158 protein-coding genes, 3 tRNA genes, 1 other RNA gene and 7 pseudogenes are annotated in these 179,332 nt (G+C 53.5%); 75 read left to right on the plus strand and 94 right to left on the minus strand.

The genetic code is table 11. The features are described 5' to 3' along the window. Positions 1-156 precede the first annotated feature (156 nt). From HUO07_RS10220 to HUO07_RS10235, 4 genes are all read left to right on the plus strand, one after another. Positions 157-1,527, plus strand: a complete 1,371-nt coding sequence (locus HUO07_RS10220) for a CHAD domain-containing protein (RefSeq protein WP_176303476.1) — start codon at positions 157-159, stop codon at positions 1,525-1,527. Between the two features lie 189 nt (positions 1,528-1,716). Then, the gene (locus HUO07_RS10225; RefSeq protein WP_176303477.1) at positions 1,717-3,081 is read left to right on the plus strand and encodes a S8 family serine peptidase; all 1,365 of its coding nucleotides are present in this window, start codon (positions 1,717-1,719) and stop codon (positions 3,079-3,081) included. A 68-nt stretch (positions 3,082-3,149) separates the two neighbouring features. Further along, entirely contained in the window at positions 3,150-3,389 is a 240-nt protein-coding gene (locus HUO07_RS10230) for a hypothetical protein (RefSeq protein WP_176303478.1), read from the plus strand. Between the two features lie 56 nt (positions 3,390-3,445). Further along, positions 3,446-3,931 (plus strand): VOC family protein, encoded by a 486-nt coding sequence (locus HUO07_RS10235; RefSeq protein WP_176303479.1) that lies wholly within the window; start codon positions 3,446-3,448, stop codon positions 3,929-3,931. Positions 3,932-4,220: 289 nt separating this feature from the next. On the opposite strand, the gene HUO07_RS10240 is transcribed toward HUO07_RS10235, so the two are convergent. Then, positions 4,221-4,922, minus strand: a complete 702-nt coding sequence (locus HUO07_RS10240; protein ID WP_176303480.1) for an FMN-dependent NADH-azoreductase — start codon at positions 4,920-4,922, stop codon at positions 4,221-4,223. Positions 4,923-5,041: 119 nt separating this feature from the next. Here HUO07_RS10240 and HUO07_RS10245 point away from each other — a divergent pair, with 119 nt between their 5' ends. After that, complete coding sequence (locus tag HUO07_RS10245; protein ID WP_176303481.1) at positions 5,042-5,947, plus strand: LysR substrate-binding domain-containing protein; 906 nt, start codon at positions 5,042-5,044, stop codon at positions 5,945-5,947. Positions 5,948-6,060: 113 nt separating this feature from the next. Here the strand turns inward: HUO07_RS10245 and HUO07_RS10250 are convergent, their stop codons facing one another. Next, positions 6,061-7,977: a DNA topoisomerase III gene (locus HUO07_RS10250; protein WP_176303482.1), complete on the minus strand. Its 1,917-nt coding sequence runs from the start codon at positions 7,975-7,977 to the stop codon at positions 6,061-6,063. Between the two features lie 209 nt (positions 7,978-8,186). On the opposite strand from HUO07_RS10250, the gene HUO07_RS10255 reads away from it, so the two are divergent. After that, positions 8,187-9,428 (plus strand): ABC1 kinase family protein, encoded by a 1,242-nt coding sequence (locus HUO07_RS10255; RefSeq protein WP_176303483.1) that lies wholly within the window; start codon positions 8,187-8,189, stop codon positions 9,426-9,428. Between the two features lie 77 nt (positions 9,429-9,505). Further along, positions 9,506-11,323 carry an SEC-C domain-containing protein gene (locus HUO07_RS10260; RefSeq protein WP_176303484.1) on the plus strand — a complete coding sequence of 606 codons (1,818 nt, stop codon included), beginning with the start codon at positions 9,506-9,508 and terminating at the stop codon, positions 11,321-11,323. 35 nt (positions 11,324-11,358) lie between these two features. Here the strand turns inward: HUO07_RS10260 and HUO07_RS10265 are convergent, their stop codons facing one another. Continuing rightward, positions 11,359-12,720 carry an AmpG family muropeptide MFS transporter gene (locus tag HUO07_RS10265; RefSeq protein WP_176303485.1) on the minus strand — a complete coding sequence of 454 codons (1,362 nt, stop codon included), beginning with the start codon at positions 12,718-12,720 and terminating at the stop codon, positions 11,359-11,361. Positions 12,721-12,817: 97 nt separating this feature from the next. Here HUO07_RS10265 and HUO07_RS10270 point away from each other — a divergent pair, with 97 nt between their 5' ends. The 4 genes from HUO07_RS10270 (at position 12,818) to HUO07_RS10285 (ending at position 15,460) form a co-directional block, all read left to right on the plus strand. Beyond that, a complete protein-coding gene (locus tag HUO07_RS10270) occupies positions 12,818-13,336 on the plus strand; it encodes an FKBP-type peptidyl-prolyl cis-trans isomerase (RefSeq protein WP_176303486.1) in 519 nt (172 codons plus the stop codon). Positions 13,337-13,456: 120 nt separating this feature from the next. Next, on the plus strand, positions 13,457-13,612 hold the full coding sequence (gene ccoM, locus HUO07_RS10275) for a cytochrome c oxidase subunit CcoM (RefSeq protein ID WP_157826455.1): 156 nt from the start codon (positions 13,457-13,459) through the stop codon (positions 13,610-13,612). A 286-nt stretch (positions 13,613-13,898) separates the two neighbouring features. Continuing rightward, positions 13,899-14,315 (plus strand): hypothetical protein, encoded by a 417-nt coding sequence (locus HUO07_RS10280; RefSeq protein WP_246286615.1) that lies wholly within the window; start codon positions 13,899-13,901, stop codon positions 14,313-14,315. After that, entirely contained in the window at positions 14,312-15,460 is a 1,149-nt protein-coding gene (locus HUO07_RS10285) for a GGDEF domain-containing protein (RefSeq protein ID WP_101145374.1), read from the plus strand. Before HUO07_RS10280 ends, HUO07_RS10285 begins: the two co-directional genes overlap by 4 nt. Here HUO07_RS10285 and HUO07_RS10290 read toward each other — a convergent pair. The 4 genes from HUO07_RS10290 to HUO07_RS10305 all read right to left on the minus strand — a co-directional run bounded on the left by HUO07_RS10290 (position 15,444) and on the right by HUO07_RS10305 (position 19,942). After that, positions 15,444-15,878: a group I truncated hemoglobin gene (locus HUO07_RS10290; RefSeq protein ID WP_176303488.1), complete on the minus strand. Its 435-nt coding sequence runs from the start codon at positions 15,876-15,878 to the stop codon at positions 15,444-15,446. The genes HUO07_RS10285 and HUO07_RS10290 overlap by 17 nt on opposite strands. Before the next feature lie 63 nt (positions 15,879-15,941). After that, positions 15,942-16,841 (minus strand): DUF3034 family protein, encoded by a 900-nt coding sequence (locus HUO07_RS10295; RefSeq protein WP_232774542.1) that lies wholly within the window; start codon positions 16,839-16,841, stop codon positions 15,942-15,944. A gap of 12 nt (positions 16,842-16,853) precedes the next feature. Next, complete coding sequence (locus HUO07_RS10300) at positions 16,854-19,208, minus strand: putative bifunctional diguanylate cyclase/phosphodiesterase (protein WP_176303489.1); 2,355 nt, start codon at positions 19,206-19,208, stop codon at positions 16,854-16,856. Positions 19,209-19,258: 50 nt separating this feature from the next. After that, positions 19,259-19,942 (minus strand): carboxypeptidase regulatory-like domain-containing protein, encoded by a 684-nt coding sequence (locus HUO07_RS10305; protein WP_176303490.1) that lies wholly within the window; start codon positions 19,940-19,942, stop codon positions 19,259-19,261. A gap of 695 nt (positions 19,943-20,637) precedes the next feature. Here HUO07_RS10305 and HUO07_RS10310 point away from each other — a divergent pair. Beyond that, positions 20,638-21,861 carry a PqqD family protein gene (locus HUO07_RS10310; RefSeq protein ID WP_176303491.1) on the plus strand — a complete coding sequence of 408 codons (1,224 nt, stop codon included), beginning with the start codon at positions 20,638-20,640 and terminating at the stop codon, positions 21,859-21,861. A 10-nt stretch (positions 21,862-21,871) separates the two neighbouring features. On the opposite strand, the gene HUO07_RS10315 is transcribed toward HUO07_RS10310, so the two are convergent. Beyond that, positions 21,872-22,444: a transglycosylase SLT domain-containing protein gene (locus HUO07_RS10315; RefSeq protein ID WP_246286616.1), complete on the minus strand. Its 573-nt coding sequence runs from the start codon at positions 22,442-22,444 to the stop codon at positions 21,872-21,874. A 55-nt stretch (positions 22,445-22,499) separates the two neighbouring features. Beyond that, positions 22,500-24,218 carry a proline--tRNA ligase gene (locus HUO07_RS10320; protein WP_176303492.1) on the minus strand — a complete coding sequence of 573 codons (1,719 nt, stop codon included), beginning with the start codon at positions 24,216-24,218 and terminating at the stop codon, positions 22,500-22,502. A gap of 293 nt (positions 24,219-24,511) precedes the next feature. Between HUO07_RS10320 and HUO07_RS10325 the strand changes: the two genes are divergently transcribed. Then, positions 24,512-24,946 (plus strand): hypothetical protein, encoded by a 435-nt coding sequence (locus tag HUO07_RS10325; RefSeq protein ID WP_176303493.1) that lies wholly within the window; start codon positions 24,512-24,514, stop codon positions 24,944-24,946. 72 nt (positions 24,947-25,018) lie between these two features. Here the strand turns inward: HUO07_RS10325 and HUO07_RS10330 are convergent, their stop codons facing one another. The 3 genes from HUO07_RS10330 to HUO07_RS10340 all read right to left on the minus strand — a co-directional run bounded on the left by HUO07_RS10330 (position 25,019) and on the right by HUO07_RS10340 (position 28,207). Beyond that, on the minus strand, positions 25,019-26,434 hold the full coding sequence (locus tag HUO07_RS10330; protein ID WP_176303494.1) for an amidase: 1,416 nt from the start codon (positions 26,432-26,434) through the stop codon (positions 25,019-25,021). A 106-nt stretch (positions 26,435-26,540) separates the two neighbouring features. Continuing rightward, positions 26,541-27,404 (minus strand): deoxyribonuclease IV, encoded by an 864-nt coding sequence (nfo, locus tag HUO07_RS10335; RefSeq protein ID WP_176303495.1) that lies wholly within the window; start codon positions 27,402-27,404, stop codon positions 26,541-26,543. 47 nt (positions 27,405-27,451) lie between these two features. After that, complete coding sequence (locus HUO07_RS10340; protein WP_176303496.1) at positions 27,452-28,207, minus strand: glycerophosphoryl diester phosphodiesterase; 756 nt, start codon at positions 28,205-28,207, stop codon at positions 27,452-27,454. A gap of 197 nt (positions 28,208-28,404) precedes the next feature. Here HUO07_RS10340 and HUO07_RS10345 point away from each other — a divergent pair, with 197 nt between their 5' ends. The 5 genes from HUO07_RS10345 (at position 28,405) to HUO07_RS10365 (ending at position 34,811) form a co-directional block, all read left to right on the plus strand. After that, positions 28,405-29,382, plus strand: coding sequence for an NADPH:quinone reductase (locus HUO07_RS10345; RefSeq protein ID WP_176303497.1), 978 nt, complete (start codon positions 28,405-28,407; stop codon positions 29,380-29,382). A gap of 261 nt (positions 29,383-29,643) precedes the next feature. Further along, positions 29,644-31,593: an SLC13 family permease gene (locus HUO07_RS10350; RefSeq protein ID WP_176303498.1), complete on the plus strand. Its 1,950-nt coding sequence runs from the start codon at positions 29,644-29,646 to the stop codon at positions 31,591-31,593. A gap of 126 nt (positions 31,594-31,719) precedes the next feature. Next, entirely contained in the window at positions 31,720-32,478 is a 759-nt protein-coding gene (locus HUO07_RS10355; protein WP_008956670.1) for a DeoR/GlpR family transcriptional regulator, read from the plus strand. A gap of 122 nt (positions 32,479-32,600) precedes the next feature. Then, the gene (gene glpK / locus HUO07_RS10360; protein ID WP_176303499.1) at positions 32,601-34,088 is read left to right on the plus strand and encodes a glycerol kinase GlpK; all 1,488 of its coding nucleotides are present in this window, start codon (positions 32,601-32,603) and stop codon (positions 34,086-34,088) included. 498 nt (positions 34,089-34,586) lie between these two features. Continuing rightward, on the plus strand, positions 34,587-34,811 hold the full coding sequence (locus HUO07_RS10365) for a hypothetical protein (RefSeq protein WP_101145347.1): 225 nt from the start codon (positions 34,587-34,589) through the stop codon (positions 34,809-34,811). 74 nt (positions 34,812-34,885) lie between these two features. On the opposite strand, the gene HUO07_RS10370 is transcribed toward HUO07_RS10365, so the two are convergent. The 11 genes from HUO07_RS10370 to betI form a co-directional block, all read right to left on the minus strand. Continuing rightward, on the minus strand, positions 34,886-36,529 hold the full coding sequence (locus HUO07_RS10370; protein WP_176303500.1) for a glycerol-3-phosphate dehydrogenase/oxidase: 1,644 nt from the start codon (positions 36,527-36,529) through the stop codon (positions 34,886-34,888). 153 nt (positions 36,530-36,682) lie between these two features. Then, on the minus strand, positions 36,683-38,449 hold the full coding sequence (locus HUO07_RS10375) for an ABC transporter substrate-binding protein (protein ID WP_176303501.1): 1,767 nt from the start codon (positions 38,447-38,449) through the stop codon (positions 36,683-36,685). 94 nt (positions 38,450-38,543) lie between these two features. Next, positions 38,544-38,816, minus strand: a complete 273-nt coding sequence (locus HUO07_RS10380; protein WP_008956665.1) for a DUF2160 domain-containing protein — start codon at positions 38,814-38,816, stop codon at positions 38,544-38,546. 12 nt (positions 38,817-38,828) lie between these two features. Continuing rightward, positions 38,829-39,725, minus strand: coding sequence for a carbohydrate ABC transporter permease (locus HUO07_RS10385; protein ID WP_176303502.1), 897 nt, complete (start codon positions 39,723-39,725; stop codon positions 38,829-38,831). A 1-nt stretch (position 39,726) separates the two neighbouring features. Further along, positions 39,727-40,614: a carbohydrate ABC transporter permease gene (locus HUO07_RS10390; protein WP_101145344.1), complete on the minus strand. Its 888-nt coding sequence runs from the start codon at positions 40,612-40,614 to the stop codon at positions 39,727-39,729. Further along, positions 40,607-41,707, minus strand: coding sequence for an ABC transporter ATP-binding protein (locus tag HUO07_RS10395; RefSeq protein ID WP_176303503.1), 1,101 nt, complete (start codon positions 41,705-41,707; stop codon positions 40,607-40,609). The genes HUO07_RS10390 and HUO07_RS10395 overlap by 8 nt, the downstream gene beginning before the upstream one ends. Then, positions 41,700-42,797: an ABC transporter ATP-binding protein gene (locus HUO07_RS10400; protein WP_176303504.1), complete on the minus strand. Its 1,098-nt coding sequence runs from the start codon at positions 42,795-42,797 to the stop codon at positions 41,700-41,702. The genes HUO07_RS10395 and HUO07_RS10400 overlap by 8 nt, the downstream gene beginning before the upstream one ends. Before the next feature lie 225 nt (positions 42,798-43,022). Further along, positions 43,023-45,509: an acyl-CoA dehydrogenase gene (locus HUO07_RS10405; protein ID WP_176303505.1), complete on the minus strand. Its 2,487-nt coding sequence runs from the start codon at positions 45,507-45,509 to the stop codon at positions 43,023-43,025. A 214-nt stretch (positions 45,510-45,723) separates the two neighbouring features. After that, a complete protein-coding gene (gene betA, locus HUO07_RS10410; RefSeq protein ID WP_176303506.1) occupies positions 45,724-47,397 on the minus strand; it encodes a choline dehydrogenase in 1,674 nt (557 codons plus the stop codon). A 204-nt stretch (positions 47,398-47,601) separates the two neighbouring features. Beyond that, positions 47,602-49,071: a betaine-aldehyde dehydrogenase gene (betB, locus tag HUO07_RS10415; protein ID WP_176303507.1), complete on the minus strand. Its 1,470-nt coding sequence runs from the start codon at positions 49,069-49,071 to the stop codon at positions 47,602-47,604. Positions 49,072-49,094: 23 nt separating this feature from the next. Then, entirely contained in the window at positions 49,095-49,715 is a 621-nt protein-coding gene (gene betI / locus HUO07_RS10420; RefSeq protein ID WP_176303508.1) for a transcriptional regulator BetI, read from the minus strand. Positions 49,716-49,906: 191 nt separating this feature from the next. Between betI and HUO07_RS10425 the strand changes: the two genes are divergently transcribed. From HUO07_RS10425 to HUO07_RS10440, 4 genes are all read left to right on the plus strand, one after another. After that, positions 49,907-50,842: a choline ABC transporter substrate-binding protein gene (locus HUO07_RS10425; RefSeq protein ID WP_176303509.1), complete on the plus strand. Its 936-nt coding sequence runs from the start codon at positions 49,907-49,909 to the stop codon at positions 50,840-50,842. A gap of 99 nt (positions 50,843-50,941) precedes the next feature. Next, positions 50,942-51,018: transfer RNA gene (locus HUO07_RS10430), tRNA-Met, on the plus strand. 52 nt (positions 51,019-51,070) lie between these two features. After that, positions 51,071-51,167, plus strand: an RNA gene (ffs, locus tag HUO07_RS10435) — signal recognition particle sRNA small type. A gap of 685 nt (positions 51,168-51,852) precedes the next feature. Further along, positions 51,853-52,029 carry a hypothetical protein gene (locus HUO07_RS10440; protein WP_176303510.1) on the plus strand — a complete coding sequence of 59 codons (177 nt, stop codon included), beginning with the start codon at positions 51,853-51,855 and terminating at the stop codon, positions 52,027-52,029. 659 nt (positions 52,030-52,688) lie between these two features. On the opposite strand, the pseudogene HUO07_RS10445 reads toward HUO07_RS10440, so the two are convergent. The 3 genes and pseudogenes from HUO07_RS10445 to HUO07_RS10455 form a co-directional block, all read right to left on the minus strand. Continuing rightward, positions 52,689-52,985, minus strand: a pseudogene (locus tag HUO07_RS10445) (IS3 family transposase); the annotation flags it as partial. 15 nt (positions 52,986-53,000) lie between these two features. Then, positions 53,001-54,080: an IS110 family RNA-guided transposase gene (locus tag HUO07_RS10450; protein WP_176303511.1), complete on the minus strand. Its 1,080-nt coding sequence runs from the start codon at positions 54,078-54,080 to the stop codon at positions 53,001-53,003. Between the two features lie 293 nt (positions 54,081-54,373). Continuing rightward, positions 54,374-55,230: pseudogene (locus tag HUO07_RS10455) on the minus strand (IS3 family transposase); the annotation flags it as partial. 86 nt (positions 55,231-55,316) lie between these two features. Between HUO07_RS10455 and HUO07_RS10460 the strand changes: the two are divergent. Both HUO07_RS10460 and HUO07_RS10465 read left to right on the plus strand, forming a co-directional pair. After that, entirely contained in the window at positions 55,317-56,621 is a 1,305-nt protein-coding gene (locus tag HUO07_RS10460; RefSeq protein WP_422822683.1) for an ABC transporter permease, read from the plus strand. A 1-nt stretch (position 56,622) separates the two neighbouring features. After that, complete coding sequence (locus HUO07_RS10465) at positions 56,623-57,738, plus strand: ABC transporter permease (RefSeq protein WP_176303512.1); 1,116 nt, start codon at positions 56,623-56,625, stop codon at positions 57,736-57,738. A 147-nt stretch (positions 57,739-57,885) separates the two neighbouring features. Here HUO07_RS10465 and HUO07_RS10470 read toward each other — a convergent pair whose 3' ends face one another. The 6 genes from HUO07_RS10470 to HUO07_RS10495 all read right to left on the minus strand — a co-directional run bounded on the left by HUO07_RS10470 (position 57,886) and on the right by HUO07_RS10495 (position 62,513). Continuing rightward, on the minus strand, positions 57,886-58,200 hold the full coding sequence (locus HUO07_RS10470) for a chaperone modulator CbpM (RefSeq protein ID WP_176303513.1): 315 nt from the start codon (positions 58,198-58,200) through the stop codon (positions 57,886-57,888). Between the two features lie 3 nt (positions 58,201-58,203). After that, positions 58,204-59,136: a DnaJ C-terminal domain-containing protein gene (locus HUO07_RS22135; protein WP_176303514.1), complete on the minus strand. Its 933-nt coding sequence runs from the start codon at positions 59,134-59,136 to the stop codon at positions 58,204-58,206. 92 nt (positions 59,137-59,228) lie between these two features. Further along, positions 59,229-61,076, minus strand: a complete 1,848-nt coding sequence (gene ftsH / locus HUO07_RS10480; protein ID WP_176303515.1) for an ATP-dependent zinc metalloprotease FtsH — start codon at positions 61,074-61,076, stop codon at positions 59,229-59,231. A 20-nt stretch (positions 61,077-61,096) separates the two neighbouring features. Next, a complete protein-coding gene (locus HUO07_RS10485) occupies positions 61,097-61,432 on the minus strand; it encodes a TraR/DksA family transcriptional regulator (RefSeq protein WP_246286617.1) in 336 nt (111 codons plus the stop codon). A gap of 203 nt (positions 61,433-61,635) precedes the next feature. Beyond that, positions 61,636-62,094, minus strand: a complete 459-nt coding sequence (locus tag HUO07_RS10490) for a hypothetical protein (RefSeq protein WP_176303517.1) — start codon at positions 62,092-62,094, stop codon at positions 61,636-61,638. A 59-nt stretch (positions 62,095-62,153) separates the two neighbouring features. Further along, on the minus strand, positions 62,154-62,513 hold the full coding sequence (locus HUO07_RS10495) for a hypothetical protein (RefSeq protein WP_176303518.1): 360 nt from the start codon (positions 62,511-62,513) through the stop codon (positions 62,154-62,156). A gap of 538 nt (positions 62,514-63,051) precedes the next feature. Here HUO07_RS10495 and HUO07_RS10500 point away from each other — a divergent pair. The 4 genes from HUO07_RS10500 to HUO07_RS10515 all read left to right on the plus strand — a co-directional run bounded on the left by HUO07_RS10500 (position 63,052) and on the right by HUO07_RS10515 (position 68,423). Beyond that, the gene (locus HUO07_RS10500; RefSeq protein ID WP_176303519.1) at positions 63,052-63,555 is read left to right on the plus strand and encodes a hypothetical protein; all 504 of its coding nucleotides are present in this window, start codon (positions 63,052-63,054) and stop codon (positions 63,553-63,555) included. 284 nt (positions 63,556-63,839) lie between these two features. Next, the gene (locus tag HUO07_RS10505) at positions 63,840-64,862 is read left to right on the plus strand and encodes a zinc-dependent alcohol dehydrogenase family protein (RefSeq protein ID WP_176303520.1); all 1,023 of its coding nucleotides are present in this window, start codon (positions 63,840-63,842) and stop codon (positions 64,860-64,862) included. Positions 64,863-64,996: 134 nt separating this feature from the next. Beyond that, on the plus strand, positions 64,997-67,729 hold the full coding sequence (locus tag HUO07_RS10510) for an HAD-IC family P-type ATPase (protein ID WP_176303521.1): 2,733 nt from the start codon (positions 64,997-64,999) through the stop codon (positions 67,727-67,729). A gap of 16 nt (positions 67,730-67,745) precedes the next feature. After that, the gene (locus HUO07_RS10515; RefSeq protein ID WP_176303522.1) at positions 67,746-68,423 is read left to right on the plus strand and encodes a DUF2238 domain-containing protein; all 678 of its coding nucleotides are present in this window, start codon (positions 67,746-67,748) and stop codon (positions 68,421-68,423) included. A 76-nt stretch (positions 68,424-68,499) separates the two neighbouring features. Here HUO07_RS10515 and HUO07_RS22195 read toward each other — a convergent pair whose 3' ends face one another. The 4 genes from HUO07_RS22195 to HUO07_RS10535 all read right to left on the minus strand — a co-directional run bounded on the left by HUO07_RS22195 (position 68,500) and on the right by HUO07_RS10535 (position 72,344). Continuing rightward, positions 68,500-68,772 carry a helix-turn-helix domain-containing protein gene (locus HUO07_RS22195; protein ID WP_422822684.1) on the minus strand — a complete coding sequence of 91 codons (273 nt, stop codon included), beginning with the start codon at positions 68,770-68,772 and terminating at the stop codon, positions 68,500-68,502. 173 nt (positions 68,773-68,945) lie between these two features. Beyond that, complete coding sequence (locus HUO07_RS10525; protein WP_176303524.1) at positions 68,946-69,200, minus strand: hypothetical protein; 255 nt, start codon at positions 69,198-69,200, stop codon at positions 68,946-68,948. A 391-nt stretch (positions 69,201-69,591) separates the two neighbouring features. Next, complete coding sequence (locus HUO07_RS10530; protein WP_246286618.1) at positions 69,592-71,361, minus strand: PHA/PHB synthase family protein; 1,770 nt, start codon at positions 71,359-71,361, stop codon at positions 69,592-69,594. After that, a protein-coding gene (locus HUO07_RS10535) for an IS630 family transposase (protein WP_176303525.1) occupies positions 71,330-72,344 on the minus strand; the annotation gives its coding sequence in 2 pieces (ribosomal slippage) (positions 71,330-71,947 and positions 71,949-72,344; 1,014 coding nt in all). Before HUO07_RS10535 ends, HUO07_RS10530 begins: the two co-directional genes overlap by 32 nt. 494 nt (positions 72,345-72,838) lie before the next feature. Between HUO07_RS10535 and HUO07_RS10540 the strand changes: the two genes are divergently transcribed. From HUO07_RS10540 to HUO07_RS10565, 6 genes and pseudogenes are all read left to right on the plus strand, one after another. Next, on the plus strand, positions 72,839-73,342 hold the full coding sequence (locus tag HUO07_RS10540) for an Hsp20/alpha crystallin family protein (RefSeq protein ID WP_176303526.1): 504 nt from the start codon (positions 72,839-72,841) through the stop codon (positions 73,340-73,342). A 57-nt stretch (positions 73,343-73,399) separates the two neighbouring features. Then, positions 73,400-74,053, plus strand: coding sequence for a BON domain-containing protein (locus HUO07_RS10545; RefSeq protein WP_246286619.1), 654 nt, complete (start codon positions 73,400-73,402; stop codon positions 74,051-74,053). A 360-nt stretch (positions 74,054-74,413) separates the two neighbouring features. Beyond that, positions 74,414-74,563, plus strand: a complete 150-nt coding sequence (locus tag HUO07_RS10550; protein WP_176303527.1) for a hypothetical protein — start codon at positions 74,414-74,416, stop codon at positions 74,561-74,563. A gap of 285 nt (positions 74,564-74,848) precedes the next feature. After that, complete coding sequence (locus HUO07_RS10555) at positions 74,849-75,349, plus strand: hypothetical protein (protein ID WP_176303528.1); 501 nt, start codon at positions 74,849-74,851, stop codon at positions 75,347-75,349. A 64-nt stretch (positions 75,350-75,413) separates the two neighbouring features. Continuing rightward, positions 75,414-76,415 (plus strand): GGDEF domain-containing protein, encoded by a 1,002-nt coding sequence (locus tag HUO07_RS10560; protein ID WP_176303529.1) that lies wholly within the window; start codon positions 75,414-75,416, stop codon positions 76,413-76,415. Positions 76,416-76,480: 65 nt separating this feature from the next. Beyond that, positions 76,481-76,795, plus strand: a pseudogene (locus HUO07_RS10565) (DUF3750 domain-containing protein); the annotation flags it as partial. 70 nt (positions 76,796-76,865) lie between these two features. Here the strand turns inward: HUO07_RS10565 and mntR are convergent. Then, on the minus strand, positions 76,866-77,345 hold the full coding sequence (mntR, locus tag HUO07_RS10570; RefSeq protein WP_008956454.1) for a manganese-binding transcriptional regulator MntR: 480 nt from the start codon (positions 77,343-77,345) through the stop codon (positions 76,866-76,868). A 306-nt stretch (positions 77,346-77,651) separates the two neighbouring features. On the opposite strand from mntR, the pseudogene HUO07_RS22200 reads away from it, so the two are divergent. Next, a pseudogene (locus HUO07_RS22200) lies at positions 77,652-77,882 on the plus strand (metal ABC transporter permease); the annotation flags it as partial. Between the two features lie 61 nt (positions 77,883-77,943). Here HUO07_RS22200 and HUO07_RS22205 read toward each other — a convergent pair. From HUO07_RS22205 to HUO07_RS10590, 4 genes and pseudogenes are all read right to left on the minus strand, one after another. Further along, on the minus strand, positions 77,944-78,366 hold the full coding sequence (locus HUO07_RS22205; protein WP_422822685.1) for an NAD-binding protein: 423 nt from the start codon (positions 78,364-78,366) through the stop codon (positions 77,944-77,946). A gap of 111 nt (positions 78,367-78,477) precedes the next feature. Continuing rightward, positions 78,478-79,485: pseudogene (locus HUO07_RS10580) on the minus strand (cation:proton antiporter domain-containing protein); the annotation flags it as partial. A 31-nt stretch (positions 79,486-79,516) separates the two neighbouring features. Further along, entirely contained in the window at positions 79,517-79,966 is a 450-nt protein-coding gene (locus tag HUO07_RS10585) for a potassium channel family protein (protein WP_176303531.1), read from the minus strand. A 156-nt stretch (positions 79,967-80,122) separates the two neighbouring features. Beyond that, positions 80,123-81,331, minus strand: coding sequence for an MFS transporter (locus HUO07_RS10590; RefSeq protein WP_176303532.1), 1,209 nt, complete (start codon positions 81,329-81,331; stop codon positions 80,123-80,125). A 165-nt stretch (positions 81,332-81,496) separates the two neighbouring features. Between HUO07_RS10590 and HUO07_RS10595 the strand changes: the two genes are divergently transcribed. After that, positions 81,497-82,846: a Na+/H+ antiporter family protein gene (locus HUO07_RS10595; protein ID WP_176303533.1), complete on the plus strand. Its 1,350-nt coding sequence runs from the start codon at positions 81,497-81,499 to the stop codon at positions 82,844-82,846. 74 nt (positions 82,847-82,920) lie between these two features. Here the strand turns inward: HUO07_RS10595 and HUO07_RS10600 are convergent, their stop codons facing one another. From HUO07_RS10600 to HUO07_RS10615, 4 genes are all read right to left on the minus strand, one after another. Then, a complete protein-coding gene (locus HUO07_RS10600; protein ID WP_176303534.1) occupies positions 82,921-83,655 on the minus strand; it encodes an RNA methyltransferase in 735 nt (244 codons plus the stop codon). Between the two features lie 180 nt (positions 83,656-83,835). Continuing rightward, entirely contained in the window at positions 83,836-85,479 is a 1,644-nt protein-coding gene (gene groL, locus HUO07_RS10605; protein WP_176303535.1) for a chaperonin GroEL, read from the minus strand. A gap of 83 nt (positions 85,480-85,562) precedes the next feature. Then, positions 85,563-85,856 carry a co-chaperone GroES gene (locus HUO07_RS10610; protein WP_008956441.1) on the minus strand — a complete coding sequence of 98 codons (294 nt, stop codon included), beginning with the start codon at positions 85,854-85,856 and terminating at the stop codon, positions 85,563-85,565. A 234-nt stretch (positions 85,857-86,090) separates the two neighbouring features. After that, on the minus strand, positions 86,091-86,576 hold the full coding sequence (locus HUO07_RS10615; RefSeq protein WP_176303536.1) for an FxsA family protein: 486 nt from the start codon (positions 86,574-86,576) through the stop codon (positions 86,091-86,093). A 191-nt stretch (positions 86,577-86,767) separates the two neighbouring features. Here HUO07_RS10615 and HUO07_RS10620 point away from each other — a divergent pair, with 191 nt between their 5' ends. Further along, on the plus strand, positions 86,768-87,529 hold the full coding sequence (locus HUO07_RS10620) for an SDR family oxidoreductase (RefSeq protein ID WP_176303537.1): 762 nt from the start codon (positions 86,768-86,770) through the stop codon (positions 87,527-87,529). 110 nt (positions 87,530-87,639) lie between these two features. Here HUO07_RS10620 and HUO07_RS10625 read toward each other — a convergent pair whose 3' ends face one another. The 3 genes from HUO07_RS10625 to HUO07_RS10635 form a co-directional block, all read right to left on the minus strand. Next, the gene (locus HUO07_RS10625; protein ID WP_176303538.1) at positions 87,640-88,626 is read right to left on the minus strand and encodes a hypothetical protein; all 987 of its coding nucleotides are present in this window, start codon (positions 88,624-88,626) and stop codon (positions 87,640-87,642) included. A 58-nt stretch (positions 88,627-88,684) separates the two neighbouring features. Continuing rightward, positions 88,685-89,314 (minus strand): hypothetical protein, encoded by a 630-nt coding sequence (locus HUO07_RS10630; protein ID WP_176303539.1) that lies wholly within the window; start codon positions 89,312-89,314, stop codon positions 88,685-88,687. Positions 89,315-89,642: 328 nt separating this feature from the next. Next, positions 89,643-89,727 (minus strand) — tRNA-Leu (locus tag HUO07_RS10635). Positions 89,728-89,807: 80 nt separating this feature from the next. On the opposite strand from HUO07_RS10635, the gene HUO07_RS10640 reads away from it, so the two are divergent. Continuing rightward, a complete protein-coding gene (locus tag HUO07_RS10640) occupies positions 89,808-90,512 on the plus strand; it encodes a ComF family protein (RefSeq protein ID WP_176303540.1) in 705 nt (234 codons plus the stop codon). Between the two features lie 54 nt (positions 90,513-90,566). Continuing rightward, entirely contained in the window at positions 90,567-91,541 is a 975-nt protein-coding gene (locus HUO07_RS10645; RefSeq protein ID WP_176303541.1) for a serine/threonine protein kinase, read from the plus strand. A gap of 11 nt (positions 91,542-91,552) precedes the next feature. On the opposite strand, the gene HUO07_RS10650 is transcribed toward HUO07_RS10645, so the two are convergent. After that, entirely contained in the window at positions 91,553-92,116 is a 564-nt protein-coding gene (locus tag HUO07_RS10650; protein ID WP_176303542.1) for a hypothetical protein, read from the minus strand. 338 nt (positions 92,117-92,454) lie between these two features. On the opposite strand from HUO07_RS10650, the gene folE reads away from it, so the two are divergent. Then, complete coding sequence (folE, locus tag HUO07_RS10655) at positions 92,455-93,006, plus strand: GTP cyclohydrolase I FolE (protein WP_008956433.1); 552 nt, start codon at positions 92,455-92,457, stop codon at positions 93,004-93,006. A gap of 119 nt (positions 93,007-93,125) precedes the next feature. Continuing rightward, the gene (locus tag HUO07_RS10660; RefSeq protein WP_101147171.1) at positions 93,126-94,583 is read left to right on the plus strand and encodes an NAD-dependent succinate-semialdehyde dehydrogenase; all 1,458 of its coding nucleotides are present in this window, start codon (positions 93,126-93,128) and stop codon (positions 94,581-94,583) included. Between the two features lie 128 nt (positions 94,584-94,711). Here the strand turns inward: HUO07_RS10660 and purH are convergent, their stop codons facing one another. From purH to ppa, 8 genes are all read right to left on the minus strand, one after another. Continuing rightward, positions 94,712-96,328 carry a bifunctional phosphoribosylaminoimidazolecarboxamide formyltransferase/IMP cyclohydrolase gene (purH, locus tag HUO07_RS10665; RefSeq protein ID WP_176303543.1) on the minus strand — a complete coding sequence of 539 codons (1,617 nt, stop codon included), beginning with the start codon at positions 96,326-96,328 and terminating at the stop codon, positions 94,712-94,714. Positions 96,329-96,378: 50 nt separating this feature from the next. Then, on the minus strand, positions 96,379-96,735 hold the full coding sequence (fis, locus tag HUO07_RS10670; protein WP_176303544.1) for a DNA-binding transcriptional regulator Fis: 357 nt from the start codon (positions 96,733-96,735) through the stop codon (positions 96,379-96,381). Then, positions 96,732-97,769, minus strand: coding sequence for a tRNA dihydrouridine synthase DusB (gene dusB, locus HUO07_RS10675; RefSeq protein WP_176303545.1), 1,038 nt, complete (start codon positions 97,767-97,769; stop codon positions 96,732-96,734). The genes fis and dusB overlap by 4 nt, the downstream gene beginning before the upstream one ends. A gap of 98 nt (positions 97,770-97,867) precedes the next feature. Then, entirely contained in the window at positions 97,868-98,782 is a 915-nt protein-coding gene (gene prmA, locus HUO07_RS10680; RefSeq protein ID WP_176303546.1) for a 50S ribosomal protein L11 methyltransferase, read from the minus strand. Positions 98,783-98,909: 127 nt separating this feature from the next. Next, entirely contained in the window at positions 98,910-100,250 is a 1,341-nt protein-coding gene (gene accC / locus HUO07_RS10685; protein ID WP_176303547.1) for an acetyl-CoA carboxylase biotin carboxylase subunit, read from the minus strand. A 31-nt stretch (positions 100,251-100,281) separates the two neighbouring features. After that, positions 100,282-100,749: an acetyl-CoA carboxylase biotin carboxyl carrier protein gene (gene accB, locus HUO07_RS10690; RefSeq protein ID WP_176303548.1), complete on the minus strand. Its 468-nt coding sequence runs from the start codon at positions 100,747-100,749 to the stop codon at positions 100,282-100,284. Positions 100,750-101,106: 357 nt separating this feature from the next. After that, the gene (gene dsbD / locus HUO07_RS10695; protein ID WP_176303549.1) at positions 101,107-102,966 is read right to left on the minus strand and encodes a protein-disulfide reductase DsbD; all 1,860 of its coding nucleotides are present in this window, start codon (positions 102,964-102,966) and stop codon (positions 101,107-101,109) included. A 179-nt stretch (positions 102,967-103,145) separates the two neighbouring features. Then, complete coding sequence (ppa, locus tag HUO07_RS10700; RefSeq protein ID WP_008956424.1) at positions 103,146-103,676, minus strand: inorganic diphosphatase; 531 nt, start codon at positions 103,674-103,676, stop codon at positions 103,146-103,148. A gap of 311 nt (positions 103,677-103,987) precedes the next feature. Here ppa and HUO07_RS10705 point away from each other — a divergent pair, with 311 nt between their 5' ends. Continuing rightward, a complete protein-coding gene (locus tag HUO07_RS10705; protein WP_176303550.1) occupies positions 103,988-105,703 on the plus strand; it encodes a bifunctional protein-serine/threonine kinase/phosphatase in 1,716 nt (571 codons plus the stop codon). A gap of 138 nt (positions 105,704-105,841) precedes the next feature. Here HUO07_RS10705 and HUO07_RS10710 read toward each other — a convergent pair whose 3' ends face one another. Further along, complete coding sequence (locus HUO07_RS10710; RefSeq protein WP_176303551.1) at positions 105,842-107,101, minus strand: 6-phosphofructokinase; 1,260 nt, start codon at positions 107,099-107,101, stop codon at positions 105,842-105,844. A 212-nt stretch (positions 107,102-107,313) separates the two neighbouring features. After that, positions 107,314-107,982, minus strand: a complete 669-nt coding sequence (rnt, locus tag HUO07_RS10715; protein ID WP_176303552.1) for a ribonuclease T — start codon at positions 107,980-107,982, stop codon at positions 107,314-107,316. Positions 107,983-108,270: 288 nt separating this feature from the next. Here rnt and HUO07_RS10720 point away from each other — a divergent pair, with 288 nt between their 5' ends. From HUO07_RS10720 to HUO07_RS10730, 3 genes are all read left to right on the plus strand, one after another. Continuing rightward, on the plus strand, positions 108,271-109,491 hold the full coding sequence (locus HUO07_RS10720; protein WP_176303553.1) for an argininosuccinate synthase: 1,221 nt from the start codon (positions 108,271-108,273) through the stop codon (positions 109,489-109,491). Between the two features lie 81 nt (positions 109,492-109,572). After that, a complete protein-coding gene (locus tag HUO07_RS10725; protein ID WP_176303554.1) occupies positions 109,573-109,902 on the plus strand; it encodes an HlyU family transcriptional regulator in 330 nt (109 codons plus the stop codon). A 35-nt stretch (positions 109,903-109,937) separates the two neighbouring features. Then, complete coding sequence (locus HUO07_RS10730; RefSeq protein ID WP_176303555.1) at positions 109,938-111,068, plus strand: DUF294 nucleotidyltransferase-like domain-containing protein; 1,131 nt, start codon at positions 109,938-109,940, stop codon at positions 111,066-111,068. A 39-nt stretch (positions 111,069-111,107) separates the two neighbouring features. Here the strand turns inward: HUO07_RS10730 and HUO07_RS10735 are convergent, their stop codons facing one another. From HUO07_RS10735 to HUO07_RS10750, 4 genes are read right to left on the minus strand one after another with little or no spacing between them, the layout of a single operon-like run. Continuing rightward, positions 111,108-113,855, minus strand: coding sequence for a sensor histidine kinase (locus tag HUO07_RS10735; protein ID WP_176303556.1), 2,748 nt, complete (start codon positions 113,853-113,855; stop codon positions 111,108-111,110). A 2-nt stretch (positions 113,856-113,857) separates the two neighbouring features. Next, positions 113,858-114,067, minus strand: a complete 210-nt coding sequence (locus HUO07_RS10740) for a hypothetical protein (RefSeq protein WP_176303557.1) — start codon at positions 114,065-114,067, stop codon at positions 113,858-113,860. A gap of 13 nt (positions 114,068-114,080) precedes the next feature. Beyond that, complete coding sequence (locus HUO07_RS10745; RefSeq protein ID WP_176303558.1) at positions 114,081-116,144, minus strand: 3'-5' exonuclease; 2,064 nt, start codon at positions 116,142-116,144, stop codon at positions 114,081-114,083. Then, a complete protein-coding gene (locus tag HUO07_RS10750) occupies positions 116,141-116,515 on the minus strand; it encodes a response regulator transcription factor (protein ID WP_176303559.1) in 375 nt (124 codons plus the stop codon). The genes HUO07_RS10745 and HUO07_RS10750 overlap by 4 nt, the downstream gene beginning before the upstream one ends. 348 nt (positions 116,516-116,863) lie before the next feature. Here HUO07_RS10750 and HUO07_RS10755 point away from each other — a divergent pair, with 348 nt between their 5' ends. Beyond that, on the plus strand, positions 116,864-117,934 hold the full coding sequence (locus HUO07_RS10755) for a tRNA-queuosine alpha-mannosyltransferase domain-containing protein (protein ID WP_176303560.1): 1,071 nt from the start codon (positions 116,864-116,866) through the stop codon (positions 117,932-117,934). 45 nt (positions 117,935-117,979) lie between these two features. Here the strand turns inward: HUO07_RS10755 and nth are convergent, their stop codons facing one another. The 12 genes from nth to HUO07_RS10815 form a co-directional block, all read right to left on the minus strand. Next, positions 117,980-118,618, minus strand: coding sequence for an endonuclease III (gene nth, locus HUO07_RS10760; RefSeq protein ID WP_176303561.1), 639 nt, complete (start codon positions 118,616-118,618; stop codon positions 117,980-117,982). A gap of 97 nt (positions 118,619-118,715) precedes the next feature. After that, entirely contained in the window at positions 118,716-119,417 is a 702-nt protein-coding gene (locus HUO07_RS10765) for an electron transport complex subunit E (protein ID WP_176303618.1), read from the minus strand. Positions 119,418-119,428: 11 nt separating this feature from the next. Next, on the minus strand, positions 119,429-120,088 hold the full coding sequence (gene rsxG, locus HUO07_RS10770; RefSeq protein ID WP_176303562.1) for an electron transport complex subunit RsxG: 660 nt from the start codon (positions 120,086-120,088) through the stop codon (positions 119,429-119,431). After that, complete coding sequence (locus HUO07_RS10775) at positions 120,085-121,122, minus strand: RnfABCDGE type electron transport complex subunit D (RefSeq protein ID WP_176303563.1); 1,038 nt, start codon at positions 121,120-121,122, stop codon at positions 120,085-120,087. The genes rsxG and HUO07_RS10775 overlap by 4 nt, the downstream gene beginning before the upstream one ends. Beyond that, complete coding sequence (gene rsxC, locus HUO07_RS10780) at positions 121,119-122,774, minus strand: electron transport complex subunit RsxC (protein ID WP_176303564.1); 1,656 nt, start codon at positions 122,772-122,774, stop codon at positions 121,119-121,121. The genes HUO07_RS10775 and rsxC overlap by 4 nt, the downstream gene beginning before the upstream one ends. Next, positions 122,774-123,370, minus strand: coding sequence for an electron transport complex subunit RsxB (rsxB, locus tag HUO07_RS10785; protein ID WP_176303565.1), 597 nt, complete (start codon positions 123,368-123,370; stop codon positions 122,774-122,776). The genes rsxC and rsxB overlap by 1 nt, the downstream gene beginning before the upstream one ends. A gap of 12 nt (positions 123,371-123,382) precedes the next feature. Beyond that, positions 123,383-123,964, minus strand: a complete 582-nt coding sequence (gene rsxA / locus HUO07_RS10790; protein WP_176303566.1) for an electron transport complex subunit RsxA — start codon at positions 123,962-123,964, stop codon at positions 123,383-123,385. Then, the gene (locus HUO07_RS10795; protein WP_176303567.1) at positions 123,961-125,559 is read right to left on the minus strand and encodes a sensor domain-containing diguanylate cyclase; all 1,599 of its coding nucleotides are present in this window, start codon (positions 125,557-125,559) and stop codon (positions 123,961-123,963) included. Before HUO07_RS10795 ends, rsxA begins: the two co-directional genes overlap by 4 nt. 100 nt (positions 125,560-125,659) lie before the next feature. Beyond that, on the minus strand, positions 125,660-127,696 hold the full coding sequence (metG, locus tag HUO07_RS10800) for a methionine--tRNA ligase (protein ID WP_176303568.1): 2,037 nt from the start codon (positions 127,694-127,696) through the stop codon (positions 125,660-125,662). Between the two features lie 103 nt (positions 127,697-127,799). Next, positions 127,800-128,081: a hypothetical protein gene (locus HUO07_RS10805; protein WP_176303569.1), complete on the minus strand. Its 282-nt coding sequence runs from the start codon at positions 128,079-128,081 to the stop codon at positions 127,800-127,802. Positions 128,082-128,208: 127 nt separating this feature from the next. Continuing rightward, on the minus strand, positions 128,209-129,390 hold the full coding sequence (locus HUO07_RS10810) for a 1-acyl-sn-glycerol-3-phosphate acyltransferase (protein ID WP_176303570.1): 1,182 nt from the start codon (positions 129,388-129,390) through the stop codon (positions 128,209-128,211). 67 nt (positions 129,391-129,457) lie between these two features. After that, entirely contained in the window at positions 129,458-130,387 is a 930-nt protein-coding gene (locus tag HUO07_RS10815) for a recombination-associated protein RdgC (RefSeq protein ID WP_176303571.1), read from the minus strand. Positions 130,388-130,563: 176 nt separating this feature from the next. On the opposite strand from HUO07_RS10815, the gene HUO07_RS10820 reads away from it, so the two are divergent. The 8 genes from HUO07_RS10820 to HUO07_RS10855 all read left to right on the plus strand — a co-directional run bounded on the left by HUO07_RS10820 (position 130,564) and on the right by HUO07_RS10855 (position 141,628). Further along, positions 130,564-130,998, plus strand: a complete 435-nt coding sequence (locus tag HUO07_RS10820; protein WP_176303572.1) for an acyl-CoA thioesterase — start codon at positions 130,564-130,566, stop codon at positions 130,996-130,998. A 152-nt stretch (positions 130,999-131,150) separates the two neighbouring features. Continuing rightward, positions 131,151-133,895 (plus strand): DNA gyrase subunit A, encoded by a 2,745-nt coding sequence (gene gyrA, locus HUO07_RS10825; RefSeq protein ID WP_176303573.1) that lies wholly within the window; start codon positions 131,151-131,153, stop codon positions 133,893-133,895. Further along, entirely contained in the window at positions 133,879-134,982 is a 1,104-nt protein-coding gene (gene serC / locus HUO07_RS10830) for a 3-phosphoserine/phosphohydroxythreonine transaminase (protein ID WP_176303574.1), read from the plus strand. The genes gyrA and serC overlap by 17 nt, the downstream gene beginning before the upstream one ends. A 7-nt stretch (positions 134,983-134,989) precedes the next feature. Further along, positions 134,990-136,081, plus strand: coding sequence for a prephenate dehydratase (gene pheA, locus HUO07_RS10835; protein WP_176303575.1), 1,092 nt, complete (start codon positions 134,990-134,992; stop codon positions 136,079-136,081). 5 nt (positions 136,082-136,086) lie between these two features. Further along, a complete protein-coding gene (locus tag HUO07_RS10840) occupies positions 136,087-138,366 on the plus strand; it encodes a bifunctional prephenate dehydrogenase/3-phosphoshikimate 1-carboxyvinyltransferase (RefSeq protein WP_176303576.1) in 2,280 nt (759 codons plus the stop codon). Next, a complete protein-coding gene (gene cmk / locus HUO07_RS10845) occupies positions 138,359-139,057 on the plus strand; it encodes a (d)CMP kinase (RefSeq protein WP_176303577.1) in 699 nt (232 codons plus the stop codon). The genes HUO07_RS10840 and cmk overlap by 8 nt, the downstream gene beginning before the upstream one ends. Positions 139,058-139,240: 183 nt before the next feature. Next, positions 139,241-140,920, plus strand: coding sequence for a 30S ribosomal protein S1 (gene rpsA / locus HUO07_RS10850; protein ID WP_176303578.1), 1,680 nt, complete (start codon positions 139,241-139,243; stop codon positions 140,918-140,920). A gap of 333 nt (positions 140,921-141,253) precedes the next feature. Beyond that, on the plus strand, positions 141,254-141,628 hold the full coding sequence (locus tag HUO07_RS10855) for a histone-like nucleoid-structuring protein, MvaT/MvaU family (protein ID WP_176303579.1): 375 nt from the start codon (positions 141,254-141,256) through the stop codon (positions 141,626-141,628). 84 nt (positions 141,629-141,712) lie between these two features. Here HUO07_RS10855 and HUO07_RS10860 read toward each other — a convergent pair whose 3' ends face one another. Beyond that, complete coding sequence (locus HUO07_RS10860) at positions 141,713-142,546, minus strand: helix-turn-helix transcriptional regulator (RefSeq protein WP_176303580.1); 834 nt, start codon at positions 142,544-142,546, stop codon at positions 141,713-141,715. Positions 142,547-142,919: 373 nt separating this feature from the next. On the opposite strand from HUO07_RS10860, the gene HUO07_RS10865 reads away from it, so the two are divergent. Next, the gene (locus tag HUO07_RS10865) at positions 142,920-143,264 is read left to right on the plus strand and encodes a hypothetical protein (RefSeq protein ID WP_176303581.1); all 345 of its coding nucleotides are present in this window, start codon (positions 142,920-142,922) and stop codon (positions 143,262-143,264) included. Between the two features lie 46 nt (positions 143,265-143,310). Here HUO07_RS10865 and HUO07_RS10870 read toward each other — a convergent pair whose 3' ends face one another. From HUO07_RS10870 to pilB, 6 genes are all read right to left on the minus strand, one after another. Continuing rightward, a complete protein-coding gene (locus HUO07_RS10870) occupies positions 143,311-144,186 on the minus strand; it encodes a DNA replication terminus site-binding protein (protein ID WP_176303582.1) in 876 nt (291 codons plus the stop codon). Between the two features lie 50 nt (positions 144,187-144,236). After that, positions 144,237-144,470, minus strand: a complete 234-nt coding sequence (gene yacG / locus HUO07_RS10875; RefSeq protein WP_176303583.1) for a DNA gyrase inhibitor YacG — start codon at positions 144,468-144,470, stop codon at positions 144,237-144,239. Positions 144,471-144,503: 33 nt separating this feature from the next. Continuing rightward, positions 144,504-145,106, minus strand: coding sequence for a dephospho-CoA kinase (gene coaE / locus HUO07_RS10880; protein ID WP_176303584.1), 603 nt, complete (start codon positions 145,104-145,106; stop codon positions 144,504-144,506). A gap of 79 nt (positions 145,107-145,185) precedes the next feature. Next, positions 145,186-146,031 carry a prepilin peptidase gene (locus tag HUO07_RS10885; protein ID WP_176303585.1) on the minus strand — a complete coding sequence of 282 codons (846 nt, stop codon included), beginning with the start codon at positions 146,029-146,031 and terminating at the stop codon, positions 145,186-145,188. Positions 146,032-146,079: 48 nt separating this feature from the next. Beyond that, entirely contained in the window at positions 146,080-147,312 is a 1,233-nt protein-coding gene (locus tag HUO07_RS10890; RefSeq protein WP_217908864.1) for a type II secretion system F family protein, read from the minus strand. A 3-nt stretch (positions 147,313-147,315) separates the two neighbouring features. Beyond that, positions 147,316-149,073 carry a type IV-A pilus assembly ATPase PilB gene (pilB, locus tag HUO07_RS10895; protein WP_176303586.1) on the minus strand — a complete coding sequence of 586 codons (1,758 nt, stop codon included), beginning with the start codon at positions 149,071-149,073 and terminating at the stop codon, positions 147,316-147,318. Between the two features lie 240 nt (positions 149,074-149,313). On the opposite strand from pilB, the gene HUO07_RS10900 reads away from it, so the two are divergent. The 5 genes from HUO07_RS10900 to HUO07_RS10920 all read left to right on the plus strand — a co-directional run bounded on the left by HUO07_RS10900 (position 149,314) and on the right by HUO07_RS10920 (position 152,040). Continuing rightward, complete coding sequence (locus tag HUO07_RS10900; RefSeq protein ID WP_176303587.1) at positions 149,314-149,811, plus strand: pilin; 498 nt, start codon at positions 149,314-149,316, stop codon at positions 149,809-149,811. An 84-nt stretch (positions 149,812-149,895) separates the two neighbouring features. Further along, positions 149,896-150,393, plus strand: a complete 498-nt coding sequence (locus tag HUO07_RS10905) for a pilin (RefSeq protein WP_176303588.1) — start codon at positions 149,896-149,898, stop codon at positions 150,391-150,393. An 85-nt stretch (positions 150,394-150,478) separates the two neighbouring features. Further along, entirely contained in the window at positions 150,479-150,907 is a 429-nt protein-coding gene (locus HUO07_RS10910; protein ID WP_176303589.1) for an anti-virulence regulator CigR family protein, read from the plus strand. Positions 150,908-150,998: 91 nt separating this feature from the next. Next, positions 150,999-151,826, plus strand: a complete 828-nt coding sequence (locus HUO07_RS10915) for an inositol monophosphatase family protein (protein ID WP_176303590.1) — start codon at positions 150,999-151,001, stop codon at positions 151,824-151,826. Between the two features lie 137 nt (positions 151,827-151,963). Continuing rightward, positions 151,964-152,040: transfer RNA gene (locus HUO07_RS10920), tRNA-Pro, on the plus strand. Between the two features lie 111 nt (positions 152,041-152,151). On the opposite strand, the gene HUO07_RS10925 is transcribed toward HUO07_RS10920, so the two are convergent. Then, positions 152,152-153,168, minus strand: a complete 1,017-nt coding sequence (locus HUO07_RS10925) for an SDR family oxidoreductase (protein WP_176303591.1) — start codon at positions 153,166-153,168, stop codon at positions 152,152-152,154. Between the two features lie 233 nt (positions 153,169-153,401). Between HUO07_RS10925 and HUO07_RS10930 the strand changes: the two genes are divergently transcribed. After that, positions 153,402-153,596 carry a helix-turn-helix domain-containing protein gene (locus HUO07_RS10930; protein ID WP_176303592.1) on the plus strand — a complete coding sequence of 65 codons (195 nt, stop codon included), beginning with the start codon at positions 153,402-153,404 and terminating at the stop codon, positions 153,594-153,596. Between the two features lie 139 nt (positions 153,597-153,735). On the opposite strand, the gene HUO07_RS10935 is transcribed toward HUO07_RS10930, so the two are convergent. The 5 genes from HUO07_RS10935 to HUO07_RS10955 form a co-directional block, all read right to left on the minus strand. Further along, on the minus strand, positions 153,736-155,229 hold the full coding sequence (locus HUO07_RS10935) for an MFS transporter (protein ID WP_176303593.1): 1,494 nt from the start codon (positions 155,227-155,229) through the stop codon (positions 153,736-153,738). Positions 155,230-155,269: 40 nt separating this feature from the next. Beyond that, the gene (locus HUO07_RS10940; RefSeq protein ID WP_176303594.1) at positions 155,270-155,728 is read right to left on the minus strand and encodes a universal stress protein; all 459 of its coding nucleotides are present in this window, start codon (positions 155,726-155,728) and stop codon (positions 155,270-155,272) included. Positions 155,729-155,819: 91 nt separating this feature from the next. After that, positions 155,820-157,412, minus strand: coding sequence for an MFS transporter (locus HUO07_RS10945; protein ID WP_176303595.1), 1,593 nt, complete (start codon positions 157,410-157,412; stop codon positions 155,820-155,822). A 238-nt stretch (positions 157,413-157,650) separates the two neighbouring features. Then, positions 157,651-158,319, minus strand: a complete 669-nt coding sequence (narL, locus tag HUO07_RS10950) for a two-component system response regulator NarL (protein ID WP_176303596.1) — start codon at positions 158,317-158,319, stop codon at positions 157,651-157,653. Then, positions 158,319-160,217, minus strand: a complete 1,899-nt coding sequence (locus HUO07_RS10955) for a type IV pili methyl-accepting chemotaxis transducer N-terminal domain-containing protein (protein WP_176303597.1) — start codon at positions 160,215-160,217, stop codon at positions 158,319-158,321. Before HUO07_RS10955 ends, narL begins: the two co-directional genes overlap by 1 nt. A 178-nt stretch (positions 160,218-160,395) precedes the next feature. Between HUO07_RS10955 and HUO07_RS10960 the strand changes: the two genes are divergently transcribed. From HUO07_RS10960 to HUO07_RS10970, 3 genes are all read left to right on the plus strand, one after another. Beyond that, the gene (locus HUO07_RS10960; protein ID WP_246286622.1) at positions 160,396-160,965 is read left to right on the plus strand and encodes an MFS transporter; all 570 of its coding nucleotides are present in this window, start codon (positions 160,396-160,398) and stop codon (positions 160,963-160,965) included. Positions 160,966-161,035: 70 nt separating this feature from the next. After that, the gene (locus HUO07_RS10965) at positions 161,036-161,428 is read left to right on the plus strand and encodes a ribonucleotide reductase subunit alpha (protein ID WP_176303599.1); all 393 of its coding nucleotides are present in this window, start codon (positions 161,036-161,038) and stop codon (positions 161,426-161,428) included. Positions 161,429-161,439: 11 nt separating this feature from the next. After that, positions 161,440-161,826: a SirB2 family protein gene (locus HUO07_RS10970; protein ID WP_176303600.1), complete on the plus strand. Its 387-nt coding sequence runs from the start codon at positions 161,440-161,442 to the stop codon at positions 161,824-161,826. Positions 161,827-161,898: 72 nt separating this feature from the next. Here HUO07_RS10970 and HUO07_RS10975 read toward each other — a convergent pair whose 3' ends face one another. Further along, entirely contained in the window at positions 161,899-162,249 is a 351-nt protein-coding gene (locus HUO07_RS10975) for a DUF488 domain-containing protein (RefSeq protein ID WP_176303601.1), read from the minus strand. Between the two features lie 122 nt (positions 162,250-162,371). Then, positions 162,372-163,544, minus strand: a complete 1,173-nt coding sequence (hmpA, locus tag HUO07_RS10980) for an NO-inducible flavohemoprotein (RefSeq protein WP_176303602.1) — start codon at positions 163,542-163,544, stop codon at positions 162,372-162,374. A gap of 158 nt (positions 163,545-163,702) precedes the next feature. Between hmpA and HUO07_RS10985 the strand changes: the two genes are divergently transcribed. Then, positions 163,703-164,914: an NnrS family protein gene (locus tag HUO07_RS10985; RefSeq protein ID WP_176303603.1), complete on the plus strand. Its 1,212-nt coding sequence runs from the start codon at positions 163,703-163,705 to the stop codon at positions 164,912-164,914. 6 nt (positions 164,915-164,920) lie between these two features. Here HUO07_RS10985 and HUO07_RS10990 read toward each other — a convergent pair whose 3' ends face one another. After that, positions 164,921-165,367 (minus strand): Rrf2 family transcriptional regulator, encoded by a 447-nt coding sequence (locus tag HUO07_RS10990; RefSeq protein WP_062362504.1) that lies wholly within the window; start codon positions 165,365-165,367, stop codon positions 164,921-164,923. A 312-nt stretch (positions 165,368-165,679) separates the two neighbouring features. Between HUO07_RS10990 and HUO07_RS10995 the strand changes: the two genes are divergently transcribed. The 10 genes and pseudogenes from HUO07_RS10995 (at position 165,680) to HUO07_RS11040 (ending at position 176,663) form a co-directional block, all read left to right on the plus strand. Continuing rightward, entirely contained in the window at positions 165,680-169,462 is a 3,783-nt protein-coding gene (locus HUO07_RS10995) for a nitrate reductase subunit alpha (protein WP_176303604.1), read from the plus strand. After that, on the plus strand, positions 169,459-171,021 hold the full coding sequence (gene narH, locus HUO07_RS11000; protein WP_176303605.1) for a nitrate reductase subunit beta: 1,563 nt from the start codon (positions 169,459-169,461) through the stop codon (positions 171,019-171,021). The genes HUO07_RS10995 and narH overlap by 4 nt, the downstream gene beginning before the upstream one ends. Continuing rightward, entirely contained in the window at positions 171,014-171,826 is an 813-nt protein-coding gene (narJ, locus tag HUO07_RS11005) for a nitrate reductase molybdenum cofactor assembly chaperone (protein WP_176303606.1), read from the plus strand. Before narH ends, narJ begins: the two co-directional genes overlap by 8 nt. 13 nt (positions 171,827-171,839) lie before the next feature. Beyond that, a complete protein-coding gene (gene narI / locus HUO07_RS11010; protein WP_176303607.1) occupies positions 171,840-172,523 on the plus strand; it encodes a respiratory nitrate reductase subunit gamma in 684 nt (227 codons plus the stop codon). A 39-nt stretch (positions 172,524-172,562) separates the two neighbouring features. Further along, positions 172,563-173,384, plus strand: coding sequence for a peptidylprolyl isomerase (locus tag HUO07_RS11015; RefSeq protein WP_176303608.1), 822 nt, complete (start codon positions 172,563-172,565; stop codon positions 173,382-173,384). 35 nt (positions 173,385-173,419) lie between these two features. Beyond that, positions 173,420-173,992: a molybdenum cofactor biosynthesis protein B gene (gene moaB, locus HUO07_RS11020; RefSeq protein ID WP_008958044.1), complete on the plus strand. Its 573-nt coding sequence runs from the start codon at positions 173,420-173,422 to the stop codon at positions 173,990-173,992. Further along, positions 173,989-175,251 carry a molybdopterin molybdotransferase MoeA gene (locus HUO07_RS11025; protein WP_176303609.1) on the plus strand — a complete coding sequence of 421 codons (1,263 nt, stop codon included), beginning with the start codon at positions 173,989-173,991 and terminating at the stop codon, positions 175,249-175,251. Before moaB ends, HUO07_RS11025 begins: the two co-directional genes overlap by 4 nt. Positions 175,252-175,304: 53 nt before the next feature. Further along, positions 175,305-175,712 (plus strand): putative zinc-binding protein, encoded by a 408-nt coding sequence (locus tag HUO07_RS11030; protein WP_176303610.1) that lies wholly within the window; start codon positions 175,305-175,307, stop codon positions 175,710-175,712. After that, positions 175,709-175,867: pseudogene (locus HUO07_RS11035) on the plus strand (GTP 3',8-cyclase MoaA); the annotation flags it as partial. The gene HUO07_RS11030 and the pseudogene HUO07_RS11035, both read left to right, overlap by 4 nt. A gap of 139 nt (positions 175,868-176,006) precedes the next feature. Beyond that, positions 176,007-176,663: an SOS response-associated peptidase family protein gene (locus tag HUO07_RS11040; protein ID WP_176303611.1), complete on the plus strand. Its 657-nt coding sequence runs from the start codon at positions 176,007-176,009 to the stop codon at positions 176,661-176,663. A 10-nt stretch (positions 176,664-176,673) separates the two neighbouring features. Here the strand turns inward: HUO07_RS11040 and HUO07_RS22210 are convergent, their stop codons facing one another. The 3 genes and pseudogenes from HUO07_RS22210 to HUO07_RS11055 all read right to left on the minus strand — a co-directional run. Next, positions 176,674-176,775, minus strand: coding sequence for an excalibur calcium-binding domain-containing protein (locus HUO07_RS22210; protein WP_176303612.1), 102 nt, complete (start codon positions 176,773-176,775; stop codon positions 176,674-176,676). A gap of 430 nt (positions 176,776-177,205) precedes the next feature. Further along, positions 177,206-178,939: a PilZ domain-containing protein gene (locus HUO07_RS11050; RefSeq protein WP_176303613.1), complete on the minus strand. Its 1,734-nt coding sequence runs from the start codon at positions 178,937-178,939 to the stop codon at positions 177,206-177,208. A 293-nt stretch (positions 178,940-179,232) separates the two neighbouring features. Then, positions 179,233-179,332 (minus strand): annotated as a pseudogene (locus HUO07_RS11055) (IS5/IS1182 family transposase); the annotation flags it as partial.

The raw sequence follows: 179,332 nt of genomic DNA on the forward strand, positions 1-179,332 counted from the left end.
TTCATCTGTGAGCATCAGTCGGGGCATGGCAAGCTCGCAGTTTGTTGGTGTCGGAACCTGTATTCTGTGAGTTTGCCCCTATCCTGCCAATGCTATCCCTCAAAACGTCAACAGGCCCTAAACTTCGTTCAACACCCCTTACTTGTGAGCGAACCCATGCGGCACTTATACCTAATGCGGCACGCCAAGGCCAAACAGCCCAGTGGCGATATGACCGACCACGAACGGCCGTTGCGAAAGCGTGGGAAGCGTCAGGCAGCGGCAATGGCGCCTGTGCTGCAGCGCTGGCAAGCGTTGGAAGGGGAGGTTTACGTCAGTACAGCAGCTCGCACGCGGGAAACCTTCGACGAGATCGCGGTGCAACTGCCTGAGCATACTCTGATCAATCAGGTTCACTTCGATGAAGACCTTTACACTTTCGATGGCGGCGGGCTGCAGGCATGGCTCAAAGCGCTGCCGAATGGAGCCGAAAGTGTGCTGGTGATTGGGCATAACCCGGCGCTGCATGATCTGGCCCGTTGGCTCGATAAGGCAGCGCCGCATTTGCTGCCCACCGGTAGTGTGCTGCATTTCACCCTGTCCGGCTCTTCCTGGAAAAGCGTGAGGCGGGGCGGAGCCAAACTGGCAGGGTGCCTGATCCCGGAAACGGCCAGCTATGCTCTTTTTCAGCGCCTTGCCCCACAACCACGCAAACACAATAACGACACCGCCAGCCGCGTTCGTGACATGCTGGAGCACCAGTATCAGATGATCCGTGCCTTGGAAGCTGGCGTTATCGCAGGCGTTGACTCTGAGTTTCTGCACCAGTACCGGGTTAATCTGCGCCGTAGCCGGGCAGTGGGTGAATCCGTGCACGCCATTACCCGAGTGCCTGGCCTGAAAAAGATGCTTAAGCGGCTCAAGCAACGTGCCCAGGCTACCAGTGACCTGCGTGATATTGATGTGTTTCTGGAGGATATGGCCAAGACGCCCCCGCCGCTCTCTTCGGTAGCTCGCCAGGGGTTAACGCAGTGGCTGCAGGCCAGCCAGCGGGAACGGCATCAGACGCTGTGCCAGCAGTTAAATACACCGGAGTACGCTGAAGAGCTTGAGGGCTGGCAAAGTTTTATCACTTCCGATGATGTTGGGAAAGCGCTGTCAAAACTCACGCCAAAACGCATCAAGGCGGTACTGGATGCGCGCATCGCACGCCACGATGAGGATTTGGCGGCACTCTCATTAGACGCTCAAGACGCCGAGTTCCATGAGCTGCGCAAGGGCGTGAAGCGGATTCGCTACCTGGCTGATCTGAATCCAAAGACTCCTGAGCCGTTCCTGACTGAATTGAAGTATCGCCAGGGCCTACTCGGGGAGTATCAAGACCTGTGTTCCCGTCAAGCTTGGCTGGATGCCTTCAGCGCAAGCCCTGATAACGACCCGCAGCAACCCCAGGAGTGTGCCCAGTGGCGCGCTTCGTTAGAGAAGCCGAAGCTGGCGCTGCGCAAGAAAGTAGTGGCGTTGAAACCTCTTTCCAACGTGGCAACTTAACGTAACGATGTACCTGAAGTGCTCACCCTTCAGGATGACGAGCGTATTCCCGCTGAACGCAATCAATCTGGCGAAGATCATTAGGTGCGTTAAGCTGAAAGCACGACTTTCTGCATAGAGAAGCTTTGCTTTCTATAGGTAAGCACTTGAGCCGCAACGTTTGAAAGCCAGACGAAATGGAGGTCAGCGATGGCTAAAAAACCGACAGGCCGTGGAAATGGCAGCAAACCCACACGCGCAAGCAGGGCGCTTGCCACCGTATCGTGTAGCACCGAAAAGCTGCTGTTGGCGGCCCTGGAGCGGGGAGGCAGCTGTCTGGAAACAGGACGTTTTCTTATCAGCTTTCGTGACGGATGGATGGAAGAGGGTATCAAGTCGTTAAAAGCCCAGAACTTTCGGGTGGCTGATGCCCGCGACTTTACCAATCAGGCCGTCAGTCTGGAAGACGCAGGGGATGCCGAAGCAATGGTGTTTCCCGAGCTAGGCGTGGCACTGGTGGGTGGTGATGCTTTGGAGCAACATGGCATGAGTGTGTTGGATAAGGTGTCAGCGGATAGTCCTATCGAAATCATTGAGCCGGAGTACTTTGCGTTTTCCGAGAGCTCTGGTTTTAAAAGCTCTGATTATAAAAACTCTGGTTCTAAAAACTCGGAATACCTCCGCGGCTTCTTGCGGGCAGCGAGCACCATCGCGCGCGACTTGGGTATCGACCTTGATAAGGAGGACTCCGATGAGGGGGCTGAGTCTGATGCTCAGCAGTCGACATGGGGGCTTACCCGTTGCAGGGTGCCACAAAGCAGCTGGAGCGGTGCAGGCATTAAAGTGGCCGTGCTGGATACCGGGATGGATCTTGGCCACCCGGATTTCGAGGGTAGGGAGTTCGTTACCCGCTCATTCGTCGGGGAGCCGGTGCAGGATATCAACGGGCACGGTACGCACTGTATCGGCACAGCCTGTGGCCCCCAGGCGCCCGGTGAAAACACACAACGTTACGGGATCGCGTATGAGGCGCAGGTCTTCGTCGGGAAGGTGTTGACCAACTCGGGCAGCAGTACCGGGGCGGGCGTACTGGCTGGCCTGAACTGGGCCATCGCCAACCGGTGTGAAGTGATCTCGATGTCGCTTGGCAGTCAGAGCCCGGTGCAGGCCGCCTACACCCATGCGGGTGAAGCGGCGCTGCGTAATGGATGCCTCATTATCGCCGCGGCGGGGAATTCTGCGACCAATACAGGCGCGCCCGCCAACTCGCCTACCGTGATGTCGGTGGCGTCCCTGGACCAGAACCTGAAGCCTTCCAGCTTTTCCAATCATGGCAAGATCGAGATTGCCGCGCCTGGGCGCGATATCTTCTCCTCATGGCCACGGCCTACTCGTCATAAGGCGATCAGTGGCACAAGCATGGCGGCGCCACACGTGGCAGGCTGCGCAGCCCTTTGGGCTCAGTCTGATGACGAATTGAGGGGAAGGAAGCTGTGGCAGCAGCTGATGGCTTCGGTGCAAGCGCTGCCATCGCCTGAATCCAGCGTGGGAGTAGGATTGGTGCAAGCGCCCTAACGTGGGCGACGCGCTGTGCAGCCACTTCTTTCAGGCCGCTCAGCGCACTAAATTTGGAGATATGTCAGATGCCGACGGTAGCGCTATGGGTGATCACTATTTCCAGCGATCAACCGATAAATGAAGTGGCCACACGCCTCAGCGAGGAAGGGCTGACCATCAAGGACATTCTTGAAGAAATCGGCTGTATAACCGGCTCGGCAGACGATGTCACGGCGGAACGGCTAAAGCATATACAAGGCGTGGTGGATATTGCGCCCGATATGCAGATTGATGTGGGGCCGCCGGGGACGGATGAGACTTGGTAAGCTCGGTAAAAATTTCACTGGGATGAAGAGAGTTATGGTTTTAGTGGAGAAACGATATGACAGCCCCGGCAAAGAACACCGTTTGCCTTTGGTACGATGGTAGCGCGGAAGAAGCAGCGCGTTTTTACACTGATACCTTTCCTGATTCATTCATCACGGCCGTTCACCGTGCCCCGGGAGACTTTCCATCGGGTAAGCAAGGGGACGTATTAAACGTCGAATTTACAGTGATGGGGATTCCGTGTCTCGGGCTCAACGGTGGGCCTATGTTTGCGCATAATGAGGCGTTTTCATTTCAGGTTTCAACCGAGAATCAAGCCGAAACGGATCGTTATTGGGATTCAATTGTTGGCCATGGCGGTCAGGAAAGCGCCTGTGGCTGGTGTAAAGATAAGTGGGGAGTATCTTGGCAGATAACACCTGCCGCACTGATAAAAGCGATTACCAATCCTGATCCCGACGCGGCCAAGCGCGCTTTTGGAGCGATGATGCAGATGAGAAAAATCGACATTGCTGCAATTGAGGCGGCACTAAGCGGTTGAAGGCAGGCTCCTGATTGCCTGATTTAAGGGGCGCCTAGTTGATGAACCATTAATACTGCAGCCCAAAGTGCTATTTTTTCCTAACTTCTCTGCCGCAAATGGAACAAGCTCAAGGGTGATACGACTCGGCTGCTTATAAAGCAATCCGTTCCTTCCGTATCCGGCATACTGAGGGCGATGTGCTGTTAGTTCAGGGCGTTCCTGATGGCCATAAAGGTGCGGATATCCTAGGCTAGCGATCTCCGCACCAAACAAGAGACTGTTTAAACTAGGCTGTTGAATTCTATTACTAGGCCGATTCGGCTATTGCATTAGCTACCACCGCCTCCTGTAAATCAGCAACCAGAGCTTCAACGTTGCATAAAGCTTCAGTAACCGATTTAGCCAACACCTCCCCGCCCGCTTCCTGACCTTCGATTGCGATGTAATGAACGTGAGTGATGCCGATAAACGCCAGCGCGGTGGTCAGGTGTGTTTCCAGATGGTTCATATGGGCCATTTCTTCACCGGGTCCCATATTCACGCCACCTCGGGCGGTAAGAATAACCGCTTGTCTTGGCCGATCAGCCAGCTTCGGGACATAAGGGTCAATCGTTTGGCTCTCGTCGATACCCACCGTTCTTCCGAGGCGAATTATCTGGTCGATCCACGCTTTAAGGGCGGCAGGCATGCCGAAGTTGTAGAGTGGCGTACCGATCACAAGAATGTCTGATGCAATCAGTTCATCTACCAACTGATCACTTTCTGCCAGCGCTTTTTTCATCCAAGGCTCGAGACGTTCTTCAGGCGTAAAAGCAGACGCAATCCAGTCATGGTTGATAAAAGAGGGTGGATGTTGACCTATATTACGGTAGGTGACGGTATCTTGCGGACGACTGGATTGCCACTGGTTTATGAATCGCTGAGTCAGGTGACGGCTGTGGGAGCCGTGATTATCGGTTCCCGCAATACCGGGTCGGGCGCTAGCGTTTATGTGCAGGATATGTGTCATGGTAACCTCCTAATCTGAGTTGAGCTCATCTATGATTAACAGCAGGCTTAGGGTAGGTTCTGATTAGTGGCCCAAACAAACGATCTTTTCTTGCAGTTATAGATGAGTAAAACTCATTCATGAACCATCGTCGATTACCCTCTCTATCGTCACTTCGCGCTTTTGAAGCGGCTGCCCGTCATGAAAGCGCGAAACAGGCCGCACAAGAGCTGTCGGTGACTGCCACTGCTATTAGCCACCAAGTCCGAGGACTCGAAGAGGCGCTGGGTGTTTCGCTGTTTTTGCGTAAACCCCGTCAATTGAAGCTGACACCTCAGGGCCGCGAACTGCAGCAGGTGCTGGAAGCAGCTTTTGATAGCATCAGCAGTGTCGTCGAGCGGCTCAGCGCTGCGCCTGTTCGCCAAACCATTACGCTCTCTACAACGCCTGCTGTTGCGGTGCGCTGGTTGCTCCCTTGGGTATGCCTGCTGCGCGACTCCCATCCAGATATTGATCTGCGTATTCATGCTTCGCATGAGCCGGTTCCGCTGGATGGGGTAACGGCAGACATTGCCATTCGCTATGGCGATGGCCGTTGGCCAGGGTTGGTAGCGGAAAAGCTGTTTGATAACACCTTTATCCCGACTTGTAGCCCACGCCTTGGTCTACACGAGGTAACACAGCTACCGTTGCACCCATTGATCCACTTCAGTAGTCAGGGGGCCATATCATCACCTCTGGATTGGGCGACGTGGCAGAAAGAGGCAAAGGTGCCTAGGCTGGACGTGAATGCCGGGCTGGTATTTTCTGATGAGACCCACGCTATCTCGGCTGCCGTTGGGGAGCAGGGTGTAGCGCTGATGAGCCGCCAGTTGATTCAGGATGAGTTGGAAGAGGGGCGCTTGGTACAGCCCTTTGGCCCGGAATTCGAAGGCAAACCGTTCTTTCTGGTCTACCCAGAAAGCCGACGGCATGATCCGGCCATTCAAGCGATCCGTGATTGGGTGTTAGCGGTTCCGGGTGGGCTGTGTACATTAACGCGCTAAAGAAGGCGAGATTGTTTTATACCGTTATCTTACAAGTTCTCCACAAAGCGTAGGGCGAGTATGGTTGCTAGCTGCTCAGCCCAGATTAGCAGGGGGCATCCATTGGATTTTCTTCAGTTCGTCTTCTTCCTGCCCCCGGTACTTTTCCTTTTCGAATAACTCTTTCTTGTCTTACCCGGACGCTTCGCTGCGCCACCTGCCTCACCCTGTGCGCTCTGCAAACTCTGCCTGAGCTTTGCCGCGTCGCTGTGAGTGAGCAGGCCGCGTAAATCATCCAGCAACGCCTGCTGAAAGGCGCCGGGGTCGTCCTGTTGTTCGGAAATCGCGCGTAGGCGCTGCTCCCAAAGGGCGGTTCGTTCGGGGGTGCTGACGGCGCTGGGTAGGGCGGTGATCAAGGCAGTGCCAAGCTTAGTGGCGCGCAGGGCTTTTTGCTGGCGAACTAAGTAGCCGCGCTGTACTAGGGTTTCGATAATGCCCGCGCGGGTGGCTTCGGTGCCCAGGCCGTCGGTGTCGCGTAGGGTGCGGCGTACGTCAGGATCATCCACGTAGCGGCCAATGTTCATCATGGCCTTGATCAGGCTGGCATCGGTGAACGGTTCCGGCGGGCGGGTTTCCTTCTCTTCAACCCCTGCGCCTAACGCTTGGCATGGCTCCCTTTGGGTGAGCGGTGGCAGCGGTGGGGTTTCATCGCGGGTCGTGAAGAGCGGCTTCCAGCCGGGGTCGAGAATGCTTTGCCCGCGGGCGCGGAAGGCTTCATTCAGTAGCGTAAACTCCGCTTTGACCTCGAAAGTGCGCAGCGGGCGGTAGAACTGCGCCATCACGTTGCGCACGATTAAGCGGAACACATGGCCTTCGGTGTCGGAAAGCTGACTGAAATCTGCCGGTTTTCCGGTGGGTGCGATCGCATGGTGCGCGCCCACCTGCTTATCGTTCCACGCCTTGGAGCGCAAAGTGAAGTCTGCGCCCTTCAGCCACTGCTGAAGTTCCTGATCGTTTTGGCAGGCGCTGGTCAGGCTGCGCTGGGCTAGCTGAAGATGCTCCTCGGGCAGGTAGCGGCAATCGGAGCGGGGGTAGGTAATCAGCTTGTGGCGCTCATAGAGCCGCTGGCAAATATCCAACACCATCTGCGCGGAAAGTCCATGGCGGCGGGCGGCATCTACCTGCAGCGCGGAGAGTGAGTAGGGCAGCGGCGGTGCCTGTCGTTTCTCCTGCTGGTCGAGCTTGGTCAGTTGCCCTGATGCGCCGGGTAACTGTGCTGCTAGGGCATCCGCGGGCGCGCGATCAATCAAGCGCCCTTGATCATCGAGAGGTTCATGCTCTTTGGGGGCCCACCAGGCGCGTAGTTGGCCCTGGGCGACTTTGAGATCCACCCATAGTGGATAGAACGGGTGGGGTACAAAGTCACGGATGGCGTTGTCGCGGCGCACGATCAGGCCCAGCACCGGTGTTTGCACACGGCCTACGGAAAGCACGCCGTCGTGACCCGCTTGGCGGCCAGTGAGTGTCCACGCACGGGTTAGATTGATGCCATACAGCCAGTCGGCACGGGAACGCGCCTGGGCTGCTAGAAAGAGCGGCTGGTACTCAACGTTTGAGCGCAGCTTGGCAAGTGCCCGGCTGACGGCGGGCTTGTTCAGGTCGCTAATCAGCAGCCGCTGCACCGGGCCGCGATACTTCATGTACTCGATGACTTCCTGCACCAACAGCTGACCCTCTCGATCCGGGTCGCCAGCGTGCACGACATCGGTGGCCTGTTTGATCAGCTTACGAATCACCGCTAGTTGGCCGCGTGCTTTAGAGCGAGGCATCAATTTCCACTGCTGCGGCACAATCGGGAGGCGATCTAAACGCCACTGTTTATCGGCGGGATCGTAGGCCTCCGGCGGCGCTTGCTCTAATAAATGTCCCAGGCACCAAGTGACCGTGGTGTCACCACATACCACAGCACCATCCTGGCGTCGGCTAGTGCCTGGTAACGCCTCGACAATGGCTTGGGCGAGGCTGGGTTTTTCGGCAATTATCAGGCGCATAGCAGCGAAGCCTTCATCGTATCTTTTGATGGTGCCTATGGTAGCAGACGCTTTCACGGTAAGTGACTGGCATTGGTGGATGGGGCAGCAAGGCAGTAGAGTGATGCGATAAGTTTTCAATGCTGTTAGTTTGTACAAAGTGTGTATAAATAATTGCTTGTAGTTGGATTGAGTTGGGTCATCGTGATGGGTTTTTAAGGGGTATAAGCATGCGCGAACAAGGCAGAACACGGCGCTTGATGGGCTTGGGCGCACGAACTGGTGGGGCGTTGCTGAAAACCCGCTTAGGTGGCCAGGCGGATTGGCGCGCCCTGGGGGAAGCGTTGTTTGAAGGGCTTTCCGAACTGAAAGGCCCGGCCATGAAGCTTGCGCAAATCATGTCTCAATGGGATGACCTGCTGCCGCCTGATCTTGCGGAGGAGCTAGCTCGCCTTCAGCGCCAGGCCGACCCTATGCCGTGGCCGCGTATCCGTGAAGCGTTGGTACTTCAGTACGGTGACATCGACCACTATTTCAGTGAGATTGAGGAGCGCCCCTTTGCCAGCGCTTCCATGGGGCAGGTGCACCGGGCAATTACCCACGAAGGCGAAACGATTGTGCTCAAAGTGCAGTACCCCGGCCTTGCCGAAGTACTGGAGAGCGATTTGATTCAGGTGCGGCGCATTATGCGTTTAGGCCGCTGGTTTAAAGTGCCCCAGGCGCGGCTGGATGCGCTGTTTGATGAGCTCGCTGAAAGCCTGCGTGGGGAGTTGGATTATTACGTCGAAGCCGCCGCGTTGGCCCGCTACCGTGAACGCTATCAGGATGATCCCCGGCTGGTGATCCCCGAGCCGCTACCAGCGTTTTCCGGCCAACATGTGTTGGCAATGCGCTATGTCCAAGGCACGCCGCTGCGAGAACTGGCAGACGCCGATGATGCCACCCGCCAGGGCATTGCCCAGACATTGGCAGACTGGATTACTCAGGAGCTGTTTACCTACGGCGAACTTCACGCCGACCCGCACGCCGGTAACTTCGCTGCAGACGCCCAAGGGCGACTGGTTATTTATGATTTAGGTGCCGTCATCGCCGTGCCGGAGACGCGCATCAAAGCAATGATGCAACTGCTTGATGCCACCTTGAAGTACGACCCCATGGGCATGGATGAGGCGCTGATGCAAATGGGTGGACGTCAGGGGCAGGGCGCGCCGCTGGCGCTGTATCGTGAATCGGCGGAGTGTATCGCGCCGCTGTTCGCACCGGGTGAGCAGGATTTCAGCGATGTGCGTGTTCACCGCCGTTTACGCGAGCTCACGCCGAAAGTGTGGGCGGCGATGGACCGTCTGCAGCCGCCTGCGGATACGTTGTTGCTGTCGCGTGCGCTCAATGGTCACTACTGGAATCTGGTACGTTTAGGCGCGCGGCTGGATATGCATGAGCGCACACGTCCACTGCTTGAGTGGGCGCATTAACGATAAACCGATTGCCGCTGCGATGGTGTCAGCCTTCGTGATAAACTATGTCGCCTTTAAACACAGTGGAGATGGCAATGCTGGCGGTATGGGTCGATCAGCTGCTGGGGTTTGCCTCTGGGGCACTCTCGGCAATCAGGCAGCAAGAGCATTATCCCGATTTCATGACCTGGGTGCGCGCCAAGGGCGCGGACGCCTTTGAAGGCGATGTGGCCATGGCACAGGCGCTGGCGCCGGTGTTGTGGTCACAAACCCCGCTGGAGCGGCTTAGCTTTGCCTGCGAGCCACTTGCCACGCCGGGGCGCAACGAGCCGTGCTGGTGCGACTCAGGACGCAAATTTAAGCAGTGCTGCTACAAAGTCGAGTTTCCCACCGACATCCCCGATCAGATGATGTGGATGCTCTCGCTGCGTGAGTGGAAGGGCGCTACCCTGAAAGCGGCGCTGGATAGCCAGCAGGCACCGGCGCAAGCGCTGCTAGAAGCGGGCCTTATTGCGGCTGAAAGCGGCCAGACCGGTCGCGCCATGCAGATTCTAGAGTCACTGTTTGATGGCAGCGACTGGTCACGGCTGCCCGAACAGGCTGACCCCGCGTTTGAAATCCTGCTGGATATTTATCAAGAGCGCGGTTTTACCCGCAAGCGTGCCGATCTGCTCGACGATGTCATGGAGCGCGGCCCGCTGTTCCTGCGCGGCGTCGCTCTCGAACGCCTGTGCCTGATGCACCTGGATAATGATGATTTAGACAGCGCCCGGGGTGCCTTTGTAAAAGCCCAACAGGCGCTGCCCGATTCGCCGACGTTGGCTTACATCGAAGCCATGCTGCTGCTACATGAAGGCCACGAGCAGGAAGCCAAGGAGCGCGCCAACTTCTGGTATCGCCGCCTGGTTCGCCAGGGCGAACTGGACGAAGACCAGCTGGATTTCCTGGCTGCTCTGGCGGAAAACCCCGGGGCAACGCTTGCCGACCAACTGCTCAGTGCAGAAGAAGACTTGGCCACACCGCTGGTGTCGCTTCAGGCGTTGCTGGCAGCGTTGCCTACCGCGCCGAAAATCGATATTCAGGCTGACCCTGAAAGTGGTCGGTTGCTGTATAACACCAGCGCCCGCGAAGCGACGTTGTTTGCCGCTTGGCATGAGCAGTTTCAGGTGCTGGTGGATGAAGACGTGGCGCTGGGTTTCCGCGATGACCCCTGGGGCAATGCGGTTGAATGGATGTCGGCGCTGTGCGCACATCCAGAATGGCTGGATGCCCCGCAGGTGGTGCAAGATTTAACGTTGGCACTCACCAGCCGTTTTGGCAGCCTGCCGTGGATGGCACCTAGCCTGCTGGAGCCGTTGGCACTGCGTCTTTCACGCTGGATGGAACAGGCCCGCGCCGAGGGTGACGGCAACCTGTGTTGGGACGATGCTGACAATGCCATGCTACTGCGCACCGGCCTGGCGCTGGTGGTCGGTATGGAGCGTGGCGCGCGCCAGCACTCTCGCGAGCTGGCCGAAGAGCTATTGCTGATCGACCAGGAAGATAGCTTGGGGCTGCGTGAGTTGGTGTTAGATCAACTGCTGCGCGACGACCGTAACGAAGAAGCGCTGGCGCTGGCCGAAGATAATGACGACGACGGCTCGCTGGTGCTGGGGTTGCTGATGGGCAAGACCTTGGCGCTCTATCGGTTAGAGCAGCGCGAAGCCGCTGAAACGGCGCTTAGTGATGTGCTTGGTCATAACCGCTACGCGCTAGAGCTGATCTGCGCCGAAAACCCGCGGCCTTCCATGCCCCACCCAGATGGCCAGGTTGACCCCGGCTCCCGGGCTGAAGCATGGCAGTACCGCACGCTGATGCGCGACCAGTGGCGCACGACGCCGGGCGCCCTGGATTGGCTTGAATCACACCGCTAGCCCAAATATTCACTCGTCTAAGTCTTCAAGCCTGTTTAAGCAGGCTTGGGGGTAGGCACTAACTGCTTGTCGCGGTTGATCCAGATGGCAAGCACAATGGCGGGCACGCCGAGTAGAGTGGCGATGACAAAGAAGCTCGGGTAGCCCTCGGCAGTAACCACGAGCCCGCCAAAACCGCTCAAGAATTTCCCCGGTAGCGTCATCAGCGATGAGAAAAGCGCATACTGCGTCGCGGTATAAGCGCGTGAAGTGAGGCTGGAAAGAAAGGCGATAAACACCGCACTGGCCAACCCGTTGGCGAGGTTGTCGCCGATAATCGTGACGACCAACATAGGTAGTTGATTACCCACCACCGCAAGCGCCGCAAACAGCAGGTTGGTCACCATGACCAACCCCGCCCCGAAGATTAGCAGCGGGCCGATGCCGTAACGCACCACCAGCAGCCCGCCTAGAATCCCGCCAGTAATACTCATCGCGATACCAAAGATATTGGTTACGTTAGCAATTTCCGCCAGCGAAAAGCCCAAATCGATATAGAGCGGATTGGCCATAGAGGCCATGGCCAAATCGCTGATTCTAAACACTGCAATAAACACCAAAATCCATAGCGCTTTTACCCCATAGCGGCTAAAAAAGTCGGTAAAGGGGCAGACTAACGCGCCAATGCTCCAGGCGCCCATACGGCGTAAAAATTTGGGCTTACCGCGGCTGGCGCGAATGAATGCACGTACCTTGGGTTCGTGAATAAGCTGAATAGAGAGCGAAGCCCGTTTGGGTTCCGGGCGCAGCAGTACGGTCAGCACGCCAATGCTCATCAGTGCTGCCATGCTGAGATACGCAACATCCCAAGAGGCGGATGCCGCGATATAAAGCGCCCCTGCGCCAGCGGCAAGCAGGCCTCCGCGGTAGCCAATAATATAGGTCGAGGCCATTGCTGCCTGGACGTTATCATCCGCGGATTCGATCCGATAGGCGTCGATGGCAATATCTTGCGTCGCTGAGCCAAAGGCAACCAGCAGTGCAAAGAGGGCCACCCAACCGAGATTGCCGACCGGGCTTACACCGGCGAGCCCCACCAGCCCGGCGGCAATCATCCCTTGCGCTAATAGCATCCAACCGCGGCGCTGGCCAAAAACGCGGGTCATCAACGGTAGCGCTAACCGGTCAACGACCGGGGCCCAGAAAAACTTGATCGAGTAGAGCATGCCGATCCAGGCAAAAAAGCCGATCGCCGCAACTTCCACGCCATCGCTGCGTAGCCAGGCGGAGAGCGTCGAAAACACCAACAGAAAAGGCAGCCCTGCAGAAAACCCCAGAAACAGCATGGTGATAACGGGCGCACGACAATAAATCGCCAGCGCAGCAAGCCAACTGCGCTGGGGGGGGGGGCTTAACATTAAGCGCTACTCCTGGAAAGACGTTAGCAATGGCCAAGTGATAAACTGAGGCAGTGTTCGATTACAAAGCCGACAGCTTACCGGAGAGGAGTTTTCCATGTCGATTACGGCGCATCAGGTAGTTACCTTGCACTATGTTCTTAGCGACGTGCTCAACGATAGCAGCAAGCAGGTATTGGATGACTCCCAGGCGCGCAATAAGCCGCTGGAGTATCTTCACGGCCACGACAATATTGTGCCGGGGCTGGAAAATGCCCTAGCGGGCCAAGCGGTTGGCGCCGAGCTAAGCGTTCAACTGATGCCTGCCGATGCCTATGGTTTACGCAACGAGGCGTTGATCCAGGAGGTCAGCCGTGGCTCCTTTGGCAATGCGGAATTGACCCCTGGCAGCCGTTTTCAAACCGAAGGCGAAGCCGGTCCGCAAATTGTCACCGTGCTGGAAGTGGAGGGCGACCGTGTCACTGTGGATACCAACCATCCGCTTGCCGGGCGCACGCTTAACTATCAGGTAACGATTCTGGACGTACGCGACGCCACCCGTGCAGAGCTTGCCAAAGGCCACCCGTTACCGCCGGGCACTGAGCACAGCAAGGTTGAAGACCGTAAAGTTTTATAGCGTGGTTGCGCTGCTATGAACGCCCAAAAATTGACTAGTATCAATTTCATATTCAACCGCGTACTCCCGCCACTCGCAACTTGACCTAGGTCAGCATTCTCCCACCGATGAGTGACTAGTATGAACGCATACATCACGGCGGGAGGATTCACCATGTATTGGGATGACACAGTTGTTTTCGGATTGGTCACCGTCGCTTTGGTTATCGCTTTTATGGTGGGTTGGGTCGGCTTCGTGATTCGCGATCATCTGCGTAAGGATGAACGCAAAAAATAGCCGACCTGCCTTGCGTCAACGTTGTCAGGGGAGGGGGTTTACTAGCTTAGTGAGCCTCTTGTTGCCAGCCCACAGTGGGCTGGCTTTTTTTTACGTTCCATATTCATCGTGAGTTGAAATTATATAGTCTGCGTTGAAAAGCAAAGCTAGGCGGGCTCTGGTAAAGTTCGTTGAAAGGATTAATACATCAGGAAGCTATGCCATGAACGCAGTTGCCTTACAATGCAGTCCATGGGTTCGTGCACGTGGTCTATTAGCGTGCGTGTTAATTAGCACTAGCGTCTTATTGCCTACAGCTGTTTTTGCGCAAGCATTGGATGTTATCAATGGCGATGTCACTCAGAAGATCGCCATAAGTGATTTACGCGCTAACTCCGATACCACTTTTACACTTTACGACCCTTACCAGGGGCGCGATGTAGAAATGCAGGGCGTAGCGTTTCAAGATTTTTTGATTGATCAGTTTGGTGAAGTACCGCCAGCGCTGCACTTCACCGCCTGGGATGACTACGAAGTGACCCTTGAAGGGTGGGACGACCCCACCTGGTATTTAATTACCTCAGAAGATGGTGCCCCGTTAACCATTCGTACACGAGGTCCCGTGCGGCTGGTAGAGCGAGACTATAGTGGCCGCGATGTCGCGAACCTGCGGGATTTCAATGACTGGATCTGGATGATTCGTAGCATAGAGGCGAAGTGGTGATATCCAAAGCCAAGCCTGCGGTGGCGCCATCCATTCAACCACGCCCTTTAGCTCGCCAGCCTCGCTATGTCACATGGCTGTCGCTGAGCGTGATGAGCTTTTTGGCGCTGATGGTGCTGATTGTTTATGAGTCGCGCTGGGTTTACCCAGAAATACAGGCCTATTTTAGCCAGACGGGCAATTTGACCGGTCAGCAACTGGCCACCCGTTCGCGGGTTTACTTACAAAATGCCCAATCCGAGCTGCTAGCCGACCAGCCTGAGCAGGAAGCTTTCGCTGCGGCTATCACCGACATTGAGCTCTCTTACGGCTTATCCGATATGCATGTTTATCGGCATCAGTATGAGTGCACGGAGCCAAGCCTGAGAATTTTAAACCGTGTATTAGCACGGTTAGAGGTGGCCGAAATTGATCGAGTCGGCGCGGTAGGCGAGTTGTTTGGGCCAATACAGTGCCTTACCCACATTGAGATGGATCAGTTAGACCAGCGTGGTGCGGCGATCAATGATTTCTCCGTAAGCACTCGCCAACATAACCAAGTACTGACGTATTCCAGCCTATTGATCTTCGTGATGGGGCTGGTGTTTTGGTGGCTTCATGAGCGCCAGTTACGGCGCACCGATCATGCAACGCAAGAGACTTTCGAGTGGATGCAGCGCGCGATGCGTGACCCACTTACTGGAATCGGCAATCGCAGCGCTTTGCATCAAGATGTGTTGGCAAAGCAGCATCAGTCGCTGGGGCTGATTCTGATCGATATCGACTTTTTTAAACAGTACAACGATGCCTACGGGCACCCGCAAGGCGATACCCTGCTGCGCCAGCTGGCCACCTTGATTGGTGAAACGCTTAATGATGAAGCGCAGCTCTACCGCTTGGGAGGCGATGAGTTTGCGGCACTCCTTCGCTGCCCCGATACTGAAACGCTAAAGAGCTACTGCTGTCAGTTAATTGAAGGGATTCGCGCAGCTGACTTTGCGCACCCCGCCCATCCAGATAAAAAAGGCGTTACCTTCAGTGTCGGTGGGAGCCGTTTTATGGCCGACGAAGCAACGTTTGCCTACGCCTACGAAGCCGCCGATAAAGCGCTCTACCGGGTGAAAGCAGCAGGACGTGATGGTTGGCAGGTTACTGAAGACGCATAATTTCTGCATACAGGGGCGCGAGCCTCCCCAGCAGTTCATTGCGTGCGCCAAGAGTAACATCTTCCTCCTCCATCGCCGCGTCGAGGTGCTCCACTACACGATTAAAATGTACGTTCGTCACTCCCATATGCTGGTGGGCACGATCCATCGGCGGGCCTTCGTAGCGGCAGGGGCCGTCGCTGATATCGCATAGCTGACTAGCCAGCGATTCAGCAAATAAATCGATATTCGTGTTTGCAAAAAACACCACCACCTCGGCATCATCCGCAATCCGGTATAAGAGGTTTTCAACCACTGCGTCGATCGTAGGCTGCCCTCCCAGGCGCTCGTAGAGCGTCGCTTGGTTGCGATTGTGTGCACAGCTGGCCAGAGAGAGGGTGATGGTCGTCAACATCAAAGCCATTAAATAGCGGCGCATTGTTATGTCCTTTTGGATGAGCTCTCGCAGTGAACTTAAAGCAGTAAAATTAAAGCAGTGAACTTAAAAAGCGGCCTGGAGTGAAAGGTACCCGCCGCGCTGGGAAGGCAGGCCAGCAATGTCGCCTAAATCCAGCCAAGCACCTGTGAGCGATAGATGCTTATTGAAGAAGTAGGCACTGTAAAGACTTTGCCAGTCATCCTCTCTCGCCTCGCTTAGGTTATCGGGTTTCTGACGATACTCAGCGCCAATAATCCAGCGGGGAGTGACAAACAGCCCCACGCTACCCTCGGCTAGCCACGAGCGGCCATCTTGGTTGCCACCAAAACCGAGTAGGCCTCCCTGGTTGGCATCGGTATTGCGCAGTGTTGCGTTGAGCAGCACGTTGCGGCCCGCAACTGCACTAAACAGCAGTTTGCTGGCGCTGAGATAAATATCGGTACCGTGCGTTTCGTCGGCACCCAGGGCGGTGGGGGTGGTGCCGTCGACTAGCCGTTTGTGCTGTAACCCAACGCTCCAAATACCCCAGGGGTGATAAAGCACATCGCCCAGTAAACGTACTTTAGCGCCGTAAATATCTTGGCCCAGTTCGCCGCCCAGCGTGTCTAAATCAAGCGTTTGACGCGCGACAGAGACTTCAGCTCGATCGTAAATATTCAGACTGGCGCCGGTTACCGTCAGCCGGTAATCATCCACCCAGGCGCGGGTAGCGGCGGCGGTAACGCCTACTTCGTGCTCGCTTGCCGTGCTAGCAAGCACCGCCCAGGGGGATAAACCTCCCCCCGCTGCGCCTTCAATGGCACTCACCCCGCCGGTACCTAAAATACGGCTGCCAGCATGGCTAGGCATGACGGCTATCGCCAGACTAAAGATGAAGCAGGCAACAAAGAAACGACAAAGTAAGGCCTTCGATAAGGTGCTGAGCGAAGCTAAATGCATTGGCACGGTGTAGCGTAACGTCATGGGGTTCTCTATTTAGATTCTCATGGGCGATAGGGCAGGGAGGGGAAGCACCAGCGGGGCGAAATTATCCAACCAGCCGGTGAGCTCTTCAGCGGGCATCGACTTGGCAATCCAATAGCCTTGGAGATAGTCACAGCCGAGCGTGCTAAGTAGTTCAGCACTGGCTCGATTCTCAACCCCTTCTGCAACCAAACGCAGGCCTAAACTGTGGCCCATCTCGATAGTCGAGCGAACAATGGTGAAGTCGTCCTGCTGGGTGTCGAGTGCCAGCACAAACGATTTGTCGATTTTCAGCTCATCCACGGGCAGGCGCTTAATTTGTGCCAGTGAGGAGTAACCGGTGCCGTAATCATCAATGGCGATACGCAACCCTAGTTGGGTGAGTTCTAGCAGGGTGGTCATGGCCGCATCCACATCCTGCATTACCGCACTTTCGGTTACTTCTAAACTCAACTGGTCGGGGGTGAGCTGATAACGCTTGAGGAGATCCGCTAGGTGTGTCGCTAACTGCGGATCCATAACATCGCTGGCGGAGAGATTAACGGCTACTGACAAGTGATAGCCTCGCTGCTGCCAAGCTTGGATCTGCGCACAAACGTGGGTTAGCATCCATTGACTAAGCATGCGGATATTGCCCGAGCGTTCGGCCAGCCCAATAAATTCATCGGGCGGCACAAAGCCCAGTGAGGGATGACGCCAGCGCATCAGCGCCTCACATTGATGGACTAACCCCGTATGAATATCCACCTTGGGTTGATACGCCATCCACAGTTCCCCATTACCCACTGCTTCCTGCAGATCACGAATGAGCGTGAGCTGGCGCAAATGATGTTCATCTTGCCCCTCCAGGTAGTGTTGATGCGCATGCCGATGGCGGCGTGCCATGTCTAACGCTATATCAGCACGGCGCAATAATAGCTGAGGGCTGTCGCCATGCTCGGGGTAGTTCGTTTCACCCGCTGAAAGCGAGGGGGTGATGGGTGATTTATCCAGGTCAATGGGTTGGTTTAGGATGCCAAACAGTTGTGTCCGCCACGCAACGCTGCTACTGGATTGTTTGACGAGCAGTAGCAGCTCATCGCCATCCAGCCGATACGCTTTGTTCTCTGGCGCCGGTAAATGCTGTAAACGATTGGCCAGAGTGGCCAATAGATGATCTCCAAGCGCGTAGCCAAAGGTGTCATTAATATCGCGAAAATTATTGATCGCTAGTCGCAGTAACGTGAAGGGCTCGCCCCGTTGGATTGAGAGGCTAATATCCTCCTGGGCGCTGATCCGATTGGGTAAATCGGTGAGTAAGTCGTGGCGGGATTGGTGATGAAGTACGGCCTCCCGCTGAATAATATCTTCCTGCATAGAGAGCAGTGTTGATGCCAATAAGCCCGTTTCACTGCGCTCTTGGCCAATTGATAAGCGGGTAATATGCTGACCCTGGCCGATACGCCGCGCCGCATTGGCCAGCTCTATGAGCGGTTTGCTCATGCTTCGCGCGCTCCACATGGCCACCAATAGGGTAAACAGTAGGATTAACGCGACAATACCGAGTAGCTGCCACTGCAGTGAGCGGTAAGCCCCCAGCAGCTCGTTGCGCGAAAGTTGCAGTAATGCATAGGTTTGATTTGTGTCATCGGCATATAACGGGCTGGCATAGGACAAATACTCAGCATCGGGCGTCATTTGGCTAGTGGATGAATACTCTCCTTTCATGAGTTCTTCACCACTGCCGCTCATTAACTGCCGTGCTAATTGCTCTTGGTGGGAGCTTGCGAGGTAGCTTATCTCGCCGTTATCACGGTAGTTAACCACGCTTATTTCTAGCCCGGTTAGCGCATTAATCTCCTCAGTCACTGCTTCATTGATTAAAAAGCCCATCCCCACCCAACCAATCAGATTAGGCGCACGCACTGGCAGCAGCGCGAACTCATACGGCTGCCCCTCGGCAATCACGACGCTAACCGCGGTGCCCTCTTGGCGAGCGCGCGCCAAGAGCTGCGGGAAAGGCATCGGGCTATTTTGTGCATGATGGCTGCTTGCCAAAACATGGCCATCAAGGCTACTTAAAAGCACCATGTCGGCCTTGGCACGATCACCGTGATTGGCCAGCACAGAGTAGAGCGTCTCGGTATCCTGGGTGGAAACGGCGCTCTTGAAGCCGAAATCATCGGCCAGTATAGCGACGTTATCTCTTAACTGTTCACCGCGTGAGCCCAGCAGTTGCTGCAATACGTTGGCGCCAACCTCTAAACGCTGAGCCCCTTTGGCGAGGATGTCATCTTGCGTAGCGCGCAGAAACGCCACGCCGGTGGCAAGCTGCGAAACAATCACCACCGTTAGCAGTACTAGCATCAGGCGTGTTCGAAAGCGCATAGCAACCTCGAAAAATGGCGGATCAACGTATTCTAAGCACTGGAAAGTGCCTAACTGGCATCTTTAAACCGCTGCTGAAGAGGAGACAGCGTTGGCTCGGGCGGTGGCAACGCACTGAGCTCTAAACGGACGTCCAACTGATCTGTGTCGGTAATCGTGCCTTCCCACCAGCGTTGCTGACTGTCATCAAGGCGAGGATGCCAAACACGCACACGGTGCTGGCCTGACGGTAAAACGGGTAGGGTCAGCGTACCGTCAGCATTCGTTATTGCCGCATAGGGCGCATCGCTGACCACTATAAAGGCCTGCATATGGTCATGGATATTGCACCCCAGCACGACAATGCCTGCCTGTTCAAAGCGGACGGGAGGCGGTGTTTCCTGAAGATAAAGATTTAAATCAAAGGTTTTGGCCGGTGAAAAGGAGTAGACGTGATGGCGTGTGGTGTCTTTATTGGGAAAGGCCACATAGCTTCCGGTAGGCACCGTTAGCACCTTGGGATGAAAAGCCGCATCGCGCTGATAAATGTTTTGTTCTTGAGGCTGATTTGCCTCAGTGTCGTAGTAAACCTCAACAACGGCGTTTTCAAGCGGTAACCCTTCAGCATTGTGTATGGTGATTTGCGCGGCGAAAGCGGCAGCGTTAAACAGGCTGCTCACCAGCAAAAACAGCAGGACAATATAGGTGCTGGTAAGCCCATAAAAAGGGCGGCGTTGCATCATTGTTGTTGGCATTGAAGGGGTGTTCCACATTGGCCGATAAAGCGTAGGACTTAATAGTGAAAGGATTATGCAAGAAAGTCATGCTTTTAGCTTAACGGTAAGCCAACTCTTGCAAAAAAGAGTAAACAATGGGGAAAGCAGCCCCAATTAGTGGCGCTCTACTAAAGCAGTGGTTAAAGTGAATACTAAGAAAACGGTGTTCGATAACTGCGGAGAAGTGATATGAGAACTCAGGATGAAGGCACCACAATGCTACAACAGCGGCGTTCACGCCGACAGGTCTTGGCTAGTCTAGGGCTTGGCGCAGCGGCACTTTATGTGGCTCCCACACTCCTTTCAACGGGGCAGGCCGAAGCCCATGAACGCGAGCGCTCTCGCCCCAAGGGACGCCACCAGCATCAGCACCAACATCATTCGGGGCGTCGCCACTCAAAGCCCAGCTTTTCACGACCTGATCATTCAAGACCGTGTCATTCCAGACCCAATTATTCAAGGCCTGACTATTCCAGACCTCACTATGACCGGCCCAACTATTCCAGGCCCAACTATTCCAGGCCAAGCTACGACCGGCCGGACTATTCACAGCCTGGTTATTCTCGCAACGGTTATTCGCGTCCCCAGCGATACGACGAACGTCCTCGTTGGGAGCGTGATGGTGTGATTGAGCTGCGTATCAGCCGCTTACTCCCACGCGGCTGGTGAAATCGATGATGACGTCTGACGCCGAGGCCGTTGATTATGCGCTCACCGGTCTGGGACCGTGCCTTCGCCTGGTGAATGCGCAGCCACTGCTGCCGGTCCTTCAAGCTGCCATGCCAGGCTGGCCGCTTACCCCATGTCCGCTACAGCCAAACAAGCCAGATATTTGTGTTTGGCAGCAGGAAAAGGGCTTCTGGCAACGAGCACCTGCATTGCCGAAAGATGGTATGTGGCTTGAAACCCCGGTCAGCACAGCGTGCAGTGTTATTGCAGATATGTCAGGCGCCTTTTTACGCAAGAACCCAGACGTTATTGGCTTACACTGTGGCGCGGCGGAGATAGATGGCCAATTAATAATTTTTCCCGAGTCGCATCGAGCCGGTAAAAGTATGCTCACCTGTGCCTTTGCGGCAGCCGGTTATCGTATATTTGGCGACGATGTCGTGGCGCTGACCTCACAAGGAAAAGGTGTTTCGCTGGGGATTGCTCCGCGTTTACGTTTACCCCTTCCTAAGTCGCTTGCCCCTGAGCTTCTTGACTTTATTGGCCAGCATAAAGGGCCAAGTGATGACCGGTATGGCTATGTAGCGCTGGATGAAATGCTGCTGGCTAGTCACGGCAAGCAATGTCCGATAAGCGCCATTGTATTGATTGATCGTGATAATGGTGTGACGAGTCCTGAGCTTACCTCACTGCAGCATGGGGAGGGATTATGGCAGCTGTTAAGGCAGAACTTCGCTGATACGCTTTCTGACCAAGAGCTCATTGATAAATTCTGGCCGATGGTGCAACGGATGCCCTGTTTCCTGCTGCGCTATTCAGATGCCTACGAAGCAGCAGCCTTTGTCGGGCGTGAGTTAAAAGCCGCGCTACATGTCCAGCCGTCGACTTACACTGCTCCTTTCCAGGCGGCGGCTATGCCTGAAGCGGTAGCTCTCGAAAGAGGCGATCAGCGCTATTGGCGTGCGCGCCAAACCGCCCACGAATACCCCTTAGGCGATGAGCTGTTTGTGATTGTCGAAGAGGGCGGTGCGATTCACCGTATGAACGTTACTAGCCGAGCGGCGTGGGCGCTGTTACAGCATGAGGCACTGACGGTTGAGGCGTTAAGCCAAACCTTGGTGGCTTTTTTTATGCCTGTTTCACTAGAACAAGTGCGTAAAGACATGGCCGAACTGTTGGGCCAATTCTTAGCGGTCGGCCTGATTGAAGCTGCTGAGCAGGATACTTAACTCTTAGAGGCTAGCGCCACGTATCGCGCCAGGCATGCATGACTCGCTCTGGGTACCAGGTTTTCCCCAAGCTGCCATTATAGCGCGCTAGCGCACGGGTAAAGTCGCCATTTTCGATAGCTAAATAGTGCGCCAAAATCGTACAGCCATAACGCAAATTACGCGGCGGGTGGGTTAAGTCGTCGATAGGTAATCCTAGCTCGCTAACCCAAAAGGGCATGATTTGCATCAAGCCGACAGCACCTGCTGATGAAATGGCATCGGCTTTGAATGCGCTTTCCACTTGGATTAAGGCTAAGACCAAATCCGGCGGCAAACCTGCGAGTCTGGCTTCTTGGTAGATACGCGTGAGCAGCGTTTGACGTTGGGCCGAATCATCAATGAAGCGCGCCAGTGGCGCATCCATTTGCATGCGCCACTGGCGGGCTGCCCACTGTTGTTGAGCCGTTTGATGCTGTTGGTTGGCCGTTTCAAGAGTCGGGCGAAGAGCTGGTGGCAGCGGCTGTGCTGCTAATGGCATAGCGTCTAGCAACAACACGCCAAGCGTTATAGCAACAGCAACGCTTGGACGTCGTGCCGTCATTAACCACCGCGCCACAGAGCCTAGAGCCCGCCACGCGGTGACAACTTTTGCCGACTTAGCGGGACTTCTCACACAAAAAGTCGATAATTTGATCGGCGGGCACCATTGTGGCTTCGCTATCACGGCGGCCTTTGTATTCCAGTTCGCCGTTGTCCAAGCCACGGTCACCAATCACCAGACGATGGGGTACGCCCATTAATTCCAGATCGGCAAATTTAACCCCAGGGCGGGTATCACGGTCGTCTAGCAGTACGTCTAACCCGGCTGCGGTTAGCGCTTGGTAAAGACGTTCCGACTCTTCGCGAACACGTTGAGATTTGTGCGCATTCATTGGCACCAGCGCCACTTGAAAGGGCGCAATCGCATTGGGCCAGATAATCCCGGATTCGTCGTGGTTCTGCTCAATGGCGGCGGCGACCACGCGGGTTACGCCGATACCGTAGCAGCCCATCCACGGGTGGCTGGTTTTGCCGTTATCGCCCAACACGTTGGCGTTCATGGCCTGGGAATATTTTTGGCCAAGCTGGAAAACGTGACCGACTTCAATGCCGCGCTTGATGGAGAGCGTACCTTGGCCATCGGGAGACGGATCGCCTTCAACGACATTGCGTAGATCGGCAATCTCGGGCAGGGCCACATCGCGCTCCCAGTTAATACCGAAGTAGTGCTTGTCATCCACATTGGCACCTGCGCCAAAGTCGCTCATCAATGCCACGCTTCGGTCAATAATGACCGGCATTTTCAGACCGACCGGGCCCAGTGAGCCGGGACCGGCACCCACCGCCGCACGAATCTCTTCTTCGCTGGCCATGGTCAGCGGTGTGGCAACTTGGGGCAGGTTTTCTGCCTTAACTTCGTTCAGCTCATGATCGCCACGAATCAGCAGCGCGATCAAGCCGCCTTTAGCTGCGTGAACCATCAACGTTTTGATCGTTTTTTCAATCGGCAGTTCGAACTGCTTCACCAGGGCGGCGATCGTTTTAGTGTTGGGGGTATCGACCAAACGCAATTCTTCGCTGGGCTCGGCACGGGCGGCCTGGCTGCCAAGCGGGGCAGGTAGCGCCTCGGCCTTTTCCATATTGGCCGCGTAGTCAGAGGAGTTGGAGAAGACGATATCGTCTTCGCCGGAATCCGCCAGCACGTGAAATTCGTGAGAACCGGTGCCGCCGATAGAGCCGTTGTCGGCAATCACAGGGCGAAAGTTCAGCCCTAAACGCGTGAAAATGCGCGTATAGGCATCATACATATCTTGATAGGTCTGTTTCAGCGAGGCTTCATCAAGATGGAAGGAGTAGGCATCCTTCATGATGAACTCACGTGAGCGCATTACGCCAAAGCGCGGACGAATTTCATCGCGGAATTTGGTTTGAATCTGGTAGAAGTTGACCGGCAACTGTTTGTAGCTGGCGATCTCTTTACGCACCAAATCGGTAATGACTTCTTCGTGGGTCGGGCCAACGCAGTAGTCACGATCGTGACGGTCTTTTAAACGTAACAGCTCAGGGCCGTACTGCTCCCAACGGCCAGACTCCTGCCAAAGCTCTGCCGGCTGAACGGCCGGCATCAATACTTCTTGTGCACCGGCGCGGTTCATCTCTTCGCGCACAATGGCTTCTACTTTACGCAGTGTGCGCAGGCCAAGCGGCAGCCATGTATAAAGCCCTGAGGTTAAACGGCGAATCATCCCAGCACGTAGCATTAGCTGGTGGCTAATGACTTCGGCGTCGGCCGGGGTTTCTTTCAGAGTGGCAATCAATAATTGGCTGGCGCGCATGGGTTAGAGCATTCCTTAGAGCTTAGAAAATAGCGTTTAGAAGAAAATGTGCTTGGAAGAAGCCTTACTCACCATCGGGGCTTAGCCCCATTAGCGTTGAATAGGACCATTGTACGGCCTAGCGGTTAAAGCGGCAAAATAGTGCTTATCGTCAAATCATCTATGCTTTTGGCAGGCTGTGCTAGACTACGCTGGTTTAGAGCGCGATAGTCGGCAATGAATAGCCATAAAAAAATGCTGCACGACAGCATGTTACGCCGACTATGGTTATTTTTTTGATTGAGGGAATCTTCATGCATCAAGTAGTTCGTCGCTGGTTGACAGGCGCCGTGATTGGCGTTTCCATCGTGTCATTAAGTGGTTGCGGTACATTGTTTCATCCTGAGCGAAAAGGCCAGATGAGTGGCGATATTGATCCGGTTATCGCTATTGCCAATGGGGTAGGGTTATTGTTCTTTATCGTACCTGGGGTGATTGCCTACGCCGTGGATTTCTCTAATGGCACCATCTATCTGCCCGGCCGCAACAGCGCCTCAGTAGATGTTCACCACTTAGACGACGCTATGGATGTGGCTTCCCTGGAAAAAATACTCTCTGAGAAGGCTGGTCAGCCGGTGAGCTTAGAGAGCGAGTTAGTCATGATTGAAGAAATGGGTAGCCTTGATGAAGCGCTGGCCATGGTGCGTATGTCAGGCGTGTTGGACGAGGAAAAGCTTTCCGCGATGTAACGTTTAACCCTGCTCGCTAAAACCCAGTCCGGCTTTCTGCCGGGCTGGGTTTTTTTATGCTGAGTATATATGTTACGCATACTGGGCAGGATTGGGAACGCTGGGAAAACGCGGCGGGTATGCTTCCATGTAAGCGTGGCAAGCGCGTAAAACACGGATGTCATCAAACTTGCCGCCGGCGAGCTGGAAGCCAACCGGCAAGCCTTCATTAGTAAACCCGCAGGGTACCGATGCGGCGGGTTGCTGGCTGAGGTTGAAGGGGTAGCTGAACGGCGCCCACTCTTCCCAGTCTTGCATACCGCTACCTGGGGGCACTTCCTGATTAATTTCAAACGGACTGACTGCCACTGAGGGCGTCATCAGTAAATGATATTCTTGATTGAAGTGTTCCAGGCGTTGCGTTAATGCCGCGCGGTCGGCCAGGGCACGAAACAGCTCAACGGCTTTCCAGGGCTCCGCTTCGCGGGCATTGGCTACCATGCCGGGATCTAAAAGCGTGCGCTGATGTTGGCTCGTTTGCGACCACTGCTCTAATGAGGCGGTAAACCATAGCTTGCGAAAAGTTTCCAGTGGCGACGAAAAGCCTGGGTTTATCTCGACGATTTCAGCGCCTAACTCCTCCAATCTCATGGCTGCTTCATGCACACGCTCGGCAATTTGCGGATCTACCTTGGCGTAACCAAGATCCGCGGAGTAGCCAATCCGTAGCCCGGTTAATCCCTTGTCCAGGTCGACCCCCCAGCACTCCGGCTGGCCGCGAGTGGCGTAGGGGTCTCGATAATCGTAGCGGCCTATCACGTTCAGCATGCTGACCGCGTCGCGCACGGTGCGTGTCAATGGCCCCAGGTGTGAAAGGCTGGGCTCTTTTGCGGGCGGCCATTGAGGTGTCCAGCCGTAGGTGGGTTTGAAGCCAAATACCCCCGTAAACGCCGCAGGAATACGGATCGAGCCACCTGAATCGCCGCCCTGGTGAAGCACGCCCATATTGAGAGCTGCGGCTGCAGCGGCTCCGCCGGAGGAGCCGCCAGGGGTCAAACGGGTATTCCAGGGGTTGGTCGTGGCGCCAAAGACGCGGTTGTCGGTGACTGCTTTCCAGCCGAATTCGGGCGTATTGGTTTTGCCCAGTATCACCGCCCCTGCTTCGCGCAACATGCGGGCCGGAGGCGCATCTGTATCGCATGGCGCGTCGGAGGAGGTCAGTGACCCTTCCCGACAGGGCATGCCTGCCACTTGAGTCAGGTCTTTCAGCGATACCGGCACCCCATCGATGGGGCTGAGCGGTTTACCTTGCCCCCAGCGCCTTGCCGAGGCTTTTGCCGCTGATTCGGCGCCTTCGGCATCCACATGAACATAAGCGTTCACGTCCGGGTTGAAGCGCTCAATCCGCTCAAGGGCGGCTCGGGTCGCCTCGAGGGGTGAAGCCTCACGGCTTTCGAACAAGTGAGCTAAGGTTTGGGCATCCAGGCTGCCAAGATCGGTACCGCTCATTGCATACTCCTTACGTCGGCTGGGCTTAGGAAAGGAGTCTAAGGGTAGGCAAGCATTGCCTGGGGTGCAAAAGCCGCGCCATGCAGAAGCCGCAGCCGTGCAGAGTTTAATGGCTCGGCGTGGCTTCTTCGGGCGCCTGGGCGCGCAGCCAACTGATCTCCTCGGCCCATATAGCTGGCTCGATGGTTTCCAGTATCAAGGGGATACCGTCAATCCGGGCATCCTGCATGATGGTGGTAAAGGCGGGTAGCCCGATATTGCCTTTGCCCAGGCTATGATGGCGGTCCACACGGCTGGCGAATCCGCTTTTGGCATCGTTCAAATGCATGCCTCGCAGGTAGTTGAACCCCACCACTTTACCCAGCTCATCGAGCGTTGCCAGTGTGGCTTCTGCACTGCGCAGGTCATAGCCAGCGGCAAATGCATGGCAGGTATCAATACATACGCCTACCCGGGTTTTATCGTCTACATGGTCAATGATCTCGGTCAGATGCTCGAAGCGCCAGCCCAGGTTAGTGCCTTGCCCAGCGGTGTTTTCAATCACTGCCGTGACACCTTGGGTATGTGTAAGCGCCTCATTAACGGACTCGGCAATACGCTTTAAACAGTCGCTTTCGCTGATCTTGTTTAGATGGCTGCCTGGGTGGAAGTTGAGCAGCGTGAGGCCGAGCTGCTCGCAGCGCTGCATTTCATCTAAAAAGGCCTCCCGTGATTTGGCTAAGCCTTCCTGCTCCGGGTGACCCAGATTAATCAGGTAGCTGTCGTGGGGTAAAATTTGCCCAGGTGAAAAATCGTGTTTAGCACAGGCATCACGAAAGGCTTGAATCGCGTCATCGGTGAGCGGCTTGCCTTTCCATTGGCGCTGGTTTTTGGTGAACAGCGCAAAGGCATCGGCACCGATCTCTACCGCCCGGTGAACGGCTTGGTCTGCGCCGCCAGCTGCGCTCACGTGGGCTCCCAGGTATTTCACAACGGACTCCTTGTCATTGTTTGAACGTATTCAAGTATCTGAATGGTTCAATGGCTATCTAGAAAGCGCTTAAACGCGGCGGGTTCGTCGGTAATCACACCGGCGATACCCCACGCCCAGCGGCTATGAAAGGCGCTGGGGTCATTGGCGGTATAGCACAGGACCTGATAGCCGTCCTTTTGCATGGCCTCAACCTGGGCGCGCTTCAGGCGTGACCAGGACGGATGCACACTAAAAGCGTCAATGGCTTCGCACTGTGCTCGCCAGGTTTTGGGTACGCCATTATACAGCACGCCTAGCGCCAGACGCTCCTTGCCTGCTAACTGGCGGCAGTGGGTCAGGGCCTCGGTATTGAAGGAGGAGATGATCAGCCGTTCGGAGGGCAGGGTGTCCAGCATCTCGGGTAGGGCGCGCTCCACCAACGCGATGGGGTCGCGTCCTTTGTTGATCTTGATCTCCATGTTGACGCCCATTTCCAGCTCGTTAAGCAGCGCCAGCATCTCTCCCAGGCTGGGCATCTTTTCACCTGCAAAGCGATCACCAAACCAGCTGCCCGCATCCAGAGTTTTCGCCGTTGCCCAACTCATTGAGGCCAGGCTGCCTCGCCCGTTCGAGCAGCGCGACACGTCGGCGTCGTGCCAGATGACCGGGGTGCCATCACCGAGCAGTTGCACGTCCAGCTCTACCCAGGTGGCGCCCGCCTGATGGGCGGCGCGCACTGCGGCCAAGGTGTTTTCGGGAGCAGCGGCAGAGTAGCCGCGGTGGGCAATCAGCGAGGGAAGTTGAATAGCGGGATGCGTCATGACAGCGCTCTAAGTCTTGGACGATAAAGGAGTATTGATTCTAACATGAGTGCATGACAACAGGATTTCATCGCGCCAGTGTTCAGCCGCAACCGGTGATAGCGTACTAGCTTGATTTATAGCACGCGACGCGCTTGTATAGCGGCACCTGTTGTCTTGACTATCTTGTACAAACCCAACAATGAAAGGAAACCCTAATGTCTAAGCGTATCCAATTTGCCCAGACCGGCGGTTCCGAGGTGCTTGAACTGGTCGACGTGACCCCTGCTGAACCCGGCCAGGGCGAAGTGCGTATCGCCAATAAAGCCGTTGGCCTCAATTTTATTGATATCTATTTTCGTACCGGGCTTTATCCTGCCCCCGCGATGCCTTCTGGCCTTGGCACCGAAGGCGCCGGTGTAGTCGATGCTGTCGGCGCTGGCGTGACGCACTTAAGCGTCGGTGATCGCGTCGCTTATGCCCAAGGGCCTTTGGGCGCTTATGCAGAACTGCATACGTTGCCTGCGGCGAAAGTGGTTAAGCTCCCCGATTTTGTCGATTTCGAGACGGCAGCGGCCAGTATGCTCAAGGGCCTGACCGTGCAATACCTGCTTCGCCAGACCTATGAGCTGAAAGGCGGCGAAACCATTCTGTTCCATGCGGCTGCCGGTGGGGTAGGGTCGATTGCCTGCCAGTGGGCGAAGTCATTAGGCGTCAAGCTAATTGGTACTGTCAGTTCCCAGGAAAAAGCGGATCTGGCTATGGCCAATGGTGCCTGGGCGACGATCAATTACAGCGAAGAGAACGTGGTCGAGCGGGTGCGCGAGCTGACTAACGGCGAGATGTGCGATGTGGTGTATGACTCGGTAGGCAAGGATACCTGGGAGATGTCGCTGGACTGCCTGAAGACGCGCGGCTTGATGGTGAGCTTCGGCAACGCTTCTGGCCCGGTGGATGGTGTTAATATCGGCATCCTCAACCAGAAGGGCGCGCTTTACGTGACCCGCCCCAGCCTTAACGGTTACGCCGACACGCGCGAGCGTCTGGAGATGATGTGCCAGGAGTTCTTCGCTATGCTCGAGAGCGGAAAGGTCAAGATTGACATCGCCAACCGCTATCCGCTGGCAGAAGCGGGTAAGGCCCAGGACGCCCTACAGAGCCGTAAAACTACCGGCTCGACTATTCTCTTGCCCTAATTCCTACCTACATAAATACCCTACATACGCACCTACATACACACTCAACTGACGCATTCGGCTCTCATCGCTTGCCACGTTATTGGCAAGCTGCTCAGGGCCGAATGCCACGGTCGGCTATTCAACGGGCGGTGCGTATGCAGGGACTATACCTGTGTATAGTAAACGTCTAATGTGCGTGGGGAATAGCCATGCCTGTGGCGTGGCGTGCATCAATCGTATGCTGCCGCTATCAAACGGTGGCAAGGGAGTAGGAAAAGGATGTCGGCTGAGGACATGAGTGTTGAGAGCTCAGGTGCTGAGGGCTCAGAAGTTGAGAGTCTTAATCTTGAAGCGCTAGGGCTTGAGTGGTTGGCGCTTTCGCCAAGTACGTTGGTCTTTATCGTGCTTGGCCTGACGCTGGTTGCGTTCATATGGGGGCGCTTTCGCTACGATCTAGTCGCGTTGGCGGCGTTGCTGGGATCGGTCATGCTCGGGCTAGTGCCTGCCGAGAATGCCTTTATGGGTTTCGGCCATCCGGCGGTGATTACAGTGGCCGCCGTGCTAGTACTTAGCCGGGGCTTTGAACGCTCCGGTGTGGTCGATATTATTTCCAATCAAGTGCTAAAAGTGGGTGAGAACCTGCTGCTTCAGCTATTAGTGCTGGTGGGCACCGTCGTTTTATTATCGGGCATTATGAACAATGTGGGCGCTCTCGCACTGCTGTTACCGGTGACGATGCGGTTGGCTCGTGAACATAATACCTCGCCCTCTTTACTGCTGATGCCGCTGGCGTTCGGGTCTCTGCTCGGCGGCCTGACAACCCTAATCGGCACCCCGCCCAATATCATTATTTCCAGTTACCGGCGCGATGTGACGGGCGAAGCGTTCAGCATGTTTAGCTTTTCGCCTGTCGGGATTGCGGTGGCGCTGGCGGGGCTTGTGTTTATTGTGCTGGTAGGCTGGCGCTTGACGCCGAAGCGCAGCGGCCAAGCCTCTACCGATGAAATGTTCGATACCGCCAACTATTTGGTGGAATTGAAAGTAGGTGAAGAATCAAAAGCCAAAGGCTTAACGTTGCAGCAGCTGCGCGATGAGCTGGACGAAACCATCCCCGTGTTAGCGGTCGTTCGCGATGATAACCGTCGTGCTGGCTATAATTTCCACGGTGCCTTGGAAGAGGGCGATATCCTGCTGTTGGAAGCAGGACCCGATGAACTCCAGATGCTGGAAGACAAAGTAGGGCTTAGTGCGATAGCCGAACTGGAAGAAGAGGCGGAAGCTACTGAACACACCGCAAACGATGAAGAGGGCGTGAAAGCTGGCACGGATGAAGCGAAAGGTGCGGCACAGGACCATCAGCCGGTGGATACCGAAGGCTTACAGCTGATTGAAGCCGTGGTACGTAATGATTCCATGATGATTAACCGCAGCGTGCGTCAGTTACGCCTGAATCATCAGTTTGGCCTGCACCTAGTGGCCGTGGCCCGTGACGGTGGACGCTTGAAGCAGCGCTTGCGTGATATCCGGTTTAAGAACGGCGATGTTTTACTCCTACAAGGCAGTGAAAACGAAATTTCAGAAAGCCTGGCCTCGTTGGGGTGCCTACCGCTGGCTAGCCGGGAATTGCATCTGGGGCAGCCGCGCAAGCTGGTCATGTCGATTGCCATTTTTGCCTTAGCAATCGTTGCCATGCTGTTCGATCTGCTGCCCGCGGCAGTCGCCATGAGTACCGCTGCTTTGATTTCGCTACTGATTGGCGTATTGCCGCTGCGCGAAGGGTATCAAGCAATAGACGGCCCCGTGATCGTGCTGTTGGCCGCAATGATACCCGTGGGGGAGGCGCTTGATACCAGTGGTGGCGCCGACCTGATTGCCGATGCGCTGCTGCGCTTTGGCAGCGACTGGCCGGTGGTGGTCACCATGGTGGGGCTGTTCCTGCTCTCTATGCTGCTCTCGAATGTGGTCAACAACGCGGCGGCTGCGCTGCTGATGGCGCCGATTGCAGTTAGCCTGGCCAACGGGTTCGATGTTTCGCTCGATCCGTTCTTGATGGTGGTGGCCGTAAGTGCTTCATGTGCGTTTTTAACTCCTATAGGACATCAGTCGAATACACTGGTGCTGGGCCCTGGCGGCTATCGGTTCGGCGATTACTGGAAACTGGGGCTACCGCTTTCACTGGTAGTATTGGCTGCCGCTATCCCGCTGATTCTGCTGGTATGGCCGCTTTAAAAGACGTCTAACGGTCCGACTTGTCGGTGTGGTGGAATCGAAGGGGTGGATGAAGGCTATTAGGTTTCGAAAATTTTGCTACCCTATTACGTTCAGAAACCAATAAAAATCGAACAGGCCGGGCTTATGAATCAACAATTTCGTCAGGATGCCATTGTCGAGCTAGTTCGTCAGCACGGCTATATGAGTATCGAACAGCTCACCGACCACTTTGCGGTGACGCCGCAGACCATTCGGCGGGATTTGAATACCCTGGCTGATGAAGGCCGTGTGCGCCGTGTGCATGGCGGTGTAGGCATCGAATCCAGTACGGTGAATACCGCCTACAGCACGCGCAAGACGCTTCACCTGGAAGAGAAGGAGCGCATTGCCCGCTGCTTGGCGCAACACATACCCAACCACTCGTCGCTGTTCATCAACATCGGTACCAGCAATGAAGTGATTGCCCACGCGTTGCTGGAGCACCAGGGGCTCGAGATCATTACCAACAATCTGAATGTGGCAGCCATTCTTCAGCATAAAGAGGATTTTACCGTGATCATCGCCGGGGGGCAGGTGCGCTCTCGCGATGGCGGGATTATCGGCGAAGCCACCATCGACTTTATCAATCAGTTCAAGGTGGATTACGGCATCATTGGCATCAGTGGCATCGATGAGGATGGCTCACTGCTGGAGTTTGACTACCAGGAAGTGCGTGTCGCCCAGGCGATTATTGCCAATTCGCGGCGCATCTACCTAGCGGCAGACTACTCCAAATTTCACCGTAACCCGGTGGTGCGGCAGGGCAATCTGGAGCAGTTGGATGCGCTCTTCACCGATCGCAAACCGCCGGAAGCGATCCAGCGCTTGCTGACCCAGCACGATGTAGCACTGCACATCGCTTAGCCTGGCCGTCTTTGTCGCAGTTTCATCCTTGAGCATTTCGGGCGGCTGGAGTAGCCTTAAAACATAATAAAGCGAAAGAAAGTCAACAAAATCGAAAGACACTACAACAAAGCGAACTCGACATGTCCTCTTATATACTCGCCATTGATCAGGGTACCACCAGCTCGCGCGCTATTCTCTTTGACCGCGAAGGACAGGTGGCGGCCGTCGCTCAGCAGGAATTCACCCAGCACTTCCCTCACGACGGCTGGATTGAGCACAACCCCGAAGATATCTGGGAAACGGTGGTGGCCACCTGCAGAGAAGTGATGGCCAGTGCCGAGGTTACGCCAGACCAGATTGCCGGTATCGGCATTACCAACCAGCGTGAAACCACCATCCTGTGGGATCGAAAAACCGGCAAGCCGCTCTATAACGCCATTGTCTGGCAGGATCGCCGCACCTCGGACTTGTGCCAGTCGCTGCGGGATAAAGGGCACACCGATATCGTTCAAGCCAAGACCGGCCTGCTGATTGATCCCTATTTCTCGGCGACCAAGCTTGCCTGGCTGCTGGATAATGTCGAGAGCGCACGTGAGCGCGCTGAACGGGGGGAACTGGCGTTCGGCACCGTCGACAGCTTTCTAATCTGGCGGTTGACCGGCGGCCAGCAGCACGTCACCGATGCTACCAACGCGTCACGCACCGCGCTATTCAATATCCATACCCAGGAGTGGGACGACGAGCTACTGGCACTATTCGATATACCCGCCAATCTGCTGCCCGAGGTGAAAGATTCCAGCGATGATTTCGGTACTACCGAGGCGCACTGGCTGGGCGCACCGCTTCTCATCGCAGGGGTAGCAGGGGACCAGCAGGCCGCATTGGTCGGGCAGGCGTGCTTTCAGCCGGGGATGGGCAAGAGTACCTACGGTACCGGCTGCTTTATGATTGTGAACACCGGTGAGGCGCCCTCACTTTCGCGTAATCGTTTGTTGACCACGATTGGCTACCGGCTTAACGGTAAGCCGACCTATGCGATGGAAGGCAGTATTTTCGTGGCCGGGGCGACAGTACAGTGGTTGCGGGATGGCCTGAATCTGTTTGCCGATGCCTCGGAAACCGAAGCGCTGGCTCAGAAAACCCGCAGTGGGCATAGCGTTTATCTAGTGCCAGCTTTTACCGGATTGGGGGCGCCGCACTGGGACCCAAAAGCACGTGGCGCGATTTTTGGGTTAACCCGCGATACCGGTATTGCTGAAATAGTCGCCGCGGGACTCCAGGCGGTGTGCTACCAAACCCGTGACCTGCAGCACTGCATGAATGACGATATGGAGGCGCCGCCTGGCAACTTACGGGTTGACGGCGGCATGGTAAAAAACAGCTGGGTGATGCAGTTTCTTGCCGATATGCTCGGCGTCCAGGTCGATCGCCCCACTATTCTTGAAACTACCGCGCTGGGTGCTGCCTACTTGGCGGGGCTACGCCTGGGCTGGTATCAAACCCTGGAAGAGATTGAACAGCTGTGGCGCTGCGAGAAGAGCTTTATGCCTACCATGGAAGAAGCCACACGTGAGCAGCTTTACCAGGGTTGGTTGGATGCAGTGTCGAGAGTCCGCTCTACGCCTTAGATAATGACCTGAATTCAACTAATAAGTGCAGCACCCCTACTTAAGCACACTATCTATTGCCTCTTTCGATTCTTTATAATGCGGCGGCCAATTAAGCAATTGGCCGCCTTTCTTCGCTTTTAGCGCCCCTCATGAAAGTCTTTAACACCATTAACGCTTATTGAGCGTTAATGTAGTCGAGTTACAACCATGCCTACGGCCAATGACGCATTGTGAGCTTTCCTGCGGTGGCCCATAGTGAGGTCATGGATCAGGAAGGTGACTTGTTATCCCGAATCACTGAACTAATCCCTGCTACAGAACGATAGCGCTTCAGTATTACCCTAGCGCTAAAGGGCGAAGGTCTTGTAACGCTTGTGACCGTTTCGCAGTTACCGAACTGGGCACTTATCCGGCCCAGCATGAGTAGCAACGTCACCATACGTCGTTAATTAAGATGGCTGCTTTTAAACCGATTGGCGGTTAGGCAGCGGATGACCATACCATGAGGTAGTACTAATGAACTGCATCGAACTAAGCCAACAAGCCAATAGCATCGCCAGCTCCTTCAGCAAGCAAGATCTCGCCAGGTTGGTTGTGGCGCTGAAGGGTAATCGTGAGTCACTGCAACATGCGGTTGAGGTTATCGACACGGTGGATAGTCGTTCAGGCTACACACTGGAAGAAGCCTGGGATGAAGTGCTCGCGGGAGACTCTCAACTTCGTATTGAAGATGAAGAGTAAAATAGAACAATTGCTTAAATAACTCTTAGCCCCCTTATTGATATAAGGGGGCTTTTTATTAGTTTTATAAACGATTAAGCATTGGCTACGGGTGTAAAAGGCAGCGATGTGTCCCGGTGTTGTTCAAAGTAACTGTTAAAACGTTCATCTGCATCGTCGCCAAATAATACCCGGCAGGCTTCTTTCAGACCGTTTGAATGGCGCAACTGCTCATGGGGCACAACCAGCGAGACCTTGGCACGACGGCGTAGAAAGTCTTCAAGCTGAGTGATCATTTCGTGATCGCGGGCATGCTCAAGCTCACAGCGAATGTACTCAGTGCCCTCGATTAGGATTTCACCCTGGGCAGGATCCTGGCGGATTTTTTCCAACATCTGAATAGCCTGGTCGGCATAACGCCGCCAGAGCCGTGTGGAGAGCAGCTCAGATGAGGTCTGGGCGGTCATGGCATCCAGGTTCATGCGCTTGGCCTGATCCATAAACTGCTGCTTGACGGGGTTGGGTGGTTCGCCGTACCAGTGGAATTTAGGGTCTGTGAGGGTAACGCCCAACTGACTGATCTCTTCGGCAATTTCATCCCCCACATTCAAGCAATCGGTCAGCTTGCCGCCAAAGATACTGATATGTGCACTTTCGGCATTGGTATCGACTACATGCTTGCGTGATAGCTGCAGGAAGTCGCGATCGTTGCCTTGATCATCCTTGATCGCTAATGGCCGTACGCCGCAGCGGGTAGAAATAATATCGTCTTGGCTCAATGGCTTGGTCAGGGTCAGACGCTTGTTGATATTTTCCAGCACAAAGGCGATATCGTCAGCGGTAACCTCCACCTCCGGGTGCTCCATATGGGTATCGGTAGTACCGATGCAGGTACGGTTACCCATGGGAATGACAAAGAATAATCTGCCATCGTCAGCAAAAAACGCCAGCACCCGCTGGGAATCCGTTAATTGCGGAACGATGAGGTGAATACCTTTGGAGTAGAGGTGGTGGTGAGTGGTTTTTTGGCCGGTCAGCTCATTATGCTGATCCACCCACGGGCCGGCCGCATTGATGAGTACCTTGGCGCGTATATCGAAGGTGCTGCCATCCATCACGTTGCGTGCCTTGGTCACCCATAGGCCATCCTGGCGCTCGGCGCCGAGTGACTCGACGTAGTTGGCGGCAATCGCCCCATAGTTAAGCGCTTGGCGAACAAAGTTGAAGACAAATCGAGCGTCATTATCGTGCAGGTAGGCGTCGGAATATTCGAAACCGCCAACGGCACCCTCAATATCGATGATGGGCTCTTCCTGCTTGATTTTATTCGGCGAGAGCAGGCGCGGCAGTTTGGTGAAGCCGTTGCCCATCAGCCAGTAAAGCCAGGTGCCCGCCCACAGGTAGCGTGGAGAGTGGCGGAAGCCTTTTGAAATTGTGGTCAGGAAACGGATCTCCTGCACCGTGGAAGGGTAACTCTTGATCAAGTGATTGCGGCTTTTGCATAGTTTGCGAACCAGTGCAAAATCCTTGCTTTCCATGTATTTGATGCCTCCCCATACCAGGTTGGAGGAGTGCATGCTGGTACTGCCGGCGAAGTCGCCGCGGTCAATTAGTGCAACTTTTGCGCCTTTACCAGCCAGCGCTGCTGCGGTGGCCGCGCCATTGATGCCGCCGCCGATAATCAGAGCATCAAAGGTTTCGTTAGGTAACTTTTCAATGTTTCTATTTCGCAGTTTCATAGCGGATCCAATTAACCAATCAATAGCCCGGTTGCAGTGGGTGTTCTCTCTTTTGCTCTGGCATACCGCCAATGAAACCCTTGGTAGGGCGGGCAGTCGCCCGCCCTGCAAGCTTTGACGCGTAGTTTTCCTAAACTTAGTTATTAAGCTTAGTTATTCTTGGCGCGTACCGGCGGCCATCCAGGCTTCCATCATTTCATCGTAAGGAATGGTGGTGCCTTGCGGCATTTCGTTATCCAGCTTGGCTTTCGGGGCGCCTTCCTGATCCAGCCAGACCTGTGGGTCCTGCTCTTCGTTAAGTACAGGCGCGTAGCTGTCGAAGACGTTAGCGCGGGCCAAACGGTTCATGGTGCTGTCCAGGTCTGCCGCTAGCTTGTCGAGACCTTCCTGGGGTGTGACTTCACCACTCATGACCGGTGCAAGGTTCTGCCACCACAGTGGTGCCATGCGCGGATAGTCAGGTACGTTCGTACCGGTCGGTGTCCAGTTGGATTCGTTGGGGCTGCGGTAGAACTCCACCAGGCCACCCAGCTTGGGTGCCATTTCGGTCATCTGCTCAGAGAAGATGTCAGACTCACGAATCGGCGTTAAACCATGCATGAGTTTTTCCAGCGAGGTGGTTTTTGCCACGGTGAACTGGGCAAACAGCCAGGCGGCGGTGCGGCGGTCTTCGGGCGTTGAGTCAAAGAATGTCCATGCTCCTACGTCCTGGTAGCCAACCTTCATACCCTCTTCCCAGTAGGGGCCGGTGGGGGAAGGAGCCATGCGCCACAGCGGGTTGCCTTCATCATCGGTCACGGCAACGGAGGGGTCGGTCATGTCAGCTGTGAACGCGGTGTACCAGAAAATTTGCTGGGCAATATGGCCTTGCGCGGGCACGGGGCCTGCTTCACCAAAGGTCATGCCCTGCGCTTCTTCAGGCGCGTAATCGCGTAGCCAGTCGACGGCTTTCTGCATCGCAAACACGGAGGCCGGTGAGTTGGTAGCACCGCCACGGCTAACGCTGGCGCCTACCGGCTGGCTATCTTCATTGACGCGGATACCCCAGTCATCCACCGGGTTGCCGAAGGGAACCCCTTTGCTGCCCATGCCCGCCATGGAGAGCCAGGAGTCGTGGAAACGCCAACCTAGTGACGGATCACGACGACCGTAATCCATGTGACCGTAAATCTTGGTGCCGTCTATCTCGCCGACATGCTCGGTGAAGAACTCGGCGATATCTTCGTAAGCGGTCCAGTTGGTTGGTACGCCGAGCTCGTAGCCGTAGATTTCCTTAAACTGGGCCATCAGGTCGGGATCAGTGAACCAGTCATGGCGGAACCAGTAAAGGTTGGCGAACTGCTGAGTCGGTAGTTGGTAGATGCTGCCATCTGGGCCGGTACCGTATTGCAGGCCGATGAAGTCATCCAAGTCTAGCGTGGGCAGGGTATAGTCGGCCCACTCGTTCTCCATCGCTTCAGAGAGGTTAATGGTGGTGCCATAGCGGATATGCGTGCCAATGGAGTCGGTATCGTTGACGAAACCGTCATAGATGCTGTTGCCCGACTGCATCTGGTTCTGCATGGTATCCACGACATCACCTTCACCAATGATGTTGTGGGTCACGTTAATGCCGGTCAGCTCGCTAAAGGCTTCTGCCAACACTTCACTTTCATACACGTGAGTAGTGAGACCTTCGGCCACGGTTTGAATGTCCATGCCACGGAAAGGCTCGGCAGCCTTGGCAAACCACATCAGCTCTTCGATCTGCTCGTCACGGCTTAGCGTCGAGTTCTGGAAGTGCTCGTCGACCAAGCGTTCAGCAATGGCGCGGGCATCCTGTTCCTGCGCTGACAGCGTACCCGATGCCAGTAACAGACCGGCGGCGAGGGTTGTCAGTTTGAACTTAGTCAGACTGGACTTGTTGTAGTGCTTTTGCATGGTGACCTCGTTTTGTTGTGTTCTTCCCTGATGGCTTGGCCGTCCTTGATACCGAATAACGCTGGCGAGCTTTTTTTCGAAACCCTGCTAAGGGCTATCCCCAGCGCATTAAAACCAGTAGCCATACGGCTGATACCGCTAGTGCGATCCAGATGGATAATGAGGTGAAACCAATCACTCCCAGGTGGATAAAGGCCGCCGAGAGCAGGCCGATAAACAGCCGGTCTCCGCGAGTAGTGGCAATGGGCAGGAACCCCTTGCGCTCTATGGTGGGAGACAGAATCTCCCATATTGTCATCCCCGCCAGCATGGCAGCGATTGATGAAAAGAATATGGCGGTGGGCATGGTCCATACCATCCAAGACATGGTGCGCTCTCCTCAGGTACGGCCTAGGGCAAAGCCCTTGGCGATATGGTTACGGACGAAATAGACCACCAGAATGCCGGGAATAATGGTCAGTACACCGGCGGCGGCCAGGGTGCCCCAGTCAATTCCGGAGGCTGTCGAGGTCCGCGTCATGATCATGCCAATCGGCTGGGCATCGGTGGCTGTTAGCGTGCGTGCCAGTAGCAGTTCCACCCAGGAGAACATGAACAGGAAGAACAGCGTGACGCCGATCCCGGAGCGGATCATCGGAATGAAAATTTTGACGAAGAAGCGCGGAAAGCTATAGCCGTCGATATAGGCGGTTTCGTCGATCTCCTTAGGCACGCTGCTCATGAAGCCTTCCAGAATCCAGATCGCCAGCGGAATATTGAACAGGCAGTGGGCCAGCGCGACAGCAATGTGGGTGTCGAAAAGGCCCACCGAGTAGTAGAGCTGAAAGTAGGGCAGCAGAAAGACGGCGGGGGGAGCCATCAAATTGGTCAGAAGCCAGAAGAACAGGTGCTTGTCGCCGATAAAGGTGTAGCGGCTAAAGGCATAGGCGGCCGGAAGCGCCACACAGATAGTGATCAGCATATTCATGGCTACGTAAAGCATCGAGTTGACGTAGCCCATGTACCAGCTTGAGTTGGTGAAGATGCCAATATAGTTGTCAAAGGTCAGGTTTTGCGGCCACAACGTCATCGAGCCGAGAATTTCGCTGTTGGTCTGCAGCGACATGTTGATCAGCCAGTAAATGGGCAAAATCATCAGCGCCAGATAAAGGCCAAGCAGTATACGTGAGCGCCAATGCGCCCGAGCAGTGCGGTTACGCCGCTTGGTAGATGAAACTTTGCTAAAAATCGTGTTGTACTTTTCACCGCGCTGGGTGTTTTCGAGTTGGTAGCTCATGTTAAGCACCTCCATGCGGGGGCTTGTCTTTCTGCATGTGCATGATGGTGGTGTAGAACACCCAGCTCACCAGCAGAATGACAAGGAAGTAGATCAGCGAGAACGCGGCAGAAGGGCCCAGGTCCTGCTGGCCGATCGCCATGGTGGCCAGCGACTGACTCAGGAAAGTTGTCGAGCTACCAGGGCCGCCGCCGGTCAATACGAAGGGCTCGGCGTAGATCATGAACGAGTGCATGAAGCGCAGCAGGACGGCAATAACGAGCACGTTGGTGAGCTTGGGCAACTGAATATAGCGAAACACTGCCCACTTGGAGGCACGGTCGATACGTGCAGCCTGATAGTAGGCTTCAGGAATCGAGCGCAGGCCGCTGTAGCAAAGCATTGCCACCAGCGGGGTCCAGTGCCATACATCCATTAGCACGATGGTTACCCAGGCATCGCTGGCGTCACCGGTGATATTGTAGCTGATGCCCAGTTCGCGCAGCCCCCAGCCCATTAAGCCAATATCGCCACGGGTAAAGATTTGCCAGATGCTGCCCACGACGTTCCAAGGGATCAGCAATGGCAGGGTAATTAATATCAACACCGCCGAGGCCTGCCAGCCGCGTTTGGGCATGATCAGGGCAATCCCTATTCCCAGCGGAATCTGGATAGCCAGAATAATCAATGAGAACGAAATCTGGCGCAGAAACGCCGCTTGTAGCGCCTCATCGTTAAGCATGGTTTTAAACCACTCGGTGCCAGTGAAAAAGCTGGCGTTAGGGCCGAGCACATCCTGCACCGAGTAGTTGACGACGGTCATCAGTGGAATGATGGCGGAAAACGCTACCAATACCAGCATGGGAAGCACCAGCAGCCACGCTTTGTTGTTGGGTACCTTGTTATTCATGGCCGGTCTCCACGAGGTATTCATCAATATAGAGGGCGAGTTTTGCTGTATCGAACTCAGCAAACGCCGCTTCTCCCACGGGTGAGTGCCCTTCGGGAAGGCGTGCCTTGAAGGTTTGTCCGTTGAGCTTATAGGTCAGCAGGGAGTAAGTGCCGAGATCCTGCACACTGATGACCTCGACGGGCAAGCTTTCAGTGCTTGGGCTTGCGCTAATGTCGATAAACTCGGGACGGATACCCAGCTTGATGTTGTTACTGCTGGCATGCGCAATGGCACGTTTGATCGATTCACTGACCGGCAGTGATTGGTTGCCGAACATGGCCTGTTCATCTTGATACTTGACGGCCATGAAATTCATGCCGGGACTACCGATGAAATAGCCTACAAAGGTGTGGGCCGGGCGTTCAAACAGCTCCCGTGGCGTACCGAACTGCACCACTTGGCCGTCATACATCACGGCTATTTTGTCGGCGAAGGTCGACGCCTCCAACTGGTCGTGGGTGACGTAGATCATGGTGATATTGAAGCGCTCGTGAATCTCCTTGAGCTTACGGCGCAGCTTCCACTTTAGCTGTGGGTCGATTACCGTCAGCGGCTCATCAAACAGAATGGCCGTCACGTCATCGCGCACCAAACCGCGCCCCATAGAGACTTTCTGCTTCTCATCCGCGGTCAGGTTCTTCGCCTTGCGGTTCAGCAGTGGCGTCAGTTCCAAAATGTCAGCGACTTCCAGTACCTTGGGTTTCACCCGATACTCGGGAGTATTCATATTGCGCAGGGGAAAGGCGAGGTTGTCGAACACCGTCATGGTGTCGTAGATCACCGGGAACTGAAAAACCTGGGCAATATTGCGCTCTTCGGGGGGGAGTTCGTTAACTCGCTGACCGTCAAAAAGGACGTCACCCTCTGAGGGTTCAAGCAGGCCGGAAATGATATTGAGCAGCGTCGATTTACCGCAACCCGATGGCCCCAAGAGCGCATAGGCACCGCCTTGATGCCAAACGTGATCCATCTGCCGAATAGCGTAATCCGCTGCACCCTTGGGCGTTTTTTCATAGGAGTGCGCCAGACCCTTTAAAGTGATCTCAGCCATGGGCAGCTCCTCCTTGACTTACAGGAATATGAACCGTGTGTCCCTGTTTGTCGAAGGCGTAAAGTTGATGGGTGGGGAAGTAAACCTTCAGGGGTTCATTAACACTAAACTGGTGGATGCCTGCTAAGTGCAGCACTAAGGGGAAGCGCTCGTGGTGAACATGCAGGAAGGTTTCAGAACCGCTGATTTCAGCTACATCCACATGGACATCCAGCGCCAGGTCATCGGCTCGTTGTGGTTGCAGGGTGAGGTGTGAAGCACGGACACCAAAATCATAGTCACCTGGCTCTAAGCGCTTTAGCTTGTCATCGCAGGGAAAGTGTAACGTTTGATCGAAAGTGATTTCGGTATCGGTAAGCCGACCGGGAACAATGTTAATTGGCGGCTCGGAGAACATCTCGGCGCTGAAGCGGCCGTTTGGCTCCCGGTAAACCTGTTCGGTAGGGCCATACTGAAGCAATCTGCCTTCATGCAGTACCGCGGTGTTTCCACCCAGCGCCAGCGCCTCATTGGGCTCGGTGGTGGCATACACCGCGATGCAGTTGCGTGCTTTGAAGAGATCACGCAGCTCATCGCGCAGCTCTTCGCGGAGCTTGTAATCCAGGTTGACCAGCGGTTCATCAAATAGAATTAAGTCGGCATCTTTGATCAAGGCCCGCCCCATGGCAGTACGCTGCTGTTGACCGCCGGAAAGCTCTTGCGGGTAGCGGTTAAGCAAGTGTTCGATATGCAGCATTTCAGCAATTTCGCCAACACGCTTATCAATCTCGCTTTTTGGGTGTTTGGCCAGTTTCAGTGGCGACGCAATGTTGTCGTAAACGGTGAGGCTGGGATAGTTGATAAACTGCTGGTACACCATGGAGACGTTGCGCTTGCGCACGGAAACGTTCGTGACGTCCTTGCCATCCATGATGATCTTTCCGCGGGTAGGGGGCTCAAGCCCCGCCATAAGACGCATTAGAGTGGTTTTTCCGGCCAGCGTCCGCCCTAGCAGCACATTGAATGAGCCTGGCTCAAGCGCTAAGTCTATTCCACTGATATGAGGCACACCGTTAACGATGTGATCGATATTTTGCATATGTAAGGACATGCCGATCTCGCTAGCGTCATTGTTATTGGAGCATGCTATTAGAAAGGCGACAAAATAGGTGAGTCCGCTTTCGTTTACGAAAGGCTAGTTGATCATTTGCGAACTTGCAACGCGTTTTTGGGCGATAGGACTAGGCATTTAGGCGTAGAAAGCGAACACAAAAAAGCCGACTACTGTCGCGCAGTAGTCGGCTATGCCTATCAGTAACTTACTGAATAATAGTGGTTACTTAACGTTTTCTTCTTCCTGCTGTGGTGCAGGTGTTGTTTTGCCGTTGTGATCGATCAGCGTGGACTTGTTCTTGGCAAATGCGTCGTAGGCAAAATCATCCACGGTGAGCATTTCCAGAACCTCGGCCTCAAAGGTGCGCATGAAGTCGGCATCTTCTTCATTGATCAGACCTTTTTCCAGACCGGCCTCTACACGTGCCTCTGGATGCAGCGCCGTTTGCGGGAGTTCGCCTTTGGCATATGCCTTGTTCAATGTGCGGTAGATCGCTTCGGCGCGGTCATAATCGACCAACAAAGCGTTGTAGCGCGCCAGTGGGTTGCGCTGTTCGCCGTCGTCTGTATCCCAGGTGTTTTCCAGCAACTTCGTGCGTAGGGCGCTGTGTGTAGAAACACGCTTAGCGATATCCCGCGCCAGGTCATCATGGGGTTTATTCCAACGGCGGCCGGTCGGCATCACTACGGCGTTGAGGGTTTTACCCAGGGCGCGGTTGGGTAGATTATCGAAAATCTCCACAAACGCCTGTTCTGCACGCTGAAGCAGGAAACGACAGCTGTAGTGCAGCAGCGCTTCTTCGCCTTCTACTTTACTGCCCGCTTGCCACTGCTTGAGCACCATGGAGGTCAGATAGAGATTAGAAAGCACATCCCCCAGCCGGGCGGAGATCATTTCGCGTTTCTTCAGCGCTGAGCCCAGGCTTGCCATAGCTGCGTCGGCACATAGGCCAAAGCCAGCGGAAAGGCGGGCAATATCCTGAGCATAGATGGTGGCTGGGCCATCAAAGGGAACGCTGGATTTGCCGATGCCAAAGCCGAGGGTAAAGGCGCGCGCGGCGTTACCAAAGATCAAGCCCGCGTGGCCAAAGAAGGCTTTATCGAACGCCTTCATGTCATTGGTGTCTTTTGCAGCCAGCTCTTCAAGCACGTAAGGGTGGCAGCGGATCGCGCCCTGACCAAAGATCATCAGGTTGCGGGTCATGATATTGGCGCCTTCCACGGTAATTGCTACCGGGTTGGCGCTATAGCCGATACCGAGGTAGTTGCGCGGGCCTAGTGTCACCGCCTTGCCACCGTGAACATCCATGGCATCACTAAGCAGCACGCGCTGGAACTCGGTCAATTGACTTTTCAGAATGGCTGAGGGCACTGCAGGCTTTTCGCCATGATCGATCATGTTGGCGGTTTGATACACAGTGGCCTGGGAGATATAGGCCAGCGCTGCCATGCGGGCAAGGGGCTCTTGCACACCTTCCATTTCGGCCACCGGCACGTTGAACTGGCGACGTACGCGAGTGAAGCCGCCGCTCCAACCCAAGGCGTAGCGTGCGGTACCAGTAGCGCCGGAGGGTAGCGTGATGCAGCGGCCGATAGACAGACACTCCACCAGCATCCGCCAGCCCTGGCCGATCATGTCCGGGCCGCCAATGATGGTGTCCAGCGGTACAAAGACATCTTTGCCGATAATCGGGCCATTCATGAACGGGCTGCCGATAGGATGGTGGCGGCGGCCGATTTCCATGCCGTCGGTATCGCGGGGAATCAACGCCAGGGTTATACCGCGATCCTCTTCGTCACCCAGCAATTTTTCAGGGTCGAACAAACGAAAGGCCAAGCCAACGACGGTGGCGATGGGCGCCAGCGTGATCCAGCGTTTTTCGAAGTTAAGGCGTAGGCCAAGTACTTCTTCGCCGTTAATGGTTTGCTTGCAGACAACGCCGGTGTCGGGCAGTGATGTGGCATCAGAGCCAGCGCGGGGGCCGGTGAGGCCAAAGCAAGGAATCTCGCGGCCATCGGATAAGCGCGGAAGGTAGTGATCTTTCTGCGCTTGGGTACCGTATTTAAGCAACAGCTCGCCAGGGCCCAAGGAGTTAGGTACACCCACGGTGACCATCAAGGTTTCGTTGGCGGAGAGCTTTTGCAGCACCATGGATTGCGCTTTGGCCGAGAAGCCCAGGCCGCCGTACTCCTTCGGAATGATCATGCCGAAGAAGCCCTCTTTTTTCAGGTAGTCCCAAAGCTGCTGGGGCAGGTCGGCGCGCTCTTGGGCGATATCCCAGGCGTTACACATACCAGCAGCTTTGGCACACTGATTGGCTAAGAAAGCTTTTTCATCGTCGCGCAAGCCTTCGTCTTTAAATGCGAGCAGCTTTTCCCACTGGGGTTTACCCGAAAATAGCTCACCGTCCCAGGAGACGCTGCCTGCTTCCAGGGCCGTGCGCTCGGTGGCGGATACTTTGGGCGCCACTTTTTTAAAGGTGGCGAATAGGCGCGGCGTGAGCCATTTGCGACGCAAGGCGGGCAGGCCTGCCACGGCGACAGCGGCGGCGCCAATCAAAAGCAGAACGCCGATCACTTCAGCGTCTAACAGCAGGCCGACAAGGCCCAATACGCCAAGCACCACAAGCGCCGCGGGGGCGCCTGCTTCGCGACGCATGACCACGAGCAGGCCACCAATGGCGAGCACGATAAGGAGTAGGGTGAGCATAGTAGTTCTCTCTGTTTCAGGCCTATAACGACAGCCTGCTGTTGTTAATGAGCGCGTTAATCGAACACTTGTTTGAATATTGGCAGATAGGCGCGGTTTTATGCAAGCCTTTAGGTATGTTTACACCCGGATGCCTTGTTAGATATAAAAAAATGCCATGGCGTGAAGCCATGGCATGTTGAGTGGCGAACAGAGGGACGAACAGAGGGAATGTTCAGGCGCGTTTGGCAGGCGCGCCGTTGGCGACGTAGTAGTCCACACTCGACCGGGGCAGCGGCTCATTACCCTTGATGCGGTCGGCGATCTTTTCCGCCAGCATGATGGTGGGGGCATTAAGGTTGCCGGTAGGAATCACCGGGAAGAGCGAGGCGTCGACCACGCGCAGACCTTCAATACCATGCACGCGCCCCTGGCCGTCGGTGACCGCCATCTCGCCTTCGCCCATTCGGCAACTGCCGCAGGGGTGATAGGCGGTTTCGGCATGCTGTTTGACGAAGGCGTCGAGTTCGGCGTCGGACTGCACGTCCGGTCCCGGCGCTATTTCACGACCGCGGTACTTCTCAAAGGCTGGCTGGGCGATGATATCGCGAGTCAGGCGGATCGCATCACGGAACTCTTGCCAGTCTTTCTCTTTGGCCATGTAGTTAAACAGGATGCTGGGCGCCGCGTGTGGATCTTTTGACGTCAGGCGGATACGACCGCGACTTTCAGAGCGCATTGAGCCGACGTGGGCCTGGAAACCGTGGGCCTGCACCGCGCTCTTGCCGTTGTAGCTGATGGCGATGGGAAGGAAGTGGTACTGAAGATTTGGCCACTCCTCTTCATCCCGGCTGCGGATAAAGCCACAGGATTCAAACTGATTGCTGGCGCCAACGCCGGTGCCATTGAACAGCCATTCGGCACCGATCTTGGGCTGGTTGTACCACTTCAAGGCCGGGTAGAGCGAGATGGGCTCTTTACACTCGTACTGAATGTACATTTCCAGGTGATCCTGGAGATTCTCACCCACGCCAGGCAGGGCGTGAACCGTCTCGATATTCAGTTCGTTCAGCAGTTCCGGGTTGCCGATACCCGAGCGCTGAAGAATTTGTGGAGAGGCAATGGCGCCACCGCATAGCAGCACTTCGCGGCGTACATAGGACTGGTGTTTTTCGCCTTTCTGCTCATAGCGAACACCCACCGCGCGCTTGCCTTCAAACTCGATCACATCGGTAACGGCATGAGTTTCGATGGTCAGGTTGTGGCGCTTCTTGGCGGTGTCCAGGTAGCCTCGGGCAGTGGATGCGCGGCGGCCTTTGGGCGTTACAAAACGGTCCATGGGCCCGAAGCCTTCCTGCTGGTAGCCGTTGACGTCTTCGGTTTCCGGGTAGCCTGCTTGTTTGCCAGCTTCAATAAAGGTGCGGTAAAGCGGGTTGTTATCCGCTTTGGGCGTGGTCACGCTGACCGGGCCTTCGCCGCCGTGATAGCTGTTGGCGCCGATGTCGCGGGTTTCGCACTTTTTGAAGTAGGGCAGGCAGCTCAGGTAGTCCCAATCTTCGAGACCAGGCTGCTTGGCCCAGTTATCGTAATCAAGTGCATTGCCGCGGATATAGCACATGCCATTAATCAGTGAGGAGCCGCCCAGGCCTTTGCCGCGTCCACACTCCATGCGGCGGTTATCCATATACGGCTCGGGGTCGGTTTCGAAGGCCCAATTGTAGCGCTTTCCCTGAAGCGGGAAGGCGAGGGCGGCAGGCATTTGAGTGCGGAAATCTAGGCGGTAGTCCGGCCCACCCGCTTCTAGTAGCAGTACGCTGACGTTGCTGTCTTCGGTGAGGCGAGTCGCGAGTACGTTGCCCGCCGAACCTGCACCGATAATGATGTAATCAAATTCGCGTGGTTGAGACATAGAGTCTCCTTTAGAAATCTTGCTGAGTCGAGGAAGGGAGCCGGTAGGCATAAAAGCGAAGCGTCTTTTTCAGGGCCGGAAAGTGCTCCATGCGATTCCGGCATTCCCGCCATCCTTGGCGGTCAGATGAAAAAAGCCGAGCGCCCATGGATGGGTTCACAGCGTCTTCGTGTTATGCCTACCGGCGGAGCTTAGTGCTGAAAGTTAAAACACTGACTCAAACGGCCCCATCTCGATTTGAACTGACTTGGTCTGGGTATAGTGGTTAAGCGTCTCGATACCATTCTCGCGACCAATACCCGACTCTTTATAGCCGCCTACCGGCATCTCGGAAGGTGACTCACCCCAGGTATTGATCCAGCAGATACCGGCTTCCAACTGATGAATGACGCGGTGGGCGCGATTCAGGCTCTCGCTGAAGACACCTGCGGCTAGGCCATAGTGGGTGTCGTTGGCGCGGCGAATGACTTCCGCTTCGTCATCAAAGGCGAGTACTGACATCACCGGGCCGAAGATCTCTTCGCGCACAATGCGCATTTCGTCGGTACAGTCGGTGAAGATCGTTGGTGCAGCCCAGGCGCCATCGGCAAAGCTGCCAGTGTTCCAATCGTCGCCGCCTACGAGCAGACGAGCACCTTGCTCCTTGCCCAAAGCAATGTACGAAAGTACTTTTTCTTGATGTTCAAAGCTAACCAGCGGGCCAAAGTTGACGCTCGGGTCCATCGGGTCGCCTGCTTTGATGCGCTTGACGCGTTCTACCAGCTTGGCTTCAAAGGCCTCTTTAACGCTGCGCTCAACAAATACCCGCGTGCCGTTGGTGCAGATTTGGCCGCTGGAGTAGAAGTTGGCCATCATGGCGGCGTCTGCGGCGCGGTCAAGGTCGGCATCCGCGAAGACCAGCAGCGGCGATTTGCCACCTAGTTCCATGGTGACGTCTTTTAGCGTCGAGCTAGCGGCGGCGGCCATGACTTTCTTGCCGGTTCCCGCTTCGCCGGTGAACGATACCTTGGCGATTCCGGGGTGCTCAGTGAGCATGGCGCCTACGCGGCCATCGCCCTGTACCACGTTAAAGACACCGTTGGGCAGGCCAGCTTCGGTAAAGATTTCCGCCAGTTTCATCACGGTGAGTGGCGTGACTTCACTGGGCTTGAACACCACCGCGTTGCCTGCGGCCAGTGCCGGGGCGGCTTTCCAGCAGGCGATTTGAATGGGGTAGTTCCAGGCGCCAATCGCACCAATTACGCCGAGCGGCTCGCGGCGGGTATACACGAAAGAAGTGTCGCGTAGGGGAATCTGGCTGCCCTCAATGGCAGGCGCTAAGCCAGCGTAGTACTCCAGCGCATCTGCGCCGGTAACGATATCGACGCTAGCTGTTTCGCTGATCGGTTTGCCGGTATTGCGGGTTTCCAGCTCGGCAAGCTCGTCATTGCGCTCTCTCAATAGCGCAACGGCGCGCAATAGGATGCGCGAGCGCTCCATGCCGGTCATTGCAGCCCATTCTCGCTGGCCCCGCTGAGCAGCTTCTACGGCCGTGTCGACATCCGCTTGGCTGGCTTGACCAATCGTGGCAAGCAGGCTGCCATCAAAAGGGTTGGTGACAGTGAAGGTGTCGCCTGATGAGGCGTCTACCTGGCGACCATCAATATAGAGTGGCTGTACGTTTTGAGCGGCCATGTCGGTCTCCATGAATAAGAAAATTAACGGTAAATGTTGGATGCTTTCGTAGTGCATCCATGATGAGCAAAAAGCTGGTCGAGATAGGTGTGCGCAAGGTGGCGGGCTTCTGCCGCGTCAAGACCTTCAGGCGTCAGGGCGCCACGCAGCCATAGGCCATCAATCATGGCCGCCAATCCGCGGGCCGCGTTACGGGCCTCGGTGTGGGGCATGACGCGTTTAAACTGGTGACATAAATTGCTGTAAAGGCGGCGATCATTGACGTTCTGCAACCGCTGCAACATCGGTTTATGCATGCTGCTGGCCCAGAAGGCTAACCAGGTTTTAGCGGCAGGGCCGGTGACCTGGGTGCGATCAAAATTGCCCTCGATAATGGCGCCGATATACGCACGCGGGGAGTCATCTTCCAACGCATGGCGGCGCACTGCCACGGCCTTGGTAAGATCAGTCAGAATTTGCCGCATGGTGGCCTCGAGCAGGCCGTCTTTACCGCCAAAATAGTGACTAATAATACCCGCTGAAACCCCCGCATGGCGTGCAATACGCATTACGGTGGCTTCTGCCAGACCGACTTCATCAATGGCTGCCATGGTCGCGTTGATCAACTGCTGGCGGCGTATCGGTTCCATTCCCACCTTTGGCACAGCGTTCTCCTAATTCGTTGAATGCCTAACTTGGGTAGATGCTTGAAACCCAGGCGCAGGCATGATTACCTAACCATGATGGCATTTTTTTATTGAACGTTCAATCAATAAAAAGACGCCGACATTTACACTGGATGCGACCACTGCCACCACTGAGTGTTCGCAGCAGACGTTTAAGGGGAACCACGATCATGAGCAGAACTTCTTCACGCTACGCAGGTGCTTTATTGCTGGCAGCAGGCCTACCGGCTGTGGCTTACGCCGACGAGTGCAGCAGCGTGCGCTTTGCAGAAGTGGGCTGGACGGACATCACCGCGACGACGGCGCTAGCCAGCGAAGTACTTGAAGGGCTTGGTTACGAACCAAGCGTGGATACGGTTTCCGTGCCGATCGCCTACGCAGGCATGCGCAACAATGATTTTGATGTCTTCCTGGGTAATTGGATGCCTTCGATGGCTTCCATCAGCGACCCCTATATCGAGCGTGGTGAGGTTGAGCGCCTGGTGGCTAACCTGGAAGGGGCGAAGTACACCCTCGCAGTGCCCCAGTATGTTTACGATGCTGGCGTGACATCGGTTAACGATCTGGCGGATCATGCCGACAAGTTTGATCGCAGCTTGCATGGCATAGAGGCGGGTAACGACGGCAACGAGATGATCGAGCAGATGATCGATGATGACGCTTATGGCCTTGGCGATTGGCAGGTAATCGATTCCAGCGAAGCGGGAATGCTGGCTGAGCTAAGTGCCCGAGTACCCAACGAGCAGTGGATGGTGTTTTTAGGCTGGGAGCCGCACCCCATGAATTCCAACTTCGAGATGGCCTACCTATCTGATGCCGATGACTATTTTGGCCCAGATTTAGGCGGTGCGACGGTGCACACCAATACCCGTGCGGGCTTTGTGGAGGAGTGCCCCAATGTGGGCACGCTATTGCGCAACATGACATTTAACCTGGAAATGGAAAACCAACTAATGAGCGCGATCATGGATGATGGCGAAGACCCCCGTGATGCCGCGCGTGATTACTTGAAGGCCAATGATGGCGTGCTTGACGAGTGGTTAGACGGCGTGACCACTCGCAACGGCGAGCCTGGGGCTGAAGCCGTGCGTACTGCTATTCAATAAGTCAATTTCGATACGCTTTGTTAACTAGCAGGGCAAGCCGGAATCCGGCTTGCCTTTCATCGTTAAGATAGGCATAATCTGCACCCGTTGATGAGGAAAGGCTACGTAGCTCAGCTGGTTAGAGCACATCACTCATAATGATGGGGTCCCCTGTTCAAATCAGGGCGTAGCCACCACATCAGCATTAGCACACTTATTTAACAACCGAGTGTGCCGTTATGGTGGCCCCTTAGGTCCTCCCGCAACGCTAAACTGCGAACCCCGCCAGGCCCGGAAGGGAGCAACGGTAGTGGTGGCTGCGTGTGCCGGGATGTGGCTTTTGGGGCCGCCTCCATTTCTTGTCGTCCTCTCCTCAATTTAGCTTAAATTGCAAAAGCTTGGCACAGTCTATTTCTTAGTAACATTACTACGAAAATGATGACGCAATATATCGCCGCAAGCTTCGCCACCCTACCTTAAAAAATGTTTAAGTTCGCTAGTCCCGAAAAAGACTACATGTAAACGGTAGTATATTCTCTGGAATCCGTTCATTTGACCAATACTCCATAACTGCCAGCCGCGTTAAGTTGGCCGTGCATTTTTATCTCCTCACACCTAGTTTATAAAAATTCTACATTTTCAATGTGTCGCGCTATATTTTTTCAAGAGAGGCGATCACCAAATCAGGCAAGAAATGGACAGAATTGTGCAATGCGCTTCAGTCTTATTGAAGCTAATAATGTATGTGTTGGTGACAAGTCTAACTAGCTTGGAGCCAAAAAAATGTAATGAAATACCAGATAGCTGGGTGAGAAGGAGATGGAGTTTGAAATGGGTTCGCCGCCGAATTAAAAATGTATTGGCTGTTGGTCTTAGTGACAGGCTTTTTCTTGTAATGAGGCGTTTTAGCAGGCGTTGACGCTTAAGCTACATGGGCCTTCATCATCCGTAGAGGCGCTTTCGTGAGTACCTTTTCAGCTGAGGGAGTGGAACAACACTAGTTAAGCAAATTAAGCAAAAGGAGTAAAATTATGAAAATTTTAAATGCGGCATTAATTATTACATTAGCGCTTATCTCAGGTGTAGCACTCGCTGAGAGGGGATCGGTTGAAGATAGAAGAGTTGTTTATTCCGAATCGAAATCTCCGCAACAAGGCAGCGACACACGAAGTTTAACACCCTCTGAGTTGCCTGTCAGAAACCCTTAAGCGAAACAGCCTGATCTGATATGTTCAGTAGTGCCGGGCAAACCTAGAGTTATTAGGGCTGCCCGGAATTTGAATGGTTTCATTAAAAAGCCGCATATTAGGTTTTAATTCATACCGTTAGTGAGCCGTTATAGAAAAACCTATTTGATTAAATATTTGGTAGAAAGTCAGAAGACGTTCTTTCCTATTAAATAATACTCTGTAATCTTGATAGCAGATTATGAATAGCCTCTATTTATTGATAAGGCTTATGCATAGTTTTTAATAAATATGAGATTTATGCAGTTTACTGCGTAAAAGAATACTCTTCAACTGCTCTGGATAATAATAATTTATCTTAATTGAAGTTTTATTTTTTACTAAAAAGCTGTGGAGGTCTCTCGCTTTTCGGGTAAGAAAGTTATCCTGCTTTGCCCATTTACAAAGGGATAGTTTGCACGCCGTCATAAGTGGCACGTTCTATTATTGTAATGTGCGCACCACAATTTTCTGCCTCTCGCTTGAGGCTCCCCTACGAACTGGACGCCTGATATAGAGCCTAAATGCCCATCCGCTGGTAGTTTGAATGGCTGAGAAAGCGGGACGAGCAGCAGTGAAATGAGAGGACTCATCGTCTGCGCACGCGCCTCAATGCCTAGTTCTGAATCGCCCCGGATATTTTAGACACCCGTTAGGCTCTTGAAGTAACGCCTTTCATACTCAACCGGTGACAAGTTATCACTTGTGCCGTGTCGGCGCTTTGGGTTGTAAAACATTTCAATGTAATTGAACACGTCACATCTAGCCGCTTCGCGTGTCGAATAAGTCTGTCGCTTGATTCGCTCTCGCTTGAGAAGTTGAAAGAAGCTTTCAGCAACGGCGTTGTCATGACAGTTACCACGTCGGCTCATGCTGCCTACCAAGTGATTCGCTTTCAGAAAGCTTTGCCAGTCTCCACTGCTAAACTGGCTTCCTTGACGCCCTTCTAAGTGTCAAGTGGCGATTTGCGTCTGGTTGATCTCCCGATGACGGCTGCGCAGCACATAATAGAGCTCCCGGGCAATATAGCGTTTCAGACATCGGATGGCTTCCAGCTTGGAGTGGCCCTCTCCCACCCGCCGGGCAATGTATGCCTGAGTATCGGCATCCAGGCGTAGCCGCCCGATGGCGATGATATGCAGCGCACTATTGGCGGCGCGATCGCCACCACGGTTGAGCCGGTGTCGCTGCGTCTTACCTGACGAGGCAGGAATAGGACTAACGCCACATAGCGCCGCAAAGCTGGCTTCTGAGCCAAGGCGGTCCGGATTGTCGCCTGCCGTGATCAGTAGCTGTGCGGCCGTCTCGTAGCCTACTGCCGTTCGCGACACCAACTTTGGTGCCAGCTCATCGACGATAGCCTTGATCATGACGTCCAAATCGGCAATCTCGTCGTGCAGTTCCAGGTAGCGGCGCGCGAGAGATTTCAGGGCAATGCGGTAAGCCATCGTGACATCCCGGTACCCGTTCAAATCGGGTCGCCATGCCGCCAGTGTCCGAAGCAGCTGCATTCGCGTCATGTTCCTCAACAGATCGCGCAGTTCCTCTGGCGCCGAGACCACTTGAGTCTGGATCATCTGGAGGGCCACACGGCGAGCCGCGACCGCAGTTTTTCGGCAAACCTTCAGGACACGCAAGGACTCGATCATCCCGTCACGTGTCTTCGGGGTGACAGTGCGAATACCCGCATAGGCCGCATGAGCGGCATTCTCTGCATCGATTGCGTCATCCTTGCCGCGCTTGCGCCGTACGGTCTTATCGGGTGTCGTGACTTCCAAGATAGTGATGCCTGCGTGCTGTAAGTAGCGCAGCAGGCCAGCTCCATAGGTGCCGGTGCATTCAATCCCCACCCGGCTGAGCTCGCCGAAGGAGCGCATCCAGGTCAGCATAGTCTTGTAGCCATGCCGGGTGGTAGGAAAGCTGGCGGTGCCAAGCACACGGTCATGGGCATCCACGACGGCGGCCATATGCAGCTCTTTGTGGGTATCAACACCGCCGATAATGACAGAGCGATCACTGGGTTGCTGACTCATGGTGGATCTCCAAGCTATTTATTCAGGATGGCTTCACCGAGTTCGATAGCCTGGACACGACAGTAATGAGACAGGCTGTCAGGCCCTTCTTGGGTCACATGCTTCGACGAGGCGAAACCTCGCCGCCAGTGCTCCCGGGTCACCGACAGGTCCAAGGAAAGACACACTACCCGGGTCGATCGGAATGTGGGTCAGGAGACCCGGGAGCCCTCACGGCACCAGGTCTTCAGAATAGGTCAATTACTATAAGTGCCGGATCAACCCAGAAACACCTGGCACCTTGTAGTCTTACTATCCGAATGCACCATCACCGTTCCTTGTGGCTTGCGTCGCCAGACTGCTGATAACAAAGCATCCAGTACCAACTCCGTGGTCATGCGAGACTTCATCGACCAGCCAACCACTTGACGAGAAAACAGGTCGATAACTACCGCTAAGTAAAGCCAGCCTTCGTAAGTGCGGATGTACGTGATGTCCGTCACCCAAGCAACATTGGGCGCTGTTACTTCAAACTGACGGTCTAAATAGTTAGGGGATACAACAGCCGGTTTTCCACCGCCATAGCCGCCAGGGCGACGTCGATAGCCCGTCTGAGAGCGTAAACCTTCCCTACTCATAAGACGCGCCACACGGTGCTTTCCACAAGCTTCACCAGCTTCACGCAAGTCCTGGTAGACCTTGCGATAGCCATATACACCGCCGCTTTCAAGCCAGGAGTGCTTGATCAATCCCAGCAGGCGCTCATCTTCCCGAGCTCGATTAGAGAGCGCTTTTTTACACCATGCGTAGTAACCGCTGGGATGCACTTCCATCATCTGACACAAGCGACGTACCGAATATTGGCTCGCATAATTTTGAATAAACGCGTACCTCAGTCGGACTCCCTGGCGAAGTACGCGGTGGCCTTTTTTAATATGTCTCGCTCTTCTGATACGCGCTTGAGTTCGGCCTTCAAACGACGGTTTTCAGCTTGGAGATCATCATCCTCTTGCCGTTGTTCTACCGGCTTATCGTAGCGCTTAATCCAGTTGTATAGGCTGTGACCTGACACGCCTAGCCGCTCAGCGACCTCGGCCACGCGATGGCCGCGCTCTACCACCTGTTTGACGGCTTCGATTTTGAACTCTTCAGTGTAGCGGGGATGGCTCATGGTTCCTCCTAGATACCTTTAGTATAAGGGCTGGAGGTGTCTATGAAACCTGGGGCGATTCAATGCGCTGCGACCGGATTGCTTTGATGCATGCCGGGTGCGTATTGGCTACCGACACCCCTGAGAAGCTACTAGCGTCGCGTGGCTTACCCACACTAGAAGCTACCTTTATGGCGTACCTGAAAGAGGCTAGCAAGTTAGAGGAAGCCGAGTCCGAAAAGCCGACAACTGCCTCTCTAGAATCGCACCCGGCGACCCGGTCTGGCAGGCTGACCGTTAGCCTGCGCCGAATGTTCAGTTACACCCACCGAGAGACTCTGGAGCTACGTCGCGACCCGATACGCGCTACGCTGGCGCTGCTGGGTAGTCTGATCCTAATGTTTATCATGGGTTATGGCATCAATATGGATGTCGAACATCTGACCTATGCCGTGCTCGATCGTGACCAGACCACGACCAGCCAAGCCTATTCTCTCAATCTAACGGGATCGCGTTACTTCACTGAGAAGCCTCCTCTGACCGACTACTCAGATGTACAGCAGCGTCTACGCAGCGGCGACATCAGCCTGGCGGTGGAAATTCCGCCAGGGTTTGGCCGTGATCTCAAGCGTGGCAATGTGCCCAAAGTTGCTTACTGGGTCGATGGTTCCATGCCGGTCAGGGCCGATACTATCAAGGGGTATGTCGAGGGGATTCATGCGGACACCTTGGCTCGCTTGAGCGAAGGGGCTGGAGCTTTTTCTCCTCCCGTCGAGATTGCCATTCGCTACCGCTACAATCCCGACGTTAGAAGTCTGCCAGCCATGGCCCCGGCGATGATCCCACTGCTGCTCATGTTGATACCTGCGATGCTGACTGCCTTGGGAGTCGTACGTGAGAAGGAGCTCGGCTCTATTATCAATCTCTACGTTACGCCGGTTTCTCGGTTGGAATTTCTGCTCGGCAAACAGTTGCCCTACATCATGCTGGCGATGATCAATTTCGTCACCCTGGTGGCGTTCGCCGTGTTGGCCTTTGGTGTGCCGGTGAAGGGTAGCCTGCTGACATTGAGCCTAGGCGCGCTGCTCTATGTCATCTGTTCCACGGGGATGGGATTGTTGATGTCATCGGTTCTGCATAGTCAGATTGCCGCTATCTTCGGTACCGCCATCGCTACACTGGTGCCTGCGATCCAGTTTTCGGGGCTACTCTCTCCAGTTTCCGCGCTGCAAGGGGGTGCGGCTGTCATTGGACATATCTATCCCACCAGCCATTTTTTGATTATCAGCCGAGGCGTGTTTTCCAAAGCGCTCAGTCTGGGAGATCTGACACCGTATTTTCTGGCCCTGCTGATCACCATCCCCGTACTGACGTTATTGAGTGTTTTGGGTCTCAGGAAACAGGAGCGCTGAGATGGCCAGGCTTGCCAATATTCTGCAACTGGGTATCAAAGAAATACGCAGCCTGTATCGCGACCCGGCTCTGATGTTACTGATCATTTACTCGTTCACTTTGGGGATCTACCTGAGTGCCACTGGCGAGCCGGAGGCGCCATTCCGAGCTAGCGTGGCCATTGTCGACGAGGATCGGTCTCAGGCATCCTTACGTATTGTTAATGCCTTTCAGCTTCCCTATTTTTTGCCGCCTGAATTTATCGATATTGGCCAGATGGATCGTGGCATGGATGCGGGGCGTTATACCTTTACACTTAATATTCCTCCTAACTTTCAGCGTGATCTGCTGGCCGCTCGACAGCCGACCATTCAGTTGAATGTCGACGCTACCCAGATCAGTCAGGCATTTACGGGAGCTGGGCATATTCAGCGGATTATCAGTGATGAGGTGGCCGATTTCATCGGAACATACCAGCACCCATCGCCGGGCCGCATTGAGGCAGTAGTTCGTGCTGAATTCAACGCTAATCTCAACCGAAGTTGGTTCGGCGCCATTAATGAAGCTATCAATCAAATCACCATGTTGTCGATTATCCTGACAGGAGCAGCGTTGATCCGTGAACGAGAGCACGGCACCATTGAGCATTTGTTGGTCATGCCGGTCACCTCGTTCGAGATCATGTTGGCCAAGGTCTGGTCGATGGGGTTGATCGTGCTGTTGGCTTCGGTCTTCGCACTACGCATCATCGTCGAGGGTTGGCTGCAAGTACCTCTTCGCGGCTCGCAGACGCTCTATCTTTTCGGCGCCACGCTACTGCTATTTGCGACCACATCAATGGGGATTTTCCTCGGCACGTTGGCGCGCTCAATGCCGCAACTGGGCCTGTTAATCATTCTGGTACTGATTCCCCTGCAGATTCTGTCGGGTGGGATGACCCCGCGTGAAAGCATGCCTGAGCTTGTGCAGCGCATCATGTTTGTCGCCCCGACCACTCACTTTGTCGAACTTGCTCAGGCCATTCTCTTTCGTGGCGCCGGATTGGGAATTGTCTGGCCGCATTTGTTGGCGCTGGCCATCATTGGCAGCGCGTTTTTTTTGGCCGCTCTGTTAAGGCTCAGAAAAGCACAAGAATGATCCCGCCCGCTACTTTTGGCGCGTTGTTTATGGCCGAACAAACCCTGGAGCAGGGGATCAACGGCAACGTAAATTAAGGCAACGTAAATCAATACAGCATTTATCAAGTAATCAGGTCAGCTCCATAAGTGGCCATGGACTAACGACTTAATAGAAGGGTAGTCCAGCCGCTCTGAGCCGTCCTTTTAGCCGCTCATTCTCCTCAAACAAGTCGGCGACCAGAGCTGCGAGTTCTGGAACAGCATCGAAATCGTACTCCATTTGGCGAAGGCGGCGAGCCCGAATAAGATCGTGGCTGGTGAATCGCCATTGAGAGACGTAGTGAGTTCTATCGCCGAGCATGCCGCTCTCGACCCGCTCTTTCACCCATTGCCTTTCTACGGCGCATGCATGCGCGAACTCTTCCAGTGTAAGGGTAGCTTCGTCGAGTATTTCACCATCGACTATGTTGTTTTCAACCATGATCTACCTCTTTTGCCGCGGGTTGAATGGTATATCACGCGCCATACTTTCATACAGTTGGCGTGCCTTATCGGTATTGGCCGGAGGTAATACCACGTTCAGGACGAAATAGAGATCACCAGGCTCAGAACAGGGAATACCTCGGCCTTTCAATCGTAACTTTCTACCGCTTTGGGAACCTTTGGGCACTTTCAGTTGAACCTGTCCAGAGGGTGTGGGTATCGTGAGAGACGTGCCGAGAGCTGCCTCCCAAGGTGCAATCAGCAGGGTTGCGAACACATCTTTGCCTTCCACGCGATAGTCGGGGTTCGGTGTAAAGTGTATTTCCAGATAAAGGTCACCGGCCTCGCCCCCACCTGCACCAGGGTGGCCTTGACCCGCTAAGCGGATATGCTGACCTTCAGTGATACCCTTAGGAATGCGCACATTGAGATTGTGCTGCTGAAGGTAGACATGTCCTTGTGGATCAGTCTGTGGCGCATGCAAAGTCACCGTGCGAGTTGCACCGTCATAGGCGTCGCGCAAGTCGATGAAAACTTTCGCATGACGATCCAATCCACGCATACGGTGATGTGATCTGGTGCCTCGCCGACCAACATGGCTAAACAGATCGGTGAAGAAGTCACTGAACTCACCAAGATCGACATCTTCGTAATTTCTGCCCGAGAACTCGAAACCTGCATCCCAATCTGGCGGCGGTCGGAACTCCTGCCCAGCACGATAATGCTCTCCCAGTTGGTCGTAAGCCGCTCGTTTTTCGGGATCGGTAAGCACCGCCTTAGCCTCATTGATTTCCTGCATACGCAGGGCAGCATCGGGCTCCTTGCTAATATCAGGATGATATTTGCGCGCCAACTTGCGATAGGCCTTCTTGATGTCGGGGATGGCGGTAGCTCTATCGATCCCAAGTATTTGATAATAATCTTTGAACTCCACGAATCACTCCATACATGTTCGAGGTTAGGTTAGCCAAAGTAGTCATTATGTTTTTTTAGTCGAGCCTATCGTACCTACGGGTCAAGAGTGCTTTATATGCGATCCGTCGCTGGTCTGTCAGCTATCTCTGCTACTTCCCCGATGGGAGGAAAATCTTGGGCGGTCAGCGTCTCGCGCTCCAGCAGCATGGCGGCACCGGTCTCCAGTACCTTGCGACGGCGGGTCAGTATCTGGGTGGCGCTATCAAAAGCGTCGTCGACCAGCCTGCGTATGGCAGTATCGATTTCACGCGCTGTTTCCTCGGAGTAGGTCTTGGGCTTTGCGAGCCCAAATTTGTCGCCTAGAAAAGCTTGCCGGTCTTCCTCATAAATGACTTGACCGCCTTCCTCACTCATTCCGAACCGGGTGACCATGCTACGGGCAATATCGGTCACCTTGGCCAAGTCATCAGCCGCTCCAGTGGAGATTTCATTGAAAATCATGCGTTCGGCGGCTCGGCCGCCCATCAGCACTGCCATGCGACTCTTTAGGTCGGCAACCGTTTGCAGGAAACGCTCCTCTGTTGGGCGCTGGATTGTATAGCCCAAGGCGCCCACCCCACGTGGAATGATAGAGATTTTGTGTACAGGGTCCATTCCAGGCAACGAAGCGGCGACGAGCGCATGGCCCATTTCGTGATGCGCTACTACGCGTCGCTCATGTTCATTAAGCACACGGCTTTTCTTCTCCAGTCCAGCAACGATGCGCTCCACGGCGAGTGTAAAATCGCTTAATGTCACCGCATCGGCATCACGGCGCGTGGCTAGCAGAGCCGCTTCATTGACCAAGTTGGCTAGATCAGCACCGGTAAACCCTGGGGTCAAGGCGGCTATCTGCTCGGCATCGACATCAGACGCCAGCCTGTTGAGGTGTTTTAGATGTACATTGAGTATGGCAATACGTCCCCGACGCTCGGGGCGATCGACCAAAACCTGACGGTCGAAGCGTCCTGCACGCAGCAGGGCGGGATCAAGGATCTCGGGTCGGTTAGTCGCGGCCAGAAGTACAATCCCGGATGATGTATCAAAGCCATCTAGCTCAGTTAGTAGCTGGTTGAGGGTCTGTTCCTTTTCGTCATGACCGCCACCGAGCATACCAAGCCCTCGGGCGCCGCCGAGTGCATCCAATTCATCAATAAAAATGATACATGGCGTGGCTTTTGCAGCTTGCTCAAAGAGGTCTCGAACTCGGGCTGCCCCCACGCCGACGAACATCTCTACGAACTCGGACCCTGAAATCGAAAAGAAGGGAACGCCAGCTTCGCCAGCCACGGCACGGGCCAGCAGGGTCTTGCCAGTGCCAGGAGGGCCGACCAGCAGAATGCCCTTTGGCACGTGGGCGCCTAGTCGTCCGTAACGCTGTGGGTCACGCAAAAAAGCCACTACTTCCTTGAGTTCATCCTTGGCTTCGTCAATGCCAGCCACGTCGGCGAAGGTCACCTTGGTTTCGGTTTCAACATAAACACGGGCTTTCGATTTGCCCAGTGTCATCATGCTGCCGAGGCCTCCCTGACTTGATACCATACGGCGCAGGAAAAATCCCCAGATAGCGAATACGAGCAGGAACGGCAAGAGCCAAGAAAGCAAAGAGGTCAGCCATGACTCACTAGGCGCACCATTGAAAGTGACATCGTATTGGGCTAGGTCATTGGCCAAGGTCGGGTCGATGCGATAGGTGGTGAAGCCAGTAGTACCGTCGGAGAGTGGCGTATTGTAGGTGCCTTTGATCCGCTCTGAACTAACATCAAGCGTGTTGATAATGCCTTGCTCAAGATGATGACGAAACTCGGAATAGGGAATCGGTTCGTAGGAACGCCCCTCCGCAATGAAATCCTGAGCCAATAGGACAAAAATATAGCCGAAAATAAAAAAGAGGATATATGCTTGGTAACGTTTGTCCATGCTAACCTCAATGCAGCTTCCTAGAAGGCCTTATTGGAGGAGGATTCGCCCTCGTTACTGGTCGCGCAGTTTTTGCAGCGGGTTGTGTAGGGCAATGCCTTGAGACGATCTGGTGCGATGGGCTTGCCGCATTCCTCGCAGAAGTCTCCGACCTGGGCAGCGATGCGTGCCAAGGCGTGTTCGGCCTGGGCCAGTTCTAGTCTGGCTTCTTCCTCCAGCCGTGCGACCACTTCGTCGTTTTGAACCTCTAGCGCTTGATCATCGAGATCCTTATTCAGAGCGCCACTGCTTCGATGCTGGTGTTCTTCATAGTGATGGATGCGGGCTTTGAGCTCTAACCGTAGGTTGTCTAGCAAGGCCTTTCTATCTTGAGCAGGCATGATGTACCCGTTAATGTTGGTTAGTAAGTTGCTCTATTGAGCGGTATAGGGCATCTAATACACTTGGTACAGCTCGCGTTATGCTCAGACCTGTTTTAATCGGGCCGACGGTGGTGGTATACCATCGCGGCTTTCTGAGCAAGGTCGAATAGCATGAGCACTAGAACTTGTCGCTGTGACTAAAGATCTTCCAACTTTTCCGCGTCTCGTATCATGCGCATGATTTCATGTTGCTCCAAAGCGAGGAGGCCATTCAATAATTCCTCAGTGGACGAGACTTCAGCCCGCGTCGATAAATAGCGATAGAGATCAATAATACGATCATGTACTGCTAATAAAGAGCGCATGACATCGCCGGTGCTCATGTTGGCAAAGTCTAAATTGCCCAATGTTTCAAGCTTGAAAGGATGCTTGTCAAAATACTCTGCACACCACGTTTGGAGCACAGCTTTCTCAGTATCTTTCTCGCTCAGCGCTATGGCCCTGCTAAGCTCTTGTTCATGTTGGGAAAGATAGTCAAGTAACATGCGTAGCTTTTCTTGCTGAGCATCCTTGGCGGCGCACTTTAGTTTATCGGCCAGATTGGCATGCAACCGTCGGGTCAGCTCCAGTATGTCTTTGATGGTTTCAACCGTCATGTTCTTGTCCTATCTCAGGTTAGTCCTTTAGAAAAAGTCGCGCGATCCTCGCAGAATTTTTAGATTTCACACCAAATGCGCTCTCTTAGATCATCACTGAGCTTTGATACCTTATGCACGCGTTTTAACGTCGCTTCTGTCATGTCACCAGTGATTTCATGATAGCAGGACATCATAGATGACGGCGTTAGCAGACCCTCAAGACCCAGCATGCAGCTTGTCAGCTTGTTGCAGGAAACCGCTACGGTTGCAAAGAAATCGAGTTCGTGACGCGTTGCGTCATTCAGTGTTTCTAACCAAATGCGCTGTAACTTAATCGCTGTGTTAGTGGATTCCATCCAAGGTTGAGACCACAAAACGAGCAAGTTTTCTGTGACGGGTGCTTCCACTGGCTGTTTTGTAAGACTTGAGGTTACCATTTTATTGTCCTCTTTGAAGGTAAGGCCGTATAGATGGCTTTAATGTTGTTGTAATATTTTATGTTTTTACCAGCCAACCAACATTGACGTTTTATTATGCCTATACAAACAGTTAGCTAGTACCCCCCCCCCCCCCCCCCCCCCCCCCCCCCCCCCCCCCCCCCCCCCCCCAGTCATATCTTTCAAATAGTATAGATGACATAGGTGTACAAAAATTTGACCGTCGTCAGCTTTATAGCTTGAAATATTTCATGAATAGTATACTTGATTTCAAGGAGAGAGCCGCTGCTAAGAATGGGGGCGTTTTATTTTGAAAATGGTAATTTGAATGATTAGTATTTTAGTTATTGCTATAGTAATAAAATATTAATTGTTGGTTGGTTAAAATAATGAGTAGGCTTTTAATGAGAATTAATTTTTTAATATTGATATAGAAAGTTGACCGGAATCATAGAAAACGAGCTTTACCTCACACTAGGATACCTTTTGAAAAGCGGCCCATTGTTGGGCTATTTTTTTATATGATTAGAGGTCCTTAATGATGGATAACTTGACAGCACTTACTTATCTACCTCAAGACCAGCTGAACTTAGCTTATTTGCATGAGGTACTTGAGCTAAATCGCTACCGGGGCTTGGCACTGAGTTTTCTGCCCTTTGATCCACCTATTAGTCGCCTGATGGATGCGATTGGTATGGAGTGTGTGCATAGACTCTGCAGTTTGCAGGAAGTGGCTCGTCAGATGGAGCTTGGCGCGTGCGTGAATGCTAACCACCAAAAAGAACCTCCATTTTTCAATAAAATTAGTAAGCACTTCTTCGTTGTAGATGAAAATATGGGGCAATACTTACTAGTGAATGCCGAAAAAGCCGCTGAAGCGACGTGTACGTTCTTTGGTTGGCTGCTTGAAACGAATGCGACGCCTGAATTACACCAACCATTATTCGATTTTGTGACACAAAAAACGAAAGAGTGTCTCGTGCTTCGAGAGTGCCGCGAGCACTGGGGAGTAGGCTCTTCTGAGTTAAGTCTTGCGATGTGAGTAAAGCGCCGCTTCGTTCACAACCTCTGTATATGGAGAAGCATATGTCTACTGACGCAGAGCGAGCCATGTTGACAGGATTTTTTGCGTTAGATCAATGCTGTTATGAGTAAGTGCGTTTATTTGCTGGAGGAGCTTCTCTTCAAGAAAGTTTACGCTATAACTATTCATACTCTACTAATAGTTATTGTGAACGAGGCATGGGTTCGTGCGAAAAAGTCGCGGACAAAAGCTAGGTAAGAGGATGTTAATTAAACTGTAGTTTACGTGCTTAGGGAAGTCGCATGAAGGTCATGGTGCTTGAGAAACAGGGTGGGCCTTTGCAGTGTCATGAAAGGGTGATTCCTACGCCAGGGCCGGGGCAGGTACTGCTTAAAGTAGAGGCGTGTGCCGTGTGTCGTACTGACCTGCATCTACTCGATGGAGAACTGCCAGACATCCATTATCCGATTATTCCTGGTCACGAAATTATTGGTCGTGTTGTCGAGTGTGGACCTGGTGTGTCACTAGAGAAGGGAATACGTTTGGGCATACCCTGGCTAGGGTATAGTTGCGGTGAATGCCGTTACTGTTTACATGGGCAGGAGAACCTTTGTGATCAAGCGCGTTTTACTGGCTACCAGATTGATGGTGGCTTTGCTGAGTACACGCTGGCGGATCATCGCTTCTGCTTTTCAATCGGCCCCGACTATAGCGCTGTAGAAGCAGCTCCACTGATGTGTGCCGGTCTGATCGGCTATCGTTCTCTAGTCATGTGTGGCGATGACCTGCAGCGTCTCGGTATTTATGGCTTTGGCGCGGCGGCGCATATCGTGGCTCAGGTTGCAAAAAGGCAGGGCGTAGAAGTGTACGCCTTTACTCGCCCGGGCGATGAGGCGTCTCAACGATTTGCGCAACACTTGGGCGCGATGTGGGTAGGTAGCTCTGAACAGTTGCCGGAGGTGCCCCTGGATGCCGCTATCATTTTTGCACCCGTGGGGGAGCTGGTCCCCCTTGCACTCCGTGCCGTGCGCAAAGGGGGAGTTGTTGTCTGTGGCGGTATACATATGAGTGACATTCCCTCTTTCCCTTATGCGCTACTCTGGGGAGAGCGCCAGTTACGTTCAGTAGCCAATCTGACCCGCCAGGACGGTAAGGCGTTTTTATCGCTGGCCTCCAAAACGACCCTACAAACTAGCACAACCTGCTATCCGCTCCACGCTGCTAATGAAGCGCTTAAGGATCTCAGGGAAGGCAAATTAACCGGCGCTGCAGTATTGGTGATGGAGACACCGCCAGCATCTGAGATGCTCGATGTCGATTCGTAAGTTGGGTATTTTGCTTTCACTCACCATGATCACTTTGCTTGCTGCCATGCCCGTGATGAAGTCGATACCGTGACGGTGGTGATCTGTAACAATGATTGCTTATTCCTCTTGGATACGTCTGCCAGGGAGTCAGGATGGAGACGCCTACTGCCGATACCAGTTTGTTATTAGATAACTCGTCTTTGGGGGTTCATGCTAGGCATATTGATGAGGTACTTGCGGACTTGAAGACTTCATCATCGGGGCTGACAGCAGACGAAGCGGCCAGGCGCTTGACTAATTACGGACGCAATCAATTACCGAAAGTGGCTGGCCGCCACCTGCTGCTTCGCTTTCTCGCGCATTTTCATAATGCATTAATCTATTTTCTGTTAGCGGCAGCGATTGCCGCATCATTACTGGGGCATGTTGTCGACGCTGCGGTCATTGCGGCGGTGGTCTTAGTCAACGCCGTGGTCGGTTTTATTCAGGAAGGTAAGGCGGAAAAGGCGCTGAGCGCGATCCACAATCTTATCGCCCCCCACGCCTATCTGATAAGAGAGGGAAGGCGGTTCAAGGTACCTGTCAAAGAGATTGTACCTGGGGATATCGTGTCGCTTGAGCCAGGGGAGCGGGTCCCTGCTGACCTGCGGCTTATTCGTACGAGTGCTTTACGCATCGAAGAAGCCATTCTAACGGGCGAGTCGGTGGCGGCAGAAAAGCGGGAAGCACCAGCGCCCAAGGAAGCTGCGCTAGGTGACCGGCACTCAATGGCCTATTCGGGTACGCTGGTGGCTGCTGGGCAAGGGCTAGGTGTCGTTGTCGCAACGGGGGGGGCTACGGAAATCGGGCGCATCAGTGCTTTGTTGCGAGAGGTGCAGCCCTTGACCACACCGCTGCTGCGCCAGATTAATCATTTTGGAAAGCAGTTTACTTGGATCACCCTGGCGGTGGCGGCTGTACTCTTTGCCTTTGCGGTATTAGTACGTGGCTATGCATGGCCGGATGCGCTGATAGCTGTCGTTGCTCTGTCGGTGGGGGCTATTCCTGAAGGTTTGCCAGCGGTCATCACCATTACATTGGCTATCGGCGTGCAGCGCATGGCACGTCGTCATGCAGCGATCCGACAGCTACCGGCGGTGGAAACGCTTGGCGCTACTTCAGTTATTTGTTCCGACAAGACCGGTACATTGACGCGCAACGAGATGACAGTACGACGACTGGAAGTTTCTCATGGTCGATTTGCGGTGACAGGCTCGGGCTATGTACCGGAAGGGCGGCTGGAAGCTGCTTCTACCGATGACGCAGCTGCGGATAAACAGCGGCTAGAGAGTGGTTGCTTAGTATTGGCGGGAGTCGTTTGCAACGATGCCCAGTTGAACCATGAAAATGGTGCCTGGCATGTGATGGGTGACCCTATGGAGGGAGCGCTGGTAGCGTTGGCGATGAAAGCCGGGTTGGAGCCGGAGCTGACCCGCCATGAATGGTCGCGGCTTTATGAGATCCCCTTTGATGCCAAACATCGCTTAATGGCCACGCTTAACCGCCATTCAGCAGGCGATGGGCGGATTTTTGTCAAGGGCGCCCCCGACGAACTACTGCAGCGCTGTGTCGCTCAGTTAGATGGTGAAGGGACGGCATCGCTAGACCGGGACGCCTGGGGCGCCAAGGTCGCGAACGCAGCCGCCCAGGGAGAAAGAGTGCTCGGCTTTGCTGTTAAAGCAGTAGCTCCAGATGCTGATAAGTTGGCTTTTTCCGACCTGGATGGGCTCGTCTTCATTGGTCTGATAGGGTTTATTGACCCCCCACGCGAAGAGGCGGTGGCCGCCATTAAAGAGTGCCACTCGGCGGGTGTTGCGGTGAAAATGATTACCGGTGATCATGCTGAGACGGCCGCGGCGATTGCGCGGCAGCTAGGATTTGGAGAGGATCCACGCGTCCTGACGGGGCGTGAACTCGATGACATTTCAGACACTGACCTGCCTGCTATCGTGACCGAAGTCAGTGTGTTTGCGCGCACCAACCCTGAACATAAACTGCGTATCGTTCGTGCCTTGCAGTCGACGGGGGCGATAGTGGCCATGACCGGCGATGGCGTTAATGATGCGCCGTCGTTGAAGCAGGCAAATGTCGGCGTTGGCATGGGGCATAAAGGTACTGATGCCGCGAAGGAGGCCTCCCAGATGGTCTTACTGGATGATAACTTCGCCTCCATTGTCGCTGCAGTGAATGAAGGGCGAGTTGTCTATGACAATATCCGCAAAGTAACCGCGTGGACACTACCCACTAATGGCGGTGAGGTATTGGCGGTCATTACCGCTATTCTGTTTAACTTTTCAATGCCGATGTCTGCGGTGCAGATTTTGTGGATTAATCTGGTTACAGCGGGCACCCTTGGCCTAGCACTAGCATTCGAGCCAGCAGAGCCTAATGTCATGCAGCGCCGCCCTAGGCCCGCCAATCAAGGATTGTTGACACCTTTTCTGATCTGGCGGGTAGCGCTTGTGTCGTTCCTGTTTTTGGCAGCGGTGTTGGGCGTATTTTTTTACTCACTAGGGCGTGGGGATGAGCTTGCGATGGCTCGCACCTTAGTGGTCAATTTGATCGTCGTATTGGAAATTTTTTATCTATTTAACGTACGCTATCTACACTACACCTCATTTAGTTGGCAGGGGCTATTGGGTACCCCCGCTGTGCTGTCTGCTGTCGCTGTGGTAATAGTTGCTCAGGCGATGTTTACCTACTGGCCTGCTATGCAGGCCCTTTTCGATACGCGGTCGTTATCATTTTTGGATGGTGTATTAGTCATCTGCATCGGCATGGTTATGATGGCTATATTGGAAGTCGAGAAAATTGTGATGCGCCGAACAGGCTGGCTAAGACAATAAACAGAGGTTGGGGAGTGTGTTTAGGATTAAGCAAGTACGTGCTCGGCTACTAACGCTTGATCCGTTTCCTGTATGGCTATTTGCTGGCTTTTTGATGTTTTGGATATGGCTGGCCATAGCGCCTCATTACCGTTCAGATTGGCTACTTGAAAATATTCTGGTGTTTGCCGCGGTGCCCATATTAGGTGGGTTATGGTATCTGGGTGGTGTCTCGCGTCTGGCGTGGCTAAGCATTTTTCTGTTTTTAGTATTTCATGAAATTGGTGCTCACTATACTTATTCTGAAGTGCCCTATGACCAGTGGTTGAGAACCCTGCTTGGTTTTTCTCTGGACCAACAGTTTGGCTTTGAGCGTAATCAGTACGACCGCTGGGTACATTTTCTTTATGGGCTGCTACTTTTCCCACTGATGAAGGATCTTGTGAAAAGACGCCAACCATATGAATCAGTTTTATGGCACCTGCTACCTGTGATGCTGATTTTATCCCATTCAGCATTTTATGAAATTATAGAGTGGCTGTCGGTTGTGTTTTTTCCGAAAGAGTTGGGGGAGTCATACCTAGGAGCCCAGGGGGATATTTGGGATGCGCAGAAGGATATGGCGTTAGCACTTTTAGGAGCTTTCATAGCAAGTACACTGAGTGTGTCAGTGCACTATTTGTTAGTTAATATTAACTCAGTCTTCAGTAAGTAGGCCGGGTGAAGAGTGTGAAGTGGCTCTTTACATAAATTAATTGCATTATTGAAGTTAGGGGTAGTAGTTTTCATCCTCATTTGTTTCTTTCAGCAATGTCAGCTAATTCTGTAGGGTTTAGTAAGCAGTACTCATGCCCATGAGCTGATAATATACCTCGCTGCTGAAAACAGCTGACGAGTCGGCTGAGCGTTTCATTGGCCATGCAGAGATAGTCGGCAATTTCTTTTCGTGACATAGCTAATTTGAAGCAGTAAGGGGAGTATCCCTGAGCGCTAAATTTACATGAGATAGTAATAAAAAAGCAGGCAAGGCGAACGTCTGATGGTTGGCTAATCATTTGCCACATATGCGAGTGTTCAAAGCATATTGCTCTACTCAAGCAGCGCAGTAACTGTATATGGCTTGAATGAGAAACAGGTAATTCTTCAATATTGCTAAACGGAATTTGGTACAAGCCTGAGGTTTCAATGGCAGCGATAGTGCCACAATAAGTTCCTTCTCCAATAGCATCTAGACCTATTATATCGCCAGGGAAAAGACTTGTGAAAGCTGTTCGATTTTATCATTATAGCGAATCGTTTGTTTTAATGTGCCGCACTGCACAATGTGTAAAGAATGAAACGCTTTTCCTTGATAAGCTAACGTATTCTTTTTTCGCAATGTCAATACAGGTTGAGAGAGATTGATTAAATCTTGTGGTGCTAGAAGTGAGTGGAAATGAAATAGCTGTTTTTGATGTGTGTTTAAATTGCCTAGACTGTTTCGTACTTCCATGTTTTATTTCTCCAGTGCTCTACTGCTGCTAACAGTTGCATAAAATGGTAGGTAAGTACTACTTGATTGTAGTATTCACTTACGAATTTAGGCAATATGAAAATCCTGCAGGTTATGAAATAATTTTATAGCGCTTCTTTGAAGCGTGATGCAGTAAATATATTAGGTCTTATAGGGGATGAGGTATGGAGTTTGTAGGATTACGTATTAAGGCTTATATCTGATTGCTGAAGCCGCTAAAAGTTATTACCTATCGTTTTGTATGTATTATTTCTCTAATCGTAGAGGGTTGATCCCGCTATATATTAGTGGGCGACGGTCAGTATCGTTAGCTAGCCAGGCTCAAAGAACACAAAATAAATAGCGTCTTCATCAGCTAGCCATACAGAAGCTATGCTTTTCTGACATAGCTGCCGGGGGCGTTTTCGAGAGGTGGGTAGATTTGTGAACCCACGTCGGGTGCCTCGACAAGGGGGCCTGACCTTGCTGCCAACCATGATTGCCATGCACCCCACCAGGAGCCTGGCTTAATTGCTGTACGCTCCAGCCAAGTGTCTGGATCAATATAGGCGTCACCTTCAAAGGCGGTGGCTATTCGATAATGCCGATGCGATTGTTCAGGGGGACTAATAATACCCGCGTTATGACCACCGCTAGTGAGCAAAAAAGTAATCTCCGGTGCATCTGCAAGAAGGTGCAACCTATAGGTGGATCGCCATGGTGCGACATGGTCCCACTCTGTGCCAACACAGAAAATAGGTATTTGTATATCGCTAAGCGCCACCGGGCGGCCTTCTACCCGCAAGCGTCCTTCGGCTAAGTCATTATTTAAAAATAGGGTACGCAAATATTCAGAATGCATACGGTAGGGCATGCGCGTTGCATCGGTGTTCCAGGCGAGAAGATCGTTAATGGGCTGCCTTGTGCCTAGCAAATACTCGTTCACAACCCTGGACCAGATTAAATCGTTGGAGCGCAGTATCTGGAATACCCCTGACATTTGTTTCGTATCGAGAATGCCCTGAGCCCACATTAAGTCTTCAAGGAAGGCGAGCTGCTTTTCGTCAATAAATAGCATCAGTTCGCCAGCTTCTCGGAAGTCCGTTTGCGCGGCGAATAGTGTCATTGAGGCTAAGCGATTATCTCCATTTCTCGCCATCGCAGAGGCGGTAATGGCCAACAGGGTGCCACCCAGGCAGTAGCCTACTGCATGTATCTTCTGACTAGGAATTAGGTTTTCGATGACATCAAGACTCGCCAGAATCCCTTGTTGGCGATAGTCATCCATCCCAATATCGCGATCTTCGGCTGTTGGGTTGCGCCAGGAAATTATAAAAACCGTATGGCCATGATCGACTAAGTACTTAACAAGCGAATTATGGGGGGACAAATCCAGGATGTAATACTTCATGATCCATGCAGGCACAATGAGTATAGGCATCGCATGTACTTCTTTTGTAGTAGGGGCGTATTGGATTAGCTCGATCAGATGGTTGCGAAAGATAACCTTGCCCGGCGTGATAGCTACATTTTCTCCCACGACATACATTTCAGCACCCGCTGACCTTTTGCCAAGATAGTGGTTTTGAATATCTTCACAGTAGTGCTGCAGGCCTCGTATTAAGTTGGCTCCAGCGCTCTCAACGGTTTTTTGGAGCACAGCGGGATTAGTCAGCAAAAAATTGGAGGGCGAGAACACATCAAGCCACTGGCGGGCTCCGAATTCTACTGCCTGCTCGTGATGCGGGGATAAGCCGCGTAGTCCGGTGGTGGCGTTATGCCACCACTGCTGTTGAAGAAGAAAGCCTTGATAAAGCAGATTGTAGGGGAAGTAACGCCAGGCAGGGGCACGAAAACGCCGATCCTGGGGCAGGGGATCAATACAAGCTGTGGCATTGGGGTCGAAAGCCGAATGGCTGGCCCAAGACAGCAAGCGTAGCTGTTTCTTCATTGCTTTTTGTACTAGATGAGCCTGAGTTCCAGGAGAAAGCTGGAGGCTTGATAGCCAGTCCAAGTAAGTCAGCATGGCCGATGTAGGAGAAATGCCGAGTGTTAGCCCTGCCAGTGATGCTCGTACCAGCCTGTCCAAATGTTGGTATTGTGTCTCATCATAAAACATTACTAAGTACCTATACAAAAGAAATCCGATATTCTCTGCCATAGCCTGACAACACCTTCTGCACATGATGTCTTAGAGAATGGAAGCTTTCATAAGCTGTTAGTGGCAACCACTCATACTTTACCTTGCGCCAGAGAATCTCGATTAGGTTCAATTCTGGCGAATAGGAGGAAAGGTAGATCACATAAACCCGCTGATTCAGCCACTCCTGTCGCTTGCGCTGAAACAGGGCCGAGCGATGAACACTGGCGTTGTCCATCGCCACAATGGCAAAGTTATCCGGCGATTTGCAGGTAATAAAGTGATCAAAGGCTTCAATAACCACCTCGGTGGTGACTGTGTCTGTTGTCGAATGGTAAATCAGCTTGCCTTGGCGACTCAGAAAGCCCAGTACATTCAAACGCTGACTGCGTGAGTAAGCGGGCATCTTTCGAGGATATCCGACGGGACTCCAGGTGTAAGGCAAGACCGACGACTGGGAAAAGCCAGACTCATCGAAGTAGTACAGGTCAGCTTCGCCCCGAGCTTCCCAGCGCTGAAGCTCGGCCAGTAGGCCTTGGGTATTACGAAAATCCGTCTCGTCACGTCCATCCTTAAGAGATTGCCGAGCGCGTTTGAAGCTATACCCCAGTTTTTTTTAAGGCTCGCTTGATCGTCATGGTGCTCGAACATTTTCCCGTTTCCTGCTGGAGTTGCGCCTGGATCGCTTTCAGCTGGTGAGGCTGTTCTTCTATAAGCGCCCGTAACCGTTCTCGCTCCTCGTCGCTGTAGATAGAAGGACGACCCGTACGAGGCTTATCACTGAGTCCTTCGAGACCCTGTGCTTCCCAAGCATCGAACCAGAGCGAGACCGTCTCTCGTGTGACAGACAGGATGTTGCAAATCTGGTTGATAGTGTGTCCTTGATGGCTCAACACGATGGCATGGGCACGGCGACGTAAGGCAGGCTTTTTTCCATACGTATGGGTGGTCATGAGCGCCTGAAGGTCGGTGTCGGACAGAGGTAGTACAAAGCGGAATGTCATGCTCACCGTTCTGGTTCAATTGTTAGGATTATAAGCATAGCGGAAAATTTATGTTCGGCTACTTATTAACCTTAAAAGCTGAGCGTTAATTTATCTATCAATAACACTTGCTTGCCTATATTTATTCACTTCACCTGAGTATCAAGTGTCGCTGATGCCACTGTGCTTTAAGCTGCCCATATATATAACAAAAGCAATAACGAAAAATCATTGTGACATGAATTCTATTGATAGGATTAATATGGGTCGAAATTAGCTACTACACAATAATTTTCCTAACATTTTATAGGTGAGTTGTGGTGAAGCTGATTTTAATTGCTCTGGATCAATTTTTTTTGCGTATTAGTGCTTTTTGATTACATGTGCCACCTTTTAAATAAAAGTATTTGCGCTATAAATATATCATGGCTTGTAATGTAGCCATTGAGAAAAAGAAGGATAAAGATTTAATTTAGCCCTTTCCTTAAGTAAAAGAAATACATAGGAGTAGTGTCATGGAAAAAGCAATCAGCAAGCCTGTAATAGCGGAACAAGATACGGACCCACTTCCAAGTAAGCGCTCGTTAAGCCCGCTAGAAGATTTTGATCGTATGATAGAAGGTTTCTTTGAGCGCAGCTGGATGAAGCCCTTTTTCAAGGAAGACTTAATCAAAGAACGGCTAGGTTTTTTCGGTCAACATAACCCTAAAGTTGACATCATTGATCGAGACACAGAAATCGTAGTACGCGCTGAGATGCCAGGGGTTGACCGGAAAGAAATAGACCTTGAAATAACCGAACACGCTGTGATGCTGAAAGGCCAGCGTTCCGGAAAAGCCGAGGAAATACAGGATGGGTATTATCATTCAGAAATTTGGCAAGGTTCCTTTTCTCGGACGATTGCCCTGCCAGTAGAAGTGGATACTAAACATGCTGAAGCCAAATTTAAAGACGGCATATTGACAATCACCATGCCAAAAGCCAAACAAGCTTTACGGCGTAAGCTTGAAATCAAGTAGGTAGAGTGAGTATTTCTAGTTGATAAGAATATTTACTTGAAAACTACAGGAGTACTAATGATGCCAAAGTCAGACAGTCAAATTCAGAAAGATGTGCTTGCCGAGCTTGAGTATGAACCTTCTGTTCGTGCTTCGAATATTGGGGTAGAGGTTAACGACGGCATTGTGACATTGGCAGGCCATGTGGATAGTTATGCAGAAAAGTGGCATGCAGAAAAGGCAGCGCAGCGAGTTAAAGGTGTTAAAGGCGTTGCCGTTGAAATGGACGTAAAACTGCCTGGGAATAACAAGCGCACTGATGCAGATATTGCTCGTGCGGTTAAAAATACGCTGGAGTGGAATGTATACATTCCAAATGACCCATTAAAAGTAATGGTTGAAGACGGTTGGGTGACGCTAACTGGTGAAGTACCCTGGGAGTATCAACGGCGTTTGGCTGCTAGTTCCATACGCTACTTGACAGGGGTTACGGGTGTGAGTAATCAGCTCGTTCTCAAACCTAAGCCTACCGCTGCTGCTGTTAAGGCCGATATTGAGGCCTCACTTAAACGTAGGGCTATCCAGGATGCCAATGCGATCAAAGTCGAGGTGCATGATCACGACGTAATACTAAGTGGCAAGGCACACAGCATCGCGGAAAAAGACTTAATACACCATTCTGCATGGAGTTCGCCCGGCGTATGGAAGGTAATAGATGATGTAAGGGTTTGAAGGCGATAGGTAATAAAATTTGAAAACGTAGAATGGTCATCGAATCGCTAGAAGGGTTCGATGACTCTATTTTTTTGTTTGCCGTTTTTGTTGGATTAATGTTCTCTATCACTATATCCGCTCGTTTGAGACGCTGGGTGAACCGGCCCCTACCTACCACCGGGCGAGATACCTCCCGCCCCCTATGTGGATTTCATCTTGGAATGATTTATCGACGAGATGGCCACGTCAGAAGGGTTCTATCGTGGGGCTTGCCGTAGCTCCACTTCATAATAGACCCAGCTATTGCATGGTAGCGTCGGTGAACACCAAAACGATTTATTAGCTAGCAGACAGTGCCCTAGCCATAGGGCCCGGGTAATGAAGGGCGATGGCCGCATTCTTATCGCCAATATCCACCGCCTCGAACTGACCTTGGGTAATGTGCCAGCTAAGACGCTGAAAGGTGTGGGCTATCGTCTGCGTTGTGAGGCCGTCATCAACTATAAGCTTTACATTTATCCTTATTGATTAATGAAAAGCATTAATGGCTAATACTTTTTTATTAATACGTTAAGCGTAATGATGTTTTTTTAAGTATTTTTTTAAAAAATTGACTTATATAAACTATGGTTTGTAAATTTTTTCGTTAATTAGTATTTATGATTATTTTAATTTTTTAATTTATGTTAACTTTTAATTGTTGGCTAAAAAACTGACATATATCATAGTAATTGAACTTTTTTCCGTTCTAAGATAACTTTCTCGAAATCCTCCCGGCCTTGGGATGTTTTATACCCTTAGAGGGATTTGCCAATGGTTAGCTTAACAGTACTTAGTCCCCTGGCTCAGGACCAACTAACCTTAGCTTACTCGCAAGAGACACATGAGTTGTATCGCTATCGAGGGTTGGCACTTTGCTTTCTGCCCTTTGATCTCCCCGTTAGCCGTTTGATGAGCGCCATTGGTATGGAGTGCGAACATAGGATTTTTAACTTGCACGAAGTGGCAAAGCAGATGGAGTTAGTTCTTCCTTCAACTATTAGCCAGCTAAGAGAAATGCCCTTTTTAAATACAAATAGCAGGCATTTTTTTGTGGTGGATGAATCTATGGGCAGGCAGGCGCTTCTTAATGCTGAAGAGGCGGCTGAAACGTCGCATACATTCTTTAGCAGGCTATCGGAAACCAACGCGATTCCTGAGTTAAAGCAACTGTTATCAACCTTTGTAACGCAGAAATATAGCGAGTATCACGTCGTAAAAGAGTGTCGTGAGCAATGGAAAAACGCTCTCTATGCGCTGGGTTGTGCTTCATAAGTTGTGCCTTATAAAAGAGATAATTTTTTACTTGCCACTACACTCATAGTAGGAGGGCGTGTCTATGATCATGCCAATACGGAACAACCCTGGTTTTCAGGATCATTTTGATGATGATGCCGACTCAATAATGAAGTTCCTTTGGGATTTTTTTCCTGCACCCATGATGATTATTCGTTTTGAAGAGCCGGGTAATTTTGTCGTAGAGGCAGTCAATCCTACTCAGAAAGCTATGTTAAGCAGCAAAAAGATATACGCGGGGAAGCATCTATCCTATATATTTCCTGCATTGCTATGTGATGAACTCATTGTAAATTGTGGCCACTGTGTAGCAGACGGAGTGCCTGTTCGTTACGAAATGGCGGGTGGATACATTGATGGGGAATATCATCAGAGCGACTGCCAGATCCTGCTCAAACCTATTAGTACTCTTCAAGGAGCAATTACTCATTTGCTCTGCATCGTCAATAACCCAAGCACTTATAGCAGTTCGAAGGTGGCTCATTATTCCGAACTAGAAATAGAGCGTCGGGTGATGGAGCGTACCGATGAATTGACGACCATTAATCAGCAATTAAGCTACTTAGCGACTCATGACTGGCTCACTGAAGCGTTTAACCGTCGTCATCTTCTTGAGTTGGCAACGACTGAGTTCAAGCGTGTTTGTCGTTATGGTTTATCACTCGGCCTGTTAATGCTGGATATTGATCACTTTAAGTCAATCAACGATGAAAAGGGCCATGCCGCTGGAGATCAGGCGTTGCAAACGGTGGCTCGCGCAATACGAGCGACGGTTCGTAACTGTGATTTGGTCGGGCGCTATGGCGGTGATGAGTTCATCATCGTGTTGCCCGAAACCGATCTCCACGGAGCCCGCACAATTGCCGAGCGGTTGAGAAGTACACTGCAGGGAGCTGAGCTGTTTATCAGCATTGGCCTCGCCACGCTGGAGCGTAATGACCAAACGATTGATGATGTGATCAACCGTGCGGATCATTTGTTATTGAGCGCGAAGCGAAATGGTCGTAACCGAATAGAAAGCGCTTCCCTTACCCTTATATCTTGATGGCTGGCGCTTAGTGGCTACTATATTTAGCTTCCTTTGGCTCCTCTCAAGCCGACGTTTATCGCGTATGGCCCGTGCCTAACAGCAACAGTTTTATCGCTTGGGTGATTCGTGAAGTACCAGACTTCGAGGTGACGCTGCCCGTTACCGCTATCGGCAAAGATTCTATTTTCAACGGTGTTTTGGCACCTGCGCCAAGTGGCACGGGGTTCCAGCTCTCATTAGGCGGGATGGCCGGTATTATGCTGGCGCTAGGAGAGGGCATCGAAATGAATGTTCTTGGCTTGAGTTTTGGTATTGATGTGATGCGCCCTGCCTTGAAGCTGCTAGGTATAGGGCACCTTGGAATGCCCGCACGAGTAGCGAGCAATGAACTTTGATTTTCTGCAACCTGCGCTTATCCCATCACAGGGGCCTTGAAGATTAACCCGACAGCTTATTGATAAGAATTTAGCTTTTCTGCTGCTGCTCGGTAAATCGCTGCATTATATCCAGCGTTTCATCGCTCACGTGGTGCTCCATGCCTTCAGCATCAATACGAGCAGTGGCATCTTTGACCCCAAGCGCGCGTAAAAAATGCAATACGATATCGTGCCGAGCGCGTGAGGTTTCTGCCATTTTCTGGCCTGCCTCAGTCAGAAACAGAGAACGGTAGGGCTTGCTAGTCACCAGCTCAAGCTCATTTAGACGCCTGATCATTTTCGATACGGTTGCCTGACTCACCGCCATGCGGTTGGCAATGTCCGCCGCACGCGCTTCGCCACGATGCGTCAGTAAATCCCCAATCAGCTCAACGTAGTCTTCAATCAGCTCGGTTTCATGGGCATTACGCACCGTTGCATACTGCTGAGCATGCTGCTCCACGGGCGGAAGGGCATCACCATGAATGCTTGGGGCGGTTAATGAAGCGTTCGGATTAGAATCAGTCATTGGCAAATTATATCGGAAGCAGTGGTAATAATCATTGGATCGTACTGGGGATAGTAGCCTATTTTTACGCAACATTGTTAGCCAAGGCTAAACTATTTGCACAGTGCTTTTTTTTTGGGCTGCAGCCTACTTATCAGTAATGCGAAAAGGATGAATAATGAATAAGCGTAATTTTTGTATAACTTTGAGCCTACCCCTGTGGTTAAGCGCAGCAATGGTGAATGCTCGGGTGAGGATGTTGCGCCATCTCCTTTGGATGTTGCCGTAACTTTCTCTGTGCTTGGCGATATTGTTACCCGCATGGCGGGGGAGATGTTTACCGGTGCTTTTGCACTGGGCATTGTCATTATCAGCAAAATCGCCTTCAGCACCCATTTAATGCATATCTTGTTTGGCAATGTGCTGGGTGTTCAGCAATCGGCACTATTGCTGATCTTAGTAGCCAGCGTGATTGCCCTGCTGGTGGTGTGGTTTGCTTATCGGCCGTTGCTGCTCTACGCGTTTGGCCCTCAACAGGCCCAGGCGCTGCTTTTTTCGCCCAAGCAGGGTGTATTGATGCGTTTTTGGCGCCACCGTCAAATCGGCTAGCGCCGGATATTCACAACAGAGCTGTTTGTAGGCTTTCCCAGGTTTTTTCGGCGATCCCGATGCCAGCGCCCGTCATTAATAGGTACGTTTGATCGACGCCAGCAGCATGCAGAGGCGCGGCTTCATCCTGAAAGTGAACGCCCGCAATTATGTGGCCGGTAAATCCCGCTTTGCGCAGTTCGCGAGTAGCAATCAATTTGCTTTCAAGTTCCGGGGTGGCCAGCGTGGCTGCCGCTAGATGGTTGATATTAAGATGATGCCAGAACCCCACATCCTCAATATCGCCATAAAACACTCGTCGTTGGTTGTTTATTTTATTGGGGTCTGAATCAATACCCACAGCAGATAACCCTTTATCAGTAAAAAAATCGTAGGCGGCATTACCGGTTCGGCCCATACCCAGCACTAGAATGGTGGCGCTACCTAAATCCACTGGTTGTTCATCGGGATGGCGAGCGTGTCGTTCAAAACGCAGCAAGTTTTTTTCCCAACGATCAAAAAGCTGGTGGGCAATGCGGTTTAGCGGTGCTGCGATGACAAACGACAGGGCAACGGTAATCGCTAGCGGAACAAGCCACTCTTCTAAAATGCTGGCGGCAACAATTAAGCCAAACTCACTGTAAGCCGTTAGGCTCAAGCCTCCTAGAAAGGCATTGCGCGCTCTGATGCGAAAAGCAATGAGAAGGGCGAAAAACAGCACCCCTTTAAGTGGCAGCAGAATAGCCAGGATTACTGCAAATAGCAGTGCTTCTTTATCGGGCAAACCTGCCATGCCAATCTGCAGAAAGAAGCTGATTAACAGTACTTCTTTAAGCCCCCATAGCGCCTTGGATAATTCTTGCGCGCGAGGGTGCTTTGCAAGTAGCAAGCCCATTACCAGGGCGCCTACCTCGGCGCTTAACCCCACGGCTTCGAAGCCCATACCAGCAACCGCAATGGCTAACACAGCACCTAATAGCACCAGAAGCTCATCGTGCTGAGCCATGTTCATTAGCCAATAAAGCACTGGGCGTAATAGCGGCAGCAAGAAAACTAGCAATGCCCAGGGGCTAGGGGAGTCACCGCTGTAGATACTGAGAACCGCTAAGGCAACCAAGTCTTGAATGATGAGAATGCCAATCGCAATACGGCCGTGTAGGGCACGTAGTTCGCGTTTGCTTTCGAGCACTTTAGCGGCCAGAACCGTACTTGAGAAAGAGAGTGCAATCGCCAGAAGTATCGCTTTATCAAGGGGAAGCGAAAGAAAAATAACAAAACCTGCGGTAAACAACAGGCAGGTAATTACTAGGTGTATAAAAGCGCTACCCAGCACTACGGGTTCTGCCAAACTGCGTATATTGAGTTTAAGGCCAATGGTAAACAGCAGTAGTAGCACCCCTAAATGAGCAAGATGCTCAAGCAGTGGGCCCGCATCGCTGGGTAGGCCAATACTGGGGCCAAAGGCATTAAGAGCAAACCCTGCTGCCAAGAACCCCACGAGGGGTGGCAGACTTAGCTGTCGTGCCGCGATGCCAAAGATTAACGCTACCGATAAAATAACTACTTCAAACATGCCGCATCCCTTGAGCGTGTAACAGCGCTGACTATCTTCCAACCCGCCAGTGCTTTTGCATTTCTATAAAGGTGAAAGATGCTGACCAAGTGATCAGCACAAAACCGGTTAATGCCAACGTGCCATATAAAAAGCGCACCGGCCCAGTAGCATAAATATCGCCATAGCCCACAGTGGTATAGGTCACTGCAGAGAAAAAGATATAATCCAATACATTAAAGCTGTCGTAACCTTGTAAAGCGCCAATGCTCAGCTGGTCGGTTAGCCACCAACCAGTGATCCCAAACAGCCAAATTTCGACTATGTGAGTCATCAATACGCCAAACGCCATTCCGAGAATGCGTTGCCGATGCGGTCTTCGCGATGTTTCAATTTGGCGTGAGATAAGCCACAGAGCTTCGTAATGGAGCAGTACCGCAATAACGACGACCACAAAGGTCGTTACCACAACGGCGATATGCTCAGGGTAGGGAATAGTCATCTACGCAATTATCAACTGGATTGACCGTTGCCACTTAGCATAAACGAGTGCCCATCAGCAGCAAGTTAGCATCCGCCTGCTGCCAGCCCCACCATGCGAGCATCAAACAAGTCAGCAGCAGAAGTGCTGCGATGGCCTTAAGTAAAAAATGGATTGTCATGTGGATACCGTTGTGGGCTGTGAGCGCTCTAGCGGCTTTTCGCTAATAAACCAATGCAGTGCAGCTGCGATGACCGAGAGCACAATAGCAAGTTGCCACACTGTATTGTAGTGCCCGGTAAGGTCATAAAAATAGCCGCCCAGCCAAACGCCCATAAAAGAACCTAGCTGGTGAAATAGAAATACGATGCCGCCCAGCATGGATAGGTGGCGTACACCAAACACTGAAGCCACGATGCCATTGGTTAACGGAACGGTGGAGAGCCATAGTAACCCCATGGCGATACCAAATACGTACGCACTCACAGGGCTTAGCGGCAAATATACGAACGCCATAATCACCACGCCGCGAATCAAATAGAGCCAGGTTAGCAGCTTGGGTTTTGACCAAATGCCACCCATCCAGCCAGCGGTATAGGTGCCGACAATATTAAATAAACCCACTAACGCCAGCACCGTTGTTCCTACCTGAACGGCAAGACCGTTATCAAATAAGTAGCCGGGCAGGTGGACGGCAATAAACACCACCTGAAAACCACACACAAAGAAACCTAGGCAGAGTAGCCAAAAGCCTTTTTGGCTTGCTGCTTCGTTGAGCGCATCTTTAAGGCTTAGATCGGCGGCTGTTTTGGCCGAGGGCTTGTCACGTAACATCGCTCCCAAGGGAATGATGATGGTGGCAATGGCAGCCATGGCCATCAACGCAGCGGCCCAACCTAGCCACTCAAGAAGCCCCAGCGTACCGGGCAGCATTGCGAATTGCCCAAACGAGCCCGCGGCGCTCACAATCCCCATGGCCATGCTGCGCTTTTCAGGCGCCACCGCGCGGCCAACAGCGCCCAAAATGACGGAGAACGTAGTGCCAGATAAGCCTAGGCCTATCAGAAGACCTGCGCTGACCGTCATGCCTAGCACTGAAGTGGAAAGGCTCATAAACAGCAGCCCCAAGGCATATAACAAGCCACCAACAACGATAATCTTAGCCGCGCCGAAACGGTCAGCCAGCGCGCCGGTAAAGGGTTGTGATAAACCCCAAACCAGGTTTTGTAACGCGAGGGCGAAAGCAAACACACCGCGCCCCCAGCCTAGCTCGCTGCTGAGTGGCTCCATAAAAAGCCCAAAACCATGACGTAACCCCATGGCAGTGGAGATAACCAAACTTCCCAGGATAATCAATAGCAGTGAGTGGCGACGAATGAGAGCCATGATGTTCTCTTTATTTGCAGGCTTAGCGTTTGTTCACTATCGCATGAGTCGTGGGGGTTTAGAAGCTAGGAATAGCCTGAGACGCAATGTTAGTTTTACCCATTTAATCTGCTAAAATCCGCCCCTTTCGCCTTTAGTGACCTCTCAATAACTCTAGGGATCTTCATGAATGCAGTAATTCTTGCGGTGCTGGTGATGGTGGCACTGTCGCTGGCCCGTGTCTCGGTGGTATTCGCCCTTGTGGTGGGCGCGTTAGTGGGTGGTTTGGTGGGCGGTTTATCGCTTGAGCAAACGCTTGGTGCTTTTAATGAAGGCGTCGGTGGCGGGGCTCAAGTGGCACTGGCTTATGCCACCTTGGGGGCCTTCGCGGTAGCTATTTCCCGCTCAGGGTTGCCGGACATGCTGGCCAATCGATTGATTACGCTGCTGGGCAAAGAAGAGGCTACGATTGCGCATCAGGCGCGAGTCAAAATGCTGCTGTTAACGGCGGTACTGCTGGTGGCAATCTCTTCACAGAACGCTATCCCGGTGCATATCGCCTTTATACCGGTACTGGTTCCACCGCTGTTAACGGTGATGAACCGCTTGAAGCTTGACCGACGTGCGGTAGCGTGTGCACTCACCTTTGGCTTGACGGCGCCTTATATGTTGCTGCCGGTGGGGTTCGGGGCGATCTTCCTAAACGACATTCTGCTGGCAAACTTAAATAGCGCTGGCGAACCGTTGGGTTTGGAGATTACCCGGAGCATGGTGCCGATGGCCATGGCTATTCCGGTAGGTGGCATGGCGCTTGGGTTAATCGTGGCACTGCTATGGAGTTACCGCCGCCCGCGGGAATACCAAGTGCAAGACATCGCTAATCGCCACGTGACTGAAGAACATAAGCCTGCTGAGCCACATATGTTGGGGCTGGTGATGTCAGGGGTGGCTATTGTTGCCGCGCTCGGCCTGCAGCTGTATAGCGGCTCAATGATCCTGGGGGGCTTGGTGGGTATTGGTCTGCTTTCCATGGGCGGTATCTTTAAGTGGCGTGAGGCAGACGATCTGTTCACCAGCGGTATGCGGATGATGGCGCTGATTGGTTTTATCATGATTTCTGCGGCGGGCTTTGCGGAAGTGATGAAAACCACGGGAGAGATTGACGCACTGGTGTCGGGGGCTTTCGCTCTATTTGGCGATAATCGCGGTTTGGCCGCCCTGGTAATGTTGTTGGTAGGGTTGTTTATTACCTTAGGTATTGGTTCATCGTTCTCTACCATTCCTATTATCGCGGCGATTTTTGTGCCGTTGGCGGTACAGTTTGGTTTTTCGCCCATGGCAACGGTGGTGTTGGTAGGTACGGCAGCCGCGTTGGGTGATGCGGGCTCACCAGCGTCCGATTCAACCTTGGGGCCGACTTCAGGCCTGAACGTTGATCGCCAACATGATCATATGTGGGACAGTGTGGTGCCAACGTTTCTGCACTACAACATTCCGTTAGTGGGCTTTGGCTGGCTAGCGGCGATGATGCTCTAAAGACCTCGCTGTAAAACGGCTATTTTAGAGCCATAAAGGGACAACGCTGGTTGTCCCTTTTTCAATTTAGCTCGTTATTGTTTAGGTAGGTGAGACTCAAACGCGCTTAATAGCCCTCGCAACAGTGAAAGCTCTTTGCGGCTAGGTTGGGCACGGGCGAAGAGTGCTTGCAGCTGCTCTTCGGTGCGGGCGTGGGGCTGAGTTAAAAAGCCGCTCTCCTGCATTAAACGGCCTAGATGCGCTTGAAAGTGTAGAAACTGTTCGCGGCTGGGCGGTGTTGCCTCCAGCGGGCGCTGGTAACTAAAGCCGCTATCTTCTCCTTTACGCCAAGCGCGGTGTACTTCATAAGCAAGAATCTGCACCGCCTGGGATAAATTCAGAATGCCGTAATCAGGGTTGGCGGGGATGCTCACCTGATGCGTGCAGCAGCGGATTTCATCGTTAGTCAGCCCGGAACGTTCTCGTCCAAACACCAGTGCCACTGGCGCCGTTTGTGCATTCTGAATAACGGCTGCCGCCATCTCATCGGGTTCGTCAAAGTGGGGCAAGGGCAGGCTGCGCAAGCGTGCGCTAGCACCAACCACCTGAACGCAGTCGTTAACCGCTTTCTCCAATGTTGTCACTACCCGTGCATTGTCCAAAACATCGGTGGCCCCTGCGGAAAGGCGAGTGGCTTCTTCATCAGGAAACATACGCGGATTAACCAGCACCAGCTCGGTTAAGCCCATGGTTTTCATGGCCCGCGCCGCAGCGCCGATATTGCCGGGGTGAAAGGTCTGAACGAGTACAATACGAATATGCTGCAACATGCGCTGATTTCGCCCTATAGCCTTATAAAAATCGCGCTGATAGTACCACGTTAGCTGTGCGCAATGGGGCTGGAGGCAATGAGTCGAACGACCCACAAAAACGCAACAACCCCGCACAAGGCGGGGTTGTTGGTGACTACCTTAATTGCTAGCAGTCTTGAGCATAGGGCTCAGGGTGCATTACATCATGCCGCCCATGCCACCCATGCCACCCATGCCACCCATATCGGGGGCAGAGTCTTTCTCTTCCGGGTCTTCAGCGATCATGCACTCGGTGGTGATCATAAGACCAGCTACAGAACCAGCAGACTGCAGCGCAGTGCGGGTTACTTTAGCCGGATCTAGAACACCCATTTCGAACAGGTCGCCAAATTCACCGGTTTGTGCGTTGTAACCGAAGTTGCCGGTTTCATCTTTCACACGGTTGATGACAACGGCGGGCTCTTCACCAGCGTTAGCAACGATTTGACGCAGCGGTGACTGCATAGCGCGAAGCGCCATGTTGATACCGTGGTTCTGGTCTTCATTGTCGCCAGTCAGGCCTTGTACTTTGGCCATAACGCGTACCAGTGCAGTACCGCCACCAGGTACCACGCCTTCTTCGACGGCTGCACGAGTAGAGTGCAGAGCGTCTTCAACACGGGCTTTCTTCTCTTTCATTTCCACTTCGGTGGCAGCACCGACGCGGATAACGGCAACACCGCCTGCCAGTTTGGCAACGCGCTCTTGCAGCTTCTCTTTGTCGTAGTCAGAAGAGGTGTCTTCGATTTGCGCGCGGATCTGGTTAACGCGTGCTTCGATATCGCCTTCTGCACCAGCGCCATCAATGATGGTGGTGTTCTCTTTAGACATGGTCATGCGCTTAGCGGTACCCAGGTGATCCAGGTTCGCTTGCTCAAGCGTCAGGCCTACTTCTTCAGAGATAACCGTGCCGTTAGTCAGGATAGCGATATCCTGCAGCATGGACTTACGACGGTCGCCGAAGCCGGGTGCTTTAGCAGCGGCAACTTTCACGATGCCGCGCATGTTGTTAACAACCAGCGTGGCCAGTGCTTCGCCTTCGATATCTTCAGCGATGATGGCTAACGGCTTGCCTTGCTTAGCAACGGCTTCTAGTACCGGCAGTAGCTCACGGATGTTGGAGATCTTTTTATCCACTAACAGGATGTAAGGATCTTCCAGTTCAACCGTCATGGTGTCCTGGTTGGTAACGAAGTAAGGAGACAGGTAGCCGCGGTCAAACTGCATACCTTCAACGACTTCCAGCTCGTCTTCAAAGCCGCGGCCTTCATCAACGGTGATGACGCCTTCTTTACCGACTTTTTCCATCGCTTCGGCGATGATTTCACCGATGCGCTTGTCACCGTTGGCTGAGATGGTGCCTACCTGAGCAATCGACTTGGTGTCGGTGCAAGGTACAGACATCGCCTTGATTTCTTTAACGGCAGCATTAACGGCTTGGTCGATGCCGCGCTTAAGATCCATCGGGTTCATGCCGGCAGTAACGCCTTTCAAACCTTCAGCGATAATGGCCTGGGCCAGAACAGTAGCGGTGGTAGTACCGTCACCAGCGGCGTCAGAAGTCTGTGAAGCGACTTCTTTAACCATCTGTGCGCCCATGTTTTCGAACTTGTCTTTCAGTTCGATCTCTTTGGCGACAGAAACACCGTCTTTAGTAACGGTCGGGGAACCGAAAGATTTTTCCAGTACCACGTTACGGCCTTTCGGGCCGAGAGTAACTTTTACCGCGTTGGCCAGAACGTCGACACCGCGGGCCATGCGCTTACGAGCATCATCTGAAAACTTAACTTGTTTAGCTGACATATCTGCTACTTCCTAAATTGAATGCAAAACGTGAAAGTAAATAATCGAGGCGCTCATCAATCAAATGTGAGCCGCAACGACTGTTAGCCTTCAACAACCGCAAGAATATCGGCTTCGCTCATGATCAAGACTTCTTCGCCGTCGACTTTTTGTTTCTCGACGCCATAGCCATCTTTAAAGATCACGTTATCGCCAACTTTAACGTCGAGAGGACGGACATCGCCATTTTCGAGAATGCGGCCATTACCGACAGCAAGAATTTCGCCACGCGTCGGCTTTTCTGCTGCATTGCCCGGAAGCACGATGCCGCCTGCAGTTTTCTGCTCTTCTTCAACGCGACGGACGATGACACGATCGTGCAAAGGACGGATATTCATTCACGTTCTCCTGAGTATGGTTGAAGCCCTGGTAGGGGCGGTTAGTCTAAAAGTGTTCTCGAGGGAGTAACCCGCGAGAAGCGAAGACTTTACAGTCTTCATTGTTAATGGCAGCTACCGTCTAGATCGCTGCCGAATTTGTGTGCTGGGTGAAAAATGGGGGCTGCGGTTGGCCTTTCAAGGGGGCGAGTAAGAAAAAATTGCTTTTTTAGCGATTTTCTTTCAGTCCGAGCCTTAGTCGCGGCGTGGGGGCTCATCTCGGCTAATAAAATCACCTTCAATCGGGCCTTCGTGTTGGGAGGTGTTTGGGTTGCGGTAGCCATTTGGCCGAGCCGAGGAAGCGTTGGGGTCTTGCTGCTGGCTGGCGATCTTTTTCAGCCCTAGCCAAGTAAGTGCTTTAAACATCAATTGGCGTGCGCTAGGTATCAGGCACGCAAGGCCCAGCGCATCGGATAAAAAGCCTGGCGCCATTAATAAGGCACCACCAAAAATAAGCGCGGCGCCGGTCAATAGCTCACTAGAAGGGATTTCACCGACCTGCATACGCTGACGTGCGCGAGCAAAGGTTGATACGCCTTCTTTACGAATAAGATGTAACCCGGCAAAGCCTGTGCCAAGCACTAGGAGTAGGGTAGTGAGTAACCCTATTTGGCTACCAATCGAAAAAAGCACCACAAAATCAAGTAGGGTGAACAGTGATATAAAAATAAGAATGGGCATGACTAACTCCAGAAAACGCTATAAATAGCGACTCGATAACCGTCGTAATTGCGTAATATGGTGACATAAATATAAATAGCAAGCAGCTAACATTGCGCCTTCCAGCGGCGATGTAGCTCGATTAATGCTCATAATTCCTCTATGCTGCAATGCACAATGAAGCTGGTTGTATTTCTCGTAAGGAGTCAACAATGGTACTTGCCGATAAAGTAATCGCCGTCACCGGTGGGGCGCGTGGGTTGGGTTATGCCATGGCGCTGCGCCTGGGTAAGCAGGGTGCACGCATGGCGCTGTTGGATATGAGCGCTGAAGCGTTGGATCAAGCGGTATCAGCACTTTCTTCAGAAGGTGTCGATGCGCAAGCCTTTGTAGTGAATGTGGCAGAAGAGGCTTCTGTGACTCAAGCGTTTGCCGATATTGCTCAGCGTATGGGGCCGATCAGCGGTTGCGTTAATAACGCGGGGATTACTCAGGATGCACTACTGGTAAAGGCCAAAGAGGGGCAAGTGGAAAAACGCATGTCGTTGGAGGCATGGCAAAATGTCATTAACGTCAATTTAACCGGCGTTTTTCTGTGTGGTCGCGAGGCTGCCACGCAGATGATTGAAGCAGGGTATGAGGGTGTGATTGTTAATATCTCCAGCATTTCCCGAGCAGGAAATATGGGGCAAAGCAACTATGCCGCTGCCAAAGCAGGCGTACATGCGCTAACGGTCACCTGGAGCAAAGAGTTAGCGCGCTATGGTATTCGAACAGGTACCGTGGCCCCAGGGTTTGTGGCTACCGAAATGACCGCCTCAATGCGGCCCGATATGTTGGAACGTATCTCATCAAGCGTGCCGCTAAAACGCCTGGGTGAGCCGGATGACATTGCTCAAAGCGTTGCATTTATTCTTGAAAACGACTACTTCACCGGGCGTATTATTGAATGCGATGGTGGGTTGCGGCTGTAGCATTTGCTTGCTGTAACAAGAATGGGCGGCCTAGCATGGCCGCCCATCGTTCACGATTAAAAGAGCCCACTTAAAAGGCCATGCTTAAAATCTGTTCTTAAAGACCGAGCTTAAAAATAGTCGCGGCTAATTTCTCGCTGAAAATACATCTCCAAGCGCAGTGTCATGGCCCAGCGTGGGTCATAGCTAACATCGCGTTGAAAATGCAGCTCCGGAATCACATCGGCAAATAAAATGCCCTTATGGATGTCCCGGCGATAGCGTGTTTGCAGGTAATAATTGGTCATGCGGGGATTTGAGGCGCTTTCACCGATGGCAATCGCTGAGTAGCGCAGTGCGCTGCGGTGGTTAATGCGGTGATTGATTTCGGCAATTTCACTGTATTCCAGCTTATCTTCCTCTTCGCGCCACTGAACCGTAGAAATAAACCGCAAATGGCGGCGTTCGCTCAATTGGCGGCCGATATCCCAGCGCGTTCGTGCTGAATAGCCTTCATTGTTAAACCAGGAAACCCGGTTATTCGATTCAAGCTGCCAAGGCCCTTCACCAAGCTGCCACAGCCGTTCGCTGGTAAAGCGGACATAAGGGTCCAGAGGGAGGCGCAGACGAATACCAGCGCCAACGCGGTTGCTCCAATTTTCGCGCTTGTCACGACTTTCTAGCCAATCCAGGCCTAGCGTAGAGCTACGGCGGTCGCGCTGGTCATTGGCAAGACGCCCTGACCCTTGCTCTTCAAGAGTGCCTTGCGACTCTTCAGGATCACTCTCGATAATCAGGCGTAAGCGTTCTTCTGAGGTAGGTAGATCGATACGGTAACGAAGTGAAGTATCGCCCCGCGTACCATCCCCCTCCATCCAATCGATTTCTTGGCCAAAACGAAGATAAGACTCGTTTTTGGTCTGCATATGGTCGCCAGTGCCAAAGAAACCATCAATTTGGCGCGACGTGTTATCCACCCAATTGCCGACACTTTCACGAAACGGTTCAACGTGCTCTTCCGCCCAGGCAGGTAGGTCACTGTCATCCTCTTCGGCATAAGCGCTAGTCGCAACCGTGGTCATTATGCCGAGCCAGCAGAAGGTTAGGATTTTATGCATCGAATGGTCTCAATTAAAGGTGCTCGCTGTTCAATATCAGCTTTGCAAAGGTAATGGTTTAACGTGCTTTATGAGTCTCGATCTCTTTTGCCCATTCAAGCACGCGCTTACGTTGGCCATGGCTATTGAGTCGGTCTGTATCAACGCTAGCCGGAATAAGCTGACGATTGGGCGATGCATCTAGGTCAAGATTAAAAGAACGCGAGGCGCCGGTAGGCATATCTTCAGAGCCGTAAATGGCAATGACACGAATTTCGAGCTGTATATTCTGCTCATGAAGCAGGCTGTCATCAATTTCCCAATATTGCTTAACCTGATTCACAATGTCGCCAAACGACTGAATATTTAGATAATCTCCCGACGCTAACGGGCCCTGATGGGTGCGATAGCTGGCTTCCTGTTTTTCGCTGCCGTGTTGCTGGTACTCCACCACATCTAGAGAGTAACTCTTTTTTTGAGTATGCAGCACCGCTACAAGGTGTTGAACATAGATTGCTTCGCTGCTCATATTGCTGATTAAGCAAATAGCATCCACACCAATCCCTTTGCCACGGTTGATGATCACACGAGGGCGACGTTGGCGGACATAGCCGTTATAAAGCAATTGGGCATAGAAAACCCAGACGAAGAGGGTGCAAATACTTGCTATTGCCGAGATGGCTTGGGCATTATCGTTGAGCCATTCCATTATTAGAGATCCTTCTCATAGTTATTGGAGGTAATCATTGGAGATAGTATTGGCGTCAATTACTCGCAGTAAGCCATTTCACATTGAGGCATTGACGAGTATCCAATTAGTCGTTTTAACAGAGCCTAGCGGAAAAGTGGTGCTAAGTCAGCCTGTTAAAAGTATGTAGTTCGGCAAATGCCAAGCACGAAAAAAATGGCATTGAGCCATTAATGATTTAAAGCCAGGAGTAAAAACGCAAAAAAAAGCCTTAATATCACCTAAGCTAGGTATTAAGACATTTTGAAAGGGGGGTATAACGTTAACTGCTTAAAAACTAACAAGTAATTGGTGCGGATGGGGAGACTCGAACTCCCACACCTTACGGCACTAGAACCTAAATCTAGCGTGTCTACCAATTCCACCACATCCGCTAAGACGAGGCGTATATTATCAACTTCGTGATAGAAGTCAACCATGAGTTTAATATTAATATCTCTATTGGGGAAAAGGCATGAATGTAAAACAATGGCTACAGCGTGGCGGCCATTGGCTAAAGCAGGCCATGCCTGGCTATTGCGCCTTTTGTTTGGCACCCGCCTTGGCGGGGCGGGGGTGGTGCACCGCCTGTTTAGTTGGGCTGCCGTGGAACCTAAATGCCTGTCGACAGTGCGGTGACCCTGTTACCCATGGGGCGAGCTTGTGTGGTCACTGCTTAATTGACCCGCCGGCATTTTCGACCACCCAAGCGGGGCTTTTATATCAGGGGCCTATTAAAGCGCTGGTACATGATTTTAAATTTCACGCCTCCCCGCGGGCGGGCACGTTGTTAGCGGAGTTAATGGTATTAACGCCGCCGCCTACCCAAGCAGACGCACTGTTGTCGGTACCTATGCACCCAGCGCATGCTCGCACGCGAGGATTTAATCAATCGCAGTGGTTAGCCGAGAGGCTCAGTCGCCCTCTTGATATGCCATTAGTGTCTGCCAAGCGAGTGAAGGATTCCCCCTCCCAGCGCACGTTAAACCGTCGTCAACGGGTTGCTAATTTGGTGGGCGCCTTTGTGTTCGAAACGCCGCCACCAGCGCATTTGTTGATCATAGATGATGTTGTCACCACAGGCTCAACGGGGCATGCACTGGCGCGCGCGGCGCTAGAGGCGGGCGCGGAACGTGTGGATATTTGGGCGACCGCGCGGACACCCCTGGGCAAGGATTGATAGAATAGTGCTTTAGCGTATTCAAAAGCCTTTTTGCCAACCCAGGAGTGACCGATGTCACACCCGTTTAGCTCACTTTCGCCCGACCTAGTGATGTCTGCAGTAGAGTCGCTGGATGTTTGGCCCGCCGGTGAGCCCTTTGCGCTGAATAGCTATGAAAACCGTGTGCTGTTGTTTCGTGATGATGACGGCAAAAACTGGATTGTTAAATTTTATCGGCCTGATCGCTGGTCAGACGCGGCGATTCAAGAAGAGCACGATTTTTTACAGGAGCTCGCTAGTCAGCAGGTGCCGGTAGTTGCGCCTTGGCGTGATAGGGCGGGTGTCTCGCTACACTATTTTAAAGCGTATCGATTTGCACTGTTTCCCCACTGCCCAGGCCAGGCACCAGAGTTAGATAACCCATCGCACTTATTTGCCATGGGGCAGGTGTTAGGGCGGTTGCATAAAGTGTCGGCCAAAAAAACGTTTCAGCACCGTCCTCGGCTAGAAATGGCGAGTGGTATTTTAGATGCCCAGCAGCGAGTGCTGGCCAGCAATTGGATGAACCGTCATCAGCGCCGGGCTTACGATAATGTCATTGAAAAGGTGCATCAGCAGCTTGTAAAACATACGGTGCCCGCCAGCAGCATGATTCGCTGCCATGGAGATTGCCATTTGGGCAATGTGCTAGGGCGTGATGAGGACTTTACGCTGGTCGATTTTGACGACTGCATCATGGCGCCTGCTATGCAGGATATTTGGATGCTACTGCCCACGGATGACCCCCAGGGGTGGCGATCATATCTAAGTGAAATTACCGAAGGGTATGAGGAAACCTGCTCGTTTCCTACTGATCAGATGGCGTTGATAGAACCACTGAGAAGCTATCGTTTAATTAGGCACTCAGCGTGGCTGGTTTCTCGCTGGGATGATCCTGCTTTTCCCCGCGCCTTTCCCTGGCTGGCGGATAGTGGCTATTGGGATCAGCATATCCGCCAATTAGAGCAGCAGTGCCTGCAGTTAGACAATCCACGCTGGCTGGCGTAAATAGGGGCGATTTAATCTGGCACGGCCTCTTCGCGGGGCACGGGGTTGGCGACGCCTTCTCCGTCAGCTTGGCGGCGTTGCTCGTTCAATTCTTCAGAAGGGTTGTCCTGCTCTTTAATCTCTAGGGACTCATTCAGCGTGAGAACGAACGTTTGCCCAGGAGAAAGCGTGCATGGAGTGCCTTCGCACGCGATGCCGTATTGACCATCTTCGGCATACGCGCTGGCGCTGAATTCACCTGTAAAAATATTGCTGTCAGCATCGTGTGTTTCAATGCAGGTGGCATCTTTCGTGGTAACACGAATGCGCTCATCGACTAATTGGGCATTGCCCACGATGACGCAATATTCAGGCAGCGAGTGCGAAGCTCTCTCAGCTTGAGTGGGGTGTAGCAATATGTCGTTAAGGCGTGCTTGGTTTGACTCAAAAGTAAGCTCTTCAACAACCTCAACGCCAACGGTCGCTTCATTGGGCAGTGAAAGTGTCGCTTCTGCGGCGAAAGAGGGTAGCGGCGTGGCAAAATAAAAGGGAACCGCGATGGCGGCTAACCAAAAGGGCGTTGGCTTAAATGACATGGCGAACTCTCAATGGTGGTGCCTGAAATAAAGGCAATCAATAATAATGATTTATCATAGCACAGGCCCCTAGGTTGCAAAGTGAGCACCGCGGCGCTCTGCCGCAGTTAGAGAAGCCAACAGCAGGCGAGATGCGGTAAAATAATGAAATTAACTAATATTTGTTGTGCGTTTTTTATGAAAAGTATACTTTTTGTACAACTTGGGTAGAGAAAGACGTTGGTGAACGTCCCTCTAGTAGTCGTTTTACTTTTTTCATGCGCAAAGGGTTAGAGACCTAGGTGACCGTTTGGACGCGATTGCGCACGGTTTTGATACAGTTTTTGAAGAGGCCTAATATGTCCGATGATATCGCCGAGCACTATCGCCAGATAATTTCAGCACTTGGCGAAGACCCAAACCGTGAAGGGCTGCGAGATACGCCGAAACGTGCAGCCAAGGCTATGCAGTTTTTGAATGCAGGCTACTCTCAGTCGTTGGACGAGATCGTTAATGGTGCGGTGTTTGAATCGCAAACGGATGAAATGGTGCTGGTGAAGGACATTGAGCTCTACTCAATGTGTGAGCACCACCTGCTGCCATTTATCGGTAAATGCCACATTGCCTATCTGCCTAACGGCAAAGTATTAGGATTGTCTAAGTTTGCCCGTATTGTCGATATGTTTGCGCGCCGTATGCAGATCCAAGAAAATTTAACCCGTGAGATTGCAGATGCCGTTCAGGAAGTGACTCAGGCAACGGGCGTTGCTGTGGTCATTGAGGCGCGCCACCTCTGCATGATGATGCGTGGCGTAGAGAAGCAAAATTCCAGTATGACATCATCGGTAATGCTGGGTGGTTTTCGTAGCAACCAGGCGACCCGGCAAGAGTTTTTAATGCTGATTAACTGATTTAACTGTCGTTAATTAGCGAGTAAAGCACGCGGTAAACTTGGTCTAAAGGGGTGTTTCGTCTTAGCATGAAGAGGTTAATGAGCCTATAAGGCCATCATTTTGGTCAGGAGCCTGTCATGGAAGCGCTTAAAGAAACACAGCTGTATTGCCCCTTTGCCTATATAGACGGTAGTTGGGTCGCGGCGGATAGCGGCGAGCAGATCACCGTATTGAACCCGGCAACCGGCGAAGCGATTGGCGATATTCCCCGCTTGGGAAAAGTTGAGACCGAGCGGGCGATAGACGCGGCGGATGCTGCACTACCTGCGTGGCGTGCCCTTACCGCTCAGGAACGAGCGGATTTGCTGTTGAAATGGCACGATCTGATGATGGAGCATCAGCAGGATCTCGCCATGCTGATGACCTACGAGCAGGGTAAGCCGCTCAAAGAAGCGGCGGGTGAAATTGCCTATGCGGCCAGTTTTCTGCGCTGGTTTGCCGAAGAAGCGCGGCGCGTTTATGGCGAAACCATTCCTGCCGCTAAAGCTAACCAGCGCATTGTGGTGACTAAGCAGCCCGTCGGTGTTGTGGGGGCTATTACGCCCTGGAATTTCCCTGCGGCGATGATTACCCGTAAGGCAGGTGCGGCACTAGCAGCAGGCTGCACGATCGTGGTTAAACCTGCTAGCCAGACGCCGTTTTCAGCCACTGCGCTCGCGCTATTGGCCGAGCGCGCCGGTATTCCCCGCGGTGTGTTCAACGTGGTGCCCGGCAGTGCCAGCGATATTGCCCAAGCCATGACCCAGTCGCCCAAAGTGCGCAAGATTACCTTCACTGGCTCGACCGAAGTAGGTCGCAAGCTGATGGCGCAAGCGGCAGAGCACGTGCAGAAGATCTCGCTTGAGCTGGGCGGCAATGCGCCGTTTATCGTGTTTGAAGATGCCGATTTAGATGCCGCTGTTGAAGGCGCCATGGCCGCTAAATTCCGTAACGCCGGGCAAACCTGTGTTTGCACTAATCGCTTCCTGGTTCAGTCCAGCGTGATTAACGCCTTTTGCGAAAAGTTAGCGGTTGCCATGAACAGCGAGCTGCATGTCGGCGATGGCACCAAGCCGAATATTAATATCGGTCCGCTCATTGATGGCAATGCGGTTAAAAAAGTCAGTGAGCATGTGCAGGACGCCATCGATAATGGTGCAGAGCTGTTGTTGGGCGGACATCCGCACCCGTTGGGTGGCAACTTTTTTACGCCGACGCTGATAAGTTTTGCGACCGACAAGATGAAAGTGGCCCACGAAGAGACCTTCGGCCCGCTCGCGGCTGTCTTCCCGTTTGACGATGAAGAGACTGCGATTGAGATGGCCAACGATACCCAGTACGGCTTGGCTTCTTACTTCTATTCGCGTGATCTTTCCCGCGTATGGCGGGTGGCCGAAGCGCTGGAATATGGCATGGTGGGTATCAATACGGGCGCTATTTCCAATGCGGCGGCACCGTTTGGGGGCGTCAAAGCCTCGGGGTTGGGTCGTGAAGGTGGTCATCAGGGGTTAGAAGAGTACCTTGAAACCAAGTATCTATGTATTGATCTTGGCTGAGCCCTAAGTGTTCTTTTTTAAGTAAGACTGGGTAAAAAAAGCCCCCATCAGCGCACTGCTGATGGGGGCTAGTTTTTTTTACGGCATCAGTTTGATGCCGATAGTGTGGCTAAACGTCGTGGCTGATCTTAGTGACGGAAGTGGCGCATGCCGGTAAATACCATGGCAATGCCTGCTTCGTTGGCAGCGTCGATCACTTCCTGGTCGCGCATGGATCCCCCCGGCTGAATGACGGCAGTAATGCCTGCGGCTGCCGCGGCATCAATGCCATCGCGGAAAGGGAAGAAGGCATCAGACGCCATCACTGATCCGGGCACCGAAAGACCCTCGTCAGCGGCCTTAATGCCGGCAATTTTAGCCGAATAAACACGGCTCATTTGGCCCGCGCCGACGCCTACGGTTTGACCTTCTTTGGCATACACAATCGCGTTGGATTTAACGAATTTGGCCACTCGCCAAGCAAAGGCCAAGTCACGCAGCTCTTGTTCGCTAGGGGAGCGCTGGCTGACCACCTTCAGGTCATCACGGGTGACCATTCCATCATCGCGCTCTTGCACCAGCAAACCGGCATTGACGCGCTTAAAGTCTAGCGCGGGCTGCTGCTCGCCGGGCCAGTGAGCGCTGACGTCCAGCAACCGTACGTTTTGCTTATTCGCTACAATGGCTGCGGCTTCATCGCTGACCCCAGGGGCAATAATCACCTCGACAAACTGGCGATCAATAATCGCCTGGGCTGTTTCGGCGTCCAGCGGTGTATTGAAGGCAATAATGCCGCCAAATGCGCTGGTAGGGTCGGTGGCAAAGGCTTTGTCGTAAGCGGCTAAGGCGGTTGCGCCAATGGCGACGCCGCAAGGGTTGGCGTGTTTAACAATCACGCAGGCCGTCTCGTTAAAGGCTTTTACACACTCAAACGCAGCGTCGGTATCGGCGACATTGTTATACGAAAGCGGCTTGCCTTGGAGCATTTTGGCAGTAGCGACACTGGGCTCGCTCGCCTGGGGGTCAACGTAAAAGGCTGCCTGCTGATGCGGATTTTCGCCGTAGCGCATGTCCTGCTTTTTCGTTAGCTGCAGGTTAAAAGTGCGTGGGAAAGTCTTATCGCTAGCATTCACTTGGCGACCCAGGTAGTCAGCAATCGCGCCGTCGTAGCCAGCGGTGTGTTCAAACGCTTTTACCGCTAAATCAAAACGCGTGGCGCGACTCACTTGACCATCCTGGGCGGCCAACTCACCAAGTACCCGCGCGTAGTCACTGCTATTGACCACGATAGTGGTGTAGGCGTGGTTTTTAGCGCAGGCGCGTACCATGGTTGGGCCGCCGATATCGATATTTTCGATGGCGTCTTCCAGCGTGCAGTCAGGCTTGGCCACCGTGGCGGCAAAGGGGTAAAGATTAACCACCACCATGTCGATCGGGGTGATGTCGTTTTCGGCCATGACCGCATCATCCTGACCACGACGCGCCAGGATGCCGCCATGAATTTTCGGGTGCAGCGTTTTTACCCGGCCATTCATAATTTCGGGGAAGCCGGTGTGTTCAGACACTTCTTTCACTGCAATAGCATTTTCCTGCAGCAGGCGGAAGGTGCCGCCAGTAGAGAGCAGTTCAACACCATGCTCAGTCAGGCCACGGGCAAATTCTACAATGCCGGTTTTATCAGAAACGCTCAAAAGAGCGCGGCGGACGGGAGTGGCGCTACTGTCAGTCGAGGAAGAACTATCAGCCATGAGAGGATTATCAGCCATGAGAATGCTCGTATGCAGAGTCGAGAATAGAAAATAACAACGCCCCAGGGTTATGGGGCGTCACCTTCGATAAGTCCGTATTGCTTGAGTTTTTTACGCAGGGTGCCGCGGTTCAAGCCAAGCACATCCGCGGCACGGGTCTGATTGCCTTCGGTGTGCTCCAAAACGCAGGCGAGTAACGGCGCCTCTACCTCGGCCATCACCATGGCATAAAGGTCGCTGGCTTGGCTGCCATCTAAATGTTCAAAATAGCGGCGCATTGCTGTTTCAACAGCCTCTCTAAGCGGCTGTGGCGGTGAGCTAGCAGCCGGATCCGCAAGCGTGCCCGTTAAATGGGAGTAGCTCTCGCTGGCACGGGTGTCGCTAGAAGAGTAGGTGTCGCTAGAGAGAAGATCGCGTTCGGTCATGCAGCATGGCTTCCTTTGGCTAGCAAACGTGTGGCGGCGCCGGGGGCCATCACGTCATTGATCCAATCAAATTGCGTTTCAGGTGATGCTAACGCATTGAACTGCTGCTTAAGCGCGCGCTGTTGGGGCTGCGAAAAGCGTGGGTCGTCGCTGATATACCAGCCAACATGTTTACGTGCGATACGCACACCCATGGTCGAGCCATAAAACTCATGCAACGCCTCGACATGTCCTTGCAGCACATGGCCACGCTCAGCAAGGCTGGGGAGCGCCATCCGCTCTCCGTGCGCTAAGTAGTGGCTGATCTGTTGAAATATCCATGGGTTGCCTTGAGCACCACGGCCTACCATCACGGCATCAGCGCCGGTATAAGCGAGTACCTCGGCGGCTTTTTCCGGACTTGTTATGTCGCCGTTGGCTATCACCGGGATTGAAAGGTGAGATTTGATCTCAGCAATCGTGTCGTACTCTGCCTGACCAGTATAGCGCTGCTGGCGGTGTCTGCCATGAATAGCGAGCGCTTGGATGCCTGCTGACTCGGCTAAACGGGCAATCCGCAGGGCGTTGTTCGTCTCGGCGCACCAGCCGGTGCGGATTTTCAGGGTAACGGGAATATCGACCGCTGATACCACCGCGTCGAGAATGTCAGCCACCAGCGCTTCATCTCGCAGAAGTGCCGACCCAGCGGCTTTATTGCATACTTTTTTGGCGGGGCAGCCCATGTTGATATCGATAATCTGCGCCCCCAGCTCGGCATTCAGCCGCGCTGCCTGCGCCAGCATTTCAGCGTCGCCTCCTGCTATTTGCACCACGCGCGGGTCCGGTTCACCTCGGTGATCCATGCGTAGCTGCGATTTGCGTGTATGCCATAAGCTAGGGTCTGCCGTGACCATTTCACCCACGACCCAGCCAGCACCCAGCCTGCGACATAGCTGGCGAAAGGGGCGGTCAGTAACGCCGGCCATTGGGGCAAGAATTACCTTGTTGGGTAACACGTAGCGGCCAATGCTGGTTGGTTTCGTCGTTAAGGTCATGGCGTCGGGCTTTATGAGTGCTGGGCTAGCGCGAGTAGGCGTTTCAAGGGGGCGTATGATACGCCTACTCGGTGATGGGGTGAAGGCCGATTGCCGCTTTAACGCGGACGTTGGCCATTAAGACGCACCCAGCCTTCGCGAATAACGGGGTCCTCCATCGCGATTCCCTGCTCGGCATAGGCTGCATAAACATCATTGGCTTGGTTAGCAAGAATACCTGATAACGCTATACGACCGCCGGGGGCGACGTGTCCGGCAATCATTGGCGCCAGCTCAACCAGCGGCCCCGCTAAAATATTGGCGGTCACCACAGGGTAGCCGCCGCCATCGCTTAACTGCTCTGGGTAGTAGAGAGATAAATCTGGCTCGGCAATACCGTTACGCTCGGCGTTGTCGCGGCTGGCTTGGAGTGCCTGAGGGTCAATGTCGGTAGCATCAGCATGGCTAGCACCCAACTTGAGCGCAGCGATAGCAAGAATGCCAGAGCCGCAGCCCACATCCAGCACGGTCTGCTGGGCTAAGTGCCCCGCCACGGCCAGTTCATCCAGCCACTCCAAACACAGCGCTGTGGTCGGGTGCGTGCCCGTTCCAAAGGCCAGGCCTGGGTCGAGAATCAAGTTAACGGCGTCGGCATGGGGCGGTTCGTGCCAGCTTGGTACGATCCACAGCCGCTGACCCATCTGCAGCGGTGTGAAATCATCCATCCACTCCCGCTCCCAGTCCCGGTCAGCCAGTAACTCATACTCGATGGTAGGGCAGGGCTCCCCCGGCATCTGTTCGGCCCAAGCGGCCTCAATACGCTCCAGCATGCTTTCGACGCCCTCTAGGTCATCGTAAAGGCCGGTTAGGATGGTGTCTTCCCATAGCGGTGTCGTGCCACGTTCTGGCTCAAATACCGGATCATCGTGAGCATCCTGGAGGCCAATGGCTGTCGCTCCCTCTTCAAGCAGCAGTTCCTCAAGGAACTCGGCTTGTTCGGGAGCGACGTGGGCTTTGAGTTGAAGCCAGGGCATGGAGAGTCTCCGCAGAACGAATTAAAGGCAAAAACAGTAAAAACACTTACTTTAAAAACAGTAACGGGGTGGACATGGCCACCCCGCTGGGCATCACTCTTAGCGCTGAAAAGCGTTTGAAACGCTATTAGCTGCTGAGCTTCTTTTCCAGGTAGTGGATGTTGACGCCACCTTGACGGAAATAGCTGTCGCGAACCAAATCTTTTTGCAGATCGATATTGGTTTTAATGCCTTCGACCAATAGCTCGTCGAGCGCATTGCGCATGCGGGTCAACGCTATTTCACGATCCGCGCCCCAGGTGATCAGCTTGCCGATCAGAGAGTCATAGTGTGGCGGCACGGTGTAGCCTGTGTAGAGGTGGGAGTCCATACGGACACCCAGACCACCCGGTGCATGAAACAGCGTTACCTTGCCAGGGGAAGGCATAAAGGTGCGTGAATCTTCAGCGTTGATGCGGCACTCGAAGGCGTGACCGTTGAGCTGCACATCTTCCTGGCGAATCGACAGCGGGAGCCCTGAGGCTATACGTAGCTGCTCTTTAACGATATCGACGCCGGTGACCATCTCGGTAACAGGGTGTTCTACCTGAACGCGGGTATTCATCTCAATGAAGAAATACTCGCCGTCTTCGTACAAGAACTCGAAGGTACCTGCGCCACGGTAATTGATCTTAATGCACGCCTGGCGGCATGCTTCAAGTACCTGGGCGCGGGCTTCCGGATCAAGGCCGGGGGCAGGCGCTTCTTCAAGCACTTTCTGGTGACGGCGTTGCAGCGAACAGTCGCGGTCATAAAGATGGATCGCGTTGCCCTGACCATCCGCAAGCACCTGAACTTCGACGTGGCGCGGCTTCTCAAGGAATTTTTCCATGTAAACCGTGCCATCGCCAAAGGCGGCGTGGGCTTCAGTGCGCGTAACCGTAATCGCCGAAAGCAGGTGGCCTTCAGTGTGCACCACGCGCATACCGCGTCCACCGCCGCCGGAGGCTGCCTTGATGATCACCGGATAGCCAATGCGACGCGCAGTGGCTAAATTGGTCGCATCATCGTCACCCAGGGGGCCGTCTGAACCTGGCACCGTGGGAACACCCGCTTCCTTCATCGACTGGATAGCGCTGACTTTATCGCCCATCAGGCGAATTGTCTCAGCGCGGGGGCCGATAAAGGTAAATCCCGAGCGCTCAACCTGTTCGGCAAAGTTGGCGTTTTCAGACAAAAAGCCATAACCGGGGTGAATAGCGGTCGAGTCAGTGACTTCGGCTGCACTGATCAGGGCCGGGATATTTAAGTAAGACTGCGCTGACGATGCCGGTCCAATACACACGGCTTCATCCGCCAGGCGAACATGCATGAGTTCACGATCAGCTTTGGAGTGTACCGCTACGGTTTTAATGCCCAGTTCTTTACAGGCCCGTAGGATACGGAGGGCAATCTCGCCGCGGTTGGCGATAAGTACCTTGTCCAGCATGGGAGAGTCCACCCGTGTTGAAAATGAAGGATTAAGCGATGACGATCATGGGTTGATCGAATTCGACCGGCTCACCATCTTCTACCAGGATGGCTTCCACCACGCCGTCGCGGTCAGCTTCAATCTGGTTCATCATTTTCATGGCTTCAATAATACAAATGGTATCGCCTTGCTTGACGCTATCACCGACTTCTACAAACGACTTGGCGCCCGGCGCTGGGCTGCGATAGAAGGTGCCTACCATCGGGGAGTTAACTGCTTCACCACGGTAGCTTGTGCCTTGGGGCTCAGCTTCAGCAGCAGGTGCTGATGCCGGAGCAGGCGCTGCTGCATAGCCAGGCTGCTGCTGTGCGTATTGCGGCATGGGCTGTGGCTGCCACGAGGCGCCATTAGGGTGGCGGCTGATACGAACGGACTCTTCGCCTTCCTGAATTTCAATCTCGCTAATATTGGACTCTTCGAGCAGCTCGATCAGTTTCTTAACTTTGCGGATATCCATGGCATAGCCCCATCAATGTCATAAAAGAAGATTATGAGAAATAATCACACAGCAATCGTGACCTATAGGCGGGTTGCTGTGCGGCGCTGCGCGATTCATCTATAGGCGCAGTAAACCAAATTTAAAAATGAGGAGAACGCTGCATGTTAGCGAACGTTACCCCGTTCTCACCCCTAAAAAAGGAAGTTTTTAGCTAATATGGGAGCGGAGTTTGCCGAAAAAGTGCCAGGATGTCCAGCGACAGCCTAAGCCAGTGCTTAAACTGTCGCTGAATGTAGATTTAAACAACTGTTTGACGATGTTCGCGTCAAAACGCTGCTTAAGTGCCTTAGTGGGCAAGGCTCGTAGGGTGGTGGCTCAACTATTGGCAAGCCACTGGCTAACGGATTCAAGATGTTCATGCAGTTGGTCGGCGGTGACTTCGCCTTGAATGCGCGCATCACGAATTTCTTCGCCTTGACTGAAAAACAGCAGGCTTGGCGGGCCGAAAAGATTGAACTGATCCAGCAGCTCACGACTTTGTGGGTCGGTCTGTGTCACGTCTGCGGCAATTAACGTGTAACCCTCCAATGCCGCTGAAACACGTGGGTCAGGATAGACATCGCGCTCCAGTAGCTTGCATGAAATGCACCAGTCAGCCGTAAAGTGAACAAACGCTGGCTTATTAGTACTGTTCGCTTGGGCGATGGCCGCCTCAAGCGCGGTAAGGTTATCGACCTCAACAAACTCAAGCTGTTCCACTTGAGACTCGCCAGACCCAATCGAGGTGGCCGCAAGAGGGCGCAGTGGGTTACTGCCACCTTGCGCGGCACCAATGACCAGCAGGACGCCCCACGCAAGCAGCAAAACCCCCAGCGTTTGACGTGCCCGCGGCCACCCTTGCGGTTGATTGAAGTTTAGAGCCCCAAGCGCCAGCGCCGTGCCGATAGCCAGCGCGGCCCATAACAAGAGTGCAACGGGAGCTGCCACCAAGCGTTCGATCATCCAAATTGCCACACCCAGTAGCAACAGGCCAAAGGCAATCTTTACACCATTCATCCAGGCGCCCGAGCGGGGTAACAGCGTGGCGCCAAAGGTGCCGACTAAAAGAAGCGGTACGCCCATGCCAAGGCCCAGCGCAAAGAGCACCGCACCACCCATGACTGCATCGCCGGTTGAGGATATAAACACCAGGGCTCCGGCCAATGGCGCGGTGACGCAGGGTGACACCACCAATACTGAGAGCGCACCTGCTAACGCTAATCCCGCTGGTCCACTGCGCTGAGCGCGAGCCTGCCAAGCGTCAATACGGTTGGCCAAGCGGGGCGAGAGATTAAGCGTGAAGGCTCCGAACATCGCCAGCGCAAAGAGCGTGAAGAGTACAGCGAAAGTGATAAGCACAGGTGCCGACTGTAAGCGTGCCTGAAGATTAAGACCGGCGCCGAACAGCCCCATCAATACCCCGACCAGGGCGTAGGTCAGCGCCATGCCCAGCACATAGCTTAACGAGAGGGCAAAGGCACGTGGGCGGGTGGGGTTCTGGCCGACGACGATGGATGACAGAATCGGAATCATCGGTAATACACAGGGCGTAAATGTCAGCCCTAAACCGGCGATAAAAAACAGCCCCAGCGCCAGCGGCAGGCTAGCATCGCTGATTAGCGCGCTAAAGCGGCTATCTTCGCTTTGAGGCCCTGCGAAGTCACTCTGTGAAGTAGCGGTAGCGGTTTCACTAGCGGCGCTATCGCCTTCTTGCCAGTTCGCAAATTGACTGGGCGGCTCAGTCTCACTCGCTTGTAGGCTCAAGCGTTCCGGTGGATAGCATAGCCCTGCATCCGCGCAGCCTTGAAAGGTTAACTCAACGTTTAGCGGGCCTGCGTAGGGGGCGCTCAGCGGTACTTCAAACACCACCTGGTCGCGGAAGATGTAAACATCGCCCATGAATTCATCGTTGGTGAACGTGCCTTCGGGGATGTTGGGTTCGCCAAGCGTTATACCCTCGGTCTGACTGGAGACAGCAAACTGATGCCGATAAAGATAGTACTCATCGGTGATGTCGGTACCGATAAAAAGCGTTTCTCCATCGTGCCAAGCGGTAGGCTGAAAGGCTTCCATTACCGGTAAAAATTCATCTTGGTTGCTAGACGATGAAAACCATTGGGCGTGTGCGCTCAGCGGTAACCAACCGAGGAAAAAAACAAGTAAGGGAAATAGGCTCAGGCGTTTAAGAGATAACACGGTGCGTCCTTAATTAATGGCATCGCAAGCTAAGACAAATAGCATACCGCAACCTTGAATCTCTCGCGTATACGCTGCGGTGACGTGACGCGGTCGCTAATGGTGTGTTAATCCTAACAACCTAAAAGGTCGCCCGAAGGCGACCTTTTCACATACACAGAAGCAGCTTTAGAAAACGATTACGCTTTCTGGTAAGCGATAACGGATTTTTCAATCGCTTTGCGCGCAGCGTCAGCGCCTTCCCATGACTCAACTTTTACCCATTTGCCTTTTTCGAGATCTTTGTAGTTCTCGAAGAAGTGGGCGATTTGCTGGCGCAGCAGCTCAGGTAGGTCAGTGACTTCCTGAATGTCATCGTAGAGCGAGCTAAGCTTGGCGTGGGGCACGCAAATCAACTTGGCATCTTCGCCGGCTTCGTCGGTCATGTTTAAAATGCCTACCGGACGAGCACGAATAATGCTGCCGGGTTGAACCGGGTGCGGGGTCACAACCAGCGCATCGAGGGCGTCGCCGTCATCGGCTAGGGTGTGGGGAATAAAGCCATAGTTGGCAGGGTAGAACATGGGGGTGGCCATAAAGCGGTCAACGAGTAGTGCGCCCATGTCCTTATCAATTTCGTATTTGATTGGATCGTGGTTGGCTGGAATTTCGATCACCACGTAAACGTCGTTGGGGAGATCCTTTCCAGCAGGGATATTATCGAAGTTCATCGTTGATTCCTTGGTAGTACTGTGGCTTGAGTCGTGCAGAGGTTAGGTAATCGTTACAGAGTCGTTGATGGCGAAGAATTATACGAACATGACTACTCGATTACCAATGCGACATAGGTGGGCCGGTGTGGTTTAGCCGTTGCCTATTATGAGGGAAATCAAAAAGGAGCGCATATAAAAGCGCGCTAATACGATAGAGACGTTTGTTGGGCATCGTTTCTGCTCCGCTGCGTGTATTATAGGCAGCGTTTATTGACAGTGTTGGTTGACAGTGAAGTCCCTCGATCGAGTCGGCAGCCTAGGAGGATGACTTGTCGCACGCCCAGTTGCTCATCAGTTATGGTCAAGCATTTGTCGCGCCGGACCGGCGCCTGCACCGCAGTTCAATGTCAGTTCGCTTTCCTGAAGCGCCGCTGCTGCGCGCCAAAGGTGGCTGTGCCGTTATCAGTGACTCCATCTCACGCAATACCATGGCCAAGCAGGCCGGTGATTTAAGCGTGCGCGGCTTTCTGGCCGATTACTTCTCGACACCTGATCATTGGGATGTCAAAACCTCGGCCACCCGCGTGCTGCGTGCCCTTAATAGCTGGTGCTACAGCCAAAGCCAGCATGTGAAAGAGGGCAGCTTTGTCTCCTCCATGTCGGCGATGGTCTTCCGTGGGCGCGAAGCGCATCTGTTTCACATGGGCGACACGCTGGTGTTCCGTTTGCGCGGGGCCGAGTTTGAGCAGTTGAGTCGTGATCATGTCACCGACTTAGGGGGGTACCGTTATCCTTCCCGCGCGTTGGGTATGGATGGCAGTGTTGATATCGATTACACCCATATAGCGCTCAAACAGGGCGACCTGTTTCTGTTCACCACTCAGGGTGTGCGCGGTACGCTGCTGCCTTCCGACTATGTGCGCTTGATCCGCCAAGATGCTAGTGATCTGGATGCCGCCTGTGAGCGGCTTGCCGATGAGGCGAAGCAGCGCGCTCAGGATCGTGGCTACGGTGGCGATCAGTTTTGCTTCCAGTTGGTGCGAATCGATGAGTTGCCTGACGAAGTGACAGAGCATCCTGGGCAGCTTTATGGCGACCTGCCGATTCCGCCAGAACTGGCGCCGGGTGAGCGTTTAGATGGCCTTGAAGTTCTCGCTGTGCTGTCACGCACGGCGCAGTCGCGGGTTTATCGCGTTCGCGATGTGCATAGCGAGCGTGAAATGGTTATGAAAGCACCCAGCCCGGAGCTTTCGTTGCGCAACGCCTATCTGGAGCACTTCCTGCTTCAGCAGTGGGTGGTTGAGCGCGTCAATTCGCCGTTTGTGGTCAAGGTGATGGAGCCGTCCCGGCCGCGCCGTTATCTCTATTACCTGATGCAGCATATTGAAGGTGAAACGCTGCGACAGTGGGCTGAACGTCATCCTCAAGCCAGCTTAACGCAGCGCTTAGATATTGCTAACCAGCTGGGTAAGGCGGTGCAGGCACTGCATCACCGGGAAATTATTCACCAGCAGATTAACCCCGATAATATCCTGATCGACCCGCACGGCAAGCTGGTGCTTACTGATTTTAGCGCCTGCCATATGCGCGATGGCGAAGGGCATCGCCACTCGGGGGAGTTGCTCCGCCAAATTGGCTTCAACGAGCACACCGCCCCTGAGTATGCGTTGGCCGACAGCATTGGTCGGCGCAGTGACCAGTACTCGCTGGCATCCACGACCTACTGGTTACTCACAGGTGCCTTGCCCTATACCTTGACGCCCAATCGCCTGCGCAGCCATACCGATCTTGAAGAATTAACCTACCGCAGCGCGCGCACAACCAACCCTGAGATATCCCAGGACTTGGACGATGCGCTACGCCGTGCTTTGGATCCGCAGCGGGCTCTGCGCTTTAGGCGCCTATCGGAGTTCTTGCATGCCCTTAGGATTCCGCTGGGGCGGTTGCCGAACCGGGAAGAGAGCCGCCAGGAGCCGCGGCGTTTCTGGCAGGGGGTAGCAGGTATATTGCTATTGCTGCTCGTGCTTTCCTGGCTGTTGCGCTAAACCTACACAGCGAGTTGCGAATAAAACGGGGTTATGTCATTGCGAGGAGTGAAACGACGCGGCAATCTCAAGGCCGCGGCGGCAGCTAACCCCGAGATTGCTTCACTGCGTTCGCAATGACATTGCTACAGCAAATATTTACAGCGTAAAAGTAGGCAGCTTGCGCTCTGCTTTTGCCAGTTTCAGCTTGGCCACTTTCGGCAGGCCATTCTCAAACGGGGGGAAATCCTCGCCCTGAATCAATGGTGAGAGGTAATCCCGGCACGTCTGGGTAATGGCAAAGCCGTTGTCGCTGATAAAGTCGCGGGGCATAAATTTCTCTTTATTGGCCACCTGAGACAGCGGGGCGGAGATGACATCCCACTGGTAAGGTGACTGAGAAATGCGCCGAATAGCGGGCATCATGGCATTTTTGCCTGCTAGCGCCAGCGTCACCGCTTCACGGCCGACTGCGTAGGCTTGTTCAACGTCGGTTTTGGAAGCCAAGTGGCGCGCCGCGCGCTGTAGATAATCGGCCACTGCCCAGTGGTACTTGTAGCCCAAATCCTGCTTGATCATACCCGCAAGTGTGGGCGCTACGCCGCCCAGCTGGCGGTGGCCAAAGGCATCGGTATTACCTGCATCAGCTAAGAAAGTGCCATCTTCGTAGCGGGCGCCTTCAGAAACCACGATCACGCAGTAGCCATATTGTTTAACGCTTTCTTCAACCCGCGCCATGGCCGCTTTACGGTTAAACGGAATTTCCGGGAAGATAATCATGTGCGGCGGCTCGCCTTCGCCCTCGCCCGCTAAACCACCAGCAGCGGCGATCCAGCCCGCGTGGCGGCCCATGACTTCAAGCACAAATACCTTGGTGGAGGTGGCGCACATGGAAGCGATATCCAGCGAGGCTTCCAGCGTAGAGGTCGCAATGTACTTGGCGACACTGCCAAAGCCTGGGCTGTTATCGGTAATCGGCAGGTCGTTATCCACGGTTTTAGGCACGTGGATCGCGGTAAGCGGGTAGCCCAGTTTCTCGGAAAGTTGTGAGACCTTTAAGCAGGTATCGGCACTATCGCCGCCACCGTTGTAGAAGAAGTAGCGAATATCGTGAGCTTTAAAGACTTCGATTAAGCGCTCGTACTGGGCGCGGTGAGTATCAATGTCTTTAAGCTTATAGCGGCAAGAGCCGAAAGCGCCGCCTGGCGTGTGGCGCAATGCTGCAATCGCTTCGTCACTCTCTTGGGTAACGTCGATTAGGTCTTCCGTTAACGCCCCGATAATGCCGTTATGACCGGCATACACCTTGCCAATCTGATCGGGTGCTTGACGACAGGCTTCGATAACGCCACAGGCACTGGCGTTGATCACGGCGGTGACGCCACCGGATTGGGCGTAAAAGGCATTATGCTGGGCCATGGAAACGTCTCATCTCCTGAAAATGGATAAAGTTAATCGAAATCGTTTTATCACCGCCAATCACGCGCTAACCGGCATTGTCGGTGTTAAAGCACATTGCTGTAATGCGGCAAAGTTTAGCGTAAAGCCTGGTTTTCTGCATTAGCGGCTCTCTGCATTACTGCCTCTATGCATGAGTAATGCATCAGCGGCTAGGCGGCGGATGCCAGGTTCTACTCTGTGCCATCCATCTCTTGCTCGCGCTGGGCAAGCTGCCAGCCGCCCAAATCTTTATAGCGATTCACCATGGAGCAAAACAGCTCAGCAGTTCGCTCAGTATCGTAACGGGCGGAGTGGGCAGCTTTATTATCAAACTCAATGCCAGCAGCACGGCAGGCGCGGGCAAGCACGGTTTGCCCATATATCAAGCCAGCCAGCGTGGCGGTATCAAAACTAGAAAACGGGTGAAAAGGATTGCGCTTAATGCCACAGCGATTCACCGCCGCGTTCAAGAAGCCTTGATCGAAAGCTGCATTATGACCAACTAAGATGGCGCGAGTGCAATCGTGAGCTTTGATTGATTTACGTATCGGACGAAAAATTTCATTGAGTGCTTCAGCTTCGCTAAGCGCGACCTGGCTGCGCAACGGGTCATCCAGGTTAATGCCGGTAAAATCGAGTGCCGACTGCTCAACATTCGCTCCTTCAAAGGGGTGAATGTGGTAAGCATAGGTGGCATCAGGCAGCAGGTTGCCTTCCGGATCCATGGTCAGCGTAACGGCAGCAATCTCAAGTACGGCATCACCTTGGGCATTAAATCCCCCGGTTTCTAAATCAACGACCACCGGCAGGTAACTGCGAAAACGTTGGGCCATTAATTCGCGGGCAATTGCCTCGCTCATGCAGCTCTCCTTATGTTCAAGCGAGTAATAGTCTTCAAGCGAGTAGTAGTAAAGCGAGTAACCATTCGACATTAGCGGCAAGCCGCCGCTTTGAATGGGGTGATTCTAGCAGCTTTAGCCCCCAGGCGTCGTTGACGGTATTCGCTGGGCATTGAGAACGCTATACTCAACGTCTGTCTCAAAGATCTATCTCAACGGTCGGTCGCAAAGAGCTCTCGCATCAGCCAAGTGTGAATGGCTAGCGTGGTTTTGTTTTATCAATTTCTTATGGTCAATGAGGAGCAAAGAATGTCCGATGTCAAAAAGGTTGTGCTGGCATATTCAGGCGGCCTGGACACATCCGTCATCGTTAAGTGGTTGCAAGAAACTTACAACTGCGAGGTAGTGACTTTTACTGCCGACATCGGTCAGGGCGAAGAGGTCGAACCAGCGCGTACCAAGGCGCAAGCCCTTGGTGTAAAAGAAATTTACATCGAAGACCTGCGCGAAGAGTTTGTGCGTGACTACGTTTACCCCATGTTCCGCGCTAACACGATTTATGAAGGTGAGTACCTGCTGGGTACCTCTATCGCTCGGCCATTGATCGCCAAGCGCTTGATCGAAATTGCCAATGAAACCGGCGCCGACGCTATTTCTCACGGTGCTACGGGTAAAGGTAACGACCAAGTTCGCTTTGAGCTTGGCGGCTATGCCCTTAAGCCCGGCGTGAAAGTCATCGCCCCATGGCGTGAGTGGGACTTAACCTCTCGCGAAAAGCTGATGGCGTACTGCGAAGAGCATAAAATTCCGGTCGATTTTGCCAATAAAAAGAAAAAATCGCCTTACTCCATGGATGCCAACTTACTGCATATCTCTTACGAGGGCGGTATTTTGGAAGATCCTTGGGCCGAAGCCGAAGACGACATGTGGCGTTGGAGTGTCTCTCCTGAAGCCGCACCCGATACCCCTACCTACGTTGAACTGACGTATGAAAAGGGTGATATCGTGGCCATCGACGGCGAGCCGTTGAAAGCCCACGAAGTGCTAGAAAAGCTCAACAAACTAGGTGGCGACAACGGTATCGGCCGTTTGGATATTGTTGAAAACCGCTATGTGGGCATGAAATCTCGTGGCTGCTATGAAACACCTGGCGGCACTATTATGTTGCGCGCTCACCGTGCGATTGAGTCGCTAACGCTAGACCGCGAAGAAGCCCACCTGAAAGATCAACTGATGCCGAAATACGCGGAAGTGATCTACAACGGTTACTGGTGGAGCCCAGAGCGTCGCATGCTGCAAGCGGCCATTGACGAGACCCAAAAGAATGTAGCGGGTGTCGTGCGTATGAAGCTCTATAAAGGCAACGCTACCGTGGTTGGTCGCAAATCTGATGAATCGCTGTTTGATGAGTCAATTGCGACATTTGAAGATGACGAGGGCGCTTACAACCAGAAAGATGCTGAAGGCTTTATTAAGCTGAATGCCCTCCGCCTGCGTATTGCCGCTGGCAAAGGCCGTAAGCAAAGCTAGTAAAACCTAGTTAATTATAAAAGCGTATATCTTGTCAGGGCGGCAGCTATTAGCTGCCGCCCGGCATGTTAAGGAGCCACTATGTTAAAAAAATTATTATCTGGCCTCTTTGGTAGTGATCGTCAGGCTGCGCCAGGCGCTACCACCAAAGCGGCTGATGCCGTGGAGTACAAAGGTTATGAGATTGTATCTCAGCCGGACGATCAAAGCGGCCAATATCGCGTCAGTGGTTGGATTCGTAAGGCTGATGCCAGCGGTGAAACCCTTGAACACCGTTTTGAGCGTTCCGATATGCTGCCAGGTCGCGAGGCGTGTGATGCCATGATGGTCACTAAAGCGCAGCGCTATATCGATGAAGTAGGGGAGGCAATGTTCGAGCCTGACCCACGTCGTGCTGGCGACAGCGAGTAATAAAGCCGATACCAACGTTAGTAAAGGAGAGGCGTATGCGTGTGGTGCACCAAGCCTCACCCTGGCGCGCTCTATTTGATCAGCATGGCCGTTTAAATACCGTGGCGCTCGACGCGCCGCTACAGCAACTCTTTTCTAAACTCTCCTCGCCGCCAACATCTTTTGCCAACGCCCCAGCATGGCAATTCTCCTTGGTTGAAACGCTGGTGCATTACGATTTACCCCCGTGGCGTATTAGCCAAATTATTAGTGATCACAATGCTTGGCTATACCGGCGCGCTATTGCCCAGTCGCTTGAAGAGATGCAGGCGCAAGGGTGGGGCACACCGCCGGTCGATTACTGCGTGTTGATGCTAGGTTCGGCGGCCCGCTATGAAAGCCTGCTGGGCCCTGATCAAGATAATGCGATGATTATCGATGATTACCCCGACCACCGACACGTTGAGATTGACGGCTACTTTCAAGCCCTGGGCGAACGGTTTACCCAGCGTTTGGATGATGCGGGCATCCCGCTTTGCCATGGCCATGTGATGGCCCGTTGGCCAATGTGGCGCAAACGCATGAGCGAGTGGCGAAAGCAGCTGGAAATCTGGAGCGCTGACCGCCGGGTGAAGCGTGTTCAGCAGACCAATATCTTGCTCGATTTTTCCCCCATCGCTGGCAATTCAGCACTTGCCGCGCAACTGGGGGATAGCATCGCTGAGATACTCCCTAACGCATCGCTTTATATGGATGAAATGGCGGCGCTATTGAATGAGCTGCCGGTAGCTTTGAACCGCTTTGGGCAGCTCGCCTCGAGTCCACGCCTTGAGGCTCCTCACGAGCAAGCCATTAATCTGAAACTTCAGGGCCTATTGCCTTTGATTAGCGCTGCGCGTTTGTTCTGCCTGCGTTACGGGCTGCGCGACATAGCCACCCGCGAGCGATTGATCGCGCTCAGTCATATGGGAGATGGTGCGCTAACGTCGGCTGAATCGGCGTTGCTTATAGCCGCTTTTGAGCGTCTACAGCAACTCTTATTGGATCAGCAGCGTTACAACAGAGCCCGTGGCCAAGCCGCTGACGGCTGGGTGGATCTTCGCCGCCTGCGTGAAGACGAGCGCCTGCTATTAAAGTTTGATCTGCAGCAGATTAGAGCGTTTGTTCAGCGCGCCAAAAGTGGTTAGCAGAAAGTTCTTGGCGGGAAAGTTCTTAGCGCAATAGGATCAAGCGTGGGTGTCATTCGGCGCTGCGGGTAGCTCCAGTGTTAAACAGGCGCCGCCAAGCGTTTTGGCATCCTCAACCCAGAGTCGCCCACCCAGATGGGCGATAATTCCACGACTAATGGGCAGTCCCAAGCCACTCCCTCTGGGCCGTCCTCTTGGAATATCATCGTCTTGCTGTATCTGATGGAATTTTTCAAACACCCGTTCACGCTCCTCCGCGCTAATCCCGGCCCCGTTATCCTCCACGCTTAAACGGAAATGGCGGCGATGGCGATAGAGCGACAGGCGCACTTTAGGCTGGTTTCGGTCGGCAAACTTACTAGCGTTATCAAGCAGGTTAATAATCACCTGTTTTAAACGATCATGGTCGCCAACCACCATCGCTGGGTCTGCTTCTAAATGAACCTCTAGCTGGATACCACGCTCTTGGTGTAAATGCGCAATGGCGTCAATGCTATGTCGGATAAGAGCGGCAAGATCCAGCGGCACCGGGTTAAGCGTTAAACGGCCACTTTCCAGGCGGGCAAGGTCTAGAATTTCTTCGATTAAGCGTGAGAGCCGTTGGCTTTCGAGAACGATGACACCCAGAAAATGCTGGCGCTTTTCATCGGGTAGCTGGCCGCTATCGCGCAAAATTTCAGCAAAGGCGCGGATGGAGGTAAGCGGCGTGCGGAGTTCATGACTGACCATGGCGACAAATTCATCTTTTAAACGATCCAGTTCACGCAGCCGTTCATTAGCGCTGCGTAACTCTTCGCCGATTTGGACGAGCTCTTGGGATTTCTGCTCTAAGCGACGGTTGTACTCAAGGGTTTGTGAGGTGGTATCCAGAATACTGAGTATCGACTCAATATCCAGTGCCTCGCCACGAACCACTGAGTTGATCAACACTCGCGCTGAAGAGCTGCCCAGAGCCCCCGCCAATGCCTGCTCTGCACGTGTAATCAACTCAGCGGCAGCGGGCTCGTCTGCCACAAATGCGTCTTTGGTACTGCTGAACACCCGTCGGGTGGTGTGAGCCCCCAGATAGCGAATCAAAAGCTCTTTAAGCGCCCCCTGAGTGGTTTGCCCGCGCCATAGCGATGTAGACAGCGATGTTGTTTGCAGATTGGGGTGCATTGCTTCAGTGAATAGTGCCGCCTGAGTTTGCTCCAGGGGCGTTGGGCGGGTAAACAGCGAAACACCAACCAGCAACCCGACGTTGACCAGCATGCTCCAGAGCAGCGAGTGGGTGTAAATATCCCAATTTTCGAGTCCCAACAACGCATAGGGTTTCAGCCAGACGATTCCCCATGGGCCGTTTGTAAGTAGCGTGGCGTCCAACCAGCCCGACTGGGCAAAGCCCGGCAACAGTAGCGTATAGCACCACACCAAAAAACCGGCAATTAAACCTGCCGTGGCGCCCTGGCGAGTCGCGCCGCGCCAGTAAAGGCCAATCAATAGCGCTGGCGCAAATTGTGCCGCACCTGCAAAAGAGACCAGCCCGATGGTGACCAGACTGTATGAGTCGCCAATGAGCGCATGGTAGAGATAACCAAGCAGGAGAATAAGCACGATAGCGACCCGGCGAATTCCCAGTAGCCAACCGGCAAGCTCACCTTTAGTACTTAAGTGCAAACGCCTCGAGCGCAGCAGCAGTGGCATCACCAGTTGGTTACTGACCATCGTGGAAAGGGCGATTGTCTCGACAATCACCATGCCGGTTGCCGCTGAAAGCCCCCCAATAAAGACCAGTAGCGGCAGTCCTTCTAAACCTGCCGAAAGCGGTAGCGTCAGAACAAAACTATCGGGGTCACCTGCGCTCGCACCCAGCAGCAGGCCCGCCAGGGCGATAGGGATCACGAATAGGTTGATCAACAGCATATAGAGGGGAAATAACCAGCTTGCTCTCGCTAAATGCTGTTCATCGACATTCTCTACTACCAGTACCTGAAACTGGCGGGGAAGTGTTAAAAAGGCCAGGAAGGCGAGTACCAGCATGCCCACCCAACCAGTGACGCCACCAGGAACGCTGTCCAACCGCATGCTATCGACCAGCGCTGGCGTGGCCGCTACCTGTGCAAACAGCGCCGCGGGGCCTTCAAACATCACAAAGACCACGAACACACCGACGGCCATAAAGGCGACCAGCTTCACCAGGGATTCCAGCGCGATGGCGGCCACCATGCCCTCGTGGCGTTCGCTGGCATCCAAGTGGCGGGTGCCAAAGAGAATAATAAACACCGCCAGTACAAGAGCGACCCAGAGCGACTTATCCATCCAAAAGTGTTCATCCACCAGCGTCGTGTCGGCCGCTTGTGGGTAGTTAATGAGTACCGCATGGCTAACGGTAATGGCCTTTAACTGCAGGGCAATGTAAGGCGTGATACTGATCAGGGCCATTAAGGCCACCAGTGCTCCTAAACTGGTACTTTTGCCGTAGCGGGCACTGATAAAATCGGCAATCGAAGTAATGCGCTGGCGGGCGGCGATGCGCACCATCTTGCGTACCACGAAGGGTGCCAGCAGCATGGCGAGGGTGGGGCCAAGATAGATGAGTAAAAAGCTGGGGCCATACTCCGCGGCACGCCCTACGCTGCCGTAGAAGGTCCAGGCAGTGCAGTAAACGGCAATGGAAAGGGCATATACCGTGGGTGAGCCGATCAGTGATCGCCCTTGCTCGGCCCGCCGGTCGCCCCAGGCGGCGACCACAAACAGCAGCGCTAAATAACCAAAGGCAGTGCCCAGGATGACTGCGTCAGTACGCATAATCAGCGATCCGCACGGTGTTCCATTAACCAGGCCGCCAAACCGATAACGACTGCCCAAGCGCAAAACAGATAGAGCGGCAACCAGCCGACATTAAAGGAGGGAAGGCGGTCTACCACGATAATCAGTGGTGGGCAGAACAGCAGCAATGCCACCACTACCAGGGCCATTAAGCGTTCGGTTTGCCGCGATTTAGTGCCTGAGTTTTTCATGAGGCTGCGTCTTTCATAGGGCGCTCGCATCCTGTCGGTCGAAAGCGTTGGCTTGTAGCGTTAATAGCTGTTCCAGGGTGTCGACACCGCGGGCCTCTAAGCGTGGCAGCAGGGCTAGCCAGAGTTCTGCGGTCACTCGAGCATCGCCTAAGGCAGTGTGGCGGGTGCCGGGGGGGAATGTCAGATCGTAGCGCTGCGCAAGGCTATCCAGGTCATGCCCATCCAAGGCTTCGTCCAGCGCGCGTGAAATCAGCAGAGTATCGATGACGGGAATATCAAAAGCGACGCCTTTATGACTGATGGCGAGCAGATCAAAGGCGGCGTTATGAGCCAGCAAGACGGCTTCTCCTACAAAGTCACGAAAGCGGGTAAGCACGATATCCAGCGGTGGTGCACCCATGACATCGGCATCGGTAAGGCCGTGAATGGCCGTGCTGGCGGCAGGAATAGGCCGCTGAGGATCGACTTTTTGATCGAAGGCCTCGCTTGCCAATAGCCGCGCATTGACCACGCGACAGGCACCAAGACTGATCACCGTGTCGCCTCTACGTAGCTCAAGCCCGGTGGTTTCGGTGTCAAACGCCACGACCTCCAAGCTGCGCAAGGAACGACTCGCAAGCGCTTCATCCGGCGGCGGGAGGTCGGCAATTCCAAAATCATGAAACTCGGGGCGTGGTGGTGCGGTTTCCCGTGGGGCACCAACGCGTTCAACGGCAGGGAGTGGAAGGCGTAGGCGGGCATGCACACCATCATCGTCGGTCAGACTCCAGATGTCGCTGGCGTGTTGGCGCAGTACGTCGGCAACGCTGGGCGTTAGAGGCAGCGAGTTGAGTGGCTGCTGACGCCATTCCGCCAGTTCATGTTCGGGGATCGCTTTGCCGCGCCAGATAAGGTCTAAATAGACACGCTTATTGCCTAGGCATATCTCGCCTTCAAAGCCACTATCGGGAAGGTGGGTATTGAGGTGCTTCACTAATGAGTCGAACAGCGCAATCAGGGCGGGGGCATCGCCTTTAAACCAAGCGGGCATGCCCACTGGGGTAATCAAACGGTGCTCTGGATCTAGGCGTTCATCCAGGGCTTGCCAGAAATCGTTAGACCACATCGGTGTTAAGCGCTCGCCCTGATGCTGCATGTCGTCGAGCAGTTGACCGATTTTAGCCACGTTGTCGCCTAACGTGATGCCTTCCTCATGAATAACGCGCTCAAACCGTTGACGCAGCAATGACGTGCTGGCGTCGTTTTGATGGCGCAGTTGAATCAACGCATCGGCGGCACTGGTTAGGCTGGCGGTATGCTGGCGCAGCGGTGTCAGCATATCGGCCAATTCGGCTCTTACGCCCATTTCATTCGACCACGATGCCGTTGCATCACCAAATGTAAGCAATGTTTCGCCATCGCTACCCGGCACGCGGCGCAGAATAACCTTTAGCCACCGGTTATCGCAGGGGGCGAGCAGCTCTCGCGGGGAGCCGTCGTTAGGCAGTTGGCTGAGTGCTTGCTGTAAGCTAGCAACAGGAAGCAGTGCTTCGAGGCGCTTACCTAAACCTAGCCCGGTATTGCCGATAAAAAAGTCTTCTGCCGCTTGATTAAACAGCATCACCCGACGGTGGTGGTCACATAGCAGCAGCGGTGTTTCGAGTACTTGCAGCAGTGTTTCCAGCTCCTGGCGAATGCGTGCCGCGCTGCGGGCGCCGTCGGCGTGGGCGGTAGCGAGGCGGCTGCGATCTTCGCGCCAGCTTTCGCGTACACGGCGTAAATCTGGCCCCAGCCCTTTTAGCCAACCCTCGGGTGGGTGTTCGTCACGGGCGTCGGGATTGGCAACCAAGCGCGCCAGCTGCACCTGTAAATGACGTAGCGGTGTAAACAGCATGCGTTCAAGCACTAAGCCCGCCAAAAATAGGGTCGCGCCACCGGAAAAACTGCCTAGCCATAGCGCCATTCGGGTGATACCCGTAGGCGCGAGCTGAGCATCCAACCAGGCGGCAAAAATAGCCCCACCCAATAGGCTGATACCGCTGAGCGAGAGCCATAGGCCAATCAGACGCTGGCGTTTGGGCAGCCCACCACGGGTCATGGCTGCTCCTTAATGAGTAGCGCTTTGACTTTTTCCACCAAGGATTGGGTGGAAAAAGGCTTGGTAATGTAGTCATCAGCGCCCAGCGCCATGCCTTTTTCACGCTCTACATCGCGGCCGTGAGCAGTGAGCATAATAATCGGCAGTTGGGCGGTGGCTTCTTCGCTGCGCAGGCGCTCTAAAACGTCAAAACCGCTAATCCCTGGCAGGCTGATATCGAGCAGGAGTAAATCGGGCTGGCTGTCGTTAACACGTGCTAACGCCTGTTCACCATCTTCGGCAGTCACTACCTCAAACCCTGCTTGCTCCATCAAGAACTCGAGCGATAGAACAATGTTGGGTTCGTCATCGACGACGAGCACTTTGACCATGGTGTTCTCCAGCTTTTATTTGTTTTAACGATGCATGCTTGCAGTCTAGATAGATCGGGACAGTCAGCCAAGGCGACCTTGGCCGAATGCACCGGCAATCAAACCGCTAGCAGCGAGCAATTGAGCTTGGTTTGGTATACTGCTTAGCTCTGTGCCATGGCTTAGGCTTTGAACGAAAACTGCCTGCGCTCGCCGATACGGCGTTAAAAATCATCTCAAAATACTCATTTACTATCCGTAAACTCCGTTTTTTCGTTGATTTTTGCCTTGTCTAGGCTTCGCTCGCCGACTTTTCGTACAACCCCTAACGTGTTATGGCTTACCCCTGATCTGTTGCTAAGGCTGTCGATGCGCGTACTACTGTTATCCGCCTACGAAGCGGTGAGTCATCGCTATTGGGCGCAAAGTTTAATGGCGCAGCTTGATGAGGTGTCGTGGACGCTTTTGTCCTTACCTCCACGTCATTTTGCCTGGCGCATTCGCGGCAACCCACTGAGCTGGATATTGAAAGAGCACGATACCCTTAGTCAGTCGTATGAGGTGGTGCTTGCCACGTCGATGGTTGATCTGGCGACCCTGATCGGATTGTTTCCGCACCTTGGTCGAGCTAAAAAAATCGTCTACTTTCACGAAAACCAGTTTGCTTATCCCGAGTCTAGCGATCAAATACCCCAAGTAGAGGCCAAAATGGTTAATCTCTACACGGCGCTAGCGGCCGATAGCGTGGTATTTAACAGTGCCTACAATCGGGACTCCTTTATTGATGGTGCACGAGCTTTTCTGAAAAAAATGCCGGAAAACCTACCCGCAGCAAAGCCACTGGAAGCGCTGCGCGAGCGGTCTCAGGTTTTACCAGTGCCCATCCCTGATAGTTCAGCATCTCGACAGCACATGGCTGTTCAAAAAACAGTGCCACAGCGCATTGTCTGGAACCACCGCTGGGAGTATGACAAAAATCCTGATGACTTCTTTGCCGTGCTGTTCGCGTTAAGCGATGCCGGGGTGGCGTTTGAACTGGCAGTGCTGGGCCAGCGCTTTCGCGAAGCACCGGCCATTTTTGATGAGGCCGAGCAGCGATTAGCCAAGCATATTGTGGCTTGGGGCCCCCAGCCTGAGGAGATGTATCGCGAATTGCTGGATAGCGCAGGCATCGTGGTCTCGACAACCTGGCATGAATTCCAGGGCTTGGCGATTATGGAGGCGGCTCAGCGCGGTGCGCTACCCCTGGTGCCGGATCGGCTTTGCTTCCCGGGGCTTTATCCCTCTGCCTATCGTTATGACGGCACTCGTGAAAGCTTGTATGAGCGGCTGCATGATTGGCTAACCAATCCTGCAGCTCGTCCAGAACCGCTTGATACCAAAGCTTGGGAATGGCCTGCCTGGCGCGATGCTTACCGAGCGCTAATAGAGCGCTCGTAATACTCACTCAATCTACGCACTCATTCTACGCACTCTATCTGAGTGTTACCCAAGCTCGGTCTTATCTTTATAGTCGCACAGATCTTCGATAATGCAGCTACCGCAGCGGGGCTTGCGGGCGATGCAGGTATAGCGGCCGTGCAGAATCAGCCAGTGGTGAGCATCTTGAAGAAAGGCTTTGGGCACATGACGCAGCAATTTTTGCTCCACCTCAACAACGTCTTTGCCTTTGGCGATACCGGTGCGATTGGATACCCTGAAAATATGCGTATCCACCGCCATGGTGGGCTGGCCGAAGGCCGTATTGAGAATTACATTGGCAGTTTTACGACCAACACCCGGCAAGGCTTCTAACGCCTGGCGAGTGTTGGGCACTTCGCCACCGTACAGGTTGACCAGCATATGGCAGGTTTTCATCAGGTTTTCGGCTTTGGTGTTGTATAAGCCGATGGTTTTGATATGCGCTTTAAGCCCATCAATCCCCAGGTCGATGATCCCCTGTGGCGTATTGGCAACAGGATACAGACGTGCGGTTGCCTTGTTGACGCCTACATCGGTAGCTTGAGCGGAAAGCAACACCGCGGCCAGCAGTTCAAAGGGCGTGTTCCAGTTAAGCTCGGTAGTGGGATGCGGGTTCTCTGCCTGAAGGCGAGCAAAAATTTCATGACGCTTTTGGGCATTCATGGCTGGTCTCGTTATTTAAAAGACAATGTTTTAAAAGACAGTGGTTAAAAACAGTATTTAAAAAAAAACAGTGACTTATGCGCAGTGATTAAAAACGCTATTTAATCGTACCGGTTACCCGCACACGGCGATCAACTCGGGTTTCAATGGCTGCCGGACGAGCGCGTGCTGCACTGCGTTGATCGATGACATTTTTCAATGCGATCAACATGCCCGCCACAAAGAAAGCGCCTGGGGGCAGCACAAAAAACAGAAACTGGTAATCGACGGCAATCGTCAGTTGCCAATTAGCGGCTTGGGGTCCAAACAGCAGCGCCATGTCGCTGAACAGCGTGCCCTGACCGAGTAGCTCGCGTAGGGCGCCCAGGAGTACCAGCACGGCGCCAAACCCCAGCCCCATCATCAAGCCATCGATAGCCGCTGGAATGACCGGTTGGCGGGAGGCAAAGGCATCGGCGCGGCCTAAAATAGCGCAGTTGGTGACAATCAGTGGAATAAAAATCCCTAGCACCTGATAGAGCGGGTAAGCATAGGCGGCCATCAGCAGTTCGGCGCAAGTCACAAAGGCGGCAATCACCATCACGAAAGCGGGCAAGCGCACCGCGCTGTGGACTTGGTGGCGAATCAGCGAGATCGCCGTGCTGGCGCCTACCATTACCAAAAGCGTGGCAAGTGCCAAGCCCAGCGCATTTACCACGCTGCTACTAACGGCTAACAGCGGGCATAGCCCCAGCAGTTGAACCAGCGCAGGGTTGTTTGACCACAGCCCATCACGGGCCAGTTGGCGCCATTGGCTCATCTGCTTGTTTTTCACGAGCGTGGATCCTCAAATGTTATCGGTAATGGTGTATCAGCGGCGTACTCCAAGGCTTTATGAACGGCGTTAACCACGGCTCTGGGGGTGATCGTTGCGCCGGTAAACGCATCAAACTGGCCACCATCTTTAGTTACCGCCCAGCCCTCTGGTGGCAAACTATTTAGCCCCAGGCCATCAAAGTGGGTGATCCAGTCGCTGCGGCTGCGCTCAATATCATCGCCTAGCCCGGGCGTTTCCTGGTGTTGGGTGACGCGCACACCGCTAATGCGCTGCTGCTCATCAATCCCGATCAGTAGGCGAATTTCGCCGTTATAGCCTTGCCGGGTGACCACCGGAAAAATGACGGCACTGTGTTTATTACTGTTGTCGTTGTCGTTGTCGCTGCCGCTTACCCACCAGCCTTGGCTATCGCTTTTCAACCCCAGTGCTTCTGGGTTAGGAAGCGTAAAGGTGCTTTCTAGCACGCGTGCAACGGGCGTGTTGGCAAGCGTCTGAGGCAGTACTTCTTGAAGCTGACGGTGCTGGTAAGCCAACTGATGGGTCGCTATGCGCTCGGCGGTTAATGCGCGCGTGAGCGCAACGCTACCCGCGGTCACCAGAGCAAAAGTGCCCAATGCGAGAGCACCCCGCTGCATGGCTTGAAAGAGCGTCATGGCTGCTCACCCCGGGAGCTTTTTGGCTGCCCCGTCGGGCGTGGCACGCTGTACAGGTCTAGCAGCGGCACGCACAGATTCATCAGCAACACCGCAAACGCCACTGCATCCGGGTAACCGCCAAAGGTGCGAATAATGATAATTAGCGCGCCGATACCGGCCCCATAGAGTAGCTTGCCGCGGCGGCTGGTGGCGGCGGAAACCGGGTCGGTGGCGATAAAAAATGCCCCAAACAGCGTCGCCCCGGTAAGTAGGTGAAAAAGCGGTGAGGCAAAGTGGCTGGGGTCGCTGAGATAAAACAGCGTGGCCAGCACCACTAGGCTACCCAGCATAGCGGCAGGAATGTGCCAACTGATAATCCGCTTTGCCAGTAATAATACGCCACCTGCTAACCAAGCAAGGGCGACCCAGCGCCAAGCACTCAATGTGTCCTCGGGCAGTGGGTGGGTGGCCCAGAATTCGCTGGCAAGCACGGCCTCGCCTTTGTGCTTAAAGGCATCGAGCGGTGTGGCGCCACTTAGGCCATCTAGCTGGCCAGCTGGCAGCGTTCCTGTGATTTGTGCCCACAAGCTCTCCGGTAGTAGTTCTTGGGGGGGGGGCCACAGAGTCATATAGGTTGGGAACGACACCAAAAGCAGCGCATAACCTACCATGGCGGGGTTAAACGGATTGTGGCCCAAGCCACCGTATAACTGTTTAGCGACGATGATCGCCGCGATCATCCCGACACCGATCAGCCACCATGGGCTTGCGGGGGGCAGCGAAACGCCCAGTAAAACGCCGGTGAGTAGGGCACTTGAGTCATTCAACGTAACCTGAACAGGGCGGTTACGTAACCTAAGAATGGCGGCTTCTAGCCCAAGGCCAAAGGCTGCCGCTAGCATTACATTGCTGAGTACCCCAAGGCCAAAGAAATAGCTCATTGTGGCGATGCCCGGCAGCGTCGCCACGATCACCCAGCGCATTAAATGTGCCGTGGGTGGCACGATAGTAGCGTTTGCACTGGTCACCTGTGCGGCGTGCATCATGCTCATGGTGATTCCTTGCTGGGCTGTTGTTCGCGTGCTTGGGTAAGCTGGACCTCGGTGGCGCGTAAATTTTCCTGGGCGGTGGCAAGCTGCATTTCGAGATCATCAAGAGGCTGTTTGGGGTCTTCCTGGGCAACGCGTGCCAGGGTTTTTTCAGCTTTTTTGACTGACGCCTTGGCGGCGGCATGGGCAATTCGTAGCCCGCGCAAGTCGACTTTTTCACTACTGGCTGCTGCACTAGTGGGCGTTTGACGCTGTTGCGATTTGCGAGCCTCTTTACGTGCCTGTTTCTCCGCCTCTTCCCGCGCCAATCGCGCTTGACGAAACTCAAAGCGGTGCTTGGCATGCTCTGCTTTTACCGTCTCGATTCGCTGCAGACGGATTCGACTTTTTGCTTCACGATAATCGTCAACCAGGGGAATATGGCTGGGGCAGACGTAGCTGCAAGCGCCGCACTCAATGCAGTCGAACAGATGATAGTGCGCCATCTTGGCATCATCGTTGGCGCGAGCGTACCAGTGGAGCTGTTGGGGTAGCAGCGACACCGGGCAAACGCTTTCACACTCACCACAGCGTATGCAGGGGGATTCCTCCGGGGCAGGTGGTAGTTCGACAATAGTCGCAGCGATTAAACAGTTGGTAAGTTTGGTAACTGGCGTATCAAGTGTCAGCAGCGGCGCTCCCATCATGGGGCCGCCCTGAATCACTTGATTGAGCATGGGCTGATTAAGGCCTGCCTGTTCCAGCAGTGCTTTCACGGAGGTGCCTAGTCGCACCCAGCGATTGCCGGGCTGACTGATCGCTTCGCCCGTTAGCGTGACAACCCTGGACACCAGCGGCTGACCATCACGCACTGCATGTAATATTGCCAGCAGTGTGCCAGGGTTATGGCACAGCACGCCTACGTCAGCGGGTAAGCCGCCGCTGGGTACCGTTAGATCAAGCAGTTTTTTGATCAGTTGGTGCTCGCCGCCGCTGGGGTAGCGGGTGGAAATCACCTTGAGCTCAACGGTAATCGGGTGGCTATTCTGTATCGCCTGCCGCAGAGCTTCAATTGCCTCGGGTTTGTTATCTTCAATGCCGATAACGATATGTTGCGCGCCGCACAGTTTGGCGCTTATCTGGGCGCCTTCGAGTACGTCGTTAGCGTAGTGGCGTAGCGTGATATCGTCGGCGGTGATATAAGGCTCACATTCGGCGGCGTTGATCAACAAGGTATGAATGTCATGCTGTTCCACTACCCGCGCTTTAATATGGGTAGGGAAACCAGCACCGCCGAGTCCGACAATCCCGCTTTCATTCAAGCGCTCAAGTAGCGCATTGGGTTCGACGCGTTGCCAGTCGAGGCTGGGTAACCGGAGCCACTCATCCTGACCATCGCTATCAATGATGATTTGGGTGGCGTTAATCTCGCTCACCGTTCCGCTAATACTGGCGTGCAGATTACTGGAGATCATGCCTTCGCGCTTGGCAATGACGCTACCTACTTTGACTGTATCGCCCGGCGCGACACAAGGCGTGGCGGGCTGGCCGCTGTGCTGTTGCAGCGGCAGCGTCACTCGGCCAGGTAATGGCGCGTTAATCAGCGCGGCCTGATTCGATCGCTGTTTGCGCTCGGGCGGGTGAATTCCACCGGGGAAATCAAAGGCGTTCGACATCAAGACACCCCTGGTGCGGGTTGGCGGTCACTGGCAATCATGTTTGAAGAGTGCGCTGTTACCGGTTGCCATTGGGTGAGCGGTGCCGTGCGTGGCAGCATATCGATACAGTCTACGGGGCAAGGGTCAAGGCACAGATCGCAGCCGGTACACTCATCCTCAATCACGGTATGCATTAACTTAGCCGCACCAATAATCGCATCGACCGGGCAGGCTTGAATGCACTTGGTACAGCCGATGCACTCCTCTTCACGAATAAATGCCACTTTTGCCACGCTTTGAGCTTCGCCGTCCAGGGGCTCAGGCTCCCGGCCTAATAGATCAGCGAGGGCGTGGATCGTCGATTCGCCACCTGGCGGGCATTTATTCAGTGCATCGCCTTGGTTAATCGCCTCGGCATAAGGGCGGCAGCCTGGGTAGCCGCACTGGCCGCACTGAGTTTGCGGCAATAGTGCATCAATTTGTTCCACCAGTGGGTTATCTTCCCGCTTGAAGCGTTCGCTCACCACGCCTAGCAGGGCACCAAAACCAAGTCCTAAGCCGGTTAATACCGCAACGGCGCTAAGCATGCTGATAGCATCGAATGTGTTACTCATTATGCGCTACCTTCACCGTTGTACTAATCCGGAAAAGCCGAGAAACGCTAGCGACATAAGGCTAGCGGTCACCATGGCAATCGCCGCACCTTGAAATGGTTTAGGAATATCCGCTCCTGCCAAACGCTCACGCATGGCGGCAAATAGTACCAAGATAAGCGAAAAACCCAGCGCCGCGCCCAAGCCGTAGAGGGTGGTATGAAAAAAGCTCAGTTCGCGGTTCAGCGATAGCAGCGCTACGCCCAATACCGCGCAGTTGGTGGTAATAAGCGGTAAGAATATTCCCAGTACTTGATGCAGTAGTGGACTTAATTGACGAACCATTATTTCTGTAAATTGCACTACCGCGGCGATCACCACAATAAAGCTGATGGTGCGCAGGTACGTCACATCCAGTGGCACCAGCAGCCCGTGATAAACCACGAAGCTAGCTGCTGATGCCAGAGTTAACACAAAAGTGGTGGCCAGGGACATGCCCATGGCCGACTCCAGCTTATTGGAGACACCCATAAATGGGCATAGACCCAAGAATTGAACCAGTACGAAGTTATTGACCAGCGCAGTGCTGATCAAAATGATAAATAGCTCACTCATAGCGGCGTATTGTGCGAATAAAAGGAGGCGTTGGCTAGCGAAGGTGTATAAACCTTGGCGCAGTGTCTGCCAGCTGCTTTAGCAGCGTAAAGCGCTTGGTCAGCGGCGGTCATTAATCCACTGAATGTCTGAATGCCTGCTATACCCAACTGGCTAATACCGATGCTCACGGTAACATGCGGTGCTACGGGCGACATATAGTGTAGGTGCTGCAATTGATCAATAGCGTCACTAAGTGCTTGGCTTTTTTCCAATGCCTGGGTAGCTGATGTTGCGGACATCATGGCACTAAACTCCTCGCCCCCTGTACGCGCGATAAAGAAGCCATGCGCAGTGGCGACGTCATGCATGGTTTGTGCTACCCGCTGCAAACATATATCACCCTCGGGATGCCCATAATGATCATTAAACATTTTGAAGTGATCGATATCGAGCATCATGACCGACAACGGTTGGCCTGACGCCAAGGCGCTATTAACCACCTCTTGCAGGCGCTGATCGAATAATCGGCGATTGGGTAGACCAGTCAAGGGGTCGTGGGTAGAGAGTTCGATGAGCTCAGCGTTGAGCTGTTGTTGATGCTTGAACTGCTCTTGAAAGGCCCTCGCTAGGATGCCGATTTCATCACCACGCCCTAACAAATTGCTTGATCCCTTTAAATCCACGCTGGCTTGCTGCGTAAACTGGGTCAGAGTTCTGAGTGGCTTCAGAATAATGCGCTCCAGTAGCAGCAGAACAAGGCCAATCACTAATAGCATCAAGCAAGCTGTCCATAAAAGTACGTAGCGAAACGTTTCTAGACTGGACAAATAACTGGTGCGATTAAGCTGGGTTCCCAAGGCTAACTGTTCGTTATGCGGGTAGGTAGTCAAATAGCGCTGCGCCTGGATCGTATTGCCTGAGATGGTGACGGCTGTGTCATTATTGATAACGCCTTCCAGCATCGAAAGCGTCGATGGTAGCCCCGTATAGTCTTCTATGATTGTCAACCATTCATCGTCCATTGGCCTCACTTTGAATAGCCATCCCTGGGGCGGACCGCTCTCATCGGTTCTCACAATGGGGTTGGACGCTACCATTAGCGGCGTTGTGCCCGCATACAGACTGCTTTTACCCTGTTCTGGATCTTCTTTAATGGAAGCCTGCATCGTGCGAATAAGCCCCGACATCCAGCGGCACTCACGTTCTGCGGTATAGCAAGTGTGGTATTGGCCGGTAGCAGGATTGATGCCTGCTAAAAAATGTACATCGCCCTCCGCATTGAAAAAGGCCATTAGCTGGTAGCGCATTTCTTCAAACATCTGTTGGCTAAAATTGGTATCCGTATAGCCAGGGTAGTTACCCTGAATAAACTCATAGGTATCGTCCCAGATCGACCAGTCTCGCGCTTGGGCTAGTAGTTCCTGTTGGCTGATATTGAGGCTGCGTTCAATTTGCGCTAGTTCCTGGATTACTACCGCATGCTCTTCCTTATGAAGTGCGGGAAATATTACCCACTTGCTCAAGGCAGCTAAGGAAATAAGGGCTAGTAATAACACCCCGCCCAAGGCGGCCAGAAAACGGAAGCGTAAAGATCGAGAGAAGCGTTGAACCATAGAGTATGCCTAAGCGAAACGGTGACGATGTAAGATAGATTCAAAAATAAAAGGGGCAAAGGCGTTTAGCCTCTGCCCCTTTGGCATGGCTCTATAGTGATTAGGTGACCCGCTGGCCCGGTTCGGCACCGGTATCTGGGGAAAGCAGATAAATACCTTCTTCATTGGCTGAGGCGAGTACCATACCTTCGGACATTCCAAAGCGCATCTTACGCGGAGCCAGGTTGGCAACCATAACCGTCAAGCGACCTTCCAGTGCTTCAGGCGCGTAAGCAGAGCGAATGCCTGAGAACACATTGCGCGTTTCGCCACCTAGGTCGAGGGTCAGTTGCAGCAGCTTATCAGCGCCTTCCACGTATTGGGCCTTGGTGATGCGCGCAATGCGCAGATCGACCTTGGCAAACGTCGCAAAGTCGATTTCAGCGGCGATGGGATCATCCGCCAGTGGGCCTTTGGGCGCTTCTTTCAGTTTTTGCTCTTCCACAAGATCTTCCTTCGACGCTTCAATCATCGCATCGATTTTATCTCGGTCAACGCGGGTCATTAGTGGCTTGAATTTATTGATTGAGTGTTCTGTCAGGACGGCCTGACGCGTGTGCCAATCCAACGACTCGACATTAAGAAATTCGCGGGCTTGCTCAGCCATCGCGGGCACTACTGGGGCTAGATAGACCATCAACTGACGGAACAGGTTAATGCCTACCGAGCAAATCTCATGCACTTCTGCGTCGCGGCCATCTTGCTTGGCCAGTGCCCAGGGCTCTTTATCTGCAATATAAGTGTTGGCTTCGTCTGCCAACTCCATAATTTTACGCATTGCCCGGCTAAATTCGCGGGCTTCAAAGTCGTCGGCAATATCATCACCGGCGGCAATAAAGCGGGCGACCATTTGCGGTTCTGCGCAGTGAGCTGAGAGATTGCCACCGCCAATTTTTTTAACAAAACCGGCGCAGCGGCTAGCAATATTAACCACTTTGCCGACTAAATCTGAGTTTACCCGTGCGGCGAAGTCTTCCAGGTTTAAATCCAAATCATCAACTTTTGAGGTAAGCTTCGCGGCAAAGTAGTAGCGCAAGTATTCAGGATTGAGATGATCAGCGTAGGTGGCAGCTTTAATAAACGTGCCGCGGGATTTCGACATCTTGGCACCGTCCACTGTCAGGAAACCGTGGCAGTTAACGGCGGTGGGCGTGCGCAGGTCAGCGCCATGCAGCATGGCGGGCCAGAACAGCGCGTGGAAGTAGACGATATCTTTGCCGATAAAGTGATAGACCTCGGCGTCAGAGCCCTTCTTCCAGTAGCTGTCGAAGTCGATGCCTTCACGGTCACACAGATTTTTGAAGCTGGCTAAATAGCCTATCGGCGCATCCAGCCATACATAGAAGTACTTGCCGGGGGCATCAGGAATTTCAAAGCCAAAGTAGGGCGCGTCACGCGAAATATCCCACTCGTTAAAGCCGGACTCAAACCACTCCATCAACTTATTACGGATTTGCGGCTGAACGTGGCCGTCGTCAATCCAGCGCTGTAGGAAGTCGGCAAAGTCGGGCAGCTTAAAGAAGTAGTGAGTTGAGGTGCGTACTTCGGGCGTTGCGCCTGAAATTGCTGAGACGGGATTAATCAAGTCAGCGGGGGTGTAGGTAGCACCGCACTTTTCACAGTTGTCGCCGTACTGGTCCTCTGAACCGCATTTAGGGCAGGTGCCTTTAATAAAGCGGTCGGCTAAAAACAAGCCTTTCTGGGGATCAAACATCTGCTCAATATCACGCGTGGCAATATGGCCTTTATCGCGCAAGCGCTTATAAATCATTTCGCTGAAGTGGCGATTTTCAGTGGAATGAGTCGAGTGATAATTATCGAACCCAACACCAAAACGGGAAAAATCGGTTTGGTGATCCTGGGAAACCCGCTCAATAAGCGCTTCGGGGGTTATGCCTTCTTGCTCGGCGCGCAGCATAATGGCGGTGCCATGGGCATCATCAGCACATACGTAGTAGCACTGTTGACCACGGCTTTTCTGGAAACGAACCCAGATATCCGTCTGAATATATTCAAGCAGGTGGCCGAGGTGAATAGCTCCGTTGGCGTAAGGGAGCGCGCTAGTCACCAAAATATTGCGCGTGGCGGTAGTAGACATGGTGAAGGTTAATTCCGAGTGAATAAGGGTGCCGATCAGGCGATAACAAAAAGACGGCGAAGTCGCTAAACGCTTCGCCGATAGCGTTACTTTCTAATAACGGTTAATAAAGCGCTTGCTCTTCTTGAACCACTTCGCGCAGCAGTTCTAAAAAAAGCTTATCAGCCTCAGAGTGCTCAGCAGGGTCTTCGGGTATATGCACACTAGTGGTGTCTGAAATTTCGTTAGCAATCCGTGCCATGGCCGCTGAGCTATTGCCCTCGGTCAACTGCTGCCTAGCGATCACAAGTGATTGCTCAAGAATTTTGGGGTCTTGTAGCAATTTGCGAATAAAGCCTCGCAGCTCATTGATGACACGTGTTTTCTGGATTTCTGAACCGGACATGGAAGTCTCCTTAGGATCGCGAACGACAACAGGGCCAAGCGAAGCCAATCAATGCGTTGACCATAGCATTTTTTCTGCCAACGGGCATGAGTTGCACGGCATTAAACCTGCAGCTTAAAACGCTGGTTTAAAGCGTCAATCGACCGGCCTTGTGCTTGACGGGGTTCGCGTATTGGGCAAGCCAATATGGCCTTAACGCCTCAGGTACATCGGCAAGACGTGCATTGAAGCGCTCCCTGTCTTGTTTAGTAATCGCCTTACGCGCTACTAGTTCCGGCGCTTCGCCCAATGCTTCAAGCGCTAAATAGTGGCTGGGGAAGAGGCGGTACCCGCCAATCACCTGACGATCAATCTCCGCGGCCACTTCGTCTGGCGTCGCCATATCAGCGCCGACCGGCGTGCCAAAGTGCAGCCGCACACGGCCCTTAGAGCCGGTAATGCCTGCCACAATGGAACGGATATCCTCAAACTCACCTTTGGCATAGCTGCCCTGCGTATCAATATCGTGTAGTTCCTGGGCCTTTTGCACGTCGCAGGGGTCATGTTCATAGCTAATCGATACCGGCACGAGCTTCAATTCGGCAATCGCATCACCAAACACCATGTCGCGCTCTGACGCTTTCCTGGCCATGGTTAACATCTTGATAATAGCGGGCTCGGTATGGTCGATGCCATTCTTTGCCCGGCCTTCGCGCTGGGCCATCCAGATTGAGTGCTGGTCTTCTGTAATCGTATGGCGAATATAGGCTGAAAGCTGTTGATACGCTGCCAGCATTGCCCGCTTGCCTCGTGCACTCCGTGGGACAATAAAGCTTTTATTGAGTCGCATTAGGTCGGTGACGTAGGGCTTTTTGAGCAGATTGTCACCGATAGCGATACGCACAGTGTCGCGGTTCGCTTGATAGAGCGCATAGTTGACGAACGCTGGGTCAAGCGAAATATCGCGATGGTTGCCTATGAATAGGTAAGCGCCTTTGGGGTCGAGCTTATCAAGCCCCGTGACTTCAAATTCATCGGTGGTGGTACGAATCATGCGCTCCATATAATGAGCAATGCGCATTTGAAATTCGTAGATCGATGTAACACCTTTCACTTCACGGCGGACCGCGCGACTGGCAAAGCCACGCGCCAGCGATGGCGCCCAGCGCGCCAAGCGTGGAAGCCGAAAGCGGGTGAGGGCATCGAGCAATTCGTTGTCCCGTGAGAGCCTGGCAAGAACATCGGCTACTTCATGATCCATAAAGGGCCGAATGTCGGCCCACGGGTCTGTCGCGGTAGAGACGTTAGTAGCGTTATTGTGATGAGTCATGCGAACCGTTGGATAATAAAAAATAAGTATCGATTAATAGCATCGAGGTCGAAGGGCTATAGAGTCCTTACTGCGCCGCGGGTTCCCGCTGCGTTTCGCCCCCAAGCCACTCAATTAAACGTGGAATATCGGTAGATAGCGCCTGCGCCATTAAAATAAAGTCTGTTTCCAGGCGGGCGAGCGCATCGTCACCATCGTCCGCATGGTCGGCCTCTTCAATGAGTGCATCGCCAAAGCGCAACGATTTCAGCGCCAAATCATCGTGCAGCACGAAGCTTAACCGGCCTTCTAAGCTCACAGCGAGTTTGCTGGCCTGGCGACCGCTTTCGAGTAACTGCTGAATTTCATCACTGTCTAAATCGACTTGGCGCGCGCGAAGCACGCCGTCATCGCCTTTCGCTTTGAGCTCGACCTGATCACCCAGCTGCAGATCGGCAGGGCGGCTAGCCACATCGCCCAGCCAAGTGGTCATGGCTCGAATAGGCAGCGTTTGCGAACTCAGCGGGGTGACTTTCAAGCTGCCCAGCGTCTCGCGCAGCAAGTCCAGAATATCCTCGGCACGGGTGCGCGAACTGGCATTTATGCCGATCATCTGGCCTTTGGTGTCCCACCAAAGATCAATTTTCTGGCTACGCACAAAGGCGCGAGGCAGTAAATCTTCAGTGACCTGCTCTTTAAACGCGGTTTTTTCTTTGCGAGTAACTTTACGGCTTTCGCTGGCTTCGATGTCAGCGACGAGCTCGTCGACTTCTTCTTTGACTACCGAGGCAGGCAGTAGCCGCTCTTGGCGAAGGGCGGAAAGCAGGCGGTGCGATTGAATTTCGTGCACTAACTGCCCGCTGCCCATACGTCCAGCCGGGGCTGTCCAGCCCAGGCGGCGTGCATCAGCGTTGCCGAGTGGTTTGGCGGCATGCTCTTGTAAAGCGCTAGCGAGCGCATCGCTGGATAACTCGGGCGCGTCGTGCAGGCGGTATAAATGCAAGTGCTTAAACCACATGAGGCCAATCCTGTTCAAAAGGTGGCACATTATGGCGAAAGAGGGGCATTCCTACCAGCGGCTGCCACCAATCGTCTCTGTTGCAAGTGTTTCAAACTTGTGTTTGATTGAGGGTTTGCCAACTAAATACTCTCCGCCAATTAATTGCATCATTTAACTGAACAGTAGGAGTGGTTATGAGTACATCGCTGTCGCGGGTTCAATTGCGTGTTCGTGGCTACCATCTGGATGGCTATGGGCATGTGAATAACGCTCGCTACCTGGAATTTATGGAAGAAGGGCGCTGGGATTTTTTTGATCAACATCCAGAAATGATCAAAGAGCTCCATCAAGCCGGGCGGGCATTCGTTGTCGTCAATTTGAACATTGATTATCTGGCCGCTGCCCGCCAAGGGGATGACTTGGAAGTGATGACCGGGATCATCGACGTTGGTGAACGCAGCGGGCTCTGCCACCACCGTATTGTACGTAAAGATGGCACCGTCATTGCCCGGGCCGATTTAACCTTCGTGCTGCTCGATATGCGCGCCAATAAGGCCGCTGCAATCGAGGGAGAGGTGCGTGAGGCGTTAGCCGCGTTAACCTTGGGGAAAGAGGCATTTAGCGCTTAAACGGCTTTGCTGAGCTCCCTGGCTGCCCTTGCTGCTTTTGCGGTGGTATGATGGCGGAGTATTTGCGCGCCGCTCTATGGTAATTTCAGGGCGGTGTTTACCAGCGCTTTCAACTCTCGCAGTGCCAATGCAGTGCAAAGGATCTGACTTTCATGGGTGACATCGCCAGAGAAATCTTGCCCGTCAATATTGAAGACGAGCTTAAACAGTCGTATCTCGACTATGCGATGAGCGTCATTATCGGCCGCGCGCTTCCAGATGTGCGGGATGGCCTTAAACCGGTTCACCGGCGTGTGCTGTTTGCCATGCATGAACTGGGTAATGACTGGAATAAACCGTACAAGAAGTCGGCGCGTGTCGTCGGCGATGTCATCGGTAAATACCATCCGCACGGCGATAGCGCGGTTTACGACACCATCGTACGTATGGCCCAGCACTTTTCGATGCGTCATGTGCTGGTCGACGGCCAGGGTAACTTCGGTTCGATTGATGGGGATAACGCGGCTGCCATGCGTTATACCGAGGTGCGTATGTCGCGCCTTGCCCACGAACTGCTCGCTGACCTGGAAAAAGATACCGTCGACTGGGTCGATAACTACGACGGTACCGAACGTATTCCCGCGGTATTGCCTACCAAAACGCCCAACTTGCTGATCAACGGGTCCTCGGGCATTGCGGTAGGTATGGCAACCAATATTCCACCGCACAATATGCGTGAAGTGATTGATGGCTGCTTAGCCTTAATCGACGACTACACGCTGACCGTTGATGACCTGATGGAGTATATCCCCGGCCCTGATTTCCCCACCGGGGCGATTATCAATGGTCGCGCGGGTATCTTATCGGCATATCGTACCGGCCGTGGGCGTATTTATGTTCGCGCCTGTCACACCATTGAGCACCATGACAAAACCGGTCGCGATCACATCATTATTAGTGAGCTGCCGTATCAGGTAAACAAAGCGCGGTTGATCGAGAAGATTGCCGAGCTGGTGAAAGAGAAGAAGATCGAAGGCATCGCTGAGCTGCGCGATGAGTCGGATAAAGATGGCCTGCGCGTGGTCATAGAAGTTAAGCGTGGCGAGTCCGGCGAGGTAGTGGTCAATAACCTATTTGCTCAGACACAGCTGCAGAACGTGTTCGGGATCAACATGGTGGCGCTGGAAAATGGCCAGCCCCGTACCCTAAATCTGAAAGAGATGCTGGAAGCCTTTATTCGCCATCGTCGCGAAGTGGTGACCCGGCGTACGCTTTATGAGCTGAAAAAAGCACGTGAACGCGGGCATTTGTTAGAAGGTTTGGCCGTCGCTATTTCGAATATCGACGAAGTGATTGAACTGATTAAAGCCTCGCCCAATGCGGCAGAAGCGCGTGAAAAGCTGCTCGCCAAGACCTGGCAGCCCGGCCAAGTGACCGCCATGTTGGAGCGGGCGGGTGCTACTTCTTGCAAGCCAGAAGAGCTGGAAGAGGGCTTTGGTCTAAACACCGCGGCCACGTCGTATCGACTATCGCCTGCCCAGGCGCAAGCAATTCTTGAATTACGTCTGCACCGTTTAACGGGCCTTGAAACCGAGAAGCTGCTCGATGAATATCTGACGATTCTTGAGAAAATTGCTGAGCTTACTGAAATTCTGGCATCGCCTGATCGGTTGATGGAAGTGATCCGGGAAGAGCTGCACGCCGTGCGTGATCAGTTTGGCGATGATCGTCGCACTGAAATCCAGGCAAGCCACCTGGATCTGTCGATTGAAGATTTGATCGCTGAAGAAGACATGGTCGTGACCGTGTCGCGCTCTGGTTACGCCAAGACGCAGCCGCTGTCGGATTATCAGGCTCAGCGCCGTGGCGGTCGCGGTAAGTCTGCCACCGCGATGAAAGATGAAGATGTGATTGAGCACCTGCTGGTGGCCTCTACACACGACACCGTGCTGCTGTTCTCCAATCGCGGCAAAGTGTACTGGCTGAAAGTGTACGAAATGCCCAACGCCAGCCGCGGCTCACGTGGCAAGCCGCTGGTCAATATGCTGCCGCTGGAAGAGGGTGAAGCGGTTAACGCCATCCTGCCGGTCCGTGACTACGATCCTGAGCACTATATCTTCTTCGCGACGGCTAAAGGCACCGTCAAGCGCACCAGTCTTGAACAGTTCTCGCGCCCGCGTAGCGTAGGTCTTATCGCCATTGACCTTGAAGAGGGTGATCGCTTAGTAGGCGCTGCCATTACCACCGGTAATGATCATGCCATGCTGTTGTCGTCTAACGGCAAGGCCATTCGCTTCGAAGAGGGTAAAGCCCGCGCCATGGGACGTACTGCTCGCGGCGTACGTGGTATGCGCCTGGCTGGCGATGCGGAAGTCATCAGTTTGATTATTCCCAAGAGCCAGCAAATCGACGCCGAAGCGGATGCCGAAGAGGAAACTCAGGATAGCGCGCAAGAGAGCGTCGTGGCCGAAACCGCCGATGGTCAGATATACATTATGACCGCCAGTGAAAACGGTTACGGTAAGCGCACGCGTCTGGAAGAGTTCCCGCTGCGCGGCCGTGGTGGTCAGGGTGTTATCGCCATGCAAACCAGTGAGCGTAACGGTTCGCTAGTCGCGGCGATGCAGGTTTATGACAGCGATGAAATGATGTTGATCACTGACCGTGGCACGCTGGTGCGTACGCGTGTTGAAGAGGTCTCAACCACCTCGCGTAATACCCAGGGCGTGATGTTGATTCGTCTGGGTAAAGAAGAAAAATTAGTCAAAACCGTTCGTGTTGATGAGCCCGCCGAAGTCGATCTAACTGGTCTCGAAGAGGGTGCCGAGGCTAGCCTTGATGAGCGACCTGAAGACGTTCAGGCGAGTGAATCATCCGATGACGCACAGGAACCGGGGACTGATGACACGTCATTATAATTTCTGCGCAGGGCCAGCGGCCCTGCCAGTAGCCGTACTGGAACGCGCTCGGGAAGAGTTGCTGGACTACCATGGGCGTGGCCTTTCCGTAATGGAAATGAGCCACCGTAGCGACGAGTTTGTTGCTATTGCTGAGCGTGCAGAAGCTGATTTTCGTGAGCTTCTAAGCGTGCCAGATAACTATAAAGTGCTGTTTTTGCAGGGCGGCGCCAGTATGCAATTTGCAATGCTGCCGATGAACCTGCTGGGACAGGGCGGTAGCGGTAACTTCATTCAGACCGGTATCTGGGGCAAAAAAGCGCTTAGCGAAGCAAAGCGCCTTGGTTTCGCTTGTCATGTTGCTGCAAGCAGCGAAGCTAATGGTCACATGGCGGTACCCGCGCTGGATAACATCAGCGTTAGCGATGACGCGGCCTATTTGCACTACACGTCGAACGAAACGATTGGCGGCTTGGAGTTTGACTATACACCCCATGTTCAGCGTGCCGATGGCGCTAGCGTGCCGTTGGTCTGCGATATGTCATCAAATATCCTTTCTGGACCGATCGATGTTAGCGATTTCGGCGTGATCTACGCTGGAGCGCAGAAGAATATTGGCCCCGCTGGTTTAACATTGGCCGTCGTTCGTGACGATTTGCTAGGCAAAGCCCAAGCCAACATTCCTTCGCTGTTTGATTATCAAATGCTGGCGGACGCCGGTTCGATGGTCAATACGCCGCCCACTTACGCTTGGTATTTAGCCGGACTGGTATTCCAGTGGCTGAAAGACGATATCGGCGGATTGGCGGCGATGAACGCCATTAATCAGCGCAAAGCCGATAAGCTTTATGCAGCGATCGATGCGAGCGACTTTTATAGCAACCCGATTGCTAAAGCCAATCGTTCGCGGATGAACGTGCCTTTTGTATTGGCCGATGCGGCGCTGGATAAAGCATTTTTACAACAAGCCGATGCGGCGGGGCTGCTTAATTTAAAGGGTCACCGCAGCGTCGGCGGAATGCGTGCCAGCCTATATAACGCGGTGCCTGAATCGGCGGTAGACGCGCTGATCGCGTTCATGGCCGATTTTGAACAAACAAGAGGCTAACAACACCATGTCCGACACGTCGATCAATCTGGATGAGCTGCGCCAGCGTATCGATCAGCTCGATAGCGATATTCTGAATCTGATCAGCGAGCGTGCTAGCTGCGCCCAGCAAGTGGCGCATGTGAAGCTGGCGGAAGATAAAGATGCAGTGTTCTACCGCCCTGAGCGAGAGGCGCAGGTGCTACGCCGCATTATGGCGTTGAACAAGGGGCCGCTCGATTCAGAAGAGATGGCGCGCTTATTTCGTGAAATTATGTCGGCGTGTTTGGCATTAGAACAGCCGGTTAAGGTTGCTTATTTAGGTCCTGAAGGCACCTTTACTCAGCAGGCTGCCCTCAAGCATTTTGGTGAAAGCGCCGTAAGCCTACCCATGGCGGCCATTGACGAGGTATTTCGTGAAGTAGAAGCGGGTGCCGTGCATTACGGCGTGGTGCCGGTGGAAAACTCCACAGAAGGGGTGGTGAATCACACCCTGGATACCTTTATGGACTCTTCGATTAAAATTTGTGGCGAGGTGGTACTGCGTATCCACCACCACTTACTGGTCAGTGAAAACACACGCCGCGATAAAGTCTCGCGTATCTATTCGCACCCGCAGTCGTTTGCCCAGTGTCGTAAATGGCTGGATGCACATTACCCCCATGCTGAGCGGGTGCCGGTTTCCTCTAACGCTGAAGCCGCCAAGTTGGTGAAAACTGAGTGGCATAGTGCGGCAATTGCGGGCGATATGGCGGCTAAGCTATATGGTCTTGAGCATATCGCGGAAAAAATTGAAGACAGCCCGGATAACTCCACGCGGTTTTTGATTATTGGTAATCAAGACGTGCCTATGGCAGGAGAGGACAAAACCTCAATTGTGGTCGCCATGCGCAACCAGCCGGGGACGCTTCATGCTTTATTAGAACCGTTTCATCGCCATCAGATCGACCTAACGCGTCTTGAAACACGTCCTTCACGTACCGGGGTGTGGAACTACGTATTTTTCATCGATTTTAAAGGCCATCGTGACGAGCCCCAGGTCGCCGCGGTGCTTGAAGAAGTAAGGCTACGGGCAGCGGACTTGCGCGTGTTGGGTTCCTACCCCGTGGGCGTGCTGTGACGTTGATGGGGGCAAAGAGCGTAGGAAAAACCACCTGCCATGAGACTCGCTTACTGATTGTTGGCTTGGGATTAATTGGTGGTTCACTAGCGGCAGCACTGCGCGTGTCAGGGTTTCAGGGGCACATAGTCGCCTGTGATCCTGATGAGGGTGAGATTGCTCGCGGTATTGAAATGGGGCTGATCGATTCAGGCGGTACCCACCTCGCTGAGCAAGTAAATGACGCTACCATGGTGGTGCTGGCGGTGCCGGTGCTCGCCATGGAAAGCGTTATGGCCGCTCTGGCTGATGCGCTGCCTACCGCTGCTGCCAATGTGGTTATCACCGACGTGGGCAGTACCAAAGCCACTATTCGGGCTTGTGCCCAGCGTGTGTTTGGCCAGGTGCCCACTAATATGGTGCTGGGACATCCGATTGCCGGTTCAGAAAAAAGCGGTGTCGCGGCGGCAAATCCGCGCCTGTATGTCGATCATAAAGTGATTCTTACCCCTGAGCCGAACGTTGAGCCTAACGCTCTGCAGCGCGTGCGTAACCTTTGGCAGGCCTGTGGCGCTGAGGTGCTGGAAATGGACGTTGAGCGCCATGACCACGTGCTGGCCCGCACCAGCCATCTTCCCCATCTGCTGGCTTTTTCTCTGGTAGACACGCTAGCCCGACAAGATGAGCGGCTGGATATCTTTCGCTACGCTGCAGGCGGCTTCCGTGACTTTACCCGGATTGCGGGTAGCGACCCAGTGATGTGGCGGGATATTTTCATCGCCAATAAGCAGGCGGTGTTAGCCTCGCTGGATGATTTTGAGGTAGGGCTTGCCCGTCTTCGCCAAGCGGTAGAGACCGGTGACAGCGATGGGCTGATTGCCACCTTTGACCGGGCCAGTCATGCCCGCCACTATTTCGACTCTTTATTGAACAAAACCAGTTATCAGGCGGAATATCATATGCAACCACAAGGTAAAGTCACCTACCGTGTGCAGCCGGGCGGCCAGGCGCAGGGACGTTTGCGCGTTCCAGGCGATAAGTCGATGTCTCATCGCTCTATTATGCTCGGCGCGCTGGCGGAAGGCGTCACCGAAGTAAAAGGCTTTCTAGAAGGCGAGGATAGCCTCGCCACCCTGCAGGCGTTCCGTGAAATGGGCGTGGCGATTGAAGGGCCGCATCAGGGCAAAGTCACCATTCATGGTGTAGGCATGCATGGCTTAAAAGCCCCCTCTGGGCCGCTCTATGTGGGTAACTCGGGCACCGCTATGCGGTTGTTTTCAGGTTTGCTCGCCGGTCAGGCCTTTGACAGTGAGTTAACAGGCGATGAGTCGCTGACCAAGCGCCCTATGGGCCGCGTGGCTGACCCGCTGCGGTTGATGGGTGCAACGATCGATACCGCTGAAGGTGGTCGCCCGCCACTAAAAATTCGCGGTGGAGCTGTTCTGAAAGGCATTGATTACGATATGCCCATGGCCAGTGCCCAGGTGAAATCCTGCCTGCTGTTGGCAGGGCTCTACGCTGAAGGCGAAACCCGTGTACGTGAACCAGCGCCCACACGCGACCACACCGAACGTATGCTCAATGGTTTTGGTTATGCGGTTTATCGAGAAGGTGATACCTGCTGGCTGCAGGGTGGCGGTAAGTTAACGGCCGGGCCGATCGATGTGCCTTCGGATATCTCTTCAGCAACGTTTTTCTTGGTCGCAGCGGCTATCACACCGGGTTCTGATATAACCCTTGAACATGTAGGTATTAACCCCACCCGGATCGGCGTTATCAATATTCTGAATTTGATGGGGGCCGATTTAACGCTTGAAAATGAGCGTGAGGTAGGGGGTGAGCCGGTGGCGGATATTCGTGTTCGCTATGCGCCACTTAAAGGGATTGATATTCCCGTTGATCAAGTGCCGTTAGCGATTGATGAATTTCCTGCCCTCTTTATTGCTGCCGCCAACGCAAACGGCGTAACCCGCCTAAGAGGCGCAGAAGAGCTGCGTGTTAAAGAGTCTGATCGCCTCCAGGCAATGGCGGATGGCATGGCCATCTTGGGTGTTAAGCACACGCTACTTGATGACGGTATCGATATTACCGGCAACGGTAATGCCGAGGTGGCCAGTTATGGCGGTGGGCGTATCGATAGCCTAGGTGATCACCGTATTGCCATGGCGTTTGCGATTGCATCGCTACGGGCGAGTGCAGAAATTGAGATTGAAGACTGCGCCAATGTGGCGACCTCTTTCCCTGATTTCGTTGAATTAGCCACGCGTATTGGCATGGACGTTAACGTGGAGGGCGCGCATGAATGATCGCGCTTCAGCTGTTCCAGTGCTCACCATTGATGGCCCAGGCGGGGCAGGTAAAGGCACCATTAGTGGTTTAGTAGCAGAACGCCTGGGCTGGCATTTGCTGGATAGTGGCGCACTGTATCGGCTGACGGCTCAAGCAGCGGTTAAGCATAACGTAGCCGTTGACGATGAGGCGGGGCTTGCCCGCTTAGCGGAGCAATTGGATGTCGCCTTTCCAGTTGAAGATGGTCAGCCACGAACGCTACTAGAAGGTGAAGATGTTGGCCAGGTGATTCGTACCGAGCAAGCCGGTGAGCGTGCTTCACAGGTGGCGGCACTGCCTGCGGTGCGCCAAGCGCTGCTGCAACGCCAGCGCGATTTCTGCCAAGCGCCGGGGTTGGTAGCTGACGGTCGTGATATGGGTACCGTGGTATTTCCAGACGCGCCGCTGAAGATTTTTTTAACGGCGAGTGCGGACGAACGTGCGCGTCGACGCTATCTGCAGTTGCAGGAAGCCGGGGTGAGTGCTAGTCTTTCGAGTCTTTTAAAGGAGATTCAGGCACGCGATGCACGCGACACGCAACGCAGCGTGGCCCCTCTCAAGCCGGCAGATGATGCCATTACGCTTGATACCACGCGTCTGAGCATACCGGAAGTGGTTGAACGACTGACCGAACTGCTCGCCCAAAAAGGGCTGGTAAGCGGCGTGTGATTCTCCCTTGCGGCGCTTTTGGATAGGTGTCACGACGTGGCAGGGCACTAAACTCACATCGGTGAGCCCGGTCAGGTCTAACCAGCGTTAACACCCCCAAAGGCTGAGTGACATTAGGCCCGCACTTGCTGGTGGTGCGGAGAAGGCATTTATGCCTCAACAACGTAATTACGTAGGAACACCATGAGCGAAAGCTTTGCTGAGCTGTTTGAACAGTCTCTTAACGACATCAACATGGAGCCAGGCGCTATTGTCGCGGCTCAGGTTGTCGACATTGACGGTGACTGGGTTACTGTCAACGCTGGCCTAAAATCTGAAGGTCAGATTCCGGCGTCACAATTCCGCGATGAACACGGTAACCTGAACATCGCTATCGGTGACGACGTGCACGTTGCACTTGAAGCCGTTGAAGATGGCTTCGGTGAAACTCGTCTGTCCCGTGAAAAAGCCAAGCGCGCAGAAGCTTGGAAGGTTCTGGAAGCAGCCTTCGAGAAAGACGAAATCATCAAGGGCGTTATTAACGGTAAGGTTAAAGGCGGCTTCACAGTTGAAGTTGACTCTATCCGTGCCTTCTTGCCTGGCTCGTTGGTTGACGTTCGTCCGGTTCGCGACACTGCGCACCTGGAAAATAAAGAGCTGGACTTCAAAGTCATCAAGCTTGATCCGAAGCGCAACAACGTCGTGGTATCACGTCGTGCGGTTCTGGAAGCAGAGAACAGTGCCGAGCGCGAAGCGCTGCTGGCAACTCTGCAAGAAGGCCAGCAGATCAAGGGTATCGTTAAGAACCTGACAGACTACGGCGCTTTCGTAGACCTGGGTGGCGTTGACGGCTTGCTGCACATCACAGACATGGCGTGGAAGCGTATTAAGCATCCGTCCGAAATCGTTGCCGTTGGCGACGAGATCAACGTCAAGGTTCTGAAGTTTGACCGCGAGCGCAACCGCGTTTCACTGGGTCTGAAGCAGTTGGGCGAAGATCCGTGGGTCAACATTAAAGAGCGTTACCCAGAAGGCATGAAAGTACACGCAGTCGTCACTAACCTGACTGACTACGGTTGCTTTGCTGAGCTGGAAGAGGGTGTTGAAGGTTTGGTTCACGTGTCTGAAATGGACTGGACCAACAAAAACATCCATCCGTCTAAAGTCGTTCAAGTGGGCGATGATGTTGACGTCATGGTGTTGGATATCGACGAAGAGCGTCGTCGTATTTCTCTGGGCATCAAGCAGTGTACTGCTAACCCGTGGGAAACCTTCAACACTGACTACAACAAGGGCGATCGCGTTTCAGGTACCATCAAGTCGATCACTGACTTCGGTATCTTTATCGGCCTGGAAGGCGGTATCGACGGTCTGGTTCACCTGTCTGATATTTCTTGGACTGATACTGGCGAAGAAGCCGTACGCAGCTTTAAGAAAGGCGACGAAGCTGAAGCCGTTATCCTGTCTATTGATCCTGAGCGTGAGCGTATCTCGCTGGGCATCAAGCAGATGGATTCTGACCCCGTTGCTGAGTACTTGTCAGTCAATGATAAGGGCAGCATCGTAACGGGTCGTGTCATTGAAGTTGATGCTAAAGAAGCTCAAGTTGAATTGGCGACTGACGTTATTGCTGTGCTGAAAGCTTCTGAAATTAGTGCTGATCGCGTAGAAGACGCGCGTAATGTACTGAATGAAGGCGACAGTGTAGAAGCCCGTATCGTGAGTGTTGATCGCAAGAGCCGTCAGATTAACCTGTCGGTAAAAGCGAAAGACCAGGATGATACGCGTCAGAACCTGAAGAAGATGCGTGAGCAAGAGCCGGAAACTGCGGGTGGCCCGACTACAATCGGCGACCTGATCAAGCAGCAGATGGGCCAAGACTAATTATCGATTAGTTATTGGTTGATAAAAGCGCCGCCCTTATGGGCGGCGCTTTTGTTTGTAAGTGTTGAGCCTTCTAATAGATGACACATAAATTCACAAAGCAATGATGAGCTATTAGGGTTATAAAACACTTTAAATAGCAGTTGTGTTTTTAAAAAACGATTAGTAATTGAGTAAAAATCAACTAGACTGTTGTCAGTTAGTCTTTTTACAGCAATAATGTCCCAGCATTCTGAACTAGTGGGTGCCAAGGTTGTCAAGTTAGCACCTAAGCCAGTTGAACCCCTTTCAGTTGGACCCCGTTCAGTTGGATACGATACTAAAGGAACCCCGATGTCATTACTTAACGAATATATTCAAAAAGAACAGCAGCTGAAGCAGCTTCAAGAAGACCTACAGCGCTTAGAAGGCGATCAGCGCCTTAAAAGCGAGTTGGAGTTCAAGGCCAAACTTGAAGCGCTTATGACTGAGTTCGGCAAGCGTCCTAGCGACGTCATTGCTTTACTAGATCCCGCTTCTGATCAGCGTGGTGTTAAAACGACGGCTAGTGGCAATGCGCGCCGTAAGCGTCGTCTTAAAATTTATAAAAACCCTAAAACCGGGGAAGTCATCGAAACGCGTGGTGGCAATCATAAAGGTCTGCGTAGCTGGAAGGATGAGTACGGCGATGAAGCCGTCGAATCCTGGCTGGTTCGCATGGAAGATTAAGAAATTTAATAACCGGCATTTCTTTACAGAAGTGCCGGTTTTTTATTACCCCAGCTCAGCGGTGCCTCAAAGACGTTATCTTTCCTACTGACTTATAAGCGGGAGCCGAAGCTCTAAACAATGTGCTTTCCATAAGACCTGAGGCGGGTAACCGCTTACGTGGAAGCTATTCTGGCTGTAAAGCAAGTGCGCGATGGTATGCTTCAACGCATCATAAAGATCAGCTAAATCACCAAAGCGCGTACTTGAATAATAGTGGGTTGGAATGTCGACCCGCCGATAAGGCACCGGTAAGGCAATGTCTTGAGCGTTATCTGCTGGTTCAAGGTAAAGGCCTACGTCTGTGCGGTAAGAATGAAAATAATCATTATTAAGCGCACCCACTTTGGCCGATAGTATATCAGGCAGTGAAATGGTGGTTGTCGATAGGCGTAATCGCGCCTGTAAGCAGGCTAGCTGCTTGTTGTGATAGCTTGCATCCCCTAGCCCTTTAATATGCTCAGGAGCTTGATAGAGGCGCATTAGGATCATTTGGCGGTCACTAGCTTTTTGGATGTCAGTTTTGAAGCCTGGATTAGGCATTGAGCGTGACAGCGTGCTTTTTAGTGATTGCCGGAAATTACGTGGCCTAAGCTGATAGCGACGCTGGAATGCGCGTGAAAAGGACGAGTGATTATGATACCCACAACGTATCGCAATTTGCGCTATATTGAGAGGCGTAAGGGCTAACAATACAGCCGCTCTTTCTAATCGTCTTTTTTCGCGGTAGGCGCTAGGCGAAATGTGAAAGCTTTGGCGAAATTGGCGCCGTACTTGGGAAGACGAATAACCAATATGGTTAGCAAGATCTTCAATACCGAGTGGCTTATCAAGTGTGTCCTGCAGCCAGATCTCAGCTCGTGTCATCGCGTTGAACATTATCTGGCCTCTCATGCGTGAATCGTACAGGTCGTGCTTATCTCGCCTGTAGTGCACTCTCCCAGTGCGTTAGTGTTTGGTAACCTAGCTGAATAGCAAATGTTCAGCGTCTAGATGAGAGTTGAATCTCTGTTCAGGCTACTTGTGGCTACGTTGATGCTAAGCATCAATTTTTGAGTTACCGCTGACTGTGGCGTATTTGATAAAGTGTTTGTCACCATCGTGTGCCTAATGATGTTGCCTTTATGCTGGTAACAGGGCGGCAAAGGCAAGTTTGCTCGTTATCTTTACGCGTTTGTGCACAGTTTTTGCAAAAAAATGCTACGTTTGTAGCCATGTCGACCATTTCAAGTAAGGTGTAAATGAAACATCGATGAAATATCAAAAGGTTCAAAAGCCGGTAGATGAGCGTGAAAAGCTGCGTAAATTCCGTGAATTAGACGATGCCTTTGCGCAGGCGTTACGTCAGTTAGACGATCCTGATAGCGACTTTGATATACCGACGGGGCCGCCGGTAAGGTCGCTTGCGGCATTGGAGCAAGATGATGTAGAAACAAAGCAGCAGGAACAACAAGAAGAGCAGGAGCGTGTGTTTAAACAGCACTTTGAAGCTCTGCTGAATGAGTATGGTATTGACCATGGCGATCTGGCCGAGCTGGTCGAAACACTACTTGGCTATGGGTTATGGCAGCAGGATCAAGTGCCAGATAAGGATTAAGTGCTAGGTAGTTTAGCACCACTACCATACCCTACGTGTGGTAGTGCTAGCGGTAACGGTAAACGCGCAAACTCGGCAGAAATACATCTGGCTCAAGCTTTTCATCGCGCCGTCGTGCCCGTGTGCGAGTGGTGGGGGGCTGTAAAGCGGGCAGGTTTATGTGTGGCAGCCGCTGGTTATTGTCTGGCACGAAGATAGGCATGGCCGCATTTAGTGCTCGCCTTGTATGCCCATCATCGAGTGGCTCGGTAAAAAATAGATTTGCCCGCATAAGGGGAGCCTGCGTTTGCACCTGAGCGAGCACTTCGCTGCTTGGGATGCCTGCGAGTTTGCGTAGTTGAATACGGATATGCGGTGCATCGGTATCAAGCTTTAAAAGCTTTTGCTCAGCCTCTTGAACGGTCAGCCGCTTTATAGAGCGACCACTGCTATACCACGCAAAGCGAACCCGTGACACGGGCGCTTGTGCGATGGGCAGTTGACGCCAACTCTGCTTGAGGTGCAGGCGGGCAAGCCCATTGCGCCGTAACGCTTCATCAACGTAGGGATGGCGTTGTGGCAGGCGGCTTTTGGCGTCACTCAAGGTTTGTGGAAAAGCCTGTTTAATATGTTGCAGCAGCTCAGCAAAACTTTTTTTGGCTTGATTAACGACGTCTACCGCTGTCAGTAATTCATCATTAGCAGCCACAATGGCAATGTAATTTCTCGTTTCGCGGCCATCCTGATCTTGTTCATGCCACATATCGAAAAGCGCTTCGCGTAGCCAGTGGCGAGAGGGTGTTGCTTGATGAAAGACCCACGATGCCGGTTGCTGCTGTTCAAAAAGCGCAACAGCGGTCTCAATCGTGTCAATTAAAGTGTCAAACTGCTGCTCCAGCTGAAGCAGCAGATGATAGGCCGAGGGCGATGGTTGATCAGGCATTGTTGTAGCCATGTGGATTGCGGGACTTAAAACGTCGGTTGCTTGGTGCGTTATGAGAGCGGCGCATCCTTATCGGCTTGCGCCAACAGTGTTTCTATATCAGCTTCATCCATCGCCGATTCGCCCGATATGCGGTGCGACTCATCGGCCCAGGCACCTAAATCTAACAGTTGGCAGCGTTTGCTACAGAAAGGGCGGTAGGTGCTCTCAGGCAGCCAAGGCACGCGCTTAGCGCACTGAGGGCAACTAACTTCAAGCGGGGAATCGTTTGCAGGGCTAACCATAAAAACTCCAATTGCGTTAACAGGGGCGATATCTCAGTCGTTAAGCAGCTGACGGTAGCGTTGATCCAGCCGCACCACTTGCTCCATCATGCTGACATGGTCACCGCTGTTATCTATCACGTCATCTGCTTGTGCTAGTCGTTGTTCGCGGGAAAGCTGGGCGGCGAGAATAGCATGCACTTGGCTTTCGCTCACTCCATCACGTTGCTGGGTTCTCGATAATTGTAGCGCTTGTGGTACATCGACAACGACCGCTCGGTTGACTAGCGTATTTTGGCCCGACTCAAATAGCAGCGGTGATACCAGTAGCACATAAGGCGCACCTTGCATTTTAAGCTGCGCTAAGTGCTGCAATAGACGTTCTCTTATTTTGGGGTGTGTGACTGATTCTAGCCATTGTCGCTGCTCTGGATCTTTAAAAATAATATCGCGAAGGGCCGCGCGATTAAGCGTGCCATTCTGGTGAATGACCTGATCACCGAAGCGATTTTTAATGGCTAATAGTGCCGGTTCACCAGGTAGAACGATTTCTCTGGCGACATCATCAGCATCGACCGAGGCAGCACCAAGTGTTTCAAAGGCGCGCGCAACCGTCGATTTGCCCGACCCAATACCTCCGGTTAATCCGATAATCATCTGCTGCCTCGCATAGCTCAGTTTTCACTAGCCTAATTTCACTAGCTCTGTTTTTTAATAACCAAATAATAGTTAAACTTTAAATAAGCAGACTGAGATATAGCGCCATTAGCTCATCGCCAACTAATAACGCTACCCAACCAGCGAGGGCAAGAAAAGGTCCAAAGGGTAGCGGTTTACCACGTAAGCGAGGCGCGCAGGCCTGAGCAGTCAAACCAACCACCGCGCCAAGCCCTGCGGAAAGTATCAAGATAAGCGGTAAAAAGTTCCAGCCTAGCCAGGCGCCCAATGCTGCCAGCAGCTTAAAGTCGCCAAAGCCCATGCCCTCTTTACCGGTGACGAGTTTGAACAGCCAATAAAAACTCCATAGAGAAAGATAGCCCACCATCACGCCAATAACGGCATCGGGGAGCATAAACGGCTGAAAGAGTAGCTGAAAAAGTAAGCCTGCCCATAGCAGCGGGAGCGTAATGACATCCGGCAATAACTGGGTGCGAAAATCGATCACGGCGAGTGCTAACAGCATCAAGCAGGCCCCGTAAATAAACAATGACTCTGCAGTGAGGCCATGGAGTGCCAGTACCGCTAATGCCAGTAGGCCACCGGCCATTTCTACCAGCGGATATTGGAGACTGATGCTCGTTTGACACTCTGCACACCGCCCGCGGCGTTTAATCCAGCCAATCAGCGGTAGGTTGTCGTGCCAGGCGATCGGGGTTTCGCAGCGGGGGCACAGAGAGCCTGGTGTGGCCAAATTGAAGCGTGGTGAGTGTTCGTCATCCAGTTCAAGCGCTGCACGCGCCTCACGGCGCCATTGGCGCATCAACATGACCGGTAGGCGCGTGATAACAACATTAAGAAAACTGCCTAAACAGAGCCCTAAAAGTAAAACGATAAACCACACGATAAGCGGAGGGTGGTGCATGTAGCTCCTTAGGTTTCTTTAATGTAACGTTATTGGCAAGTTTGAAGCTTAGAGTGCAGACCCTAAGTCGAAGATAGGTAGATACATCGAGACAACAACGCCGCCGACCAACACACCCAATACCACGATAATAACGGGCTCCATTAGCGAAGTGAGTGCATCGACTTTATTGTCGACTTCTTCTTCATAATAATCGGCGACGCGGTTCAACATAGCATCGAGCGAGCCCGCCTCTTCGCCGATGCTAACCATCTGAATCGCCAGGGGAGGGAAGCGGTTAGTCATCCGCATGGCGAAGTGCAATTGCTGCCCGGTCGCCACGTCTTGGCGCGTTTGAATCACTGCGCGTTCGTATACTTTATTCCCCGTGGCACCGGCGGCAGTATCTAGGCCCTCGACTAGCGGTACGCCTGAGGCAAAGGTGGTGGCTAATGTACGCGAGAAGCGAGCAATAGCAGATTTATGCATAATATCGCCGATTATCGGTAAACGAAGCAGTAAGGCGTGCATGCGGTAAGCGACCTTAGCAGAACGCTGAATGCTAAATTTGAGCAGTAGTACCGCGCCAATCACCGCACCTAGCGCCACAAGCCAATAGCGCTGGGCAAGCTCGGACAAATTCACGGTCATCTGGGTAAGTGCGGGAAGCTCCGCGCCGAAGCTCTGAAACATGCTTTCAAATTCAGGCACCACTTTGATTAACAAGAGCATGGTCACTGCGATGCCAATGGTCATAACGGCAGTAGGGTACCAAAGCGCTTTCTTTACCCGTGCTTTGAGCGACTCTACTTTCTCTTTATAAGTCGCAACACGATCAAGCATCTGATCCAGCGCACCTGACTGTTCACCAGCATTAACAAGATTAACAAACAGCCGGTCAAAGTGTTTAGGATGGCGGCGTAGAGCGTCGGAGAAACTAGAACCCGACGACACATCGCTCATCATATGCTGAACAAGGGCGACCATGGCGGGTTTTTTTAGGCTCTCGGCCACTACTTGCAGCGCTTGTAGTAAGGGGATGCCCGCTCGAATCATGGTGGCCATTTGGCGCGCAAAGACCATCACATCATTAGGGTTAATACGGCCACTGCCGCCCAGGTTGCCCTTTTTAGAAATGCGCCGGATAACGATATTCTGTTTGGTAAGCTCAGCCGCTACTTCAGCTTTGCTGCGGCCAATCATCTCGCCGCTTAGCGGTCTATCTTGTGGGCCTTTTCCTACCCATTTCCAGCGCGATAGCTTGATGGCGGGCGTTGGGCGTCGACGTGCCGTTTTAGCCATGCCTTACTCCTTGCTCACTCGGTTAACCTCTTCCAGGCTGGTAATGCCCTGCATGACTTTCAACAAACCACTGCGGCGAAGGCTGGGGTAACCTTCTGTACGTGCCTGATGATCAATATCTAACGCATTAGCGTCGCGCATAATTAACTGGTTCATCGCGTCAGTAATGGGTACCACCTCATAAATGCCAATGCGGCCTTTATAGCCTTGAGTGCAGTGTTTGCAACCTACCGGCTTATAGATACTCGCTTGCTGTATTTCATCATTATTAAACCCTTCTTTACGTAGTGCTTCGTGAGGAATATCAATAGGTTCCTTACAATGCTTGCAAAGTTTGCGGGCTAGACGCTGGGCAATAATTAAACTAACAGCACTAGCAATATTAAACGAGGAGACGCCCATATTAGCCAAGCGTGTGAGTGTTTCAGCAGCCGAGTTGGTGTGCACGGTAGAAAGCACTAAGTGGCCCGTTTGCGCGGCCTTAACGGCAATTTCAGCCGTTTCAAGGTCACGAATTTCGCCCACCATTACTACGTCAGGGTCTTGGCGTAGAAACGCCCTTAACGCACTGGCAAAATCGAGGCCAATTTTAGGCAATACGTTCACCTGGTTGATACCCGCTACTTTGATTTCAACCGGGTCTTCAGCGGTACAAATATTGCGCTCAATTTTGTTAAGAATATTGATGCCGGTATATAACGAAACCGTTTTACCGCTACCGGTAGGGCCGGTGACCAGAATCATACCTTGGGGCTGCTTCAATGCCTGCTCGTAGTGACTACGCTGCTCATCGGTAAAGCCCAGTTGCTCAATGCCTAACTGAGCGGCGGTAGGGTCTAAAATCCTTAGTACCAGCTTTTCGCCATAAACAGTCGGCAACGAGTTAACACGAAAATCAAGCGAGCGGGTGCGCGATAACTTGAGTTTGATCGCGCCATCTTGTGGCAGACGGCGCTCTGAAATATCAAGGCGAGCCATAATTTTCAGGCGGGCGGCAATGCGGTTACGCATGGCAAAGGGGGGGCGTGCCACTTCTATTAGCATGCCATCCACACGAAAGCGTACCCGATAGAGTGTTTCGTAGGGCTCGAAGTGGATATCAGACGCACCTCGGCGAATGGCATCTAACAATATCTTGTTAACAAATTTAACGATGGGGGCGTCTTCGTTATTTTGCGAGGACTCTTCAAGCGGGACTTCGTTACCATCGTTACTTTGTACTACGTTCAGCGAGCTTACCGCATCGTCAATATCATCAAGCTCATCGAACATGCCGCGTTCGTTTTGTGCAAGGTAGTTATTCAGCGCGACTGTAATTTGGTCAACAGGCGCAAGAATACCTTCAACGCTAAGGCCCGTGGCAAATTGTAATTCATCCAATTGCGTTAACGTGGCGGGGTAGGGCACCGCAACGGTAAGGCGATGACCATGGCGCGCTAACGGTAGAATGTTAAGGTTCTGCAGCACCTTGATGGGGTAGTCAGCGGCAGGCGGTAGTGTATTTAAGCGCAACGCCTCTAAATCAACGACCGGAAGCCCATACTCCCAGCCAGCCGCCACGGTGGCTTCGACAGCATCTACCAATCCGCTCTCAATAACATGCTGAAGTAGCGATATTTCCAAATCCGACGCGGTTGTTTCTGCCGTTGCGGCTTGGGCATCGGTCAGCAAGCCGTGTTTCACCAAGCGCTGAGCAATGCCGCGTAGGCCACCACGAGCTGCGGCGTGGCTTAGAGTCGACTCAAAAGGGGGTTGGCTCATCAAAAAACCTGTTTTACATCGGCGTAGGCGGACTACTTGTACCATAAACTAGCTGCTGCAGGCACTACATGACTGGCCATTCAGAACTGCTTAAGTAGTAGAAGGCTGAGCCGATAGCGTTTAGAGAAGCTGTTGTAAAAAAGGATCACGTAAGCTAGTGTAACGCTTATTATCTCTAACTCTTTTTAAGGAAGTTCGTTCCTTATAAAGGCTTGCCCTTTCCCCTCAGGAGATGCATTCATGCAGAAATCTGCACAACTCAACGCCCGCAGCACGAAACAGGGTGGTTTCACGCTGATTGAATTGATGATCGTGGTGGCGATTATTGGTGTGTTGGCGTCTATCGCCGTACCGCAGTATCAGAACTACACCGCCCGAGCTCAGGCCAGTGAGGGGCTTTCAGTTACAGCGGGTCTGCGTGCCGATGTTGCGGAATACTTTTCGCTAAACGGTGAAGTGCCTGCAGCAGCAACTAATCTTAGCGTTGATCTTACCGAAATTAATGGCCGTTATATTTTAGATACTAATGGGGTTGCTTACGCAAACGGTGTCATTACTATTAACTGGGACACTGCTAACAGCGCCTTAGAGGGTGCAATGCAGCTAACTGCTCAGAATGACGGTGACGGAGAACCAAACCCGGGTCGCGGTTGGCGTTGTACTAAATCAGGCGATATGGAGGCCAATCACCTGCCAGCTGGTTGCCGTGCAGACTCACCCGAAGTAAGCGATCCTTAAAACTTAAGGGATAAAGATTAAAAAGTAACAAACAGAGGGGCCAGATCGGCCCCTTTTTTATAAAATTATTAAGAGGCTGGGAACATGAAAGGAATTCAACGTGGTTTTACGCTTATTGAGCTAATGATTGTAGTGGCGATTATTGGCGTATTGGCCTCTATTGCGATACCTCAGTATCAAAACTACACTGCGCGCTCTCAGGTAGCTGAAGCCTTTTCACTGGCTTCAGAGTACAAAACCGCAATGAGTGAGTTTTATGCTGTAAATGGGCGTTTTCCAAATGGTAATGCTGAAGTTGGTTTTGATAATGATGTGACACCCACAGGTGGCGGCACACCAGGTGCTGGCTATGGTGATGCTTATGTTTCGTATATCGGTATTTGGCCCGGTGGGGGAAGCTACGAAGCTAGGGTAGTAATGCAGATGAGTGAAAACGCGAATTCTGCCATACAAGATCGTTGGATAGTGATGGAGGCAGACCCTTCTGCTGGTTCAATTATGTGGTCTTGTCGTTCCACTACGGGATCAGGTAATGCCGTCGAAGAAAAATACCTTCCCGGTTCTTGCCGCGATCAAAAGTAATTTTCTAACGTTATTTTTTCCTTCCTCAATCCCTACGCATTTGTTCATTACACTGTAAGCTCTGTCACTAAACCAGGAGCTTACAGTGAACCCCTTCAAACTGATTATCTTGAGTGCATTTGGCGCACTACTATTCAATAGTGCTGCCTTTGCACAACCTGACCATGCCCCGGCCCACGGTGCCCGTGATAAGGGCCAACAGCATGAATCCAATCGGCCTGAAAACTCCCGAGATGAGCGGGTTGATTTACCACGCATCAACGAGCGTGAGCTTCGCCAGCTATTGCGCCAGTACGATGCGCCACGAGCCGAGTCATTGCCGCCGGGTATTCAGCGCAATTTAGAGCGCGGTAAGCCTTTGCCACTGGGTATCGCCAAGCGTTTTGATGGTCAGTTAGCCTCTCAGTTACCGCAATACCCAGGCTATGAATGGGAGCGTGTAGGTGCTGATGTGGTTTTGATTGAAGCTGCTACACGCATTGTGGTGGATGTTCTGGTCGATGTTTTGCGTTAACCCTTTTTATGAAAGGCTATAGCGACTCGAAAATTTCACCTTAGCGGCTTATGGTTAGTCATCATGGTTAATGTCCTCAATGGGAGATTCAATGTCTGACCAAACGTTTGACGACACACTACAAGCGCGCTTAAAAATCGCTATTTCCATTGCCGAAGAAGCTGGGCAGATGATTATCCAAGCGCGAGAGCGGCAAGGTTTTTCACAACGGTTGAAAAAAGACAATGAGCTGGTCACCGATGTGGATGTAGCCGTTGATCAGCTCATTAGCCAGCGGCTTGAAGAGCATTTTCCTGGTGAGGCAAGGCTGAGTGAAGAGCTCGCCCCCGAGAGCGCTGTGCATGTGCAAGCGGCGCAGCTTTGGGTAGTGGATCCTATTGATGGCACGGTCAACTTTGCGCAGGGGTTGCGTCATGTGGCGGTATCAATCGGCTGGATGGAAGAGGGCATTGCTAAGGTCGGTGTTGTACACGCGCCGTTTTTAGGCGAAACCTTTAGCGCTGCAGAAGGCGCAGGTGCTGTTTGCAATGATCAGCCCATTCAACCCAGCAGTGCAGATTCACTAGCGAACACCCTGGTAGGAACGGGTTTTCCCTACCGCAAAGAAGGGCGTAAGCACCTTTTAAAGCGGTTAGAGGCGGTGCTTATTGAATGCCAGGATATCCGTCGTAACGGTGCGGCGGCACTCGATTTATGCGATGTCGCCTGTGGCCGCTTAGATGCGTATTACGAAAGTGTCTCGCCTTGGGATTTTGTCGCGGGCTGGGTCATTGCACGAGAAGCCGGGGCGCGTGTAGGTCACTTATATGAGCCGCCTAAATCGGTGCCTGAAGACCTTTATCCCGAGCACTTGCTAGTGGCTGCGCCTGGTGTCTATGACGCCATGGCCTATCTGTTGCTCGACGCTGACCAACGCTAACGAGAAAGGGCGGATTGCGTTAAATGGTGAATGACAAATACTTGAAAAGAAAGCGCTATAAAGGCTTTTCATTTATGCATGAAACCGCTAGTATACGCACCGTCTTGAGGCAAAGATGTAGCGGCCAATAAAGACAGCGGAGCGTGGCGCAGCTTGGTAGCGCGTTGCAATGGGGTTGCAAAGGTCGCAGGTTCGAATCCTGTCGCTCCGACCAAAGATTATTAAAAACCGCCGATTTGGTTAAAACCAATCGGCGGTTTTTTATTGGCTGGTATAACCGTAGCGGCAGCCAGCCTGATGAGCGAAGTACTATCGGTCGTCGATTTTAGGGGCGCCGCTCGGCTAGAACAACGGCACCAATTAATGTGCTGGCCAATACGGTCGTGGTCAGTAACGGATGCATCGAGGCATTGTTGTACAGACTGGTCTTGGAAACGTGGCTGGCGTATCGGACGCGTTCCCGCCTATCGGTGGCCGCTTCTTGCAACGCGAAGTGGCGGCGATGCTCGGGTTTCTCGGTCTGCTGTTGCTTGATGATCTTCGCTGACATGATTTTGTCCATCATCCGTGGTGCGCAGTGTCCAAGTGCTGTCATAAACCGCCCGCCGCCGCCAACGTACATGACACGGCGGGGATGCTCGGCACAGTAAAGGATACTACGAGCAACGATGCGGGGTTCGTAGAGCGGTGGCGGCAGGGTCGGTTCCGTATCCATAACGTTACCAGCGTGCTCGGGGAAGGGCGTGGCGATGCTGGCCGGCTTGATCAACGTAACCGAAATGGGCGCGCCAGCATGCTCAAGTTCCATGCGCAGTGCGTCGGTGAAGCCTTTGACGGCATGCTTGGCGGCCGAATACATGCCCTGATAGGGGATGGCTTGGTCCGAAGCGATCGAGCCAAGGTTGATGATCGCACCAGCGTAGCCATCGCGGCGCTTACCTGCCAAGTGGCGTGCCGCCTCCAGAGAACCATACACGACGCCCCAGTAAGTCGTGTCAAATAGTCGGTGGTAATCCTTCTCGTCGATATCGAGCAGGTTGCCGAAAAGAGAGACGCCGGCATTGTTGATCCAGGTATCGAAGCCGCCAAACGTATCGATGGCGGTTTGCGTTATCCTGTGAACTTGCGCTTTGTCGCCGATATCCACCGCGACGTGGACGGCCTCGCCACCGGTGAGGTTGATTTCGTCACAAAGTTCGCGCAACGCATTCTCGTCACGTGCTACCAGAACCAGACGTGCGCCACGGTCGGCGGCCATGCGCGCCGTTGCCAGCCCGATACCCGTGGTGGCGCCTGTGATGATGACCGTTTGATGTTCCAAGTCTTTCAAATGCAGTGCCATTTCGCCCTCCTTGCTAGTGTCTGCAGTTTTTGGGAAAAAACTGTTGAACTCAGCTTTTCAGTTCAATCCACTTCCTCAGAATAGACGCTCTGCGAGGATTGCAAAATGCTGTGATTGGTGCGCCAAGCATGATGCGCAGCGCTCTCTTATACAGGTGCTGTTCCTGGAGGCAGCCTCAGTATGACTTGGGGGTAGCAGTCCTCTGGGCCCGATAAGCGAAGCATCATGGGGTGGTGGCGCTAGTTGATCGCTGTGAGCAGCAATCGCTGGTTGTGCGGCGGCAAGGGCGTGAGGATCGGCGTCAAATAGAAGTGCATTTATTGGAAGAGGGCATGAGTCGGGTAACGCAAATTGCTGAAGCTCATCAACCTGAGTTACGTTATTTGCAGGAAAACACACCATTGGCTGGCTGGAACAAGTCCCCTTAATGCAGCGCTTAAGAAGTGTGGCATAGCCAACATACATTACGGCTCCTAATTAAGAGGGCTCTGAAGGGCGCTATTTTTGCTGCTACAGGCGCTGTCCGGATCTAATTGATGCGGACAGCGCCGTGATGGTTCTGAACGTTCAGCGCTTGGCATGCTGTAGAGCTTGTTCTTCGATCTCCCTGTCGACTGAAGAGACGTAGTACTCGTCATCGAAAGCGCCTTCTGGCTCCTTCAGCCACATTAAGCAAATAACCCAACTGATGAAGGCCCCAGTCGCGATGATGTAGAAGAACTGCGATGGTGTAACAAAGGTAAAGATGGTTAGGTAGACCACCGCGCCAACATTACCGTAGGCACCGGCCATGCCTGAGATCTGGCCGGTTATACGGCGCTTGATAGAGGGAATGATACCGAAGGTTGCCCCCTCAGCCCCTTGCACGAAAATTGAGGTGCCGATAGTCACCGCAATGGCCAGAATGAGCGGCCAACTCGAATTGAGCATGGCCATTAGCAAGAACCCAACGCTAATGCCAAGCATGTAGCACAGCATCACAAAACGCCGGTTACCCATACGGTCGGATACCATGCCGCCCATGGGGCGCGCCACTAGATTGACGAATGCGAATGACGCAGCAATCAGGCCAGCCGTAGCGGCATTCAGCCCCCAGGTCTCTTCAAAGAACATAGGCAGCATCGATACCACCGCCAGCTCAGCGCCGAAGTTGGCAAAGTAAGTACTGTTAAGCGCAGCCACACTGTTGAACGAGTACTTGTCGTCCTCAGGCACTCCCTTGCGCAGAATCGGCAGGTTGACCCGCAGGATCTGTACGATCTGATACATAACGATCGCCACGATGGTGAGATAAGCGATGACCGCCCCGGTGACGGATAAATAGCCCATGTACTGGATGCGCCAGACTAGGATGGCGAGTACACCGACCAGCGGGATCGTCCAGATGATCAGCTTGATCATATCGCCCCAGGAGCTCACTTCCATGGCGGCGGTTTTGCGTGGTTTACGGTGAGCTTGGGCATCAGGGCCATCGGTGATCGCGAACCAGTAGTAGACGCCGTAGGCTGCCATCACAATTGCACTCTGGGCGATTGCCCAGCGCCAGCCATCGGGACCGCCATACATGCTTAGAGCGATAGTCGGCAGCGACATGGCCGCTACGGCGGAGCCGAAGTTACCCCAGCCAGCGTAGAAGCCTTCGGCGAAGCCGATGTCCTTTGGCTTGAACCATAGTGCTGTCATGTGAATACCCACCACGAAGCTGGCGCCAATCGAGCTCAGCACCAAGCGCGCCACTAGCAGCTGCGTCATGCTGTTACCGAAAGCAAATGCCAGCGCGGGTATCGACATAGAGACCATCAGCACCGAGAACACTCGCCGTGGGCCGAAGCGATCCAATGCCATGCCAACGATTATGCGGGCGGGAATGGTCAAGGCGACGTTACAAATAGCGAATAGCTTGAGGTCGTCCGGGGTCAGCCAGTCGACGCTTTTGAGCATGCTCGACGCAAGCGGCGCCATGTTGAACCAGACATAGAAGGTAATAAAGAAGGCAATCCAGGTCAGGTGCAAGGCCCGGATTTCAGGGCTGCGAAACTTGAATACAGCGGAAACTTTCATGGTCGTATCGTCCTGTGTCCCAAATGTGGTTAGAGGCTGCTTAAGGGCTGGGTAGGATCAACAAGGGACACTCGGCGCGTCGGGCCAGGAATGAGCTGACGCTGCCGAAAGTCATGTAGTCGAGTTCATCGACGAAATAAGTCAACGATTTGGCGATGATGCCGCCGTCCGGTTGATGGCTATGGCGAGCAATGACCAGTAGGTCGGGTGAGAGCTTGCGAGTGGCCTGAAGCAGCATCTTGCGCGCATCTCCCTCGGCGAGAAGCTGCTCGGCCTGGAAGCCCTCGCCGATAGCGAATGCCACACCCTCCTGAAGGTGTTGTTTAACCTCATCGTGCTCCTGCTGAAAAAGCGCCTCGTTGTTATCGGTAGCGTCGAGTGGATTCTCCACCACGCCGACCAGTACCAGCAGAGGGTGGTTACAGCGGAACATATTGACGACTTGAGCGAGAGCCAGCTTGGCGTTTCGCGAACCGTCATAGGCGATCATGATTTTCATGGTGTCCTCCCGCAGTGGGGTAGGGGGTCAAGACCCAGAGCTAAGCTCTGGGCGTAAAGAAGCAAGCCCTATTTAGGGTTCTTAACTTAGATCAGGGGTTCTTAACGTAGGCACCTTTGCGTAGGTAGAACCACCAGTTAATGACCAGGCAGATGGCGTAGAAGACCGCAAAGCCGTACATGGCAAGTTCCGGTGTACCATCCTGGATTTGCTCACCCATTACCCGCGGGGCGATAAAGGCGCCATAGGCAGCGACGGCTGAGGTCCAGCCAAGTACCGGGCCTTTCTGCTGCTGATCGAAAATCACGCCGATGCTGCGGAAAGTAGAGCCATTGCCGATACCACTGGCGGCGAATAACACGATGAAGAGCAGCAGGAATAGCCAAAAGAATTGGTTCGGGTCGGTGGCGTTATAGGCCTGCATCATCACGTAGCCGGTGGCGATAGAGGCGGCCACCATAACTACAGAGATGATTTGGGTGACGATGGAGCCGCCCACTTTATCGGATATCCAGCCACCTAACGGGCGGATGAGGGCGCCCACGAAGGGGCCTATCCAGGCCCAGGTCAACGCGCTGGGTGCTTCGGGGTTGACCACGCGAATCAGCGTGCCATCGGCTGTCGCCTCCATCATGTTGCCGAAAATGACGTTGATGGAAAGCGGCAGAGCCGCAGAGAAGCCGATAAAGGAGCCAAAGGTCAGGATGTAGAGGATGGTCATTGACCATGTGTGCTTATTGGAAAATATCGCGAACTGCTTCTGGATATTGGGCTTGATGTCGCCAGGAATGAGGCGCAACAACACAAGAGTGAGAACGATCGTTAGCGGCAGGGCTATCCACATATTAAGCCAGCCGAGTGCCAACATACCGACGATGGCGGTCACCAGGCCGACGCCGTAAAGCCCTAATATTTTGCCGAAAGCCGCCAGCGGGGAACCGGGGTTGGGCGTAATAGTGCGTAGATTGTTTATGCTGAACCAACCGGCGAATGCTAGCGGGACCAGAAACAAGAGCCAGATAAAGCCAGCATTCTGGATCCAGGTATCGGTACCTACTTCGATCCGGCCGATCAAGGTACCGCTAGCACTTTGCAACTCCATCGGCGAACCGGCCATAGTGCCGAAAATGCCGACGGTCATCACCAGCGGGATCACAATCTGCATGGTAGTGACGCCGAAATTGCCCAGGCCCGCGTTCATGCCCAGCGCGTAACCTTGCTGCTTGCTGGGATAGAAGGTGGAAATGTTGCTCATCGAGCACGCGAAGTTACCGCCGCCGATACCGGAAAGTAGTGCCAACGCCTGGAAAACCCAGAACGGCGTGTCTGGATTCATCAAGGCGATACCAGTTCCTGCGGCGGGGATCATCAACAGCGCGGTGGTCAGGAAGATAGTGTTACGCCCCCCAGCGATGCGGATCATGAACGATGCTGGGATGCGCAGTGTGGCGCCCGCTAGACCGGCAAGCGCCGTCAGGGAAAATAGCTGATTAACCGTGAATGGAAAACCCAGGTTCTGCATCTGGGTGGTGATCATTCCCCACATCATCCAGACAGCAAAGCCCATCAGCAGGCTGGGAATGGATATCCATAGGTTGCGGTTGGCGATGTGTTTGCCTTCCTGTTCCCAGAATTGGGCGTCTTCGACATTCCATTTCTCAATGTCGGCATTTATCTTGCTCATGGCGGTTTCCCCTTGGCATCAAACCTTTCTGCGTTTGGCAGTTAGAAGGCAAGATACGCTTGCAAAGGGGATTGGGAAACTAAGGGGAATAGCCTATAAATCAGCGACATACCTCTTGAGAGGTAGTCGCTGAAAAGCCAAGTTTCATTGATTTTAAAGACAAAAAATCGAGAGGGGGTAAAGGCGGACCAGAACAAAAGTACGCTGGGAGTCTTTAGAGGTAACCACACAGAACCAGCTAGTGATCGATACCTGCCTGAACTGCCCAGACGGCGGCTTCAACACGTGAACGCAAGTTGAGCTTTTTGAGCAGGTGCTTGACGTGGACCTTGACCGTGCCTTCGGTAATATCCAGCTTGCGCGCAATGAGCTTGTTGGAGAGGCCGCCAGCAAGCTGTTGCAGAATTTCACGTTCACGCTGCGTTAGGCTATGAACATCAGGAGTGGTAGGCGCATTGCGCTGATTACGCAGCGCTTCAGCGAGTAAGGCGGTCAGGCTTTCGCTGATTACCATGCGGCCTAAAGCAGCCTGACGCAGCTGGCGAACCATGTCTTCAGGCTCCATATCCTTTAGCAGGTAACCGTCGGCACCGTTATGCAGCGCCGCGACCACATCATCCTCATGGTCAGAAACAGTGAACATCACTACACGGCCGCTATAGTTAGCTTCCCGTAGGCGACGCAAGGCTTCTAAGCCATTGATGCCCGGCATGTTTAAATCAAGTAAAACCAGGTCAGGCTCAAGTTTGAGGGCCAGTGCAATGCCTTCTTCTGGGTCGCCCGTCTCGCCAACCAATTCAAGGTCGTCTTCTAGTTCAAGAAGCTGAATCACGCCACGCCGTAGTAGCGGGTGGTCGTCGATAATCATCAGGCTGGCGGGTGTATCGTTGGCGTTAGTCAGCGTCATTAAGAAGTCCCTGTACCTAAGTGAGAGTCGGGGGCAGCCGTAACAGGTTGCTGCTGAATTAAGCGAGCGGTCAACGGAGTGAATAGTATCTCAATACCAGTTCCTCCTGCGGGGCGATTGGCGATGCTTAACTCTCCGTTCAGGGTATTGGCACGGTCGCGAATGATCACCAAGCCGTAGTGCATCGGCGGCGAGCTGTCGTTTTCCAGGCCGATGCCGTCATCCTCAATACGCACTAGTAGGCGAGCATCGGCGAAACGCACAGTGACCCCAGCCCAATGGGCTTGGGCATGCTTGTGGGTATTGGCCAGCGCCTCGCGAATGATTTGCAGGACGTGAATTTCTTCATTGGGGTTAAGCAGGTAAGGCGGCACATCGTAGTCAAGGTCGACCGTTACCCCCATACGCTGGCTGAACTCCTCGACGGTCTGGCGCAATGCAAACTGCAGCCCCGGACCCTCAAGTTTGAGCCGGAACGTGGTGAGTAGCTCACGCAACTGACGGTAGGCACTGTTCAAACCGGTACGTAGTTCGTCGAATACCGCAGACTGGGCTTCTGGGGTTGCCTCCTTCTGCTGCATGCGTTCGAGTCGGGCGACTTGCATCTTGAGATAAGACAGCGATTGCGCCAGAGAGTCGTGCAGCTCACGTGCAATGATGGTTCGCTCGTTGATTAAGGTGACGTGCTGCTGCTCCTCAATACGCCGCTGTAGATACACTGCCGTGGCGAGCTGGTCGGCTAGCATGGTAAGCAGGCGACGGGTGCTATCGTTGAGCCGTTCCTGGGGATACCACACTTCCAGAGTGCCAAGCAGCGTATCGCCTACGCTGATAGGTAAAAGCAAACACTGCGACTGGTTCTTGGCAACCAACTCCAGGGGGCGGGGGTCAATCAAGCAGGCATGGCAGTCCTGATCGCGACAATACTCAGGGCGGGTGCGCGAGTGAGTTTCCAGTACCGGCATCTCCCGTTGATCAAAGGGGTCGTTTAGCGAAAGCCGTATCGGCCCAATGTTCAACAGCTTTTCCAGTTCGCGCAGCATGGGGGCGGCGCTAGAGCAAAGATCGTTACCGCCGCCATACAGCGAACGGCTGGCATCGTGCATTACCCGCAGCGCCTGATTACTGCGCTCAAGCTCCTGTTTCTTGCGCGATACGGTGTCTTCCAGCGCGGCGTAGCTGGTCGCTAATTCGGCAGACATCTTGTTAAAAGTGTGGCCCAGCAAGGCCAGCTCGTCACTGCCACGCAGCTGTGAGCGCGGCTTAAAGTTACGATGTGCCGCCTCGCGGGCAAGCACCATCAGTTGACGCAATGGCACTACCAGATTGTAGCGAACATCGTAGAGAGCGATTGCGACCACAACAGCGATCAGTACTAAAAAGAGGACTTGCATCATGCCAAGCAGGCGCACCTTGGCCTCAGTGCTCTGTTCCAGGTAGGTCACTAGCACTTCGATGTCATTGACCATTGCAACGATCATCATTTCCAGCGTATCCAGGTCAAGCGCTGTAGCGGAGGACGGTGTCTCTAGTGCCGGGCGAAGCGTGTGCTGCCAATAGGTTTGAAGTTTCTCCAGTTGACGGCGGCGCTCATGACGATCATCGGCGGGGATTGTTTTTTGCAGTGTTGTACCATGCAAACGCTGATCGAAGCGCGATACCAAGCCTTCGAGTTGTTCTTCGCTTGCCCCCTCTGGGGCATACTCCAGGCGCTGCAAGGCCCCCATGATCTGATAAGCATTCATGCGTAATGAGCCTGCGACATTGATCGCGGCCGCATCACCACGGCTGCTATTAGACATTGCCATGGTAAGGGTGATGCTGATGAGTGCCATGCCGCTAATGGCGAGCAGGGACGCAATGATGCGAGCAACCAGGGAACGTTGGAGTAATTTCATGCTTGTTCCGATAGCGCAGAAGAGGTAACACAGAGTGTGGCACTGTATGCATCTTGATACGAGGGCTATTACTTAAGGGATAGCCAGCCTACCTCCAATGTTTTTTGACCTGCACCCAGTATTTACCGACAATTCTGGCATGTCTTCCGATGTCTTTATACCTTTGCTGGGAAACGCCATGCCATCATCTGTGCCGCCTCCCTCGCTGAAGACATCAATGCAGCCAGTCAATGGTTATCATATGCTGGTCGCTATGCTGTTAATGCCGTTGGCAAGCGCTTTAGCGGTGGCTAGCTGGACACTTTATGCCTTGCTCGCAAAACAACCAATTTATGTGCTGATGCCGCTGTGTAGCGGTGCCCTGCTGGTGTGGCCAGCTTGGTATATCGCCAGGCGAGGCGACACCTGCCGAGTGATGCAGTGGCTGTTGCTGGGGCTAGCGTTAGCGTTGAGCGGATTTGGGATGGCAAGCCGGCCGTGGGAATTTCTGCTGGTGGGTGTTTGGCTCGGATTAGGAGGCGCTGTGATTGCTACCGGCATCGCCCACGCCAAAGGCTGGATGCCTGGTCGTTGGGTGCATATTGGTGTGGGGCTTTGTCTGGCCTTAGCGGCAGGGGTAGGGCTTTCCTTGCGGATGGCGCCCTTGGTCGTTCAAGCCTATGGTTGGCGCACAGCGCCATTCAGTCTGCTGATCCCACTGTTCATGATAATGCTGTTGCTATGGCTTTTCGTAGAGTCACCCGAGTAACGCCACTTACTAGTCTTTCCCGCTCATTCTTACCTATTGATTCTTAACTACTAGCGATAAGGCCAATTTTATGACCATAGCGACGTTTGCCGATTTACTGCAGGAAGCGCGTAAACAACCTAAGCCTCAGCGGCTGCTGTTTGTGTTCGTTCGCGCAGAACTGCCCGATTTCCCCGATGCCGAGCAGCGCCGTCGCTTTGAACAGGGAGAAGGGGGCGTGTTGGTGCCTGTGATATGCGTAGATAAGTCGACGGAGGAACTGAGCAGCATGGCGGCGTTGGTCGAGGAGTCTCGCCGTACCGAGATCGAATGGGATCTAGTTTTCACTGCGGCAATGGACGATCCAGAAGATGACACCGAAGTTGAACGGCAGCTCCAGCGCATGATGGAGTCGCTGCAAATGGGTAATATCACCGCCTATCTTGCCTTCGATCATCACGGCTATGCGGTTAATGTCGGTTAGGGACGGCTACCATGGAGCACTATTTCCTCATCAAGCACCTGCACATGACGGCCGCTGCACTGAGCATTACGCTTTTCGTGATCCGCGCCTGGTGGTCGGTGCAGGAAAGTCCGCGGCTCAATGCCCGCTGGGTCAAGGTATTGCCCCATCTCATCGACACGGCCTTGCTGGGGCTGGGGGCGACCTTGATGATATTACTTTCCGTTTGGCCCTGGCAGCTTCCCTGGCTTGGCGCCAAGCTACTAGCGCTGCTGGCCTATATCGGTGTTGGCACCATGGCGATTAAGCGCGGGCCAACGCCCAAGGCGCGTGCCATAGCCGCCGTTGTGGCGGTGGCCATCTTCGCCTACATGTTGGGGGCCGCTATTCACCACAGCCCGCTTTCCTGGTTAGCCTGAAGCGCAGTTGTTTTGGCGCTTACCTCATTCTTTAGTGAGCGCTACGACTTCTCGAAGCAGGGGGCGAGCTGACTAGTTCAGCATGTTCAAGTATTGGCGCAGCACCTCGGCATTGTTATGACGTTCTTCCTTGGAGGCGAACACCAGCGTGAGTTGCTCTTTTCTGGCACGCTGTGCAAGGTCACGCAGGGATTCGCGATAGGAAGTTAACTCTTTAAGATAGCGTCGGCGGAAATCATTCCAGTTGAGTGAACCATTATGAAACGCTTTGCGAAGTTCGCTACTCGGTGCGATCTCCTTGCGCCACTCATCGATTTTGGCTTCTTCCTTGGAAACCCCACGTGGCCAGATCCCGTCGACAAGAACGCGATAACCATCCTTGCTGTGAGGTGAGTCATAGGCACGCTTTAATTCGATACCCATAATCGCCTCTGTCTCTGTATTACTTTGGTTTCTCTCTAAGGTTAGTAAAGTTGAGCAGGGGTTCATAGGAACCCCTGCCTCTAATAGGTAGCCACGAAATGAATAACCTTAACTGGCCATTATTAAGCTGCGTCGAGGGGGCGTGAGGGGCCAAAGTGCTCAAAGTGTCGGCGATCTTCGTCGATACCCAGTTCGGACAAAGCGCTGTTAATCGCCGTCATGAATCCTTGAGGGCCGACGAAATAGCAGCGCGCCTTAAGATCAGGCAGGTAGTGAGCTAATAAGCTGCGGTCGATACGACCAATATGTTCGGCTTCGTTACCGCGCTCATGAATGCGGACAGCCTTAAGATGTTGAGGATACTCGCTCTTCAGCGTTTCTAATTCGCCTTTAAAGGCCTGGTGGTCGGCATCCAGGGCAGCGTGTAGATAGATGACTTGCCGCCCAAGAGATAAGGCATGGCGCGCCATGGGGAGCAGGGGTGTTTGACCAACGCCGCCACTGGCAAGCAGCAGAGGCTCGTCACCTTCAATCAGCGTGAGATCACCTGCTGGCGGTAACAGCTCCAAGGTATCGCCTGGTTGTAAGACATCGTGGAAGTGGCGGCTGACTTGGCCCTGATCTTCGCGTTTGATCGAGATTCGATAGCTTTGTCCATTTGGCGTGTCTGAGAGGCTGTAATGCCGATAAACCAGCTCGCCATTAATGGTTAGACGTACACCGATATACTGACCTGGCTCATGGTCAGCCACACGGCCTCCATCCTCGGGCTCAAGGATAAAAGAGCGAATTAAAGCACTTTCCTGCTGGGTACTGGCAATCTTGAAACGGCGTGTGCCGCGCCATCCGCCCGGGCGCTGCTCAAACTCACGATAGCGCTGGTCTTCGAGGTCGATTAACAGGGCGGCAAGCTCGTTATATAGAGCGCCCCAGGCATCGGCGATTTCTGGTGTCACGGCATTACCGAGTACTTCGCCAATCGCCGCCAGCAAACATTCACCGACGATGGGGTACTGTTCAGGGAGAATGCCTAGCGAGATGTGTTTACTGACTACAACATCCAGCGTGGCCCGCGCTTGAGCAGGATTGCTGCGTAATTGGACATAGGCCAAAACGGCGTTGGCCAGGGCACGGGGCTGACCGCCGCTTTGCTGATGGACCTCATTAAACAGGGGTTTGACCTCTGGATAGCGGGTAAACATAAGCGGATAGAAGCGCTGGGTAATCGCATTCAGATGTTCGGCCACGACGGGAGCTGTCGCGTTGATCAGCTTTTCCTGCTCATGTGTTAGCACTGTTAATCCCTCGGTATATTAAAAAGTATTTAAAATGAATCTTAATGCGGCGAGTCTATAAATGCTAGCCATAAGATGTACTTTTGATGCATGTCATGGTCTTTGTTGATAGCTAGGCGCACAATCATATTTCCAAGTAATTTAGTCGGGATTAAACCATGCCAACGACCACCTCATCCCAGCCTGCTTCTAAGCTTGAGAATCTGCCATTAATGCGCCTGGCTTTTCGGCCCTTCTTTCTATTGGCCGCGCTGTTTAGTGTGGCATCCCTATTGGTGTGGTTGGGCTTCTGGCATGGCAGTATTTTGCTGCGCCCTTATGGCGGCTTGGTGTTCTGGCATCAGCATGAAATGTTGTTTGGTTTTGCTGCGGCGGTGGTAGCGGGGTTTTTACTAACTGCTGTGCGCAACTGGACTGGATTGCCGAGCTTAAGCGGCGCGCCGCTACTGGGTCTGGTGATGTTATGGCTATTGGGTAGGGTGCTGATGGCTTTTCCCATGGGTTTGCCGGGATGGCTGCTGCTGGCGGTTGATCTTGTGTTCCTGCCGGTGGTCGCCATTGTTATGGCGCATCTGGTTATCACTGCAAAGCGGTGGCGCAACTTGATCTTTATACCCGTGCTGCTGCTGTTTGCCACGGCTAATCTGGCGATGCACTTAGGGGTGATGCAGGGTGACGCCGAACTTATCCGCCAAGCCGCCTACTTAGCCGTGCTGTTAATCACACTGATGATGACAGTCGTTGGCGGACGCGTGATTGGCATGTTTACTGCGAACCGTTTGGGACGCACCAAACCTGAACCTATTGCTTTACTTGAAGGAGTGACGCTGGCTAGCACGGCGGGGGTTGTCGTGCTGCAGTTGGTCATCATGCTGGATGTTGCCATTCCTGCGTCATTAATCGGCGGGGTGATGCTCTTAGCGGCGTTGGCCAATACCGTTCGCATGGCGCGCTGGGGTGGGCTGCACAGCTGGCGCGAACCTTTACTTTGGGGACCCCACGGTAGCTACGCCTGCCTCCCGTTAGGGCTAATTATGTGGGTCTTGGCACTAATGGGGCTGATACGCACAGAGCTTGCTATACATGCCCTGACCATTGGTGGCATGGGTGCCATGATGCTGGCCATGATGGCCAGGGTTTCGCTAGGTCATACGGGCCGCCCCATACGCACTTTGCCCGGTATGGGTGTGGCGCTGGGCTTAATGCTAATAGCCGCCTTGGTGCGCTCACCCGTCTTGGCGATATTTCCCCAGATTACCCACTGGACCTACACGCTAAGCATTATCTTCTGGTGTGTAGCCTACGCAATATTCCTAGTGCATTACACTTGGCCGTTAATGCAGGCGCGAGTCGACGGGCAGGATGGTTAGTGAGTGCTAAGCGCTGACAGTAGGAATGCGCATAAGTTGCGCCAGTTGAGAGCGTTGATTGCCCAGGAGGTCGGCCAACGTATAGTGGTCGAGCACACCTAGAAATGCTGACAGTGCATCATTAAGAATCGGTTGAAGGCGACATGCCGGTGTAATGATGCAGGCGTTGTCGCTATGAAAGCACTCCACTAACGCCATGTCGTTTTCCATCTCGCGTACCAGCTCGCCTAACCCAATGGTTGCAGGATCCCGTGTCAGCAGTAAGCCGCCATTCTTGCCACGAATAGCGGTAACGTAGTTCTTTTGACTCAGCTCCTGAACGATTTTCATCAAATGATTGCGTGAGATATTAAACGTCTCGGCAATTTCATTAATCGTAGAGCGCTCCTCCCCCTTGGTAGCAAGAAAGATCAATACGCGTATCGAATAATCGGTGAATCGGGTGAGATGCATGGAGTGCGTTTTGCTCCGAGAGTAATTCAGCTATAAAAAGTATGTTGTATGAATGTTCAGTGAGTTGCAATGTAAACGTGATTGAAGGCCTGCGAGCCTATCCAGCCTTGCTACAGCAAGCATTCGCGCACGGTGTAATTTCAATAGCGCCAACCGTCTATTCCTTTCCGTTGGACGCTCTATCACCTTGGGGGTAGACAGGGTGTATATGGAGGTAATCACGCAGTAATTCGCTTGTCGATCACGCAGAATCCACTCCATGGAACCCGCACTGTCGGGTATGCAAATTTCCGAGGAGCCTGGAGATCGACCATGAGTCACTTCATAGATCGGCTGAATTTCTTCCGCAAGTCCCGCGAGCCTTTTGCCAACGAACACGGTGAACTACGCAGCGAATCCCGCCAGTGGGAAGATAGTTATCGTGCCCGCTGGCAACACGACAAGGTAGTGCGTAGCACCCACGGGGTGAACTGCACCGGGTCTTGCAGCTGGAAGATCTACGTTAAGAACGGTTTAGTTACTTGGGAAACCCAGCAGACTGATTATCCCCGTACCCGTCCCGACCTGCCTAACCATGAACCCCGTGGCTGCCCGCGCGGTGCCAGCTACTCCTGGTATCTGTACAGCGCCAATCGCCTGAAGTATCCATTAGTGCGCAAGCCGTTGCTGGCGCTATGGCGCGAAGCGCTCAAGGCGCATCCCGACCCGGTGGACGCCTGGGCGTCCATCGTCGAAGATCCAGCCAAGACTAAACAATATAAGCGTGCTCGCGGTATGGGCGGTTTCGTTCGCGGTGACTGGGACGAACTCAACGAGCTGGTCGCAGCCTCGAACGTTTACACTGCCAAGCAGTACGGCCCCGACCGTATTCTCGGCTTCTCGCCAATTCCCGCTATGTCGATGGTCAGCTACGCGGCGGGTAGCCGCTACCTGTCGCTGATTGGTGGCGTCTGCATGAGCTTCTACGACTGGTACTGTGACTTGCCGCCGGCCTCGCCAATGACCTGGGGCGAGCAGACCGACGTTCCCGAGTCCGCGGATTGGTACAACTCTGGCTATATTATCGCCTGGGGCTCCAACGTGCCCCAGACGCGTACCCCGGATGCCCACTTCTTTACCGAAGTACGTTACAAGGGCACCAAGACGGTTTCGATCACTCCGGATTATGCCGAAGTCTCCAAACTCACCGACGAATGGCTGTCCGCCAAGCAGGGCACCGATGCCGCCCTGGCGATGGCCATGGGCCATGTCATCCTCAAAGAGTTCCATCTCGATAACCCGAGTGCTTACTTCACTGACTATGTGCGGCGCTATACCGACATGCCGTTCCTGGTGGAACTGGAAGTGCGTGAAGATGGCAGCTTCGCACCGGGTCGCCAACTGCGTGCCAGTGATTTTGATGCTGCCCTGGGCCAGGAAAACAATCCCGAGTGGAAAACCGTTGCCTGGGACGAAACCCGTGACCAGCTGGTGGTACCACGCGGTTCCATCGGTTTCCGCTGGGGTGAAACTGGCGACGAAGTAGGCAAGTGGAACTTGGAGTCGCTGGACGCCGCCGGCACTGAAATCAAGCCGTTACTGAGTTTGGTCAACCACCACGACAGCGTCGCTCGCGTGGCATTCCCTTACTTCGGTGGCATCGAGCACGAGCACTTTGAGCACGTCAAAGGAGCAGGCGTCGGTGCTGCTGATGACCTGCTGTTTCACAATTTGCCCGCCAAACGCTTAAAAAGAGCCGATGGTAGCGACATGCTGGCGGTCACCGTTTTTGATCTGATGTGTGCCAACTACGGTATCGACCGTGGCTTTGTCGGCGACGGCGAAGATGATGGCGCAACCTCGTTTGATCAGATTCGCCCCTATACCCCCGCGTGGCAGGAGAAAATCACCGGTGTCTCGGCAGAGCAGTGCACCCGCATTGCCCGTGAATTTGCCGACAACGCCCATAAAACCAACGGCCGTAGCATGATCATCGTCGGTGCCGGTATGAACCACTGGTACCACATGGATATGAACTATCGCGGCCTGATCAACATGCTGGTCATGTGCGGCTGTATCGGCCAGAGCGGTGGTGGTTGGGCTCACTATGTAGGCCAAGAGAAGTTACGTCCGCAAACTGGCTGGGCCCCGCTAGCCTTTGGTCTTGATTGGCAGCGTCCGCCACGTCATATGAACTCTACTTCCTTCTTCTACAGTCACTCCTCCCAGTGGCGCTATGAGAAGCTCGAAATCAAAGAGATCCTCTCACCGTTGGCCAAGGCCGAGGATTACCCAGGAAGTCTGATCGACTTTAACGTGCGCGCTGAGCGTATGGGCTGGCTGCCGTCAGCACCTCAACTGGACACTAACCCGCTGCGCCTGGCGAAAAAAGCCGAAGCCGCGGGTATGTCTACCGCCGACTATGCGGTTCAGCAACTTAAAAGCGGCGAACTGCGCTTTGCCGCAGAAGACCCGGACGCGCCAGAGAACTTCCCGCGCAATATGTTCATCTGGCGCTCCAACCTGCTGGGCAGCTCCGGTAAGGGCCATGAGTACATGCTCAAGTACCTGTTGGGTACACGCCACGGTATTCAGGGCAAAGACCTGGGCGACTTCGGCGGCCAGAAACCCGAAGAAGTCGTGTGGCGTGACGAGGCGCCGGAAGGCAAGCTCGACCTGCTGGTGACGCTGGATTTCCGTATGTCCACCACCTGTCTCTACTCGGATATCGTGCTGCCTACGGCGACCTGGTATGAGAAGGACGACCTTAACACTTCTGACATGCACCCCTTTATTCACCCCTTGACTGCCGCCACCGACCCGGCCTGGGAATCGCGCAGCGACTGGGATATTTACAAGGGTATTGCCAAGGCGTTCTCCAAAGTGTGTGTAGACCACCTGGGCGAGGAGACCGATCTGGTCACGCTGCCGATGCAGCACGACTCGCCAGGGGAGTTGGCCCAGCCGGCGGTGATGGATTGGAAGAAGGGCGAATGCGAGCCGATCCCTGGCAAGACCATGCCATCGCTAATTGAGGTCAAACGCAACTATCCCGAAACGTATGAGCGCTTCACCTCTGTTGGGCCGCTGCTGGAAAGTATCGGCAACGGCGGCAAGGGCATCGCCTGGAATACCGATGCTGAAGTCGAGCTGCTGGGCAAACTCAACCATCGCAAGCTGGATGGCCCGCATAAAGGGCGTCCGTTGATCGATAGTGCTATCGATGCCGCCGAGATGATTCTGACCCTGGCACCGGAAACCAACGGCGCCGTGGCAGTAAAAGCGTGGGATGCGCTCTCCAAGATTACCGGGCGTGACCATACTCACCTTGCGAGGCCTAAGTTTGATGAGAAAATTCGCTTTCGCGATGTCGTCGCCCAACCGCGCAAGATTATCTCTAGCCCGACCTGGTCCGGCCTCGAGGATGAGCATGTCTCCTATAACGCCGGTTACACCAACGTTCATGAGCTGATTCCATGGCGCACCGTAAGTGGCCGCCAGCAGTTCTATCAGGATCACGCCTGGATGCGCGCGTTCGGCGAAAGCCTGCTGGTCTACCGTCCGCCCATCGATACCAAGGCGGCCAAAGGCTTCACGCTGCCCGCTGACAACGGCTTCAAGAGCAAGGCGCTGAACTTCCTCACGCCGCACCAGAAGTGGGGCATCCACTCCACTTACTCGGACAATCTGCTAATGCTGACGCTCAACCGCGGTGGCCCTGTCGTGTGGCTCTCCGAGGCGGATGCAGCCGAGATCGAGATCGAGGATAACGACTGGATCGAGGTCTACAACGCCAACGGCTCGATTGCCGCGCGGGCAGTGGTCAGCCAGCGGGTCAAGGCGGGCATGGTGATGATGTACCACGCTCAGGAGCGCAACGTGAACGTCCCAGGCTCTGAGGTCACCGGCACGCGGGGCGGTATTCACAACTCGGTCACCCGTGTCTGCCCCAAGCCAACCCACATGATCGGCGGCTACGCGCAGCTCTCTTACAGTTTTAATTATTACGGCACCGTCGGCTCAAATCGCGATGAGTTCGTGTTAGTGCGCAAGATGAAACACGTTGACTGGCTGGATGGTGAAGGCAATGACAGCGTTCAGGAGGCCGTGAAATGAAAATTCGTTCCCAGGTAGGCATGGTTCTCAATCTTGATAAGTGTATTGGTTGCCACACCTGTTCAGTGACCTGCAAAAATGTTTGGACTAGTCGCGAAGGTATGGAGTACACCTGGTTCAACAATGTCGAGACCAAGCCCGGTATCGGCTATCCCAAAGAGTGGGAGAACCAGGCCAAGTGGAAGGGCGGCTGGATGCGCCGTACCGACGGTCGGATAGAACCGCGTATTGGTGGCAAATGGCGGGTGCTGGCGAATATTTTCGCCAACCCCGACCTGCCCGAAATGGACGACTACTATGAGCCGTTCACTTTCGACTACCAACACCTGCATACCGCCAAAATCGGTGAGCACCAGCCGGTGGCACGCCCACGCTCGCTGATTTCCGGTCAGCGCATGAAAAAGATCGAGTGGGGCCCGAACTGGGAAGAGATCCTCGGCACCGAGTTCGCCAAGCGGCGCAAAGACGCCAACTTCGACAAAGTACAGGCGGATATCTACGGCCAGTTCGAAAACACCTTCATGATGTACCTGCCGCGCCTGTGCGAGCACTGCTTGAACCCCACCTGTGTAGCGGCCTGCCCCAGCGGTGCCATCTACAAGCGGGAAGAGGACGGCATCGTTCTAATTGATCAGGACAAGTGCCGTGGCTGGCGGATGTGTATCTCCGGCTGCCCCTACAAAAAGATCTACTACAACTGGAAAAGCGGTAAGTCCGAAAAATGTATCTTCTGCTACCCGCGTATCGAGGCCGGTCAGCCGACTATTTGCTCTGAGACCTGTGTGGGACGGATTCGCTATCTCGGTGTGCTGCTATATGACGCTGACCGCATTGAGGAAGTGGCAAGCTCTCCCGACGAGCGTGACCTCTACCATCGCCAGCGTGAGATCTTCCTTGATCCCAATGATCCGGAAGTGATTGCCCAGGCCAAGCGGGATGGCATCCAGGATAACGTCATCAAAGCCGCCCAGGCCTCCCCGGTTTACAAGATGGCGATCGACTGGGGATTGGCGCTGCCGCTGCACCCGGAATACCGCACGCTGCCGATGGTGTGGTACGTGCCGCCGCTGTCACCGATTCAGTCCGCCGCCGAGGCGGGACATGTGGAGTTCGACGGCATCCTGCCCAAGATTGAATCGCTGCGTATCCCGGTGAAGTACTTGGCCAATCTACTCACCGCTGGCGAAGAGGCGCCCGTGGTGTTGGCACTCAAGCGCTTAATGGCGATGCGCGTTTATATGCGCGGCAAGCATGTGGACGGCGCCCCCAATGCCGAAGTGCTCGATGCCGTGGGGCTGAGCGTCTCCCAAGTAGAGGAGATGTACCGCTACCTGGCCATTGCCAACTATGAAGATCGTTTCGTGATCCCCACCAGCCATCGGGAAATGGCCACCGAAGCCTTCCCCGAGCGGGGTGGTTGTGGCTTCACCTTTGGTGATGGTTGCCACGGTGAGAGCCAGCCCAGCCTGTTTAATGGCCGTAAGCAGACCAGCGTGTTGGTGAAGCCGGTAGAGGTCTTCGACCCGCAGCCACAACTTGAGGAGTCTCGTCATGACTGAAGCCGCTACCCAATCGCCGACCCTGGTAGAGCCGTCGTTCGAACCGCTACAGGGTATGCGTAGCCTACGCGTACTGGCCCGCCTGCTCGATTACCCGACCCAGGAACTGCAGGATGCCAGCGGCGAGCTCATCGAAATCCTCAATGCCGAGACCCGCCTGGGGGCGGGCCTCAAGTTGTCACTGATGGCGTGGTGCCATCGTCTTCATGAGGGCGAATTGCTTGAGCTGCAGGCCGAGTACGTTGCCATGTTCGATAAGGGGCGCGCTACGTCGCTGCTGCTATTTGAGCACGTGCACGGTGAATCCCGCGATCGTGGTCAGGCCATGGTGGATCTTATGGCCGAGTACAGCGCGGCCGGGTTCGAGTTGGATGCCCGTGAACTGCCCGATCATCTGCCGGTGTTTCTTGAGTACCTCTCGATGTGTGACGAAGCCGAGATCGGCCGCTGGCTGGGCGAAATACGCCATATCCTGGCCCTGCTGACCGCACGACTGGAGGAGCGGGGAGCGGATCACGCCCTGGTACCGCTGTCCCTATTGGCGTTAATTGGGGCCGAGGGCGATGTCGAAGAGCATCGGCCCCAGGTCAAGAAAGAAGTGCCTGATAACACCCCCGAAGCCTTGGACGCCGTATGGGAAGAAGAAGCGGTACGCTTCTCGGCCACTTCTGACGAAGACTGCGCGCTGCAGTCTGCGGAAGGGCGGCGGCTTGCCGAGCGCAAAAAAGCAGTGCACAGCGACCCCGTCAAAATCATGCCGTCCGCCTGGAGCGCTTCCCCTTCCTCAACCGTGGCCGATCGCTAAAAGGAGAATCGCCATGTTCATAGAGTACCTGCAACATCTTATCTACGGCTATTACCCCTACCTGGCCGGTACGGTGTTTTTGGTCGGTAGTCTCATGCGTTACGACCAAGGCCAGTTCACCTGGAAGACCGGCTCCAGCCAAATGCTGTCCTCGAAAAACATGCGTCTGGCCAGCAACCTGTTCCATATCGGCATTATCGTGATTTTCTTCGGTCATTTGGTGGGCATGCTCACGCCGCACTGGGTCTACGCACCTTTCCTGCATGCCGGTACCAAGCAGCTAATTGCCATCGTGGTCGGCGGTATTGCCGGTGCCATGTGCGTGGTGGGCGGCGCCATGTTGCTCTATCGGCGAGTGGCCAATCCTCGCGTAAAGGCGTCGTCGAGCATGATGGATACCTTGATCCTGGGCTTGATCGTCTTACAGGCGTGCCTGGGTATGGTGACCATCATCTTCTCGTTGGGCCATATGGACGGCGAGATGATGCTGACACTCTCCAGCTGGGCGCAGTCGATTGTCTTCTTCAGCGGCGGTGCGGCGGACTACATGCAGGAAGTGTCGTGGATCTACAAACTGCATATCTTTATCGGCCTGACCATCATCCTGCTGTTCCCCTTCTCGCGCTTGGTGCATGTGTGGAGCGTACCGTTTGGCTATGTGACCCGGCGGTATCAGCTTGTCCGCCGTCGCGTCTAAACACTTACTGTGCTTGCCCAGGCCTAGAGGAGAAATAACATGCAGATGATTGATATCGAACAACTACCAGGGGGTGTCGCCCCGCCTCCGGTGCGCGTCGGCGACGCTAGTATCGATGAAGCAACGATTGCGTTAGAGATGCAGTACCACCCCGCCGAAACGGCGGGGGAGGCCCAGCTTCAGGCGGCCCGTGCCTTAGTGGTTAGAGAGCTGCTACGCCAGCGAGCTAACGTCCTGGGTCTCTTATCGACACAGGAAACCAGCGAAGCGCAGGAGGATGCAGCGATTGCTGCCTTGCTCGAACAGGAGCTTGAGGTGCCCGAATCGGGAGAAGGGGATTGTCAACGCTTTTTTGACACCCACCGCGAGCGCTTCAGCGAACCGGCCCAGCTACGTGTAAGGCATATTCTGCTAGCAGCGGCACCCGATGACTCCGAGGGCCGCGACGACGCGTACCAACTTGGCGAAAAACTGCTTAAAGAACTCAATTCCATACCCGAGCGGTTTGCCGAATTTGCTCAACACCACTCCGCGTGCCCTTCAAAAGAGATGGATGGTGATTTGGGCTGGCTGGTATCAGGCCAGACCGTTCCTGAGCTGGACCGCGCTTTGCAGCACTTGCCCGAAGGCCTTCACGAGCGCCCCTTGGCGTCTCGCTATGGCTGGCATGTGGTGAGTATTGACGAGCGGCGAGGCGGTAGGGCGTTACCTTTCGATCAAGTTATTGACCGGGTGCGCCATAGCCTACGGGAACAGGCAACTCGACGTGCGCTGCGTCACTATTTGCTGGCGTTAGAGAGCGAAATAGGCGTCGAAGGAATTGTTCTGGATGACGATGCTGGCGGCAGCTTGATGCAATAGCTTGAAGCAATAGCAAAGCTAATAGGAGAGGCTTGATGTCCCATGTTCCTGTCAATGCACTTTTCACTCCGCTTGGCATCGCGGTGCTAACGGTTTCCGATACGCGTGGTTTCGATGAAGATGGCAGCGGTGACCTACTGGTTGAACATCTGAGCGAAAGCGGCCATACCCTGGTGGAGAGACGCATCGTTCCTGATGATATCTATCAGGTTCGTGCCGTGGTCTCGGAGTGGATTGCGCGAACAGATATCCACGCGATTCTGGTTAATGGCGGCACTGGCTTTACCGCCAGGGATACCACTCCCGAGGCGTTGATACCGCTGTTCGACAAAGCGATTGAAGGGTATGGAGAGCTGTTCCGCCACTACTCCCTGAAGACAGTCGGCACAGCGACGATCCAGTCTCGCGCCGTCGCGGGGGTGGCCAACCGAACGATGATGTTTGCCATGCCCGGCTCACCCAAAGCGTGTGCCTTGGCGTGGGACAACATTATCGCTTTGCAGCTGGACTCCCGCACTCGGCCCTGCAACTTCGCCGCCATGGTACTTCCTTCAGCGACCCCGTGTAGTGGACGAGCGACCTCTTCCAATGAGGTGGAGCACTTATGAACTGTCACTGCGCACAAATAGTCACGCCCGGCTTGTTAGAGCTGTTTGATGCACGCCAACGGCTTATCGACGCCGCCACGCCCATTAATGCAGTAGAAAACATCACCCTTGGACAATCGGCGGGGCGAGTACTGGCAGAAACGCTGGTCGCACCTCTCGATATGCCGGGTGTGGATAATAGCGCTATGGATGGTTACGCGCTGTGTCTGGCTGATTACCAAGCGGCACCTCCCGGCGCAGGCTTACCCATTCTTCAACGCGTACCGGCTGGCGCAGGCGTCATGCTGCTACCGGAAGGAGGCTGCGCGCGTATTTTTACCGGCGCACCAGTACCCTTAGGAGCGGATATTGTGGTGCCTCAAGAGCGAGTCACCCTTGATCAGCACGGGCATATACACCTTGAGGGTAACTTGGTGGTAGGCGCTAATATTCGCCGTCAAGGCGAGGAGACCCGCATGGGAACCCCGCTACTCGCCGCGGGTACGTTGCTTGGTGCCGCGTCGATTGCGCTGCTGGCAAGCCATGGGATAAGTGCTGTGACCGTTAAACGGCGCCTGCGGGTGGCAATACTCTCAACCGGCGATGAACTGATTCCCCCGGGTGCTGCGCGATCACCGGGGCAGGTATACGACAGCAATCGCGCCATGCTTAACGTTCTGCTAGCACAGGCGCAGTGCGACGTGCTGGATTTGGGTGTCATCGCAGATTCGCCGGCGTCATTGCATCAGGCCTTTGAGCACGCACAAACCGCTGCAGATTTAGTGGTGTGCACCGGGGGCGTTTCGGTAGGCGAAGAGGATCATGTTCGTCCGGTAATCGAGCAGCGCGGCGGTCTGCATTTTCATGGTGTCGCGATGAAGCCAGGGAAGCCCTTTGCTTTCGGTTATCTAGGCGCGGAGCCTTTTTCTTCCACACCGTTAATGGCGCTGCCGGGTAACCCCGTGGCCTCCCTGGTGGGCTGGCAGCTGCTGGCGCTGCCGTTTATCCATGCCATGCAAGGTAGAGCCGTAGCGGTTCTACAGCGTTATCCAGTAAAAGCGGGCTTTTCTCAGCGTGGCCCCCAGGGGCGCTGCGAGCTACTACGGGTGGAGATGGATTGGTCACAGGGGGCTCCCGTGGCGCAGTTAGCGGGCGGACAGGGCTCGCATATGCTCAGCGCGGCTAGCCAGGCCCATGGTTATTTAATGATTAACCCCGCCACGGAGGTAACTGAAGGGGCCACCTATCACTATTACCCCATCAATCAGTTCGCCGCTTGAACAGCTTTTCCTATCGTGGCCACTGACCTCGTTTGTTTTTCATAGGAGAGGGTATGTCTTCACAATACAAACCGCGCACACTGATTTATGCCTGCTCCGGCTGTTCTGATGTGGCGCAACTGGCCAATAGTGTTGCTCTGCGTCTTGATCATGCAGGAGAGGCAGAAATGTCCTGCATTGCTGGTGTCGGCGGTGGCGTGCCCGGCTTGGTGCGCATCGCCCGCTCCGGGCGGCCTATCGTAGCTATTGATGGGTGTCAGATGCATTGCGCCAGCCACTGTCTTTCCAAAGCGGGCGTTATACCCACTGAGCACGTCAAGCTGTATGAGAACGGCCTGCGCAAGCGACGGGGCCAGTTTTATGATGAGGAAACCATTGAAGAGATTACCGCTGAAGTGAAAGGGCTCATAGCTCGGCTACCCGTTAACGCCAGTGCCCAAGGAGAGGAGTCCCCAGAATGAGTGCGCTAGTCGATGGGTTTGGCCGTACGGTGCGTTACCTGCGCCTATCGGTGACTGATCGTTGTGATTTTCGCTGTGTTTATTGCATGGCTGAGGAGATGACCTTTCTGCCTCGGGCCCAACTGCTTACCCTTGAAGAGATTACCACTCTGTCTCTCTGACATAATTGTCTCCTATAGTGTTGTTTGATATATGCAGTATTTTAGGCAGACGATAAGCGATGACCAGCGTTGACTGTAAGCGCCCATGTGTAAGGGTGGCTGCGAGCCGTAAATTATCGTCTATCATTCAAGTATGTGTGGACGATTCGCGTTATTCACCCCGCTTGATCAGCTGGCCAAAATGGTTGGCGCTACTGTACCCGAGCAAAAAGTCAAGCCTCGCTACAACGTCGCGCCCGGCACGTGGATCGCTGCCGTGTACCAGACTTCAGAAAATGAGGCACCGATTATTGGCGAGATGTGGTGGGGGTATCGGCCGCGATGGGCCAGCAGCACAGGTAACCAGCCGATCAACGCGCGAGTTGAAACGGTGGCCACCAACGCCTATTTCAAATCGGCGTTTTCAAAACATAGATGCCTGATACCGGCTGACGGCTGGTATGAATGGATTAAGGACTCAAAACCCAAGCAACCGCATTACATTTGCCGCAAAGATCGTAAGCCGCTGTGTTTCGCAGGCATATTCGCTGAGCGTGATGATGGAAGCCTAGGCTGTGCCATTGTCACTGAGCCCGGACGCGGTAGTGCTGCTGAGGTGCATGATCGAATGCCACTAATATTGGATGACGATAGCCTTAAGCATTGGTTAGCGCCTGACATTACTGATCGGGAGACGATCAAGCAGATGGTGCGGCATATCGATGCCAGTCTGCTAGAGCATTGGCCTGTGAGCACCAAGGTTAACAAGCCAGCGGAAGGGCAGAGCGAAGAGCTGATTAATCCGGCGTGATGTTATCTAATCATCGGCAGATCGACTCGCACGGCATACCATCATTATCACCATCTAAGCGACCGTTCCCGCGTTGGTTCAAATGAAATATTGCCGCTTCGCATGACGCCATAGAGCCGCAAGTCTAACGAGTTGAACAGCTAAAGCCGGAGCTGCTTTCCGATCGTAGGGAAAGAGCGGACGTTATTGGCAGCAGTGCAGGCAGGTGCTGTTGGATGGCTACCTTACCAACATAAGAGTGGGCAGTTCCTTGTGTAACTGTCACACCTGTCTCATTAGGTTAATGTTTAGCGTGACTGAGTATAGTTGTCCTCTATTTGCTGAAGAAGGTGCCGCCATCGGGCTGATACAGACGGCACCTTGGAAATGCTGCAGTAACACCTCACAAGTGAATCGTCACGTCATAGTTTCTGTATTGCGCTTACCTATGACGTGAGTCTCGCAGGATTTAAAGCTAGCTGAAAGAACGATGTAACCGGCACTCAGGCCCTACATCGGTGTTATATCAAACCAGCCATTTTCTTTTCCGGATTGGGCTCAGTCTATATTTTAACAATGTTCACTCCATAATCTGAGGGATTGACGATTTCTTGTAACTTGCCGATCTGTGGCAAATCATCTTGGCCAATGACGCTGCTAATATTGGTATCTGGAAAACGAAGGTTTTTAACAATATGCACCTGGTTAGGCATGCCTTTATTGTCGATGTCCATGACCCAGGCTAGGAAGCCTCCCGAATATTTAGTCAGACTCCCGATCGGGTAAAGACCATACACTTGGATGTACTCCACCAGCACTGTTTTATCATAGGCAGAACCTGCCTCATGGACCCTACGGTAGGCATCAAGCGGGGCGCGTGGGGGCAGGCCATTTCGTGAATGCATCAGCTTATTGATCGCTTTGATGACCGCGATCAGCCGAAGTAGCGCGGAGAGCTGTTCCTCACGCTTGCCTGCGGGGTAGCCGGAACCGTCCAGTCGTTCGTTGGCTTGCTCAATGACAACACGGCAGGTGGGGCTTGCTTTCCAGCCTAACTCATCCAATTTACTACATAGTTTTGTGACATGACCTCTCAGGATGGCTTTCTGCTCCGGATTCATCGTTACCTTGAGCGATGGTAGCTCGGCACTGATCAGCAGCGGCTTGCCCATGGTGTGTAATAAGGCGCCCAGCACGGCTTCACGCACTTGGGGATCATGCGGGTCACGGAGTAGGAGCAGGTCGGTCAGTTGGCCGGCGACCTGAACGGCATGTCTGACCCAGTCTGGCTCGTCCCGCAGAAATGCTAGGGCATAAAGAAAGGCTTTGCGATCCTGTTCCACTAAGTAACGCAATGTGTCGACGCAGTCGTAGAAGATCTCACTAGGGAATAAGGAGTTATTTCTCATATGCATCAATCCCACTTGGAGTTGATGCGCCACATCAACGACACCGCGTTCCATCGGTGACTGGCGAGCACGTTTTTCACGCTCTTGGACTTCTCGCTGAAGCATCTTTTTCTCTTTAGCATCTGCAATGAACAGTGGCGAGTGACGGGACAGCTTATCGTTAGATCCTGTCCGGAAGGCGGCTTCTCTTTCCGACTCGTTGACGAACTGAAACAGAGCTTCTGTTTGTGACGTCGTCAGGTTAATAAACTGAATACCGAGCGCCGCATATCCATGACTACCGATAGAGCGTATATGGCGGACTTTGCCCTCGGCAAAAAAGCTTTCGCCGTTGGGGAATTCCAGCGTTACCCCAGGGATTTCTTGGTCTACATTGATCGCTATACTTTCCGCCAAATCGATGTCAATCATACAACCACCGACCGACAAGTTACGCAGCCGACCCGGCACGTTGAGCTCATGGAGATAGACTTCGAGATTGACGCGGGCTTGCATGCCAAGGATGAAGGGGATACGAACCGCGCCACGGTTCTCTTGAACAAAGACCGATTCTGGGAGCTGGCACTCGAGGCGATATAGCGTACTGTCCGTTTTGATAAGCTTGGCGGGGACATTGCTGAGACTGTAGGTCTCACGCTCCACGGCGTGTGTCCCTTTTAGCGCCTCAAGATCAAAGCTCACATTACCGTCAACTAGGTACCGCTCAATATCTGATCCGGCGTACTCGATTTCAAGTACCATTCGTCCAGTAGTCAGGTCCAGTTCCGCAACGTCTGCTTTTAAGGCATAGGGCACCTCCTTGGCGTATATAGAAAGCTCATTTGTATGCTGGAGCAGCGAACGAATCACATTCGCAGAGGGATTTTCGTACAGTGCAGTGAGTGTCATCAGTCATACCTATAGGGGTAATACTGCTTTTTTTATTTTTCAATCAGAGGAAGTGTTCATTGCATAAACTATCATAGTCTTCGATTTTCAGAGCACTCCTTACGTCTATGATTAACGTTTCGCAGCGTTAAGTGTTTCATGCCTCAAATCGCCCGCCAGGGTGGGTGCTGAGTCTTCACCACTATCATCATATTTCGCACCACAGGCGCTCGTTAAAGTCTTCACTGAGCTCTGCCACCTTCTAAATGCACTGCAATGTGACTTCAGTCATATCACTAGGGTCTGTTGACGTTTCACATGGGCAGCCATAAACAACCACAAGCTAAGGCCACCATGCTTTCGTAGTTTCGCTTGAGCTTGTCGTAACGCGTCGCTATGGCGCGATACGGCTTC

The organism is Vreelandella maris, assembly GCF_013371085.1.
In the GTDB taxonomy this organism is placed as follows: domain Bacteria; phylum Pseudomonadota; class Gammaproteobacteria; order Pseudomonadales; family Halomonadaceae; genus Vreelandella; species Vreelandella maris.

Excerpts from the sequence above, each read along its gene's own strand:
- HUO07_RS10220 (WP_176303476.1), top strand. The coding sequence starts at position 157 with ATGCGGCACTTATACCTAATGCGGCACGCCAAGGCCAAACAGCCCAGT.
- HUO07_RS10225 (WP_176303477.1), top strand. The coding sequence starts at position 1,717 with ATGGCTAAAAAACCGACAGGCCGTGGAAATGGCAGCAAACCCACACGC.
- HUO07_RS10230 (WP_176303478.1), top strand. The coding sequence starts at position 3,150 with ATGCCGACGGTAGCGCTATGGGTGATCACTATTTCCAGCGATCAACCG.
- HUO07_RS10235 (WP_176303479.1), top strand. The coding sequence starts at position 3,446 with ATGACAGCCCCGGCAAAGAACACCGTTTGCCTTTGGTACGATGGTAGC.
- HUO07_RS10240 (WP_176303480.1), bottom strand. The coding sequence starts at position 4,922 with ATGACACATATCCTGCACATAAACGCTAGCGCCCGACCCGGTATTGCG.
- HUO07_RS10245 (WP_176303481.1), top strand. The coding sequence starts at position 5,042 with ATGAACCATCGTCGATTACCCTCTCTATCGTCACTTCGCGCTTTTGAA.
- HUO07_RS10250 (WP_176303482.1), bottom strand. The coding sequence starts at position 7,977 with ATGCGCCTGATAATTGCCGAAAAACCCAGCCTCGCCCAAGCCATTGTC.
- HUO07_RS10255 (WP_176303483.1), top strand. The coding sequence starts at position 8,187 with ATGCGCGAACAAGGCAGAACACGGCGCTTGATGGGCTTGGGCGCACGA.
- HUO07_RS10260 (WP_176303484.1), top strand. The coding sequence starts at position 9,506 with ATGCTGGCGGTATGGGTCGATCAGCTGCTGGGGTTTGCCTCTGGGGCA.
- HUO07_RS10265 (WP_176303485.1), bottom strand. The coding sequence starts at position 12,720 with ATGTTAAGCCCCCCCCCCCAGCGCAGTTGGCTTGCTGCGCTGGCGATT.
- HUO07_RS10270 (WP_176303486.1), top strand. The coding sequence starts at position 12,818 with ATGTCGATTACGGCGCATCAGGTAGTTACCTTGCACTATGTTCTTAGC.
- ccoM (WP_157826455.1), top strand. The coding sequence starts at position 13,457 with ATGAACGCATACATCACGGCGGGAGGATTCACCATGTATTGGGATGAC.
- HUO07_RS10290 (WP_176303488.1), bottom strand. The coding sequence starts at position 15,878 with ATGCGCCGCTATTTAATGGCTTTGATGTTGACGACCATCACCCTCTCT.
- HUO07_RS10295 (WP_232774542.1), bottom strand. The coding sequence starts at position 16,841 with ATGACGTTACGCTACACCGTGCCAATGCATTTAGCTTCGCTCAGCACC.
- HUO07_RS10300 (WP_176303489.1), bottom strand. The coding sequence starts at position 19,208 with ATGCGCTTTCGAACACGCCTGATGCTAGTACTGCTAACGGTGGTGATT.
- HUO07_RS10305 (WP_176303490.1), bottom strand. The coding sequence starts at position 19,942 with ATGCCAACAACAATGATGCAACGCCGCCCTTTTTATGGGCTTACCAGC.
- HUO07_RS10310 (WP_176303491.1), top strand. The coding sequence starts at position 20,638 with ATGATGACGTCTGACGCCGAGGCCGTTGATTATGCGCTCACCGGTCTG.
- HUO07_RS10315 (WP_246286616.1), bottom strand. The coding sequence starts at position 22,444 with ATGACGGCACGACGTCCAAGCGTTGCTGTTGCTATAACGCTTGGCGTG.
- HUO07_RS10320 (WP_176303492.1), bottom strand. The coding sequence starts at position 24,218 with ATGCGCGCCAGCCAATTATTGATTGCCACTCTGAAAGAAACCCCGGCC.
- HUO07_RS10325 (WP_176303493.1), top strand. The coding sequence starts at position 24,512 with ATGCATCAAGTAGTTCGTCGCTGGTTGACAGGCGCCGTGATTGGCGTT.
- HUO07_RS10330 (WP_176303494.1), bottom strand. The coding sequence starts at position 26,434 with ATGAGCGGTACCGATCTTGGCAGCCTGGATGCCCAAACCTTAGCTCAC.
- HUO07_RS10340 (WP_176303496.1), bottom strand. The coding sequence starts at position 28,207 with ATGACGCATCCCGCTATTCAACTTCCCTCGCTGATTGCCCACCGCGGC.
- HUO07_RS10345 (WP_176303497.1), top strand. The coding sequence starts at position 28,405 with ATGTCTAAGCGTATCCAATTTGCCCAGACCGGCGGTTCCGAGGTGCTT.
- HUO07_RS10350 (WP_176303498.1), top strand. The coding sequence starts at position 29,644 with ATGTCGGCTGAGGACATGAGTGTTGAGAGCTCAGGTGCTGAGGGCTCA.
- HUO07_RS10355 (WP_008956670.1), top strand. The coding sequence starts at position 31,720 with ATGAATCAACAATTTCGTCAGGATGCCATTGTCGAGCTAGTTCGTCAG.
- glpK (WP_176303499.1), top strand. The coding sequence starts at position 32,601 with ATGTCCTCTTATATACTCGCCATTGATCAGGGTACCACCAGCTCGCGC.
- HUO07_RS10365 (WP_101145347.1), top strand. The coding sequence starts at position 34,587 with ATGAACTGCATCGAACTAAGCCAACAAGCCAATAGCATCGCCAGCTCC.
- HUO07_RS10370 (WP_176303500.1), bottom strand. The coding sequence starts at position 36,529 with ATGAAACTGCGAAATAGAAACATTGAAAAGTTACCTAACGAAACCTTT.
- HUO07_RS10375 (WP_176303501.1), bottom strand. The coding sequence starts at position 38,449 with ATGCAAAAGCACTACAACAAGTCCAGTCTGACTAAGTTCAAACTGACA.
- HUO07_RS10380 (WP_008956665.1), bottom strand. The coding sequence starts at position 38,816 with ATGTCTTGGATGGTATGGACCATGCCCACCGCCATATTCTTTTCATCA.
- HUO07_RS10385 (WP_176303502.1), bottom strand. The coding sequence starts at position 39,725 with ATGAGCTACCAACTCGAAAACACCCAGCGCGGTGAAAAGTACAACACG.
- HUO07_RS10390 (WP_101145344.1), bottom strand. The coding sequence starts at position 40,614 with ATGAATAACAAGGTACCCAACAACAAAGCGTGGCTGCTGGTGCTTCCC.
- HUO07_RS10395 (WP_176303503.1), bottom strand. The coding sequence starts at position 41,707 with ATGGCTGAGATCACTTTAAAGGGTCTGGCGCACTCCTATGAAAAAACG.
- HUO07_RS10400 (WP_176303504.1), bottom strand. The coding sequence starts at position 42,797 with ATGTCCTTACATATGCAAAATATCGATCACATCGTTAACGGTGTGCCT.
- HUO07_RS10405 (WP_176303505.1), bottom strand. The coding sequence starts at position 45,509 with ATGCTCACCCTACTCCTTATCGTGCTCGCCATTGGTGGCCTGCTCGTG.
- betA (WP_176303506.1), bottom strand. The coding sequence starts at position 47,397 with ATGTCTCAACCACGCGAATTTGATTACATCATTATCGGTGCAGGTTCG.
- betB (WP_176303507.1), bottom strand. The coding sequence starts at position 49,071 with ATGGCCGCTCAAAACGTACAGCCACTCTATATTGATGGTCGCCAGGTA.
- HUO07_RS10425 (WP_176303509.1), top strand. The coding sequence starts at position 49,907 with ATGAGCAGAACTTCTTCACGCTACGCAGGTGCTTTATTGCTGGCAGCA.
- HUO07_RS10440 (WP_176303510.1), top strand. The coding sequence starts at position 51,853 with ATGAAAATTTTAAATGCGGCATTAATTATTACATTAGCGCTTATCTCA.
- HUO07_RS10450 (WP_176303511.1), bottom strand. The coding sequence starts at position 54,080 with ATGAGTCAGCAACCCAGTGATCGCTCTGTCATTATCGGCGGTGTTGAT.
- HUO07_RS10460 (WP_422822683.1), top strand. The coding sequence starts at position 55,317 with ATGCATGCCGGGTGCGTATTGGCTACCGACACCCCTGAGAAGCTACTA.
- HUO07_RS10465 (WP_176303512.1), top strand. The coding sequence starts at position 56,623 with ATGGCCAGGCTTGCCAATATTCTGCAACTGGGTATCAAAGAAATACGC.
- HUO07_RS10470 (WP_176303513.1), bottom strand. The coding sequence starts at position 58,200 with ATGGTTGAAAACAACATAGTCGATGGTGAAATACTCGACGAAGCTACC.
- ftsH (WP_176303515.1), bottom strand. The coding sequence starts at position 61,076 with ATGGACAAACGTTACCAAGCATATATCCTCTTTTTTATTTTCGGCTAT.
- HUO07_RS10490 (WP_176303517.1), bottom strand. The coding sequence starts at position 62,094 with ATGACGGTTGAAACCATCAAAGACATACTGGAGCTGACCCGACGGTTG.
- HUO07_RS10495 (WP_176303518.1), bottom strand. The coding sequence starts at position 62,513 with ATGGTAACCTCAAGTCTTACAAAACAGCCAGTGGAAGCACCCGTCACA.
- HUO07_RS10500 (WP_176303519.1), top strand. The coding sequence starts at position 63,052 with ATGATGGATAACTTGACAGCACTTACTTATCTACCTCAAGACCAGCTG.
- HUO07_RS10505 (WP_176303520.1), top strand. The coding sequence starts at position 63,840 with ATGAAGGTCATGGTGCTTGAGAAACAGGGTGGGCCTTTGCAGTGTCAT.
- HUO07_RS10510 (WP_176303521.1), top strand. The coding sequence starts at position 64,997 with ATGGAGACGCCTACTGCCGATACCAGTTTGTTATTAGATAACTCGTCT.
- HUO07_RS22195 (WP_422822684.1), bottom strand. The coding sequence starts at position 68,772 with ATGTGGCAAATGATTAGCCAACCATCAGACGTTCGCCTTGCCTGCTTT.
- HUO07_RS10525 (WP_176303524.1), bottom strand. The coding sequence starts at position 69,200 with ATGGAAGTACGAAACAGTCTAGGCAATTTAAACACACATCAAAAACAG.
- HUO07_RS10530 (WP_246286618.1), bottom strand. The coding sequence starts at position 71,361 with ATGGCAGAGAATATCGGATTTCTTTTGTATAGGTACTTAGTAATGTTT.
- HUO07_RS10540 (WP_176303526.1), top strand. The coding sequence starts at position 72,839 with ATGGAAAAAGCAATCAGCAAGCCTGTAATAGCGGAACAAGATACGGAC.
- HUO07_RS10545 (WP_246286619.1), top strand. The coding sequence starts at position 73,400 with ATGATGCCAAAGTCAGACAGTCAAATTCAGAAAGATGTGCTTGCCGAG.
- HUO07_RS10550 (WP_176303527.1), top strand. The coding sequence starts at position 74,414 with ATGAAGGGCGATGGCCGCATTCTTATCGCCAATATCCACCGCCTCGAA.
- HUO07_RS10555 (WP_176303528.1), top strand. The coding sequence starts at position 74,849 with ATGGTTAGCTTAACAGTACTTAGTCCCCTGGCTCAGGACCAACTAACC.
- HUO07_RS10560 (WP_176303529.1), top strand. The coding sequence starts at position 75,414 with ATGATCATGCCAATACGGAACAACCCTGGTTTTCAGGATCATTTTGAT.
- mntR (WP_008956454.1), bottom strand. The coding sequence starts at position 77,345 with ATGACTGATTCTAATCCGAACGCTTCATTAACCGCCCCAAGCATTCAT.
- HUO07_RS10585 (WP_176303531.1), bottom strand. The coding sequence starts at position 79,966 with ATGACTATTCCCTACCCTGAGCATATCGCCGTTGTGGTAACGACCTTT.
- HUO07_RS10590 (WP_176303532.1), bottom strand. The coding sequence starts at position 81,331 with ATGGCTCTCATTCGTCGCCACTCACTGCTATTGATTATCCTGGGAAGT.
- HUO07_RS10595 (WP_176303533.1), top strand. The coding sequence starts at position 81,497 with ATGAATGCAGTAATTCTTGCGGTGCTGGTGATGGTGGCACTGTCGCTG.
- HUO07_RS10600 (WP_176303534.1), bottom strand. The coding sequence starts at position 83,655 with ATGTTGCAGCATATTCGTATTGTACTCGTTCAGACCTTTCACCCCGGC.
- groL (WP_176303535.1), bottom strand. The coding sequence starts at position 85,479 with ATGTCAGCTAAACAAGTTAAGTTTTCAGATGATGCTCGTAAGCGCATG.
- HUO07_RS10610 (WP_008956441.1), bottom strand. The coding sequence starts at position 85,856 with ATGAATATCCGTCCTTTGCACGATCGTGTCATCGTCCGTCGCGTTGAA.
- HUO07_RS10615 (WP_176303536.1), bottom strand. The coding sequence starts at position 86,576 with ATGCCCATTCTTATTTTTATATCACTGTTCACCCTACTTGATTTTGTG.
- HUO07_RS10620 (WP_176303537.1), top strand. The coding sequence starts at position 86,768 with ATGGTACTTGCCGATAAAGTAATCGCCGTCACCGGTGGGGCGCGTGGG.
- HUO07_RS10625 (WP_176303538.1), bottom strand. The coding sequence starts at position 88,626 with ATGCATAAAATCCTAACCTTCTGCTGGCTCGGCATAATGACCACGGTT.
- HUO07_RS10630 (WP_176303539.1), bottom strand. The coding sequence starts at position 89,314 with ATGGAATGGCTCAACGATAATGCCCAAGCCATCTCGGCAATAGCAAGT.
- HUO07_RS10640 (WP_176303540.1), top strand. The coding sequence starts at position 89,808 with ATGAATGTAAAACAATGGCTACAGCGTGGCGGCCATTGGCTAAAGCAG.
- HUO07_RS10645 (WP_176303541.1), top strand. The coding sequence starts at position 90,567 with ATGTCACACCCGTTTAGCTCACTTTCGCCCGACCTAGTGATGTCTGCA.
- HUO07_RS10650 (WP_176303542.1), bottom strand. The coding sequence starts at position 92,116 with ATGTCATTTAAGCCAACGCCCTTTTGGTTAGCCGCCATCGCGGTTCCC.
- folE (WP_008956433.1), top strand. The coding sequence starts at position 92,455 with ATGTCCGATGATATCGCCGAGCACTATCGCCAGATAATTTCAGCACTT.
- HUO07_RS10660 (WP_101147171.1), top strand. The coding sequence starts at position 93,126 with ATGGAAGCGCTTAAAGAAACACAGCTGTATTGCCCCTTTGCCTATATA.
- purH (WP_176303543.1), bottom strand. The coding sequence starts at position 96,328 with ATGGCTGATAATCCTCTCATGGCTGATAGTTCTTCCTCGACTGACAGT.
- fis (WP_176303544.1), bottom strand. The coding sequence starts at position 96,735 with ATGACCGAACGCGATCTTCTCTCTAGCGACACCTACTCTTCTAGCGAC.
- dusB (WP_176303545.1), bottom strand. The coding sequence starts at position 97,769 with ATGACCTTAACGACGAAACCAACCAGCATTGGCCGCTACGTGTTACCC.
- prmA (WP_176303546.1), bottom strand. The coding sequence starts at position 98,782 with ATGCCCTGGCTTCAACTCAAAGCCCACGTCGCTCCCGAACAAGCCGAG.
- accC (WP_176303547.1), bottom strand. The coding sequence starts at position 100,250 with ATGCTGGACAAGGTACTTATCGCCAACCGCGGCGAGATTGCCCTCCGT.
- accB (WP_176303548.1), bottom strand. The coding sequence starts at position 100,749 with ATGGATATCCGCAAAGTTAAGAAACTGATCGAGCTGCTCGAAGAGTCC.
- ppa (WP_008956424.1), bottom strand. The coding sequence starts at position 103,676 with ATGAACTTCGATAATATCCCTGCTGGAAAGGATCTCCCCAACGACGTT.
- HUO07_RS10710 (WP_176303551.1), bottom strand. The coding sequence starts at position 107,101 with ATGGCCCAGCATAATGCCTTTTACGCCCAATCCGGTGGCGTCACCGCC.
- rnt (WP_176303552.1), bottom strand. The coding sequence starts at position 107,982 with ATGAGCGAGGCAATTGCCCGCGAATTAATGGCCCAACGTTTTCGCAGT.
- HUO07_RS10720 (WP_176303553.1), top strand. The coding sequence starts at position 108,271 with ATGTCCGATGTCAAAAAGGTTGTGCTGGCATATTCAGGCGGCCTGGAC.
- HUO07_RS10725 (WP_176303554.1), top strand. The coding sequence starts at position 109,573 with ATGTTAAAAAAATTATTATCTGGCCTCTTTGGTAGTGATCGTCAGGCT.
- HUO07_RS10730 (WP_176303555.1), top strand. The coding sequence starts at position 109,938 with ATGCGTGTGGTGCACCAAGCCTCACCCTGGCGCGCTCTATTTGATCAG.
- HUO07_RS10735 (WP_176303556.1), bottom strand. The coding sequence starts at position 113,855 with ATGCGTACTGACGCAGTCATCCTGGGCACTGCCTTTGGTTATTTAGCG.
- HUO07_RS10740 (WP_176303557.1), bottom strand. The coding sequence starts at position 114,067 with ATGAAAAACTCAGGCACTAAATCGCGGCAAACCGAACGCTTAATGGCC.
- HUO07_RS10745 (WP_176303558.1), bottom strand. The coding sequence starts at position 116,144 with ATGACCCGTGGTGGGCTGCCCAAACGCCAGCGTCTGATTGGCCTATGG.
- HUO07_RS10750 (WP_176303559.1), bottom strand. The coding sequence starts at position 116,515 with ATGGTCAAAGTGCTCGTCGTCGATGACGAACCCAACATTGTTCTATCG.
- HUO07_RS10755 (WP_176303560.1), top strand. The coding sequence starts at position 116,864 with ATGCGCGTACTACTGTTATCCGCCTACGAAGCGGTGAGTCATCGCTAT.
- nth (WP_176303561.1), bottom strand. The coding sequence starts at position 118,618 with ATGAATGCCCAAAAGCGTCATGAAATTTTTGCTCGCCTTCAGGCAGAG.
- HUO07_RS10765 (WP_176303618.1), bottom strand. The coding sequence starts at position 119,417 with ATGAGCCAATGGCGCCAACTGGCCCGTGATGGGCTGTGGTCAAACAAC.
- rsxG (WP_176303562.1), bottom strand. The coding sequence starts at position 120,088 with ATGACGCTCTTTCAAGCCATGCAGCGGGGTGCTCTCGCATTGGGCACT.
- HUO07_RS10775 (WP_176303563.1), bottom strand. The coding sequence starts at position 121,122 with ATGAGCATGATGCACGCCGCACAGGTGACCAGTGCAAACGCTACTATC.
- rsxC (WP_176303564.1), bottom strand. The coding sequence starts at position 122,774 with ATGTCGAACGCCTTTGATTTCCCCGGTGGAATTCACCCGCCCGAGCGC.
- rsxB (WP_176303565.1), bottom strand. The coding sequence starts at position 123,370 with ATGAGTAACACATTCGATGCTATCAGCATGCTTAGCGCCGTTGCGGTA.
- rsxA (WP_176303566.1), bottom strand. The coding sequence starts at position 123,964 with ATGAGTGAGCTATTTATCATTTTGATCAGCACTGCGCTGGTCAATAAC.
- HUO07_RS10795 (WP_176303567.1), bottom strand. The coding sequence starts at position 125,559 with ATGGTTCAACGCTTCTCTCGATCTTTACGCTTCCGTTTTCTGGCCGCC.
- metG (WP_176303568.1), bottom strand. The coding sequence starts at position 127,696 with ATGTCTACTACCGCCACGCGCAATATTTTGGTGACTAGCGCGCTCCCT.
- HUO07_RS10805 (WP_176303569.1), bottom strand. The coding sequence starts at position 128,081 with ATGTCCGGTTCAGAAATCCAGAAAACACGTGTCATCAATGAGCTGCGA.
- HUO07_RS10810 (WP_176303570.1), bottom strand. The coding sequence starts at position 129,390 with ATGACTCATCACAATAACGCTACTAACGTCTCTACCGCGACAGACCCG.
- HUO07_RS10815 (WP_176303571.1), bottom strand. The coding sequence starts at position 130,387 with ATGTGGTTTAAGCACTTGCATTTATACCGCCTGCACGACGCGCCCGAG.
- HUO07_RS10820 (WP_176303572.1), top strand. The coding sequence starts at position 130,564 with ATGAGTACATCGCTGTCGCGGGTTCAATTGCGTGTTCGTGGCTACCAT.
- gyrA (WP_176303573.1), top strand. The coding sequence starts at position 131,151 with ATGGGTGACATCGCCAGAGAAATCTTGCCCGTCAATATTGAAGACGAG.
- serC (WP_176303574.1), top strand. The coding sequence starts at position 133,879 with ATGACACGTCATTATAATTTCTGCGCAGGGCCAGCGGCCCTGCCAGTA.
- pheA (WP_176303575.1), top strand. The coding sequence starts at position 134,990 with ATGTCCGACACGTCGATCAATCTGGATGAGCTGCGCCAGCGTATCGAT.
- HUO07_RS10840 (WP_176303576.1), top strand. The coding sequence starts at position 136,087 with ATGGGGGCAAAGAGCGTAGGAAAAACCACCTGCCATGAGACTCGCTTA.
- cmk (WP_176303577.1), top strand. The coding sequence starts at position 138,359 with ATGAATGATCGCGCTTCAGCTGTTCCAGTGCTCACCATTGATGGCCCA.
- rpsA (WP_176303578.1), top strand. The coding sequence starts at position 139,241 with ATGAGCGAAAGCTTTGCTGAGCTGTTTGAACAGTCTCTTAACGACATC.
- HUO07_RS10855 (WP_176303579.1), top strand. The coding sequence starts at position 141,254 with ATGTCATTACTTAACGAATATATTCAAAAAGAACAGCAGCTGAAGCAG.
- HUO07_RS10860 (WP_176303580.1), bottom strand. The coding sequence starts at position 142,546 with ATGTTCAACGCGATGACACGAGCTGAGATCTGGCTGCAGGACACACTT.
- HUO07_RS10865 (WP_176303581.1), top strand. The coding sequence starts at position 142,920 with ATGAAATATCAAAAGGTTCAAAAGCCGGTAGATGAGCGTGAAAAGCTG.
- HUO07_RS10870 (WP_176303582.1), bottom strand. The coding sequence starts at position 144,186 with ATGCCTGATCAACCATCGCCCTCGGCCTATCATCTGCTGCTTCAGCTG.
- yacG (WP_176303583.1), bottom strand. The coding sequence starts at position 144,470 with ATGGTTAGCCCTGCAAACGATTCCCCGCTTGAAGTTAGTTGCCCTCAG.
- coaE (WP_176303584.1), bottom strand. The coding sequence starts at position 145,106 with ATGATTATCGGATTAACCGGAGGTATTGGGTCGGGCAAATCGACGGTT.
- HUO07_RS10885 (WP_176303585.1), bottom strand. The coding sequence starts at position 146,031 with ATGCACCACCCTCCGCTTATCGTGTGGTTTATCGTTTTACTTTTAGGG.
- HUO07_RS10890 (WP_217908864.1), bottom strand. The coding sequence starts at position 147,312 with ATGGCTAAAACGGCACGTCGACGCCCAACGCCCGCCATCAAGCTATCG.
- pilB (WP_176303586.1), bottom strand. The coding sequence starts at position 149,073 with ATGAGCCAACCCCCTTTTGAGTCGACTCTAAGCCACGCCGCAGCTCGT.
- HUO07_RS10900 (WP_176303587.1), top strand. The coding sequence starts at position 149,314 with ATGCAGAAATCTGCACAACTCAACGCCCGCAGCACGAAACAGGGTGGT.
- HUO07_RS10905 (WP_176303588.1), top strand. The coding sequence starts at position 149,896 with ATGAAAGGAATTCAACGTGGTTTTACGCTTATTGAGCTAATGATTGTA.
- HUO07_RS10915 (WP_176303590.1), top strand. The coding sequence starts at position 150,999 with ATGTCTGACCAAACGTTTGACGACACACTACAAGCGCGCTTAAAAATC.
- HUO07_RS10925 (WP_176303591.1), bottom strand. The coding sequence starts at position 153,168 with ATGGCACTGCATTTGAAAGACTTGGAACATCAAACGGTCATCATCACA.
- HUO07_RS10935 (WP_176303593.1), bottom strand. The coding sequence starts at position 155,229 with ATGAAAGTTTCCGCTGTATTCAAGTTTCGCAGCCCTGAAATCCGGGCC.
- HUO07_RS10940 (WP_176303594.1), bottom strand. The coding sequence starts at position 155,728 with ATGAAAATCATGATCGCCTATGACGGTTCGCGAAACGCCAAGCTGGCT.
- HUO07_RS10945 (WP_176303595.1), bottom strand. The coding sequence starts at position 157,412 with ATGAGCAAGATAAATGCCGACATTGAGAAATGGAATGTCGAAGACGCC.
- narL (WP_176303596.1), bottom strand. The coding sequence starts at position 158,319 with ATGACGCTGACTAACGCCAACGATACACCCGCCAGCCTGATGATTATC.
- HUO07_RS10955 (WP_176303597.1), bottom strand. The coding sequence starts at position 160,217 with ATGAAATTACTCCAACGTTCCCTGGTTGCTCGCATCATTGCGTCCCTG.
- HUO07_RS10960 (WP_246286622.1), top strand. The coding sequence starts at position 160,396 with ATGCCATCATCTGTGCCGCCTCCCTCGCTGAAGACATCAATGCAGCCA.
- HUO07_RS10965 (WP_176303599.1), top strand. The coding sequence starts at position 161,036 with ATGACCATAGCGACGTTTGCCGATTTACTGCAGGAAGCGCGTAAACAA.
- HUO07_RS10970 (WP_176303600.1), top strand. The coding sequence starts at position 161,440 with ATGGAGCACTATTTCCTCATCAAGCACCTGCACATGACGGCCGCTGCA.
- HUO07_RS10975 (WP_176303601.1), bottom strand. The coding sequence starts at position 162,249 with ATGGGTATCGAATTAAAGCGTGCCTATGACTCACCTCACAGCAAGGAT.
- HUO07_RS10985 (WP_176303603.1), top strand. The coding sequence starts at position 163,703 with ATGCCAACGACCACCTCATCCCAGCCTGCTTCTAAGCTTGAGAATCTG.
- HUO07_RS10990 (WP_062362504.1), bottom strand. The coding sequence starts at position 165,367 with ATGCATCTCACCCGATTCACCGATTATTCGATACGCGTATTGATCTTT.
- HUO07_RS10995 (WP_176303604.1), top strand. The coding sequence starts at position 165,680 with ATGAGTCACTTCATAGATCGGCTGAATTTCTTCCGCAAGTCCCGCGAG.
- narH (WP_176303605.1), top strand. The coding sequence starts at position 169,459 with ATGAAAATTCGTTCCCAGGTAGGCATGGTTCTCAATCTTGATAAGTGT.
- narJ (WP_176303606.1), top strand. The coding sequence starts at position 171,014 with ATGACTGAAGCCGCTACCCAATCGCCGACCCTGGTAGAGCCGTCGTTC.
- narI (WP_176303607.1), top strand. The coding sequence starts at position 171,840 with ATGTTCATAGAGTACCTGCAACATCTTATCTACGGCTATTACCCCTAC.
- HUO07_RS11015 (WP_176303608.1), top strand. The coding sequence starts at position 172,563 with ATGCAGATGATTGATATCGAACAACTACCAGGGGGTGTCGCCCCGCCT.
- moaB (WP_008958044.1), top strand. The coding sequence starts at position 173,420 with ATGTCCCATGTTCCTGTCAATGCACTTTTCACTCCGCTTGGCATCGCG.
- HUO07_RS11025 (WP_176303609.1), top strand. The coding sequence starts at position 173,989 with ATGAACTGTCACTGCGCACAAATAGTCACGCCCGGCTTGTTAGAGCTG.
- HUO07_RS11030 (WP_176303610.1), top strand. The coding sequence starts at position 175,305 with ATGTCTTCACAATACAAACCGCGCACACTGATTTATGCCTGCTCCGGC.
- HUO07_RS11040 (WP_176303611.1), top strand. The coding sequence starts at position 176,007 with ATGTGTGGACGATTCGCGTTATTCACCCCGCTTGATCAGCTGGCCAAA.
- HUO07_RS22210 (WP_176303612.1), bottom strand. The coding sequence starts at position 176,775 with ATGGCGTCATGCGAAGCGGCAATATTTCATTTGAACCAACGCGGGAAC.
- HUO07_RS11050 (WP_176303613.1), bottom strand. The coding sequence starts at position 178,939 with ATGACACTCACTGCACTGTACGAAAATCCCTCTGCGAATGTGATTCGT.